The organism is Paenibacillus sp. FSL R7-0026 (assembly GCF_038004485.1).
In the GTDB taxonomy this organism is placed as follows: Bacteria; Bacillota; Bacilli; order Paenibacillales; family Paenibacillaceae; genus Paenibacillus; species Paenibacillus xylanexedens_A.
Map to the genome: position 1 here is coordinate 2,881,892 of NZ_JBBORG010000001.1, position 230,686 is coordinate 3,112,577.

188 protein-coding genes and 3 pseudogenes (2 of these 191 cut by a window edge) are annotated in these 230,686 nt (G+C 44.1%); 149 read left to right on the forward strand and 42 right to left on the reverse strand.

The genetic code is table 11. The annotated features are described in order from the left end of the window. The 3 genes from MKY44_RS13050 to MKY44_RS13060 all read left to right on the forward strand — a co-directional run. Positions 1-843, forward strand: partial view of a sensor histidine kinase gene (locus MKY44_RS13050; protein WP_341007396.1) — the 3' portion only. 921 nt of this gene lie to the left of the window's left edge; the window shows 843 of its 1,764 coding nt (coding positions 922-1,764); the start codon falls outside the window, past its left edge; it ends in the stop codon at positions 841-843. 178 nt (positions 844-1,021) lie between these two features. Beyond that, positions 1,022-2,548 carry a response regulator transcription factor gene (locus tag MKY44_RS13055; RefSeq protein ID WP_341007397.1) on the forward strand — a complete coding sequence of 509 codons (1,527 nt, stop codon included), beginning with the start codon at positions 1,022-1,024 and terminating at the stop codon, positions 2,546-2,548. Between the two features lie 243 nt (positions 2,549-2,791). Continuing rightward, positions 2,792-4,777: a methyl-accepting chemotaxis protein gene (locus MKY44_RS13060; RefSeq protein ID WP_341007398.1), complete on the forward strand. Its 1,986-nt coding sequence runs from the start codon at positions 2,792-2,794 to the stop codon at positions 4,775-4,777. Positions 4,778-4,871: 94 nt separating this feature from the next. Here the strand turns inward: MKY44_RS13060 and MKY44_RS13065 are convergent, their stop codons facing one another. Beyond that, complete coding sequence (locus MKY44_RS13065; protein WP_341007399.1) at positions 4,872-5,738, reverse strand: AraC family transcriptional regulator; 867 nt, start codon at positions 5,736-5,738, stop codon at positions 4,872-4,874. A 245-nt stretch (positions 5,739-5,983) separates the two neighbouring features. On the opposite strand from MKY44_RS13065, the gene MKY44_RS13070 reads away from it, so the two are divergent. After that, the gene (locus MKY44_RS13070) at positions 5,984-7,183 is read left to right on the forward strand and encodes an MFS transporter (protein WP_341007400.1); all 1,200 of its coding nucleotides are present in this window, start codon (positions 5,984-5,986) and stop codon (positions 7,181-7,183) included. 216 nt (positions 7,184-7,399) lie between these two features. After that, positions 7,400-8,155: a gamma-glutamyl-gamma-aminobutyrate hydrolase family protein gene (locus MKY44_RS13075; RefSeq protein WP_341007401.1), complete on the forward strand. Its 756-nt coding sequence runs from the start codon at positions 7,400-7,402 to the stop codon at positions 8,153-8,155. Between the two features lie 114 nt (positions 8,156-8,269). Here MKY44_RS13075 and MKY44_RS13080 read toward each other — a convergent pair whose 3' ends face one another. Together MKY44_RS13080 and MKY44_RS13085 are read right to left on the reverse strand one after the other, a co-directional pair. After that, entirely contained in the window at positions 8,270-10,594 is a 2,325-nt protein-coding gene (locus MKY44_RS13080) for an MMPL family transporter (protein ID WP_341007402.1), read from the reverse strand. 20 nt (positions 10,595-10,614) lie between these two features. Continuing rightward, positions 10,615-11,262 carry a TetR/AcrR family transcriptional regulator gene (locus MKY44_RS13085; RefSeq protein WP_341007404.1) on the reverse strand — a complete coding sequence of 216 codons (648 nt, stop codon included), beginning with the start codon at positions 11,260-11,262 and terminating at the stop codon, positions 10,615-10,617. Between the two features lie 236 nt (positions 11,263-11,498). On the opposite strand from MKY44_RS13085, the gene MKY44_RS13090 reads away from it, so the two are divergent. The 5 genes from MKY44_RS13090 to nspC all read left to right on the forward strand — a co-directional run bounded on the left by MKY44_RS13090 (position 11,499) and on the right by nspC (position 17,399). Beyond that, positions 11,499-12,392, forward strand: coding sequence for a TetR/AcrR family transcriptional regulator (locus tag MKY44_RS13090; protein ID WP_341007405.1), 894 nt, complete (start codon positions 11,499-11,501; stop codon positions 12,390-12,392). A gap of 215 nt (positions 12,393-12,607) precedes the next feature. Beyond that, on the forward strand, positions 12,608-13,867 hold the full coding sequence (locus tag MKY44_RS13095; RefSeq protein ID WP_341007406.1) for a cytochrome P450 family protein: 1,260 nt from the start codon (positions 12,608-12,610) through the stop codon (positions 13,865-13,867). 164 nt (positions 13,868-14,031) lie between these two features. After that, complete coding sequence (locus MKY44_RS13100) at positions 14,032-14,490, forward strand: nucleoside deaminase (protein WP_341007407.1); 459 nt, start codon at positions 14,032-14,034, stop codon at positions 14,488-14,490. Between the two features lie 541 nt (positions 14,491-15,031). Then, entirely contained in the window at positions 15,032-16,270 is a 1,239-nt protein-coding gene (locus MKY44_RS13105) for a saccharopine dehydrogenase family protein (RefSeq protein ID WP_341007408.1), read from the forward strand. Position 16,271: 1 nt separating this feature from the next. Continuing rightward, positions 16,272-17,399 carry a carboxynorspermidine decarboxylase gene (gene nspC / locus MKY44_RS13110; RefSeq protein ID WP_062834375.1) on the forward strand — a complete coding sequence of 376 codons (1,128 nt, stop codon included), beginning with the start codon at positions 16,272-16,274 and terminating at the stop codon, positions 17,397-17,399. A gap of 185 nt (positions 17,400-17,584) precedes the next feature. On the opposite strand, the gene MKY44_RS13115 is transcribed toward nspC, so the two are convergent. Then, a complete protein-coding gene (locus MKY44_RS13115) occupies positions 17,585-18,358 on the reverse strand; it encodes an SDR family NAD(P)-dependent oxidoreductase (RefSeq protein WP_341007409.1) in 774 nt (257 codons plus the stop codon). Between the two features lie 111 nt (positions 18,359-18,469). Here MKY44_RS13115 and MKY44_RS13120 point away from each other — a divergent pair, with 111 nt between their 5' ends. From MKY44_RS13120 to MKY44_RS13160, 9 genes are all read left to right on the forward strand, one after another. After that, positions 18,470-18,826: a MerR family transcriptional regulator gene (locus MKY44_RS13120; protein ID WP_253508360.1), complete on the forward strand. Its 357-nt coding sequence runs from the start codon at positions 18,470-18,472 to the stop codon at positions 18,824-18,826. A 90-nt stretch (positions 18,827-18,916) separates the two neighbouring features. Then, positions 18,917-19,789, forward strand: a complete 873-nt coding sequence (locus MKY44_RS13125; protein WP_036670902.1) for a YitT family protein — start codon at positions 18,917-18,919, stop codon at positions 19,787-19,789. Between the two features lie 251 nt (positions 19,790-20,040). Then, positions 20,041-20,382 carry a DMT family transporter gene (locus MKY44_RS13130; RefSeq protein ID WP_341007410.1) on the forward strand — a complete coding sequence of 114 codons (342 nt, stop codon included), beginning with the start codon at positions 20,041-20,043 and terminating at the stop codon, positions 20,380-20,382. Positions 20,383-20,384: 2 nt separating this feature from the next. Continuing rightward, positions 20,385-20,699, forward strand: coding sequence for a DMT family transporter (locus MKY44_RS13135; protein ID WP_338708805.1), 315 nt, complete (start codon positions 20,385-20,387; stop codon positions 20,697-20,699). A gap of 148 nt (positions 20,700-20,847) precedes the next feature. Next, positions 20,848-21,042 carry a hypothetical protein gene (locus MKY44_RS13140; protein WP_017688524.1) on the forward strand — a complete coding sequence of 65 codons (195 nt, stop codon included), beginning with the start codon at positions 20,848-20,850 and terminating at the stop codon, positions 21,040-21,042. A 181-nt stretch (positions 21,043-21,223) separates the two neighbouring features. Continuing rightward, entirely contained in the window at positions 21,224-23,194 is a 1,971-nt protein-coding gene (locus MKY44_RS13145) for an AraC family transcriptional regulator (RefSeq protein ID WP_341007411.1), read from the forward strand. A gap of 29 nt (positions 23,195-23,223) precedes the next feature. Further along, complete coding sequence (locus MKY44_RS13150) at positions 23,224-23,808, forward strand: nitroreductase family protein (RefSeq protein WP_017688522.1); 585 nt, start codon at positions 23,224-23,226, stop codon at positions 23,806-23,808. 331 nt (positions 23,809-24,139) lie between these two features. Next, positions 24,140-25,273, forward strand: coding sequence for a serine hydrolase domain-containing protein (locus MKY44_RS13155; protein ID WP_341007412.1), 1,134 nt, complete (start codon positions 24,140-24,142; stop codon positions 25,271-25,273). Between the two features lie 297 nt (positions 25,274-25,570). Continuing rightward, positions 25,571-26,713, forward strand: a complete 1,143-nt coding sequence (locus MKY44_RS13160; RefSeq protein WP_341007413.1) for a DUF4309 domain-containing protein — start codon at positions 25,571-25,573, stop codon at positions 26,711-26,713. Between the two features lie 103 nt (positions 26,714-26,816). On the opposite strand, the gene MKY44_RS13165 is transcribed toward MKY44_RS13160, so the two are convergent. Both MKY44_RS13165 and MKY44_RS13170 read right to left on the reverse strand, forming a co-directional pair. Continuing rightward, the gene (locus MKY44_RS13165) at positions 26,817-27,779 is read right to left on the reverse strand and encodes a DMT family transporter (RefSeq protein ID WP_341007414.1); all 963 of its coding nucleotides are present in this window, start codon (positions 27,777-27,779) and stop codon (positions 26,817-26,819) included. Between the two features lie 157 nt (positions 27,780-27,936). Continuing rightward, positions 27,937-28,497, reverse strand: coding sequence for a TetR/AcrR family transcriptional regulator (locus MKY44_RS13170; protein WP_100526221.1), 561 nt, complete (start codon positions 28,495-28,497; stop codon positions 27,937-27,939). 200 nt (positions 28,498-28,697) lie between these two features. Between MKY44_RS13170 and MKY44_RS13175 the strand changes: the two genes are divergently transcribed. The 10 genes from MKY44_RS13175 to glyA all read left to right on the forward strand — a co-directional run bounded on the left by MKY44_RS13175 (position 28,698) and on the right by glyA (position 38,658). Continuing rightward, positions 28,698-29,105 (forward strand): cupin domain-containing protein, encoded by a 408-nt coding sequence (locus tag MKY44_RS13175; protein ID WP_341007415.1) that lies wholly within the window; start codon positions 28,698-28,700, stop codon positions 29,103-29,105. 310 nt (positions 29,106-29,415) lie between these two features. After that, entirely contained in the window at positions 29,416-30,405 is a 990-nt protein-coding gene (locus tag MKY44_RS13180; protein WP_341007416.1) for a LacI family DNA-binding transcriptional regulator, read from the forward strand. Continuing rightward, positions 30,398-31,276, forward strand: a complete 879-nt coding sequence (gene rbsK, locus MKY44_RS13185; protein WP_341007417.1) for a ribokinase — start codon at positions 30,398-30,400, stop codon at positions 31,274-31,276. Before MKY44_RS13180 ends, rbsK begins: the two co-directional genes overlap by 8 nt. Further along, positions 31,276-31,677, forward strand: coding sequence for a D-ribose pyranase (gene rbsD / locus MKY44_RS13190; protein ID WP_341007418.1), 402 nt, complete (start codon positions 31,276-31,278; stop codon positions 31,675-31,677). The genes rbsK and rbsD overlap by 1 nt, the downstream gene beginning before the upstream one ends. Before the next feature lie 14 nt (positions 31,678-31,691). Beyond that, positions 31,692-33,173, forward strand: a complete 1,482-nt coding sequence (locus MKY44_RS13195; protein WP_341007420.1) for a sugar ABC transporter ATP-binding protein — start codon at positions 31,692-31,694, stop codon at positions 33,171-33,173. Between the two features lie 10 nt (positions 33,174-33,183). Beyond that, positions 33,184-34,146 (forward strand): ABC transporter permease subunit, encoded by a 963-nt coding sequence (locus MKY44_RS13200; protein WP_370511443.1) that lies wholly within the window; start codon positions 33,184-33,186, stop codon positions 34,144-34,146. Between the two features lie 14 nt (positions 34,147-34,160). Then, positions 34,161-35,093, forward strand: a complete 933-nt coding sequence (rbsB, locus tag MKY44_RS13205) for a ribose ABC transporter substrate-binding protein RbsB (protein ID WP_036615972.1) — start codon at positions 34,161-34,163, stop codon at positions 35,091-35,093. A gap of 326 nt (positions 35,094-35,419) precedes the next feature. Beyond that, a complete protein-coding gene (locus tag MKY44_RS13210) occupies positions 35,420-36,163 on the forward strand; it encodes a YggS family pyridoxal phosphate-dependent enzyme (RefSeq protein ID WP_341007421.1) in 744 nt (247 codons plus the stop codon). Between the two features lie 19 nt (positions 36,164-36,182). Further along, entirely contained in the window at positions 36,183-37,388 is a 1,206-nt protein-coding gene (locus MKY44_RS13215) for a benzoate/H(+) symporter BenE family transporter (protein WP_341007422.1), read from the forward strand. Between the two features lie 25 nt (positions 37,389-37,413). Continuing rightward, entirely contained in the window at positions 37,414-38,658 is a 1,245-nt protein-coding gene (gene glyA, locus MKY44_RS13220; RefSeq protein WP_341007423.1) for a serine hydroxymethyltransferase, read from the forward strand. 135 nt (positions 38,659-38,793) lie between these two features. On the opposite strand, the gene MKY44_RS13225 is transcribed toward glyA, so the two are convergent. Together MKY44_RS13225 and pdxR (MKY44_RS13230) are read right to left on the reverse strand one after the other, a co-directional pair. Next, entirely contained in the window at positions 38,794-39,414 is a 621-nt protein-coding gene (locus tag MKY44_RS13225) for an NAD(P)-dependent oxidoreductase (protein ID WP_341007424.1), read from the reverse strand. Between the two features lie 45 nt (positions 39,415-39,459). Continuing rightward, positions 39,460-40,890 carry a MocR-like pyridoxine biosynthesis transcription factor PdxR gene (gene pdxR, locus MKY44_RS13230; RefSeq protein WP_341007425.1) on the reverse strand — a complete coding sequence of 477 codons (1,431 nt, stop codon included), beginning with the start codon at positions 40,888-40,890 and terminating at the stop codon, positions 39,460-39,462. 285 nt (positions 40,891-41,175) lie between these two features. Here pdxR (MKY44_RS13230) and MKY44_RS13235 point away from each other — a divergent pair, with 285 nt between their 5' ends. From MKY44_RS13235 to MKY44_RS13250, 4 genes are all read left to right on the forward strand, one after another. After that, a complete protein-coding gene (locus tag MKY44_RS13235) occupies positions 41,176-43,281 on the forward strand; it encodes a serine hydrolase domain-containing protein (protein ID WP_341007426.1) in 2,106 nt (701 codons plus the stop codon). Between the two features lie 343 nt (positions 43,282-43,624). Continuing rightward, positions 43,625-45,073, forward strand: coding sequence for an amino acid ABC transporter substrate-binding protein/permease (locus MKY44_RS13240; protein ID WP_341007427.1), 1,449 nt, complete (start codon positions 43,625-43,627; stop codon positions 45,071-45,073). Further along, positions 45,066-45,794: an amino acid ABC transporter ATP-binding protein gene (locus MKY44_RS13245; protein ID WP_076327608.1), complete on the forward strand. Its 729-nt coding sequence runs from the start codon at positions 45,066-45,068 to the stop codon at positions 45,792-45,794. The genes MKY44_RS13240 and MKY44_RS13245 overlap by 8 nt, the downstream gene beginning before the upstream one ends. Positions 45,795-45,915: 121 nt before the next feature. Continuing rightward, positions 45,916-46,290 carry a hypothetical protein gene (locus MKY44_RS13250; protein WP_341007428.1) on the forward strand — a complete coding sequence of 125 codons (375 nt, stop codon included), beginning with the start codon at positions 45,916-45,918 and terminating at the stop codon, positions 46,288-46,290. 83 nt (positions 46,291-46,373) lie between these two features. Here the strand turns inward: MKY44_RS13250 and MKY44_RS13255 are convergent, their stop codons facing one another. From MKY44_RS13255 to MKY44_RS13265, 3 genes are all read right to left on the reverse strand, one after another. Continuing rightward, on the reverse strand, positions 46,374-47,654 hold the full coding sequence (locus MKY44_RS13255; protein ID WP_341007429.1) for a glycoside hydrolase family 27 protein: 1,281 nt from the start codon (positions 47,652-47,654) through the stop codon (positions 46,374-46,376). A 108-nt stretch (positions 47,655-47,762) separates the two neighbouring features. Further along, the gene (locus tag MKY44_RS13260) at positions 47,763-48,644 is read right to left on the reverse strand and encodes an AraC family transcriptional regulator (protein ID WP_341007430.1); all 882 of its coding nucleotides are present in this window, start codon (positions 48,642-48,644) and stop codon (positions 47,763-47,765) included. Positions 48,645-48,671: 27 nt separating this feature from the next. Continuing rightward, on the reverse strand, positions 48,672-49,283 hold the full coding sequence (locus MKY44_RS13265; RefSeq protein WP_341007432.1) for a TetR/AcrR family transcriptional regulator: 612 nt from the start codon (positions 49,281-49,283) through the stop codon (positions 48,672-48,674). A 138-nt stretch (positions 49,284-49,421) separates the two neighbouring features. On the opposite strand from MKY44_RS13265, the gene MKY44_RS13270 reads away from it, so the two are divergent. The 4 genes from MKY44_RS13270 to MKY44_RS13285 all read left to right on the forward strand — a co-directional run bounded on the left by MKY44_RS13270 (position 49,422) and on the right by MKY44_RS13285 (position 53,139). Next, positions 49,422-50,183 (forward strand): alpha/beta hydrolase, encoded by a 762-nt coding sequence (locus MKY44_RS13270; protein WP_341007433.1) that lies wholly within the window; start codon positions 49,422-49,424, stop codon positions 50,181-50,183. A 261-nt stretch (positions 50,184-50,444) separates the two neighbouring features. Next, a complete protein-coding gene (locus MKY44_RS13275) occupies positions 50,445-50,879 on the forward strand; it encodes a ribonuclease domain-containing protein (RefSeq protein WP_341007434.1) in 435 nt (144 codons plus the stop codon). Positions 50,880-50,893: 14 nt separating this feature from the next. Then, positions 50,894-51,169: a barstar family protein gene (locus MKY44_RS13280; protein ID WP_076212098.1), complete on the forward strand. Its 276-nt coding sequence runs from the start codon at positions 50,894-50,896 to the stop codon at positions 51,167-51,169. Positions 51,170-51,444: 275 nt separating this feature from the next. Then, positions 51,445-53,139, forward strand: coding sequence for an ABC transporter substrate-binding protein (locus MKY44_RS13285; RefSeq protein WP_341007435.1), 1,695 nt, complete (start codon positions 51,445-51,447; stop codon positions 53,137-53,139). A gap of 120 nt (positions 53,140-53,259) precedes the next feature. Here the strand turns inward: MKY44_RS13285 and MKY44_RS13290 are convergent, their stop codons facing one another. Beyond that, positions 53,260-54,129: an AraC family transcriptional regulator gene (locus tag MKY44_RS13290; RefSeq protein WP_341007436.1), complete on the reverse strand. Its 870-nt coding sequence runs from the start codon at positions 54,127-54,129 to the stop codon at positions 53,260-53,262. Positions 54,130-54,292: 163 nt separating this feature from the next. Here MKY44_RS13290 and MKY44_RS13295 point away from each other — a divergent pair, with 163 nt between their 5' ends. The 5 genes from MKY44_RS13295 (at position 54,293) to MKY44_RS13315 (ending at position 62,599) form a co-directional block, all read left to right on the forward strand. Next, positions 54,293-55,810 carry a glycoside hydrolase family 43 protein gene (locus MKY44_RS13295; protein WP_341007437.1) on the forward strand — a complete coding sequence of 506 codons (1,518 nt, stop codon included), beginning with the start codon at positions 54,293-54,295 and terminating at the stop codon, positions 55,808-55,810. 7 nt (positions 55,811-55,817) lie between these two features. Next, on the forward strand, positions 55,818-57,368 hold the full coding sequence (locus MKY44_RS13300; protein WP_341007438.1) for a glycoside hydrolase family 43 protein: 1,551 nt from the start codon (positions 55,818-55,820) through the stop codon (positions 57,366-57,368). Positions 57,369-57,494: 126 nt separating this feature from the next. Further along, on the forward strand, positions 57,495-59,174 hold the full coding sequence (locus MKY44_RS13305) for an extracellular solute-binding protein (RefSeq protein WP_341007439.1): 1,680 nt from the start codon (positions 57,495-57,497) through the stop codon (positions 59,172-59,174). Between the two features lie 48 nt (positions 59,175-59,222). Next, positions 59,223-60,989 carry a sensor histidine kinase gene (locus MKY44_RS13310; RefSeq protein WP_445670686.1) on the forward strand — a complete coding sequence of 589 codons (1,767 nt, stop codon included), beginning with the start codon at positions 59,223-59,225 and terminating at the stop codon, positions 60,987-60,989. Further along, entirely contained in the window at positions 60,974-62,599 is a 1,626-nt protein-coding gene (locus MKY44_RS13315) for a response regulator (protein ID WP_341007441.1), read from the forward strand. The genes MKY44_RS13310 and MKY44_RS13315 overlap by 16 nt, the downstream gene beginning before the upstream one ends. A gap of 124 nt (positions 62,600-62,723) precedes the next feature. On the opposite strand, the gene MKY44_RS13320 is transcribed toward MKY44_RS13315, so the two are convergent. Beyond that, a complete protein-coding gene (locus MKY44_RS13320) occupies positions 62,724-63,491 on the reverse strand; it encodes a helix-turn-helix domain-containing protein (protein ID WP_315935398.1) in 768 nt (255 codons plus the stop codon). A 274-nt stretch (positions 63,492-63,765) separates the two neighbouring features. Here MKY44_RS13320 and MKY44_RS13325 point away from each other — a divergent pair, with 274 nt between their 5' ends. The 15 genes from MKY44_RS13325 (at position 63,766) to MKY44_RS13395 (ending at position 84,924) form a co-directional block, all read left to right on the forward strand. Beyond that, positions 63,766-65,121 (forward strand): extracellular solute-binding protein, encoded by a 1,356-nt coding sequence (locus tag MKY44_RS13325; RefSeq protein WP_036670945.1) that lies wholly within the window; start codon positions 63,766-63,768, stop codon positions 65,119-65,121. Positions 65,122-65,226: 105 nt separating this feature from the next. Continuing rightward, positions 65,227-68,124, forward strand: a complete 2,898-nt coding sequence (locus MKY44_RS13330; protein ID WP_047842957.1) for an extracellular solute-binding protein — start codon at positions 65,227-65,229, stop codon at positions 68,122-68,124. A gap of 19 nt (positions 68,125-68,143) precedes the next feature. Next, entirely contained in the window at positions 68,144-69,100 is a 957-nt protein-coding gene (locus MKY44_RS13335; RefSeq protein ID WP_124114701.1) for a carbohydrate ABC transporter permease, read from the forward strand. 2 nt (positions 69,101-69,102) lie between these two features. Next, entirely contained in the window at positions 69,103-69,978 is an 876-nt protein-coding gene (locus MKY44_RS13340) for a carbohydrate ABC transporter permease (RefSeq protein ID WP_026081082.1), read from the forward strand. A 15-nt stretch (positions 69,979-69,993) separates the two neighbouring features. Beyond that, positions 69,994-71,457 carry an NHL repeat-containing protein gene (locus MKY44_RS13345; RefSeq protein ID WP_341007442.1) on the forward strand — a complete coding sequence of 488 codons (1,464 nt, stop codon included), beginning with the start codon at positions 69,994-69,996 and terminating at the stop codon, positions 71,455-71,457. Next, positions 71,441-72,076, forward strand: a complete 636-nt coding sequence (locus MKY44_RS13350) for a YIP1 family protein (protein WP_036670948.1) — start codon at positions 71,441-71,443, stop codon at positions 72,074-72,076. Before MKY44_RS13345 ends, MKY44_RS13350 begins: the two co-directional genes overlap by 17 nt. A 17-nt stretch (positions 72,077-72,093) precedes the next feature. Continuing rightward, entirely contained in the window at positions 72,094-74,670 is a 2,577-nt protein-coding gene (locus MKY44_RS13355; RefSeq protein ID WP_341007443.1) for a DUF5696 domain-containing protein, read from the forward strand. A 53-nt stretch (positions 74,671-74,723) separates the two neighbouring features. After that, on the forward strand, positions 74,724-75,569 hold the full coding sequence (locus tag MKY44_RS13360; protein ID WP_082219083.1) for a carbohydrate ABC transporter permease: 846 nt from the start codon (positions 74,724-74,726) through the stop codon (positions 75,567-75,569). A 17-nt stretch (positions 75,570-75,586) separates the two neighbouring features. Further along, on the forward strand, positions 75,587-76,534 hold the full coding sequence (locus MKY44_RS13365; protein WP_036615897.1) for a carbohydrate ABC transporter permease: 948 nt from the start codon (positions 75,587-75,589) through the stop codon (positions 76,532-76,534). Between the two features lie 58 nt (positions 76,535-76,592). Next, positions 76,593-76,727: a hypothetical protein gene (locus MKY44_RS13370; protein WP_341007444.1), complete on the forward strand. Its 135-nt coding sequence runs from the start codon at positions 76,593-76,595 to the stop codon at positions 76,725-76,727. A gap of 82 nt (positions 76,728-76,809) precedes the next feature. Beyond that, entirely contained in the window at positions 76,810-78,513 is a 1,704-nt protein-coding gene (locus MKY44_RS13375; RefSeq protein WP_341007445.1) for an RICIN domain-containing protein, read from the forward strand. Positions 78,514-78,806: 293 nt separating this feature from the next. Further along, positions 78,807-81,158 (forward strand): helix-turn-helix domain-containing protein, encoded by a 2,352-nt coding sequence (locus tag MKY44_RS13380; RefSeq protein WP_341007446.1) that lies wholly within the window; start codon positions 78,807-78,809, stop codon positions 81,156-81,158. 275 nt (positions 81,159-81,433) lie between these two features. Further along, positions 81,434-82,288, forward strand: coding sequence for an ABC transporter permease (locus tag MKY44_RS13385; RefSeq protein ID WP_036671100.1), 855 nt, complete (start codon positions 81,434-81,436; stop codon positions 82,286-82,288). A gap of 27 nt (positions 82,289-82,315) precedes the next feature. Continuing rightward, positions 82,316-83,245 (forward strand): carbohydrate ABC transporter permease, encoded by a 930-nt coding sequence (locus MKY44_RS13390; RefSeq protein WP_036615892.1) that lies wholly within the window; start codon positions 82,316-82,318, stop codon positions 83,243-83,245. Between the two features lie 20 nt (positions 83,246-83,265). After that, positions 83,266-84,924 carry an ABC transporter substrate-binding protein gene (locus MKY44_RS13395; protein WP_445670649.1) on the forward strand — a complete coding sequence of 553 codons (1,659 nt, stop codon included), beginning with the start codon at positions 83,266-83,268 and terminating at the stop codon, positions 84,922-84,924. A gap of 222 nt (positions 84,925-85,146) precedes the next feature. Here the strand turns inward: MKY44_RS13395 and MKY44_RS13400 are convergent, their stop codons facing one another. Beyond that, positions 85,147-86,289: a glycosyl hydrolase family 8 gene (locus tag MKY44_RS13400; RefSeq protein ID WP_341007448.1), complete on the reverse strand. Its 1,143-nt coding sequence runs from the start codon at positions 86,287-86,289 to the stop codon at positions 85,147-85,149. A gap of 290 nt (positions 86,290-86,579) precedes the next feature. Between MKY44_RS13400 and MKY44_RS13405 the strand changes: the two genes are divergently transcribed. From MKY44_RS13405 to MKY44_RS13465, 13 genes are all read left to right on the forward strand, one after another. Then, the gene (locus MKY44_RS13405; protein WP_341007449.1) at positions 86,580-87,863 is read left to right on the forward strand and encodes an SGNH/GDSL hydrolase family protein; all 1,284 of its coding nucleotides are present in this window, start codon (positions 86,580-86,582) and stop codon (positions 87,861-87,863) included. Positions 87,864-87,904: 41 nt separating this feature from the next. Beyond that, complete coding sequence (locus MKY44_RS13410) at positions 87,905-88,678, forward strand: alpha/beta hydrolase (RefSeq protein WP_341007450.1); 774 nt, start codon at positions 87,905-87,907, stop codon at positions 88,676-88,678. 71 nt (positions 88,679-88,749) lie between these two features. Further along, entirely contained in the window at positions 88,750-89,385 is a 636-nt protein-coding gene (locus tag MKY44_RS13415; RefSeq protein WP_338594745.1) for a glycoside hydrolase family 11 protein, read from the forward strand. A 133-nt stretch (positions 89,386-89,518) separates the two neighbouring features. After that, positions 89,519-90,358, forward strand: a complete 840-nt coding sequence (locus MKY44_RS13420) for a formylglycine-generating enzyme family protein (RefSeq protein ID WP_341007451.1) — start codon at positions 89,519-89,521, stop codon at positions 90,356-90,358. Positions 90,359-90,709: 351 nt separating this feature from the next. Further along, the gene (locus tag MKY44_RS13425; RefSeq protein WP_341007452.1) at positions 90,710-91,825 is read left to right on the forward strand and encodes a response regulator transcription factor; all 1,116 of its coding nucleotides are present in this window, start codon (positions 90,710-90,712) and stop codon (positions 91,823-91,825) included. A 4-nt stretch (positions 91,826-91,829) separates the two neighbouring features. Further along, entirely contained in the window at positions 91,830-93,611 is a 1,782-nt protein-coding gene (locus MKY44_RS13430; protein WP_341007453.1) for a sensor histidine kinase, read from the forward strand. A gap of 13 nt (positions 93,612-93,624) precedes the next feature. Further along, complete coding sequence (locus MKY44_RS13435) at positions 93,625-95,166, forward strand: response regulator (protein WP_341007454.1); 1,542 nt, start codon at positions 93,625-93,627, stop codon at positions 95,164-95,166. Between the two features lie 139 nt (positions 95,167-95,305). Next, on the forward strand, positions 95,306-96,961 hold the full coding sequence (locus tag MKY44_RS13440) for a sugar ABC transporter substrate-binding protein (protein ID WP_341007455.1): 1,656 nt from the start codon (positions 95,306-95,308) through the stop codon (positions 96,959-96,961). Positions 96,962-97,073: 112 nt separating this feature from the next. Further along, the gene (locus tag MKY44_RS13445; protein ID WP_017688458.1) at positions 97,074-98,039 is read left to right on the forward strand and encodes an ABC transporter permease; all 966 of its coding nucleotides are present in this window, start codon (positions 97,074-97,076) and stop codon (positions 98,037-98,039) included. Positions 98,040-98,051: 12 nt separating this feature from the next. Then, complete coding sequence (locus MKY44_RS13450; protein ID WP_017688457.1) at positions 98,052-98,954, forward strand: carbohydrate ABC transporter permease; 903 nt, start codon at positions 98,052-98,054, stop codon at positions 98,952-98,954. A gap of 283 nt (positions 98,955-99,237) precedes the next feature. Further along, positions 99,238-99,612 (forward strand): response regulator transcription factor, encoded by a 375-nt coding sequence (locus MKY44_RS13455; protein ID WP_091016260.1) that lies wholly within the window; start codon positions 99,238-99,240, stop codon positions 99,610-99,612. Then, the gene (locus MKY44_RS13460; protein ID WP_017688455.1) at positions 99,602-100,237 is read left to right on the forward strand and encodes a hypothetical protein; all 636 of its coding nucleotides are present in this window, start codon (positions 99,602-99,604) and stop codon (positions 100,235-100,237) included. The genes MKY44_RS13455 and MKY44_RS13460 overlap by 11 nt, the downstream gene beginning before the upstream one ends. Then, the gene (locus tag MKY44_RS13465) at positions 100,230-101,192 is read left to right on the forward strand and encodes a sensor domain-containing diguanylate cyclase (protein ID WP_341007456.1); all 963 of its coding nucleotides are present in this window, start codon (positions 100,230-100,232) and stop codon (positions 101,190-101,192) included. Before MKY44_RS13460 ends, MKY44_RS13465 begins: the two co-directional genes overlap by 8 nt. 313 nt (positions 101,193-101,505) lie before the next feature. Here MKY44_RS13465 and MKY44_RS13470 read toward each other — a convergent pair whose 3' ends face one another. Beyond that, positions 101,506-101,850: a winged helix-turn-helix transcriptional regulator gene (locus MKY44_RS13470; protein WP_074095086.1), complete on the reverse strand. Its 345-nt coding sequence runs from the start codon at positions 101,848-101,850 to the stop codon at positions 101,506-101,508. Between the two features lie 266 nt (positions 101,851-102,116). On the opposite strand from MKY44_RS13470, the gene MKY44_RS13475 reads away from it, so the two are divergent. The 4 genes from MKY44_RS13475 (at position 102,117) to MKY44_RS13490 (ending at position 107,411) form a co-directional block, all read left to right on the forward strand. After that, on the forward strand, positions 102,117-103,220 hold the full coding sequence (locus MKY44_RS13475; protein WP_341007457.1) for a Gfo/Idh/MocA family protein: 1,104 nt from the start codon (positions 102,117-102,119) through the stop codon (positions 103,218-103,220). A gap of 277 nt (positions 103,221-103,497) precedes the next feature. Next, positions 103,498-104,238: an oxygen-insensitive NADPH nitroreductase gene (gene nfsA / locus MKY44_RS13480; protein ID WP_341007458.1), complete on the forward strand. Its 741-nt coding sequence runs from the start codon at positions 103,498-103,500 to the stop codon at positions 104,236-104,238. Positions 104,239-104,379: 141 nt separating this feature from the next. Next, positions 104,380-104,805: a MarR family winged helix-turn-helix transcriptional regulator gene (locus tag MKY44_RS13485; protein ID WP_341007459.1), complete on the forward strand. Its 426-nt coding sequence runs from the start codon at positions 104,380-104,382 to the stop codon at positions 104,803-104,805. Between the two features lie 287 nt (positions 104,806-105,092). Further along, positions 105,093-107,411, forward strand: coding sequence for a glycoside hydrolase family 95 protein (locus MKY44_RS13490; protein WP_341007460.1), 2,319 nt, complete (start codon positions 105,093-105,095; stop codon positions 107,409-107,411). Positions 107,412-107,529: 118 nt separating this feature from the next. On the opposite strand, the gene MKY44_RS13495 is transcribed toward MKY44_RS13490, so the two are convergent. Next, on the reverse strand, positions 107,530-108,381 hold the full coding sequence (locus MKY44_RS13495) for an AraC family transcriptional regulator (protein ID WP_341007461.1): 852 nt from the start codon (positions 108,379-108,381) through the stop codon (positions 107,530-107,532). 159 nt (positions 108,382-108,540) lie between these two features. Here MKY44_RS13495 and MKY44_RS13500 point away from each other — a divergent pair, with 159 nt between their 5' ends. The 8 genes from MKY44_RS13500 to MKY44_RS13535 all read left to right on the forward strand — a co-directional run bounded on the left by MKY44_RS13500 (position 108,541) and on the right by MKY44_RS13535 (position 121,806). Beyond that, positions 108,541-110,523 carry a hypothetical protein gene (locus MKY44_RS13500; protein WP_341007462.1) on the forward strand — a complete coding sequence of 661 codons (1,983 nt, stop codon included), beginning with the start codon at positions 108,541-108,543 and terminating at the stop codon, positions 110,521-110,523. Between the two features lie 101 nt (positions 110,524-110,624). Next, on the forward strand, positions 110,625-112,211 hold the full coding sequence (locus tag MKY44_RS13505; protein ID WP_341007463.1) for a response regulator transcription factor: 1,587 nt from the start codon (positions 110,625-110,627) through the stop codon (positions 112,209-112,211). After that, on the forward strand, positions 112,193-113,929 hold the full coding sequence (locus MKY44_RS13510) for a sensor histidine kinase (protein WP_341007464.1): 1,737 nt from the start codon (positions 112,193-112,195) through the stop codon (positions 113,927-113,929). Before MKY44_RS13505 ends, MKY44_RS13510 begins: the two co-directional genes overlap by 19 nt. Before the next feature lie 121 nt (positions 113,930-114,050). Further along, positions 114,051-115,712 (forward strand): ABC transporter substrate-binding protein, encoded by a 1,662-nt coding sequence (locus MKY44_RS13515; RefSeq protein ID WP_341007465.1) that lies wholly within the window; start codon positions 114,051-114,053, stop codon positions 115,710-115,712. A gap of 42 nt (positions 115,713-115,754) precedes the next feature. Then, on the forward strand, positions 115,755-117,431 hold the full coding sequence (locus MKY44_RS13520) for an ABC transporter substrate-binding protein (RefSeq protein ID WP_341007466.1): 1,677 nt from the start codon (positions 115,755-115,757) through the stop codon (positions 117,429-117,431). A gap of 137 nt (positions 117,432-117,568) precedes the next feature. Beyond that, positions 117,569-118,510: an ABC transporter permease gene (locus tag MKY44_RS13525; RefSeq protein ID WP_047844314.1), complete on the forward strand. Its 942-nt coding sequence runs from the start codon at positions 117,569-117,571 to the stop codon at positions 118,508-118,510. A gap of 15 nt (positions 118,511-118,525) precedes the next feature. Further along, on the forward strand, positions 118,526-119,446 hold the full coding sequence (locus tag MKY44_RS13530) for a carbohydrate ABC transporter permease (protein ID WP_036615816.1): 921 nt from the start codon (positions 118,526-118,528) through the stop codon (positions 119,444-119,446). A 98-nt stretch (positions 119,447-119,544) separates the two neighbouring features. Further along, positions 119,545-121,806 carry a glycoside hydrolase family 3 N-terminal domain-containing protein gene (locus MKY44_RS13535; RefSeq protein WP_341007467.1) on the forward strand — a complete coding sequence of 754 codons (2,262 nt, stop codon included), beginning with the start codon at positions 119,545-119,547 and terminating at the stop codon, positions 121,804-121,806. Positions 121,807-121,896: 90 nt separating this feature from the next. On the opposite strand, the gene MKY44_RS13540 is transcribed toward MKY44_RS13535, so the two are convergent. Then, positions 121,897-122,541 carry a TetR/AcrR family transcriptional regulator gene (locus MKY44_RS13540; RefSeq protein ID WP_341007468.1) on the reverse strand — a complete coding sequence of 215 codons (645 nt, stop codon included), beginning with the start codon at positions 122,539-122,541 and terminating at the stop codon, positions 121,897-121,899. Next, positions 122,534-123,736, reverse strand: coding sequence for an MFS transporter (locus MKY44_RS13545; RefSeq protein ID WP_341007470.1), 1,203 nt, complete (start codon positions 123,734-123,736; stop codon positions 122,534-122,536). The genes MKY44_RS13540 and MKY44_RS13545 overlap by 8 nt, the downstream gene beginning before the upstream one ends. A 137-nt stretch (positions 123,737-123,873) precedes the next feature. Here MKY44_RS13545 and MKY44_RS13550 point away from each other — a divergent pair, with 137 nt between their 5' ends. The 9 genes from MKY44_RS13550 (at position 123,874) to MKY44_RS13590 (ending at position 134,572) form a co-directional block, all read left to right on the forward strand. Next, positions 123,874-124,293, forward strand: a complete 420-nt coding sequence (locus MKY44_RS13550) for a DUF3237 domain-containing protein (protein ID WP_341007471.1) — start codon at positions 123,874-123,876, stop codon at positions 124,291-124,293. A 240-nt stretch (positions 124,294-124,533) separates the two neighbouring features. Next, positions 124,534-126,114 carry a histidine-type phosphatase gene (locus tag MKY44_RS13555; RefSeq protein ID WP_341007472.1) on the forward strand — a complete coding sequence of 527 codons (1,581 nt, stop codon included), beginning with the start codon at positions 124,534-124,536 and terminating at the stop codon, positions 126,112-126,114. Positions 126,115-126,299: 185 nt separating this feature from the next. After that, positions 126,300-126,791, forward strand: coding sequence for an RNA polymerase sigma factor (locus MKY44_RS13560; protein WP_036615805.1), 492 nt, complete (start codon positions 126,300-126,302; stop codon positions 126,789-126,791). Next, entirely contained in the window at positions 126,791-127,765 is a 975-nt protein-coding gene (locus tag MKY44_RS13565) for a hypothetical protein (protein WP_341007473.1), read from the forward strand. Before MKY44_RS13560 ends, MKY44_RS13565 begins: the two co-directional genes overlap by 1 nt. Positions 127,766-127,959: 194 nt before the next feature. Then, the gene (locus MKY44_RS13570) at positions 127,960-128,715 is read left to right on the forward strand and encodes a carboxymuconolactone decarboxylase family protein (RefSeq protein WP_076327583.1); all 756 of its coding nucleotides are present in this window, start codon (positions 127,960-127,962) and stop codon (positions 128,713-128,715) included. Positions 128,716-128,843: 128 nt separating this feature from the next. Further along, on the forward strand, positions 128,844-129,725 hold the full coding sequence (locus tag MKY44_RS13575) for a LysR family transcriptional regulator (protein WP_036615799.1): 882 nt from the start codon (positions 128,844-128,846) through the stop codon (positions 129,723-129,725). A 178-nt stretch (positions 129,726-129,903) separates the two neighbouring features. Beyond that, complete coding sequence (locus tag MKY44_RS13580) at positions 129,904-131,796, forward strand: beta-glucoside-specific PTS transporter subunit IIABC (protein ID WP_341007474.1); 1,893 nt, start codon at positions 129,904-129,906, stop codon at positions 131,794-131,796. Between the two features lie 28 nt (positions 131,797-131,824). Continuing rightward, the gene (locus MKY44_RS13585) at positions 131,825-133,249 is read left to right on the forward strand and encodes a 6-phospho-beta-glucosidase (RefSeq protein WP_341007475.1); all 1,425 of its coding nucleotides are present in this window, start codon (positions 131,825-131,827) and stop codon (positions 133,247-133,249) included. Positions 133,250-133,267: 18 nt separating this feature from the next. Further along, the gene (locus tag MKY44_RS13590) at positions 133,268-134,572 is read left to right on the forward strand and encodes an MFS transporter (protein ID WP_341007476.1); all 1,305 of its coding nucleotides are present in this window, start codon (positions 133,268-133,270) and stop codon (positions 134,570-134,572) included. A 59-nt stretch (positions 134,573-134,631) separates the two neighbouring features. Here MKY44_RS13590 and MKY44_RS13595 read toward each other — a convergent pair. Both MKY44_RS13595 and MKY44_RS13600 read right to left on the reverse strand, forming a co-directional pair. Next, positions 134,632-134,805: pseudogene (locus tag MKY44_RS13595) on the reverse strand (GNAT family N-acetyltransferase); the annotation flags it as partial. Positions 134,806-134,822: 17 nt separating this feature from the next. Then, positions 134,823-135,704: a LysR family transcriptional regulator gene (locus MKY44_RS13600; protein ID WP_341009849.1), complete on the reverse strand. Its 882-nt coding sequence runs from the start codon at positions 135,702-135,704 to the stop codon at positions 134,823-134,825. Positions 135,705-135,813: 109 nt separating this feature from the next. On the opposite strand from MKY44_RS13600, the gene MKY44_RS13605 reads away from it, so the two are divergent. The 9 genes from MKY44_RS13605 to MKY44_RS13645 all read left to right on the forward strand — a co-directional run bounded on the left by MKY44_RS13605 (position 135,814) and on the right by MKY44_RS13645 (position 149,173). Continuing rightward, positions 135,814-137,205 carry an MFS transporter gene (locus MKY44_RS13605; RefSeq protein ID WP_341007477.1) on the forward strand — a complete coding sequence of 464 codons (1,392 nt, stop codon included), beginning with the start codon at positions 135,814-135,816 and terminating at the stop codon, positions 137,203-137,205. 394 nt (positions 137,206-137,599) lie between these two features. Further along, entirely contained in the window at positions 137,600-138,964 is a 1,365-nt protein-coding gene (locus MKY44_RS13610; RefSeq protein ID WP_341007478.1) for a cytochrome ubiquinol oxidase subunit I, read from the forward strand. After that, on the forward strand, positions 138,964-139,977 hold the full coding sequence (locus MKY44_RS13615) for a cytochrome d ubiquinol oxidase subunit II (protein WP_341007479.1): 1,014 nt from the start codon (positions 138,964-138,966) through the stop codon (positions 139,975-139,977). The genes MKY44_RS13610 and MKY44_RS13615 overlap by 1 nt, the downstream gene beginning before the upstream one ends. A 14-nt stretch (positions 139,978-139,991) precedes the next feature. Next, positions 139,992-141,815 (forward strand): thiol reductant ABC exporter subunit CydD, encoded by a 1,824-nt coding sequence (cydD, locus tag MKY44_RS13620; protein WP_341007480.1) that lies wholly within the window; start codon positions 139,992-139,994, stop codon positions 141,813-141,815. Then, the gene (gene cydC, locus MKY44_RS13625) at positions 141,812-143,539 is read left to right on the forward strand and encodes a thiol reductant ABC exporter subunit CydC (RefSeq protein WP_341007481.1); all 1,728 of its coding nucleotides are present in this window, start codon (positions 141,812-141,814) and stop codon (positions 143,537-143,539) included. Before cydD ends, cydC begins: the two co-directional genes overlap by 4 nt. A 243-nt stretch (positions 143,540-143,782) precedes the next feature. Beyond that, complete coding sequence (locus tag MKY44_RS13630; RefSeq protein WP_341007482.1) at positions 143,783-144,478, forward strand: response regulator transcription factor; 696 nt, start codon at positions 143,783-143,785, stop codon at positions 144,476-144,478. A 2-nt stretch (positions 144,479-144,480) separates the two neighbouring features. Beyond that, a complete protein-coding gene (locus tag MKY44_RS13635; protein WP_341007483.1) occupies positions 144,481-145,728 on the forward strand; it encodes a HAMP domain-containing sensor histidine kinase in 1,248 nt (415 codons plus the stop codon). 105 nt (positions 145,729-145,833) lie between these two features. Beyond that, positions 145,834-146,523 (forward strand): ABC transporter ATP-binding protein, encoded by a 690-nt coding sequence (locus MKY44_RS13640; protein WP_339199761.1) that lies wholly within the window; start codon positions 145,834-145,836, stop codon positions 146,521-146,523. After that, positions 146,516-149,173 (forward strand): FtsX-like permease family protein, encoded by a 2,658-nt coding sequence (locus MKY44_RS13645; protein WP_341007484.1) that lies wholly within the window; start codon positions 146,516-146,518, stop codon positions 149,171-149,173. Before MKY44_RS13640 ends, MKY44_RS13645 begins: the two co-directional genes overlap by 8 nt. A gap of 85 nt (positions 149,174-149,258) precedes the next feature. On the opposite strand, the gene MKY44_RS13650 is transcribed toward MKY44_RS13645, so the two are convergent. Beyond that, on the reverse strand, positions 149,259-149,534 hold the full coding sequence (locus MKY44_RS13650) for a hypothetical protein (protein ID WP_341007485.1): 276 nt from the start codon (positions 149,532-149,534) through the stop codon (positions 149,259-149,261). A 186-nt stretch (positions 149,535-149,720) separates the two neighbouring features. On the opposite strand from MKY44_RS13650, the gene MKY44_RS13655 reads away from it, so the two are divergent. The 3 genes from MKY44_RS13655 to MKY44_RS13665 all read left to right on the forward strand — a co-directional run bounded on the left by MKY44_RS13655 (position 149,721) and on the right by MKY44_RS13665 (position 153,088). Continuing rightward, the gene (locus MKY44_RS13655; RefSeq protein ID WP_341007486.1) at positions 149,721-150,788 is read left to right on the forward strand and encodes a response regulator; all 1,068 of its coding nucleotides are present in this window, start codon (positions 149,721-149,723) and stop codon (positions 150,786-150,788) included. A gap of 151 nt (positions 150,789-150,939) precedes the next feature. Next, positions 150,940-151,314, forward strand: a complete 375-nt coding sequence (locus MKY44_RS13660; RefSeq protein WP_341007487.1) for a helix-turn-helix transcriptional regulator — start codon at positions 150,940-150,942, stop codon at positions 151,312-151,314. Positions 151,315-151,342: 28 nt separating this feature from the next. After that, positions 151,343-153,088: a cache domain-containing sensor histidine kinase gene (locus tag MKY44_RS13665; RefSeq protein ID WP_341007488.1), complete on the forward strand. Its 1,746-nt coding sequence runs from the start codon at positions 151,343-151,345 to the stop codon at positions 153,086-153,088. 105 nt (positions 153,089-153,193) lie between these two features. On the opposite strand, the gene MKY44_RS13670 is transcribed toward MKY44_RS13665, so the two are convergent. The 4 genes from MKY44_RS13670 to MKY44_RS13685 form a co-directional block, all read right to left on the reverse strand. Then, positions 153,194-154,084: a carbohydrate ABC transporter permease gene (locus MKY44_RS13670; RefSeq protein WP_124114740.1), complete on the reverse strand. Its 891-nt coding sequence runs from the start codon at positions 154,082-154,084 to the stop codon at positions 153,194-153,196. 18 nt (positions 154,085-154,102) lie between these two features. Further along, complete coding sequence (locus MKY44_RS13675; protein WP_036615758.1) at positions 154,103-154,993, reverse strand: ABC transporter permease; 891 nt, start codon at positions 154,991-154,993, stop codon at positions 154,103-154,105. Between the two features lie 90 nt (positions 154,994-155,083). Further along, entirely contained in the window at positions 155,084-156,688 is a 1,605-nt protein-coding gene (locus MKY44_RS13680) for a hypothetical protein (RefSeq protein WP_341007489.1), read from the reverse strand. A 186-nt stretch (positions 156,689-156,874) separates the two neighbouring features. Next, positions 156,875-157,885 carry an alpha/beta fold hydrolase gene (locus tag MKY44_RS13685; protein WP_310335427.1) on the reverse strand — a complete coding sequence of 337 codons (1,011 nt, stop codon included), beginning with the start codon at positions 157,883-157,885 and terminating at the stop codon, positions 156,875-156,877. A 124-nt stretch (positions 157,886-158,009) separates the two neighbouring features. Here MKY44_RS13685 and MKY44_RS13690 point away from each other — a divergent pair, with 124 nt between their 5' ends. Together MKY44_RS13690 and MKY44_RS13695 are read left to right on the forward strand one after the other, a co-directional pair. Further along, on the forward strand, positions 158,010-158,894 hold the full coding sequence (locus MKY44_RS13690) for a LysR family transcriptional regulator (RefSeq protein ID WP_249910659.1): 885 nt from the start codon (positions 158,010-158,012) through the stop codon (positions 158,892-158,894). Between the two features lie 111 nt (positions 158,895-159,005). After that, on the forward strand, positions 159,006-159,470 hold the full coding sequence (locus MKY44_RS13695; protein WP_341007490.1) for an NUDIX domain-containing protein: 465 nt from the start codon (positions 159,006-159,008) through the stop codon (positions 159,468-159,470). A gap of 161 nt (positions 159,471-159,631) precedes the next feature. Here MKY44_RS13695 and MKY44_RS13700 read toward each other — a convergent pair whose 3' ends face one another. Further along, positions 159,632-159,979: a winged helix-turn-helix transcriptional regulator gene (locus MKY44_RS13700; RefSeq protein ID WP_341007491.1), complete on the reverse strand. Its 348-nt coding sequence runs from the start codon at positions 159,977-159,979 to the stop codon at positions 159,632-159,634. Between the two features lie 134 nt (positions 159,980-160,113). On the opposite strand from MKY44_RS13700, the gene MKY44_RS13705 reads away from it, so the two are divergent. Together MKY44_RS13705 and MKY44_RS13710 are read left to right on the forward strand one after the other, a co-directional pair. Beyond that, positions 160,114-161,028, forward strand: a complete 915-nt coding sequence (locus MKY44_RS13705; RefSeq protein ID WP_341007492.1) for a DsbA family oxidoreductase — start codon at positions 160,114-160,116, stop codon at positions 161,026-161,028. Positions 161,029-161,145: 117 nt separating this feature from the next. Then, on the forward strand, positions 161,146-161,718 hold the full coding sequence (locus tag MKY44_RS13710; protein WP_341007493.1) for a hypothetical protein: 573 nt from the start codon (positions 161,146-161,148) through the stop codon (positions 161,716-161,718). Between the two features lie 518 nt (positions 161,719-162,236). On the opposite strand, the gene arfA is transcribed toward MKY44_RS13710, so the two are convergent. Then, positions 162,237-163,745, reverse strand: a complete 1,509-nt coding sequence (arfA, locus tag MKY44_RS13715; protein ID WP_341007494.1) for an arabinosylfuranosidase ArfA — start codon at positions 163,743-163,745, stop codon at positions 162,237-162,239. Between the two features lie 209 nt (positions 163,746-163,954). On the opposite strand from arfA, the gene MKY44_RS13720 reads away from it, so the two are divergent. The 5 genes from MKY44_RS13720 (at position 163,955) to MKY44_RS13740 (ending at position 170,872) form a co-directional block, all read left to right on the forward strand. Next, complete coding sequence (locus tag MKY44_RS13720) at positions 163,955-164,887, forward strand: ArsR/SmtB family transcription factor (RefSeq protein WP_341007495.1); 933 nt, start codon at positions 163,955-163,957, stop codon at positions 164,885-164,887. A gap of 232 nt (positions 164,888-165,119) precedes the next feature. After that, positions 165,120-165,968 (forward strand): BglG family transcription antiterminator LicT, encoded by an 849-nt coding sequence (licT, locus tag MKY44_RS13725; protein WP_341007496.1) that lies wholly within the window; start codon positions 165,120-165,122, stop codon positions 165,966-165,968. Positions 165,969-166,126: 158 nt separating this feature from the next. Continuing rightward, the gene (locus tag MKY44_RS13730) at positions 166,127-168,064 is read left to right on the forward strand and encodes a beta-glucoside-specific PTS transporter subunit IIABC (RefSeq protein WP_341007497.1); all 1,938 of its coding nucleotides are present in this window, start codon (positions 166,127-166,129) and stop codon (positions 168,062-168,064) included. Positions 168,065-168,107: 43 nt separating this feature from the next. Beyond that, positions 168,108-169,574 carry a glycoside hydrolase family 1 protein gene (locus MKY44_RS13735; RefSeq protein ID WP_341007498.1) on the forward strand — a complete coding sequence of 489 codons (1,467 nt, stop codon included), beginning with the start codon at positions 168,108-168,110 and terminating at the stop codon, positions 169,572-169,574. Between the two features lie 173 nt (positions 169,575-169,747). Next, positions 169,748-170,872 (forward strand): phosphotransferase enzyme family protein, encoded by a 1,125-nt coding sequence (locus MKY44_RS13740; RefSeq protein ID WP_341007499.1) that lies wholly within the window; start codon positions 169,748-169,750, stop codon positions 170,870-170,872. Between the two features lie 96 nt (positions 170,873-170,968). Here the strand turns inward: MKY44_RS13740 and MKY44_RS13745 are convergent, their stop codons facing one another. Further along, positions 170,969-171,820: an AraC family transcriptional regulator gene (locus MKY44_RS13745; RefSeq protein ID WP_341007500.1), complete on the reverse strand. Its 852-nt coding sequence runs from the start codon at positions 171,818-171,820 to the stop codon at positions 170,969-170,971. A 176-nt stretch (positions 171,821-171,996) separates the two neighbouring features. Here MKY44_RS13745 and MKY44_RS13750 point away from each other — a divergent pair, with 176 nt between their 5' ends. Beyond that, positions 171,997-173,403: a family 4 glycosyl hydrolase gene (locus MKY44_RS13750; protein WP_341007501.1), complete on the forward strand. Its 1,407-nt coding sequence runs from the start codon at positions 171,997-171,999 to the stop codon at positions 173,401-173,403. 88 nt (positions 173,404-173,491) lie between these two features. Here the strand turns inward: MKY44_RS13750 and MKY44_RS13755 are convergent, their stop codons facing one another. Then, on the reverse strand, positions 173,492-174,379 hold the full coding sequence (locus tag MKY44_RS13755; RefSeq protein WP_341007502.1) for a LysR family transcriptional regulator: 888 nt from the start codon (positions 174,377-174,379) through the stop codon (positions 173,492-173,494). A gap of 152 nt (positions 174,380-174,531) precedes the next feature. On the opposite strand from MKY44_RS13755, the gene MKY44_RS13760 reads away from it, so the two are divergent. From MKY44_RS13760 to MKY44_RS13770, 3 genes are all read left to right on the forward strand, one after another. After that, the gene (locus MKY44_RS13760; protein ID WP_341009850.1) at positions 174,532-175,278 is read left to right on the forward strand and encodes an acetoacetate decarboxylase; all 747 of its coding nucleotides are present in this window, start codon (positions 174,532-174,534) and stop codon (positions 175,276-175,278) included. Between the two features lie 14 nt (positions 175,279-175,292). After that, positions 175,293-176,324: a ketopantoate reductase family protein gene (locus tag MKY44_RS13765; RefSeq protein ID WP_341007503.1), complete on the forward strand. Its 1,032-nt coding sequence runs from the start codon at positions 175,293-175,295 to the stop codon at positions 176,322-176,324. Between the two features lie 194 nt (positions 176,325-176,518). Beyond that, positions 176,519-177,169, forward strand: coding sequence for a hypothetical protein (locus MKY44_RS13770; protein WP_341007504.1), 651 nt, complete (start codon positions 176,519-176,521; stop codon positions 177,167-177,169). Positions 177,170-177,211: 42 nt separating this feature from the next. On the opposite strand, the gene MKY44_RS13775 is transcribed toward MKY44_RS13770, so the two are convergent. Together MKY44_RS13775 and MKY44_RS13780 are read right to left on the reverse strand one after the other, a co-directional pair. Then, positions 177,212-178,930 (reverse strand): AraC family transcriptional regulator, encoded by a 1,719-nt coding sequence (locus MKY44_RS13775; RefSeq protein ID WP_341007505.1) that lies wholly within the window; start codon positions 178,928-178,930, stop codon positions 177,212-177,214. A gap of 174 nt (positions 178,931-179,104) precedes the next feature. Further along, positions 179,105-180,058 carry an ABC transporter substrate-binding protein gene (locus MKY44_RS13780; RefSeq protein WP_341007507.1) on the reverse strand — a complete coding sequence of 318 codons (954 nt, stop codon included), beginning with the start codon at positions 180,056-180,058 and terminating at the stop codon, positions 179,105-179,107. A 498-nt stretch (positions 180,059-180,556) separates the two neighbouring features. Here MKY44_RS13780 and codB point away from each other — a divergent pair, with 498 nt between their 5' ends. Together codB and MKY44_RS13790 are read left to right on the forward strand one after the other, a co-directional pair. Further along, complete coding sequence (codB, locus tag MKY44_RS13785; RefSeq protein WP_341007508.1) at positions 180,557-181,834, forward strand: cytosine permease; 1,278 nt, start codon at positions 180,557-180,559, stop codon at positions 181,832-181,834. After that, positions 181,803-183,071 (forward strand): cytosine deaminase, encoded by a 1,269-nt coding sequence (locus MKY44_RS13790; RefSeq protein WP_341007509.1) that lies wholly within the window; start codon positions 181,803-181,805, stop codon positions 183,069-183,071. Before codB ends, MKY44_RS13790 begins: the two co-directional genes overlap by 32 nt. Before the next feature lie 140 nt (positions 183,072-183,211). Here the strand turns inward: MKY44_RS13790 and MKY44_RS13795 are convergent, their stop codons facing one another. Next, on the reverse strand, positions 183,212-184,336 hold the full coding sequence (locus tag MKY44_RS13795) for a GerAB/ArcD/ProY family transporter (protein WP_341007510.1): 1,125 nt from the start codon (positions 184,334-184,336) through the stop codon (positions 183,212-183,214). 131 nt (positions 184,337-184,467) lie between these two features. Between MKY44_RS13795 and MKY44_RS13800 the strand changes: the two genes are divergently transcribed. Together MKY44_RS13800 and MKY44_RS13805 are read left to right on the forward strand one after the other, a co-directional pair. Next, positions 184,468-185,430, forward strand: coding sequence for a helix-turn-helix transcriptional regulator (locus MKY44_RS13800; RefSeq protein WP_341007511.1), 963 nt, complete (start codon positions 184,468-184,470; stop codon positions 185,428-185,430). Between the two features lie 85 nt (positions 185,431-185,515). Continuing rightward, a pseudogene (locus MKY44_RS13805) lies at positions 185,516-185,710 on the forward strand (VOC family protein); the annotation flags it as partial. Positions 185,711-185,729: 19 nt separating this feature from the next. Here the strand turns inward: MKY44_RS13805 and MKY44_RS31515 are convergent. Then, the gene (locus MKY44_RS31515; protein WP_445670687.1) at positions 185,730-185,879 is read right to left on the reverse strand and encodes an oxidoreductase; all 150 of its coding nucleotides are present in this window, start codon (positions 185,877-185,879) and stop codon (positions 185,730-185,732) included. A gap of 150 nt (positions 185,880-186,029) precedes the next feature. Here MKY44_RS31515 and MKY44_RS13810 point away from each other — a divergent pair, with 150 nt between their 5' ends. From MKY44_RS13810 to MKY44_RS13825, 4 genes are all read left to right on the forward strand, one after another. Further along, positions 186,030-186,386: a DoxX family protein gene (locus tag MKY44_RS13810; protein ID WP_341007512.1), complete on the forward strand. Its 357-nt coding sequence runs from the start codon at positions 186,030-186,032 to the stop codon at positions 186,384-186,386. 29 nt (positions 186,387-186,415) lie between these two features. After that, positions 186,416-187,183, forward strand: a complete 768-nt coding sequence (locus MKY44_RS13815) for a pirin family protein (RefSeq protein WP_341007513.1) — start codon at positions 186,416-186,418, stop codon at positions 187,181-187,183. Positions 187,184-187,226: 43 nt separating this feature from the next. Continuing rightward, on the forward strand, positions 187,227-187,679 hold the full coding sequence (locus MKY44_RS13820) for a MarR family winged helix-turn-helix transcriptional regulator (RefSeq protein ID WP_076328947.1): 453 nt from the start codon (positions 187,227-187,229) through the stop codon (positions 187,677-187,679). Positions 187,680-187,744: 65 nt separating this feature from the next. Then, positions 187,745-188,800: an LLM class flavin-dependent oxidoreductase gene (locus MKY44_RS13825; protein ID WP_341007514.1), complete on the forward strand. Its 1,056-nt coding sequence runs from the start codon at positions 187,745-187,747 to the stop codon at positions 188,798-188,800. 407 nt (positions 188,801-189,207) lie between these two features. On the opposite strand, the gene MKY44_RS13830 is transcribed toward MKY44_RS13825, so the two are convergent. Then, the gene (locus MKY44_RS13830) at positions 189,208-190,059 is read right to left on the reverse strand and encodes a helix-turn-helix domain-containing protein (RefSeq protein ID WP_341007515.1); all 852 of its coding nucleotides are present in this window, start codon (positions 190,057-190,059) and stop codon (positions 189,208-189,210) included. Positions 190,060-190,188: 129 nt separating this feature from the next. Here MKY44_RS13830 and MKY44_RS13835 point away from each other — a divergent pair, with 129 nt between their 5' ends. Next, complete coding sequence (locus MKY44_RS13835; protein ID WP_341007516.1) at positions 190,189-192,129, forward strand: glycoside hydrolase family 127 protein; 1,941 nt, start codon at positions 190,189-190,191, stop codon at positions 192,127-192,129. Between the two features lie 101 nt (positions 192,130-192,230). Here the strand turns inward: MKY44_RS13835 and MKY44_RS13840 are convergent, their stop codons facing one another. Next, the gene (locus MKY44_RS13840; protein WP_341007517.1) at positions 192,231-192,581 is read right to left on the reverse strand and encodes a winged helix-turn-helix transcriptional regulator; all 351 of its coding nucleotides are present in this window, start codon (positions 192,579-192,581) and stop codon (positions 192,231-192,233) included. A 131-nt stretch (positions 192,582-192,712) separates the two neighbouring features. Here MKY44_RS13840 and MKY44_RS13845 point away from each other — a divergent pair, with 131 nt between their 5' ends. The 11 genes from MKY44_RS13845 to MKY44_RS13895 all read left to right on the forward strand — a co-directional run bounded on the left by MKY44_RS13845 (position 192,713) and on the right by MKY44_RS13895 (position 202,725). After that, entirely contained in the window at positions 192,713-193,369 is a 657-nt protein-coding gene (locus tag MKY44_RS13845; RefSeq protein ID WP_341007518.1) for an ABC transporter permease, read from the forward strand. Between the two features lie 9 nt (positions 193,370-193,378). After that, complete coding sequence (locus MKY44_RS13850) at positions 193,379-194,293, forward strand: glycine betaine ABC transporter substrate-binding protein (RefSeq protein WP_341007519.1); 915 nt, start codon at positions 193,379-193,381, stop codon at positions 194,291-194,293. Continuing rightward, the gene (locus MKY44_RS13855; RefSeq protein ID WP_341007520.1) at positions 194,277-195,077 is read left to right on the forward strand and encodes an ABC transporter ATP-binding protein; all 801 of its coding nucleotides are present in this window, start codon (positions 194,277-194,279) and stop codon (positions 195,075-195,077) included. Before MKY44_RS13850 ends, MKY44_RS13855 begins: the two co-directional genes overlap by 17 nt. Next, positions 195,074-195,700: an ABC transporter permease gene (locus tag MKY44_RS13860; protein WP_341007521.1), complete on the forward strand. Its 627-nt coding sequence runs from the start codon at positions 195,074-195,076 to the stop codon at positions 195,698-195,700. The genes MKY44_RS13855 and MKY44_RS13860 overlap by 4 nt, the downstream gene beginning before the upstream one ends. Positions 195,701-195,703: 3 nt before the next feature. Further along, entirely contained in the window at positions 195,704-196,672 is a 969-nt protein-coding gene (locus MKY44_RS13865) for a zinc-binding alcohol dehydrogenase family protein (RefSeq protein ID WP_341007522.1), read from the forward strand. Between the two features lie 13 nt (positions 196,673-196,685). Then, positions 196,686-197,339, forward strand: a complete 654-nt coding sequence (locus tag MKY44_RS13870) for a hypothetical protein (RefSeq protein ID WP_341007523.1) — start codon at positions 196,686-196,688, stop codon at positions 197,337-197,339. A 230-nt stretch (positions 197,340-197,569) separates the two neighbouring features. Continuing rightward, positions 197,570-198,310: a type I methionyl aminopeptidase gene (gene map / locus MKY44_RS13875; RefSeq protein WP_341007524.1), complete on the forward strand. Its 741-nt coding sequence runs from the start codon at positions 197,570-197,572 to the stop codon at positions 198,308-198,310. A gap of 164 nt (positions 198,311-198,474) precedes the next feature. Further along, positions 198,475-199,713 carry a DUF418 domain-containing protein gene (locus tag MKY44_RS13880; RefSeq protein WP_341007525.1) on the forward strand — a complete coding sequence of 413 codons (1,239 nt, stop codon included), beginning with the start codon at positions 198,475-198,477 and terminating at the stop codon, positions 199,711-199,713. A 1,025-nt stretch (positions 199,714-200,738) separates the two neighbouring features. Beyond that, positions 200,739-201,299, forward strand: coding sequence for a class I SAM-dependent methyltransferase (locus MKY44_RS13885; RefSeq protein WP_341007526.1), 561 nt, complete (start codon positions 200,739-200,741; stop codon positions 201,297-201,299). A 170-nt stretch (positions 201,300-201,469) separates the two neighbouring features. Beyond that, complete coding sequence (locus MKY44_RS13890) at positions 201,470-201,862, forward strand: ArsR/SmtB family transcription factor (protein ID WP_341007527.1); 393 nt, start codon at positions 201,470-201,472, stop codon at positions 201,860-201,862. Further along, on the forward strand, positions 201,859-202,725 hold the full coding sequence (locus tag MKY44_RS13895) for an aldo/keto reductase (RefSeq protein WP_341007528.1): 867 nt from the start codon (positions 201,859-201,861) through the stop codon (positions 202,723-202,725). Before MKY44_RS13890 ends, MKY44_RS13895 begins: the two co-directional genes overlap by 4 nt. On the opposite strand, the gene MKY44_RS13900 is transcribed toward MKY44_RS13895, so the two are convergent. Together MKY44_RS13900 and MKY44_RS13905 are read right to left on the reverse strand one after the other, a co-directional pair. Further along, positions 202,719-204,068, reverse strand: coding sequence for a response regulator (locus MKY44_RS13900; RefSeq protein ID WP_341007529.1), 1,350 nt, complete (start codon positions 204,066-204,068; stop codon positions 202,719-202,721). The two genes, MKY44_RS13895 and MKY44_RS13900, sit on opposite strands and share 7 nt — an antisense overlap. Then, entirely contained in the window at positions 204,068-205,777 is a 1,710-nt protein-coding gene (locus MKY44_RS13905; protein WP_341007530.1) for a sensor histidine kinase, read from the reverse strand. The genes MKY44_RS13900 and MKY44_RS13905 overlap by 1 nt, the downstream gene beginning before the upstream one ends. Positions 205,778-206,094: 317 nt before the next feature. On the opposite strand from MKY44_RS13905, the gene MKY44_RS13910 reads away from it, so the two are divergent. The 5 genes from MKY44_RS13910 (at position 206,095) to MKY44_RS13930 (ending at position 212,567) form a co-directional block, all read left to right on the forward strand. Next, positions 206,095-206,979, forward strand: a complete 885-nt coding sequence (locus MKY44_RS13910) for an ABC transporter permease (RefSeq protein ID WP_341009851.1) — start codon at positions 206,095-206,097, stop codon at positions 206,977-206,979. An 18-nt stretch (positions 206,980-206,997) separates the two neighbouring features. Continuing rightward, positions 206,998-207,867 carry a carbohydrate ABC transporter permease gene (locus MKY44_RS13915; protein WP_017688372.1) on the forward strand — a complete coding sequence of 290 codons (870 nt, stop codon included), beginning with the start codon at positions 206,998-207,000 and terminating at the stop codon, positions 207,865-207,867. 254 nt (positions 207,868-208,121) lie between these two features. Next, positions 208,122-209,807 carry a hypothetical protein gene (locus MKY44_RS13920; protein ID WP_341007531.1) on the forward strand — a complete coding sequence of 562 codons (1,686 nt, stop codon included), beginning with the start codon at positions 208,122-208,124 and terminating at the stop codon, positions 209,805-209,807. A 72-nt stretch (positions 209,808-209,879) separates the two neighbouring features. Further along, positions 209,880-211,595: a discoidin domain-containing protein gene (locus MKY44_RS13925; protein WP_341007532.1), complete on the forward strand. Its 1,716-nt coding sequence runs from the start codon at positions 209,880-209,882 to the stop codon at positions 211,593-211,595. Positions 211,596-211,625: 30 nt separating this feature from the next. Beyond that, complete coding sequence (locus MKY44_RS13930) at positions 211,626-212,567, forward strand: family 43 glycosylhydrolase (protein ID WP_341007533.1); 942 nt, start codon at positions 211,626-211,628, stop codon at positions 212,565-212,567. A 78-nt stretch (positions 212,568-212,645) separates the two neighbouring features. Here MKY44_RS13930 and MKY44_RS13935 read toward each other — a convergent pair whose 3' ends face one another. The 3 genes from MKY44_RS13935 to pdxR (MKY44_RS13945) all read right to left on the reverse strand — a co-directional run bounded on the left by MKY44_RS13935 (position 212,646) and on the right by pdxR (MKY44_RS13945) (position 216,889). Further along, complete coding sequence (locus MKY44_RS13935; protein ID WP_341007534.1) at positions 212,646-213,173, reverse strand: DinB family protein; 528 nt, start codon at positions 213,171-213,173, stop codon at positions 212,646-212,648. 144 nt (positions 213,174-213,317) lie between these two features. Beyond that, positions 213,318-215,339 (reverse strand): ATP-dependent DNA helicase, encoded by a 2,022-nt coding sequence (locus MKY44_RS13940; RefSeq protein ID WP_341007535.1) that lies wholly within the window; start codon positions 215,337-215,339, stop codon positions 213,318-213,320. 59 nt (positions 215,340-215,398) lie between these two features. Then, on the reverse strand, positions 215,399-216,889 hold the full coding sequence (gene pdxR, locus MKY44_RS13945; RefSeq protein ID WP_341007536.1) for a MocR-like pyridoxine biosynthesis transcription factor PdxR: 1,491 nt from the start codon (positions 216,887-216,889) through the stop codon (positions 215,399-215,401). A 147-nt stretch (positions 216,890-217,036) separates the two neighbouring features. Here pdxR (MKY44_RS13945) and pdxS point away from each other — a divergent pair, with 147 nt between their 5' ends. The 7 genes from pdxS to MKY44_RS13980 all read left to right on the forward strand — a co-directional run bounded on the left by pdxS (position 217,037) and on the right by MKY44_RS13980 (position 227,660). Beyond that, the gene (gene pdxS / locus MKY44_RS13950; RefSeq protein ID WP_200869424.1) at positions 217,037-217,921 is read left to right on the forward strand and encodes a pyridoxal 5'-phosphate synthase lyase subunit PdxS; all 885 of its coding nucleotides are present in this window, start codon (positions 217,037-217,039) and stop codon (positions 217,919-217,921) included. Between the two features lie 205 nt (positions 217,922-218,126). Further along, on the forward strand, positions 218,127-220,586 hold the full coding sequence (locus tag MKY44_RS13955) for a GH39 family glycosyl hydrolase (protein ID WP_341007537.1): 2,460 nt from the start codon (positions 218,127-218,129) through the stop codon (positions 220,584-220,586). A 203-nt stretch (positions 220,587-220,789) separates the two neighbouring features. Next, positions 220,790-222,022, forward strand: coding sequence for a PTS sugar transporter subunit IIC (locus MKY44_RS13960; RefSeq protein WP_127536790.1), 1,233 nt, complete (start codon positions 220,790-220,792; stop codon positions 222,020-222,022). Positions 222,023-222,041: 19 nt separating this feature from the next. Beyond that, positions 222,042-224,315: a beta-glucosidase gene (locus MKY44_RS13965; RefSeq protein ID WP_341007538.1), complete on the forward strand. Its 2,274-nt coding sequence runs from the start codon at positions 222,042-222,044 to the stop codon at positions 224,313-224,315. A 258-nt stretch (positions 224,316-224,573) separates the two neighbouring features. Then, positions 224,574-225,656, forward strand: coding sequence for an ABC transporter substrate-binding protein (locus tag MKY44_RS13970; RefSeq protein ID WP_341007539.1), 1,083 nt, complete (start codon positions 224,574-224,576; stop codon positions 225,654-225,656). A gap of 211 nt (positions 225,657-225,867) precedes the next feature. After that, a complete protein-coding gene (locus MKY44_RS13975; protein ID WP_341007540.1) occupies positions 225,868-226,527 on the forward strand; it encodes a TetR/AcrR family transcriptional regulator in 660 nt (219 codons plus the stop codon). Then, on the forward strand, positions 226,524-227,660 hold the full coding sequence (locus MKY44_RS13980; RefSeq protein ID WP_341007541.1) for an alpha/beta hydrolase: 1,137 nt from the start codon (positions 226,524-226,526) through the stop codon (positions 227,658-227,660). The genes MKY44_RS13975 and MKY44_RS13980 overlap by 4 nt, the downstream gene beginning before the upstream one ends. Positions 227,661-227,791: 131 nt before the next feature. Here MKY44_RS13980 and MKY44_RS13985 read toward each other — a convergent pair whose 3' ends face one another. After that, complete coding sequence (locus MKY44_RS13985) at positions 227,792-228,130, reverse strand: cupin domain-containing protein (RefSeq protein WP_047843047.1); 339 nt, start codon at positions 228,128-228,130, stop codon at positions 227,792-227,794. Positions 228,131-228,209: 79 nt separating this feature from the next. Continuing rightward, positions 228,210-229,037 (reverse strand): annotated as a pseudogene (locus MKY44_RS13990) (helix-turn-helix transcriptional regulator). A 203-nt stretch (positions 229,038-229,240) separates the two neighbouring features. On the opposite strand from MKY44_RS13990, the gene MKY44_RS13995 reads away from it, so the two are divergent. Continuing rightward, a protein-coding gene (locus tag MKY44_RS13995) for a sensor histidine kinase (RefSeq protein ID WP_341007543.1) crosses the window boundary here: on the forward strand, positions 229,241-230,686 show its 5' portion. It continues 24 nt past the right edge of the window; the window shows 1,446 of its 1,470 coding nt (coding positions 1-1,446); its start codon is at positions 229,241-229,243; the stop codon falls past the right edge of the window.

Below are 230,686 nucleotides of genomic sequence, written 5' to 3' on the forward strand. Positions count from 1 at the left end.
CCTATCCGCAAGCTACGCGGTCAGATCTGGCGCATGAACTACAGCAATATGAATCTGAAAGTGGATGAAACGCCGAAGAATAACGATCTCTTATTGCTAAATGAAGCCTTTCAGGATCTGATGGAGAGGCTGCAGCAATCCATTGACCGGGAAAAATCGGCGCTTCATGAAGAAGTAAAGGCTCGTAATTCGGCGCTGCAAGCCCAGATCGCACCTCATTTTATTCATAATGTCTTATACCTGATCAGTATTGCCGCCCAAGAGGGGAAGACCAAAGTTGTATCGGATATGTGCAAACATCTTTCGGACAGTCTGCGTTATATTGTCTCTTCACCATACGCGCATGTGACTTTGGCTGAGGAGCTTCAACATACGAGACATTATCTGTCCCTTGTACAACAAAAGTACGAAGAGGATCTGGAGTGGGACATCTGTGCTGACGAGCTGGCGAACGATATCCGGTTGCCGCGGTTGGTCATTCAGCCGTTTGTGGAAAACTGCATTGAACATGCCTTTGCCAACACCGCGCCGCCTTGGCGTATCCAGATTACGGTGAAGCAATATAACGGATTATGGGCTTTGGAGATCAAAGATAACGGAGAGGGCTTTCCACCGGATAAGATCCAGGAGATTTTAGCCAATATTCAGGCATCGGGTTCCGGAATGAACCAGACTGCCGATCGTGGAACAGCCCTCGGTAACATGGGGATTATCAATAGTGTCAATCGACTCAAACTAATGTATAACAACCGACTCTTTATTAATATATTTAACAATCATGCGGAAGAGCAACATGGAGCAACGATTCAGATCATCGGCTCACTGACGAAGGATTTTTACTAGGGCGTGTCTGAAAACTCCGAAGGAAGCAGATTTTGCCGAATTTTCGTTCCAAGCAAGGAAGTTTTCCGCAGGCGTGCCGGGGCACGTCAAGGGAAAGTGACGCAGGAGGGGGCGAAAAGGCGGTGAAAGATGCACTTCAGCGAGTTTTGAGACACGACCTAACAAGGAGGGACAGACGATGTATAACGTTATGATCGTTGAGGATAGCAAACCGATATTACGTAATATTAAAATGCTCTTGGAGACGCTGAGCTTCCCGATTCGTATAGCTGCTACGGCAACGAATGGAGAAGAAGCCTTGGCAGCGTTAAAGCAGTCATCGATTGATCTGCTGTTGACAGATATACGAATGCCGAAAATGGATGGGCTGTCCCTGATTGAGCAAGCCAAGCTTGCCAACCCGGATCTGAAGGTCATCTTGATTAGCGGTTATAGCGATTTTGAATACACAAGAAAAGCATTGAACTTGCAAGTGTTTGACTATTTGTTAAAACCTGTTGAGCGAGAGGCGCTTGAAGAAGTCATGGGTCGGGTAATTGACCAACTTGATCAACAGATGTCCAAGGAACTGCTGGATTTGCAGGAAATCATTCATCCCCAATGTGAGACTACGCCGAAACAGGGGGAGGAGTTTCCGCCTTTATTCAATCAGATGTTGATCATTATGAGCAAACAGCCTTTTACCACAGGGCATGAACGATGGGTGCAGGTGGAACTTGAGGGTATAGTGCAGGATTTTTTTGCATTCCATCCTTGTCGTGTTTACACTAGTCAAACCCCATATCAATTTGTCGCGTTTGTCAATAAGAGTGCACTCGAGGTGTACTCTTCCGTACATGAATGTCTTGAATCGTTGCGACGGCATTTGGTTGCGCATGACATCGATGCGATCATTGGAGGACAACTTCTATTCGCTGAGTCTGGTAATCTGCCGGAGCTCTATCACCGCATGTCATCCATTTTGTCTGAGCAGCAACGGTTGAAACAAGGAATAGTGTTGGATACCGGGAATCCGGTGTCGATGGCCAGATCTGAGACAGGCTGTCTGGATCCGGTGCAGGAATCTGCTTTTGTACAGATGATACAGGCTCGGCAGAAAGAAAGGTTTGCTCTTAAGTTATCCGAATTGCTGAATCGATGGGCAGAGGAAAATGTACATATGACCGAGGTGGATCGGTTTATCGGATTGATTGTAGACACGTTTGCTCATCTGTACGAGGAACAGGGGTCGGGCATGAGATTGGGCCTGGAGCTTCGGTCAAAACAATTCGCCCAGGCACAGTCCTATGCCGATTTTTGCCGGGAACTGACGGAATGGACGGGACAGTGCTTCGATATGCTGCAATCCCACGTTCGAAAAAGCAAGGCGATCCTGTTCGAGCAGATTGACGATTACGTAAAACTGAATAAATACTCTCCACTGTCGATCAACGACATTGCCGTGAAATTTCACGTTAGCCCGTCGTATGTCAGCAGAGTGATCAAGAACGCAACACAAATTACGTTTGTCCAGTATTACACCCGGCTTCGCATTCAGGAGGCCTGCAGACTGATGGAAAGTCAACCCGACATGAAGTTTAAGGAAGTTTCCGATTTGCTGTCGTTTAGCGATCAGCACTATTTCTCGAAGGTGTTCAAAGAGTATACGGGGCTAAGTCCTACGGATTATAAACAACAGATGTCTGGTATAAAGACCCAATCATAGTTAACAAACCCTTTTTATTTATGTTATAATACTAAACAAATACGGCTTGTTACTGAATTCATTCAGGCAATACCTATGTATATACATGCTCAAAGTTTCTTTGGGTGTGCATATATATGGGTTTTTTTGCGTTTACTGGCCGATTGGTTCTGCCAAAAATGAATAAAGAGAGGAAGATTGAACTTGAAAAAGGAAAAGAAAAAAAGGTCATTTTATAAGAAAGGAGGAGCCGTTTTACGATTAATGAGCACTCGACTCATTGCAGCTTTCCTTGCGGTACTTATTATCCCCACTGCACTTATCGGATATTTCTCGTATCATAGTGCCAAAGATCAAGTACAACAAAAAATGACAGAGCCCATCAATACCATATTAACGATGACAGGACAGCATATTAACAATCTGATAGGGGAAAAAGCAGCATTATTGAGTTATATAGACAGTATGTATGGCTCCACTCCCAGTCAGGCGAACAACGAAACAGTACAAGTAGGAATCGACCAATTAGCTGATACATATCCTGATCTTCTTGCCATCACTGTGGGCAGCGACCAAGGTGGTGTTATATCATCTCCAGCAATCGAGGATGCAACATATGATCCACGCAGCACAACATGGTACACCAATGGTATGAGTAACAATGGAACACTCTTTTTCTCGAGTATTATGACAGATCCGGTATCCGGGAAGATTTATGTAGAAATTTCAAAAGCTCTTTCAAATCAACAAGGTGTAGCAAGTATTAAACTTGATCTGGAGCGATTAGCAAAAGAAATATCTTATGTGGATGTAGGAGGTAATGGGAGCCTGATTGTGGTTGACTCCAATCGAACCATCGCAGCTTGGTCTGGTGCCATTGTAAAAGGTGGCGGAGGAGAACTCGGCGGAGCGCTCATCGAGGGAATTCCAGTTCATCCAAATACGGCTTCAAGTTCCGATGAGCCGATGGCATTTTCACAATTTGTCAGAACAGATCTGGCGTATGATCTGGAGGTTTATAACGGTGTTAATGCTTTGACGGGGTGGAATGTCATTGCTTTGATGGGCCATGAAGACTTTATCGCCGCAGCGAAACCCATCATGGTATCGAGTCTAACCGTCATTGCTGTATCTGTATTAATTGCTGGAGTTATTATTTTCTTCATTCTGAGATCTTTTATTGTACCTATGCAAAAACTGAGAAAGGCCACCCGTAGCGTAAGCGAAGGGAATCTGTCTGAACGGGTGAATCTGAAAACCGAAAACGAATTTGGTATATTGGCAAATGATTTTGATCAAATGACCAGTTCCCTTCAATCGGTGGTTGCTGAACTTCATCAGACATCATCGTTGTTGAGCCACTCTTCCCAGATGATTCAGGAAAGTACAGAACAAACCACCCAATCGGTTCAACATGTGGCTGAAACCATGCAACAGACTGCGGAATCAGCTATCGTTGGGGCGGAGAATTCGGACCAAACCGCGAATGCCGTAGAAGAGATGGCGAGAGGCATCAGTACAATTGCAGAATCTGCGAGCGCGATTGTGGATTCGGCTGAAGAGACGGAGCGCGCTGTTGCTAATGGTGGAAAAACGATAAATCAGGTCGGAGAACAAATGGAACATATTCTCGGAGCTGTTGAAGAAACCTCGGCATTGATTAATGAGCTGTCCAGTCTCTCCGCCGAAGCCAATCGAATGAATGAAGCGATTGCGGATATCTCTCGGCAAACCAACCTTCTATCACTGAATGCCTCTATTGAAGCTTCAAGAGCAGGAGAACACGGTAAAGGTTTTGCTGTCGTTGCTGGTGAGGTGCGCACGTTATCCATGCAATCCAAACAGAGTGCGGACGACATTGGCGCTACCATTGGCAAAATGCTCGATCTGATTGCCAAATCCACATCTCTTATGAATGATAAAGTTCGCAATCAAGTTGGTGAAGGAATGCGGATTAGCCAAGAAGCTTCTGCAACCATATCGAACATTGAACAATATACAACGCATATCGTGGATCAAATTCAGGATATTTCCGCTGTCTCCGAACAGTTGTCAGCAAGTACGGAAGAAGTCTCGGCTACAGTTGCCGCGATGAGTCACATCTCTAAAGTGTCGGCTGACAGTGCTCAGACAACTTCAGCAGCAGCCCAAGAACAAATGGCGGCAATGCAGGAGATATCGGCATCATCTGCACAGTTATCCAAAACAGCTGATAACATGCAAGAATTGGTTCGCCGGTTTAAGCTCTAGAGTAGACGTAAGTAAATGTGTAAAGAAATATGTAAAGAGATATGTAAAGCACCAGGCGCTCCCCCAATGGAGCGCCTTTTTGCATGTAGTGAGATTAGTAAGAATGTGACGCCTCATCCCCGAACATATCCTTTTGATTCCTTTTTCGGAAACTCCGTGGAGATTCACCAACCGTTTTGGTAAATAAAATCGTAAAGTAATTGGGGTTATCGTAACCGACCAGTTTGGCAATTTCCCATATTTTTTTGTTAGTTGAAACTAATAATCGGGTAGCTTCACCCATTCTTCGTTGAATCAGGTAATGATAAGGAGAAGTGCCATAGTGATTTTTATACATATGAATTAAGTAATAAAAATCGATATGAAATTGATCTGCCAATTCTTTGAGTTTAATGTTTTGCCGATAGTTGGTATCTAAATAGTCTTTAATGCTCTCAGCAAGGTTATTACTCCGAACACTCTCTTCATCAGGAAGCTGTTGACGGGACTGCCGATCGATGATCAGAAGTATTGCTTTCAGGACATGCCCAGAGATCGACTCGTATCCATGTTCCCGGATTGAAAATTCATTGAAGAGAGTCTGCATTAACGCATGGAGCTCATCGGAATATCGATTGGCTCGAATGATCGGCTTGTTAGAGGGAGGGATGACCAAATCCTCGTGGGTGCCTTCAGTAAAACGAAAGCCGCAATAAAAGGTGGATAACGGGAATTCAGGATTGGACTTCTCCTCGTGAAGAGTACCCTTGTTATAAATGAGCATGTCCCCTTTTTGAGCCCAGTGTTTGGTACCGTCAATGGTGAACAATCCTTTGCCTTCAGTTACGTAGATAATCTCATGCAGATCGTCATGTTTATGCGTCGGAAAACTCCATTGGGGATTGTCGGCCAGTTTTCCTACATAAATAATGGTACAATCTCGATTTGGATGCCGTTGGCCGAATTCGTGGTGTGTATTCATCTATGTCTTCCCTTCAGAATCAGTAATGAAAGTCTGTGTTGTAATGACAACATATATAATGTTTTGCAATAAAACCACAACAACCTTGATTGTCGCCATGGTATATCTGACAGTACAATTTCACTATCCAAAATGTACTATATATCGAAAGTGAAGGGATGGGAAAGCAGAAAATACATGAATTAATGATCGCAAACAGAATTGAAGCGCTTGCAACAATAGAAAGGATTAGTGAGTATTGATTTATGACTAGAAATAGAGAGAACCTACTTATTTTAACGCTTACGCTTGTTAGCTTTGTATTAGGAACAACTGAGTATGTGATCGTGGGTGTGTTGAAGGAAATTGAAAGTTACATGAAAGTATCACTTGCTGCCGCAGGTATGCTTGTCTCCGGTTTTGCGATTGCATACGCAGTGGGTACACCATTTGCCGTGGCCTTCTTGGCTAAAATATCCAGAAGAAGTTCCATATTGATTGGATTCGGGATCGTATTAGCATTAAATCTATTGACCGTGTTCTCAACAACGTTCTCTTCTCTGATGGTCATTCGCATCGTATCAGCCGTTGCTTGTGGACTTACGATATCGCTTTCGATCTCGATCGTAAGCGACGCAGTGAACCGGGAGCGAAGAGGGGAAGCTATCGCCTGGATTCTGGGCGGATTTTCAATCGCTAATGTGTTAGGTGTTCCGCTCGGTACTTTTATCGGACAACATCTGAGCTGGTCCATGACGTTTGTTGTTACGGCATGCATAGGTGTTGTGCCGCTGATGTTCATGTTCCGTATTCTGCCACGCCAAACAACAACGATTGCAGGTTCGTTCAGTGATCAGATGTCTCTCTTTTTAAAACCACGGATATTGCTGGCCTGTCTGATCCCGGTACTGGGAAACAGCTGTATTTTCGTCGTTTTTACGTACATTACGCCACTCCTGAGTGAGACAATGGGTGTGCCAGTACAATGGATTAGTGCCATACTCCTGATCTATGGAGCCTGTAGCATCCTGAGTAACTGGATTGGTGCCAAAATAGCCAAGGGTGACTTCCTGCCCAAGCTCAAGCGGCTTTTCGTCATCCAAGCCATACTGTTCCTTGGCATGAGTTTTACCGTTTCTAATGTGTGGCTCGGCTTGGCGTTTCTGTTCCTGATTGGATGTCTGTCATCCTCCATGAGCGCGGCATCCCAGTTATATTTGTTTGATGTGTCAGGATCGATTGCGCCGGGGTCCAAAGCATTTGCATCTACACTCCTGCCTGTGGCGGCCAATGTAGGTATAGCGCTAGGCTCTGGTGTCGGGGGAATTGCCGTCAATATGGGTGGTGTCCAGTGGGTGCCTCCAGTTGCTGTGATGCTTGCCTTGCTGGCTTTTGTCGTTACCCTGATATGCCAGCGTTCCATCCAAGTGAATTCAGGCGAAGTAACAACTGCAAAAGCAGCTTAGATGAGATGATGTTTAAACTAAATGCATGAATCCATATCCGTGGTATTTGGACTACAAACAAAGTCGCTGTTATAGCGGCTTTGTTTGTTTTTTTAGTTTTCCAGCATTCCGGATGAAACGGGTTCGCAGATGATAGAGGTAGGATAATGCAATAATTCAGTGAATTCATATATGAAGAGATCTGATAAAATGAATGAAAAGCTGGGAGGTAAAGCCATGAAAAAGCCCATGATCGGTGTGCTGCCTTTATATGATACTGACAAAAAAAGTTACTGGATGCTTCCAGAATATATGAATGCCATAGAAGTAGCAGGTGGGATTCCAATTATGCTTCCTTTGACAACGGATACCGAGATCATAGCAACGCTGGCTAATCAGTTCGATGGGTTCCTGTTCACCGGGGGACATGATCTCAATCCTGAGCTGTATCATGAGCATGCTGAGGTTACCTGTGGAGAGTTGTGTATTGAACGCGATATGATGGAGTCGACATTATTACAAAAGGTAATTGAGCTTGATAAGCCTGCCTTTGGCATATGCCGTGGACTACAGCTATTTAACGTTATGTTGGGTGGGACGTTATATCAAGACATTCCAACTAGCCTTCAACTTCATGGGAACAAGATCGTTAATCATAAGCAAAGTCCGCCGTATACGAATCTCGTACATGATGTACATATTGAGGAAAATAATATCCTATACGATATCTTGCAAACCGATACGATGAAAGTGAACAGTTATCACCATCAGGGAATCAAGATGTTATCGGATAAGTTAAAGGCCGTCGCAGTGGCTGAAGATGGACTCGTGGAATCCGTGGTCATGCCAAACCGTTCATTTGTTTTGGCTGTGCAGTGGCATCCAGAGTACAGCTACAAAGTAGATGACTATAGTCAAAAGTTATTTGCGGCGTTTGTTAATGCTTCTAAATCCCCGTCCTATACTATCCATATTGAAGACATAACCGCATAAAATGTGAAAAAGAAAAAAGACCTCCTGTTTATAAAAACAGAGGAGGTCTTTGTATTGGTGAATGTAGTCGTGATGAGTAAAAGTGGTATTACCATTACGATTGTAGTGGAATGATTATTTTAATCCAGACTTCGTGTTGGCATGCTCTTCAGCATTCAGGGAAGCAATCAGCTTTTCGCCTTCAACATCCAGGTTTGGCAGAATGCGATCCAGCCATTTTGGAAGTGCCCAAGCTTTGTCTCCGAAAATAGCCATGATGGCAGGGACCAAGCCCATACGGATGATAAAAGCATCAATCAGAATACCTACCGCCAAGGTGAAACCAATCTGCTTGATCATGACATCATCGGTGAAGATAAATCCTGCGAATACAGAGACCATGATCACCGCTGCGGCAACAACCACGCGACTTACCTGGTTGTACCCATGAACGACGGATTCGGTTCCGCGTTGACCATGAACATAAGATTCCCGCATGGAGCTAACGAGGAAGACCTGATAGTCCATCGCGAGGCCGTACAGGATACCTGTCACGATGATCGGCATAAAGCTCAGCAGCGGGCCGCCGGTATCGAAACCAAAGAGCGAATGCAGCCAGCCCCATTGGAATACAGCAGTTGTGATCCCGAATGTAGCCAGGATACTAAGCAGGAAGCCAATTGTTGCTTTGATGGGAACGATGATCGAACGGAATACAAGTAACAGGATGATCAGTGACAACAGGATGATGATACCTACATAAATAGGGAACACCTGCGCCAGTTTGGCTGACATATCGATGTTAACAGCTGTAAGTCCAGTAACTCCGAGCTTCACATCATAGTTCTGTGCGATGCCGGAATCAGCAGAGCGCAGATCATTGACCAGTGTTTTAGTGAGCGCATCGTTAGGACCTGTTTTTGGAATGAGACTAAAGATCGCCAAATCTTCTGTCATCCCAAGCGGTGTAACCTGTGCAACGTTGTTTTGACTTTGAAGCTCCATTACGAGACCGCCCAAGAGTTCCGGCGTGACTTTTGCGGAAGATTGATTAGGCTCTGCGACCAGAATAAGTGGTCCATTGAATCCTTCTCCGAAGCCTTCCGAGATGGCATCATAACTCTGTCTTGCGTCTGTATCGAGATTCGCTGAGGAAGCGCCAGGGATACCCATTTCCATTTTCGCGATCGGTGTCGCGGCAAAACCAAGAATGACGATGATGGCGATAATGGTAGCCCAACGATTCTTGATAATGAATTTCACCCATCTATCCGCGACTCCGTGGCTAGTGGCTTTAGGATGTTTCGCGCTTTTCTCACGAGCTTTGGCGGAACAGATGCGTTCTCCTACCAATCCCAGCAAAGCCGGCAACAGGGTTAAAGCAACAAATACGTTGATGAGCACGGTGGCAGCTGCGACCAAAGCCATCGTAGACAAGAAGGTGAGACCGATGACAAGCATACCGCACAGTGCAATAATAACCGTTAATCCGGCAAAAAATACTGCGCTGCCTGATGTGCCAATGGCTCTTGCCGTTGCTTCTTTTGCACTTAAGCCTTGATCAATAATCATTCGACGCTGGCGATTGACAATGAAGAGCGCATAGTCGATTCCGACAGCCAATCCAACCATAAGAGCCAGAACGGAAGTGACACTAGGCATTTCAATGAATTTGGAGATGGAGAACGCACCACCAACTCCAATGGCAACACCGAGGAGTGCTGTGATCAGAGGCAGACCTGCTGCAACAACGGAGCCAAGGGTGATCAGCAATACAATGACAGCAATCACCAATCCGACAATCTCAGCCGAGCCAACCCCAATCGATACCGCTTTGAGCGTTTCGCCCGGTAGCACCGTAATATTGGTTCCTTGCTCTACCGTCATAACGGACTGAATCACGGAATCAAATACATCTTGCGTGATGGCAGACTGTTCGATTGTAAATTGGAACTGGAACAGTGCAATACTGCCGTCCGAAGAGATCAGCATACCAGGTACAGGAACACCATCCACCATCAAAGGTCCATAGGGAGGAGGTGTGGTTGTTGCGGATTGCGCCGTATCAGTAGCCTGAGCATTCTGAGCCATCTCAGCCGTAGCACCCGAATTGCCCGCTTCAGCTGCGTAGTCCGCAGGGTTAATGACTTTGTCTAATCCGTAAACTTCATTAACACCTTTCATCATGGCTGCCAAACGTTCAGGCGTATCCAAACGCTCGTTGTCAGGTGCTTTGAACACAACGCTTCCTTGACCGCCAGAGGCGGCTGGCAGTTCTTTTGCCAATTGATCCAGAACCTTCTGCGACTCTGTACCTTCAATCTTCATTTCAGAACTGATGTGAATACCATTGATGCTGATCATGGAGATGACAATTCCCAGAATTAAAACCCAGCCAATGATGAAGGTTGCAGGTTTGCTAAAAGCGGTTTTCCCCACTCGGTATAATAATGTAGACATTTCTCTATTTTACACTCCCTCTAAGATGAATGTGGATGGTTAGCTTGTTCGAATCCTGCACGCAAATGATTAAATGTGGTTTCCAAAAATTGATCAAAGGTGATAGCACCGGGCTTGGTATCTTCAGTCATGACTTGTCCGGGCAGCAACACATTGAGTCTTCCATCAATTAATGGCAGTATCGTTCCATATAGTGCGTTAATCAGAAGATAAGTATAGATCTCATCATACTTCCCGTTGGATAAGTCTAATAAGGTATCTTGTGCCTGTGTCTGCATCCGGTGCATGGCTCCAAGGTAATGCGGTTCTAACACGGGATAGGTCTTGGATAGCGAGAGTAGTTGATGAAGCCTTCCTATAAGTTCTGTTGTAAGTTGCATCTTGATCAGGTTATACAGTACGTCAAGCAAGGAGACGTTGTCGGGCATTTCGGTAAGTAACTCTTCGAGTTCCGTTGTATTCTGAACGGCTATTGCACCTCTTGCTACGGCTTCCTCTTTACATGTGAAGTAGTTTGCAAATGTTCTACGTGAACAGCCCACTTGATGCACGATATCTTCGACCGTAAAGCCATCAAGCCCATGTTCAAGGGTAAGTTCAAATGCAGCACCAGCAAGCGCTTTTTCAGTCGCTTCTTTTTTCAAATGTCGCAAGTTTCGTTTGATCATTATTCTCCGCTTATGCGTTCACCTCCAACACCAATGACTATGGTTTAATTCTTTTAAGAAGAGCACACTTACTGAATATGCACTTTGTGAGGTTTATCATAACAAACAAGTTGCTCATTGTGCAAATTTACTCATTGTGCAATTATTTTATATGACAGCTATACTGCGAATCAATGCTTCAACTCCTGAGGAATGAATGTTAAAATCAATAGAAAAACTTGGGGCGATAACGAGATATGAGTAGTCGTAAACAAAGTTTATTGGAAACAGCACTTGCACTATTTTTAGAGCATAGTTATGCAAATACAACAATTCAGATGATTCTGGATCAATCAGGTGTATCCAAAGGCACATTCTACAAATTCTTCAGTTCCAAAGAAGACTGTTTATATTCGATTATTGATCAGCGTATGCAAGAGGATGTTTTCATTCGCAAAGAGCTTGAACAAAATCACTATAAATCGGATTATGACCTGCTCGTAGATCAGATTGCGATTCCTATGTCTGTACCTAATAAAGAGCGAGTATGGGAATTATATTGGACGGGTTTTTATTCCGGGGAGATCAACTCAGCCAAACTGGCTACAGTTCACCTAAAATGGCTGTCCACACGCTTGATTCAGGTGTTCGGGAACGATATTAGCTTATATGCCAACGAAGGGGCCATATTGTGCTATGGCATATTACATCAGATTGCCAACACATCAAGAAGTCTTAATACGCCAAAACCGATATGGAGCGAAGTGGTTCCAAAAGTACTAACGTACATTGAAGTGATCCTAAGAACCATGCATCAGAGAAATGAACATATTTTCGACTTTCAGTCTCTCTATTTCCTGAATGCCGATGAGCGTAACCATGATATGGGACTGGATATTGATACTCTGTTGGAGGAATTGGAAGAGTTCAACAAGCGTGTTCAAAAATCCAAGGAATCTGCATCATTGAAGCAACTTTCGAAGGGGCTTTTAGCGCTACTACAGGATCAAGAGGATTTAAATATTCCTGTAATCGAAGTGGTGCTTCAAGCGTTTCACAAAGAGTACAAATCCAGTGCGTTTCAATCTGAAGCCAATAGACTGACCGAAGCCTGTTGGTGGTACTTGGAACTGGTGAAGCAACGTAATTAATATGGGGGTTGGCTCGTAGCCGACCTCTTTTTTTCTTTTTTATGCCCGTATTTTTTATTAATATACTATTAGTATATTAATAAAATGTTGTTATAACAGTTGTTTTATGCTGTTTAAACTATGATATTTGAAATTAAATATACGAGTAGTATATAATCGAAATGAACATATATTTCCATAGATTTGAATAACTTCACTTCGAAAGGAAGATTATTATGAATAATTCGAATAACCAGACATCAGAAAAAGTAGAATTTAATTTGTTTAGCGAAGAAAATAGTAAAGATCCATTTGCCATGTTTGCACAGATGCGCGCCAAAGGTTCCGTTGTCCCTATTCCTAATCCGATGGGTGGAGCAGGGCAAACCTGGATTGTAACTCAGATGGACGTCGCCATGGAAGTGCTGAAAGATCACTCTCGATTTACGGTAGATATGAACTCTATTGATAGTGGCAATGATATTCGAAAGAATCTCTCAGGTGAGCTTGGTTCATCGGAACCCCAGACTTTTTTTACCGGAAAGTCGATGCTTTTTGTTGATGAACCGGATCACCGAAGACTGCGTAGCCTGGTTTCCAAAGCGTTCACGCCAAGATATATGGAAAGCCTGCGTCCACGCGTCCAGGAAATTGCCGATGAGTTGATTGACCAATTCGAAGGAAAAGGAGAGATGGATCTTGTAAAAGACTATGCCTATCCTTTCCCAATCAACGTTATTTCCGAGATGTTGGGTATACCTCAGGAAGACCGACCTCAGATCCATGTATGGTCTGAAGCTATTGCCAAAGGTCTTGGTTTTGGTAAACAGGACCCTGCCGTAGCGCAGCACTTACGATCATTCGCAGAGTACACCTCACAGCTTGTGGCGAACAAACGAATAGAACCTTCAGATGACCTCATCAGTCAATTGATTGCGATTGAGGAGGAGGGTGATCGACTGAATGAAGATGAATTAATATCCATGATCACGTTATTGATATTTGCTGGACATGAGACAACTTCCAATCTGATTGCAACCGGCTCTTATCTTCTTCTGACCCATCCCGAACAACTGGAACAACTGAAACAAGATCTGGATCTGGTTCCTTCTGCAGTGGAGGAGTTGCTGCGATATAACGGACCCGCCACTTCTTCAGGTCCTCGTTATGCAACGCAAGACACGGAGTTGGATGGACAATTGATTCAAAAGGGAGATGTTGTGATTCCCCTACTGAAATCAGCGAATCGGGACGAGCAGCAGTTCACTGACCCCGAAGAGTTGGATATTGAACGCAAAATAAAACGGCATTTGGCCTTTGGACACGGCATTCATATGTGTCTTGGCGCTCCACTTGCTCGTGTAGAAGGGGACGTGGCGTTTACTACGCTTTTACGTCGGCTACCGGACATTCAGCTCAGTATTCCTCAGGAAGAGATTCATTGGCACTCTGCTTTGTCATCACAGGGATTGGCAGCATTGCCTGTGAAATTTTAATAGATAAACTTAGTGTGACCCATTGGAGTATGACGAATTTTCGTCATACTCTTTATTTGTATAGATGATAGAATGGAATGAACAAGAAACATGTTAATGGATTGAACACTGCTTAATGTAAAAGATAAAGTGGATACATAATTTTTGTGGTGGAGGTAAACCTTATGAATAAAGTTGAACAATTCATGCATAAAGCCATTGAGATTGCTTTGCAAGCTCGCAAAGAAGGAAACGAACCATTCGGAGCCATTCTGGTGAAAAACGGAGAGGTCGTCATGATTGGGGAAAATAAAATCAACACTTTTTGTGACCCTACGCATCATGCAGAAATTGGGCTTATCCGAAAGTATTGTTCCGAACATCATGTGTTTGACCTGAGCGAATACACTCTGTATACGAGTTGTGAACCGTGTGTGATGTGTTCCGGTGCGATGGTTTGGTCGAATCTGGGGAGGCTGGTGTATAGTGTATCCCATGATCAATTAGCTGAAATTGCTGGTGGCAACATCATGATCTCGTGTGAAGAAGTATTCGACAAAAGTCCTCAAAAGCCTGAGGTAGTAGGGAAATTACTGGGCGCAGAAGGGTTAAAAGTATTCGAAGGATATCAATTTCATTCCTAGTCGTTATCCGGGCAAAAAATTATTTTTTGATAATTGCTTGATTTTTTTTTCAACGTCTGATAGTGTAAGACCTGTGATTTTGGGAAGTTAATTTATCAATATGAATTAGAGCTTTCCAGCAGATAATTTTGACCACTTCACCAGGAAGTTAAGGCCATACGGACAGCCGGGTCAAACGCCGATTGGCAACTTACGTTGCTTTATTGATTGAGTTCAAAGCTCAAATTTTATAAGTTGGTTACTTTACAACCAGTGCAATTGCACATCAACTTGTGAAACGGTCAATAAGAGTGGTAAAGGCGAATTATTTGCTATATAGACTCTGATCCAATATTGATATACATGAAGGAGCTTTCCGCCAAAGGAGTTCTTGTGAACTTTTTTGGTCATGGAGACTTCACGTCTTTTTTATGATGTATATCGATAAGCAAGTGTGATGATGCGCGATTGCGAGCATTTTTCACCTTGCTTTTTTTGTTGTCTTGTTGTCACCGTATTAAACCAATTTAAAAAAATACATATTGGGATAGGAGAATGTAAAATGGGAAAAGCACTAATCATCGGCGCCGGCGGCGTTGCTTCCGTGGCAGTACACAAATGCGTTCAAAACAGCGAAGTTTTTGAGGAAATCTGCATCGCGAGTCGTACAAAATCCAAATGTGATGAACTCAAAGCCAAGCTGGACGGCGGAAAAACAAAAATTACAACAGCACAAGTAGATGCTGACAATGTTGACGAACTGATCGCTCTGATCAACGAAGTTAAACCTGATATCGTTATGAACCTTGCTTTGCCGTATCAAGATCTGACAATCATGGATGCTTGTCTTGCAACTAAAACAAATTACATGGACACAGCGAACTATGAGCCACATGATACAGCGAAGTTTGAATACAGCTGGCAATGGGATTACAAAGAGCGTTTTGAACAAGCAGGCATCACTGCATTGCTCGGTAGTGGATTTGACCCAGGTGTGACTGGCGTATTCTCCGCTTATGCCCTGAAGCACTACTTTGACGAAATTGAGTACATCGACATTCTGGACTGCAATGGCGGCGACCACGGCTATCCGTTCGCAACCAACTTCAACCCTGAAATCAACATTCGCGAAGTATCTGCGAACGGAAGATACTGGGAGAATGGTGAATGGATCGAAACAAAACCGATGGAAATCAAACGTGTCTACGACTTCAAAGAAGTTGGCGAGAAAGACATGTACCTGTTGTACCATGAGGAATTGGAATCTTTGGCAAAAAACATGCCAGGTCTGAAACGTATCCGTTTCTTCATGACATTTGGTCAAAGCTACCTGACTCACTTGAAAGCTCTTGAAAATGTAGGCATGACTTCAATCGAGCCTATTGAATATGAAGGTAAACAAATTATTCCACTGCAATTCCTGAAAGCAGTACTGCCGGATCCAGCATCCCTTGGACCACGTACTGTGGGTAAAACAAACATCGGTTGTATTTTCAAAGGCAAAAAAGATGGTCAAGACAAAACATATTATGTATACAATATCTGTGATCACCAAGAGTGCTACAAAGAAGTTGGTTCCCAAGCAATCTCGTACACAACAGGCGTTCCAGCTATGATCGGTGCAGCAATGATCATGACAGGCAAATGGAACAAACCAGGCGTATATAATGTAGAAGAGTTCAACCCAGATCCATTCATGGAAGAGTTGAACAAATGGGGCCTCCCATGGGTAGAAGACTTCAACCCGGTACTCGTTGATGAGCTGCCAGAAGAAGTTAAAGAATCGGAGCTTGTTCGTTAAAATGCGGTTCGAGCAATTACCGACACCATGTTTTGTTGTTGACGAGGCGCTTATTGAGAAAAACCTGAAAATCCTGAACGGTGTTATGCAGCGTACAGGTGCCAAAATCGTGCTGGCTCAAAAAGCATTCTCCATGACTGCGATGTATCCGCTGATTGGAGAATACCTGAGCGGTGCAACGGCAAGCGGTTTGTATGAAGCGCGTCTGGGCCATGAGGAAATGGGCAAAGAGAATCATGTCTTTGCTCCAGCATACCGCGCAGAAGAGATCGACGAGATTCTCTCCATCTGCGACCACATTATTTTCAACTCATTTTCACAGCTTGCAAAATTCAAGGATAAGGCGCTTCAAGCTGGCCGTAAGGTCGGCTTGCGCGTCAACCCTGAATGCTCTACCCAAGAAGGACACGAGATCTACGATCCGTGTTCTCCGGGTTCGCGTTTTGGCGCGAAACTGGAGGATTTCGATGCAGACTTGTTGGAAGGTGTCTCTGGACTTCACTTCCACACACTGTGTCAGCAAAACTCCGACGATCTGGAGACTACGCTGAATGCAGTGGTCGAGAAGTTCGGACAATGGTTGCCACAAATGGAATGGATCAACTTCGGTGGTGGACACCATATCACACGTGAAGATTATGATATTCCAAGACTGGAAGCATGCATCAAGCGTATGCAGAACGACTATGGTCTGGAAGTATATCTGGAGCCGGGAGAAGCTGTTGCGCTGAATGCGGGTTATCTGGTGACTTCTGTGCTGGACTTCCATAAGAACGGTATGGACATTGCCATTCTGGATACTTCAGCTACATGCCATATGCCGGATGTGCTGGAAATGCCATATCGCCCGCCGCTGATCGGTTCGGGAGAAGTGGGCGAGAAGGCTCATCTGTATCGCTTAGGTGGACAAACCTGTCTATCTGGTGACGTAATTGGGGATTATTCATTCGACCAGCCTTTGCAAGAAGGCGACCGTCTGGTATTCGAGGACATGGCGATTTACTCCATGGTGAAAACCAATACGTTCAACGGCATGCCGCTTCCAGCGATTGCAGTCAAAAGAAAAGACGGCGATTGCGAAGTTGTTCGCGAATTCGGATATCAGGATTTCAAAATGAGGCTGGCATAATTACTTCATTATATAGTAAGTATTAATATAGAATTGAAAATAAATACAAAGAAGGGAACCTGGAGACAGGTTCCCTTTTTAACGTTAACTGAAGTTTAACGATTACATTTAATGATGTTTATCAGTGAGGTTAGATGAATGTTTACCGGTATTGAGCCGACTTAGCTTCGACTTCAGTTTTCGGGTTAATTTTGTGGTTTCGAGGCTGCTCTCGCAGCGTATGGAAAGATCGGTTCTCTTAGTTCAAAGTCATATGTTAACCCATCCACAATGCCCACTACACTCTCACTGTCATACAACTCCAGCAAAAATCCAGCCATTTGTTCCGCTGTATGGAACTTGGGAACCCTGCCTTCATATTCAAACTCATCTACATTAAAGGAATGTTTCGCAAATTCCGTCTCGGTTGCAGCCGGAGCGAGCACCTTGGCCTGCATCGCTGCGTTCTTGCCTTTTAACTCTTGCGCAAGTCCTTCCGTAAAGGCACTAACATAGAACTTGGTTGCGCAGTAGGTTACTGCATCGGCTACAATCGTATATCCACCACCAGAGGAGATATTAATGATCTGTGTGCCATCAACATTTGCATAATCACGTACATACAGGGAAGAAAGAATCGTAAGAGCTTCTATATTAAGATGAAGCATTTGCTCAATCTTTGGCAGGTGTTGTTCGCCAACGGAAGCGAAATTCCCGAATCCGGCGTTGTTAATCCACGTCTCAATGGAGTAAGCCTGAAGACTCTCATAGAATTCATGCACATTAGCGGCAATGGACAAATCCACTGTACGAACGACAACATCCAGAGCAGGATTGATTTGAGCTACTTTTGCTTTTAATTTGTCCAATTCATCGGTTCTGCGTGCAGCCAGGATCATATTTTTGCCACGAGCTGCAAAAGCTAAAGTCGCTTCATATCCAATGCCTGAACTGGCACCGGTAATCACTGTATATTTCATGGGAATTCCTCCTGGATCTGATTTCATTTTTTATTGTGATGTGACCACGAGTTGATTATACTGATTAGAGCTTACTCTAAGTCAAGCGGGAAAATGGAGGGGAGGTTAACCATGCATACCATAGGTGAAGTGGCAGAATTACTCCATATCAGTGCACATACGTTGCGTTATTATGAGAAGGAACAGATTGTAACTCCTCTCCGAGATGCCAGTGGAGACAGGCGATACAACGAGTCACACCTGAAGTGGCTGCAATTTGTGATCAAATTAAAAGAGACTCAAATGCCCATTGCTATTATTAAGAAGTATGCGTCCTTGTTTAAGGAAGGGGAGCATACGGCGGCGGATCGTTTGAAGCTGCTGGAGGAGCATAAAGAGTCGATTCAAAAACAGATGCACATACTTAACACAGCAGATGAGATGCTTGAGCATAAAATTTCGTCGTATCGAACGCTCATCGGACAATGAACTAACACACACAAATGACGATCTATTGCCAAAACAGTGATTTTTATTATAGACTGTTTTTTATCGGTTGTTCATCAAGGGGGAAATGCAATGCATCAAAACAGAAAACAAAAGTCAAACAAGTTAAAGATCCTCTCCAAAGTATTATTGATTATCATTGGGGGATTTATAACGGCATATGGCCTGGAAGCCATATTGATCCCGAATAATGTCTCAGATGGTGGTGTCACAGGTCTAAGTATCGTAGGATCACAGTTGTTCGGATTACCACTGGGGATGCTCATCGGGATTATTAACATTCCATTTGTGTGGCTCGGGTATAAGCAAATCGGTAAAAGCTTCGCGTTATATTCCATCATCGGTATTGCTTCACTGGCAATCAGCACCAGTCTGATGCACCATGTACCAACCATCATTGAAGGCGATACCTTGCTTGTTACGGTTGTCGGCGGGATTATCATCGGTTTTGGTATGGGACTTGCATTACGTAATGGCGGGGCATTGGATGGCATAGATATGTTGGCTGTACTCCTTTCGCGAAAAGTACCTTTTGGAACCAGTGATCTCATCCTGTTCCTCAACATGTTTGTATTTATTGTCGTTTCTACCGTGTTTGGTCTGCAAGGCGCGATCTTGTCAGGACTTGCGTATTTTATTGCTTCTAAAGTAATACATATTGTTGAAGAGGGATTGAGCGGCTCCAAAACGTTTAAAATTATTACGAATCAACCTGAGATTATGGTGGAAACCATTCGGGACCGCTTAGGCCGTGGAGCAACGTATACCGAGGCTTACGGTGGCTACTCTAATGAGCAATTCAAGGAAATTACTTGTGTCATTAACCGGATGGAAGAGAGTAAAATTAAAGATATCATTCATGAAATTGACCCAACTGCTTTTGTAGTCGTATACGATGTAGCTGAAGTGAGAGGCGGCAATTTCAAAAAGAAAGATATTCACTGATTCCGAAAAACAAAATTAACTTATACGTAGTTAGTCAACCAGGAACTTCTGGTTGGCTTTTTTTGTATGTTCACAGCGTAACTTGGAGTTTTAACAGGCGGATTTTCTTGTCGGTTTGATACGAATATTTAAATTTGCAAATAAAATAAATGTGGTTTATTATTATATCAAATGATACAAATTACTATCATTATCGAATGTAAAAGTTGATTACAAAACGACAATATGAATGCAGAAGAGGAGAATGTTTTATGGCGTGGTTATTCCTTATTCTTGGAGGGATTTTAGAGGTAGGTTGGGCATTAGGTTTGTCATTCTCCGATGGTTTTTCGAAAATCGAGATTGTAATCCCCACGGTTATGTTAATGATTGGCAGCTTCTACTTCTTTGCAAAATCCACTAAAGTACTTCCTGTATCAACGGCTTATGCGGTGTTTACCGGACTTGGTTCATTTGGAACCGCAATTGTGGGAATGATTTTTTTGGGGGACTCCATAAGTGCAATCAAAATCGTGCTGGTCATGATATTAATCAGTTGCATCATCGGTCTGAAATTTGTTTCCAATGAACCTAAACCAAAGGCAGGTGTATAGATATGAGTTGGTTTTTCTTGATCTTAGCTGGTTTATTTGAAGTTGGCGGTGTAATATTTCTGAAACTTTCAGATGGATTCACCAAATTGAAACATACATTGATGTTCGCTATGTTTCTGGCATTAAGTTTCATTTTTCTTTCCCTGTCTTTGAGAGAGATCCCAATCAGCATTGGTTATGGAATCTGGACAGGTATTGGGGCATCGGGCAGTGTACTATTAGGGATGTATGTATTCAAAGAGCCCAAAAATGCTAAGAAGTTGGCTATCGTTAGTGGGATTATTGTCAGTATTGTGGGATTGAAACTAGTCTCTTAATTGTATAAATTAGCTGCACTAACAACGGAACGATATCCATCTCATATATATTCATGCATAAGTACAGCTCTCTTATGGAAAACTTCAGTAGTGCGAATTAAATTGCATGACTTCAAATGACTTCAAGTATGTATGGGAGGTTAGCATAGTGACAAAGCAGGACCCGCAAGAGCTTTTGAAGCAAAAACATGAACTGGATGAACAAAAAAGACAGTTCACTAATTTTTCCCGAAATATTTCAGGTCATGGTGAGGTTGAGGCTGGTCAAGAGTTCAGTGTTGACCGGGTACCAGATGATCAAAACCGTATGAAATCGGTTGAGAACAGACGCGGCGAAGTCTAAAACGTTACAACATAAGCTGATCCTTTATTGGATCGGCTTATTCGTGCGAAGCATTTTATTGAACAGGAAGATATATGTTGTAGTTGAGAATGATTATCGATAGAATGGAGAAAAGTGAAAGTATCCGCTGATTTTGCTGATGTTTTGCTAACTTAATGGGTTGTGGAAGGTGAAGGAAGAGATGCACGTAGAAGAGCATGTGAAGTTATGGAATCTGGCCTCAATTAAAATATGGGATGTGCGTCACGTCGTCGTGCGCGCTGGCGAACCCATCCATGCCTATCGATTTCCAATTAGCGGTTTTATATATACAGTTCGCGGCAATGCAACGATTACGCTGGATGACACGATGTACACGATCGATCAGATGCAAGTCTTACATGGAGGCAAGGGGGTTTGGATGAATATCTCCCTGAACGAGGATTCATTCGAATTTTATTTGATGTTTTACCGGGCTAATTTGTCGTTATCCAATACTCGTGAGAATCAAGCTCTGCTCAGGCAACATGTCCCGTTTCATGTGCAATATGCTTTCGCCCCAAGCTATCCCATTGACTTATATGATAAAGTCCAAAGAATAGAGCAACATTGGGAACGGACGGATGCGTTCTCGAAATTTCAGGTAAAGACGTTATTTTATCAATTTATTAATGAATTAATGAGGCAGTTAAGTGCACAAGGGATTGAGACTGCCAAGCCCGATCTGGTTGCTCAAGCCGTTCGTTATCTTCAAGAGAACTACATGTTGCCCGTTATGGTCGATCCGCTCGCAGAACTTCTGGATTGCAGTGCAGGGCATCTGTCGAGAACGTTCAAGAAAGAGACAGGCAGCAGTCTGATTACCTATTTAACTCGGATACGGATGTACAAAGCCAAGGAGCTCCTGTTGCACACAGATGCATCTCTTCAGAAGATTGCCGAGGCAATCGGCATTCCGGATGTGATCTATTTTAATCGTTTATTTAAAAAGCATGTTGGCCTTTCACCAGGTCGGTTCAAACAAAAATGTATCGCCCTGCCAACCGGTCAGAATAATGCTATCCAAGAATCAGAATTGTCCATTGTCAGTCCCATGCATCGCGGTTATGATCCTATTGATGATGATAATTATTATCAATACAACTCAAAAGGAGAATCACTTACATCTATGAGATCGAGAAAACCCGTTGCATTGCTTTTGATGCTCAGCCTTACATTATTAATATCAGCCTGTTCCCCTTCTCAGGGCAGTTCAGCAACAAGCAGTAATGGAACAAGCGGTAACAATGCTCCAACCACCGAAGTCGCGCAATCCACCGAATCAGCAGTACAGGAGCGTGTTGTTAAACATCCTTGGGGGGAAACTGTCATCAAAGGTGATCCTCAGCATATTATTTCGTTGTTCCCGGCTGCAACTGACTATTTGTTAGCACTCGGTATTGTACCCCAGGCAGCATCCAGTAATGAGGAGGGGAGTGATGAGTTTCCTACCTACCTGTCCGATCAACTACAAGGAAAAGAAAATCTGGGCTGGCAGGTTGATCCCAACTACGAAAGCATATTGGCGGCAGAGCCAGACCTGATTATCGGTCAGGATTTCATGAGTGATGCCTATGACAGCCTCAGCAAAATTGCGCCTACCTTGCTGGCAGAGAAGCTGCAGGACGAGCAAGGTATTATTCGTATGAAGACAAGCCTGTTACATATGGGAGATATGTTAGGGAAGACGGATCAGGCCAAACAGGTCATTGAAGAATACGAAAAGAAGGCTGCAGAAGCCCGTGAGAAAATCAAGCAATCCATCGGAGACGAGACCGTGATGTTCCTGCGTTTATCCGATAAAGAAGTGCGTTATTACAGTAAAAGAAACTATGAGGTTCTGTACGACGATCTAGGCCTGACACCTCCTGTATCCATACCTGACCCGACAGATTCAATGAAAGTAATCTCCATGGAGTCGTTACCATCGATTAATCCGGATCATATTTTCCTGTTGTCATCAGACGAGAATGAAACGACAGAATTGCAAAAAACAGCAGTGTGGAAGAGCCTGAATGCTGTTAAAAACAACAATGTCTACATCGTTGACTACGGCTTGTGGTTCCAAGGTCCAGGAGGACCCATTGGACAGAGCAAGATTATAGAAGAAGCGGTGAGTTTCCTTACCCAATAAGAAAACAAGACAGGAGGACGATCCCCCTTATGGAAACGTCTGTAATGGAAAAGATTATTCGTGAACGAAGAACCATTCGTCAGTTCAATGGCAAACCGCTGGCGAAAGAAACGATCATGCACTTGCTGGAAGCGGCCGTGTGGGCACCTGTTCATTCCCGTAAAGAGCCATGGCGCTTCATATTATTTGTAGAAGAAGGTCGGAAGCAATTTGCTGATGCGGTGCTACATACGTTCTCCAAAGATGAGCGGGAGCGCTGGACAGAGAAGTTGCAAAAGGACTATTGCGAATCTATCCAAGCCCATCTGCTGGTTGTGATTGAGGCTGATCCGAGACAACGGGTATGGGAAGATGCTGTGGGGGCTAGTGCTGCCCTTATTCAAAATATTCAACTCCTGGCATGGGAGCAGGATATCGGCGTAGTGTGGAAGACGAATGAATATAATTTTGACCCTGATTTCTACGCCAAGACAGGTGTAAAAGCAGGGGAGAGAATCATTGGCACACTTCATCTGGGGTATTTTGATACAAACAAGGTTCCCAAACCTCGTCCTCGCACACCCGTAGAAGAATTGATGACCTTTGTCTCCACGGCAAGAGCAGAAGTACAGTAGTAGTGATACTTCATACGGTTCCGAGCTGTGAAGCGAACTCATTGTAAGCCGCGAACATAGCGGCTTTTTTGCATAATTGAATATCGATGTTGATTGGATGTCAGACATTGAGGAGTTCAAACTGTTTCTGATTAACGTTATCTCACACTGCCTGCCAAATCATGAACGAAGTGAAATACAAATTCGGCGGTCAATAAATGGATGGTTGAGGCCATTTAGGTGGTGGTCAATCCTTGTAAAAGGTCGTATATTAATAATATGTCGATTGTGGGAGTGAACATGTACCACATCGCAAAATGATAAACGATTTTACATAGAAGGACGGGAAAAAATGGACTTTAAACCGCTTGCTTCATTTATCGACCGCATTACATCCTGGCGTATACCGTGGGCAGAAGTGCTGGTGATGCATCGAAATGATACCGTTTTCCATTATCGTAATGGATACGCCAATCTGGAAGAGAAAACACCGATCGGTGATGGAGCGATCTTCAATCTATACTCCATGACCAAAATTATGACCTGCGTGGCAGGATTGCAACTGGTTGAGAGAGGTGAAATGCTGCTAAGCGACCCACTGTCTGATTATCTGCCAGAGTATGCTGAGATGACGGTAAAGAAAACGATGGCGAACGGCGAGATCCGGCTGGAAAAGGCGACAAGAGCCATTACAGTACGTGATTTGTTCACCATGACTGCCGGGTTCTCGTATGACGTGGGTAGTCCGAGCATTCAGGAAGCTGTAAAAAGCACCGACGGAACACTGCCAACACGTGATTTCGCGAGAGCGCTTGCAAAAGAACCGTTGTTGTTTGAACCAGGGACACACTGGAATTACAGCATGTGCCATGATGTGCTAGGAGCGTTGGTGGAAGTGGTAAGTGGCAAACGTTTTGGTACGTATCTGCGAGACGAAATTACTGGACCCCTTGGCATGAACGATACAGCATTTAATCTGAACGATGAGCAGCAGAAGCGCCTGATTCCACAGTATGCTTACAATGATGAGCTTGAAAAGGCTGTACGTTTGGACGGCAATGGATTCCGTGTGGGTACCGAGCTGGAAAGCGGCGGTGCAGGGTTGCTATCAACCGTTAGCGATTATGCACGTTTTCTGAACGCGCTTACTGGGCATGGTACGAGTCCCGAAGGCGTGCGCATTCTGTCACAAGCTTCAATGGAACTGATGCGAACGGACCACCTGAACGAGATGACTCGTGCTGATTATTCCTGGGATCATATGTATGGATACGGCTATGGACTGGGTGTTCGCACACATATCTCCAAAGCAGGAAGCGGCTCACTGAGTCCAATTGGCGAATTTGGATGGAGCGGCGCTGCTGGTTGTATGGCTATTATTGATCCGGATTCAGAGCTTACAGTTATGTATGCACAGCACCTGCTGAATAGTCAGGAACCATACGTTCAACGACGCTTACGTAATGTGGTTTACTCCTGTCTATAAATCATATCGTATTCGAAGTTACTTGAAGAGCCGCTAAATAGCGGCTTTTTTATGTTATATGAGTTGTAATCTATTCATTAGATTGTTATTTCTTTATTAGAAAGGGTATGTTATCATTCTTAGGAAAATAGTACTAGTAGGAGGATATGCTTATTGAACATGAACTTAAATTATTTACATAGTTTGATCAAGATTACACGCTAGCAAGTACCTATTTGAATGTTGAGATTGTGCACGATTTAAAATTAGAAAAGAGTTGTTAGATTGTTATTTTTTTTACTCAAAGGAGAGTCATCGATGATACACCCTAAACACAACGCAAAATGGGCTTCTCTGGCCTTACTTACCTTAATCGCCTATGTTCTGAGCGCATTGCTCCTGCTACCGTCCAATGCCGCTGCCAAAGGAGAGCAAATCTCCGCCAAACAGCTCGAAAGTATGAGCCGGCTTTCATTTACGCTTCGTGATGCCAAACAAACGGCTTACACCGTTTATATTTTCGCTTATGATGAACAGAAGAGCACGCTGACTGAAGAAAATGGCTGGACCAACAATAAAAAAGGCGACAAGAGTTATTCAGGCACGTATCGTGCAGCCTTGCTGAAAAAAGGTGCAGCATACGGAACTGTTCAGGCAGCTAAACTGGATCTGAATACGATTATTTTGCCTCAAACCTGGAACTTCGTTGTGAAAAGCAAAGAGGCTAGTACACCAGACATGCTGATGATCACCGATTGGGGAACTTCTAATTTTAATGAGGTGAAAACGTATATTGTTCGTTCCGGGGAATTGCGCCGTGTAACATATGTCGATAATAAGGGGAAAAAAATCGACGATTCCTACTCTGCAAGCAGAGATGATGGAATCCGTACTCTTTCAGGTGCCCGAGTACAGTTCAAAAATTACAACAACCTTCAATTTGTCTATGGAGTTGATACGTTTAAGCTGAATGTGAACAAATTGGAATTACGGTTGGAAGATACGCGTAACCTTCGTTCAGAAGCTTGGCCAAACTCGGGTGTTGGCGATCGCGCTTACCTGAAAAGCCTAAAGGAAGCCGCTTTAAAGGGTGTGCTGCCAGGCCGGACGGACATCAAGATTGGTATGACGCTTCAAAATGCGCAAAAAAAGCTGGGGAAACCCAATTCTCGTTCAAACGGGGAATGGGGAGCGTACTATTTTTATTCTAAATTCGGCGTCGGGTTTGATTCATACATGCACGAGCTTACCAATAAATCACGTATTGCCGTTTTTGATTTGTACAATGAAAAGCAGAATCTTTCACCACGGAATGTGAAAATATGGATGGGAAAACCTTCCTCAGAATATTACAATGAAGTCGTGGTTGGTTATGAGATGGTATACCAATTGGGTAATCACGCCATTGTATTCACTTATGAGGAAGAAGAGGACTTGATTGATTTTACGAGTATATATTAAGCTATAACATCGTAAGAAACAAAAGTGTATCGTATTCTTATTTACAAAAAAAGCCGCTGATTAGCGGCTTTTTTGTTATCCATGAGATGGACGGTTGTCTATTTTATGGAGTGTTATTAGAGCTTTGCACAGAACGTACACGATTGACTAAATAAATGCCAACCGACACGAATAGTAATGCAGCCAGATTTTTCAGTTCCAAGATCGTTTCCCCTAGGAATAACGCCGATAACAATGCGCCAAACACAGGGATTAGGAAGTTATAGACAGACACTCTTCCCACCTTGTTATACTTGAGAAGCATATTCCATAGACAAAATGCGACAGATGACAGCAAAGCTAGGTAGATTAAGTTACTGGTGGATTCCAGGGTGAAATGAGTAACCCGACCGCCGAGTGATAGACCTAACAGCGTAAGTACCAGTCCCCCAACGAACAGGCTGACACCTGTTATGATCAGAACATCAATCGTAGCGGTGAGACGTTTTGCGTAAAGGGCCGTAACGGAAAAAACAAGTGCTGCTATAATAACAAACCCTTCGCCTGTGAATGAAAAGGAAAAAGCAAGCAGATCCGTATGGAAGTTTACGATGATTACACCAATGAATCCGAGCAAGCAGCCAACGATTTTATTTCTGCTTAATTTGTCGTTTTTATAGATGAAATGGGCCAGAACAACACTGAAAAAGGTCGTAGTTGCGTTCATAATAGAGCCTTTGACACCTGTCGTATTGGCTACGCCAACGTAGAAAAACATATATTGCAAACCGGTTTGCAATATACCTAACAAGATGAGGCCTGTCCACTGGGGCTTGGTTAATTGGAGCTTCTGTTTTCTAACGATACGAGACAGGAGCAAGAGCAGCATACCCGCCAGTGTAAACCGGTATCCTGCAAATACATACTTGGAAGCAATATCTTCCGGAATTATGTTAAATGCAATATATCCAAGTTTGATGGATGGGTACGCACTTCCCCATAACAAGCAACATAGGCTTGCCACGAGCATGACAAAAATGGGATCACTAAACTTACTTGGTTTCTCAAGGGTATTTCTCTCTATCACTTTCGATCTTCTCCTCGCATTTCATGCACATATGTATGTACGAATCTAATATCTTCACTGACCATATCACATAACGCCAATGTTTGTAATGATAATTAATAAACCGCTCCCCAGGTGGTAAGAATATCAAGAAGGAACGGTTTATGAGGAGCCTTGGTTATAGATTTCTTTCTAATAAGATCCCAACTTGTTCTGCGACAATGTGAGGTTGCCGGGGTAATCCATTCGTGAAATAGGATTCCACGATACCAACGATTGCTGTACCAAAGAACGTGAGAATAACTTCTTTCGTTAGTCCTTTATTTTTGCCCTCCGTTACATTCACCTCATCTTCCAGTTCTTCAATGACGAGTGCCAGGAAGCGATTGCGGAAAAAAGGGGCTCCTTTACTCAGTAACATAGCCGAGAAGAATGAATAATGAACTTCAAAATAATCGAACCAAAGTACATTGCTTTCTATAAAATCCAGATCGGATGCTTCTTTGCACAATCTTCTTAGTTCATCAATATGTTCTTCAATTAATTTATCCAGCAAGTCAAATTTGTCCGAATAGTGATGGTATATCGTTCTGCGGCCGACATTTGCATGATCAGAGATATCTTGCATCGTAATGGTATCAAAAGGTTTCTCGTTCATGAGTTTGATAAAAGCGGATTTGATCGCTTCCTGAGACTTTAGTATTCTTCGATCTGTAATAGAAACGATAGTAATCACCATTCTTTCCAGAGAGTAATTGCACAAATGTTGTTTCCTTGCGCCATAAGGCACAGATCTGCATCATTTGATCCTTGCAGAGGCAGTGCAATTATTTTATATTATACACGAATGTGCGATATCGCACGTATGTGTGTAATCATATTTAGGTCAACATAGGAGCAGGACGCATTAATCAATAAGATCACATTGGAGGAAATAAAATGGCTAAACATGAAGAAGTTAAAGATGGAGTGATATTCCCGGTAGGAGAAAAAAACGAAGCATTTTCGCAATATTTCATAGGGCAAAGTTATCTCCAATCCTTGGTTGCTGATCCCAAAGTGAATGTGGGTGTTGGGAATGTAACGTTTGAACCGGGATGCAGAAATAACTGGCATATCCATCGCGGTGGATTTCAGCTGTTGTTAGTGACTGGTGGGGAAGGTTGGTATCAGGAAGAAGGAAAACCTGCTCAATTCCTAAAAGCCGGCGATGTTATTGTGACTCATGATGGTATAAAACACTGGCATGGGGCCGCTAAAGATAGTTGGTTTGAACACATTGCAATCACTGCGGGTACACCGGAATGGTTGGAACCTGTTACAGATGAAGTATACGGGGAGTTATAAAATAAACGCTATGAATTGATTTATTCGAAAATGTTAATCCTAATTTGTTAAATTAAAGGCTAGTTAAGTTCAGCGAGATTGCTGATTCTTATGTTGATCTGGGTGCCATCACTCTGAATTTTAATCGAGTGATGGCTCTTTACATCTATGAAGTATCAATCTCCCTGGCAGGAAGAAACCATGATATAGATGGATTCCAGTGCACTTTATGTATACTTGGAGAAATTTCCAGAATGAAAACGCTTGTCAAATTGAAAATAATATGATAATTTAATGTCTGTAACCGGTTACACATAGAGGAGAGCAACTTATGACAACAATTAAAGACGTAGCTCAACTGGCTGGCGTATCTGTTGCCACCGTATCCAGAGTCATTAATGATAGAGGTTATGTTCATGCGGACACACGCAAGAAAGTGGAAGATGCTGTGAAGGCGCTTAACTTTTCGCCAAATGAAGTGGCTCGCTCATTATATAAGCGTAAATCCAAACTGATTGGCCTGTTGTTGCCGGATATTACGAACCCTTACTTCCCGCAGTTGGCCCGCGGCGTAGAGGACCGGATGCAGGAGCAGGATTACAGACTGATATTTGGAAATAGTGATGAGGATGAACGGAAGGAGCAGGATTACATCCAGACGTTTATCCAGAACAACGTGGTTGGTGTGATCTCTTCAACGAACTACCCTCATTCTTCAATATATGAAAAACTGAAGATTCCCGTGGTGTTTCTGGACAGAACTTCACTGGATCGTCCATCCGTGTATGCGGATGGCAGGGAAGGTGGAAGACTAGCGGCAAGGGAGATTATCAAACGCGGCAGTCGCCGGATCACAGTTATGCAGGGACCGTCACAGATCAGACCCGCTCAAGATCGTTTTGAAGGAGCGATTGAAATCATCCGTGATGCTGGGTTAGACTACCGGGTAATCCAGACGACCTCATTTTCAATTAACGAGGCAGGGGTATGGGCTGAAGAATTATTCAGAAAGTACGCGGACACAGACGGCGTCATTGCCAGCAATGACATCGCAGCCATGGCAGTACTGCATGAGGCATCACGGATTGGAAGAAAGGTTCCTGATGACGTACAAGTGATTGGTTTCGATGATATTCCGATGAGCAGCCTGTTATCGCCGGCATTGTCCACCATTCATCAGCCAGCATACGAGATGGGAAGAGAAGCGGCGGGATTACTTATCCAGCTTGTGGAACAAGCTGCAGTAGAGAACAAAAACATACAGTTGCCCGTAAGTTTCATCGAACGGGGCACTACGAGAAAGGTGAGATCAGATGGCTAAAATATGTGTAATTGGAAGCAGTTCGATGGATCTGGTTGTTACTTCGTCAAGACGGCCGGGGGCGGGTGAAACCGTTCTTGGCGATAGCTTCAAAACGGTTCCAGGTGGCAAAGGAGCCAATCAGGCTGTTGCCGCTGCACGACTGGGTGCCGAGGTTGCGATGATCGGCCGGGTAGGCGAAGATGCCTTTGGCAAAGATATTTTAGAGAACTTTAGAGCAAATGCTGTAAATACGCAAAATGTGAAACCGGTTACACATTTAGAAAGTGGAACGGCTCATATCATTCTGGCAGAAGGTGATAATAGTATCGTAGTGGTTGAAGCGGCGAATCGGGAAGTCACTCCTGCATATGTCGATGAAGCAGCTGAAGTGATCCGCGATGCAGATATCGTATTAATTCAGCAGGAAATTCCGGAGGAAACGGTTGTGCATGTGAGTGCATTGTGTGCAGAATTCGGAACACCGCTACTGCTTAATCCCGCTCCGGCGAGAACATTGCCGCAAGAAGTGATCGACAATGCCGCATATATCACGCCGAACGAGCATGAAGCTGAGATTTTGTTTCAGGGCATGAGTCCGGCACAGGCATTACGTCAGTATCCAAACAAGTTGTTCATCACGGAGGGCAGTAAAGGTGTACGTTACTTTGATGGCACTGAAGAAATTCTAGTCCCAACTTATAAAGTTGAGGCTGTCGATACTACTGGGGCAGGGGATACGTTCAATGCCGCATTTGCAGTTGCTTTGGCTGAAGGAAAAGCGTTACAAGAGAGTATACGCTTCGCCAATCGGGCTGCATCGTTGTCCGTTACCAAGTTCGGTGCGCAGGGCGGCATGCCAACGCGTGATGAAGTAGAGGAGAGCTTGTAATGAAAAGAAATGGCATGTTGAATAGTCACATTTCCAAGATTCTGTCTGATCTGGGCCATACGGACATGATTGCGATTGCGGATGCAGGTCTGCCGGTACCGGACGGGGTACTCAAAATCGATCTGGCCCTCAAACTGGGAACACCAAGTTTTCGCGAAGTGGTGGAAGCGATCGCTGAAGATATGGTCATTGAGAAAGTCATTGTGGCTGAAGAGATTTGCGAAGGCAATCCCGTAGCTATGCAATTCATCACAGAAAAATTCGGAGTAGAAGCAATCGAAGCTTCCGTCAGCCATGAACAATTCAAAGCATTAACCCGGCAGGTGAAGGCGGTCATCCGCACAGGTGAAGCCACACCCTATGCTAATTGCATTTTACAATCGGGAGTCCATTTCGGTTAAAAGGAGGTTGCGTAATGCACATTCAGATGCAAGACATTCATAAAGCGTTTGGAACGAATCAGGTGCTGAGCGGAGTGGATTTTGAACTAAAAGATGGTGAAGTTCATGCCCTGATGGGGGAGAATGGAGCCGGCAAATCCACGCTGATGAATATTCTGATTGGTCTTCATCAGCGTGATCAGGGAACCATCACCATAGACGGAGAAGAAAACTATTTTGCAAGTCCGAAGGAAGCCGAGAAACTGGGTATCACATTCATACATCAGGAGCTGAATGTATGGCCTGAAATGACGGTGCTGGATAATCTCTTTATTGGTAAGGAACTGACATCATCGTTCGGGTTGCTTAATACAAGACAAATGAAAACGCTTGCCAAAGAACAGTTCGCGAAGCTTTCCGTAGACATACCACTGGAACGTCCTGCGGGAGAGTGCTCTGTCGGGCAGCAACAGATGATTGAAATTGCCAAAGCGCTAATGACAGATGCCAAGGTCATCATTATGGACGAGCCAACAGCAGCACTTACGGAGCGTGAGATCCAAAAGCTGTTTGGTGTAATCAGCTCGCTGAAGAAGGAAGGCGTATCCATCGTGTATATTTCTCACCGAATGGAGGAGATATTCACGATCTGTGACCGGATTACCATCATGCGTGACGGAAGAACGGTAGACACACAGGCTATTCCACAGACAAGCTTTGATGAAGTGGTGCGGAAAATGGTAGGTCGTGAACTTACCGAGCGTTATCCTGTCCGTAATCCTTCTTATGGAGAAGTTGTCCTCGAAGTAAGGAATGCAAGCAGCAAAGGTCTATTCGAGAATATTAACTTCACTGTGAGAGCGGGGGAAATACTCGGTTTCTCAGGACTCATGGGTTCTGGACGAACAGAGATCATGAGAACCATCTTTGGTTTGGATACGTTGGATAGCGGTGAAATCTTCATCCGCGGCAAAAAAGCGAACATTCGTAAACCGGCAGATGCAGTGAAATATGGAATTGGGTTTATTACTGAAGACCGCAAGGATGAGGGGCTGGTACTAGACTTCTCTATTCGCGAGAATATGGCGTTGCCAAATCTGTTCAGTTTCTCAAGCAAAGGTTTCATCTCAACTTCAAAAGAACAAGACTTCGTAGATACACTGATCAAACGTCTACAGATCAAAACACAATCCTCCGAAACGGCAGCAAGGAATCTATCCGGGGGGAACCAGCAGAAGGTGGTTATTGCGAAATGGGTTGGTATCGGTCCAAGCGTACTTATCCTGGATGAACCCACACGCGGAGTGGATGTCGGAGCGAAGCGCGAAATCTATGAATTGATGAATGAACTGACAGACCGCGGTGTTGCAATCATCATGGTATCGTCGGAGCTACCTGAAGTGCTCGGCATGAGTGACCGGATCGCGGTTGTGCATGAGGGACACATCAGTGGCGAGGTTGCAAGGGAAGTAGCAACACAAGAACACATAATGACATTGGCCACAGGGGGACAGTGATATGACAACAATGCAGGAAAACAAAACGGCTAAAAGCGGATTCCGTTTCTCAAACGTGATACAAAAATTGGGACCGCTGCTTGGCTTAATCATTCTTATTCTCATCGTATCGGTGTTGAATCCAAGTTTCTTGGAACCGCTTAATATCTTGAATTTATTGCGTCAAGTCTCGATTAATGCGCTGATTGCCTTTGGTATGACGTTTGTTATCCTGACGGGTGGAATTGATCTGTCGGTCGGCTCAATCCTGGCTTTATCCAGTGCTTTTGTAGCAAATATGATGTTGTCTGGTCTCGATCCGATCTTGTCCATCATTATTGGTGTAGCACTCGGTGGTGTCATGGGTATGGTGAACGGACTAATGATCACCAAAGGTAAAATGGCTCCGTTTATCGCTACATTGGCAACCATGACGATATTCAGAGGACTAACATTGGTGTACACCAATGGTAATCCAATTACAGGACTCGGGGATAACCTGTTGTTCCAACTGTTTGGCCGCGGTTACCTGCTGGGCATTCCGGTACCTGCAATTACGATGCTGATTACCTTCATGATTCTGTGGATTGTTTTGCATAAAACGGCTTTTGGCCGCAAAACGTATGCCATCGGCGGTAATGAGAAAGCTTCCATTATCTCGGGTATCAAAGTAAATCGCGTGAAAATTATGATTTATTCCCTGACAGGTATGCTCGCTGCTCTGGCAGGTGCAATTCTGACATCGCGTTTGAATTCAGCACAACCAACGGCAGGTACATCCTACGAGCTGGATGCGATCGCAGCAGTTGTATTGGGTGGTACAAGTCTTGCTGGAGGACGCGGACGCATCGTTGGTACACTAATCGGTGTTCTGATTATCGGCGTGTTGAATAATGGATTGAACTTGCTTGAAGTAAACTCATTTTATCAAATGGTTGTAAAAGGTATCGTCATTGCCATTGCTGTCCTGTTGGACCGCAAGAAAACAGCATAAGGAGAGAAGCGAATATGAAAAAGTGGACTGTAACACTCATAAGTATGCTGATGATCATCGTTCTGGCCGGGTGCTCTCTGGAGCCACCGGAATGGGCGAAACCTAACCCAAACAAAAGTAACGGACAGAAGAAAATAGGTTTGTCGATATCTACACTGAACAATCCATTCTTTGTATCACTGAAGGACGGGGTAATGGCTGAAGCCAAAAAACAGGGAATACAAGTCATCGTGGTGGATGCGCAGAACGATTCAGCCAAACAAACCAATGATGTGGATGATCTCATTCAGCAAGGCGTTAGTGCACTGCTAATTAACCCTGCGGACTCTGCAGCGATTTCCACAGCGGTTCAATCCGCTAATAGTGTGGGCATTCCCGTAATCACGCTGGATCGCTCCGCAGATAAAGGCGAAGTGGCGGCACTAGTGGCATCTGATAACGTTAAAGGTGGACGCATGGCAGCTGAATATTTTGTGGAACAGTTGGGTGAGGGAGCAAAAGTCATTGAACTTGAGGGTGTACCTGGCGCTTCCGCAACAAGAGAACGGGGTAAAGGTTTCCATGAAGTGGCTGACAAGCAACTTGATGTGGTTTCCAAACAATCTGCTGATTTCGATCGGTCCAAAGGATTAAATGTCATGGAGAATCTGCTTCAGGGTAATCCTGACGTGCAGGCAGTATTTGCCCATAATGATGAGATGGCACTTGGTGCGATTGAAGCGATTCAAAGCTCAGGTAAAGACATTCCGGTCATCGGATTCGATGGCAATGATGATGCAATCAAATCCATTCAGGATGGGAAATTGACAGCAACAGTCGCTCAGCAACCTATACTGATTGGCCAACTGGCGCTGCAAGCAGCTCTGGATGTGCTCAGTGGCAAGCAGGTGGAGTCATCGATTCCCGCTGAATTAAAGCTGGTAACCAAGGAAAATGTGAATGAGTAAATCATCATAAAACATGTATCTTCGTTTTGGACATGAACATAGGACTAAAACAAGCCGCTAAATTAGCGGCTTTTTTCATTTTGGAAGAAGCGTGCGGGCATCACATCAATCAGATTATTGACTTTTAAAAGCATATTAAAGCTGCCCCAATTGAATTAATGTCCACTTTGTCGTTTTGGACTGCTCCAGAATAGCATTTTTGGATATTTATATCCAGTCCATGCGTTGCTATACTAGCAAGACGTTCCACACAGTCTTCACAATACATAAGGAGGAGCTAATCTCATTGATTCATTCCTGTTTGGAATAGAAAGAAGGTGGCTGACATGAAACAGCTAGTAGAAGAAAATCTTCAAGCTGTAAGACAGCAAATGGCATTGGCCTGCCAGGCTTCAGGTCGCAACATAGAGGACATCAAGTTGTTGCTCGCGACCAAAACGGTACCGCTAGAGAAATTACAATTAGCTATTCAAGCAGGCGAGGTCCTGTTTGGAGAAAACAAAGCTCAAGAACTCCGAGACAAATTCCCACTCATGGAACAAAGCAAACAGGTGGAATGGCATTTTATCGGACATCTGCAAACAAATAAAGTAAAGGACGTAGTTAAATATGTTACTCTCATCCATTCCGTAGATCGTCTGAAACTGGGTCAAGCGTTACATAACCAGCTTCTCAAAGAGAATAAGACCATAGACATTCTTGTGCAAATTAATACGTCCTACGAAGAAAGTAAATTTGGTGCCTCTCCAGAAACAGCCGTTGAGCTTGTAGAACAGTTGTCTCAATTCGAGACATTAAACGTGAAAGGTTTAATGACCATTGGGAAACTGAATGCAACGAACGAAGAAACACGACATTGTTTTCGATTGTTAAACCAGATCCGTACACAGATTAAAGAGAAAAATATTCCACGCGTAGAAATGGATATTTTATCGATGGGTATGTCTGGTGACTTCCAAGTCGCCATTGAAGAAGGAGCTACAATGATACGTGTAGGGACAAGTGTATTTGGTCAACGCTATTTACCGGACGAGTATTACTGGAATGAAAACACACGCATCGATGATTAAGTGAGAGGTAGTGTTAGATATGAAGACAGCATCCGCTTCGTTACGCGGCCGTGATTTGATATCTCCGGTGATCGCCGCTTTAATATCCGTAATTGTTAATTACGGGGGTACGTTTATCCTTGTTTTTCAAGCTGCAAAAGTCGCTGGTTTAAGCCCGGAAATGACCGCTTCCTGGATTTGGTCCATCTCGATTGGGGTAGGAGTAACGGGGATATGGCTCAGTTATCGATACAAGGAACCGATTATTACAGCCTGGTCGACACCGGGTGTGGCGTTTCTCGTTTCAGCATTAGCAGTAACCCCTTATCCAGAAGCTATTGGCGCTTACATGATTTCGGCAGTCGGATTTATTATTTTAGGTTTGTCAGGCATGTTTGAACGTTTCGTTCGACTTATTCCCCCAGGCATCGCCTCCGGATTGTTAGCAGGTATTTTGCTACAGTTTGGGATATCGGCCTTTGGAGGGGCGAAGGTAGATCCTTTGCTTGTGATTGTACTGTTTGCAGGCTATATCGTGCTAAGAAGGTTTACTTCCCGTTACGCCATTGTTGGCATATTGGCAATTGGTTTGATTTATTTGATATGCATGGGGAAAACAGACTTCAGTACAATCCAATTGGCGGTAGCATCGCCTGTATTTGTTGTTCCAGCATTTTCGTTAAATGCTTTACTTGGCGTTGCGCTACCGCTGTTCATTATTACCTTGACAGGGCAGTATATGCCCGGAATGCTTGTTCTGCGTAATGATGGATTCAAGACAAGTGCCAATCCCATTTTGGCCGTAACAGGTTTGGGTTCGCTTCTTGCAGCCCCATTCGGATCACATGCTTTTAATGTGGCAGCTATTACAGCAGCGATTTGTACAGGAAAGGATGCACATGAGGATTCAACCAAACGTTATATTGCAGGTATTGCTTGTGGTGTTTTTTATATTTTTGTCGGCATTTTTGGCGTAACATTGGCTGCTCTGTTTTTGATTCTTCCTGCTACCTTTATTGCAACATTAGCGGGATTGGCCTTACTTGGAACCATCGGTGGCAGTCTTGCCAATGCATTAACGGACCCTAAGGGACGTGAAACTGCATTGATTACGTTTTTGGCGACAGCAGCGAATGTGACTTTACTTGGCGTGGGTGGTGCATTTTGGGGACTGTTTGCAGGAATGATGGCACATCTACTGATGAATAGTAAATTTCCCAAAAAACAATTTGGAACGAATAGATAACCGTAAGGTTGGGAGGAAGATGTTCATGAAACATTTGGAGAAGCAAGATAAAGTCGTAGGAAATGCTATCCAGCAAGAGCTTGGAAGGCAGCGGGATACGATAGAACTGATTGCATCAGAGAATTTTGTAAGTCAAGCTGTGATGGAAGCAACGGGTTCAGTATTGACCAATAAATATGCGGAGGGATATCCGGGCAGAAGATATTATGGCGGATGTGAGCATGTCGATACAGTCGAAGAGATAGCAAATAGCCGCCTTAAAGCACTTTTTGGCGCTGAACATGCGAATGTGCAGCCTCACTCCGGTTCTCAGGCCAACATGGCAGTATATTTTGCCTCGGTTGAGATTGGTGAGACAATACTTGGCATGAATCTATCCCAGGGTGGTCATCTAACACACGGAAGTACTGTTAATTTTTCAGGTAGGTTTTATAATTTTGTTCCATATGGTGTCGATGCACAGACGGGCCGCATTGACTTTGACGAAGTACGTAAACTTGCTTATAAGTATCGTCCACGCATGATTGTTGCAGGTGGAAGTGCATACCCGCGGACCATTGAGTTTGAATTATTTGCCCAGATTGCCGCCGAAGTGGGAGCTCTTTTCTTTGTAGATATGGCGCATATAGCAGGAATTGTTGCGGCAGGTTTGCATCCTAACCCGGTACCACATGCCCATTTTGTTTCAACCACCACACACAAGACCTTACGAGGACCACGAGGGGGAGCCATTTTGTGCCGGGAGTCCTGGGCAAAGGCGATCGACAAAGCTGTATTCCCGGGAACCCAGGGTGGGCCATTCATGCACGTTATCGCGGGGAAAGCGGTGGCATTAGGTGAGGCATTGCAATCCGAGTTCACAACATATATTGAAGGTGTACTGAATAACGCCAACGTATTGGCAGAAACTTTAATAAATGAAGGACTCACCCTAGTATCGGGAGGAACAGATAATCATATCGTGTTGGTTGACTTACGAACTATGGGCCTTACAGGCAAAGAAGCCGAAGCTTTACTGGATGAAGTAGGGATTACGGCGAATAAAAATGCAATCCCTCACGATACGGCAAGTCCTTTGGTTACGAGCGGTATTCGTTTTGGAACTCCGGCTATGACTTCAAGAGGGCTTGGAGCCAGGGAAATGAAAGAAATTGCTCAGCTGATAGGGCTTGCTTTTAAAAATCCAAAGAACTCGGATGTGAAAAAAAAGATATTAGGAAATGTCCGTGAAATCACTTCGCAATTTCCTCTATATGAAGGGCTTAAATAGCTCAACAGCAGACACTAATAGAGCCTGCAATTGTTCCTAATGGATAACAATTGCAGGCTCGTAATTTGCGTGTTTATATTGAAACTTACTTTTTTGAACGAAGAGATATACCTTAATTGAGATTTAGGAGACGCCCTAGTAGGAGATACCTACACGAGACTGTACATACTCATCAGACATTAATTGCTGATAAGCAAACTCCGCAGTATCGATTACAGATATAGAAGTTCCACCGTCAGGCAAATAGTCGCGCTCAACCCGGTATTTACCGAGAGATTCTCCATCAAATAAGTAGGTAGGACACACAATGGTCCATTCTAACTCTGAAGCTTTGAGAATGTTGTACATCTCCAGATGCTCTTCAGCTGCTCGCGTGGACTTACGTTTGGACTCAGGGGATTGAAAACGAAGCAAGCCAGGATCCGCTCGACTTTCCAATATTCCTGCTGTACCAATGGTAATGATTCTTTTGATACGCTCCTGAGCCATAGCCTCAACAATATGTCCCATGGATTGCGATAATGTAGTCGTTCCATCGGTACTTAAGGAACTAACAACGAGATCTACACCCTGTATGGCGTGATGAATATCCTCTTTGACTAAAGCGTTTCCTTGATGCAGAACGAAATTGTCATCGTTGATTTGTACCTTTTCCGGGCTTCTAACCAGTGCAGTTACATGATGATTGGAACGTAGGGCATTAGAGACGAAATGACTTCCAACCCGTCCGGTGGCTCCTAACACTAAAATTTTCATTACAAAAAACATCCTTTCGAATCCGATTGGAGAGCATATTCTCCATCATAATACAATCTTTGCAAGCCGATGTATGCCTTCCTCAATCTGCTCCTCATCCACTTTCGCAAAACCTAATATCCATCCTTTTCGATGACTCTCCAAGCAATATCTACTAAGCGGATACACGCGTACACCTTGATCAAGGGCAGCATTTGTCAGCGCTTCTTCGTCAAATGACGTTTCAGATTCTAGAAGCATATGTAATCCCGTTTCCACACCACTTAATGTAAATCGTGAGCCTAGCCCGGAAGCAACAATGGCTTTGGTCATGACTTCATGTCTGCGTCGATATATGTTCCGAACTCTTCTCATATGGCGCATGAAATGACCACGTTCAATAAAATGAGTTAGCGTTAATTGTTCCATAATCGGCAGATGACGATAGGTTAATTCATGAACTTGAGTAAGGCGATCGATAGCTATTTTGGGGCCGATGATAGCGGATAGTCGAATGCCTGGTGCAACCATTTTGGAAAAACTCATCATATAAAGCGTATTCTGAGGTTGCTGACTGAATATAGTCGGAAGCGGATCTCCACGGTATCTAAATTCGCTATCGTAATCATCCTCAACAATCCAATATCGATGATGAGCTGCCAAGTGCATCAATTGTTGCCTGCGTGGCTCCGACATAATGACACCAACGGCGCATTGATGAGAAGGTGTGACAAATACGAGTTTCGTCTGTGGGTGAATATGATCTACACATAATCCATACTCATCGACTGGAACGGGATCGACTTGCATCCGGCGGTATTTCATCGCCATCCAAGCGGCAGGGAAGCCGGGATCCTCTACAGAAACTGTGTCACCCTCACTTAAGAGAGCCTGGGCAATTAAATCAATGCTATGTTGTGCACCTGAGGTTAACAAGATTTGATCAACATCGATATGAATGCCTCGTTCAAGTGACAAATAACGCTGAATCTGTTCTCTTAGTGCCAGTAACCCTCTGGCATCACCATAAGCCCAAAGATCCAGATCAGGTTCAGTGGAAGCTTGTAAAAAGGATTGCCTCCAGGCTTTTGTGAAACTTTCATCCAGATAAGGCTCGTGGGGATTAAAATCAATTTCTATTTTGCGATTGTCTCTATTGCCGAACCAACTATGCAGATGACCAATCGATTCGTTTAGTGTAGGCAATTCGGGCGGTATAGGCCCTTGCATCGTGACGTCTTCTGATGAACGAGGTGCATATGTCCAATCACTAACTCTTGTCCCGGCTCGTCGGGAGGTTACCGTATACCCTCGACTGAATAATTCCTCGTACACAATCTGTATGGTTGAGCGTGAAACACCAATTAATTGAGCAAGTTCACGTGAGGGAAGTAGCAATTCTCCTGGTTGCCATTTCCCGGTTGTGATATTATGAATCGCTTGATCCAAAAGTTGCTGCCAGATCGGGCGTTGGTCATTCCGATTAACTTTTAGCATTGCTTCAACTCCATTACTCATGCTGAATTATGGATTGCATTTATTTATGTACTTAGCCATCTTACTGGCACTCCATTGATTGATATACCATTATAGCAAAAGTTTAATTTGCAAACAAAACAAAGCTGGACTAGAGGGATTTTTACTGTGTGTCCAACCTATTTGGGTTGGTCCTGCTTGGTTCATACTCGATTCATATTCAAGCCACAGACAGTTCATCTTCTTCGGTTACACTACGGGAGTACTAACACAGAGATTCCTAATCCATAGACTAGACAGGAGAAGATGAGATTGACACGAAAGAAACGAACTTCTATCGCCGCCATAACCTTGGTGTTTGCAATGATGTCCCCAATGTCGGCCATGGCCACACCCGCTACCAGTAACGGTAATAACCCTACGTATGATCTAACTAAAAAGGCAGTAAGTGCAAAGGCCAAGGTACTCACTGAATCATACGCTACGACAAGTGTGCAGTACGCACTGATGGATGAGGGTGAGATTGTGATCTCCGGTCAGGCAGGCAACAATGATCTGAAAAACAACATCCCGCTTTCTTCAGATACCATGTATGGCATTGGTTCAACCAGCAAAATGGTGCTCACCACTGCCGTAATGAAGCTTGTTGATGAAGGCAAGATCGATCTCGATGAGCCTGTCGTGAAGTATATTCCAGACTTTAAAATGAAAGACAAGCGTTACCAACAGATTACACCACGCATGTTACTGAATCATTCATCCGGACTTCTCGGAACGTCAAGTAACAGTGCAATACTGTTTGGAGATAATGATACCTATGCACATGATACGTTACTGGAACAATTGGCGACGCAACATCTGAAGGCCGACCCTGGCGCATACTCCGTGTATAGTAATGATGGTTTTACATTAGCTGAAATTCTGGTTGAGCGTGTCAGTGGCATGGACTTCACAACTTTCATGCACCGGTACATAACCGAACCTCTTGGTATGGAGCATACCAAAACACCGCAGGATATTGTGGACTTTAGCCAGATGGCAGCAACATATGCCCCTTCGCATGAGGAGCAACTTCCATTAGAGACTACGAATATGATTGCCTCGGGAGGCATCTATTCCACCGCTGAAGATCTGGTTCAGTTCTCGAAAATCTTTACAGGTGAGGTTGAAGGTGTTCTTTCGGAGGAATCCGTAGAGGCCATGGAGCAAGAAGAATACAAGAGAGGCATGTGGCCAGAAGAAGGCGATTCGTCCATTGGTTACGGCCTGGGCTGGGACAGCGTGAACCTGTTTCCTTTTAATGATTACGGCATCCAGGCAGTAAGCAAAGGTGGCAATACAATCACCTATCATTCCTCCTTGATTGTGTTACCGGAGTATAATATGGCTGCTGCCGTAACCTCTTCGGGTGGTCATAGCTCAACGGATCAATTGCTGGCAACTGAGCTGTTGCTTAGTGCGCTTGAGGAGAAGAATATCATTCCAGAGCGTAAACCGGAGAAGTCACATGATGCACCGGTGAAAACAACCATGCCGAAGGAACTTACACAGCACACAGGCATGTACGCGGGTGGGGCAAACATGTTAATGAAGCTGGACGTAAAAGATGACGGGCAATTAACGCTATCTAATCTGTCGTCTCCTAACAGTTCTGATCAGACCTATACGTACACCGCTGATGGATCATTTGTTAATGATGCGGCTACGGAAAAGCTGAAGTTCGTACAGGAAGTCAATGGGAACACATACTTGTGGTCTCGCTCGTATCAGTCTGTGCCTGGGCTTGGGCAAGTTGCTTCCTCGGAATATAAAGCAGAAAAGCTTGAAACCAATGAATTATCTGCAGAAGTAAAGGCCGCATGGCAAAAACGGGAAGGCAAAGCCTACGTGTTGGTCAATGAAAAATATACATCAACACTGTACAACGCAGCGATGCCGATGATTCCCATTCATACTTTTAATGAGCTACCGGGTTATGTCTACACGAATAAAATCGTTGGAGCTAACCAAGCTGTGAACCAATTGCAAATTCCTGGATTAGCGGGCCGTGACACGATGGAGTTTAATTTCTATGAGGAAAATGGCGTGGAATATGTTACAGCTGGAGGCAACGTTTATGCTGCTCAAGATATTATAAAACCGATCTATGCGGGGAAACAATCAAAAACAACCATTCAAGCGAATGGTCATGCCACATGGTATTCGATTCCAGCATCAGCTGCAGGTAAAGAAATGACGGTCAAGATGTCTGCAAACAGCGCATTTGCTGTATATAACCAAGCTGGCATAGGCATTAATCATACAGTGGTCAGTGGACAAAACGAAATTGTGTTGCCTGAGAACGGAACTATTGTATTCGCGGGTGAAGCTGGTTCGAAGTTCGAGATTGTATTGACAACCAGAGCAAATTAATAGATTATAAAAAACTGTACAACAAAAAGTCGCGGAAATCGCGGCTTTTTTGAGTTTTAAATTTTAAATAATACGTTTTAAAGTAAATGTACCTTTTTTCAGATTCACAATGTAATATTGGGTTTCGCGAAGCTTACCTAGAGGGTAAGTATTAAAAGGACTTTTACTGGTTGGAAAAAAATGATGGAGGAAAATGTTGCAAGTGGAAAGGCAAAGCATTGATTGTTAATATACAGTAAATAATAACAATCAAATGGGCAGAAGATCGACAAAAAGCATAACCGTAATACCGATTCCAAAGAAAATAATGATTATTCGGACAATACCGAGACGGGGAGGACACATGAAAACAACGAAGATCTCATTTTTTATACTTTCACTGATGCTGCTCCTGGTGAGCGGTCTATCAGGATGGGTAGGGAACGCTGCTGCAGCGTCCGATTCCGGTAAAACCTATGTTATCGGAACTGATGTCACATTTGCTCCATTCGAATATGAAGATGAGAATGGTGATTTTGTTGGTATCGACATGGATTTGCTGGATGCCATCGCCAAAGATCAAAATTTCAAGTATCAAATCAAATCCCTGGGATTTAACGCAGCTGTACAGGCACTTGAGGCGAATCAAGTCGATGGTGTGATCGCAGGGATGAGTATTACGGATGAGCGAAAAGCAAAATTTGATTTTTCGGATACTTATTTTGAATCAGGTGTCGTTATGGGTGTTAGTGCCAACAATGACACAATTAAGAGTTATGAAGACCTTCGTGGACAGAAGGTAGCGGTGAAAACCGGAACAGAAGGGTTTAGTTTTGCAGAGTCCATCGCTTCAGAGTATGGATTTACGATCGTTCCGTTTGATGAGTCATACCAAATGTATGAAGATGTAAAAACCGGTAATTCCGTAGCCTGTTTTGAAGATTATCCTGTACTGGCCTATGGGGTTAATCAGAACAACGGTTTGAAAATTGTTACCTACAAAGAAGATGGGGCTCCTTACGGTTTTGCAGTAAGCAAGGGGAAAAACCAGGAGCTTCTGGAGATGTTTAATACAGGTCTCGCCAATATCAAAGCTAACGGTGAGTATAAGCGCATTACCGAGACATATCTGGGTGAGAACGCTCCGACTGTTGCTAATCAAGGTCGCTGGGAGTTAATCCAGAAATCTCTTCCTGCACTTTTTAAAGGTCTGGGAAACACACTTTTATACACGATTGTGTCCCTGTTCTTCGCGTTTATCATCGGTCTGATTTTCGGATTTATGAAGGTGGGACAGAACAAATTCCTTCGTGGTGTTGCCACTGTATTTGTAGATATCTTCCGCGGCATTCCGCTGATTGTCCTGGCATTCTTTATTTATTTCGGGATTCCACAGGCGATGGGTTTCACGATGCCATTGTTCCTGGCGGCTATTCTGACACTTAGTCTGAATGCAGGGGCGTACGTAACCGAGATTATCCGAGGCGGGATTCAATCGATTGATCGTGGTCAGATGGAAGCTGCTCGTTCATTGGGCCTTCCTTATCGCAAAGCGATGATAAAGATCGTTATTCCGCAGGCAGTGCGGGTTATGATTCCGTCCTTCATTAACCAGATGGTTATCACGTTGAAGGATACGTCAATCTTGTCCGTTATTGGTCTCGTGGAGTTGACACAATCGGGTAAAATCGTTATTGCAAGAACGTTCTCCTCTTTTGACATTTGGTTAACGGTTGCGGTTATGTACCTGATTGTCATCATCACATTGACCAAAATTGCTGATTATCTGGAGGTGAAGGTTCGTCGTGGCTAAAATAAAAGTTGAAGGTTTGAAGAAAAGTTTCGGCTCGAATCAGGTCCTCAAGGGAATTGATGTGGCGGTCAACGAAGGAGAAGTTGTCTGTGTCATCGGGCCTTCCGGTTCGGGAAAAAGTACCTTCTTGCGCTGCATTAACCAATTAGATGTGATTACGGCAGGCCGGGTTATCGTGGATGATCAGGACCTGAATGACCCTAAAACCAACCTGAACAAAGCTCGCGAAAATATTGGTATGGTATTTCAACATTTTAACTTGTTCCCTCATTTTAGTGTACTTAAAAACATCATGTTTGCGCCCAGAGAACTCGGGATATTAAATGCCCAGCAGGCGCGCGATACAGCACTCAAATTACTTGAACGTGTGGGTCTGTCTGATAAAGCAGATAGCTTCCCAACACAACTGTCAGGTGGACAAAAGCAACGTGTAGCTATCGCTCGTGCGCTTGCTATGAATCCGGATGTTATGTTATTTGATGAACCGACTTCAGCTCTTGACCCTGAAATGGTAGGAGAAGTTCTTGGTGTTATGAAGGACCTCGCGAGCGAAGGTATGACGATGATGATCGTTACCCATGAGATGGGTTTTGCCCGTGAAGTAGCTGATCGTGTGATCTTCATGGACGGTGGTTATATTGTCGAGCAGGGCACTCCTGAAGAGATATTTGGAAATCCGAAGAATGAACGGACGATCAGCTTTTTGGAGAAGGTACTCTAGCACTGAATCGAGAATGAACACATTAAAAGTCGCTATTTTAGCGGCTTTTTTTGTTATATTTATGAGGTGATTTAATAGAAAGACCGATCAAACTAAGCCAAGAAAGTGAGGTCTATACTCCATGGAAAACGTGTCACAAGAAGATCAACTGCAATCCATCAAAGCCTTTCAATCAACCATCCGCAAATCAGAAAATGCCTTAGTGAATATGACTCAGAAAAGGAATAACACGACATTGTTACAGAAACGTCTCCAAGCTTTATACATCGGCCTAGCACTGTTGGAAAAGGTATGGAATCAGAAATCTCATCCCTACACGGAGGAAGATATCGCAGAAGCCCGCCTTGTCTTGATTGGATTGTTTCCTTCCCTTGAGAACATGTATGCCAAGTCCAAAGAAGGTAGCCCGCAAAAGACTCTTCTGGAAAGAAGAATTAAAGCATTTCATCTGGCCGTTCAAGCCATGGATACATATCTTTTATCGAGTGGTGACTGAATGCAGTGCATCTTAACGATGAACTTAAAATGAGAGAGAGGTCTGTCTAATGAACGACAGACCTCTCTTTTTCTTTTGCAAGCTTAGGAAAACCGATAGAGGCGCACACCGTGCGCAGGTACAGTCGTAACTAAGGAATTGTCTGTAAATTCAGCTGCTTCTCGGCTCCACAATTCAGTACCTTCGGTAATGCCAGGCAGTCCGACATCATCAATGGACAGATCCACAGGTAAAGCATGCTCACCGATGTTGAACACAGCGACGTAAGAGGAACCATCCGTATGCTGGGCAGTCCACACAATAAGATCTTCTTTGCGTAAGGCTTCTCTAGCTCCGTAACTCTCGCGATGCATTCGCAGAACCTCACGATTAGTTAGCAGGGATAGTGTCCAGTCATCGTTATCTCGCAGTTCACCACCAAAGATGAGCGGGGAACGGAAGATGCTCCACAGCGACATCATCGTCAACTGCTCATCAGGCGTGAACCGAGTCCAGCGATCCGCCCCACCACCGTCTACAGAACGGATACCGATATGACCCAAAGGCAACATATCACAGTCTGGCCAGCAGCCTGCTTGGGGAACGCCCTGCCAGGTCCGGCAGCGGTCGAACATATCCAATAACAGCGGCCAAAGGTCCCAGAAATCGTCCGTGACACGCCACATGTTGGCATGATCAGCCAAGAATTCTGAGTATTCCACCGGGGCAGGGCCAGGAGAGAGACTTAGTACCATGGGCCGACCGGAGCGCTCAATCGCTTTGGATATCATTTCGATCTCAGGCTGATGGGTGTCATAGAGCCTTGAAGCAGCAATATCGTCTACTTTAACCAAGTCAACGCCCCATTGTGCATACAGTTCAAAAAGCGAATCGTAGTAGGCTTGTGCGCCTTCTTTTGAGCTATCAACACCATACATATCTGTGTTCCACGGACAGATGGAATTCGGATGGGCAATATCACGCGCAGTGGCGGTTGTTCCCAGGATCGGAGTTCCAGCATGTGCAGCTTGACGTGGGATACCGCGCATGATGTGAATGCCGAATTGCAGCCCCAGATTATGAACGTAGTCGGCTAATGGCTTGAATCCCTGTCCACCTGCAGCGGAGGGAAACCGATTCTCGGCAGGCATAAGCCGCGAATATTCATCCATGATGAGTGGAACGAACGGATGATATTGCGAAGAATTGGCCAAAGGCTCGTACCATTGAATGTCGACCGTAATGTAACTCCAGCCGAAGTCTTTAAGATGTTCTGCCATGTACTCGGCGTTGCCACGAATTTCGTCTTCCGTAACGGCTGCACCGTAACAATCCCAGCTGTTCCAGCCAAGCGGTGGAGTTGATGCTGCAAGCGTATGATTCATGGGAATGCTCCTTTATGAATTAATTATTGCTCTCGCTCAATTCATCATAATAAAGGATTTTATTAATATCTACAGTAATATTGAGTGTGGAATAGCAAAATATTGCGGTTAGTCGAAGAACAATTTACGGTACACAAGGCTTTCTCCGCCACTGCGAAATTCACCTGGCGTAACGCCGGTTATGCTGCGAAAGGCTTTGATAAAATAACTTCCGCTGGAATACCCGACTTGCTCGGCGATGACTTCTATACTAAGAGTAGTTCCACGCAGCAGTTCCATTGCTTTCTCGGTACGTACACGGGTCAGATAAACACCTGGCGTCAAACCTGTACTGGAGGAAAAGCGACGTATAAAGTGATATTTGGAAAGGGAAACCTGCTCGGCAAGGTGATCGATACTGATCATCTTGGAGTAATTGTTTTCTATGTATTCAACGGCTATTTGAATGTTCTCAGACCAATTCTCCCTGTTGTGCAATGTTGTTTTCTGTAGTCGGGTCAATTCTGTCATGAACTGATACACGCTGGATGATGCGATCAGAGGATCAGTGATTCTGCCTGCCGCTGCATCAGTCACGATCATCCGCAACAGTCGGATCGGTGTACAATCAGCGGGAAGATAGGGAACTTCTCCCGCTTCCCGAAGAAATTTTCGCCAATGGGGCAGAATAAGAGTGGGCCTGAACAGCAGGAACAGAAACTCCCAAGGTTCTTTTGATGCTGAATGGTAGTAATAGCGATGTGGCCCTGGAATTTCTGCCAAAAAAGCTTGTCCTGCGGTAATACGATGAATGCGATTATTCGACTCAAATACACCTTCACCCGAAATTGTATATTGGAATAACAGGAGAGGCCCGTCCGAACGTTCGAGTCCATCCCAATGATAAGAAGGATCGGTTATTGAATCACATCCAGCCGCATACAGTACACACAGTTGGAGCTCCTTGTCTTCCGCAAATCGAAACCCATAGGTTCCTCTAGGGATATTCATGTCAGCTCTCCTTGTGGCCCTGAATTTTTACTGCGCTCCGCGAATGAAAATATCTACTAGCTTCTGGCCTAGCGAAAAGTTGGAACCATATTTATGCAGGTTATCTTCCCGATTACCCATTAACATCAATGTCGAGAAGGTCTCTGCCAGGAAAAACGGATCGTCTGTCCGCAGTCTGTTTTCATCCATTGCCCGTTGAAAATGGGAGGCTAACACTTCGTGAATCTGATGCTCCGCGTTGCGTATATCCTGAATTTGAGCTGGTTCAAGAAAAGGCTCAGCTTCTCTGAGCATTGTTTCAATCTCCGCATGTGGATTGCCCAGTCTGGCCTCTGCCAGACGAACAAGCCCCGACTCTAGATTTTCGGCCTGATCAAGGATATGCGAGGTTAACCGACTCACATTGTGTAACATCGTTGTAAAGGCAACCTTAAAAAGCTCTGGTTTGCTGGTGAAATGATAATAAATGGTTGGCTTTGACACGCTACATGTTTTGCCAATTTGCTGAAGTGTGACCGTTTCGTAGCCATACTCCATGAATAGTTTTGAAGCCGTTTGAATAATAGTTTGCTGAATAGAGATATCTTCGTCGCCATGTTTCGGTCTTCCAGGCAAACGTTTGGGTGATTTTTTTGTCATTGGACTTCCCTCCATGAATATTTTATGACAAATAACGATAGTAAGCAAAATCTCTTGTAATTATACTTACCGGTAAGTATAATTTATAAAGAGTTAAAAAAGGCAACATATTATCCTCATGACAAGGTGGTTTTAGGGTTGAAGACAGCACAACGTACAAACAAATGGAAAAAGATAATCATGTGGACAATCTTGTCCATCGTTATCATCGTGGCCGGCGTTTTCGTATATCTCAATTCGGTTACGTATAGTCCTTCTGAACGAGCGGAAACGGCGATGACAAGTGATGCTCAGGTTAATGTCACCAAGATTAAGGAAGGTTACCGATTTGAACCCGTGGGTACAGAGATAACCGAACCGAATATTATTTTTTATCCAGGCGGTCTGGTTGAACCTGAAAGTTATTCTCCACTTGCCAGAGAAATGGCAGAACAGGGTCACCGTGTATACATCGCGAACATGCCGATAAACTTGGCGATTTTCGGTCAAAACAAGGCTAACTCCTTTATCGAGGAACATCCTAACGAAGCGTTTGTTATTGGCGGCCATTCATTGGGCGGATCATTCGCAGCACGGTATGCTGCGGAGCACAAGGAGAATTTGGAAGGCGTCTTTTTCTTGGCTTCTTATGCAGACGAAGGGGGTAGCTTGAAGAATACGGACTTGTCTATTTTACAGATTACAGGCTCGGACGACGGAGTACTTAACTGGGAAGACTGGGAGAACTCCAAAGCAAATCTTCCGGAAAAAACGAAATATGTGAGTATTGAGGGTGGAAATCACGGTCAATTTGGCTCATACGGCATGCAAAAAGGAGACAATCAGCCTGCTATTGCGGAAGAACAGCAGTTGGAAGAGGTTGTAGCAGCATTAGGGAACTGGATAGATAAATTAAAATAATATAATAAATTAATGTGTTGAACGGTAATGATCCGTGGTACGATTAAAGTCGCTATTTTAGCGGCTTTTTTTGTTGTTGAAGGATACGAGTATGCCTCAATGGAGCAGGGTTAACTGCTTTTATTGATTGAATTTCAACTCCATAATAGGCTTATAGAATTGCTTTAATTACCACAAATCGTTAACATTAGAAGCATTGTCATCGAATTAGCACCAAAACGGGAGACAGCAAGAGCAAGAACATCAAAAGGAGAAAAGAGTATGTTTTTCAGAAAATTTGCTTACACATTAGTGATCATCCTCGCTGCATTACTGTTATCAGGTTGTACGTCAGAGTCTTTGCGTGATCTCGGCTCACCTCAAGTTTCGGAGGATATGGGATTTGATGAGGTTGCCGACTATATCTCGGAGCACAATGAGCTCCCGCCAAATTACATTACCAAGAAAGAGGCCAGAGAACTGGGCTGGGAACCAAGTGAAGGAAATTTACATGAAGTCGCTCCAGGCAAAAGCATTGGCGGCGACGTGTTCGGAAACCGAGAAGGACTACTTCCCAAGAAAAAAGGCCGCATATGGTATGAAGCCGATATAAATTACTCAGGAGGACGGCGCGGAAGCGACCGAATTCTATACTCAAATGACGGTCTAATCTACCAGACGACAGATCATTACAAGTCATTTGAACAGTTAAAATAAACGGAGGAAATGATATGAGCATCATTCAGATTAACGGAAACGACTTTCACAGTAAGGAAGAGCTTCATCAAATTTTGCAGAACCAGCTTGAGTTAGACGAGAGCTATGGAGGCAATTTGGACGCACTATGGGATGTCTTGACTGGGGCTGTAAGCATGCCGCTTACTGTTCAATGGATTGGTTTTGAGAAAAGCAAAGAGATTCTTGGAGATTACGCTGACCAGGTCATGGAATTGTTGCGTGATGTGGAAGGGGAGATCCTAGGATTTACGTTGGAATTATATTATTGAAAAGCAGGTTTGGCTTTATGAGGCGATGGGCAACCATCGCTTTTTTGGTCTTCACATTTTTACTGAAACACATGTCTAGATCATGCTATTTTCATGGCTTAATAATCAAGGTTGGGGTGATTAGACTTCCTTATACTTTAAACATGGAATAGGGTAGGCAGGATTGTAATCGTTTACTAACGGTTGAATATGTAAGCGTATACTATTTCAAAGTGAACCATCGTAAGGTCTAGATTGGTTATTACAACTAACATCATCTAGGGGGCAGAAAAATAATGAGAGCCGTATCAAAAGTGCTAGGAGCATGTCTCGTAACAAGTGTTGTGTTAGTTTCCGCCGGTTGCGGAAATGCTACAGAGAATTCCGAATCAAATACGAGTGACCCCAACAGCCCGATCACATTTACCTTCTTCGGCGCAGATGCAAGTCCCAACTGGAACAAAATGCAGGATGCTGTAGGGAAGAAAATTACGGAAGAAACCGGTGTAAGCATTGATGCAGAATTCGATATTTCGAGTGGAGGCGGAAACGACCGCATTTCCCTGATGGCTGCCAGCGGCGATTATCCGGATTTGATTTTCCCCAAAGGTAACTTGACCAGACTCGTTGATGCCGGGGCAATGATTGATTTGACGGATCTGATCGAAGAACACGCCCCCAACTTGAAAAAGATCTACGGTGAGCACTTCAATCGGTTGAAATACAGTAATGACGATCCTTCAATCTATTGGATTCCAACGAATGGTGCGATCGATCAAGTCAGCTTTGATGCGACGAATGGTACCGCCATTCAACATCGTGTAGTCAAGGAACTCGGGTATCCTGAGATCAAAACCTTAAACGATTTCGAAAAAGTGCTACGGGAATATTACGAGAAACATCCGACCACAGATGATGGCCAACCCACAATTCCGCTGACGCTTAGTGCAGATGGATGGCGGCGAATGATCACTGTTACTGATCCCGCTGTCATGTCTACTGGAGGACCTGGAGATGGTGAATATTTCATCAATCCGGACACCTACGAAGCCGTTCTGCATTACAAACGTCCCGAGGAGAAAGAATATTTCCGGTGGTTGAACAAGATGTACAATGAAGGCTTGCTGGACAAGGACAGTTTTGTTCAGAAGGATGACCAATATAAGTCCAAAATCGCCAGTGGTCGCGTGTTATCCTTGCTTGATCCAAGCTGGGGATTCAGTGATGCGGAAAATGCTTTGAAAAGCGCAGGAAAAGATGATATGACCTACGGTTTCTATCCGGTAACGCTAGATGACAGTTTTCAGCGTAAAGATTTCCAGAATATCGGCTTTGATGGTTATGGCATTGGCATAACAGTCGATTGTGAAGATCCTGTCCGTGCCATCAAATTTTTGGATTGGATGTCTTCTGAAGAAGGGCAAGTATTGAGAAACTGGGGCGTTGAAGGCGAGCAATATAATGTGGAAGACGGTGTTCGCACCATCCCGGCCGATGTACAGGAACGTAAAAACAAAGACAATAACACATTCACCAAAGAAACCGGAGTAGGCTTGTATTACATTTTTGGTGCTCACTACGGGGATGGCGTCAAAGATTCAACGGATAACTACTATACAACGAATTATCCTGAACAGATTCAGCAAAGTTATTCTGATGAGGAGAAAGAAGCTTTGAAAGGTTATGGCATCACTACATGGAAGGATTTGTTCCCTTCCGAAGAGGAGTTCCCGGTGAAAGAGTGGGGCGCGGCTTACAATATGCCGATTCCTTCGGATAGCGGGGATTATAACGTTGTGTATCAGAAAACGCAGGATATTATTCAGAAACGGATCGCCGAAGCGATTACATCCTCTCCGAGTGCCTTTGAAGGCATATATGACAATATGATTACCGAACTTGATAATGCAGGTGCAGTGGTCATGGAACAGCAGTATACGGAGTGGATTAAAGATCGTGTTAGATTGTGGACGGGTAAAGAGATCAATTAACTAGCGGATACGATCACAATAATGAATTGTTTGCAGATCCGAAGTATATCAAGAACTAAAAAACATCGAGCCATGCAGGATGGTTCGATGTTTATTAGTTTACATTAAATGAGCTCATCATTATTTTGGCAAAGCTTCAATTACATCACGTCTTTGTTTGATATATTTACCGGGGGAGATGCCGACCATTTTGGTAAAACTGCGAATAAAATTGGCATAGTCACTAAAGCCCGATTGAAAGCATGCATCCGTAATACTCAACCCTTCAGACAGGTGGAATTTGGCCCGTTCAATACGACGACCCAAAATGTAAGAACGGATCGTCAATCCAGTATGCTTTTTGAACTGGCGGCTGATATAAGTACTGTTCATGTAGAACACTTCGGCAAGTTTGCGAAGCGTAATATCTTGATTCAGATGTGTTTCAATATAATCCATGGTTTCACGAACCAGTTCAGGCATAATGTCATTGGGAACAAAGGAATTGTTATGAAACCAGACGTTAATCATGACCAACAATTGGGCTACGGCTGCATTTATTTTGATATCGGTGCCATAAGCATCGGAAGCAAGCAATCCTTCCAGTTCGTTCGTACATTGCAGCATTTGCTTCAAGTTATAATCGTCTAAATGTACGATGTTGCCTGTTCCTTTGGGGCGATGATCAAAACATGACGATAGATTGGTTGATGGTGTGGAAAGCTGAAATAGATATGTTTTTTTGAGATTGATTGTAATTCGCTCATACTCAGATTCATCCAGAATAAAGGCTCGGTGCATCTCCTCGGGTGACATCACAAGCAAATCGCCAGGCTGTACATGGTAACATCGATTTTCTATATAAAAGTGAACGTTACCACGAAGAAACAGGTAGATCTCGTATGCATTATGGCGATGATAGATCGTTTCCAGCTTATACGTCGTTACGCTGTGCAGATATAAGAGCTCAGGCTGGATGGGATCATAAAAACACTCAGAGGATCCACTCATGAAGTACCTCCCGTCATTTTACGCAATAAATAGAGCGGTTAACGCAATGAAATTGTACTCAGCTTACCTTAAAATGTAATCATCCTATCATGATACCTTTTGTATTGCAAACGCTTTCTCGTAAAAAGACGCAACTAAAAACGATTATAGGGGGATTCTTTTGATGAATCATCATTCTACACCACAAGCTGGTGAGCAAAAGCAAGATCAAGCTGCCAATCTGGAGAGTATTCCAGGGGAGATTGGAAAGCTTCGTCCCAACGGTAACCCACTGGTGGCCCACAAATTTGGAGCCGATCCCTATGCTTTGGTATTTAACAATCGAGTCTACTTATATATGACTAGTGATAAGCTGGAATATGATCAGGACGGTCTTCCTCAGAAAAACAGCTACAGTTCAATCAACCGGATTACGGTCATTTCTTCGGATGATTTAATCAACTGGACCGATCACGCGGAGATCAGAGTTGCTGGACCTCAAGGCGCAGCAACATGGGCTTCGCAATCCTGGGCGCCGGCAGCTGCTCATCGAAACGTGGATGGCAAGGACTGTTTCTTTCTTTATTTCGCTAACAATGCCAGTGGAATTGGTGTATTGTCTGCACCAACACCTGTAGGTCCATGGATAGACCCTATAGGCAAAGCACTTATTACAAGAGAAACTCCGGGAGTGGAGGAAGTAACCTGGTTATTCGACCCGGCTGTAATTGTTGATGATGATCATCAAGCCTACATATACTTCGGTGGTGGTATTCCGCAGGGGAAAGCAGAAAGACCTGATACGGCTAGAGTGATGCGATTGGGAGACGATATGATCAGCGTGGTTGGCATCGCGAAGGTTATTCAGGCGCCTTATATGTTTGAAAGTTCAGGGATACATAAATATAATAATAGTTACTACTATACGTATTGTTCCAATTTTGTTGAGGGTGATCGGCCAGAGGGCAGCCCACCACCCGGTGAAATTGCATATATGACCAGTGTTCAGCCAATGGGGCCATGGATATATCAGGGTACGCTACTCCAGAATCCAGGACACTTTTTTGATATTGGCGGCAACAACCACCATGCTATATTTCAACTAGCGGATCAATGGTACATCGCCTATCATGCCCAGACATTATGCCAAGCCATGAATATTCCCGAAGGTTACCGTTCAACACATCTGAATCGAGTCGAGCATGATGAGGCTACTGGTAAGATCAAGAAGGTGCATGCAGATTATCAGGGCGTAGATCAAATCAAGTGCTTCGATCCCTATGGGAGGGTAAGCGGTTCCACGATTGGATGGAGTAGCGGAGTATCAACAGAGCAATATCTTGACTCTGGTGAGTTGTCTGCATTGGAGTCGAATACGATGTCCGCTAAGCTGCAAAATGACAGCTGGATAGCTATAGCCAAGGTCGACTTTGAAAGTGAAGGACCGGCAACCTTCTCAGCTACTATTGGGAATCAAGGAGCAGAAGGTACGTTGGAACTTCGGCTTGATCGTGCAGACGGACCGTTAATTGGAGAAATCCTTGTTCCGCACGCGACCGGATCTCTTCAATGGGTGGAACTAACAACCAAAGTTACGGGTGCAAAAGGTGTGCAAGACTTGTATATTAAGCTTAGAAATTCAACAGACAGCTCAAGCATCCTTTTAAGAGAATGGAAGTTTAACAGAAAAAATGAGGTGTAATTGAAGCATGTATCCGAATCCGATTATTTGGGCCGATTACCCGGATCTTGACGTTATTCGTGTAGAGGACACATATTATATGGTTAGTACAACCATGCATACGATGCCAGGATGTGTAATCCTCCGTTCATATGACCTGATCCATTGGGAAGTTGCCACATATGTATACGACACATTGGACGATACACCTGCCCAACGGCTGGTGGATGGTCAGCATATTTATAGCAAAGGCATGTGGGCTGCATCGCTCCGCTATCATCAAGGGATGTTCTATGTGATCTTTGTTGCAAATGATACCCGAAAAACATACTTGTATACGTCCCCCACCATCTCGGGAGTGTGGAAGAAACAGATCGTGGAAGGGTTTTACCATGATTGCTCCTTATTTTTCGACGATGATGAACGAGCCTATCTCGTGTACGGTAATACCGAGATTTATCTGACCGAATTAAGCTCTGATCTGTCCGGGCCCAAACCTGGTGGAGTGCATCGCTTGATTGTAAAAGACGAGCAGCCTCATCACCTTGGTTATGAAGGAGCACATTTTTACAAAATCAATGGTAAATATATTGTGTTCCTGATTCATATATCGAAAGCTTCCGGACGGAGAACACAGGCGTTTTATATGGCAGACTCTCTGGAAGATGTCTTCACTGGTGGAGAAGTATTCAATGACGATATGGATTATTTCGATTCAGGTGTTGCTCAGGGCGGTATCGTGGATACGCCGGATGGAGACTGGTATGCAATGCTGTTTCAGGATCATGGGGCCGTTGGCCGGGTTCCTGTTTTGGTTCCGCTACACTTTGATCAAGGTATACCGGTCTTTGCAAGCAAAGCGCCGAAACAGATTGATATCCCGAGCACGAGACCAGAGCACCGTTATAACCCGTTAGTGGGTAGCGACAGTTTCAATTATGAACCCGAAGAAGATGGAAGCATCCGCCTCCGTGATTTTTGGCAATGGAATCATACACCTAATCATGAACTTTGGTCCGTTACAGAGAAACCGGGAGTGTATCGTGTTCGAACGGGACAGATCAGCCCAAATCTGACGTTTGCGGTAAATACACTAACCCAGCGTTCAATGGGGCCCGCTTGCGAAGCAATGGTTACGCTTGACGGCAGTCGTCTGAATGATGGGGATTATGCCGGGTTGTGCTTTCTGATCGGTTCGTACGGTATGATCGCTCTCACGAAGCAGGATAGCAAGTTTTACTTGGTCATGCATGCCAGAGATAGTGAGAATTCCACCATATTTGGCAATCTGATCGACCAGAATCCAGCCACTGAACATGAACGTATCCCGGTATCAGATCCAGTAGTTAAACTAAAAGCATTCGGAAATTTTGAGAACAATCTGGATGAGTGCTCTTTTGCCTATTTCGATGGGGTTGAATGGAGAGATATAGGGATTGTCCACAAAATGATATATAAACTGGATCATTTCATGGGTTGCCGAACGGGGTTGTTTGTATATTCAACTGAAATAGCTGGAGGAACAGCTGACTTTTCGAATTTCGAATATCGCGTGATTAATCCTGATGAGAAACAATGAAAATACGTAAAAGCCGCCCAACGGCGGCTTTTCGTATTCAATGAGTACAAGTTGTTGTACAATGATATGGATTCAAAGTTGACAGAGAGAAGAGAGTTGTTCAAACCGAACTGGGGGCATGTCGTCATGTATAAGAGATGTCTGGACATAACAAGATGGACCTTCATTCTGTTCCTTGCTGTATCCATACCAGCAGGTCATACCGAAGGTAATAACAAACAACATCATCCGCAGCAAGATGGGCAGCAGATTCAACTTCCCGCTACGTTTGAGAGGTATTCTCCTCCCATCGTGGTCTCTTTTGTCAGGGAAACCGGAGATGACCTTGAGCGCATGATTAGTCAGTTACCAGGTGAGACGATACTTGATAATCGCTGGACTCGTTTGTACGAGAAAGAGCTAGGTATTCAAATTCACTATGACTGGATTGCTAATGGAGATGTATACAATCAGAAGTTGGGTGTCTCCCTTGCTGCAGGACGTTTTCCAGATGTAGTGAAAGTTAATCCATATCAACTTAGACAACTGAGCAACGCTGGAATGATCGAAGATTTAACCCATGTGTACCAAGAGTATGCTTCCCCACTTACAAAGAGTATATTGGAGGCGGAGGGAAGAGGAGCATTTGATGCGGCAACCATTGATGGCAAACTCATGGCTATTCCCGAATCATCTTCGTCCATTGAGACTGCGCAGTACCTGTGGATTAGAACCGATTGGTTGGAGCATTTGGGGCTACGGCCGCCTGAAACGATGGAAGAACTTCTCCAGGTTTCGAAAGCGTTTACAGATGAAGATCCCGACGGGAACGGAGAGCAGGATACGTACGGACTTGCGCTAACAAACCATCTATGGGATCCAGTTATGGGAGCTGCAGGCTTGATGTCAGGCTACGGTGCCTACCCTAATATATGGGTTATAGATGCAGAAGGAAACCTCACTTATGGAGGAATACAGCCTGAAGTTCGAGAGGCTCTGAAAGCACTGCAAACGTTGTATCGTGAAGGCCAACTTGATCCGGATTTCGGTTATAAAAGTGGAAGCAAGGCGTTTCGTCTAGTTCAGGATGGAAAAATAGGGATGCTCTACGGCGAACAGTGGTCGTCCTTTATGCTTCAGAGCACCCGTGATACAGATAAAGATGTAGAATGGCAGGCATATCCCATTGTTGCCAAGTCGGACCGGAGTCTGTTCGTACCGCTACGTTCCAACACTGGGCAATACTTTGCTGTAAAAAAGGGCTTCTCTAATCCGGAAGTTGTTGTAAAGCTCATGAATCTGCATCTGGACATCAACTGGGGGGATCAGGCTCAGTATGAAACATACTACAATGACGACTCCCGAGCTGTGTGGATGCTTTCACCGGTAACTCCTTTTCCTGGTAATAAAAATATAGATGCATACAAACAAATTCGTGATGCCAGAAGTACAGGAGATTTCTCGGCTCTGCAGAATGAAGCTCTCGCCATTCACAAGCGCATTGTGGCCTATGAAACGGAAAATGTAGAGAGCGGCTGGGGCTGGAAACAAACCTATGGGCCTTCGGGTGCTTTTAGCATTGCAGATTCATACGAGAAGAACGGCCAACTTCTGTATGATCAATTCACGGGTGGAATTACGGACACGATGGTTGATCGACAAATTATTCTTCGAGATCTTCAGCTTGAAGCCTATATGAACATTATTCTAGGCAGGTCGATAGATGAGTTTGATCAATTCGTTGAGAACTGGCGCAAGCTGGGGGGAGATCAGATCACATCGGAGGTTAACGCGTGGTTTCGCACCAGCAAGCCAAAGGAGCGCTAATGTTCACTTTATTCTTACAAGGAACCCACACAGCCCTTGGCATTGGAGGTGAATGCATTGATTAAGATCCCTGCTAAATCATGGTTTAACAGTATATTTGCGCGATTAATAATCACCTATCTGGTATTTGTGCTCCCTCTTATTCTTCTTGGCGTGTATCTGTATCATTGGAGTTATGACAATGCAAGCCAGGAAATATCGTTGTCAACGGAAAGACGGTTGAACCAATATGTGGTGGAATTGAACAGAGAGATAGAATGGATGGAATTACAGCAGTTTGATATCGTTGAGGATCGAAAACTCAATCGTCTAGCCATTCTCTGGGACATGATGGATCAGGTTGAGCGGCGTGATACATTAAATTACCTGACTGAACGACTCGCTTCATTCAAGAATAGCACTGCTTATATCAAAAACGTTCATGTACATATCCCTTCTGTTGGCAAGAGTATATCCGCGATCCAAGGCATCGATGATTTCGATAAAAGTTCATATCTATATTTCAGTTCAGGCATGCAAGGAAAAGGTACACGTTTTACTGTGAAAGACGACGCCTTGAACTTAAGTGCCGTCAGGCTGACAGGCACGAGAGGAGAACCACCGCTTTTTGTCATTCAAGTGGAGCTGGATACATACCATTTTCAGAATGAACTCACACGGCTTAATTTGTACCCGGAGAGTTCAACGTTTCTGATTGAGGACAAAACGGGGCATGCCATCACAGATAAACATCAAGCTAGTGTTATTCTCGCGAATTACCGTGAGCACAGTGTAAAGGGTACACTTGATGGCTTTCGGATGAAGGTGGGGGACACCATGTACCATGTTAGTCAGTTGCATATGGACTCCCTGGGCTTATCCGTAGCTACATATCTACCCGAGGCAATTGTTACCAAGCCACTTAGCAAGTTCTATCATTGGGCTTGGCTGTTTGCAATTACATCATTTGTTGCCATCACGGCGTATCTCTATTCAAGTTACAAGTTGATTCATATCCCGTTGCTGTTGTTGGTGAAAAGATTCAAAAAAATGGAGGGAGGCATGCTTGATGTCCCCATTGCACATAACCGAAAAGATGAATTCGGTTTCCTCTACACCCGTTTCAATCTAATGATTGAAAATCTTCAATCCCTTATCGATCGAGATTTTAAGAAAACACTGATGATGCAGCGGGCTGAGCTGAAACAGCTCCAATCGCAGATTAATCCTCATTTTCTGTACAATAGCTTCTTTATTCTGAATTCACTGGCAAGGACAGGGGAAACCGAACGTATTGAGCAATTCACGAACATGCTTGGAGAGTATTTCAGGTTCATTACCCGGAATGAAACCGATCATGTGAAGTTGAAAGTGGAAGTTGAGCATTCACGAATCTATACAGAGATTCAACAATTACGATTCTCCAGACGAATCAAAGTTGATTTTGGGTCACTACCTGCTGAGATGGAACACATTAAAGTTCCCAGACTCATTATTCAACCTATTATTGAGAATGCCTACGAACACAGTCTTGAAAAGAATACGGACTCCGGCCTTCTAATTATTGGGTTTACTATGGAAGGTTCATATGCCGAGATCACCGTAGAGGATAATGGAAATGAGTTGGAAGAGCAACACATTCAAATTCTTCAACAACGCTTGCATAAGGACGGAGGTACAGACGAAATGACCGCATTAATAAATATTCATCGACGTCTGGTCCTGACGTATGGAGAAGGAAGTGGCCTTTTCCTATCCAGAAGTGAACTGCAAGGGTTAAAAGTCACAATTCGAATCCAGTGGAAAGAGGGGGAAAACGAATGTATCGACTTTTGATTGTAGATGACGAGGAGATTATTACGGATAGTCTCTATGAAACATTCGCCAGACATATACCCGAACAGCTTGATGTATGTAAGGCCTACTCTGCAACAGAAGCATTGTCCTGGATGCAACGTTCGAGAATTGACATTGTTTTAACGGACATCCGCATGCCGGGCATGAGTGGCTTGGAACTGACAGAGCGGATTCAAGCCAGTTGGCCGAATTGTCGCGTCATTTTTCTGACAGGACATAGCGATTTTGATTATGCATATCAAGCTTTTCAGATGGCTAATGTGCGTTATTTGCTCAAGACGGAAGGTTATGACAAAGTGATGTCGGTTGTAGAAGATGTGATGGAAGAGATCCGGCGAAGTCACAGCATGGTTGAGTTGTTGGAACATTCTCATAAAGTCAACTCACAGCTTGCACTGATTCAGCAAAAAGAGTATTTGCGGAAGTTACTTCAAGACTGTACAGCGGTTATAGATTCTACTAAGGATATGCAGGACGAATTATCCAAACGAGATATAAGATTACAGATCAACTCGCCTGTTTATCTCATACTGGGTCGGTTCAATAATCTGCCAGAAAAAGGTTCGGACCTCACACAAGTCCAAGAATCTGTTCGCATTATCGGCTCTTCTCTGATGAATGAGCGTACAGTGTGTGCAAGTGTAACGGACCATTATGGGGATACGATCTGGCTGCTTCAGCCGAAGCAGGAGGAAGAGATGACAAATGATAAACTTGTGCGATTTCTAGAAGGTACACTAGAACTGGTACAGGAAGCATGCATGGTATCACTCGGCGTATCCATTGCTTTTTCATTAAGTAGTCGCAGCTGCAATTGGTCCGAGTTAACCAAACAATATGAACGTCTGAGATTACTCCAGTGGATGAAAATTGGGGATGGTGTATCCATGGTACTCACGGATCATCGTAATGATCTCTCATCTGATGTACCCAAAGAATCCATGCGGATCTCAAACCGGATCGAGATTATGTCAGGATATTTGGAAACGGGACGAATTCAGCCATTTTACGATATATTTGAGGAGCTTGCAGGAGAACTGCTGCAACAGGAAATTACGATGGAACGTGCCATGGAGACATACTACAATCTGGCCTTATTATTGCATTCAACGATCAATCGCTGGGGTCTTCAACAGAAGATCCCGGATCAACGAAGCTTACTGCACTTAGGGGAGTATACATGCATGAAGGATGCAGTACAATTTCTATATCGTGCTGCCGATGAATTAGTACGCTACAAAAGATCAAATGAACAGGAACGCGCTAACGTTGTCATTCATTCCTTATGCAGTTACGTCAAGGAGAACCTGGAGAAAGATCTCTCTCTGGTCAGACTGGCAGAACTCCATCATTTTAATCCATCCTATCTGTCGCGATTCTTTAAGCAGGAAATGGGAATAAACGTGTCAGAGTTCATTGACGACTGCCGAATACGGAAAGCCAAAGAATTGCTTCAGAACACAAATCTTATGGTGCGTGAGGTCGCACTTCAAGTGGGGTACGAGGCTGCACATTCGTTTACTCGACTTTTTAAGAAAATAACGGGAATGACTCCTCAAGAATACCGGGAATCCCTTTTGGTACGTTAATGGTGAATCCTTTGGAATTGACCAAACCCAAACAACCACAAAAAAACGCAGGAAGAAGAATACATCCTGCGTTTTTTTGTGGTTATTATCTAATTGATAAACAAACCGATTGGGCAATCAACCTTTAGGCCGTGTGGATTTTTTGTCTTCTATAAGCATTGGGACTCGATCCGGCATACGCTTTGAACTTTTTATAGAACCAGTCAATATCCTTATAACCTACCTCAATAGCAATCTCATATATTCGCAAATTCGTGGAAGACAACAACTGCTGTGCCTTTTCCATACGTTGCTGGAGCATATAATCATTGAAAGATATCTTCTCTTCCAGCTTGAACTTCTGTCCAAGGTACGCACAGTTAAAGTGAAGCATGTCAGAGATCTTCTTCAGCGTGATTTCATCACTCAAATGATCCCGTACATAGGCCTTGACGATACGAATAACATGACTGGAGTGCATGGGTTTACCATTCATTTGAACGGGTGTTTTGAAGAACGACGACGTTTTGTGTGCCGGGTCGGTTTCAAGGTGGGATCTAAGTCCATGCAGACTGTTAAGTAAGGAAGAAGGACTAACAGGATACGGGAGATAATCATTTACCTGATACGTCAAGGCTTTGCGTACAAACCTGAAGTGATCTCTTCCACCCATAAGGAGAATAGGTATCTGACTTTTTTTTCGAATGTCATTGCATAACCAGAGCCCCGCGGTATCAAACCTCTCTGTATGTACCATAACAAGGGAAAAGTCTCGTTCTGACAATGCGGTCAAAGCCTCGGCCGATGAGAACACACAATTTGCGATAGTATATTGAGCTTTGCTCCGTAGCAACATCTGTTGCAACTCTCCGCACAAACGACGGCTGAAATCCACAAGTAAAATATCATACATGAAGCAATACCTCACCTTCTGCTGAATTGTAGTGCGCTAGATTAACTGAAATTTGACTTAATTTCATTATGGTAATAAAAGAAAGCGCATACAATGTGCATATTTTTGTAGACAGTGCATTTCTTTACCAATTAAAACCTATAATGCACTTTGCTCGTGCAAAATTACGAAAATCTATATTCAGCCCGGGTAAACATCTGTATTTCGGCAGGTTGTTTGCGCTTTCATTGTGACGATACACTGTGATAGCAAACGACAATCAGGGGGGAAGACGATGAGAAAAAACAAGTTCATGCTACTGAGCCTGGTATTTGCGGTCTTGTTGGTGATTGCTGCATGCAGTTCTGCACCTACCGCTCAACCCGAGCCGGAAAAGACAACACCACAGGAGGAACAAAAACCCGCGGAAACCGAGCCAAAGAATGAAAACTCCACGCCAGAAATGGACTTTGACATGGGTGGCAGAACCATCAAGGTTGTTGCTTGGTGGGACATGGAAATACAGGGGAACAACCCGGACAACATTCAACGCCTTGAGAATCTCGAAGCGCTGAAGAAAAAACACAACTTTAATATTGAATATGTTTCCATCGATTTCGGTGAATATCAGGAAAAAGTAGTTGCTTCCCTGATGGCCGGTGAACCGCTTGGCGATCTGGTGAGACTGGGCAAAAACTATGCCATTCCGGCATTGACCAAACAGGATCTGTTATGGCCGGTGGATGATTATATTAAAAACGACAAGGTATTCAACCAGAAAACAACCAAAGAATACATGCAGTATGAAGGCAAAGGTTACGGCTTTACTGAGGACCAGTCCTCGTTTATCAACGGAATTTTCTATAATCGCACACTCATGCAAGAGCTCGGCTTGAAGCCACTTCAGGAGTATGTGGATGCCGATGAATGGAACTGGGATACGTTCATCAGTGTTGCAAAGCAAGCGAACAAGGATCGAAACAATGATGGCAAGTTGGACACTTGGGGACTCGCTCAAACGGGTTTGCTGGAACCAATTCTGTATTCCAACGAGGCTTCTCTGACCAAAGAGGATAAGCAGAACCTGGAAGATCCAAAAACGAAAGAAGCGTTGAACTTCCTGTCCAAACTGGCTACCGAGAAGGTCGGCAGAGCTTCTGAGGGCGGCGATTGGACAGAGCCATCCACGTTCTTCCGTCAAGGCAATACCTTAATGTATTCAGGTGCTATGTACGAAGTCGAAGGTATTATGACGGATATGCAGGATTATGATATTGGTTTTGTACCGTTTCCAAAAGGTCCAAGTGCAACAGCGTATCACTCCGGTGAGTCACGTTACCAAGCTATAACGATTCCTAAAGCGGTAGAGAATCCGGAACAACTGATGTACATCTGGGAGAAAATTAACGAGATCGATTCGATCTATGAGTATCCGGGACAATCCACACTGGAGACACATCTGACCGATGAAGCAGATATCAACAACGCCAGAGAGGTTGCGGAAGGTATGTTGGTTCTTGACCATAACACATTCCCGTCCTTGCCGTTCTGGGATTTTGATGGGGAACTCAAAGAAGGGGTATCCGTATCTACGCTGATCGAGAAATACAAGGCTCCTTTCCAGGCTGCGATTGATGAGGTTTACAAATAAGTATCACGTTACACGGGCAGAACGCACCAGTGAAGGTGCGGTCTGTCCGGGTTAGTCAATCGTTCAGTTCTCTCAACGCTTACAGGAAAGGGGATACATTCAAACATGCGGTCACGTAAGAAAAAGGGACTAATCCTGGTGCTTGTCCTGGCCTTGGTGCTCTCCATATGGACACTATATCCATCGCGGGATCGTAATCCGGGAACGGTACATGCGCTTGAGGACTTTGAGGCGGTATCGGGAACCGAGGATTCATTCAGTTATGAGCATTATCTGACTGCTCATGACAATACGGCCAAACCGGATGAAATTGTACGCATCGAAGGCGAATCTTATGTTCAGGCAGAGGATGGGGAATTTGAGGTTGTGCAAGGGTACGCCGGATTAGACGGAAATGCCGTAATTACGCCGGAAACTGGAACCATTCGCTGGGATGTTCCCGTTCAAGTGAGCGGTTTGTACAACATTCGCATTCACTATTATCCCGTAGAAGGCAAAAGCTCTGGGATCGAACGCAGGCTTGAGCTTAATGGTAAGGTCCCGTTCAGAGGGGCCGATATTCTTCTGTTTGACAGGGTATGGGGGAATCGCGAGGATAACGTCCGGCAGGACGATCGTGGCAACGAGCTTAGACCAAGACAAGTGGAGCAGCCCGAATGGCAACTGACTTCCTTCAAGGACAGCGCAGGGTACTTCGAGGAACCGTTTCAGTTTTATTTTGAAAAAGGCAGTCAGAAGTTATCGCTCACTTCATTAAGAGAAAGCATGGCGATCGATTATATTGAGTTATATCAAGAAAGCGAAGTTCCTTCCTATGCAGAGCTGGAGCAAACCTATGCCTCACTCGGCTTGAAACAATCGGCTCCTGTCATGTTGAAAGTTCAGGGGGAGGAAGCTGTTAGCAAATCATCTCCTACACTGGCACCAATCTCGGACCGATCAAGTCCTTCACTCGAGCCTTATAATGTATCGAAAATTCGGATGAACGCCATCGGGGGCATTAACTGGAAACTGCCGGGCGAATGGATTGAATGGGAAATTGACGTGCCTGAAGACGGACTGTATCAACTGGCGCTTAAGGTGAAGCAGGATCAATTGCGTGGCATCTATGCCACCCGCAGTCTGACGATTAACGGCGAAGTTCCCTTTAAGGAAATGAAACGCATTCGATTTAACTACAGCCCGGCCTGGCAAACTCAGGTGTTGGGTTCGGGAGAAGATCAGCCATATCAGTTTCATCTGGAAAAAGGAAAACACCGAATCCGAATGACGGTTACACTTGGCGACATCGCTCCGCTGCTGCGGACCGTGGAATCCAGCGTGCTGGAACTGAATGAGATGTATCGCAAAATATTAATGATTACCTCCAACAGTCCGGACCCACTGCGGGATTACCAGCTGGAACGGCGTATTCCGGAGATGACGGAGGTGTTTGAACGACAAGCTGACACCTTGCGTTCCGTTGCAGATTACCTGGAAAAAGCCACGGGTGAGCAAAGTGACAAAGTGGCCGTACTTCACGCTATGGTATTGCAGCTTGAAGATATGGCGGCCAGACCAGAGACGGTTCCCAAACGGCTGGATACGTTCAAAATTAACGTAGGTGGTCTCGGCACATGGATTCTATCGGTACGTGAACAGCCGATTACGTTGGATTACCTTGTCGTATCTCCGCCGGGTGAATCGCTGCCAAAAGCGGAAGCGAGCACCGTCCAGCAGGTGAAGCACGAACTGGGCGCATATGTTGCCTCGTATACCGAAGATTACGACAGCATTGGTAACGTGGAACAAAAGAAGGATGCCATCACCGTATGGATCACGACTGGACGGGATCAGGCCCAAGTACTGAAAGGCATGATCGACGATTCGTTTACCCCGGATACGGATGTGTCCGTGCAGTTACGTCTCGTTCCGCCTAATATTTTGCTGCCCGCAACACTCTCGGGGGAAGGACCGGATGTAGCCATGCAGATGGGCGAAGACATTCCGGTGAACTATGCGATGAGGAATGCAACAGCGGATCTGAGCCAGTTCCCCGATTTCGAGGAAATTTCGGGCAGGTTCCGTGAAAGCGGATTGACGCCTTACCGCTACAACGACGGGGTATATGCCCTTCCGGAGCAGCAGCATTTTCCAATGCTCTTTTACCGCAAAGATATCCTGAATGAACTGGGCCTCGAACCGCCGAAAACATGGCAAGACGTATATAACGCCATCGCCGTGCTGCAGAAGCATAACATGGAGTTTTATCTGCCGATAGAGGATACGCTGAACAATGCCAACCTGGTTCCGAATTCAACCTTTGCGATGTTGTTATATCAGAATGACGGAACGTTCTACACCGAAGACCAGAAGAAAAGTGCGCTGGATTCGGAGATTTCAATGGACGCGTTCAAACGCTGGACGCAATTTTATACCAATTACAAGTTTCCGCTCAAAGCCGACTTTCCGAACCGCTTCCGTACCGGGGAAATGCCGATCGGGATTGCTGATTACACCACGTATAACATGCTGACGGTTATGGCTCCGGAAATCCGCAATCTCTGGGACTTTACGATTGTTCCGGGTACGCAGCTTCCGGATGGGTCCATACGGCATGAAGTGGCCAGCGCTACGAGCGCGGTGATGATGCTCGAAAATGCCGACAACAAGGAAGCGGCGTGGAAGTTCATGAAGTGGTGGACTGATGATCAGACCCAGATTGAATACGGGAGAGAAATGGAAGGTCTTATGGGAGCGGCTGCCCGTTACCCGACGGCCAATATCGAAGCCTTGAAGCAATTGCCTTGGCCTGTGAAGGATTATCAAAATCTGGAGAAACAATGGGAATGGGTGCAGGGAATCCCGCAGCTTCCTGGAGGTTATTTCACGGGACGACATCTGGACAACGCCTTCCGCAAGGTGGTCAATGCTAATGAAAATCCACGTGAAGCCTTATCGGACTATGTGTTGTACATTGATGATGAAATTGAGTTGAAACGCAAGGAATTTAATCTGAAATAGAGGAAAGGGAGGGTAACGGTTGCAAGCTAAAACTACCAAGACAGCCGCCGCTCCTGCCGTCCATACCCGCCAGGTCGGCTGGTGGTCCCTATTGAAGCGGGATCTGTATCTCAGCAGGCATTATTATGTATTGATGGCACCGTTTATGCTGATTTTTTTCATGTTTACTGTCATTCCGGTCGGCATTTCACTCGGGCTCAGCTTTTTTCACTTCAATATGCTGGAGCTGCCGCGATTTGTCGGCTGGCAGAACTATTCCCGGCTTTTCCTGAACGATGACGTATTTCTGATCGCGCTCAAAAACACGCTCCTTTTTGCCGTAATTACAGGCCCTATCAGTTATATTGCCTGCTTTTTGTTTGCGTGGATCATCAATGAGCTGTCTCCTAAAATTCGGGCGGTCATGACGCTGGTTTTCTATGCCCCATCCATATCGGGCAACGTCTTTTTCATCTGGCTGATCATCTTCTCTGGTGACAGCTACGGGTATATGAACGGCTTCCTGATGCGCCTTGGCGTCGTACTGGAACCGATCCAATGGCTCGCAGATGAGAAGTATGTACTGGCAATCGTCATTATTGTACAGCTGTGGCTGAGCCTGGGAACCAGCTTCCTGGCCTTTATTGCAGGACTGCAAACCATTGATCGTTCTCTGGTTGAAGCAGGAACCGTAGACGGGATCAAAAACCGCTGGCAGGAGCTCTGGTACATCACCTTGCCTTCGATGAGACCGCAGCTGATGTTTGGTGCGGTAATGCAGATTACCGCTTCCTTCGCCGTAGCTGAGATATCCATCGCACTGGCAGGTTTCCCGAGCGTAAACTATGCGGCACACACAGTTGTCACACATCTGATGGACTTCGGAACCATTCGTTTCGAGATGGGTTATGCCTCGGCCATTGCAACGGTTCTGTTTGCCCTGATGCTGGGTACAAACGTTTTCACGCAAAAAATGCTTAGAAAGATAGGTGAATGACGATGACCAGCAAAGTACGTGCCGTGTTTGGCATGCCAAAAAGGCTTAATCGGTCATTTACCGTCAGCCTGATGTTATTTGCATTGCTGGGTGTGTTTGGCTCCTTTATGGTGCTTCCGCTCATCTATGCTGTCAACAATGCATTCAAGCCGCTGGATGAGCTGTTTATTTTCCCGCCGCGCTTCTGGGTGAACAATCCGACAACAGAGAATTTTGCCGATCTGATCAACCTCATGGGCAATTCGTGGGTGCCGTTATCCCGCTATATTGCCAACACATTGCTCATTACGATACTTGGCACAGCGGGACATATTCTTCTTGCATCTGCAGCGGCTTATCCGCTGGCGAAGTATCGTTTTCCGGGTTCCAAAGTGTTGTTCACCATTGTCATTCTGTCCCTGATGTTCTCGCCGCATGTTACGGCGATTCCGAACTACATGGTCATGTCCTGGCTTGGCTGGATTAACACTCATGCGTCCATTATTGTGCCATCACTTGCGTTCTCGCTGGGACTTTTCCTGATGAAACAGTTCATGGAGCAGATTCCCGATGCTTTGCTGGAGGCAGCCAAAATCGACGGAGCCAATGAATACCGGATATTCTGGAGCATCGTGATGCCCAATGTGAAGCCGGCATGGCTCACGCTCATGATCCTGCAGTTTCCAGCGTTATGGGGAACGGATGGCGGGAGCTTCATTTACAGTGAAAATCTCAAAACGCTGCATTATGCGCTCAGTCAGATTGTGCAGGGAGGGATTGCAAGAGCCGGTGTAGGTGCGGCTGTTGCCTTGCTGCTGATGATTGTACCGATCACTCTGTTTATCATCTCTCAGAGCAGTGTTATGCAGACGATGGCCACTTCGGGCATGAAAGAGTAGAAAGGAGGCAGCGAGGTGCGGAGAAGCACATGGAAAAAACGTAAATCGATCATCATGGGCATGATCTGCCTCCTGTTGTTCGTTCAAGAGGCGCCCTATGTGAGTGCAGACGGTAAAACGGATGCGTATCATTATTCCTTCTGGGGTGACGCAGTTCCTTCACCCGCGGCATATGAGGCAACAACCATTATCACCGGCAAGAAGCTGAACACAACTCCTATGAAAGAGCCAAGTGACATGCATGTTACCGCCAATCAGCACGTCTTTGTGCTCGATTCGGGCAATGGCCGCATCATTGAGATGGATCGCAACTTCAAGCTGGTACGGACGATTGATTCATTCAAGCAGGAAGGCAAGGAAGATCATTTTAAAAATCCACAGGGATTGTACGTCACGGAAAAAGGCCATCTGCTGGTTGCTGATTCGGATAATCACCGGGTGGTGCATCTGGATGAACAGGGGAAGCTGGTCAAGATCGTGTCTGAACCAAAATCGGATCTGCTAAAAGCAGACTTCCAGTTTAAACCGATGCGGATTGTTATGGACAAAGGGGAGCGTATCTACGTCATGGCGGAAGGCGTATTTGATGGATTCATGGAGTTCAGCGCCGACGGTACGTTCTCTTCCTTTATTGGAGCGAACAGAGTTCAGGTGGACCCGGTGGAATATCTGTGGAAACGGTTTGCAACACGGGAGCAGCGGAGCCAGATGGTGATGTTCACTCCAACGGAATTTACCAATCTGGATATGGATGAAGAGGGCTTCATCTACGCCACTAGCGGGGATCGCGGCAAAGATCCGGTCAAGAAGCTGAATGCCCAGGGTACAGACATTTTGCGCAGAGAAGGCTATCAGACTCCGCAGGGTGATTTGCTGTATACCCAGGAAGCAGGGCCTTCCCGACTGATTGATGTGGATGTGGGTGACAGTGACATGTATTCCGTACTGGATTCCAGCAAGGGCCGAATCTTTACCTACAATGGAGACGGATATCTGCTCCATATTTATGGGGGCATCGGGAACCGGCTGGGCCAATTTAATACACCTGTTGCCCTGGAACGTGCGGGAGACCGGATGTTAGTTCTGGATAAAGCGCTGGGTGAGATCACCGTCTTTCAGACAACCGAATACGGACGTACACTCCACGAAGCGGTGCGCAGCTACTATAACGGTGATGAAGATCAATCTTCGGTGCTGTTTGCCCAAGCTGCCGAGATGAACGCTAACTTGGAATATGCGTATGCGGGAATTGGCAAAGCATTGCTTCGTCAGAAGGAATACGCCGAGTCTGCGAAATATTTCAAGCGCAGCATGGAGCCCAAAGGGTATTCCAAAGCTTTTCTTTTGTACCGCAAAGAGCTGATGCGTGAGCATTTTTCATGGATGATGTCCGGTATATTCCTGGCTGTCGCTGCGATTGTCACCGTCATCATCGTTCGCAGGCAGAAAAGGAGGACTACGAATGCAGGCATCAAGTAAGCAACTATACCAGTACCCACTGCATCTGATTTTTCATCCGTTTGACGGATACTGGGAACTGAAATATGAACGGAACCAGAGAAACTCACTGCTGATTGCTTTCATGATCCTGGTGCTTCTGGTCATCACCAAAATTTTGCATGCCCAGTACAGCGGTTTTCTCATTAATCTCAGTAATCCAAAGTATCTGAACAGTCTGCTCGAAATGTTATATGTCATTATACCGGTACTGTTTTGGTGTGTGGCCAACTGGTCGTTAACCACATTGATGGACGGGGAAGGCAAGTTCTCCGAAATTTTCATGTCAACGTGTTTTGCACTAGTACCGTTGTTACTCATTCATTTTCCATGGATCTGGCTGAGTCTTGTGATCTCTGCGCAGGAAACTGCCTTTTATTATTTCTCCAATGCACTCGCCGTTGCATGGACGGTATATCTGTTATTTGTGGGGAATATGACGGTTCATCAGTACACACCAGCCAAAACGGTGCTCACGATGCTTCTGACACTTGTAGCGATGGCGTTTATGGCATTTCTGTGCCTGTTATTCTTCAGTCTTGTACAGCAGATTGTATCGTTTGTCGTAACCATCTATCAGGAATTAGTGCTTCGGGGCTAAGGGAGGAGGAAATTGTTATGAATTATACCGTAGCCAAAAAAATAACAGGAATGCTGCTCGCGGGCAGTTTGCTTCTTGGCGGTTGTCAATTCTCGCCAACACCGCTTGCTCACGAGACAGTGACTGCCGCTGATCAGACGGACTTTCCCTCCCTGCCTCCCGGAGAGAAACTGAAATCATCGTTCAGCGATGTCCGCCTTCCCGGCATGGTAGGCATTGCGCAGAATGCTGCGCTGCAGTTGTTCATTAACGAAGAGACTGCCGAGATTGCAGTGATTCACACGCAGAGTGGCCAGATCTGGCGCAGCAATCCTGCAGATCGTGAGCAGGATGGGGTTGCAGCAGGGATAAACAAAGACCTTTTGTCATCACAAACAAAGCTCAGCTTCTTTAACAGCCTCGGACAGAGCAGCACCGTGAATTCCTTCACGGATAGTGTTGCACACAAGCAGATAAGCTACGAGGTGCTGCCAGGCGGCGTGCGGGTCCACTACCAGTTTGGAAGCACTGAGCGATCCATAGAAGACTTGCCGATGAAGATCAGCAAGGAGCGATTTGAACAAAAGCTGCTTGCACAGCTAGACAAGGCCGGGCAGCGGGCCTTGAAGGTCGGCTATGCGGAAGACAAGGATGAAGGCGCTTACGTCCGGATTGATAAGGCGATGCAAGGATTGCAATTGTCCCGGGCCTTGAAGGCTTTTGACACAGCCGGTTACACATCGGAGGATCTGGCTCAGGATCATGCCGAGTTTGGCATTGAAGAGGAACGAAGTGGACCACGGCTGTTTATGCTTACGATGGAATATGAGCTGGATGGAGAGGATCTGCTCGTGCGTGTTCCGTCCTCAGGCATTCATTTTCCGGAGGAATATCCGATCAACAGCATATCTGTAATGGATTATTTCGGGGCCGGGGGTTCAGAAGAAGAGGGCTCCATACTGGTGCCGGATGGTTCGGGAGCGCTGATCCATTTTAACAATGGCAAGCTGCAGTATCCTGCCTATCAACAAGATATATATGGACCGGATATGACCATGAAACTGCGGGAAGCAAGTTCGAATGAAGCCAGAGCCAGGTTGCCGGTATTTGGACTGATTCGGAAAGAGGGGGCTTTCCTCGGCATTATTGAACAAGGGGATGCCGTTGCCGTTGTGAATGCCGATATCAGCGGCAAACTGAACAGTTACAACAACGTATATCCAAGCTTCTATGTCGTGAACAAGAGCGATGTGACGCTTCAGGCAAGTGATATGGTTCGTACACTTCCGAAATTCCAGAAGAAACCGACCGCGTCTGACTTCGTCGTTCGATATGCTTTTGTCGGGGCGAATAAAGCCTCGTACTCAGGGCTTGCATCTCTCTATCGGGATTATCTGATGCAAAACGGCGGACTTCCCGAGTTAAACGCCAGCAAGGAGCAGAGTAACGTTCCCTTTTATCTGCAACTGTTCGGCGGCATGACAACAAGGCAGCATATGCTGGGCATACCGTATGATTCAACGGAGGCTTTGACCACATTTGATGAAGCCAAAAACATTCTCTCCGCCTTGACGGAGAAGAAGGTATACAATATTCAGGTGCGCTATGCGGGATGGCTTAACGGCGGACTTCATCATCGACTGCCGGATTCCATCCAGGTAGATGGCGCGGTAGGCGGGAAAAAGGGATTGCGGGATTTCAGCACATATACACAAGATGCGGGCATCGGCTTCTATCCCGATATCGCTCTGCTGAATGTGCAATCCAAAAAAGGGTTTAAACCGTCCAAAGAAGCTTCACGCACATTAACTCAGGAACCGGCGGTCTTGTATCCGATGAACCAGGCCATCCAGCGGCGGGACCGGGATCGTTCACCATCCTATGTGCTTTCGCCCAACATGCTGGAGGACGTGACGGCAGACATGTTAGATGAGCTGAGGTCCCTTCAAAAGGATGGACTGTCACTAAGCCTGAATGATCTGGCAGCTCAGTTAAACAGCGATATGAATCCGAAAAAGCTGGTGGACCGAACACAAGCGCTTGGCTCCGTAAAGAAGGCACTTGAACAGATCGAGCAGCAGGCTGGCTCGCTTGTTGCTGAAGGCGGGAACGCTTATGCCCTGCCGTATGTAACTGGTCTGACAGATGCGCCGATGACCAGCAGTCGTTTCAAGCTGGAGGATGAAGAGATTCCGTTCTATCAGCTCGTTGTACACGGCAGCATCGGTTATACGGGGACGCCATACAATCTCTCCACATATACCAATGCAAGGCAATATGTGCTGAAGCTGATTGAATATGGAGCCAGCCCTTACTTTGCATGGTTCAATGCGCCAAACCATGTTGTGAAAGAAACGGATTATGATGATCTCTACGCGGCGAATTATGAACAATGGATCGATCTGGCTGCCGAGATCTACAACGAGGTGAACCAGGTGAACCAACCGTTTGCCGGACGTTCCATGATATCCCATGAATCCCTGGAGGAGGGCGTCTTCCGGACAACATATGAAGGTGGCGGGTTCGTAATCGTCAATTATAACGACTTCCCTGTAGAAGTTAAAAACGATACAGTGGAAGCCCAAAGCTATGTGACTGGTGGTGAGCAGCTCTGAAGACGCTCCTGAAATGGAAATGGGGAAGTCGTACGTATGCTCAGCAGAAAGCCATGTGGGGCGTAATCTACGTGCTTCCCTGGCTCATTGGTTTTGTGTTGTTTTTCTTCATCCCGCTGTTAGCCTCTCTGCGATACAGCATGAGTACAATTCAAGCTAACGCGGAAGGCATAGCGATTCAGTTCAACGGTGTTGCCAATTACATTCAGGCGCTGACCGTCAATACAAGCTTTAACCGTGCGTTAATTGAGGCGATCACAGACGTACTCATCAACGTACCGCTTATCGTTATATTCAGTCTGTTCCTTGCCGTCATCCTGAATCAGAAGTTCAGGGGCCGGGCTGTAGCGCGGTCGATCTTTTTCCTGCCCGTTATTCTGGCATCGGGAGTGATTATGACACTGGAGAGCACCAGCCTGATTGAAGCGGTTAATCAGAGCAGCACAGGTGGAAGCTCACTCGGGACATTTGAACTCGAAAATCTGATGGTTAACGCCGGAGTGAGCGATTGGATCGTTACGTATCTGAGCAGCGCCGTAGATCGGATCTATCAGATCGTCAGTCAATCCGGTGTACAGATTTTGATATTTTTGGCAGGGATCCAGACGATTTCCCCTCAACTGTATGAGGCTTCAAAGATGGAAGGGGCAACGGGTTATGAAGCCTTTTGGAAAATTACGTTCCCAATGGTCAGCCCGCTTATTTTTGTCAATGCGATCTATACAATCATTGATTCGTTTGCCAATAACGCCATGACGGAACTGATCCGGGATACCGGCTTCGTCAAATTTGACTTTGGATTAAGTTCTGCCATGGCATGGGTCTACTTTCTGGCCATTGCCATCATTCTGGTTATCGTAAACATCATTTTCTCGAAGCGAGTCTTCTATCAAGATTAGAAAGGAGGGTGTCCCACGTGACAACATCACGATTATTATCGCTGGAGCATTGGAAAGGCTGGCTGTGGGCCATGATCCGATTCGTTCTGATTACCGGGCTTTCCTTCGTTATCCTGTTTCCCATTTTTCAGAAGGTTTCCACATCGATCAAAGCTAAAGGTGATCTGTATTCGGCAGTGGTGGTGTGGATTCCACAGAACTTCTCCATCGACAATTTCAAAGAGGCGATACGCGTCATGGATTACTGGGCAACGCTGTTTAATACGTTTGCCCTGTCTGCAACGACTACACTGCTGACTACAGCATCCTGTGCACTTGCAGGATACGGATTCGCCAGACTGAAATTCAGGGGAAGCAACTGGCTGTTTGCTGGTGTAATTCTGACGATTCTTGTACCGCCAACGACCATTCTCATTCCGGTATACCTGAATCTGAAAAGCTTTGATCTCATGGGGCTTATGACGCTTATAGCCGGCAAACCTGTTAATTTGCTTAATACCTATTGGCCGTTTATTCTGACGGCGATTACGGCCAATTCACTTAAAGCCGGTTTGTACATCTTTATCTTCCGGCAATTCTTCAGGGGTATTCCGAAGGAAGTGGAGGAGGCGGCCTATGTGGACGGCGCGGGCATCGGACGAACATTTTCAAGAATCATGCTGCCCAATGCCATTCCGTCCATGGTAACAGTCATGCTGTTTTCCTTCGTATGGCAGTGGAACGACAGCTTCTATACGACGACTTATCTGACTTCAAGTAAAGTCATGTCGACCCAGTTATCGTCCCTTCCGTATAATCTGGCCCAGCAGGTTACTGACGGTGCAGCTTCCCAAGCCGATCCGTTCTATCTGAGCATGATCCAGGATACAGGAATTCTTCTTGCCATTCTGCCTTTGATCATCATCTATTTGTTTGTGCAACGATATTTCGTAGAGAGTGTAGAGCGTACGGGAATCGTCGGTTAAGTTAAGTTCTTCTGTACGTTTGGAGTGGGATCAGACTGGAAGAGGGAGGAGGAACTTCATGCAACATTCCATCTGTGAGAAGGGGGCATGTAACGCTCTCATGAACGTCTGCTCACAGCAGAACCGTGATCCTTCTCTGCGCAGAATCCCCCTGCTGGTATGGAACGGGCTGCGGGAGCGGGCGCCGACCTGAGCGATTTGTTTAATCAGAGATACTCTGACGGAGCTTACCTCGCAATATTGCAAGGCAATATATCAGATCAGGAGGAATTATAGTGAAGAAGTTCATGACATCTTGTAAACTTGTACTCATTCTCGCTTTATTGATCACAATTGTTCCATGGGGAGGCAGCCGCGCCGAAGCATGGGTGGGCATGCCGATGGGCAAGCTGCACGTAAACGGCAAAAACCTTGTGAACAGCAACAATCAGCCTGTGCTTCTGAACGGTTGGCATCAACCCTCAGGTGCCTACTGGACATATCAGGACAGCAATTATTATCTCAATCTGCACGGCAATAACCGTCATGCAGCTACACTGGCTTATCTGAAAGACATTACCGATACATTTGCGGACACCAGCGCGAAGTATGGAAGCAATCATGGCTGGAATATGAATCAGGTACGTCTGTTCATCGATCGTCAGGACATGGGAGATGTGGCTGCTGGTACATATAACTTTGCCGGTGTGCAGACCGTTACGCAAAATGTAATTATTCCGTACATTCAATATGCCAAAACAAAAGGTGTCTATGTTGTTCTGGGACTAGACTTCACATTGAAGGATGATCAGGCAACAACACCTGCCAACCTGCAAAAATTCAACGAAATCTGGGGTTATCTCGCTTCACGCCCGGAGATCAAAAGTGCAGACAACGTTCACTTCGAACTGGTCAACGAACCGGTGAAATCCTATGCCAATGGACATTGGGGTGGATACAACGGGGAAAATGACTTTGTGGATCACTGGAATGACTTGCGTAATTTCCAAAATTCCATGATTTCAACAATTCGCAGCAAAGGTGCGGACAACGTCATCTGGGCGGCAGGTCTGGGCTACAACCAATTTTACAGCTTGACGGCAAGCCATCCATTGACTGACCCGCTCAACAACTATGGGTATGCGGTTCACTGGTACCCTGGTTATGGCGCATACGACAACTTCTCCATCCTGCAAGACCAGTGGAATACCAACGTGAAGGCAGCCGCTGACAAATATCCGATTAACATTACCGAGGTAACCTGGTTCAAAAACAAACCTGGCGATTCGGCCTATTGGAACTTGTTTAATGGCAGCAATGAAGGATTCGGCACGAATACCAAAACGATCTTCAACGCATCAGGCAATGTCAGCATTGCAGCTCATATGAACGGATTCATTCTAAGTGAAGGGCCGCGAAGCTCCTTTGCCGATCCTACGGCTGGACTGAAATGGGATGGAGATGCTTCACGGAGTGCCATGGGACGATTCCTGTTTAACTGGTACCATGAACGTGCTCAGACTTACCCTGGCAGTGGAACAGGTGGACCAACAACAGGTCTTGTATCCGGTGCAACTTATAAAATTGTAGCCCGGCATTCCAACATGGTTGTTGATGTCCCTGGTGGTCAAAATGAAAACAATCTTCAGCTCCAGCAGTGGAGCGATCTGGGCGGTAACCCTCAGAAGTGGGTTCTGACTTCGATCGGAAACGGCAACTATACACTGACAAGTGTGAACTCGCCTGACAAAGTCATCGATATTCGCAACGGTACCCTCACCAATGGGGAAGCGGTTCAACTCATGAGCAATCTGAACACGACCGCTCAGCATTTTAAGGTCAACGATCTTGGTAATGGGTACTGGAGTATCATCAACGTGAACAGCAATAAAGCGATTGAAGTGGCGAACGCTTCCACTTCGGATGGAGCCAAGCTGCAGCAGAACACCTACACAGGTGCTACAAACCAACAATGGAAATTTGTTGCCGTTAGCAATTAATAAGCACAACGTTAAACAAAAACCTTCCCAAGTCATTCCATGACTGGGGAGGTTTTTTGCGTTTATTTTTGATACTTTGGGATGGGTGTCATGCGAAGGTAAAATACAACTATATTTGTGCGCTAACCCGCAGACCGACAATTATTTTCATGCAAGCATTGTACGCTACAGTATGTAAATGTACCATAAGGAAGAAGTTGTACCTTCACCAGGAAGAAATGCCCGGTGTATCATTGAACAGCTACCTTATCACAGAGAAATGTAAGCGCTTGATAAAAAAAGGGAGGGTACATATGCAGCTCCTATGGTCCAAATTTTCACCTATGTTCCGCCGTTTCCTCATTTCGTATCTCGTCATTCTGATGATTCCTCAAATTGCGGGATATGCCTCTTACCGAGCTTCCATTGAAGCAGCTCGTTCCAGCTCCATTGAGAACAGTTTGAAATCGCTGAGTCTTGGCAAAGAGATCATTGAGCGAAATCTTCTTCAAGTCGAAGCTTTTACCAGACAGCTTGCCGTCAATCCCGATTTGCAAAATTTAATTGCTGGCCCAAAGCCGCATGATCTCTACAATGTCTACGGTATGAACCGCATGCAGCGGAGCCTCTCCATGTACAGCAGTACCAATGATTACTTGTCCCATTTCTTCATTCACATTCCGAACTACAATGCTATCATCACACCAAGAACTGTGTATTATCGTCCAGAGCATTATTATGCTGCCAATCAGCTGGACGGTATGTCGTTTGAACAATGGCATGACCAAATTCTCAAACAACCACACTTTAATGAAATCATACCGCTTCGAAACTATAAACGTGAAATACTCGGCACTGTGCTAGCAGACGTTCCCGCCATTACGTTTCTGCAATCTCTGCCTTTGAACAGCTTTAACAAACCGCAAGCAACGATTGGTGTCATGATTGATCAGGATCAGATGGCCAGCCTTACTCAAAATATTGTGGATCAATATGGCGGCTGGACTCTCGTCACTGATGCGGAAGGACAGATCATTTTCTCCCATGGCATTGAACAAGCCGAAGCCGAGCAAATGGCACAGAGTCGCCAGAGAAAAGGTAACGCTGCGGAAACAGAGCTGAACGGGCAGAATGTACAGCCTGGAAGTGATGGTCGGCTGCTGATATCGATGCAGTCCAGTCAAAATGGATGGAATTACATGGCAGGGATTCCGGAGAAAGCACTCATGACAAAAGCGGACCAAATCAAACAAGTCACGCTGGTCTTTACTTTGGCAACCATTGCCTTGGGACTGTTATTCGGGCTGGTTCTGGCCTATCGGAATAGTGCACCCGTTTACAGATTGTTGGCCTCTTTTCGGGAACAAATCACCGATTCCCCAGGCAGACGGGGCAATGAATATGATTTTTTGGCAAGCCATATTAACAATCTGATTGCTAATAATGACTCACTTAAAAACGCCATGAATGAGCAGATTCCGTTATTGAGAGATGGTTTTATCAAACGTTTGTTAACGGGAGAAGTCTATACCTCACTTGAGTTGGAGGTTATCTCATCCCAGGCGCACATTTCTCTTCATAGCAGCAAGGGCTTGGCAGGCTTAGTGAAGGTCAACGGATATGCCAATCCGGACAGTGAAGAAACTATCCATGAACTGGGTGTTGCAAGGCTGCTCATCAAACAAGTGCTTACAGAGTGGAATGCGCAGCTGCTAATCACTGATTGGGGAACAGACCAGATCGCTTTTGCCTGTCCATTGGATGAGAACGAACTGAATGAAGCTATAGGGAGATGTGAAAAAGAGCTGAACACCTTGATGAAAGTGATCTACCGGGAGCATCGGATATCCACAACAATTGGCACAGGTGCAGCTTACGAGGTTTGGAATGATGCAGGGCGTTCCTTTGACGAAGCCAAACAAGCTCTGGATTATGCCATTCATATGGGAACAGATCATCTGGTGAGATTTGAAGATACGATGAAGGAAAATGAAATGTTCTATTATCCGATTGAGTCTGAACAGCGCCTGCTAAACACGATCAAAGTCGGGGAACCTGAAGAGGCGATACGTATTCTGGAGCAATTGTTTCTTCGTAATTTAGAGGAGCGGGAACTGTCCTACGAGATGACACAGCAGTTCATCATGGAGCTGAAGGGGACTTTTCTGAAGCTGGACGAACCCAAATTCAAGCTGGATGCCTCCCTGCTGGAGGAATATAAATCTCGGGTGACATCCATTCAGATGACAGAAACGATTACTTCGCTGCGTGCAAAGTTCAAACGGTTAACAGAAGACATCTGCGGTGATTTCCAGAGAAGAAGAGCAGGAGCACATGCGGATACTGTAAGCGAAATGATTTGTTTTATCCAACAACATTATGGGGATGCAAACTTGACGATCTATCGGATTGCCGAGCACATGAGCAAGTCCGAGAAGTTTATATCCCAACTGTTCAAAGAACATACAGGAGAGAATCTTTCCGATTATGTAGAACGGGTACGCATTGATGCTGCCTCGAACTTGTTACACTCCACTGGTCAGACCATTGACGAGATAGCGGAGGCCACCGGGTATAACAGTGCACATTCGTTTCGCCGAGCTTTCAAGCGGGTACGCGGCATTTCTCCGAGTGTATTTCGGAAAATGGACGTTCATAGCGGTTAATGTAGGCTGTTTCTCGGGAACTATATTCGCTTTTTGTACTTTCTCAGCGTAACTGTACCTTTACGCATCCCCAGCGCAATCTTATGATTACTCAAAAAGTAAGCGCTACCAAATTGAGCTGAAGTTCAGCACGATTGGGAGCCAAGAATGGGGGGATGATTCTGAGAACCACAATGACCAGTGAATCAAAGTCCGTGGAGAAACCAAGTAAAGCGTTTGCCTTGAAGCAAGCATTATCCAGAAGCTGGAGGCGACATTGGCAGCTATATCTGCTGATCCTGCCACCGATTGCTTACTTTATTATTTTCAAGTATGTACCCATGGTGAATGCGGTCCTGGCATTTAAAGATTACAACGTCATCAAGGGGATCTGGGGCAGTCCGTGGGCCGGAACCAAGTATTTCGAATTACTTTTCAAAAATCCGGCTTTTGTTATGCTGATCAAGAACACGCTCTACATTTCGTTTTACAGCCTGATCGTTGGCTTCCCGATTCCTATATTACTGGCGCTCGCGCTGAACGAAATCAAAAACATACGATTCAAAAAAACAGTACAAATGGTGACGTATGCTCCATATTTCATCTCTACCGTTGTTATGGTTTCCATCATTATGCTCTTTCTGTCTCCTAGGCTGGGTATTGTCAACACGATTGCAGGCGCCCTTGGTTTCGAAGCAGTGAATTTTCTCGGTGAGCCCGGACTGTTTCGATCCATCTACGTATTTTCCGATGTGTGGCAGGGTATGGGGTACTCCGCTGTGATATATCTGGCTGCTCTGGCAGGTGTTGATCCATCCCTGTATGAAGCCGCCAAAGTGGACGGAGCCAACCGAATACAGAAAATCATCAATGTTGATCTGCCTGGACTACTTCCGGCAGCCGTCATCATTCTGATCCTGAGTGTAGGGAATATCATGGCTGTTGGGTTCGAAAAAATATATTTGCTGCAAAATCCGCTCAACCTGTCTGCTTCGGAGATTATCTCCACGTATGTCTATAAAATAGGATTGCTGAATGCCAATTATAGCTTCGCTACTGCGGTTGGTCTGTTCAACTCGGTGATTAACCTGATTCTGCTATTAATTGTAAACGCGGTTGCCAAGCGACTCTCCAATACAAGCTTATGGTAACGGGAGCGAAAGGAGGAGAACCAACCCATGCCTAACACACAGACAAATGCAGGTCGTTCGCGGATCAAGAGCAGCAGTACGATTCGTGAATCCTGGGGAGACCGCGTATTTATAACGGTTGTGTACTTCATGTTGACAGTGGTGCTGATTGCCGTGCTGTATCCCTTGATATATATTGTGAGTTCTTCGCTCAGCAGCCCTGCTGCCGTCTCCTCGGGAAAAGTCTGGTTGTGGCCCATTGACCTGACGTTTGACGGTTACAAGTCTGTATTGCGGAATGATCAAGTCCTTACCGGGTATGCCAATTCCCTTTTTTATACAGCCTGCGGCACCTTCATCAGCGTGGCACTGACCATTATGATTGCTTATCCATTATCCAAAAAAACGTTTGTTGGCCGCAGCTCGTTAATGATGTTTATTACCTTCACCATGTTGTTCTCAGGCGGTTTGATCCCTACCTATTTGGTGGTCAAAACCATGGGACTGATTGATACCCGCTGGGCGTTGCTGATTCCCAATGCCGTCTGGGTATGGCAAGTCATCATTGCTCGTACCTTTTTTCAGAACTCGATACCGGAAGAATTGTCCGAAGCAGCAGACATCGATGGCTGCAGTGACATCCGGTTTATCTTCAGTATTATCCTGCCACTCGCCAAACCGATTATCGCCGTGTTGTCACTTATGTACGCTGTCGGTCAGTGGAATGCATACTTTGACGCCCTCATCTATCTGAAATCACAGTCGCTCTATCCGCTACAGCTGATATTGCGCAGTATTCTTATTCTGAACAGCAGTACGGGGAGTATGGATGCATCGGAAATGATCAAACAGCAGCAAATGGCTGAACTCATGAAGTACTCGTTAATTGTCATGGCCAGCTTGCCGGTGCTAATCATCTATCCTTTTGTTCAACGGTATTTCGTGCAAGGTATGCTGATTGGCTCAGTCAAAGGATAAGTTCATTTTTTCTATTATTCATGAGGGAGAGGATTATATTGAAAAAAGCGGGATTCATCATTCTTGCCTGTATGCTGTTTACCTCCGTGGTACTTGCCGGATGTTCAAGTTCTGATAAGGGGAACGGGGAAGGCAGCGATCCATCAGGCAAGACAGCCATTAATGTGTTTGCTCACCAGGGTTCAGATACCAACCTGTCCACTAACAAATTCACGAAGAAAATGGAAGAGAAGTTTGATATTCAGTTCAACTGGACTACGGTTCCATTCGACGGTGCAGCGGAGAAAAGACAGATTTCACTGGCTTCCGGTGATTATCCGGACTTGTATCTGCTCATCCCTTGGGTAGATCGTTTCTCCCAGACAGACTTGTTGAAGTTTGGTCAGCAGGGGGTTATTTTGCCGCTGAATGACCTGATTGAGGAGCATGCTCCCAATATTAAAAAAGTGCTTGAAAGCAATGACTATTATCGGGCCATGAACACTGCTCCCGACGGAAATATCTATGGTCTGACGGGTCTGAATGAATGTTTTCACTGTTCATACCCGAACAAGATGTGGGTCAACACCAAATGGATGGAACAACTGGGCCTGACCGAACCCACGACGACAGAAGAATTTAAGGAAATGCTTCGGGCATTTAAAACGAAAGACCCGAACGGGAACGGTAAAGCCGACGAAGTACCGCTAAGCGGTTCGACTGAAAATTTCGGTGTGCACATTATTCCGTACTTGATGAACGGTTTTATCTATGACGACGATCGGAATTATCTCATTGTCAATCAGGGGAAAGTGGAGACCGTAGTGAACAAACCGGAGTGGAAAGAAGGGCTTGCCTATATTAAATCACTGTACGATGAAGGGTTGATTGATCCAGGGGCATTTACCCAAAACGTCGGGGCCTTCAAAAAAATTGGCGATAACGCTGATGCACAGCTTCTCGGTGCGGGAGCAGCGATGCATCCATCATTATTCGTAACCACTGCCGAAGGTTCTCCTTACGGGAATGATTACAATCCCATCCCTCCATTGAAGGGACCCCATGCTGCTTATGCTACGTACAACTATCCGATTGATCCCGGAGCATCTTTTGTACTGACAAACAAAGCCAGTGAGGAAACGCAGATTGCGGCCATAAAGCTGCTGGATTATCTCTATACCCAGGAAGGAACCATGGCATCATATCTGGGAGAAGAGGGCGTAAGCTGGCGCAAACCAAAAGAAGGAGAAGTGGCGCTCAATGATCAGATTGAGCCGTTATATAAAGCCATTCCGCTTCCTTCTGGAGAAGAACCTCGTAATGACAGTTGGGCTGCATTGAGTCAGTACAATCATTATCAGGCATATCGGGACTCCGAAGTACAGGGGACAGACATCTATGCCAATGATGGTGGTGAGCGACGTCTCTATGAGGCCACATTGTTAATGGAGGGCAAGGAACCTAAAGAGATTTTCCCTCATTGGGCATTGTGGGTAGATCCGTCCCAAGCTGATGAAGCCAGCATGATGCAGACCAATCTCAAGGATTACATCGATCAGAACGCCCTGCAATTTATTACAGGCGCCAAAAATCTGGATAAGGATTGGGATGAATATGTGAAAGGCCTGGAGGGACTGAACATTAATCGATATCTGGAGATTATGCAGTCTTCCTATGATACTTCTCCTGTTTCCAAATAATTAAAGTATCTGAATCATACAGAGCGGGAAAAGTTACTGCCTGTATTTGCACACCCAAACGTTCCCGGTTCGCAGTTAGCACTTGCGAGCCGGGAACGTTTTTTATGGATATAGATTAGATCGTAATATCATTGTATCCTTATTAAAATTATGTGATTGAACCTGTCCTGCAAGCTAAACGTTCACAGGACAGGTTCAACGGCTCGTGCACGTTCCCTTACTTTAGTACATGCGATATCTTCCGCTTAGAGCCAGCATGCTGAAAAAATACAGGCAATTGTCGTAATAACGTCGCTCTCCCTGACGCAGAGGTGTGTTCCAGAACTTGCGAACGAATGTGTCAGCATGTGGACCGTCCGCAGCCAGTGAAGCCATGGCATTGGTAGCCAGCAAACCTACAGGATGCAGTGAAGGTTCGTCGAAAGGTTCACCTTCTATTGTATAACGACGATAATCGGACATTTCAATATCACTGAAGAAGGATTGAATCCGATTGGATTGTTCGATCTGCCAGTGATCCTTACGGAACCATTCCCAGTCCAGCGCTATATTTGCAGCAACACGGTAGGCATCACTGTAAAAATGTCTGAAATCACCATGCGGCTGTATTGGAGCGGGAGAGCCGTCATAGTTCGCATATTCAGGTGATAGTCCGGTTACGGGATGGCAGGCTGTATGAAGGTAAGCCCGACTAGCGGCCGCCGCTTCTTTCCAGAAGCTCTGATCTTCTTCATCCGCATATTTCGCGAATAGCTCATAAAAATGAGGCAGATGGTAGGATGGGTCGCTAAACGGTGTTTCTGGTATGAATTTGATCAGTTTTGTTTCCGGGTCCCACATGGGATCACCTTCGCCGTCTTCGCCCTGATGTATACATGCACGAAGGATTTTGCGGGCTTGTGCCTTGTAATCATAAGGCTCAGCGCCATCGCCCCAGCGGTTGGAGGCAAAAAAAAGCGCCATGGCAAAAAACTCCTCACCATCAGGAGCAGGACCTTGTGAGAGTCGGGTTCCGTCAGGCTTGCAATGCCAGGCAAAATAATCTTTATAACGTCCCGCTTTATGTTGCATAAACGTGTGTGAGAAATTCCAGAGTCGATCAAATTCCTCTTTTTTGTCCATCTGAACAGCCATCATCATGCCATAGGACATGCCCTCGGAGCGAACATCGAGATTACCAGTGTCCAGAAAATAACCCTTGTCCTCACCCATGGGGTAATATATTCGAGTATTTTCATCGCCATAAAACAGCTCGTTCCATGTTTCTTCCAATCTGTACGTGATCTCATTTTCATCGTAACCTAGCTTCAAAAACAGATTTGTATATGTACCCGTATCCCAAGCGCCTTGACCCGTAATATTCATGAGAATCCTCCTTCATCAATGCGGTTTTTCAAAATTATAACATGGAAATAGTATACAAATTAAAGCGTTTACATGAAAAATTATAGGTGTTCTGATGTGCATGTCATTGTACTCAAATTAAAATGATATATTGGTTAAAATCCTATACTTTGTCAGGTTGTTGTAAAATTATGTAAGGGATACACTTTGGGAGAAGGATCACATCTGATCTAATAATAATACAAGCTGTGATTCTTTAAATGTTGTTTGAGGATGGTCAGAATCTAACCGGAAGGATGTGATGATGATTTATGCTCCAGGATTCAGGAGATGCAGGTGAAAACACGGAATTCACTGCACCGCGCGATCCAGTTGGAGTGACAGCGTCGGCAGTCAAGCCCGCAATTGATTTTGAGTCACCTAGATATCGCGACATGATTGGCCGATCTCTTCTGAACAAAGGAAATAATGTCAGATTAAAACGAGCCATTGAGAAGGCAAAAAACGGCGAACCTGTCGTTATCGCTTATATTGGAGGCTCCATTACCCATGGTGCTGGTGCAGTACCTATTCATCTCCAAAGTTACGCTTATCGGTCGTATGAGTCGTTCAAGTTTATGTTTGCGCTTTCAAAATATAGTCCGATTCATCTGATTAAAGCAGGTGTGGGTGGAACTCCTTCAGAACTGGGGATTGTACGTTATGATCGTGATGTGCTGAGGGGAGGTGCCGTTCAGCCGGATATTGTCATAATCGAATTCGCGGTCAATGACGCAGATGATGAAACCCAAGGTAAATGTTACGAGAGTCTGGTACTTAAAGCACTTACTGCCGATAACAAGCCAGCGGTCATCTTGTTATTCAGTGTATTCGAAAATGACTGGAATCTACAGGATCGTCTCGCTCCGGTAGGCTGGCATTATGATCTGCCAATGGTAAGTGTGAAAGATGCTGTCGTAGATCAGTTCAGTAAGACAAGAGGTGAAGGCAACGTTATTTCCAAAAAGCAATTTTTCCATGATATATATCATCCAACTAACATAGGGCATCGAATTATGGCCGATTGTTTGGAATATTTGTTCGACGTAACGAATCGTTCTGAGTGGGATGAGAAAGATCATGATATTGAAAAAGCTCCGCTAATTGGAAATGAATTTGTTAATGTGAAGCTGTTGGATCGGAAAAACGGCAATCACATTGCCCGAATCGATGCAGGCTCTTTTTGTAAAACAGACATGGATCTGCAGATGGCTGAGATGGATGCTCATGACTATGGTACACCTCAGTTTCCCAACAACTGGATGCGTACAGGAGAGGACAAAGAGGCTCAGAGCAGCTTTCGGATAAGTTTGCAGTGCAAGAGCCTCATTCTGATCTTCAAGGATTCTGGTAACGACGAATTCGGAACTGCACATATCAAGGTAGATGGGGTATTCGTCCAAAAAGTTGATCCTCGTCAAGTGAACTGGACCCATTGCCATGCCACACTTCTGCTTAACGAAGAGCATGTGGGGGAGCACTCCATCGAGATCGAAATGGTGGAAGGTCATGAACATAAATACTTCACTATTCTGGGTTTTGGCTATGTGGATTAACTGAAGACTGATAGTCACTCATATGTTCGGAGGAAAAGAGAATGAAATTGATCTCACCAGCAGTAACGGGATATGACCAGTATCGGGAGAATATACCACGTGGAGTCGTGGAGACGGTAGAGTATCCTTCCACCACGGTTGGCAATTCCCGTAAAGCGATGGTGTACACCCCACCAGAATTTTCTTCGACAACGATGTATCCTGTACTTTATCTTTTGCATGGTATTGGCGGAGACGAAACCGAATGGCATACTCATGGTTCTCCGCAAATTATTCTCGATAATCTGTACAACGATAATTTGCTTGAGCCGATGGTTATTGTTTTCCCCAACGGTCGCGCAATGTCGAATGACCGAGCCGAAGGAGACCTGTTTGAACCTGAGAAAATCAAAGCATTTAAACGGTTTGAATCCGATCTGCTCAACGATTTAATACCTTACATGGAGTCGAACTACCCTTTGCATAAAAGCCGGGATAAAAGGGCGATTGCTGGTTTATCCATGGGTGGAGGTCAATCCTTAAATATCGGATTAAGTAATCTAGACCATTTTGCATGGATCGGTGCTTTCTCCGCAGCCCCAAATACCAGAAGTCCGGAGCTACTTGTCCCTGATCTTTCGAAAGCGCCTTCATTACTCTCGCTGTTATGGATCTCTTGCGGTGAACAGGACAATCTAATAGAGATTAGTCTTGGGGTTCACCAATATTTGGCGCAACACGGAGTACCCCATATCTGGCATGAGGAAAGTGGAGGACATGATTGGCCCGTGTGGAAGAACGATCTTTATCTGTTTTCGCAACGTCTTTTCAAGTGAATTTGCTAAAAAACATTCATATCGGATTGTAGCATCAACCAAATCTATTAAAATATCAGGAGGTATCATCCATGTTCAAATTTGGCAAAAAATTAATGACCGTTGTTCTTGCAGCTTCCATGAGTTTTGGTGTCTTTGCAGCAACATCCAGCGCTGCAACAGATTATTGGCAAAATTGGACAGATGGTGGAGGAACGGTCAACGCTGTTAACGGATCAGGAGGGAACTATAGTGTAAACTGGCAGAATGTAGGTAACTTCGTTGTCGGTAAAGGGTGGACATATGGCACGCCTAATCGAGTGGTCAATTACAATGCCGGCGTATTCTCTCCTTCAGGTAACGGCTATCTCACTTTCTATGGTTGGACTAGAAACGCTCTAATTGAATATTACGTGGTGGATAGCTGGGGAACGTATCGTCCGACTGGCACGTACAAGGGCTCTATGACTAGTGATGGCGGCACATATGACATCTATACAACGATGAGATACAATGCACCTTCCATTGATGGTACGCAGACTTTCCCTCAGTATTGGAGTGTTAGACAGTCCAAGAAACCAATCGGAGTCAATTCTACCATCACGTTCAGTAATCATGTGAATGCATGGGCGAGCAAAGGGATGTACTTAGGCAACAGCTGGTCCTATCAGGTGATGGCAACGGAAGGTTATCAAAGTAGCGGAAGCGCAAACGTGACGGTTTGGTAAAAATGATGTGATGTAGTTCAACTTCTGCACCTGCATTTGAATTCAATTTTCCGGTAGCGTTGAGTAACGTTATTCTCCAAACTAACGGACCTCGACGTTGCCGGATTTAAGCTTAGTAAAGGAGAATAATTGAATGAGGAAGCTGGTATGGTTAACTTTAATCGCTATAGTCGTTAGTCTAAGTGCTTGTTCAGCAACTAATACCAAATTAAACGATGACTTGGTATTTGTCGAAGGGGGAGCCTTCAAAAGTAGTAAGCCGAGTCAGATTGATAGGAATGAAACGCTGGATTCCTTCTATATTGGCAAATACGAAGTAACTCAAAAAGAATGGATGGAGGTTATGGGGGAAAACCCTTCTGGCTTCAAGGGAGATGACATGCCTGTTGAAATGGTCAGCTGGTATGACGCAGTGGAATACTGTAATCAAAAAAGTATAAAAGAAAACCTGAAACCTTATTACAATATAGACAAAGACAACCAGGACACGAATAATCACAATGAAAACGACAATATAAAATGGATTGTAACGATCAACGAGGACGCCAACGGTTACCGTTTACCCACAGAGGCAGAATGGGAATACGCTGCAAGTGGAGGTCAAAAGAGCTTAAATTACACATACAGCGGAAGTAATAATCCTGATGAAGTTGCTTGGTACTGGGTAAATGCCGGAGAGAACATTCTGACGGGTGACTGGAGCTGGCCCGCTATTGAGAGCAACCGTAATCAAACCAAAAAAGTCGGAACTCAGAAGGCGAATGAGTTAGGAATCTATGATATGTCTGGGAATGTGAGAGAATGGTGCTGGGACTGGTACAGTGATTCGGAAATTCCCAATCAATCCTGGCGAGTTGTGAAAGGTGGAGGCTGGATTGGCGGTGTCAATAACAATGAAATATCATTTCGAGGCAAATTTGATGCAAATGGTTTTGGTCCCGATCAAGGATTCCGTATTGTGCGTGGAGAATGAAATGCCCTGCTTGTTAGTGGATTACTTCTGAACCCGACCTATAATTTGTCGGGTGAAAACCTATAGTTTATCAGGTTGTTGTACCAAAATGTAAGCGTTACACTTGAATTGTCATCCCGGCGCTTCGTTATAATCGGAGCGTTCTTATAGTTCGGTTCGGTCTGATAGAACCATTTCTATGTTATTGATTAATGACGATGGGACTGGTAGAAATTTTGTTCTCCAAGTTGTGCGAGCAGACAACAATCCTGCTGTTGTTCTGCTGTTTAGCGTTCTTACAGCAACTGGAATCTACCTGTTGATATAGATAAAATACATGCAGCTGATCAAGGATAAAAGTGAGGTGAGCTAATGTACAAGGTCATTGTCGCGGATGATGAGCCGTTTATGCTAGAAGGATGGAGAACAATGATTGACTGGCGAGCTTGTGGATATGAACTCTGCGGAACGGCAACAGATGGGGAGGAAGCACTTGCTTTATTCAACTCGGTTGAACCGGATCTTGTCGTCACTGATATTCAAATGCCTGTTATGGATGGTCTTGGTTTGATTCACACCTTGCGAGAAGATCTCGCCTATACCTCTAAAATTGTTATCGTTACAGGATACTCCGATTTTAATTACGCGAAGCAAGCCATACGGTATCAGGTCGATCAGTACGTGCTTAAACCTCTTGTTCCCGAGGAGATCCATCAAATCCTTATGGAAATGATTGAACCTCTGGACAAACGCAGAAATGAGCAAAAACAGAAAAATGGAGTCACGGTTACAGATGAAACCTATGAGAATCATCTTAATGAATATCGAATAAGCGAAGAATATGATTTAGAGCAAATGATGAATATCTCCAAAGAGATCTTGGCGTTGATTGAAGCAGAAAACACGTATTCCATCGATAATGCAGTGAGTGCACTGTTAGAGAAAAGTGAGAAGGCAGAGGTTTCGTTGGAATGGATACATCATGTCATTCGATATATCCATGGGGAGTTGCTACGAAAATATGGAAAAAGAGAGGGTTGCAGAGAAATACTATGTGAAAAAGAATGGCATGAGGCTGCGAGTTGGTCTTCCGGCACATTGCAAGACCTGTGTGTTCGACTGTCCGAGCAACTTTCCCAGTCTGAATTGAAGCAAAAGACGGGTACGGGAGGGCTGGTTTCAGAAGCAGTGAATGAATTGAAGCAACACTATCGAAGTAAAATTAAATTACAAGATGTAGCTAATCGTATTCACGTGAATTCTGCCTACCTGGGTCAACAGTTCAAGCGGGAGATGGGGGTCAGTTTCAGTGACTATGTGCACCAGCTTCGTGTTGAGGAGGCCCGTAAACTTCTGCGACGTACCAATATGAAGATCACTGACATTGCATTCAGGCTAGGATATCATGATGCTGAATATTTCACCCAAAAGTTCAGAGCGCATACAGGGGAGCTTCCGTCAGTCTATAAAAACAAAAACCAAGGGTGATTATATGCGTCATAAATTCTGGATGTTCAGTAAGGTTAATGATATTCCTCTCCGATCCAAATTTCTGCTTATTTATGTACTTAGTATTCTCCTTCCTGTAATAACGATTAATATCTTCTTTTATGAACGAACCTCTGCGGATATCAAGATTAGAGAACAGGAAAATCTGCGTAAATCCATCGACAGGGCTGCGGGGGAACTGCTAGGCATGATTGATGAGAGCGTTGCCCTGAGCCGAATTATTGCAGCAGACGATTCGCTCTATGAGGCACTGGATCGGACCTATCACTCCCCCGTGGATTATTACAACGTCTACCATGCATTCCTGCGAGATAAATTAACACGGTACATGTCAGCGAATATTCTGGAGGTGCGTATCTATACGGATAACGATACCATTCAGACGGGCAGTCATTATATCGTGATGAAAGACAAGAATGTACTCCCTGGATTGAAACAGCTGAAATCGACCAGTGGAGGCATTCTTGTCGTTGATTATATTGAGCCATCCGGATTTAACGCGGGAAGAAGAATCAGTGTGATTGGCAAAATGGATACCTATACTTCCTATGCCAATTACAACAAGTATTCCAAGATTGATCTGGAACTTAGCCGGGTGTATAGCATTTTAAATCGTGAATCAGACAGTCTTCAGCTGCGTCTGGTGGACAGCAACAATCGAACTGTCGTTTCAAGTGGGGAATTCAGCGAAACCGACTTATCCCCCCTTGATAATGAATCAATGCTCAAGGAATCTGGAGATTCTGCTTACACGCTCGAAAAATCGTTGGGGAATCTAGCCTACCTAAAGGGTTGGAAATTGATTGGAGTTGCCGATACGCGTCACCTTGACCATCTTTTGCAAGAAGCCTTTAAATCAATTCTGGGGTTGCTTGCATTAAGTATTGTGGTCCCCTCTGTATTAATCTACATTATTTTGCGTTCCTACCACTATCGGATTCGCAAGTTATCCAGACATATGGAGAAGGTTCGTAACGAACGATTCGATCTGATTGAAATTCACGAAGGCCGCGACGAAATCGGTGGGCTTATTCGTACATTTAACATCATGATTGGTAAAATTCATACGCTGATTAATGACGTATATAAACTGGAAATCCGTCAAAAAGATCTGGAGCTGGATCAAGTGAGGACTGAATTGTCGATGCTCCAGAGTCAGATGAATCCCCATTTTTTATTTAACACATTGAATGCTTTGCTGGTCGTTAGTACGAAGAATGGATATACGGAAGTCATTGAGATTATTAAAAGTCTGTCCAAACTGATGCGACAGTTGCTCAGTCATTCTGACAATCTGATTCCTTTGCAAGAAGAGCTGGAATTTACGAATCTTTATCTCCAGATTGAGAAGTTTCGCTTTGGAGAGCTGTTTGATTACACCTTCGAGGTTGATCCTGATGCAGCTTCGTTGCTTATTCCCCGAATGAGTATTCAACCGCTCGTCGAAAATGCCTGCAAACACGGCTTGCAGGCTCGAAAAAATGGAAGACAAATCAAGATAACGGCGAGTCGAAACTCTTCTGAACTGGTTATTCAGGTGATCGATAATGGAATCGGTATGGATGCAGGGAGATTAACCGAGCTCCTGCGAGATATTCGTTCTGAAAGACCCAGGAACGGCGAGCATGTAGGACTCCGCAATGTCTACCGCAGGTTGGAACTCTTTTATGAAGGAAATGCGATATTTGATCTAAGCAGTGTACCTGGAGAGGAAACCGTTGCAGGGTACCGTATACCGATCTCCAAGCTGGAACAGAGGAAATAGGAGGTAAACTCTCATGTACAAAGTACTGTTAGTCGATGATGAACCTTATGCCATTGAAGGGTTACAGCTTCTGATCAATTGGGAAAAGTATGGTTTCGAAATCAGAGGCGTATGCGCTAACGGTGAGGAAGCCATTCGTATGATGGAACAAGATCGACCTGATCTCGTGGTGACAGACATTCGTATGCCTGTGATGAATGGGCTGGAACTTGTAGAAGAAGCACGACGATTGGAACATGAGTCTGTGCTGTTTGTCATCACGAGTGGATACAGTGACTTTAATTATGCCAGACAAGCTATTCGATTAGGTGTCTCCAACTATCTAACCAAACCGGTTGACAGTACAGAAGCAGAGGATATGTTGGTCCGTCTCCGTATGCAATTGCAGGAGCGTGAAACCCAGGAGCGTATAAGAGGACAAGCAAACGAGCAAAGGATCAAAGCGTTTTTGTCTGCACTGATTAAGGATAAGCAAAATATATCGGAGGAGGAGATGTCAGAGATCCTTCCTCGTTTGAACAAGTCCCATTGGGCATACCTGCGGATAGCCTTTCAGGGAGATATTCAGGAAGTCTGTTCAGTAGCCGAACAAACGGCTGAAGAAACAACTTGCTGTTATATGATAGACAGAACAAGAGACTCATTCGGACTTGTATGGGGGGAGGAAACGAATGATAGAAATGAGACATTTGAAGCAATTAAAGCTTTTACCCAGCGTTTGATGAACAATATGCAACATAACGGCTGCGAAGAAATTCATATCGCGGTTGGATTAACGGTCAACAAACTGGAGCATTTATCTGAATCCTTCCGCTCCGCTCAGGAAGTTGGGCGTTATTTGTTTTTTAATCAAGAGCGTCTTTTGTTTGCCGAAGATATTCAGCTGGAGAATTGGCAGTTTGATCCGGAAACGCTGTCAGAGGTGGACCATATTTGCGATTTGCTTGAAAACGGTTCTGTAGAGGAACTCTCGTCTGCGATTCGGAGTGCTTTTGAACTGTTTGTACAGATGAAGGCTGCGCCAGAGATTGTACATATTTTCTCTACCCATATTATATTCCGCGGACTGTCCCTGTGTAGAGAATTAGGAGGAGAACCTAATGCTCTAATGAATGAATTGGCGAGCGGAATTCTGGAGAAGGGCCATCGAAATATAGAAGAGGTTGCTAACAATCTGGAACATTTCTGTTTGCAATGCAAGTCAGAACTGGCAATTTTCCGGGAGAGGCAAATGGGTGGCATCCAGGCGACGGTTGCTGAATATGTGCAGATGCATTACAGAGAGACATTTACGATCCAAGAGCTTGCAGAACGATTCTACGTGAATCCTGTCCATTTAGGGCAATCCTTTTTGCGAAAGTATGGTAAGGGTGTGATCGAGGTAGTACATGATTTAAGAATGGAAGAAGCGAAGCGTCTGCTCCAGCAGACGAATCAAACATCCAGTGCGATTGCAGAGCAGGTAGGGTACCGCAGTTACCAGCATTTTCTCAGACACTTCGAAAAACGAACAGGCATGAAACCAGTAGAATACAGGCAAAAGTATGCGAATTGATCCATGAAAAAGAAGAACCCCTCCTGAATAAGACCTACAATTACAGGGGGGTAGACCTTAAATGTATATATTTTGTAACCGCATACATTTCTTCATACTAAAAACAGTAAGACATACCACTTCCAAGGAGGGCAAGTACATGGGGGGACTTAAGAAAAAGAAGCTTTGGGGTTCCGTATCACTCGTTCTGGCTTTGAGTTTGGCACTGGCAGGATGCAGCGGTGACAATGAGAAAGCGACTACAAAGGATGGGAAAGAGGTACTGAACATCTCGGCCTTTATCGGAACGCCAAATCAGGCGCCAGCTAAAGATAACCGAATCTACAAGAAGATTCAGGATGAACTCGGCGTTAATCTTGAGATGGAGTTTCTAGTAGGTGATCTTCAACAGAAGTTGGGCGTTATGATTGCCGGGGGCGATTTCCCGGATCTGATCACAGCAGACACCAAGTTGGTCTCAGCGGGTGCGGTTATTCCGCTCGAAGATCTCATTGAAGAGCATGCACCTAATCTAAAGAAACATTTCGGTAAAGACTGGAACCGGATGAAAGATTCCAGTGACGGACATATTTACTGGTTGCCTAACTATGGAGTGTATACAGGGGAGTTCATTAGTAACTATTATTCTGGTCCTGCATTCTGGATCCAAAAGTCCATACTGAAGGATGCCGGGTACCCAACTCCAAAAACGTTGGATGATTTCACCAAGTTGATCCGTGATTATGCAGCCAAGAATCCAACGATTGATGGTCAACCGACGATTGGTTTCACTACATTGGCTTCAGACTGGCGGACGTTCCCTTTGCTTAACCCACCTGAACATCTTACGGGTCACCCCAACGACGGGGGCGTAGTCGTAGATGATAGTGGAGTCGCAACCGTGTTTGCCGACAAAGATATCTCCAAACGGTATTATAAAGAACTAAACAATCTGTACAACGAGGGATTGCTGGATAAAGAAGCCTTTGTTCAGAACTACGATCAATATCTGGCCAAAATTTCTTCGGGACGTGTGCTTAGCATGTTCGACCAGCACTGGAATTTCCAAGCCGGCGAAGACCCACTCGTAGCACAGGGGAAAATTGGCCAGACATACGTAGGCTTCCCGCTTGTCTATGATACAAGTATCACAGATCATTATCTGGATCGTCCGGTCATTAACTTGAACAATGGTTTTGGTATCAGTAAAGATGCTGAAGACCCTGTCGCACTCATCAAATTCCTCGATAAGCTTATGGACGAGAAGTACCAGAAGCTCTTGTCATGGGGTGAAGAGGGTGTAGACTATCAAGTGAATGAAGAGGGAAGATTCTATCGTACACCAGAGCAACGGACAGAGCAGGATGATCCAGCATGGAGATTGGTTAACAAAGCTGAAGGTTTCTACGCTGCTGCACCGAAGCTCGAAGGAACATTTGAAGATGGCAATGCAATTGGAGCGATCAACCAACCTGAGGAATTCTATGACAACCTCAAACCGGAAGATAAAGAACTTCTGGATGCATACGGCTTCAAAACGTGGAGTGACTTCTTCTCTCCTGCACCAGAAAATCCAGTGTACTATCCAGCATGGCAGGTCGATCTGAAAGAAGGCTCTGATGCTGCGGTAGCGAACAAACAAATGACAGACACCTCATTGAAATTCTTGCCTAAAGCAATCATGTCAAAACCGAATGAGTTCGATAACATTTGGACTGAATATGTAGACGCTTACAAGAAGATCGATGTCAAATCCTATGAAGATCGGATTAATGAACAACTGAAATGGAGAATCGAGAACTGGTCTGTTAAATAAAAAAATGCGGCAATGATTCTCTCGGAAGGTATCAACCAAAGGATTACTCAGGCGAGTGCCTTCCGGGGACATCATGCTTAAAGTCGCTGCAAGCCAATAGGAGGAGTGAAAGATGGCGAACACGCCTGGAGCCATACCAGAGCAAACCACCCGTACAGTCGTACCCAAAGCACCACTGTTAAAACGATTGCGCGGACAAAGACAACTCATGTTCATGTCATTGCCCATCGTTGCGTACATTCTCGTATTCTCGTATTATCCCATTTGGGGCTGGGTTATGGCCTTTCAGAATTACAGTCCTGCGAAGAGTTTCACGCAGCAGGAATGGGTCGGGCTCAAACACTTTAAGTTTTTGCTAACAGACGATGCATTTCTTAACGTGCTTCGTAATACCATTGCGATGAGCGTCATCAATATGGTGCTCGGATTTGCGACAGCCATTATATTTGCCATTTTACTTAATGAGATCAAACATAAGTTATATAAACGAACCATTCAAACAATATCGTATTTACCTCACTTTCTCTCATGGATTATTGTGACAGGTATCGTAGCAAGTTCACTATCTGTAGATGGTGGGATTGTGAATGTGGTACTCATGAAGCTGCATATCATTCAAGAACCTATCATGTGGCTTAGCGTTCCGGAATACTTCTGGGGCATTGTAGGCGCATCCCATGTATGGAAAGAAGTTGGCTGGAATGCCATTATTTATTTGGCGGCCATCACATCTATCGATCCTTCCCTCTATGAAGCGGCAGAGATTGATGGTGCGAACCGATATAAGAAAATGCTGTATGTGACCTTACCCGGAATCAAATCCATTGTTATCATTTTGCTGATCATGAATATGGGCTGGATTTTGGAAGCTGGATTCGAGGTTCAGTATCTGTTAGGTAATGGTGTGGTTGTCGACTGGTCACAGACGATAGATATATTTGTCCTGAAATACGGACTACAGATCGGGAATTATTCTTTGGCTACTGCGGCAGGTATCTTCAAAACAGTAGTTAGTATCACGCTGATCTTTGCGGCGAATTCAATTTCCAAACGGCTCGGGGAAGACCGATTAATATAAGGGGGACTAGAGATGGGAATCAATAAATCTCGGCTTGAACCGATTGTCTTCCATACGTTAAATGGTATACTGATGATCGCAATCGCGATTGTTACCCTGTATCCGTTTGTGAATACACTCGCCGTATCATTCAATGCCGGTAATGACACCATCCGAGGTGGGATTTATCTGTGGCCTCGGGTATGGACAGATCAAAACTACAGAGCAGTATTTGCAGGAGGGACCATCTTCAGCGCCTTTGGTATATCTGTGGCGAGAACGGTTTTGGGGACAGTGTTAAGTCTATTCTTAACCTCCATGCTGGCTTACACACTAAGCCGAAAAGATTATATATTACGAAAGCCCATTACCATTACAGTTGTTCTTACGATGTATTTTAGTGCAGGTCTTATTCCAACTTACTTCCTAATGAAAGATTTGCATTTGTTAAACAACTTCCTGGTGTACATTATTCCTGGGCTGATCAGTGCCTTTAATATGATCGTTATTCGAACCTATATCCAGACACTACCCGAGGGATTGATCGAATCCGCCAAAATTGATGGTGCTGGAGATTTCAGAACATTCATTTCCATTATTCTACCGCTGTGCCAACCGGTTCTCGCTACTGTTGCACTGTTCATTGCAGTCGGTCAATGGAACTCTTGGTTTGATACGTTTCTGTATGCATCTTCCAAACAAAACCTAAGCACGCTGCAATATGAGTTGATGAAACTATTATCATCTTCTATGAATTCCAACAGCAGTGCAGCCGTTGCCAATGGTGCAGATCTTGGTGCTGCGCGTAACATGGTCACACCTGTATCTATTCGGGCAGCGATTACGATTGTTGCGGCATTACCCATCTTAGTCGTATATCCATTTTTGCAGAAGTATTTCGTTCATGGCTTGCAGCTTGGAGGGGTAAAAGAGTAAACTTAATGCAGTTCCAGATAACCGATCAAAAACGGTCACTAGGTGACCGTTTTTTTCATGTTTTTTAAACGCCGGACTTTAGTATTTTAATTGCACACGAATCTAACTTATTCAATAATGTTGTTGACAATTAAATTAAAGTTACTATAATTTATATTTACTTGATTCACCAGTCAGTCTCTTTTCAGGGTGCCACTGCGCGCGAAAGCCCTATATCAAGAACTGTCCACAGCGCCTGACCATCCCGAGCTCTTACCATTTTATCAAGGAGACTGAAGAGAAAATGAAAGTATTAATTGTGGAAGACTCCATTTTCGTACAGAAATTGCTTACAAAGCTGATTGTTGATCATATTCCAGCATGCGAAATTCAGATTGCTAACAATGGAGAGCAAGGATACAACCTATTTAAAGAATTTCAACCTGATTTTATAACCACCGATCTGCTGATGCCTGGTTTGAACGGACAAGAAATGCTTCGTATGATTCGAGAAACGGATAGCAATGTCAAAATTATTATCTTATCTGCAGATATTCAGAAGACAACTAGGGATGAAGTTGAAATGCTGGGCATTTCTGGCTTCCTGAATAAACCGTTAACCGCAGAGAAGGCAACTACCATGATTCAACTGATTCAGGCGGCCTATCATGCTGAATGATTTACAAAAGGATTTGCTGACTGAACTTGTGAACGTTTACGTGGGACAAGCGGCTAACATGTTGTCAGAGATTGTAGACAAGCGTATCGTTTTGAATATTCCGGAAGTGGAACTAATCTCCATATCCGATGTTGATCCTGGAGATCGAAGATACAACATTTTCTTCAGTGAAGGTCACCTGTTTAGATCATCCTTACAGTTTGGATACGAATTTCAGGGAAAAGCATTTCTGATGTTTCCTGTTGAGCAGGCTAAAGTATTGGCAAACATCTGTCTTGGAGAACTGGGTGAGAGCGTTATACCGAACGATCCGAACCTGATGGATACGGATTTGGACGTTTTGAAGGAAGTTAGCAATGTCCTGCTTAACGCCATTATTGGAGAATTCGGTAATTTTCTGGAGATCAAACTGGAATACGTTCTGCCTGATATTGAACTGATCTATGTCACCAATTCCGATCAACAAATATTGCTTCAGAATGAAGTCTACGTCCTGGTTTTACATACCTCGTTTTTACTTGCCGATACGGATGTGACAGGAATCATTGTCATAGCATTAAGTATGAACTCCATATCGAGCCTGCTGGCCAAAATGGACGCTTTGTTGGAGGCGGACAATGGATAATCTTATATCACAAGCTTTGAACAAAGCCCATATGGGAATAATGATCGTGGACAGGCATTTGAAAATTGTTGTGTGGAATGCCTGGTTGGAACGTTTTACTGGCAAGAATGTTGAAGAGGTAGTAGGCTTAAATCTGCTTGAGGTCTGCCCACGGTTTAAGTCAAATATGTATTTAAATATTTTGCAAAATGCGCTGTATCATGGACAGAGCAGATTTTGCTCAAGCGCGTTACATAAGGCATTCATTCTTCCTAATGAAGGAGAGGATGAACAATTATTCAGACAAAATATGCATGTTGAACCGCTCTATCATGAAGATCGGAGTTATGCCCTTATTCAGATTACTGACATGACTAACACCAATACCAGGGTATATAAACTTAAAAATCTGATCAAAGAACTGGAGACGGAGTACGCCAAAATCAAAATCTCCGAGAAAATCAGCAAGCATTTGTCTTTGCATGATCCACTTACCGGTCTGCCTAATCGTCTTGCTTATAATGACCGTCTTGCCTGGGCCATCAGTAATGCCCAAAGAAACCATAACAAACTAGCCGTCATGTTTGTGGATGCTGATGGGTTTAAACAAGTGAATGATACATATGGACACCATGTTGGTGATCAAGTGTTGCTGGAAATGGCAAAGCGATTAAGCGAAACAATTCCAAGTACGGACACTGTAGCTCGGCTTGGCGGGGACGAATTCATCATTTTAAGCCATCTGAAAGATGATCACGATGCTGAAGTCATCGCCAAAAGATTGGAAGCTGCATTCAGTACCCATTTCAAAATTGCCGGAAACTATATCAACCTTTCGATGAGTATTGGTATCAGCCTATTTCCCAAGCATGGACAGGAGCCTTCCGAACTTCTGAGACATGCGGATGGAGCCATGTACAAGATTAAAAAGAATGGCAAGAATGGTTATGGAATTTATGAGCCTGAAAATGTTTAAAAAATCTAAAAATGCCTTTTAATAAAGTTGCTACAATAGCAACTTTATTTGTCTATAAGGAGAAGTCGAACAGAGGCGATAGTCAGAACAGTACCAAAAGCAAGGAGAAAAACGCCTCTAAACTTGATACCCATCATATCGTATTCATGAAGTTCATCCTTCGTACGATTAAAAGGCCATGAATTAGGTCGTCTCAGTGCTCTAACCCCAAAGAATAAACCAATCATTCCAATCAACAGAAAGAAAAAGAAGAAAAACATATCATCCCTCCTTTAAACAAAGATAAGTAATATGGAAGCCTAGTTTAAGTTGCTTAGCCGTATTCTTTGCCAAAGTCCTCCATCTTTTCAAGGATCGGTAGTAACTTCATTCCCTTGTCTGTTAACGAATACTCAACTCGCGGAGGAACTTCCGGATATACATCACGTTGAATAACACCATCATTCTCCAACTCTTTAAGCTGCTTTGTGAGGGAGCCTTGAGACAAATCTCCAAGGAATTTTTTGATATCCGTATATCGACGTGTTTCGTCTTTTAGGTACCATAAGATAAAATATTTCCAACGCCCAGAAAGGACATTCTGAGTAAAAGCTATGGCGTACATGTCACTTTTTCCATCTATAAACTCTTGTTCAAATCCTTCATTGCAAACTCTCATTCATATCACTCCTGATCCAAAGGTACAAAAAGATGTACTATGTTCATTTAAATTGCCCTCTTTGCTAACAAAACAAATACACCTATGATGGTGTCAACACCAAAACAATTTTAGTTTACCTAAAGTGTGAAAGAATAATTATTGTTATCTCGATTGAATAGTTAGCAAGCTAAATAAATATATCATAGAAATGAGTGACTGATAAGGGCTGGAAACAAACTGATATTCGATCATACTGTAAATTTTAACAAGGGAGATGTTTAACAATGAATAAAAAAATTCGTACAGGTATCATAGGGGCATCAATTAATAACGGATGGGCGAGTGGCACACATATTCCAGCTATTGAGCACCTGGATGAGTTCGAGCTTACCGCAGTGGGAACAAGTAATATGCCAAGTGCAAAGAAGAGCGCAGAAGCTTTCTATGCAGATCACGGCTTTGATAATATGGAGGAGTTGGCTCAGCATCCTGATGTGGATATGGTCGTTGTCAGTATTAATGTCAAGGAACATTATAACGCCGTTAAAGCCGTCGTGCCTGCTGGCAAACCAATCTATTGTGAATGGCCACTTGGGTCGAATACAGAGGAAGCGCTTGAAATGCAGGAATGGATAGCGTCCGCACAACTACCAAATGCGATCGGATTACAGGCTAGACAAGCCCCGGCCGTTCAATATGTAAAAGATCTATTGGCAGAAGGTTATGTGGGTAAAGTGTTATCTGCCAACCTGAAGATCTCCATAGATGGTATGGGGGGCGTTGGTGACAAGTCGAGTGCGTACTTGTATGACCGGAAAGTTGGAGGGAACTTGCTGACCATTGTAGGGGGACATAATCTGGATGCCTTTACCTACATGCTTGGGGACTTTACAGAATTGTCTGCCACCACAGCTCAACAGTTTCCAGAAGTAGAATTGGTAGATATTCAGAAAGTCATCAAGAAAACAACGGATGATCAGATCATGATTACAGGGAAATTGACTAATGGGGCAGCAGCCAGTGTTCATATTCAAGGTGGAGTCAAACATCAGACAGGACTCACACTTGAAATTTTCGGAGACAACGGCACGATTGTGCTGAGCGCCCCTGCATCCATTCAATTCGGATCACATCAATTACGCGGTGCAGGATCTACGGACAACGAGCTTCGTGAACTAACCATTCCCGATGCCTATTACTCGGCTCCACATTCTCTATATAACGACTCCGGAATTGTTCTGAACATGGCTCAGGCTTATCGTAAGTTTGCCAAAGATATTCAAGAAGGTACTACCTTAGCACCTACTTTCGCGGATGCGGTGAAACTTCATCTGTTACTGGATGCCGTCGAGAAATCAGCCCAGACCGGTGAACGTCAATATCTATAACCCTCACTCAACGGAACAAAATCCGATCCATCCATATACTTAGCATGCTAAATATATTCGCACTATTGAAAGGGCACACATATCTGTGCCTGGCCAGAACGAAGGAGAAAATCGTTATGAAAAAAAGAAGTGAAATGCAACTGGCTTTACAGATGGTTGCAGGGACGCGGTTTGTTCCATAAGTAATATGAAGGAAAAACACTCGCGAGAATATGGGCGTTCCTTACGAATACGGATTGCAGGAACATGGAATCAACGAATAAAGGAGAGGTTTTTAATGAATAACACACTCGAATTGCTTCATAACCATACATCGTTTCGTTCTTACACATCTCAACCCCTAACTGATGAACAAATAGATGTAATATTTCAGGCAGCAAATCAAACTTCATCGTTCAGTCTTCTGCAGGCGGTATCCATTATTCGCATCACAGATCCAGTACTTCGAAAAAAACTCAGACATCTCTGTGTCGATCAACCCTATATTGAAGAAGCGGCAGAATTCTGGATCTTCTGTGCAGATTTTAACCGAAATCATGAAATCGCTCCAGATGTGGATATTGAATATATTGAATTTCTGTTGATTGGTTCATTCGATGCTGGCCTGATGGCACAAAATGCGTTAACCGCGGCTGAATCGATGGGACTTGGCGGAGTGTTCATTGGTGCGGTCAGAGCCAATATTAGCGAACTATCTGACGTATTGAATTTACCTAAATATGTTATTCCTCTGGTGGGATTATGTATCGGTAATCCAGCTGGAGATAAGCCGGAACTGAAACCTCGGCTCCCTCAATCCATGGTATTGCTTGATAATCAATACCAACCAATGGATCAAGAGAAATTAGCAATCTATGATGAGACCATGCTGAAGTATTATGAAAATCGTCCGACGAGAGATCCTTTCACCGTAAAAAAAGTAAAAGGATGGAGTGACCATATCCAGGATCACCTCAAGAGAAGTATTCAACTGCAAATGATGGCCTATTTGAACAAGCAAGGTTTTGCCAAAAAATAAGCTTTACGATAAATCCAATCTTTGTTGTGGAAATTGGTTAGGAAAGGCCCTTATAACGATACTAAGGCGAATTGACACCTGTATATCTCCATGATACATTTAGTCTGCTAAATATGATTCGGATATTAGGGAGGGACGTTCATGACAGATATAGTAGATTGTGATATTCGACAGTCTTTAGATCGAATTTCCTCCCAAATGCGTCGAAATTATAGTGAATCTCTTCGGGAACTTAATCTCTATGTAGGACAAGATAATCTGTTGTATCGGCTGTGGTTGGGTGATGGGGTAACACAGATGCAACTAAGTGAACATATGAAATGCGAACCACCAACGGTTACAAACATGGTCAAATCACTGGAGCAGAACGGATTTATATATCGCAAACGTGATGTACAGGATGCAAGGATCATGCGTATTTTTCTAACCGATAAGGGCAAAGAATTAGAAAAACCGGTTGAGTATAAATGGAGAGAGCAGCAAGAGAAACTACTTCAATCCATTTCTTCGGAAGATCGGCTGATATTGAGGCAATTCATGCAACAAATGGAGCGAAATATCTTATAAATTACGCCAAGCTTCATGTAAACTAACTGAAATGAACGAAACAGAGCCGCTATTATAGCGGCTTTTTTTATTGCCAATAGCTATACATCCTTGTCCAGAACAAAGAATTTGTACTGTCAGTTTCGGAATTTACGATTACACCTCTAATGCTGGGATAAGATTGTGATAATTCAAGTTAATTTTGTTCATTTAGATACTTAAGAGATTACAGTACACTGAAAGAACATACAAACGGAACACACTAAACATGAAAATGTAAGGAATTATAATTCGTTGGAGGTTTTAACGTGAAGACCAAAAATATCTGGTTTAATCAACCTGCTGGAACATGGGAAGAGGCATTGCCTATCGGAAATGGAACTCTTGGAGGCATGATTTTTGGAAAAACACAGATCGAGAGAATTCAGCTTAATGAAGATAGTCTGTGGTATGGTGGACCGATGCAGCGGAATAATCCTCAAGCACTTGAATCTTTATCTCAGATCAGAAGCCTGATTTTTGACGGTAAGATTAGGGAAGCAGAAGAACTCGCAGCAGATACTCTGGTAGGTGTTCCTGATGGGCAAAGGCATTATGAGCCATTAGGGGACTTCTATATCGCTATGGATCACAGTGAACATGAACCAAATGAATATCAAAGACATCTCGATCTGGAACATGGTAAGGTAAACGTGAATTATACCGCAGATCAATCCATTTACAGCCGTGATTATTTTGCTAGCTACCCGGATCAAGTGCTCGTTGTTCATCTCAAATCTAGCGTGCCTGGAAAGTTATCTTTCTCCACTGTTTTTGGCAGGGGAACCGTTCTGACATCAACATCCTATTCAGATATTCTTAAGCATCCTGTTGGTTTCCAATCCTATCTGGACCGGATTGAGAGGCGTGGAACGAATAACTTGATCATCCGGGGAAGAAGTGGGGGAGAAGAAGGAATCCGATTTTGTTGTGCGATTCGCCTTATATCTGAAGGAGGGCAGGTTCATTATTCAAGCGGTCAGCTTTCTCTGAAGAATGGTGATTCAGCGACTATTCTAATCACGGCTTGCACGGATTTTCGAGTACCCAAGGAACAACTCGAAGTGGAGTGTCTCCGAAGAATTGATGCTGCTTCCGCAAAACCATATAGCGAACTGCTCGCCGATCATGTCTCGGACTATCAATCCTTATTCGAAAAGATGGATATACATCTCGAAGATGAAAATAAAGATGTGAGATGTTCCGAACTTCCAATCGATCAGCGTCTTGAGCGGCTTAGAGCTGGTCAGCATGATCCGGAACTGATGAGTCTATACTTTCAATTTGGCCGTTATCTGCTTATCTCAAGCAGCCGTCCAGGTTCTTTACCGGCAAACCTTCAAGGGATATGGAATAAAGACATGCTTCCTGTATGGGATAGCAAATATACGATTAATATTAATACACAGATGAACTACTGGCCTGCAGAAAGCTGCAATCTGTCTGAATGTCACGTTCCATTGTTTGATTTTATAGATCGACTGCAAGTCCGGGGAAAGGAAACCGCTAGAACCATGTACGGATGCAAGGGGTTCGTTGCTCATCACAATTCGGATATCTGGGCAGACGCTGCTCCGCAGGATGTATGCATGACATCGACGTTTTGGACTATGGGAGGAGCATGGCTTTCATTACATCTATGGGACCACTACGAATACAATAAGGATGTTCAATTTCTCAAAAAAGCTTACGCCACGATGAAAGATGCGGCTATCTTTATTCTGGATTATCTAATAGAGGATTATTCCGGCAATTGGGTGATATGTCCTTCGTCATCACCGGAAAATCGCTATATATTAGATAATGGAGAGTCGGGGGCTTTATGTTTTGGTGCTTCAATGGACAATCAGATCATTAGAGAACTCTTCACGCGTTGCATTGAAAGTACTCGTATATTGCAAGAAGATCAGGAATTTGGAGAATTACTCCGTAGTGCTTTAACCAAAATACCGGAGACCTCCATTGGCAAACATGGCCAGATCCAAGAGTGGAGTAACGATTATGATGAATTGGAACCGGGCCACAGGCATATTTCTCATTTATTCGCTTTGCATCCTGGAACGCAAATTACGTTGCAATCAACGCCTGATCTAGCCAAGGCAGCTCGTGTAACACTCGACAGAAGACTGGAACATGGTGGTGGACACACAGGATGGAGCAGGGCGTGGATTCTCAACATGTGGGCACGATTAGAGGAGTCGGAACTTGCACACGATAACATCGTGGAACTTCTACGTTCCTCCACGTTACCCAATCTGTTTTGTGACCATCCTCCATTTCAAATTGATGGGAACTTTGGAGGTACTGCAGGTATAGGAGAGATGCTTCTCCAGAGCCATAACGAAGTAATCAGATTATTACCTGCTTTGCCAGCAGCGTGGCCAAAAGGATATATTCGTGGTATTCGGGCTCGTGGCGGATTTGAAATAGATCTGGAATGGGAAAATGGTCGTCTGTTGAATACCAGAATTCGTTCTATTGAAGAAACAAGAGTAACCGTGTCCTATCTGGACCAAAAAATAGAATTAACCTTTCCTGGCCCCAATTCAATAATTGAACTAACAGGATACGACTGGAATAATCAATAAGAAGTTACCGATTACCTGAGCGAATACCCGCTGACAGAATTGCCGGGTGAATTCGCTCTTTTTTTTTGCTGAGATAAGATATAGGCAAGAGTTGGCGTGTTTTTACTCAACACAATGTTTAAAGAAGACTTCCATATTTAACAAATTTACCAGGTGAAGTGCCGACCAGCTTGGTGAAGCTGCGAATAAAATTGGCATAATCTCCAAAACCGGATTGATAACAGGCCTCTGTAATACTTAAACCTTCGATTAAATAAGATTTCGACAGCTCTATACGGCGACTAAGAATGTATGCTCGAATCGTGAGTCCGGTATGCTTTTTGAATTGTCGACTAATATAGCTGCTATTCGTGAACATAGCCTCTGACAATTGTTCGAGGGTCAGTTGCCTCGTCAGATTACATTCAATGTAATCCATCGTGTTTCGAACTAGTTCAGGCATAATATCCGTTGCAACAAAATCTGTATTTTGAAAAGTTAGATTCGTTAGAAGGAGTAATTGAGTAATCAAAATATTCCCCAGAATATCCGCTCCATAGTCACTTGATGAGAGACACTGTTCAAGCTCACCAGCTAATTGCAGCACTCGATGAAGCTCGTCCTCTTCAAGATGTACGATATTACCCTTACCCTTGGGACGGTAGTCGAAACATGCGGATAAGTTGGTGGTTGACGTAGACAAGCGGTTCAGATATGACTTTTTTAGATTTATGGTAATTCTCTCATATTCGTTTTTGTCCAAGGCAAAGGAACGGTGCATCTCCTCCGGGCTAAGAACGAGCAGATCGCCACGTTGCAAATGGTAACAACGGTTCTCAATGTAGAAGTTCACATTGCCACGAAGAAATAAGTAGAGTTCATATGCATTATGTCGATGATAAAACGTTCCCATATTATACGTGGTGGTGCGATGAAGATACAACAGCTCATTCTGGATTGGATCAAACAGGTATTCTGAAGTCTCATTCATATCAGATATATGACCTCCTTGTCGTTTCGCGCAATAAATATAGCCGTTTGTGCAATGAAATTGCAGACGTGAACCTATAAAATGTAACCATCCTAGCATGATGGATACATAATTGCAAGCGTTTCCACTCAGTGGTGTACAACGCGATTGGAGGAAAAGATGGATCTGATTTTCACGGCACGAAGTAGAGTACAGGACAACGTAGAGTACACGGCTTTGAACAAGCATGCTCTCAAGGCTGACGTAAAAGTAATAAGCGGGAACGGCAGTGCAGAAGACCCATGGCAAGCCGACATTCAGATTTACAACGAGGGCCAGAACCCCTGGGCAGGGGTTATTCATGTGGAAATGCCGTTGGGCAAAAAGAATCCGAGGTTTTTTTTGCCTGCATTTATGTATGGCCGCAACCGGGGCGAAGCACCCCAGAATGTCCCAAATGAGTTCCCCAGACTAAGGGAGGGCAAGCCCTCTCGTCCTTCATCACCCTGGTGGATGGTCCGAAGTGATCGTCTGTCTCATCCGGCTGCACTTATCTATGATGAAGGTCGGATTATTGGTCTAAGCGCAAGTCCCTACTGGATCAATACAGGAAACCAGAAGCAGCAATGGTATCCAGGAATGGAAGGAACGTTTTTACAATATGGGGGATTCACATGTTCTATTGAAAAGGGTACGGTCGGATATACGTTGGGATATGAGAATGCTCCGTTGTTATTTATCAAATCCAGACTTGTCCATGAGCGAGCTGCCCTTGGAGATAATTGTTTTGAACTTGCGGCAGGTGAATCAGTTGGGCTCACTCTTGAACTATATAACTACGAGTCTGAATCAGAACTGGGTATCAATCCTGCACTGGAAACAATCTATAGGAGGTATCACGAAAAACCAAGAGAAGGAAGTGACATTCAGACAACGGTAACGGATTTGTCCAATGCCATCTATGAATATGCCTGGCTTCCGGAGGATCGTCATTATTCAACATTTGTATATGAAGATGCTGCTGAAACTGATGGCTACCGATACAACAAAATTATCTCAATCAGTTGGACAAATGGTATGACCATCGCTGCACCAATGCTTATGGCCGCACTACGCCTGAATAATGAGTCTATGCGACAGCAGGCGTTATCCTGCATTACCAATATTATCGAGAATGCCATGAATCCCGAATCCGGACTTCCGTATGATGCTTATCAGGATGGGATATGGAGTGTTAAAGGCTGGTGGTTCGACGGCATGCGTACCCCAGGACATTCCTCTTACCTTGTAGCTCAAGCGATGTTCTACATTTTGAAAAGCTACGATTATGAGAAGCGCATTCGAAATGTGAGACACGATGATTGGCTTGCTTACGTCAAGCAAGTACTTGATCGTCTGGAGTGCACGAAAAATACGGATGGAGAATACCCCACCATTTTGTCAGAGCGGACAGGAGCAGGTCTTGAATATGATGCCTTTAGCGGGGGCTGGTGTCTTGCCGCCAAGGCATATTACAGTTGGTTAACCCATGATGCCTCTTCTCTGGATGAGCTCAGACGAAGTGAAGCCCACTATTACAGCACCTATGTCCAACACATGGAATGTTACGGCGCTCCGTTGGATGCGGATAAAGCTGTTGATTCGGAAGGCATTCTGGCTTACATCAAAGCTGTTCGGTTTCTACACGCGTTGACCGGTGACGAGCTGTTTCTAGATCACATGAGAGATGCAATCAGCTATGAATTCAGCTTCAAATTTTGTTACAACTCACCTGTTAAGATTCCGCCACTCAGTACATTAGGCTGGTCCAGTTCCGGGGGAAGTGTTACTTCAGTAGCAAATCCGCATATTCACCCCATGTCCAGCAATCTAGTAGATGAGTTGTTGTATTATGTCGGACAACGGGAAGACAATTATGTTCTCCAACGTATGATGGATACCATCGGATGGGGTTGTCAGACCTATAATCGTTATGATCAAGAATTCGGCTATGGCAAAAAAGGATGGATGTCTGAACGCTTCTGTCATTCGGAAGGGCTGGTCACTGAAAAATATGCGGATGGTACGCCAGCCAGCACCTGGTTTTGCCTGATGCCATGGGCCAGTGGCTCGATTATTGAAGGCCTCGTTGGCGACTATTGGGATTATACACGCCATGAATGAATTTATTTTGCAATAACTACAACGGTCACCATATTAGATGCCGCCGATAGGGAGACATGCTACCGGCGGTTTATTTTCGTTGGAGGAAAGGGGACACACGGATGTTAAAAGTATTATTGGTAGATGACGAGATGTATGTACGAAAGGGGCTGTATGAACTCATAAATTGGATGGATCTTAATATGGAGATTATCGGAGAGGCAGAGAACGGTGCAGAGGCATTAAATCTGATTGAATGTCTGCAACCAGATGTGATTATTACAGATATCCGCATGCCAATTCTGGATGGACTGGAACTGATACGTGCCGTAGAGAAAATGCCACATCTGGAACCTGTGTTCATTATCATCAGTGGTTATCATGACTTCAAATATGCACAGCAGGCAATCAGGTACGGAGTTCATGACTATATCCTAAAGCCTATTGATGATGAAGAACTGACGGCGACGTTGAAGAAGTCGGCTAATCTGATTTGCAATAAAAGAAAACATATTCTTTTGGCTGAGGGACAGGCCAGTACCATCATGCTGGAGGATGTGATCAAAGGCCATGTACAGAAGGAAGATGAACATCGATATTTCGAGATGCTCGGGATCAATCGTAGCTGCAGTCTGCTCATGACTTTGATCGAACTTCAGACCGGATTAGATGAAATCAAAATCACCATTGAACAGCTACGTGAAGCAGTACATTCTCTGGAGAGTAATTTATGCAAAATGTTCATCAGTGAGCAACACCGCGGCACGTTTGCATTATTACTGTTGTGGCCTGATCATCATCAAGGGGGCTCGGCGTTACAGGATAAACTGCATAATATTCATATAACACTGAGCAAAAGGTTTAACCTGGATATCGGTCTTTATGCAGGAACACTCGTCAAAGAAATTGGTGATGTCCCACAATCCCTTATGGCGGCTGAAGAAGCAGCCAAGCATAAATATGCTGAAACTGGTGGTGTCGTACGTTATACGGAGATCAAAGACAAACCGCTGTTTGTTTTCAATGTGTACCAAGACGAGGTGGATCAATTAATCTTGAGCCTGGAAGAGGGGAATAGGTCTTCTTACCACAACATTGTAGAAGAGAAATTCAAACTGTTTCATATGAATCGATTTTCTCCTCAAGCTGTATCGGGTTCTCTTTTGCGTTATATAACGGGTATTCTCGCTGTCGTCCATGAAATGGGTGGTAATGATGAAGGTCTACAGCAGCTAAAGGAGCTGGCACAACAAAGTCATGAAGGTTGGAATTTACGACTATTGAAGAATGCATTTCTCATCGCGTTGGAGGAAGCCGAGGATTATGTCTCTCATTTACGAATGGAGCGATCCAAGGGAGATATCAGCAAGATCAAACGATATATTGATGCAAATTATACCGAGAACATCAATCTCAAAAGCATTGCTGCGCTCTTCTACATGAATCCCGTTTATCTAGGGCGATTATTCCGCAAAAGCTACAATCAATATTTCAATGACTATCTGCTGAACCTGCGGATTCATGAGGCGAAGAAGTTATTGCGCCAGACGGATCTGAGAATGTACGAGGTTGCTGCACGCGTAGGATTTCAGAATGCGGATTATTTTGTAACCCAGTTTGAGAAACTTGTTAAGTTATCGCCTACAGAGTATCGCAATCTCCTTATGGGAAATGAGCAGCGAGGTGCACAATGCCAAGATGGAACCTGAATTACATGAAGCTTCGAGATAAACTACTGCTGATGTATGTCCTGTCCGTGTTTATTCCGATCGTTGTAACCAATGTGGTGTTCTATAATGTCACATCCGCCAATATTCGTAGTCAGAAAACACGTGATGCTGGCATGGCCTTGAACAATCTGAAGAACGACCTGCGGGTAACCATTGATCAGGGCGTCGGCCTCTCTTATTCGTTATATACTGACCCTGTGTTCAATGACACCATCTCCCGTTCATTTCAAAGTCATTTTGAGTACATTGACGCTTATAATTCCTATCTAAAAGGGCAATTCTCCGGTCAAATGAATCAGGGAATTCGCTGGTATCAAGTGTATACCGATAATTCTACCATTTTATCTTCCGGTTATATTGATCGTTTAACTAACGTGGTCCGCAATTCGGACTGGTACGTTCAATTTCAGGCATACTCCGCCCCTTATCCGGCACTGATCTCATCGGATCAGATGTTAAGTCTGGTTCAAAGGCTCGACAATCTGGACACTGGGGGGAGAGAGCAGTTACTTAAAATTGATCTGAATATGGATATGATCAAGCAGTATTTTCACAACAGCGGATTTGATGGAAAAGTGTATCTTCTTGATCCGGGGGGACACATCCAATTTTCAAATGATCCTACAGCAGAAGCTCAGATAGGGAAACGTTACAGCGAGATCCAGTTTCCGAACAAAATGATTCCCTTTGAACTTACGTATACAGGCATTAACTATCTGGAAGGGTGGTCCCTACATGGAGTGATGGATGAAGAAATTGTGTTGAAGGAGGTGCGAAAGTCCCGTTCCTTCGTCGTATGGCTGGCTTGCATTAATTTTGTCCTGCCTTCTATTATCATCGCGGCGATGTCCAGATCCATCCATGTCAGGCTGGTGCGTATTCTGAAACATATGAAAAAAGTAAAAACACAAAATTTCCAGACGATTCCGCCTGAAGATGCAAGAGATGAAATAGGTCAACTCACGATGGAATTTAATCGAATGACCGAGACGATCCATAACCTGATTCATGAAGTATATCTCGCCGACATCCAAAAGAAAGACTTGGAGTTAAAGCAGCAGCAAGCACAGCTTCATGCGCTCCATAGTCAGATCAACCCACATTTTTTGTTTAATACGCTGGAGTCGGTACGTATGCGGAGCCTCATCAAAGGCGAAAAAGAGACTGCCAAAATCGTGCATAACATGGCCAAGATGTTTCGCAAGTCGATTAGTTGGAATCAGAATGATGTGACAGTGAAGGAAGAATTGGAACTCATCGAGAGTTTTTTGCAAATTCAGAAATACCGCTTTGGAGAAAAACTCCAATATACCATTGAGGCAGATCCTGCGGTACTGATGTACCGAATCCCCAAGATGGTTATCCTCCCCTTTGTTGAGAATGCAAGTATTCATGGAATTGAGTCATCTCCGGGTGTAGGCATCATTCAACTCTTCGTTTCAATGGAAAATGACCTGCTCCATATCAGACTAACGGATAACGGTATAGGGATGTCACAAGCAAAATTGGAAGAGTTGTTAAGTTACCTGGATCAAAACACCGATATGGGAGAGCATGTTGGCATGAAAAATGCGTATAGTCGCTTAAAACTTTGTTATAAAAATCACTTTACGTTCGACATCCAGACATGGGAAGGAGAAGGAACGCGTATCCAAATTAAGCTTCCACTTGATCCATCAGCCATGCCAGGCGACTAAATATGAGGGATATACTTTTCAAAGTAGGAGGTACACTTTCATGGGTAACTTTGAAAGCGCTATCTTGATATATTGAGAAGGCTTAAAGACACAAACAATACTTTAAGGGGGCATTTGCTACATGTTTAGAAAAAAAAACATTATACCAGGTCTGGCCATTTTACTGGCTGTAACCCTGGCAGGTTGTAATAAAGCCAGCCCGGAAGCCTCTTATCCTGACAGTAATGACAATACCCCGGTCACCTTTAAATATTTCACGTTTGGCGGTGGCAAGAAGGACATTCTGGCAAGCGGCACGACCATTGGCAAGAAGCTACAGGAACAAACGGGCGTTGACTGGAAGATGGAATATCTGGTTGGTGACGGTGCAACCAAGGCAGGTGTGATGATTGCGAGTGGTGATTACCCCGATATCATCGACTCCAGTGGTGAAATGGCCAAATTGATGGATGCAGGATCTTTTATCCCGCTGGATGAACTGATCGATCAATACGGGCCTAACATCAAGCGAGTATACGGGTCTTATATGGACAAATTCAGACAGGAGGATGGAAAGATATATTTCTTGCCATACACTGCCAACATCGGTTATGTGTCAGAGCCTAACTTCCAGACTGGCTTTTATATTCAGCGTGCTGTGTTAAAAGAGTTTAACTATCCCAAGATCAGAACACTGGACGAATATTTTGACTTGATTGAGCAATACAAGCAAAAGCATCCGCAGATCGATGGAAAAGAAACCATCGGCTTCGCCACACTTGCGGGTGAATCGGGTAGCTTCTTCACCCTGCTAAATCCGGCTATGCATCTGGCAGGTTACCCAAACGATGGTAGTGTGATGGTGGATATGCAGAGCCATGAAGCCAAACTGGTAGCCGGATCTGATTATCAGAAACAATGGATTCAGAAGCTGAGCGAGGTTAACGCACAGGGGATGTTTGATCCCGAATCCTTCACAATGAACCAGGATCAGTATCTCGCCAAGTTGACGTCCGGTCGGGTGCTGGGATATTTCAGTTACTCCTGGCAGGTTGGAGACGCAACGAACAACCTCAAGAAGGCTGGTATTGATGATAAACGATATGTATCTCTACCAATCGTATTTGATGACAGTGTCAAAGACCAGTATGTGGACCCGCCAGGTTTTGTGAACAACTACGGTGTCGGAATTACCGTAAATGCCAAAGATCCCGTGCGAATTATTAAATATTTTGATAATTTGCTTAAGGAAGAAAACCAGATTCTGGTTCAATGGGGTGTTGAGAACGAGACGTATAGTGTGAATGATGAGGGCCGCTTTTACTTTAAAAATGATGACCAACGCAAGGCACATGAAGATCCAGAATTAAGTCGTAAATTCGGCTTTGACTATTTTAATTACAGCTGGCCTCGTTACGGGAATAACTCCGTGCTGGAGGATGGCAACGCCTATGGACCGGGCAATCAACCAGAAGTGGCTACCTTTAGTTACACGGAGGGAGACAAGCTTTTGTTAGAGAAATATGGTGTGGATACATTCACAGAACTATTCAGCACACCGGATGAGCGTCCTTGGTCTCCTGCCTGGTCTATTGCACTGGAGCAGGGCTCTCCTGAACAGATTTTTATCACCAAGGCAGAAGATCTCCAGAAGAAATATTTACCCAAAATGATTATGGATTCGCCTTCCACTTTCGAGAACACATGGAATGAATATATGAGTCAATTGAATCAACTCGACAAGAAAACATACGAAGCTACGATAACACAGGCAGTTAAGGATCGTGTAGCTGGCAAATGGTGAGTGTAATCCATAAGAGAAAACACGGAACGGGGGAATATTCACATGTTAAAACCAAAATTTAGAACAGCGGGTTTAGCTGTATTACTAACAGCTTTGCTGGCTGGGTGCAGTCAGAACAGTTCGTCATCAGCGCCTTCAGCCACAGGTGATGATGAGAACAGTCCAGTCACGTTCTCGTATTACATGTTCTCTCCAGGCAAGAAGGATGTTCTGGCAAGCGAAACAACCATCGGTAAAGCGTTGCAAGAGCAGACGGGTGTGGACTGGAAGATGGAATATCTGGTAGGTGATAGTGCTACAAAAGCCGGTGTCATGATTGCCAGTGGAGACTATCCTGATGTCATTAGCTCCAGTGGTGAGATGTCCAAGTTACTGGATGCCGGTGCCTATATTCCGCTGGATGATCTGATTGAGGAGTACGGTCCTAATATCAAAAGGGTGTATGGACCATATTTCGATAAAATGAAAAATGCCGAAGATGGAAAAATCTATGCCCTGCCTTATACGGCTAATCAGGGTGAGTATTCAGGTAGTCCAAATGTGGGCGGAGGAGCTTTCTGGATTCAACGATCTGTGCTCAAAGAGTTTGATTATCCCAAGATCACTACACTGGATGAATATTTTGATCTAATTCAGGATTATAAGGAAAAACATCCAACTGTCGACGGTGCAGAGACGATCGGATTTGTGTCACTTGCGGGTGTGGCCAATAACTTCTTCACCTTGCAAAATCCAGCGATGCATCTCGCCGGTTATCCGAACGATGGCAGTGTCATGGTGGACATGACAACCCATGAAGCAAAAGTCGTCGCGGGAACAGATGCTCAGAAAAAATGGATTCAGAAGTTAAATGAAATCAATGCTCAAGGCATGCTTGATCCAGAATCCTTTACGATGAACAAAGACCAGTATTTGGCCAAGCTGACTTCGGGTCGTGTGTTAGGATACTTCAATTATGGCTGGCAGATTGGGGATGCATCGAAAAACTTGCTCTCTGCAGGCATTGATGAGAAGCGCTACGCTCCACTTCCGATTGTGTTTGATGAAGGAATCAAGGATCAGTATGTGGATCCTCCCGGCTTTGTCAACAACTATGCAACAGGTATCTCGGTGAATGCCAAAGACCCTGTTCGTATCATCAAATATTTCGATAATTTGCTGAAGGAAGAGAATCAGGTTCTGGTGCAATGGGGAATCAAGGATGAGACGTACAGTGTGGATGAAAAGGGCAGATTCTATTATGCAAATGAAGATCAACGCAAGGCTCATGATGATCTGGAGCTCAGCCGTAAATTCGGGTTCACCTACTTTGGGACAGACTGGCCGAAATATGGCGGTGAATCTACACTAACCGATGGTAACGCTTATAGCCCTGGCAACCAGCCGGAAGTGGCCGCTGCATCTTACACCGAGGGAGATAAGAAATTCCTCGAAGCCTACGGTATCCAAACCTTTAGTGAATTGTTTAACAAACCGGAAGAGCGGCCTTGGTTCCCGGCATGGTCCATCGCATTGGAGCAAGGATCACCTGAACAGATCTTCACGACCAAATCGGATGATTTGCAACGTAAATACTTGCCGGAGATGATCTTGGGAGCGCCATCGAATTTTGATAAATTGTGGGATGCCTACATGGCTGAATTGAACAAATTGGATAAAGATGGTTATGAAGCGACCATTACCAAAGTTGTGAAGGATCGTGTTGCAGGAAAATGGTAATACGAACACTTTAAAACAAACTGTTACGTGCGTAGGAGAAGATGACAGAGCATAAGCTTCGGCTTCTCCTCGCATGAATAACAGCACAGGAAAGGAGCAGGTTCACCGTGGAGAAACCTAATGTCTCCCTTAACTCGATGCCTCCGGCCTCGAGTCCGAAGGGAACCAGAGCACACTCGTTCTTTAAGCGACTTGTGCAGCAACGAACGCTTGCCTGGATGTGTATTCCTTTTGTCATCTGGGCTTTTATCTTCAAGTACCTGCCGTTATGGGGATGGACCATGGCTTTTCAGAATTTCAAACCGGCAAGGTCCTTCTCGGATCAGCAATGGGTAGGTTGGCAACATTTTAGTACGTTATTTGAAGACAATACCTTCTACCGGGTGCTGCGAAATACACTCGTTATGAGTTCCATTAAACTGGTGTTGGGATTTGTGACAGCAATTACGCTGGCTCTCTTGTTGAATGAGCTGAAAAATGTCATATTTAAACGTTTTGTGCAAACCGTCAGTTATCTGCCTCACTTTATCTCGTGGGTTGTTGCATCCAGCATTGTATTAACCGTCCTGTCACCAGATGGTATTATCAATCTGCTGCTGATGAAGCTTCACCTGATTGACAGTCCGGTACTATGGATGGGGAAAGGAGAATACTTTTGGGGTATTCTGGGGGCAACTGAGGTCTGGAAAGATGTCGGTTGGAACACCATTATCTATCTGGCAGCGATTACGGCAATTGATCCGGCGCAATATGAGGCTGCCGAGATTGATGGAGCCAGTCGCTTCAAACGGATGTTATATATCACCCTGCCTGGCTTGAAACCGGTTATTGTGATCTTGTTGATCATGAACATGGGAAGTATTCTTGAATCCGGATTCGAACCGCAATATCTGCTGGGTAACGGGATGAATATGGACTATTCGGAGAATCTGGACATCTTTGTACTGAAATATGGATTAGGGATGGGGAACTTTTCCTTAGGTACAGCAGCTGGCATATTCAAAACGGTGGTCAGCTTCATCTTCCTTTTCTCAGCGAACTATATAGCGAAAAAAATGGGAGAGAGCAGACTATTCTAAAAGGAGGCCTATGCCATGCGTAAAGGAAACACATCCCGCTTGCGGAATAGCAGCACCGGGGATCGAGCGTTTGACACTTTTAACATCATCTTCATGGTATGTCTGATGATTGTGACGATCTATCCCTTTGTTAATATGATTGCCGTATCTTTCAATAATGCAAATGATGCCATTCGGGGTGGAATATATCTATGGCCTCGTGTATGGACACTGGACAACTACAAATACATTTTTGGCGAATCCGATATTTATCACGCAACTCTGATCTCGGCGCTGCGTACGATCATTGGAACCGTGGTGTCCGTCTTCTGTACAGCCATGCTCGCGTATACGGTTAGTCGTCAGGAATTTGTGCTTCGCAAGTTTGTTACGATGTTTTTTGTATTCACCATGTACTTCAGCGGGGGGTTGATCCCCGGTTATCTGCTGATTCGAGACCTTGGATTGATCGGTTCCTTCTGGGTATATATCATTCCGGGTGTAATCGGTGTCTTCAATATGATCGTCATCCGTTCATTTATTGAAGGTCTTCCTGAAGGCATTCTGGAGTCAGCCCGTATTGACGGGGCAGGGGAGTTCACGACATTTATCCGCGTTGTCCTGCCGCTAACGATTCCCGCAATGGCAACCGTATCACTCTTTGTAGCTGTGGGACAATGGAATTCCTGGTTCGATGTATTCCTGTACAACTCTTCCAATAAAGAATTAAGCACATTGCAATATGAGTTGATGAAGATTCTTCAAACTTCGACAACCTCAGCGACTTCATCAGCAAGTGATGCTTATCAATCTGCCGAAAGCAATGCAACGGCGGTCACACCAACCTCGATTCGAGCGACCATGACCATTATTGCAAGTGTTCCTATTCTGATGGTGTATCCGTTCTTACAGAAATACTTTGTTCAGGGCATGACGATTGGTGGCGTGAAGGGATAGTCATGACTTGCATACAACTTCATTGAATTAATGAAAACGCAACAAACTATACCGTAGTAACGTCTATTCATCCATAGAATACAACAGGAGTGAAACCAATGCATGTAAAATGGATGACGATTATTGGTGCTGTTGTCGGCTCTATGCTTATTGGGGTGGGAACGGCAGCTGCGGAAGAAACGTTTGTTGATCTCAAACATTCAAAGTGGGCAGAAGATGGCATCACGTATATGGCGAAACGGGGAACAATAGCCGGATATGGCAATGGCATTTTCAAGCCTAAGGCACTTGTGACAAGGGCACAAGCCGTCACTTTTATGGTGCGCGAGCTTTATCCAGATCAGCTTCAAAGAGCAGTGGAAGGCACAACTTATTCAGATGTTCCTACTACACACCCTTTCCATCGAGAAATCATGATAGCTGCTAAAAATGGACTTGCGAGCGGTTTTCCTAACGGAACTTTCCGTCCGGACGCACCGCTTAGCCGCGCAGAGACTGCGGCCTTCCTTACACGGGCATATGCACTCGCGGAAGGTAAGAACCCCGCAAAATGGACAGATACGGACATGCATTGGGCAGCAGCCCCGATTCTTATTATGAGTTCAAACGGCTTGGTCGGCGGTTATTCGGATGCCACTTTCCGTCCGAATCAAGCTGTCACGCGCGCTGAATATGCCGTATTTATGGCGAGAGTAATTCGCTTCGAACGTGAAGCGGCCATTCGGACACAAGATTGGGACAAGCTGATATCCTATATGACGGTAAGTGAGCAAGTTGGTCAGATGCTTATGCCCGACATTAGGCAATGGAATAATAAAGCGACAACGACCGTCAATGAGGGGCTGAAGCGCACTATCCATGATCAGGACTTGGGCGGACTCATTCTATTTGACAAAAATATTGCAGACGTGACGCAGCTTACAACGTTCACACATGATATACAAAGAGAAGCTGGTGACATTCCTCTATTTCTTAGCATCGACCAAGAAGGAGGCGTTATTAAGCGAATACCAGGCGGTACGAACCTGCCAGGTCAAATGGCGCTTGGCGCAACTGGAGATGCAACACTAGCCGAAGCAGCCGGTCAGCTGACTGGGGAGGAACTGAAGGCATTGGGAATACAGATTAATTTTGCGCCAGTGCTGGACATCAACAGCAATCCAGATAACCCCATCATTGGTATACGGTCGTTTGGCTCGGATGCGGATTTGGTGACGCGGCTTGGTCTCGCAACGATAAAAGGGCTACAGCAATCAGGAGTGATGGCGGCAGTTAAGCATTTTCCGGGACATGGAGATACAACGGTAGATTCCCATCTTGGTATGCCTGTGCTTGCCCATAACCGAGAGCGGCTTGATGCAGTAGAATTAAAACCGTTTCGGGCTGCAATCAAAAATGGTGTAGAGATGATTATGACCGCACATATTGCTTTTCCTGCCATAGACAACGAACATGTCACTTCGCTCAAAGACGGTGAAAGTGTACCGATTCCTGCCACCTTATCGAAAAAGGTACTGACCGGACTGCTGCGAGGGGAGCTGGGATATGAAGGACTCATCGTGTCGGATGCCTTTACCATGAATGCAATTGCGGAGCATTTTGGGGAGAACCAATCGGTAGAACGCGCCGTTTCCGCAGGGGTTGATATCATCCTAATGCCAAAAGATTCAGCAGCGGCCCATCAAACACTGGTGAACGCAGTGAACAATGGAACGATCAAGGATGAAACCATACATGCATCCGTGAAACGAATCTTGGAGATGAAAGCGAAATATGGTTTGTTTGAACACAGCCAAACCCTCGCGCAAAAGCTAACTCAGCTTAACGGTATCATCGGATCGAAGGCACACCGTGCAGTGGAGCAGACAATCGCAGAGCGAGCGGTCACTGTACTCAGCAGTCGCGAAGGTGTGCTTCCTGATCCAATGAAGCAAGGCGACCGGGTTGTTATTGTCGCAGCTGAGCAGGAACAGGCGAAACAGCTTGAAAGACAACTGTTGCAAGCCGCTAATAACCTGTCGTTAAAGACTGAAATATCACTTGTTGGACAAGGTAACATGAATGAAACACTTCAGGCAATTGGCAAGGCGAATTATGTCATTCTTGCTTCTTACCAATTCCGTAACGTGGCCAGCCAGTTCGGTTGGAGTGAGTATCAAACCTTGATTAATGCGATGAACAAGAGTAATCAGCGATACACGCTATTGTCACTAGGTAACCCTTACGAGATGCTCTATCTGCAGAACGTGCGCTCAGGGCTTGCTGTGTATGGAAAGCAGGAGCCAAATACGTCTGCCGGGATCAAAGTATTGCTTGGTCAACTGAAAGCTGGAGGAAAGTTTCCCGTACTAACGGATTAACGCTTAATTAATGAAGAAAAAACGGATTCCAGCATACGGAATCCGTTTTTTATTTCAAACTTTTGTTTTATCAATCCATCTACCATGCCATCACTCGGGTATTTCTTCGCTACACAAAAAATGAAGCAGCATTTTCACAAATTGCCCCGTCATTCGCATATCCAATGAATTATCATGAGCAGCACGAATAGTTACCATGCGCTGGAGCATGCCCATCATCGTTGTGAAGATAAACTGAGCCAGATCCAGCGGAGGAGATGGATTCTTAATACTGCCGTCAACAACGCCTTGGGATAAAGCGTCCATCAGGAAATGATTTTCTTTCCCGTTCTGGTTGAACTTATCATACTCTTCTCTTAATTCAGGACTAAAATCATACATCTCATAGTTGATATCAAATAATTGAATAAACCGGATGTAGTCTGGATGATTCTGGGCATAAACAACCCATGCATTCAACATAACCGTGAGTTGTTCTCGTCCATTCAAGTCCTTCGTTGAAGCACTGCTAACCTCATCCGTTAAATGTTCGATCAGTTGCATCTGAATGGCTAGAAGAAGCTCATCCATAGACTGAAAATGTTTATAAAAGGTCACTCTACTAAGTTCAGCTTTCGTACATACATCCTTAATCTTCACCTGGAGCAATCCATATTTCAAAAAAAGCTCCTTACCTGCTGCAATCAAATCATCACGATGTTTATTTCCCAATTGTTGATGCCAGTTTTCATTCACTTGTATACAATTGTCCTTTCTTCGAACGAAATGCGTTCAAGGTCAGTCCGAGAGAAGCGAGTAGCATAATTGCACCAAAAATATACGGGAAGTTTATGTTTTTGTCAAACAATAGCCCTGCGATCAGCGGGCCAATCACTGTTCCGAGACTGGAAAATGTAGTATTCAGACCGGATGCATAACCTTGCCGATCTCCTGCATTTTTGGATATTAACGTGCTGACCGAAGGTCGCAAAAACGAATTGAATGCAAAGAATAACGCAGAAGCGAACAACAGAAACACAAGGTTGACCTTAATTAACATTAACAATAAAGCTATGGGTGTGATTATTAAGGAGAGACGGATCAACTTAACTTCACCGATTCTCTGTACGAACCAATCCAAAAGCCAGATCTGCACAATGATACCGATAATCGCGCCCAAGGTAATAATGATGGAGATTGTTGCAGCGTCGAATTCGTATTTTTGCTCTGCAAAAAGAGCGAATACCGTCTCATAACTCATGAGACCAAAGGTCATGACAAGCAACACAATCAAGTATTTGAAATAGGGGACTTTAAAAGAACTCCAGATTTTCTTGCCCAAGTGATCTCCTTTTTGAAGACGGATGGAGACCGTTCTTTTCTCCGGTGGAAGTGTCTCAGGCAATAGCAGCGTCATTAGGGCCGCAATCAGTCCCAGACCCGCTGCGAAAAAGTAGGGCATGCGAATGCCCATCTCGGCGATGAGACCGCCCAGACCAGGTCCGAGAACCATCCCCAAATTCATAGCTGCACCGAAATAGCCCATGCCTTTTGCACGTGTCTCTGGCGTTGTAATATCGGCGACATAAGCAAGGTTCGCGGGAACCATTAAACCAAGACTGATTCCACCGATAAACCGTGCGACATAGAGGAACGGCAATGAAGTCGACAACGCAAATATGATATCTGAAATGACAGACAGAAACATACCCGCAATGATCAACTTTTTGCGTCCAAATCGATCAGACAGTTGTCCCCCGAGAGGTGAAAAGAAGAATTGAGCGGCACCGAAGGCTGCAACTAAAAATCCTGCTACTGTGCCTCCCGCATGAAAAAGCTTCAAATACTCCGGCAATATGGGAATGAGCATCCCTTGCCCCAATAAAGCGATAAACAGATTTAACATCAGAATGAACAGTGGAAAGCGAACTGAATTTGGTAATGTACTCATGTACGTCATTAACCCCTTCATTTACAACTTGTTAACCTTTACATTGTGTAAACCATTTTAAATGATTTAAAGGAAAGATGTAAATCTTTTTTTTAGTGAGTAGAGTTATAATTGAATCCATATGGAGGTGGGAACACGTGAAATTAGAGGAATTGTTTACGGTACATGTGAACATTGAGAAATCATTTGATTTACAGAATAGCGAAGATGATTCGGTTGTCATGATTACTTTTACAGGCAGCGTAACCGGAAAGTACTTTGAAGGAATTGTGTTGGGTGGAGGAGTGGATACGCAGGTCATCGGGAAGAATGGTGACCCGCATACGTTATCGGCAAGATACATGCTCCAAGGAACCGACAACTCAGGGCATTCCTGCAAAATTTATATCGAAAACAACGGAAATATTGATAAAACGCTGAAAACTGCTTTATTTCGTACGTCCCCCAAAATGATTACAGACAGCAAAGCCTTATCCTTCTTGAACCGTGAGACACTTATTGGAGAAGGTCATCCGACGGAGTCAGGGATAGATATAAAAATATACAGGGCGCTATGATAATGCGAGACATGTGATAACTATGCTGTTCATGTGTCTCGGAGCAAGATAGCCTATTATACTGATTCAGAGTCGCTAAGGAGCGGCTCTTTTTGTCGTATGAGACTTTACGTCAATATTTATATGTACTCTTTTACAATGAATTAACATAGGATGGATACGGCGCAGACACTTCACACCTATAGTATGATGAGCGAAAATAAACCAATATCAGGCGGAATAAGGAGATAACTATTCATTATGATGATCAAAAAAATCGGGATTTCAGTAGCATCACTCGCCATCTTAACGTCTGTAAGTGTGTTTGACGTATATGGCGCAGGCTCCAAACGCATGATCGAAGTTTCTGAACAATCGGCTAATGTGGTCGTGAACGGTCAAAGGGTGGAAGGCGAATCATTTCTCTACAATGGGGTCACTTATGTACCTGCAAGAGCGATTGGTGAAGCCTTGGGGCAAGAGGTAGACTGGGATAACAACACCCAATCGGTATTTGTTGGAGCTAAAATTAACGATCAGCAGGGATACCGCGGTACCAAAACGCCATATCCTTTTAAGGAAACAAGTTACACAAAAGCTCCTATTGGATATGAACCCATATTTATTAACTACATAGGGAGACATGGTTCCAGACATCTATCCAGTTCCAAGTACGACAAGACGTTATTTGAACTGCTCGACATCGCTGAAAAGGACGGGCAGATCACTAATCTGGGCAAAGAGCTGAAGAAGGAAATTGGCAATCTGATGAAGGTTGAAAAAGATCATTATGGATTGTTATCCACTACGGGTGGGGAAGAATTGAAAGGAATAGGGGCCAGAGTTGGGCAGAATTTCAAAGAACTATTTACATCGGATAAAAAAGTGATTGCACAAGCAACCTTCAAAGATCGAACGCCGCAGAGCAGAGATCAGTTTATTGACGGGTTAAAGGAAAGCTTGGGAGATAACAAGGTAGACATTCTGACTTCAGCTTTTGAAGAAGGGAAAGACCCCTATCTACGGCCCTACGACCTAGCGACAAAGTATAATGAGTACGTAGAAGATGGAGACTGGGTTAAGTTATACGAGGATTATGTCACACAGAGCACTGGAACGCTTTATGCAAAAGAGGTCCTTCTGCAATTTTTCTCTGAAGACTTCTATCAACGGCTGAACTCTGGAGAGTTTGAACTGAAAGATGAGAAGGGAAAAGTGAAGCTCAGCAACCCAACCGAGGCTGCTTCTAATTTATACGAACTCTACATCATATCTTCGAATATTAAAGGAGAAGGTGACTTCGAATTCGGGCGGTATTTCACGGCTAATCAGTTGAAATGGTACGAGAGCATTGACAATATCAATGATTTCTATGAAAAAGGTCCATCTTTAACGTCAACGGATTTGCCGCAGAATATCATTGCACCTCTGGTCAAAGAGTTAATCGCGTCAACTGAACAGTCCATTCAACAGAAAGACACAGCTGGTATATTTCGTTTTGCTCACGCAGAAACCATCATTCCACTATCTTCATTCCTGGATATCGCTGGAGCTAATGTGAGTATCGACAAACCGCAGGACGTAACTCAAAACTGGAATGGCTCGGTTATCTCACCGATGGGAGCAAATATCCAATGGATTCTGTATTCCAATGGTAAGGATGTTCTTGTAAAGATGCTTAGGAATGAAGAAGAAATTGCGTTCCCGATTGAAACAAAGACCTATCCGTACTATAAATGGGATGATGTGAAGACATATTACCAAAACAAACTGCAGAAGGTAGGCGTAAGCTTGGATAGCAGTTTGGAAGACAATATCGAGCTTTTACAGAAGAAATTCTAATCGGTGAAACGATATGCATTTTATATGAAAATAAAGACAAAGATGAAGAAAGCAACTCCTTTTCATGGAGCTGCTTTCTTTTTTTGCATTTTGAATGAAATGGACCAGTAAAAAAATCCTAAAACAAAATGTGACCAAATGCCGTCCGTAAGAGTGTTAGAGGTATAAAGGAGGGCATAACAACCATGCAGCGATCAGTGCCCCAGCTGGGCGATCATGTGATGAAAGTCTATGAGACATACGCGGATACGCTGTTCCGGATTGCCATGGTGCACCTCGGCAGACGAGAAGACGCGGAGGAAGCCACTCAGGATACCTTCATCAAACTAATAGAAAAAGCCCCTACGTTCAACGATGCGGAGCATCAAAAAGCATGGTTGATTCGGGTCATCACCAATCATTGCAAATCCTTATTAGGCAGAGGCTGGCGCAAACGGGAGGTCAAGCTGGAGGGTGTCGATCCTCTTACAACAGACAACCCTGAAGATCACGCGCTGATCGAACTTGTGCTGTCACTGCCCGTCAAGTATAGATCGGTGGTTCATCTGTATTATTACGAAGATTATCCGATCCGAGAAATCAGCGAGATCCTGGAGATTAGCGAATCAGCAGTGAAAATGAGATTAAAACGAGGAAGACAGCTGTTAAAACTGGAGCTGGAAGGAGAGGAACTGTAATGAACGAAGAACAATTCAAACAAAACTACAAGAAAGCGGTGGATCATATGAAAACAAACGAGCAAATGAAAAAACGGGTAGAGCAATCCTTAAACACGCAACATCAAGGACCAAAACGTCAACGTAAACCACTATACATTGCAGCAAGTGTTGTTATCGCTGCCAGCATTGGATTGGCTGCGCCAAGTGTATGGCAACAATTCAGTGGACCAGCCGCACCAACACCACAGGTGGCAGCGGTGACTCCAGGAGCATCGTTTGATCCGATCGTGATTCCGAAGATGGAGTTGCCGAGTTCACAGGGCAAAGGCGCGATGGCTGATATGATGCAACTGGTTGTATATGGAGGAAGCGTATATACACAGTCCCCAACATTGCTTGAAGGTGCAAATGCACTCAGCCTGCGGGGGGATAAACTGGGTACCACCACTGGCGGCATTGATGAGCTGAGCGGCCAGGATAAATATACGGAGCTTGCTTCCAACATTGGCGAAGCAGACATCTATGCGGTCAATGGCTACGACAAGGATTTCCGCATCATGTCTTACACCGAGATCGATGGTCAGGTGTATGCTCAGTTATTCGACAAGAACAACGGGATCACCATTGGTACTGGTGCCGACCTGATCGGCAAGCTTCATCTCGAAGGCAACATCGCCTCGGCGCAATGGGAGACGTTTAACAGCTGGAACAATGGATTGCAGCAGCTTCAACCGTTAGCAGCGGATGAAGCACTGGACAGCTTTATCTCATCGCTAAATGCTGCCAAACCGATCGCAACGAGCCCGGAGTTGGAAGAGAACCTCTACGGCAAGGAAGATCGCAAGATCATCTATCTCACGCTGGAAGACAAAACGCAGGTCCCACTGGTTCTGTTTGGTGAAGAAGCTCTGGTTCGTTATGGTAATGTTCCGGCATTCCTGGAAGTGGAGAAAGGCGCGTTCCAATCATTCTGGGACAGCTTGGGCGAGTAAGGCACAGTAACATGGCTGCACGAAGAAGAGCGAACAGGGCACGCAAGTGCTTTGTTCGCTTTTTTCATCAACAAACAATCATTTGATAGGATTAGGCAATAAAATGATATGAATAGGATATGGATTCTTTCCCCTTTCAATGTAAAATGGGTACACCTAGTTTTAACTAAAAAGAAACAGGAGGTTAGATGAATATGAATCGAATCGAAAAGAGCCAGGAAACATATAAAAGACTATTCGGCGAGGGAGTTCCAGCGGCATATGCTACTGATCCTGAGTTACAGGACATATTAAGTCGCTTCATATTTGGTGAAATTTTTGATCAAGGTACTCTTGACGATAAGCAACGTGAGCTTATTACTTTGGTCGTACTGGCTACTAATCAAACGTTGCCACAGCTCAAAGCACATACTCGTGCAGCGCTAAATGTTGGGTTGACTCCAACGGAGATCCAAGAAGCAATCTATCAATGCGCACCTTATTTGGGATTCCCCAAAACCTTAAATGCCATATCGGAAATGAATGAAGTGTTCAAAGAGCGAAATGTTGCACTGCCTCTTGAAAGTCAAAAACGGGTTGAAGAAGATAATCGCTTTGACAAAGGACTTGGTATTCAAAAAGAGATTTTTGGCGATATTATTGAGAAAAACCGGGAAAATGCCCCGTCAAATCAGAAGCATATCCAGGACTATCTTTCAGCATTTTGCTTTGGTGACTTCTATACCCGCGGTGGTCTGGATCTGAAAATACGAGAGCTGCTTACTCTTTGTATACTAAGTGCACTCGGAGGTGCGGATAGTCAAGTCAAAGCACACGTTCAGGGTAACATCAATGTTGGCAATAATAAAGAAACCATGATCACCGCTCTAACTCACTGCCTTCCCTACATGGGATTTCCTCGAACACTAAATGCTTTAGCCTGCGTTAATGAAATCATTCCAGAGAAATAATCTTCTTTATTTGAAGCAACAGACAGTTGATTATCCCAATCAACTGTCTTCTTCTGGTTAACAGGAAGGTATAGTAAAGAAATGAATGATTCAGTAGACACTTAAATGAACGTAAATCAGGAGGAATTATGGAGTTAAGAGTACTTCGATATTTTTTGACAGTAGCTCGAGTAGAAAATATCACACATGCTGCAACGATCTTACATGTGACACAGCCAACGTTAAGCAGACAGTTGGCTGATCTGGAAAAAAATTTAGAAACTCAATTGTTTATACGCGGTAAAAGTAAAATAACACTTACAGATGCAGGCATGCTTCTACGTCAAAGAGCAGAAGAAATTCTCACACTTGCGGATAAAACAGAGAAAGAGTTTAAAGATCAGAACAACCTGGTTGGAGGAACCATATCGATCGGGAGTGTTGAATCATTAACGTCCAATGTTATTTTACAATTATTAAAAGACTTCAATATGGAGTATCCGCAGGTTAAATATCACATCTATAGTGGAACGGGGGATGATATAAAGGAGCGAATCGATAAAGGACTGCTCGATGTGGGCATTTTGTTAGAGCCCATTCACATTGAGAAATACGATTTCATCAGACTGCCCCAGAAGGAACGCTGGGGAGTCCTTATGAAGACCTCATCACCTCTTGCCCAGAAAGAATATGTCACTTCAACCGATTTAGCCGGAGTGCCTCTGCTCATATCCAGCCGATCTGTCGTACAGAATGAGATTGCAAGCTGGTTTGCCGATGAGTATGCACATTTAAACTTTGTTGCGACCTATAATTTAATATCTAACATACTTAACCTCGTAGAGGAGGGGTTAGGGACGGCCATCTGTATTGAGGGTGCGCTTGCAATGAAGCAGTCTGACACATTATGCTTCAGACCTTTTCAACCGGAACTTCAGTTTCCAACAGTGATTGTCTGGAAAAAACATAAAGTATTCAGTCAAACGGAGGTACGTTTTTTGGAACATATCAGGCATGCCTTTCAGGCATAATAAAGTATGAATTATAGGTATTGGCTATAGCTGTTTATCAGATGATATTTTAAAGGTGTAATGAATGCAGCCTTTATGTATTTCAGATAAATAGCTTTTTTTATTGCAAAGAGAAGTTATTTAGAGCGCTTTTGGTCTCATTCATTTAGATGGCAACAACAAGAGGGGGCATTATTGGATGAGCAAGAAATACGAGAAGTTGGCTCAAGATATTGTAGAGAAAGTGGGCGGTAGTGAGAATGTATCCACTCTGACTCACTGTATGACTAGGCTTAGATTTGCACTGAATGATACTAATAAAGCAGATCAAAAAGCGCTTAAATCGTTTGACGGTGTTATTGATGCGGTTGAGAGCGGCGGACAATTTCAAGTCGTCATCGGCACACATGTTGAAGACGTTTACAAAGAAGTGATCAAGCATCTTCAACCTAACGCGAGTTCATCGGGTGAACCAACTGATGTTAAGAAAGTTAGTATTTTGGGGAAATTAATCGATTTCGTCTCGGGGACATTTAGTCCGATTGTCCCTGCTATAGCTGGGGCTGGTATGATCAAGGCATTACTCGCTCTACTTATTTTGTTCAACTGGATTTCAAAAGATTCCCAAACCTACTATGTCGTAAGTCTTATGTCAGATGCTATTTTCTACTTTTTACCATTCTTGCTGGCGTTTTCAGCTGCAAACAAACTAAAATGCAGTCCCGTCTTAGCACTCGTTTTAGCCGGTGTTTTACTCCATCCCAACTTGACACAATTGCGTTTGGATGGGTCTGACGTAAGTGTTTTTGGAATCCCGCTAACTCTTGTATCTTATAGTTCTTCTGTAGTTCCAATTCTCTTAATAGTTTGGTCACAATCATATATTGAATCGTTGTTTAAAAGGATCATTCCGAATGCAGTGAAAGTTATTTTTGTTCCCATGTGCACTATTTTAGTAACGGGAATTCTTGCCTTAACCGTGTTGGGACCACTGGGGTCATTTTTCGGAACGTATTTAGCGATGGGCTTTGACTTCTTGGCCGCACATGGTAGCTGGCTGGTTATTTTCCTGGTTGCAACCTTCTGGCCAATACTGGTTATGTTTGGGCTGCACCATAATATTGTTCCTCTATCCATTGCTCAAATCACCACATCAGGTTATGAGAATATCCTCGGTCCTGGAGCGATGATCAATTGTATAGGTCAAGGTGTTGCGGCATTAGTTGTAGGGATGAGAACCAAGGATAAAGCATTAAAACAAATTTCTGCTTCCAGTGGGATCACCGCGTTGATGGGAATCACGGAACCAGCTCTTTACGGCGTAAATTTACCGAAGAGATACCCACTTGTCGCGGGTATGATTGGAGCTGCCAGTGGGGGACTATTTGCAGGGCTAATGGATGTTTCCCGTTACGCAACAGGCGCTTCAGGAATCCCGGCGATTCCTCTGTACATTGGTGAAAATATCTGGAATCTATATAACATTTTGATCGCACTTGTTATAACAACTGTCGTAACTGCTGTGCTTACCTATTTGCTCAGTTTGAAATATGAAAAAGACGCACCTTCACAGAACAACACTGTTTCAAATGCGAACGAAGGGAGTGGGGTTGCGGATGAAGTCATTACAATTAAAGATTCTGTTATTGCAACGCCACTTAAAGGTCAGCTTATTCAACTTCAGGATGTACAAGATGCAGCGTTTGCCTCAGAGGCAATGGGTAAAGGAATTGCTATTGAACCTAGCGAGGGGAAAGTCATTGCTCCATTTGATGGCATGATTGTGTCCCTATTTCCTAAGAAACATGCTATTGGACTATTATCCGATGAAGGAGTCGAAATTCTTATTCATGTCGGCTTAAATACGGTTAAGCTGAACGGAAAATATTTTGAGGCTTTTGTTGAAGAAGGTCAGAGAATCACAAAAGGACAGACCTTGCTGACTTTTGATCTGGACAAAATCAGACAAGAAGGATACGTCACTCAAACGCCCGTTATTGTAACCAATTCGTATAGTTACTCGGATGTGATCGCAGAGACTAGTCCCCAAAATATTGATTTTAACAATACATTGTTGGTTGTCAAAGCTTAACAAAACTACAGGTTAGGAGTGTGTTTTAATGACTTTAAGAAAAGACTTTTTGTGGGGTGGGGCAGTTGCTGCTAACCAATGTGAAGGTGGATATGCAGAAGGCAACAAGGGACTATCCACAGTTGATGTAATCCCGGCAGGGAAAGATCGTGTTCCTGTCATGCGAGGACAGTTAAAAATGTTGGAGTGTGATCAAGAGCATTTTTATCCGAGTCATGAGGCTATTGATTTTTATCATCGCTATAAAGAAGACATTGCTTTACTTGCAGAAATGGGCTTTACGTGTTTCCGTTTATCTTTGGCATGGACTCGGATCTACCCTAATGGAGATGACGAGTTACCCAACGAAGAGGGTTTGAAATTCTATGAAAATGTATTTGACGAATGTTTGAAGTATGGCATTGAGCCGTTAGTCACCATTACCCATTTTGATGTCCCTATTCATTTGGTGAAAACTATTGGATCGTGGAGAAGTCGAAAAATGGTGGATTATTATGAGAGACTGTGTGAAACGATCTTCACCCGTTATAAAGATAAAGTGAAGTATTGGCTTACCTTTAATGAAATTAACATGCTGTTGCATCTACCTTTTGGCAGCTCAGGCCTAGTGTTTGAAGAAGGTGAGAATGAGGATGCTGTGAAGTATCAGGCGGCTCATCATCAATTGATCGCAAGTGCAAAAGCAACTGAAATTGCGCGTAGAATTAACCCGGAAATTAAGATTGGCTGTATGTTAGCAGGTGCCAACACTTACCCGTATACATGTGCACCAGATGATGTCTGGAAAGCCATGACAAGAGATCGCGAGCACTACTTCTTCGTCGATGTACAATCCCGAGGAGAATACCCAAACTATGCCAAGAAAATGTTAGAACGAATGAATATTAATTTAGCCATGGAAGACGGGGACGAGGAATGTTTGAAAAATAATACGGTTGATTTCGTTTCGTTCAGTTATTATGGTTCACGATTAACCAGTGCAGACCCGGAAGTAAACACACAAACGGCAGCTAACCTGTTTCCGACACTGCGCAATCCTCATTTGAAAACAAGTGAATGGGGATGGCAAATCGATCCTGAAGGTCTCAGAATTACAATGAACTCCTTGTATGACCGATATCAAAAGCCACTATTCATCGTTGAAAATGGCTTAGGAGCGATAGATACTCCTGATGAGACGGGATATATTGCGGATGATTATAGAATCGAGTATTTGCGTCAACACATCCAAGCTTTCATAACAGCAGTGGAAGAAGATGGCGTAGAGTTGTTGGGTTACACGTCCTGGGGTTGCATTGATCTAGTAAGCTCAAGTTCTGGAGAGATGAGTAAACGATACGGTTTCATACATGTCGACAAAGATGACGCTGGAAATGGTACGTTGAAACGCAGCAAGAAAAAATCCTTTGAATGGTTCAAAAAAGTTATTCAAAGTAACGGCAAAGAACTCTAATCGACTGAGCAGTAACGTATGAAGTCATCGACTTATGCGTTACTGCTTTATCCATTTATCGCAGCATCAAGGCTAACTATCGGCCATATGGAGCAAATACAAACAGTTAGGAGTTGGTTTTTTATAATATCCATGGAGAAGCTTAGAACATATTCGTTATTGTCCGTTGCGTTATTAATTTCTTCAGGTCCAGTGATTGCCGCTAACATTCCTGCGATAACCAATGATTTTCCAGAGATATCGGTAACACATGTAGGATTATTAACGACCATACCTTCATTATTTGTCATTCTTGGTGTGTTAATTGCTAATCGACTTGAACTTCTTATTGGGAAGAAAGCAACTATACTAACTGGATTAGGACTTGTTCTCATTGCGGGAGTATTCCCTGCATTGTATCATGACCTTTTTTCGTTGCTGTTCATTTCTCGCTGTTTGTTTGGGTTAGGTGTAGGTTTATTTAACCGGCTCATCATTCAGATGATCAGTGATATGTATCATAAAAATCCAGGTAAACAAGCAACCGTAATTGGCTTAGAAAGTGCCTTTGAGGGATTAGGAGGCATTTGTCTAACACTACTCGTTGGTCAACTATTGAAAATGGGCTGGCACACATCATTTTATGTCTACGCCCTGGCACTTCCTATTTTCATTGCATTCCTGATTTTCGTTCCTTCTGATAAAAAAGAGCTTAATAGAAGAGAAGAGGCCACAACGAATCCAAGCCACACTAATAATAAAAAAGCCCTTCAAGTCATGATTGGCTATGGTCTCTTATTATTTGTAATAGTAGCTATTTTCATCAATTATAATTTACAGATTACTCCTTTGATTTTGGAAAAAAATATCGGAACTGCGACAAATGGAAGCAACATGATTGCATTTATAGGTTTGGGAGCTTTTGTTGCCGGCTTTTCTTTTGGGAAAGTATACAAAACACTCGGTAACTATATCGTTCCATTATCGATTCTGTTACTTGGAAGCTCGATGTTCGTTACGACGATCTCGCAAAGTATTATTCTTACTACCGTTTGCTCAATGATCATCGGGTTTTCATTCCGCTGTATAATGCCCTATTTATTGCATACTTTTGCACAACAAATCGCCAAAATGGCAAAGTTAGGTACCACCATTGTTCTGATCGCGTATAACTTGGGAGCCACACTTTCACCGTATGAAGGAAGGTTAATTACGCAATTATTGCAACTAGATACAGTGCAATCATTAGTCTCAAGTAATGCAATAATCCTATTATGGATTTCAGCAGTAAGTTTGGGAGTAGTAACCCTTCATCGCAAAAAGAAGAATATTCAACAAACATAGAAAACAGGGAACTTCTTGATATGGAGTTCCCTTGTTTTAGAGTGAGTTGTATGAACTTTTTAAATAGAATTCTTGTAATACACCAAGTGATCCGTCCATTCATTATTTTCGTGTATAAACCCTTTACGTAGACATTCGAATTCCATACCAACACTCTCTGCCAGTTTCATGGAAGGGGTGTTATCCACATTAATATGAGCTTCTATGCGGTGGAACTTCAGATGTTCGAATGCACTCCTCTGGATTGAATTTATGCTCGTGGCATAGCATTGAAATAGTCCATAACCACGCTGCGAAACTCTAAAGCGGCTTTGGAAATATACCTGTTTTTGTGCGAAAGTAGAGCGATTTCCCGAACGAGTTGATGTTCCTCTACCTGAAGATATCTAATACGCTCATGCGGGTTTCTGGCTGTGCTAGGTATAAACGCGAGACCGATCTCTGCCTCCACAAGGGCTGTTAATCTTGCAGGCTCATCACCTTCATATACATACTTCGGTAGGAAACCAGCGGATTGACATACGGAATCTACCATATCACGAACCCCATACCCTTGCTTCACCCCAACAAACCACTCGTCCTTAAGCTCGGTTAATTGAATGCTGCTTCGGTCTGCATATCGATGACCCATAGGAACAGCGACTACAATCGGATCGTCATATAGTATCTGACATTCGATATCGTCACCTTGAATCGGAGGGGAGGCCAGACAAAAGTCCACCTCGCCCCGATGTAGAAGTCTGGACATGTTTTCTAACGAAACCATTTGCACATGGAACTGAATATCTGGCTTGTTTTTCCGGAATTCCCGCAGTATGCCGGGCAATGTGCTTGCCGTAGTCACCGCCAATTGCAGTGTACCCTGATCCGGGTTGGAGAGGTCAGCGATTTCCCGTTTTCCTTGTTCCAATTCAAATAAGGCTTTTTCAGTTCGCTGAAGAAATGTTCTTCCAAAGTCGTTTAGTCGCAGCTTTCTCCCGATTCGATCAAATAAAGGGACTCCCAGGTCGTCCTCTAATCGTTGTATCGTTTTGCTCAGGGAGGATTGCGTGACATGCAGCTTTCCCGCAGCTTCCGTAACATGTTCGCATCGTGCCACCGTCAGGAAATATTTTAGTTGAAGAAGCTCCATTTGCACCATTCCTTCATTCCTTCTAGTTCATCAAATCATAACATATAATGCGTTGGAATAAATGAACACGTTCAAGTAAGATAACAGCAGAAGAGAGAGAGGTGCACCAATGAACGTTCGAAACAAAGGATTGATGTTAGCTGTTGGACTCGGAATTATGTTGAATCCGTTGAATTCCTCCATGATTTCTGTGGCTATTTCAAGATTGCAACAAGTGTATCAACTTAATTTTACAGCCGTTTCGTGGATTATTTTATCATTTTATATTGCCAGTGCTGTCGCTCAACCCGTCATGGGCAAGTGTAGTGATTTGTTTGGCCGCAGGAAGATCTTCCTCATGGGTCTTGTTATTGTTTTTGTATCGTCCATGCTTGCACCATGGTCTCCCAGTTTTTCGTGGCTCATCGTATTCCGGATTGTTCAATCGATTGGCACAAGCATGATGGTGGCCGTCGGAATGGCGATTGTTAGAATTAACGTGACTGAAAAACAAGCTTCCGCCTTGTCCACCTTGGCTATATTCCTTTCTGGAGCGGCTGCAATTGGACCTTTTATTGGTGGAGTTTTGATTCATTGGTGGGACTGGCACAGCATATTCTTCGTTAATATTCCGTTTGTCTTGGCAAGCTTTTGGTTCGCTTGGAAAACAATCCCGAAGGACGAGCAATCTTCGTCTATCTCTGGTCACATGTCCATTCGGCAATGGCTTGCGTTAATTGACGCACCAGGTATCCTGATGTTTACGGTAGCTTTGGTGACTCTACTCATCGGTTTACTTTCAGTAAATTCCACAGGAGATATTTCAACATGGCATCTGCTGTTAGGAGAGATCGGATTAATCGCACTCGTCATGTTCATCCGACATGAATTAAAAGCAGCCACGCCTTTTATCCCTCTGCGAACGTTTGCCTCATATCCCGAGATGACTTGGGTGAATGTGCAATACATGCTGGTTAACATCCTGTTTTATGCACTTTTTTTTGGAGTTCCTACGTATTTGAAGCAGGTACGTCATCTCAACGAAGTTCATACAGGAATGAGTATGCTTGCTTTGGGGTTATGCTCAGTCATTATTGCTCCGATCGCAGGGCGCTGGATTGACAGATCAGGATCACGGCCAGCTCTGATCGTATCCGCTTCTTTAATGACATTTGGATCTATATTAATCGTTGTTATGAATGAAACTTCTCCAATCTTCATAGTCATTGTTGCCTTAGCTTTATTTGGAATAAGTAACGGCCTAAACGCGGTCGGCATGCAAGCAGCACTGTTCAAAAGCACACCCAAAGAAATGATTGGAGTCGCATCGGGTATTTTTAATACATCACGCTACCTGGGGACCATTTTATCGTCGTTATTGATTGGAATTGTTATGGGGGATACATTCAATGTGACAGGATTTCAGATGCTTGGAATCATCCTTACGGTATTAGCTGCATCACTGATCATCATGAGCGTACGTCGCGAGGCAGGTGCGGTGAGTCCGGAGAAAGTGAAATAGAGAATCTTCCGTGCAATAACACGTTTACACCCAATGAATCAATAGCTCCATTGGGTGTATTTTTTGTTTTTCACCAAGTTGTCAGAAAGAGTTGATCCTTTCTTGAACGTTTAGGGTAGAAGACGTGTCTTTGATTGAATTAGGTAAAAATAAAGATATAATAATTTTGATTAATAGGTTTCGTTAGTACTTTAAGTGCATCAATATCAGATTTTAATAGGCATCCAATGATTGTTATTATCGTGGGCCTACAGGAGTAAACGCATTATAGGTGTGGCAAGATATCGTCATACCTAACTTTGTGAAATTTTTCGCAACTCTGCATTGAGCTTGGCCAAATCTGATATTGAATGTTTCTAAATTGAACAGAGTTTGAAAGGAGGCAACACAAAGAATGGCTATTGATACGGTTTTATGGAGCAGGCTAGTGACTGGTTTGACGCTCGGGTTCCACGTGATTTTTGCAACGCTTGGTGTCGGCGTACCTTTGATGATTGCTATTGCAGAGTTCATCGGCATTCGGAAGAAGGATCACCATTACATACTTATGGCAAAGAGGTGGTCCAGAGGGTTTGTCATTTCTGTCGCGGTTGGTGTCGTGACAGGCACAGCAATCTCACTACAGTTGGCCCTGGTATGGCCGAATTTTATGAAGTTGGCCGGGAATGTCATTGCACTGCCACTATTTATGGAAGTATTCGCGTTCTTTTTTGAAGCGATATTCCTGGGCATTTACCTGTATACGTGGGATCGGTTCAAAAATCCGTATATCCACTGGTTGCTGACTATTCCGATTGTCGCCGGGGCAGGCATGTCTGCTGTTTTTATTACAACAGTGAACGGATTCATGAACCAGCCTGAAGGTTTTGTCATGGAAGCAGGTCAATTCATGGCAGTGAACCCCGTGCAAGCGATGCTGAATACGGCGACGTTCTCCAAAGTGTTCCATGTATTAAGCTCGGCCTATCTGACAGGAGCTGCTCTGCTAGCAGGAATAGCAGCCTTTGCGATGCTGAGAAAAGGAGTGTCAGCCTACCACAAAAAAGGCTTGAATCTCATGATGGCCGTTGTGCTGGTATTCAGTTTGTTAAATTCTTTAGCTGGAGATGTGTCTGCCAAGTTTTTGGCTGAGCATCAGCCGGAGAAGCTCGCAGCTGCCGAGTGGCATTTCGAGACGGAAAGCGGCGCGGATTTGATTTTTTTGGGATGGCTGAATGCGGAACATGAAATTATAGGCGCTCTTCATTTACCGAAACTGCTCAGTTTCCTTGCCTTTGGAGACTTTAACGCCGAGGTAACCGGGCTGAATGAATTTCCACCAGATGAACACCCGCCCTTACTTGTGCATTATTTGTTTGATCTAATGGCTGGAATTGGATTCGCTCTGCTTGCTATATCAAGTCTGTACTTCCTGTTTGTATTCTGGAGGAAACGAAATCAGTTTAACAAGTGGATGCTTCGTATGGTTGCACTTAGTGCACCGCTTGCTTTTCTGGCTGTTGAAATGGGCTGGTTCTATGCAGAGATCGGACGGCAGCCATGGATCATCCGAGGTTATATGCGAGTGGAAGAGGCCGCTACTTCTTCACCGAGTGTAAGAATTTTATTTTTCGTCTTCTTGCTTCTATACATCGTGCTCGGCGTCATCTGTGTTCTCGTATTGAGACGTCTGTTCAATAATAATCCTGCTGAGCTTGAGATGGAGAAATGGTTGAAAGAGAAGCATGAGCAATCAGCCAAGAAAGGGGATCAGGCCTGATGAGTTATGAATTGATTGGTATATCCGTACTCTGGCTGTTCTTGTACGGCTATCTTATTGTAGCTTCCATTGATTTTGGAGCAGGTTTCTTCGCCTTTTATGCACGCCTGACAAAGCAGGATCACCTGATTAATCGTCTGATCTCCCGCTATCTATCACCGGTCTGGGAGATCACCAATGTATTTTTTGTCTTTTTCTATATTGGCATCGTTGGATTTTTCCCGGATACTGCTTACTATTATGGCTCCGCGCTGCTTGTTCCGGGAAGTATAGCCGTCATTTTACTTGCCATTCGTGGGTCGTTCTATGCTTTCGAAAATTATGGTTCCAAAAAAAGTATCGTGTATTTGTTTTTATACGGGGCTACAGGGTTGCTTATTCCGGCGTCATTGTCAGTGGCACTGACATTGTCTGAAGGTGGCTTTATTTTGAAACAAGGCGATACCGTTTCCCTGGATTACTGGGCACTATTTACGAATCCATTATCGTGGAGCATCGTTGGTCTAGCCATCGTGTCCGTATTGTTCATTAGCGGATCATTTCTCACATTTTACGCTTCTCGCGCAGAGGACCATTCGGCATTGAAGCTCATGCGGAACTATGCTTTGTTCTGGAGCACACCTACCATTATTCTCGCGCTGACTGCATTTATATATTTGGGTCAACACAATGAGCGTCATTTTCAAAACATGATGGATTTATGGTGGCTGCTGGCGCTTTCCGTTGCGTTTTTCATGATTGCCATGTGGCTGTTATATAACGGACGACGTTATGGATTAGCTTTTATAAGTATCATGCTGCAATTTTTCACAGCCTTTTTCGCTTACGGGATTGGGCAATATCCTTACATTCTCGATCCATACATCACCATTCAGAGCAGCGCCACATCACCTGCAATGGGTTTCGCCCTAGTGGTCGTGTTTATCGGTGGTCTATGCCTGTTAATTCCTTCTCTTATTCTGGTATTCAAACTGTTCCTGTTTGATGCGGATTATGTGAAAGGGAAAAAATAAAGGAGGAGCGTTCAATGAAGAGGAGAGCCAAATCCAATCTGATCTCGCAGCAAATGTCTTTACAACGAAAAAACAGACTTCTCCTTGCGATCATATCGCTGGCCCTTGGTGCAGCTATAATAAGCCAGGCCACCTTGGTGGCTGAAGCAGTCCAGCGAATCTTTGTAGAGAAAGCTTCCTTTTCATCAGTGGTCCTGTTGCTTGTCCTATTACTGGTTGTTATGGCTGTACGCTCACTGTTGTCGTATGGTAATGGGAAAGTGGGCTTGCATATGGCAGCACGCGCCAAGACGAATATGCGATCATCTGTGTTGCAGAACCTGACCCGCGCTTCCATGCCTTCAACCCTGAGTGGACAGACGGGAGGAAAGGTCAGCGTTGCTTTGGATGCTGTGGATGAAGCCGACAGTTATTTCAGTCAGTACATGCCGCGTATGATGGAAGCCGCGATGATCCCGATTCTGATTCTGGTTGTTACATTTACGCAGCACGCCAATACAGGCTGGATTATGCTGTTTACGGCACCATTTATCCCGCTGTTCATGATCTTGGTTGGGCTCAAGACAAAGAACAAATCAGAAGAAAAATACGCGCAACTGGCTGAGTTTTCCGGTACATTTCTGGATTCACTTCAGGGACTGGTTACGTTAAAAATATTCGGACGGGCTAAACGGCAGCAACAGGAAATTGAACGCAGCAGTCTGGGGTATCGTGATGCTACCATGGGCATTTTGAAAATTGCATTTACAAATACGTTTATGCTGGAATCGATCGTGATGTTAAGCATTGGTATTGTTGCGCTTGAACTGGCTATCCAGTTACTCGTTTTCAAATCGATGACCTTTCACACGGCCTTTCTCGTGTTGTTACTCGTTCCCGAGTTTTACAGTCTGTTGAAGAATACAGGAACGGCTTTTCACAGCGGGCGAACCAGTATGGGGGCCATTCGTAAGGTGGAACAAATGCTTGATGAAACAAGTATCAAGAGCACACAAACGGAGCCTGAAGATGGATCGGATCAAAGCGAATTAACCAATGTCGATGCAACAGCACAGACGGAAGAGCTCCGTACAGCTCGTGCCGAGTTGATAACAATGCCACCAACCATTGAACTGGACCATGTCCGATTCCAGTACACACCTGATTCCTTTGGACTTGAGACAGGACAGATCTCGATTGGACCGGGAGAACAGATCGCTATTGTAGGCAAAAGTGGCTCAGGTAAAACCACGTTGCTTCATCTCATTGCCGGTTTGCTGAAACCAGATTCGGGAGCGGTTCTGGTTAACGGAAGCCAGATTTCGCAACATGATGAGGCTGCATGGTTCGAGCGTGTTAGCTACATTACACAGCATCCGTATATTTTTGCAGGTACATTTGCCGAAAATATCGCGATTGGCGCGGGTCGGAACGTCACCAGAGCTGAAATTGAGCAGGCGGCAGAGGAAGCAGGGCTTGCTGGCGTTGTTGCACAATTGGAGCAGGGCTTGGATACGTTTGTTGGTGAGGGTGGCCGGGGGCTGTCTGGTGGGGAGAAGCAAAGACTTGCCTTGGCACGTGCTTTTCTGAAGAGACCATCCGTCATTTTATTCGATGAACCCACAGTCGGACTGGATCTGCACACTGAGCGGGTACTGCAACAATCCATTGCGTCATTAGCCAAAACAGCAACGATGATTACGGTGGCACACCGTTTATATACAATTCAACATGCGGACAACATTTTGTTTATGGACAATGGGGTATTGGTGGATTCAGGACATCATAAAGCGCTTCTGGCGCGCGTGCCTCAATATGCGGAGATGGTGGATGTACAACGGAAAGGGGGGTTAGCATGAATGAGCTGACGATTCTGTCAAAAGCGATGATTCAGGAGCGCAAGGATATCTTGCTTTCGATATTGGGCGGATTTATCGCCGGCATAGCAGGGGTAGCTCTCTTTTCCGCGAGTGGGTATATGATATCGCAAACGGTATTCGCGCCACCGTTGTACACCTTAATTGTACTCACCTCCATGGTCAAACTACTTGGTTTCCTTCGAGCGGCAAGTCGCTACGGGGAACGCTTGTATTCGCACAGAGCAACATTCTCCATGCTGAGCCGTTTGCGGACGTCCTTTTTTGCCAAACTGATCCCGGTAACGCCAGGTATATTGAACAAAAACCGAAGCGGGGATCTGCTTGCGCGGATCGTGGGTGATGTGGAAAGCTTGCAAAATTACTTTTTGCGGGTCGCGTATCCACCCATCATGGTCGTTATGGTGTTTTTGGCTACCATGCTGTTCACTTCGGCCTTTTCGATCTGGATTGCGTGTTTGTTAGTACTAGGTATGCTGATTACGGCATTTGTTGTACCAGGTATTGTCTTGTTAGGTCAGCGAAAAATACACGGACGTGTCCGCCAGCAACGGGCCTTGCTGTCCACGGAAGTAACCGAAGTGTTGTATGGTTTCAGGGATCTGAAAGTATACGGCCAATTGGAACAGCGTGAGCAACAGCTTCAGCAGGCTTCCGCTGCATTGGCAACGGAACAGAAACAAGCCGCTTCACACCTGCTGCGCGGGCAATCTATGCACGTTTTTGTGACGTATCTTGTTACATGGGGTGTACTAGCACTCAGCGCCTTCTTAATTGTGAATGGAGCGTTTGCCGGTGTATTCCTCGCCATGCTGATCCTGGCCACGCAGACCGTGTTCGAAGAAGCTGCGGCAATGGCTATATTACCTCTATATAAGCAGGACAGCGAGCACGCCGCTCAGCGACTGGCGGAAACGGTGCCAACCTCCGATGTGCAACCTGTACAGCCAAGCGGTGAAGTGTCATCCGATCAGGCAGTTTCGATTGAACTATCCGGTGTTAACTTCCAATATGAAGGGGAATGGAGACCGGCGCTGAGGGAGCTATCCCTGCAACTTGCAGCAGGCTCCAAAACAGCGATTGTCGGGCCGAGCGGGTCAGGCAAGTCAACGATTATCGATCTATTACTCAAGTTGCGTGCGCCAACGTCTGGTGAGATACGGTTAAACGATGTTCTGGTGCAGGAACTGAATGAAGAGAGCATTTGGCAAAGGACAAATGTTGTGTTGCAGCAAAGTCATTTCTTCCGGGGAACCATCCGGGATAACCTGTTGCTGAATGAAGAAGAACATTCAGATGAACAACTGTCGGCTGTGCTGGATAAAGTCCAACTGCCGAATAAGTTGTTGACCGACATGGTGTATGAAAAAGGGGAGAACCTGTCGGACGGTGAGAAGCAGCGGTTGGCTCTCGCACGGGCCATGCTGCGCAAAGGACGGTTATGGCTTCTGGACGAACCAACTTCTTCGCTGGATTACGTCACAGAGAAACATGTGCTCCAGCATCTTCTTGCACAAGCATCCGAAGATACATTTCTCCTGATCTGCCATCGGCTGACGGGATTGGAAGAGATGGATCGGATTGTGGTCATGGACCAAGGCAAGATTGTGGAATCGGGTTCCTTCTCCGAGCTGATGGAGCAAAAAGGTTATTTTTATGAAATGAAACAAATTGAACGACAAATGGTTGGAGACGCCGGGGCGTGAAAATGTAAGATCAGTCCTGATCGTGGTCTCAGTAGTACTTCAAATCAGGCTAAAGAACGGTCACTGATGTTATCTGTTATTATCAGTAATCTTTTCTTTAGTCTTTTTGTCTATCCATTGAGAAAAACCATTAAGTGGGCAAACATTCACGTGAATGAACTCAAATGATGTATAATGACGCAGGAACTCTATAATCAACATGAAATAAATACAAATTCAAAATAGCATGATCTGAGGTGTACGATGAATCACTTATTACTCGTAGAAGATGATGAAAATCTGGTGTTTGGTATTCAATATACACTGTCCAATGAAGGATATGAGGTCGTGGTGGCGGGTAGCTTGGAAGAAGCCAGACACGCACTGCAGGCAAAGTCGATCGATCTGATTTTGTTGGATGTCACTTTGCCCGATGGGTCGGGATATCAACTATGCAGTGAGATTCGGGTAACGTCGCAAGTGCCCATTATCTTTTTGACGGCTTTGGATGAGGAAGCAAACGTGGTCGCAGGGCTTGATCTCGGAGCAGACGACTATGTAACCAAACCTGTTCGAACCAAAGAACTTATTTCACGAATTAAAGCCGTATTACGACGTAACAACAAGGGGAAACAAGAAGTAAGCTTATGGATATCCGATAACATCCAGGTGCGTATTTTAGAAGGAACTGTACTCAAAAACAATAGTGAAATTACACTGACGGCGCTTGAATATCGACTACTATTGATGTTGATCTCTCATCCGAAGCAGATATGCAGCAGAAGTTCAATTCTGAATCATCTCTGGGATCTCTCGGGCGACTTCATTGATGATAATACGCTCTCTGTCCATATCCGCAGGTTAAGAGAGAAAGTGGAAGATATTCCAGCAGCACCACAATATATCGTAACCGTTCGGGGGATCGGATATAAATGGAACGTGGAAGTTATAGGGAGATGAACATGTTTGAAGTCATGCGAAATCCAGAGTGGAAATCCATCGCCATTAAAGTACTTGCTCTGCAAGTTCTTTTGTCGTTCGTGATGTTCTTTTACATGCAGTATCAAGTCGGTAGCATTAATACAACCATTGTGAATCAGAATAGTGCCCTAATCGGGCATTTGTTAATGAAAGATCCCCAGTTGGAGAATGAGGTGATTCACTTTGTTACCCAAGGTGCCCAGGCCGATGAACTTGCTGAGGGGCAACGTATCCTTGCACAATACGGATATCAGGCGGGTATGTCTTTAGAAGATCAGCCGGCTCTTTCAGGACTAGCATTACCCTTAAAAACAGCGACTCAAGTATTGTTGTTCCTGATCCCACTCATGGTGTTGCTTCTGTGGGAGTATCGTACATTTTTCGTAAAAATCAGAACGATTTCTCATGCAGCGGAGCAGGTTGTGGAACAGCAATTCGATAAAAAACTGCCTGAGACGGAGGATGGAGACTTCGGCTCACTTGGCCGGAGCTTCAATGCGATGGCTGGAAGACTAACTAACAGCCTGGAGCTACTCCAGCAGGATAAAACCTTTCTGCGCAATCTGTTATCCGACATTTCTCACCAGCTCAAGACACCCCTAGCCTCTCTGATTGTGTTCAATGAGAATCTGCTGAATGAACCCGGGATGAAAGAAGAAATGAGAATGACGTTTCTGGAACGAAGTCGGCAGCAGCTTGACCGAATGGAATGGCTCATTATCAGCCTGCTGAAGCTGGCACGGGTCGAAGCGGGAGCAATTGGATTTCGAAAAGAAAGGATCGAGCTTAGGGAGATGGTGGAGAGCGTTGTCTATTCACTTCGGACGGTAGCAGACCAGAAGCGGCAGACGATCTCCATCCTCGGTAGTGAAAATGCGTTTGTGCAAGCAGATGAAGAATGGCTCAAGGAAGCTGTTATAAATTTGATTAAAAATGCACTGGAACACTCCCCAGTAGAGGGTGAGGTTCAAATCCATTTGGAAGAAAACGCACTGTTTGATACGATCATTATCCATGACAAAGGCGAAGGCATTCATCCCGATGATATGCCTCATATTTTCAAACGATTTTATAAAGGAAAGAACCATAACAAGCCCAACAGTATAGGGATTGGTCTGGCTTTGACCAAATCGATCATTGAGGAACAACAAGGGATCATTACGGTGGAGAGTGTGCTTCAAGAAGGGACAACATTCAGAATTTCATTTTTCAAAAAAGAGAGGACTTAAGAAGAAGCTTACGGTAATGTAAGCTTCTTCTTCACTTCAACGTAAGCTTCCACACCTATAATAACAATCAAGCAATGTTAATCATACAACTGGAGGTACAACAAGGTGGAAATTTTGAAGACCGATCATTTATGTAAAATATACGGAAGTGCTGAGGCTAGGGTGGAAGCATTGAGAGATGTTAATCTGTCCGTCAATCAAGGAGAATTCGTTGCGATCGTGGGCGCCAGCGGATCTGGCAAAAGCTCATTGCTGCATCTGCTCGGGGGAGTGGATCAACCGACAAGTGGCCAAGTCATTATTGACGGTATGGACCTGTATTCTCAAAGTGAAAATGAACTGGCTGTGTTCAGAAGACGCAAAATCGGTTTTATTTTCCAATCATACAATCTGATCCCGGTGTTAACTGCGGAAGAAAACATTAAACTGCCGATGCTGCTTGAGAATAAACATGTGGACGAGGGTTATCTTGAGGAATTATTGAGCGTGCTGGGACTCAGCGATCGAAGGCAGCACCTTCCGTCCCAATTATCAGGCGGGCAACAGCAGCGAACTGCAATTGGACGTGCATTGATCAATAAACCATCGATTATTTTGGCTGACGAACCAACGGGCAATCTGGACAGCAAGAACAGTAAAGAAATCGTAGATCTGCTTACCTACTCCGTCAGAAAGTATAATCAAACCTTGATTATGATCACACATGATCTGAATGTAGCTCAGAGAGCGGACCGTGTTGTAAATATAAAAGATGGCACACTCTTGCAGCAAACTGGGGTGAGAGATCGTGAATAAGTATACTAGTCTTACCCAAAAATATTTGCTAGGGCAGAAAAAAAGATCAATACTAACGATCGTTGGCATTATTTTGTCCGTGACACTACTTACAGCCATCGGAACCATCGGCCTCAGCTTCAGAGACAAGGTGGTTCGGCAAACCGTTCAAGAGTACGGGGATTACCATGTTTCTTTTAACGGATTACCCGGAGAAGCCATCTCTAAAGTTGTCAATAATGCATCGGTGGAGAGTGCCGGAATTATTAGTAGGGAAGGATATTCAGTCCTTAGTAAAACGAGTGAGAAAGAGAAGCGAGAAAATCCATTTGCTGCGCCTTATCGGTATTTGAATCTCAAAAATTATAACACTGATGCAATGAGCAAACTCCAGATTCAATTGGATGCGGGCAGACTTCCCAAGAATTCTCACGAAATTATCCTACCTACGTTGAGTCTGGATAGCTTTCCAACGAAACCGAAACTGGGTGATTCGATTAAGTTAAATCTGGGAGATCGGATTGTTGCATCAACAGGGGAAATGAAAAAAATTAATGGTTTGGGAGATCTCGGCTGGGATCAGGATGAGGATTTTCGCCCCCAAACAGAGAGGGAATTTATCGTCGTCGGGTTTAGTAACCCAGGCACTAAGGGTTCCTGGTCGGCCAACTTCATATTACCGGCCATCACTTATGATGATAACCAAACGATCAAACCGGATAAAAAATACTTCATTTACGTCAAAATGAAATCGATGGATCAAATCGAGCCAAAGACAGAAGCTATCATATCATCATTAAATGTTGAGAAAGTGGATCAAGGTTCTGCCGTAAAACTAGATAGGGCTATCGACATTAAAAATGTTCGGATCGATTACAATAATGAACTGCTCAAGTTATATGGCGAAAGCACCTACGAAGGTGTAAACCACAGTCTACTATACGCATTCGCTGCAATCATCATCATTATTATGGGTTGTACGAGTGCGGTAATTTATAATACGTTTCATATTTCTGTTCTGGAGCGGACCTCCCAATTCGGAATGCTGCGGTGCATTGGGGCTACCCCATCACAAATACGCAAATTAGTTCTCAAAGAGGCGACAATACTTAGTCTAATTGCCATTCCTATTGGATTATTGACGGGAACTGTTTTTATGAAACTTCTGTTTTACAACATCAGCTTTTTGGCGTTGGGATTTCTGAATGATATGCAAATGGTCATCTCCCTGCCAATTTTGATCATCGCCGGGGTACTGGGATTATTGACTGTTTATCTGTCGGCAATCGGACCTGCGAGACTGGCTGCAAAGGTATCCCCACTTGAGGCGATTCATAGCTCGGGAAGCACAAAGGTGGAGGACATCACATCTGTCCGAAAATCAATGCTGCTAGGAAAACTGTTAGGTATCGAAGGGCAGTTTGCTAGTCGAAATATCAGGCGGAACAAAAAGCGTTTCCGCATCACTGCCTTTTCCATAGTGATCAGCATGATTCTATTTATTGTCTTTAGCGGCTTGGCCGGATTCTTAGGACAGACGTCTCAATCGGGGATCGAGTATTCCTATTCAGTTCAATATGAAGGGGATTCCAAGCGGATCGATGATTCCGTATATTCAGACATTGTCAAAATTGACGCAGTAGAACATGCTTATAAGTTATATATCCATCAAGTGATGGCAATTCTTCCGAAGGATAAAGTCAATCCCAAATACTATGAACTCAGGAAGGGAATGTATTCTGTTGAAGAGGGAGAGGGGTATCGAACAGACAACAATTTCCTCGAATCTTACGGAGATAACGGACTCGATGCTCTGAAATCCAAACTAACGGCTGGTACGATCGACAAAGATAAGATGAACCAGGAGAATGGCGTCATTCTCAATCAGAAGTTACGAATTATAACGACGGAGGAAGGCAAACAGATTATCATCGACCAAACCCAGTTTAAGGTTGGGGATCACATCCAAGTACGTACTTTAGAGGGAGGGAATCAAAAATACAAGACACTGACGGTGACGGGGATCGTTGAACAAGGGGTGTTATCGAAAGATTATAATGAGAGCGCGATGCTTGAACTCATTACGACACCTGAAGTCATAGAGAAAGTTACAGGTAACGATGCGTATTCAAGGATCTTTATTCTTGCGAAAACCGATATTTCAAACAAGCCGATCACGGATTACCTCAAGTCCCTAACCGAAAAAGACGCTGGTTACAGCTATATGGATAATGTGATGGCGCGAGCAAAGGCCAAAAACGATGCCACCACAGCAAGCATCTTTTTGTATGGTTTTATCGGTGTAATTGTCCTTATTGCATTCCTGAATATAATGAACACCGTCAGCACCAATCTCATTCTACGCACCAAAGAATTTGCGGTGCTCAAAGCTATTGGCATGACACAGCGCAATGTAGGGAAAATGATCCTTTTGGAAGGTGTTTTATACGGCGTGTACGCTGCAGTATACGGTAGTATACTCGGAATAGCACTAAGCTATGGGATACATCATCTCTTCAAAGGGGCTCTCGATGTAGGTTGGGCCATTCCATGGTCTAGTATTGTTCTTGCTTGTACAGGTGCCATAGCAACAACACTCGTTGCTACAGCTTGGCCGATGTATCGATTAAACCAAACGAGCATCGTTGAGGCATTGAGAAAGGAAACATAGACAACTATTACAACAGATGATTGCTAGAAAAGTCGCATAAATAGATTGCGGCTTTTTTGGTTTTAAGAACGTCTTTTAAACACCTTTACATAACAGCAGATGATTCAGCCGATTTATTTTTCTTCGCCAGCGGCTTTTTCCTTAGTGTCCTATCATACAGATATGGCTTTCCGTGATAATCCCGTGCATGCTTTTGTTTCTGCTTTTTATGTATATCAACCTTGATCTCCAGATTGGCAACGTTATTCTGGAATTCAGAAGCAACTCGTTTGCACCATTTCAATCCACTTTCTTCAGATGCACTGAAATGCACGCGTAATAGATATCCGTTCACCGTTAATTCAAACTTGTATAAATTCATGATATGTATCCTTTCCAGACGGGCATGTTATGTTACACCAAATATGATAATCTGATTATAACAGGAACGTATGTTCTGTAAAAGTGTTATTTATGATACCCGAAATTCAATAAGGTTCGCTAGACATCTTTGCAACAGTTCGTTTAATGGTAAAATATCTAAAAATGGTTCATGTTGGGGGATATCATGTATAAACTGATGATCGTAGATGATGAATTGCTCATGCGGGTTGGAATTCGTTCCATGCTGAATTGGGAAGAGTACAATTTCTATGTTGTGGGTGAGGCGGGAAATGGAAAAGAGGCATTAAGCCTTGCGCTTGACGTGATGCCTGATCTAATTATTACAGATATTAAAATGCCGATTATGGATGGGCTGCAGCTTATACAAGAGGCCTCCTGCGTACTGAAAACCTGTAAGTATGTCATCCTGAGTAATTTTGACGAATTTCATTATGTGAAAGAGGCGCTAAAACTTGGCGCTTCAGATTACTTGATTAAAAGTGAGATCACCGAATCCTCCCTTATTGACCTCCTGAGCAATGTTGGACAGAAACTGCAAAGTGAACATGTTCACCCAACCAACACACCCTCTATAACACATGACTATTCCAAGAGCCTAAGATATCTAAAGGATAGTTTCTTCCAAGATATTGTAAGCGGATTCATTAGTGAGGAGGATATCGTCACCAAAGCGGAAGAACTGCATTTTCGTATAAGTTCGGACCAGTTGGTTGTCATGAAGTTCATCGTGAACTATTACGAGGATGCAAAGCGGAAATATGTAGAGAAGGGGGAAAAGCTGCTCCGATTTTCAATTCTTAATATTATGGAAGAGATCATTCCATCGAAGTGGGAGAAAGAGATTTTTGTTGAAAGTTCCTCAGAATATTGGGTGATCGTCAATGTACTTCCTGAGAGCCAATCTGTACACGCCGACTTGAATAAACTATGTAATAAATTGCTGTCTTCCATCAAGGATTTTATGAATCTATCGCTCACGGCTGGGGTGAGTAGAATGACTTCCGGTTTCCTTCACATCAGGAAGGCCTGCCAAGAGGCAGAAACGGCTCTACAACAGAGTTTCTTCACAGGAAGCAACCAGGTGTTGTATTACGATGATATGGTTCAATCTCCAGATCGACATGAAGTTAAGGGGGCTTTAAGCCCGCAACAAGAACGAGATTTGTTGAAGTTATGGGTAAGCAAAGACAACCAAAAGCCGATCCAATCTGGAACAGCTAAGAGCAGATGAGAATAGCATTCGCAAGCAATATATCATGGTAATGGAAACGATACATTCCCATCTATCCCGAGCTACGGAAAGAGGTGCACCTTCTTTAACAGAAAAATCACCCTATGAAATCGTTCTAAAGGGGGAGTATTGGGAGGATATCCACCAAGATATGCTTGCTCATATTGCATATTACTTCCAAAGCGATTCCCAAATCAAACAGGAAAGTACTTACACCGATCTCGCCACTGAATTGATCGACAAGTATTATGCGGAAGATATCTCACTGCAAAGTATCGCTAGCCAAATCAGTGTGAATCCGTCGTATCTCAGCCGTGTGTTCAAACAGGAACGAGGAGAGAACTTTATTACGTACTTGACCCGAGTTCGAATTGAACATGCCAAGGCGTATCTATTGAGCAGAGGAATGAGAGTGTATGAAATCGCAGAAAAGGTGGGCTACCATAATTACACGTACTTCAGTAAGATTTTCAAAAAATCGGTAGGTGTCACTCCTGAGGAATATCGAGAATTACAGCAGGGATGAATGTAATCGGTGAATAGAGGTGCAGCATATGAAGCATGTTCGGCCCTTCCGAATAAAGTACAAAATTATGGTGATCTGTATGACGGTCATTATCCTTCCGGTATTGGTGATGACAATCAATTCGTATTACTCCTCAGAACGGTTGTTGGCACAGAACTATACAACGTTGCTAAACGATCTGGCCAAACAGACGAATATCCGCATTGACGAGTTCCTCAAGGAGATTGAGAAAATTTCGCTGCTCGCCAGCAATGGTCTTAGTGACAATCTGTCTGCGACTGATGAAGGGAGTTTTCCGATCCAGGACTTCCTGCGAGAGGGTGATGAACAACATGAGATTGCCGCATACAATATTCTGATGAATTATATCATGATGAAAGATCGCGTATTCTCCATCTACCTCTACAATATGAACGGGGGGCAAGACCTTTTTGTCAGTCCACATCAACCCATTGATCCAAACTTCAAAGTAGCAAACGAATTGTGGTTTAAAAAGTTCATGCATGATAAGGATCGAACCATTACCCTCACAACACGAATCGACGAGCAATTGGAGAATAAAATACTGGCAGTGTCACACGCTCGCAAAATTCATGATGTGACTAGTGGAAAACTGCTTGGCGTGATTGTTGTCAGCATTGATATCAAATTCATCGAAATCGTCAATCGAAACTTGCAGGAAGGGCTGCGCTCCAGATTCATGATCGTTGATGAGGATGACAAGATCGTATATAACGTGAACGAACGATTAATCGGGACACTGTTCCGGGACAACGTTCGTCCGCCTGAAGCACTAAATGTCGTGGTGACCAGTCCCCTTAGTCAGCAAAAATGGACAACTTACTTATATATGCCTTTGGATGAGCTGACTGCTGATGGCAAAATATTGGGCCGTAATCTGGTGACGCTTGCCATAGTCATTGTTCTTTTTGCTGCCGTCATATCCATCTTTCTATCTCATGTCATCACAACTCCGATTAAGACGCTGCTCCGGAATATCGCTCTGGTCGAAAAAGGTCAGTTTGAACAAGTTGAACCTATTGGCTCAAGAGACGAGATTGGTCATTTATCCATTCGATTTAACAGAATGTCGCACGAATTGAAGCGGATGGTCGAACGGATGCAGCAGGAAGAAATAGAGAAAGCCAAGGCCGAGATGCGTGCGCTCCATGACCAGATCAAGCCTCATTTTCTGTATAACACCCTTGGGTCGGTGAAATGGATTGCCTCAATGCAGCAGGCTGATAAAATCGTGGAAATGACCGATGCACTAATCTCCATGCTCCGCTATGCAACAAAATCCGATGGAACCCTCGTAACCATTCGTGAGGAACTTGATAATATAACGAATTACGTAACGATTCAAAATGTCAGGTACTATGATTGTATTCAAATGCGATATGAGGTTGAGGATAGACTGCTGGATTATCGCATGCCCAAAATGATCCTGCAGCCCATTGTGGAGAATGCGATATTTCATGGACTCGCTGAACTCGAAGAAGACGGAATCATTACCATTCGGATTCAATCACAGCTGGATGAAGTTGTGATCCAAGTCTGCGATAATGGCGTCGGTATGGATCATCATACGATGCAGAATCTATTGGAAGAGAAGTCCGGTGCAGGTACGGGAACGAATGGGATTGGATTGCATAATGTGCAGCGGCGGATTCAACTTCATTTTGGGAAACCCTATGGAATACAAGTGGAGAGTAAAATGGGTGAAGGTACCATTTTCTCCATTCTGCTGCCTGCCATCATAGAAGCCAAATAGTCATTCATGCTTTCATTTATACATCTCATAATGCGGTACAGCGATCATAAAAATAAGTTTAGATATAAACAAAGGGCTCGCAGTATGAACTGCAAGCCCTTTTGTTCACCCTTTGACGCTACCTAGCACCAAACCTTTGGTGAAATATTTCTGTAAGAACGGATACACGAGTAAAATCGGAATGGCGCCCAGGAACATTTGAGCGGCGCGCCCCGTTCTGGCGTTCATCATGGACAACAGCTGCGTATAATCTGACCCAGATTTCAGCATGATTTGCTCAAAACTTTGCAGGAGGGTCTGGAGGTAACTTTGTAACGGATAATTGGCTGGATTGTTCATATAGATAATGCCATCGAACCAGGAATTCCAGTGGGCAACGATACTGAACAAACCAACCGTAGCGAGAGCGGGCTTGAGAAGTGGGAGTAGAATACGAAGCAATACTTGTACAGGCCCAGCACCATCGATAATTGCTGATTCTTCAATCTCCTCGGGCAGCCCCCGAATGAAATTCATGAGGATAATCATACTGAATACGGGGAGAGCTCCAGGCAGGATCAGAGACCATATGGAATCGATCAGTCCCATTTTGACGACCACGAGATAGGTTGGAATTAATCCTCCACTGAATAACATGGTTATTATGAAAAATCCCATATAGATATTACGCCCCATCAATTTTTGTTTTGATTTGGAGAGGGGATAAGCCGTGAGTACGATCAGAACCAGATTCACCAACGTTCCGATAACGGTTCGTTGAATGGCTACCCAGAGAGAGGAGAAAAATGATCCTCCAGTTAATGCAAATTCATAGGCTTTTGTCGTAAATTCCACAGGCCAGAACGTAACACTCCCCGCAGATACAGCTGCGCTGCTGCTGAATGAAACAGCCAGCAAGTTGATAAACGGCAGGATACATAGGAGAGAGATTAGAAGCAGTATGGTGTAGTTTATGATAAGAAATACACGTCTGCTCATACTTTTATCATAGATCATAATGTGAGTTCCTCCTTCTTAGAAGATACGATAACCAGCCACTCTGTAAGCCAGGATGTACGATACAGCAACGAGAACACTGGAAATGATCGATTTGAATAACCCGACAGCGGTACCAATTGAATACTGTGCTTGTTGAATTCCTAAACGGTAGACATAGGTATCAATAATATCACCCGTCTGATAGACAACAGGGGAGTAGAGATTATAGATTTGGTCAAAGCCAGCATTGAGTACGTTTCCAAGTGAAAGTACGGTCATTAAAACAATGGTTGGCATGAGGAGAGGCAACGTAATGTAGATGGTTTGTTTCCACCGTTTCGCTCCGTCGATCACCGCGGCTTCGTAAAGTCCCGGATCAATACTGGTCAGGGCTGCCAAATAAACAACCGTGCCAAACCCGAAACCTTTCCATATGTCACTCACAATCATCGTCCAAGGAAAAATAGAGGGTGTGCCAAGAAAGGAGATCGGTGCAATACCAAATACACTTAGAAATGTATTGATAATGCCGTCGGAGCTAAGGATATCCAGCATAATGCCAGCCATAATGACCCAAGAGAGGAAGTTCGGAATGTAGACAAGGGTTTGAAATGTACGTTTAATTCCACTGTGTAGTACCTCGTTAAGCAGTAATGCAAAAATTACGGGCACGATTATACCACCGATAATCTTAAAGACAGACATGTACAATGTATTCCAGATCGTTCTTACGAAGTTCGGCTGATTAAATATGTGGGTAAAATTATCCCATCCTACCCATGGCGAGTTGAATCCGAGGCCCGGATTGTACTTCTGAAACGCAATAATAAGTCCGTAGAAAGGGATGTAACAAAAGATGAAGACCAAGACCAGGCTTGGAATCAACATGAGATGGTAAGGACTCTGCTGCTTCCATTTTCTCAACATACATATTCCTCCGTTCCTTGTACGCCAAATGTAATCGCTATCAAAAAAAGGGGAGAGATGCCCCTCATCCCCTCTTTGTGACAAACGAGATTATTTCTTCCCGTAGGCTTCATTAACTGCCTGGGTTGCGTTATCGCCCCCGGCTGCACGCCAATTCTGGACAATAACATCGAAATAATCGATACTTTCGCTACCCATAATGATCTTAGTGAAACCTTCGGTCAGGATATCATCCAAGGTTGTGCCGTAGCTTGAAAGTATTTCTGGCGTAACACCCCATAAGGCCGTCTTTGTATAGTTCTCGCTGTCCAGTACTTTCTTGGCAAGCCCATACGCATTCTTTGGAGCCCCTTGTTGCAAATAATCACCAACTGCTCCTGGGGTTGCATTCTCCATGAATTCCACACTGTTGTTATATTTTTGCCACATACCCGACGTCGTGAGTCCACTGGTATCCTTGGATTGAAGGGCAGCGGAGACCGCCTCAAATTGCTCGTAATCGGAATTCGGATTAAGTACACGGAACGCTCCAACAACATGGGCAATATCGTTGTCCAGCAAGGCGGATAACGTTTCTGTGGATTCCTTGCCATTGCCTTCATCCACAATATAAGCATAGTCGTTCAAAATTTTGATCACTTCTTCAGGGCTCTTAAATCCCTTTTTCATAACGATATAATTGTTGTTGGCGAAGAAAATGGATTGTTTGGCTTCTTTCCCATCAACGGTAGGGATGATATAAGGGTAGAAGATGGCGTCCTTACCCAGATTGGATACCGTATCGACACCCGGATTATAACCCCACCACTGGTAATAAGGCTGCATTCCCACTTTGCCGGCTACGATATCCGCGTTCATCGCATTAAAGTCTTTGATTGCAAATTCCGGATCAATGATGCCTCGCTTGTACCATTCTGACCACTCAGCCAACGCATTTTTCATCTCAGGCTGCACGGAGCCGTACACGAGTTTTCCAGTGCTATCTTCCATCCACATATCCGGATGCGCATTCCATGCAATGGCCAGCAGGTTGAGGTAATCCAACGATTGGTCTACGGCTATACCATAACCACCGTGCTTTTCCATGAATTTTAGTGCGATATTTTTGATGTCTTCCACAGATTTCGGATCTTGGACTCCCAATTCTTCTTTCCAGTCGTTCCGGATCCAGATGAAGTCTGGCTGTTCAATTAATCCCCAGTGCATCTGTGGTATCCCGTATAGCTTACCGTCCTTCTTTCCAGATTCGTAACTGTCCGCATCTGCTTCCATGTAACCTTTGAGACGATCTGAAGCGTGTTGATCAAAGACCTCGGAAAGGTCCATGACCATATCTGCTTCGACTAACTGTCTCAGTTGTGATGGATTAACTCTGAATACGTCAGGAAGATCGTTCGATGCGATAGCCAAATTGAGTTTTGTATCGTACTCATCGCTAACCCAGTCTGTTTTGACATCAATATTAAATTTCTCTTTGTATCGCTTAATCCATACATTGTTGGTGATATCGTCGCCCTTTGGATATTTTGCAGAAGTGTATTCTGATGTTACGGTATGGATGGTGGTCGTTCCAGCCTCGTTGGAATCCTTGTCCGTCGTTGAACCTTTATCAGCACCGCTTCCATTGCTACAGGCTGCGAGTAATAAGGTTGACATGCACACAGACAAGACTAAGGCTTTTGTTTTCTTGTTCATTTCTTTTCCCCCTTATCAGTCGTAATTCAATATCGCTTACTTGAAAATATTCTAAACGAGAAAGGGGGAACGGGATATAAAGGTTATTGACGAGAACCGGTATCTTTTTTTACTTTTGAGTTGTAGCGGAGAAAAGATGAATGAGCTTTGTGCACTTTTTTTACTTTGTACTCCTTCTTTTTTTACTCATGTCTCCAAAAATTGCTTTAGATGATGATCGATAACGAGTGAATCCTCTTCGTTTGCTCCGATTCCAAAGCAGTGTCCCCACTTGGACTCTACAGGTTGATACACAGCGTTTGGCATATGCTGAGCATCATACGCACTGTCTTCTGGCGTGAAAAACAAGTCACTTGATCCTGGCATTACGAGTGCAGGAGCAGTGATCTTGCTTAACGCCTGTTCGAAGTTGCCGTCATCTACGGGATTATCGCTAATGTCTCCATAGATTCCTGTACGCAACATGGTAATCAAGTCGTTAGCATCGAAGGGAAGAAATACCTGATCCCAGTAATCTTCTACATAAGATTTCAAGGAGTTGTAACCCTCAGATTGATACAATTTCTCCAAATAGTACGCCTGCGAGAACCCCCATGGAGCATAAGCTCGTCCCATCGCTGCGAGACCGGCAACCGGAGGGCGCTCATATCTACCATTTTTATAATTCGAATCTGCCTGTAACGCCGCGATCATTGCTTCGAATACCAACTGTGTATGGGGTCTACTCTTTGCCGTTCCACCAAAGGGGGCAATACGCTCGACCATCTCAGGATAACTGGTTCCCCATTGATAAACCTGCATGGCTCCCAGAGACCAGCCCACAACCAGTTTGATTTTGGAGATACCGAATTTTTGAGTGATGAGTTGATGTTGGGCATGCACATTGTCATACATGGAGATGAGGGGGAAGTTGTTCTTATCATATGGGGCAGGGGTATTACTTGGAGAGGAAGATAAACCGTTACCCAACATATTGGGCACAACGATAAAATAGCGACTGGGGTCCAGTGCTTTGTCCGTTCCAATTAACCATTCATTATCTGTGTGAATTCCAGCAAACCATGTTGGGACAACAATAACATTGTCCTTTGCCGCGTTTAAGTTTCCATAGGTCTTGTAAGCGATAAAGGCTTGAGGGAGCTGTTGTCCCGATTGAAGTAATGTATCTCCAAGGTTATATGTTTCATAATCGTTCATAGATTGATTCTCCTTATAAAATAGTAATAACTTGATTTCACTCTACAATACGTCTATTATCAATTCAACGAAACGTTATCGAACATATCATTCATTTATTTTGAACTTAGGAGGTGTCTGACTCATGGAAATACGCCAGCTAAAAACCTTTTGGACACTTGCATCGACCTGCAGCTTTAGTCAAACTGCTGAATTATTGAGCTATGTACCGTCTACCATAACCATGCAAATCAAATCGCTGGAAGAAGAGCTCGGGGTGAAATTGCTGGATCGATTAGGCAAAAAGGTTGTGTTAACGGATGCTGGCCAACAGTTTCTGCCTTACGCCACTAAGATTTTAAACGATGTAGAGGAAGCAAAGTGTATATCCAGTCAGCACGGAGAATTGGCTGGAACGGTTGTGATCGGAGCAGACGAAGTGCTGTGTGCATATCTTCTTCCAGCCTTGTTCAAACGCTTCCGAGCGGACTATCCTGGTGTGCGGTTATTGTTCCGCCCCTTGTCTGGACAAGAGCTTAAATCGAGTCTGAGAGAAGGGCATGCCGATGTCGTCTTTGTATTGGATGAGCCTATGAATTCCAAAGACCTTCATTCAGAGTTTTTAAAGGATGAGACTTTTCAAATGGTGGTTTCTCCCGATCATATGTTAGCATCGCGTTCCGCGTTAGTTATTGATGACTTCCACAAACAGCATTTTTTGCTGACCGAAAAGAACTGTTCGTATCGCACTTATTTTGACCAATCCATAACAAAGAAAGGTGCAGATGCTCTGACAGAGCTGGAGTTTCATAGTGTAGAAGCCATTAAACAATGTGTTGCGGCTGGTCTAGGGATTGCTTTATTACCTGAAATGGCTTTGAAGAAAGAGTTGAGCGATGGAGAAGTGGTTGCTCTGCCGTGGGATTTATCAGATGTATCCTTTTCTGCGCAAATGCTCTGGCATCGGGAAAAATGGATTTCTCCGTCTATGGCTGCTTTCATGGAGGTCGCCAAGAGTGAGTTGATTTGATTGTTCAGAATTTGTTTAGATGTATGTGTTAAAATATTCTTTATGGAGATCGTGAGGTTAAATGGAATCAACCTTCAACAACATGATACAGATATATATGGGGGATTAGCAATGGAGAGAAAGATTAGAAATTCTGCAAAAGCATTGATCATTAAAGACGGGAAAATGCTGGCAATGAAGCAGGATGATAATGATGAAGTCATCTACATCCTGCCTGGTGGGAGCCAGAATGCAGGTGAAACCCTGACGGATGCTGTAAAGCGTGAAGTTGCGGAAGAAATCGGAATAGATGTAGAACCGTTATCACTGGAATTCGTAATTGAAGGGGTATACGGTGAAGCTCTTCATCGTGTAGATTTTGTTTTTTTATGCGAGTACATAGGTTTGATGGACCAAGATAGTTCTATTCTGCCAAGTGACGAAAACCAAGTGAAATATGAATGGCTCGAAATTAAAAATATAAACGAACTACCTTTATTTCCTTCAAAATTACGAAAGCAGATCATTAGATTGGTTGAGGGAGAAAAAACGGTTATGTATTTAGGAAATGAGGAAGATGACGACCTGAATAGTTAGATGAGTACACGTCGTAAACAAGCGGCTGTCTTGCATTTATAAAGGAAAGGCTATTTCAAAGGACGTGCGCTCCAGTGAAATAGCCTTTTTGCCGTTGAACAAAGTGTACAGAGCGATTAGAAAATGAACATCTAGACTAAGGGGTTACACAAGGCCAGGCGTTATAGTTCTTGTTCCTTCAAGCCTGCTGTCATATTTTTCTGACCCCACAGTACCATGGATTCAATTAAAGGAACCAATTCCTTGCCCGATTCTGTGAGCGAATACTCCACTCTCGGTGGCACCTCGTTATATTGCTCCCGATGCACGATGCCGGAATGAATCAAATCCTTCAAACAGTTCGTTAACATCGTTCCGGTAATGCCAGGCAGTCTTCTTTTTAATTCATTGTAACGTATACAGTCATTTTCACTGAGGATTGCCAGGATCGGAAGATTCCACTTGCCTCCAATGACCTGAAATGCATAAGTCGCAGGACATAACTGATCAAAATTAAACTCGTATTTCACTTGATACCCTCCAATAGTATACTTTTTGATACTAAGTCAGAAAAAGAATCGTACTTGTTCAGAAGATTGTAGACATTATAATCAAACTAACACAAGAAAATCAATTCATAAGACAATATAAAGGCGGGATACACGTGAGTAACGAATCTATGATGTGTGATCTGGAAACAGGCGTATGTGGTGTGAGCGAAGAAGAGGCGATGCAAGAAATCAATCTGAATCACGTTGAGAAAAGGATAACTCTTTATTACGCAACAGATCCGATCTGCTCTCACTGCTGGGCGCTTGAGCCTGTGCTTCATCGGTTTATTGAGGAATACGGTCATTATTTTACGCTGCAAATTAAAATGGGTGGGCTACTGGCTAACTGGAATGGTTTCTCGGATGGCGCTAACGGGATTCAGAAACCTTCAGATGTTGCAGAGCATTGGAAGGAAGTGGGTGAACATTCACGCATGCCCATCGACGGTTCCTTATGGCACGATAATCCAATACTTTCTTCCTATCCGCCATCTCGCGTATTTAAGGTCATTCAGAGTACACACCCTGGTAAAGAACATGAATTTTTAAGGCGTGCGCGTGAAGCCGTGTTTGCATTTAATCAAAATATTGGAGAAGATGATGTGCTGACGGATATCGTCAATCAACTGGATTTGAATGGAAAAGAAGTGGTTGAGGCGGCTGCACAGCAATCTGCACAAGATTTATTAGAGGAAGACTTTGAGAGTGTCGCTAGTTTGGGAGTTAGAGGTTTCCCATCCATTATCATTGTGAATGAAGAGAACCAGGGTATAAAAATTGTCGGAGCGCGTTCTCTTGAAACATATGTGCAAGCACTTCAGCAGGTGTTCGGTGGTGATCTGAAACCCAAACAGATAACCTCGTTGGAACAGAAAATCAATGAGGGACACCTTCTTTTTTCTAAAGAAATGGAGGTCTTGTACAATATCGAAAAGAGTGATATTGAATCTTATGTGAAATCTGAATTGGCAGAGCACACATATCGTATGGGTCATATTTTGAATGAGATGTATATCGAGCATATCTGAGACAGGAGCCGTGTTAGAATCTTCCTGCTTTCGGCACACGGATGTGTTATTCGCACAGGCAAGTCGTCCACCCATTGCGTAGACTGAAGTAGATCAAGTCAAGTGGAGGTGAATTCCATGGCTAAAACCAATGAAATACACGTCCGGGTGAAACGGCTCAAGGATCGCCCAGTCTGCGTGACTCTTCATAATGGCGAGACGTACGTCGGGTACATCTCTGGCGTTAACAGTGAAGGCGTAGTGCTTACCGGGGGCGGAAAGCTTGCACAGGCCGCAATCACAGCACCCTCATCTGAAGGCAGTGCTCGCAAAACCAAACCTAAAGCAGGGGCTACGAGAAAAACAGCATCCTCTCGAAACCGTAAACGGGTGAACAGCACACGTAAGTCGCAAGTACGATCCCGGTCGATGTCTCGTTCAACGTCTAGGCAAGCCCAGGTATCCTCTTTCATGCCTATGCTAGGCTCATTGTTAGGTGGCTTTGGCGGTGCCGGCTCGATTGGAGGTATGTTAGGCGGGGGTATGCGGTTGTTTGGCATGATCCAGCGGTTTACACCTGTGGTCAAAATGGGGTATGGCATGATTAAGCAGATTCAGCCATTTATGGGGGCAGTTCAAGGGCTGATGACTCCAGCGAGCCAGGCAGCTCAGGCTGAAACCGATGGTGAAGAGGAAGCACAACAAGGATAATACTTGAAATGAAAATCGTGAAATAGAACACAACCTTCGTTGCATTTGGTAAGGAAGGATTGCTAGTATGTTGGGTGATCTGATCTCTTTCTGATCTGTTCTGTTCTGTTCCTTATCTTCTCCGCTAGATGCTTAACTGCAAGCTGCTCTCCGTACGGCAAACGGAGGGTGGCTTATTTGCTTATCTAACGAACATGACAAACCCTATTCGCTGCAAAATGTGAGATATAGTGTGAAAAAGAGGCTGATTCTGCAGCATAACTTCTCCTGTGTTCGTTAGAATTAAAATCCGCCCGAATCGGGTTAAATAAGACTCCCTGTGTTCGTTAAATTCGTTCGTTGCGAGGAATAAAAACTGAGATTTCCAATACGCACCACACGTCTAACTTTGGAACTGTGTAGTTCGGCCAACCACTGTCATACAGCAAAAAGCACCGTGCGCAGGGAGCTGCACGCGGTGCGAAAAGCAATGCTGTATTGCAGAGTGGAAACGATTCTATTCCGCTGTTATTAAGCCTTTATGCCTGTTTGGTTTTGAGGCGAATCACGTTCCACGACGCTTTGTTCAGTACAGCTTGCACTTTACCTTGATCCAAGGTTGTGTGTCCGCCGTTGTGAGGAACAACGTTACGTGGGTTCTCTTTGGTATTGGTGGCTTTCAAGTCGTTGTTCTCCAATACGATATGCTCCACAAATGTGGTTTCTCCGAAGGAACGCAGATCCACATTCAGTTCCAACTTCTCATCCAGATGTCTGTTCACCGCAAAGATTGTGATCGTGCCGTTCTCTTCATCATGTACACTGATCGCTTCGAGATAAGGCACATCTGTAAAGTCTTTGGAATCATATTTAGGTGAAGAGGTGATGGATCGCAACACCGTACCACGACCGAAGTTGGATGCGTGCATGAACGGGAAATAGGTCGTCTGGAACCAGATCGCTCCGTTATTCTCGGTCATAATTGGTGCAATGGTGTTAATTAACTGAGCAAGGCAAGCCATTTTTACACGGTCGGCGTGCTTGAGTATGGTAATCAGATAACAGCCCACAGCTAGTGCATCTTCATGTGTATACACATCTTCAAACTCTGGAGGCGCAATCTGCCACCGTTCTTCCATACGGCTTGTGCCGATGGATTTCCAGACATTCCATTCATCCAGAGACAGCATTAATTTCTTTTTGCTGCGTTTCTTGGCTTGTACAAAATCACAGATTGAAGCCACACTATCAATAAATTGATCCAGATCCAGCGATGTCGCCAGGAAGTCATACGTGTTGTCTTTATTGTTGTTGTAATACTGATGCAGGGACAAGTAGTCCACATTTTCATAGGTGAGATCCAGCACGGTTGCTTCCCAATCTGCAAATGTACTCATGTCACGGCTGGAACTGCCGCAAGCCACAAGCTCAATTTCCGGATCAACCCATTTCATCGCTTTAGCGGTCTCATTGGCAACACGGCCATATTCATATGCAGTCATTGCACCAATCTGCCAAGGGCCGTCCATTTCGTTGCCTAGACACCAGGTTTTGAATTTATGCGGGTCCTTGTAACCGTGAGAGATACGCAGATCACTCCAGTATGTGCCAGATGGGTGGTTGCAGTATTCGATCAGGTTTCTGGCCGCATCAATGCCGCGAGTACCCAGATTTACAGCCATCATCACTTCGGTTCCAACCAGTTTGGCCCAATCTGCAAATTCGTTTGTTCCCACCGCATTCGTTTCAATCGTCCACCAAGCGAGTTCAAGTCTGCGTTTACGCTCCGCTACCGGACCAACGCCGTCCTCCCAATTGTAACCGGATACAAAATTGCCGCCCGGATAACGAACAATTGGCACATTCAGAGCCTTGATCGCTTCAATAGCATCCTGACGGAAACCTTGAGCATCTGCCGTGGGATGACCTGGATCATAAATTCCGCCGTATACGGCCCGTCCCAGATGTTCTATAAATGAACCATAGACACGCGGATCTACTTCCGCAATCTGAAAGTCTTTATCGATAAGCATTTTGGATGTAAGCATGGTAAGTACCTCCATTGGATGAATTCATATTTTTGAAAGAATTAACAGTGGTATTGAATTCGCTTAAAAGCAAAATCAAATCATTGATTTGTTATCTAATATGTATCATAATGCTTATATATTGAGCAAGTTCATTTTTATGAGTTCGCAAAATAACGAATCCTGAAATTGAAATAGATCGATTTTACTCAAAAAAGGAAGTGAACATCATGATGCTTGGGACAGATGCAGCTTCATTGCTAATTTACGAGGCACTGGCAAGTGAAGCCCGTTTAAACATTGTGCGCCTGCTGCTACAAAACAGGGAAATGCATATCAATGCGCTTGCCCAAGAGCTTTTTCTGAGCAAAGCTATTGTAAGTACACATGTAAGCAAGCTGCAAAAAGCCGGAATTGTCGGTAGCCGAATGAAACGGGAGAACGGTGGAACCTATAAATACTGTTTTATCGTACGAGAGTTCATGACTATTAACCTGTCACCAGAGCCTGTTGATGCTCCCTACCATGAAATATCCATACCGGTAGGTCAGTATACAGATTATGAAGCGTGGCCGACCTGCGGGATTGCGACAACTACGCAGATGATTGGACAGTACGACACACCGGCCTGCTTTATGGACCCGGATCGGGTGAACGCGGGAATACTTTGGATGGCACGAGGTTTTCTTGAATATAAGATTCCCAATTATCTATACAATGATCAGCATCTTCGAGAGATTGAAATTTCCCTTGAATTAAGCTCGGAAGCACCAAAGGTGAACGAAAACTGGCCGTCAGATATTCGCTTTACCCTTAACGGCAATGACCTTGGTACTTGGACAAGCCCTGGCGATTTCGGAGATCGGAAAGGTAAACATACGCCACTATGGTGGAAGCTGGATGTCAACCAGTATGGTGTATTGAAAATGCTGCGTATTAACGGGGAGGGCACGTTTATTGATGGTCAGCGCATCTCGGACGTGTGCGTTCAAGACCTGAATCTGGGTGCATCCACCTATTGGACCTTTGGATTGAAACCGGAAGAGGGCGTAGCTGGCCGAGGCGGGCTTACCCTTTTTGGCAAAGGTTTTGGCAACTATGATCAGGATATTTTGATTCGATATTATTATGATGCTCAGAAAAATAAAACTCCAGACGAATAGGATTTTCGTTTTGATGTCAGTTTATAGAGGGAAAGTTCCACGATGAACCACCTGCAGAACAATTCCAGAGTAATGGTATTGACAACGATTACATAGCTGATATAAGATACAGCTATATAAGGAGTGTCACTGATTCGATCAGGCACCACCAAAGTCTGGATTTCACAAGTTTGTTTATTACTTGTGTATTGGACATTGGTGGTGCTTTTTGCATACTGGGGGTGATTGCATCATGAGGTTTAAAAAATCGTTAAATAACAACATCGCACTGGCGGAAGACGCCGAAGGCTGCGAAGTCATTGTCATCGGAACGGGTGTTGGCTTCAAAAAAGTAAAAGGACAGCCGATTGAGCAGAGCCAGATCCAGAAAATGTTCCGAATCGGCTCGAATGATAAATATCAGCGAGTTGAGCAATTTCTCAGTGATATCCCACTGCAAGTCATCGACATTACGGATCAGATTATTGAAGAAGGCAAGACAATGATCGGAAAAAAGCTGAATGACTCGATCCTGTTAACACTTGCGGACCATATTCATTTTGCGCTGGATCGTTTCAAAAAAGGCGTGGATGTGCAAAATCCGCTTCATTGGGACATTCGCCATCTATATCCTGCCGAATACCGTGCCGGAGAATGGGCAGTTCAAAAAATCAATGATGCTTTTCTAGTCTCACTGCCATCTGGTGAATCAAGCTCTATTGCCCTTCATTTCGTGAACTCACAATTCGACTCGGGCAGTATGAACCAAACGATTAAAATTACACAGATGATTAACGACATTTTAGGTATCATGACCGAACATTTTAGGATGACACTGAATCAGGAATCTGCTGATTTTTCCAGGTTCATCACCCATCTGAGATACTTCATTGTTCGTCAGTTGAACCGGGAAGTGCTCTCGTTCAAAGATCAGCAATTTTTATATGATGTATTGTCGGAGCGATATCCTGTCAGCTTCCAATGCGCACTCAAAATAAAGGAGGCGATGGAGCAGCAACGCGGATTCGTGATTACTCCCGATGAGATGGTATATCTCATGATCCACATCGAGAGAGTGACATCCCGTACCGATACGGATTGATCTCCATACAACCTGTTTGAAGTTATACCATCATCAATATGAATTGAATATGGAGTGTTACTGATTCGATCAGGCACCACCAAATGTTTCCGACTCCGCATCTGTGGCGGGCCGGTATTACATTTGGTTTTTTTTTCGCCAAAAAAGGAGGAAGCAACATGAATCATCGGGAGTTGTCCAAAGAAATTATCCAGTTAACAGGAGGGCAAGAGAATATTACCCAAGCCTGGCATTGCATCACACGGCTTCGTTTCAACGTTCGAGAGCAAAACAAAGTTCAACTGGAACAGATTAAAGCACTTGATGGCGTGCTCGGCGCACAGTTTCAGAACGATCAGTTTCAAGTGGTTATTGGCAACCAGGTTGCAGCCGTATATGAGCAGATCGAGGATCAGTTGAAGCAGAGCAGTATATCGCAGCCTGAAGCAGACGCGCCACGCTCTAAAGGGATTAATGCTGTTTTGGATACGATCTCCGGCATTTTCACTCCGATTCTGCCTGCCATCGTAGGTACCGGGATGTTAAAGGGGATTCTGGCACTGCTCGTTACACTTGGAGCGATACAGGAGAAAAGCGGGGAGTATCAAGTTCTGTCTTCAATCGCAAATGCGGCCTTTTATTTCTTGCCTTTCCTTCTGGCTGTATCGTCTGCGCGCAAGTTCAAAGTGAATGAATATATCGCCCTAACGCTTGCAGGTACTTTATTGTATCCAACGTTTCTGAATGCGTATCTGGCAAACCAGCTTGAACCGATTCGTTTTCTCTCGCTGCCCGTGTCGATTGTGAATTATACCCAGTCCGTTATTCCCATTATTCTGGGTGTGTGGCTTCTGAGTTATGTACATCGCTGGGTGGATCGTTTTATTCCCGGTCCGGTCAAAGTCATCTTTACTTCGATGATTGTGTTAGTCATCACGGTGCCGATTCTATTAATTGCGATTGGCCCCCTCGGGAATTACATGGGCATCTATCTGGAAATGGGTACTTCCTGGCTCTTTGCCCATTCGGGTCCTTTAACCGGCATTATTCTCGGGGGTCTCATGCCTCTGATTGTTATGACTGGAATGCATTATGCGTTCTTCCCAGGCACATTGCAGAATCTGAGCAAACTCGGATATGACGTGCTTTTGCTGCCGATCAACCTGATAACCAATATGAGTCAGGCTGGTGCAGTCACGGCTGTTTTCCTCAAGACCAAAGATAAAAGAATGAAATCCATTGCTTTATCCAGTGGCATATCTGCCTTGCTTGGCATTACTGAACCTGCACTGTACGGTGTCACCTTGAAGCTGAAAAAACCATTTTACGCTTCACTCATCGGTGGAGCAGCGGGGGGCGGCTTTATTACCGCAGTGGGTCTGAAATGCTTCGGTTTTGCTGTACCAGGATTGCTGTCACTTCCGTTATACATTGGCCCGAATGGTGGCATGTCTAATTTCTGGTTTGCATTAATCGGAATTGGCATCAGCTTTAGTGTTTCCTTCGTGGTGACTTTGCTGCTGAAATGGGATGAGCCAAATGCACACAATTCTGCAATGTCCGACTCAGCACAAACAGTAACCGAACAGGAACAGGATACAACCACTGCCTTTTCTCAAGAAACGGTGACACCTGTCACAGTACATTCCATTGAGGATAAGAAAGGGGAGGTGTTCAGCCCGCTCACTGGTGAATTGGTGCCGCTCGCAGAGCTTCCGGATCAAACGTTTGCCGAGGAATTGACCGGGAAAGGTATTGCCATTCGTCCGCAGGATGGACGTGTTACAGCTCCTTTTGACGGAACCGTCACGTTGGTTGCCAAAAGTAAACATGCGATTATGCTGACCTCGTCCAGTGGAATCGACATTCTCATTCATGTTGGTCTAAACAGTGTGTCGCTCAAAGGGAAATATTTTGACGTGAAGGTTGTTGCCGGACAAGAAGTGAAGAAGGGTGATTTGCTTCTGGAATTTGATATGGATGGCATCCAGGGTGCGGGTATTGATCTTGTGACACCAGTCATTGTAACCAATACGCCGGATTACCTCGATGTAGTACCTGTTCAGGTGAAGGGGGTGATTCCAATGAATGAATTGCTTTTGCTCACCGTTCGTTGACAGCTTCATGAATACCACATACAAAAAAAAGGAGAGAAACAACATGACAAAAACAATTAAACACTCATTTCCTAAAGGATTTTTATGGGGCGGAGCTACCGCTGCCAATCAGCTCGAAGGTGCATATGACGCAGACGGCAAAGGACTATCTACCTCAGACATGGCTCCATTCGTTCCACATGAGGAGCGCAATGGCAAGGATTTCACCTTCGACGTGGATTCAGTTCAATTGGAAGAATATCTGAGCGGTAACACCAACGTATATTTTCCGAAACGGAACGGCGTGGATTTCTATCATCGCTACAAAGAAGACATTGCCTTGTTTGCAGAGATGGGTTTCAAAGTATTTCGTCTTTCGATCGCGTGGACACGGATCTTCCCAACAGGAGAAGAAGCCGTTCCCAATGAAGCTGGTCTTGCCTTCTATGATAACGTGCTCGACGAACTCTTGAAATATGGCATTGAGCCGCTCGTAACGATCTCTCACTACGAGATGCCCGTAGAGTTAACCCGCAAATACAACGGCTGGGAAAGCCGCGAGATGATCGATCTGTATCTGAAATTTGCCAATACGCTGTTTGACCGTTACAAAGACAAAGTGAAATACTGGATCACCTTCAATGAAATGAACATGATGCTGACAAGTCTGTATACTGGCGGCGGCATTCTAGAAGATAAAATCAAGGGAAACCCGGAGCAAGTGGCTTATCAGGCAACGCATCATCAGTTTGTTGCTAGTGCGCTGGCTGTCAAAAGCGGAAAAGAGAAAATGCCGAATGCACAAATCGGCTGTATGATCTGCCGTCTGGAAACGTATGCTGCTTCTAGTAAACCGGAGGACGTTCTGCAGACGTTGAAGGAAGATCAGATGAACCTGTTCTACCCAGAGGTGCAGGCACGAGGCGAATACCCATCCTATATGCAAAGATATTTTGAGGAAAATGGCATTGAACTGGTTAAAGCTCCTGACGACGATGCCATTATCCGGGACAATACCGTGGACTTTATTGCTTTCAGTTATTACATGACGTATATCGGAAAATATGACCCGAATGACAACAGCAACTCTGGTATGCTGGTCAGTCAGATCAAAAACCCGCATCTGAAAGCTACCGAATGGGGATGGCCTATCGATCCAATTGGTCTTCGCGTCGCGCTGAACCGATTGTATGATCGTTACCGGATGCCGCTTTTCATCGTTGAGAACGGGCTGGGTGCTATCGACACACCGGAAGAGGACGGGGCAGTGCATGACCCTTATCGCATCAATTACTTGCGCAGCCACATTGAGCAGATGAAAGAAGCTGTCGCTGACGGCGTTGAATTGATGGGTTTCACTAGCTGGGGACCTATCGATATCATTAGCTGCTCGACTTCTGAAATGGGCAAACGTTATGGTTTCATTTATGTAGATCAAGACAATGCCGGCAACGGTTCGCTTGAAAGAACCCGCAAGGATTCCTTCTACTGGTACAAACAAGTTATTGAAACGAACGGAGAAATCCTGTAATTATAAAAAATTCTTACACGCCGCCCGTATGGGCGGTTCTTTATTTTACACTAGTAAAATCAGGGATAATTATGTAAAATTGTGATATTAAAACAAGAGGAGTGAATTCAATGTCTAACAAGGTGATTGTGCTTTAGGTTCACAGAAGGATATTTGCGTTACAGGGATTCCTTTTGTGGACATTGCAGTGCGGGAAACCGTCCAAACAATGTTTACTGGAGGAGATTATTATTAATTTTAACGAAGCTGTTAACATCAGCAATACACATGTACTGACGCAGGTACCCGAGCTGTTTCATCTGGAGGGTTACGATATTCAGCTTATTCCGCCTCATGAGGGTGGACGGAATGTCGTTTACACCTGTGAGCAAGAGGGACGTGAATCGCTAATTCTCCGAGTGTCTTTTTTGCCTGACAGAAAGCGTGAAGATTACATTGCCGAACTGGAGTATGTCCGGTATTTATTTGAGCACGGTGCAAGTGTCTCGAATGTAGTCAGCTCGAAAAAGGGCCATCTGTTAGAAGAGATCACTTATGATGAGCATACGTTCTTTGTCTGTATGTTTGTGAAAGCCAAGGGGAAGTTGCTGGTAGAAAACCATTATCAGTACCGGGAAGGCGTTCCACTTAGCGAATACCATTATAATAGCGGAAAAGTTCTGGGCAGAATGCATCAACTATCGAAAGGGTACACTCCCGTCCATCGCCGGCATCATTTGATTGACAATTACAGCGGTGAGAATATCGATAACCTGGTACCTGAATCATTTCCTCTGCTTAAGGAGAAGATGGTTGAGCTTCTGAATACCTTACAAGGTTTGGATACAAACCAGGAAACATTCGGCATGATTCATTTCGATTATAATGACGGGAATTACTCAATCGATTTTGATACCGGACAGATCACCGTGTATGATTTTGATAATTCATGCTTCGGTTGGTATATGGTTGATCTGGCAGATCTATGGACACACGGCGTCGGCTGGATTCAATTTGAGCCGGATGCGGATAAACGCAAACAGTTCATGGATGACTATTTCCAAACCGCCCTCGCTGGATATACTTCCGAAACCAAGATCGAAGATTCGATGCTGGAGAAGCTGCCTTTATTTATTCAAATCACCCTTCTGGAAAATATTCTAGGTCAATTTGAGGAAATGCAGCGTGCTGGCGAAGAACCGGAAGCTGACGAAGCACTGTTGTATCTCATTAAATGTCTGGAAGAGGATATACCGTATAAAGGATTTTTCCATGAGATGTATACCACTGAAGCTCCTTTTGAGTATGAGGGACGCTGAAGGGAGCTGTACCTAAACTAAACCCTGAATAACCAAGGATTCATCAAGTGGGGGCAGCCGGATTGATCGGTTGCCTCTTTGTTTGTCTGCGGCATGTTATTCAAATTTGGAAGGGGGCACGTTGTAGAATTTTTTGAATGCTTTGGAGAACGTAAAGGGGTCGGGATAACCCAGAAATCCGGCAATTTGCTGGATCGTATATTTTTTCTCGTACAGATAGTCTCTGGCCCGGTTCATTTTGATCTGATTGATGTACTGTCCAGGTGTTATACCGAGAATTTTTTTGAACAAAGAAATAAAATATTTCTCAGAGACGCCGGTAATATCTGCAAGTTCGTTAACTCGGATGGCACGATGCAGATTCTCATCCACGTATGAGAACACATTCTGTAGAACCTCCAGACTTCCTTCGATTTTCCTCAGTTTCCGGTCTTTCAGAAACTCACCGTGATATAAGCCTTGCCCGTGTAATTCCAAAATTTTAGCAATGACGAGAAGCAGAGAGGCTTTCAAGTAAAGTGGACTGGCGGAAGCGCCGCTGCTCTGCTTGAATCTTCGATAGGACGAGGTGAACAGCGTTGATTCCTCTTGAATCAGATTACCAGGTACAATGCCCGGGAGCTGAAACTCGCCGAGAATTCTTTTTTTCTCAGCGATGCTGAAATCAAAGTGAATGTAAACGAATCGGCAAAACTCTCCGGTCGTGGAAGCCATATAGGGCATATCCGGATAAAAAAACACGACGTCACCCGGGTTCGCCATATGCTCGATTCCATCGATGGTAATCTGGACGGAGCCTGCTGTAATGAACCACAGATCATAATCGGAATGAGACTTGTGCTCCGTCCAATTACTGTCGTGCGTTTGTTCCAAATAAGAGCTCATGCGAAGTGTGATATACTCCGAAAGTTCGTCGATTATACTCATATTTACAGTTCCTGTGTGCATCTAATCCAACCTAATCCTCTCGACTTTATGACATCCTTCATTTTTGATTATCGTAACAAAGGTTTTATATCTTATTAGCTATCGTACCATATGACATGTATTGAAAACTATCACACATTCCGATTCCAGCCCACTCCCCTATAATGAACTTATATCGTTACGAGGAGGGGTTATTGATGAATGCTACAAGTACACAGCATCCAAAGGTAGTTGTTATTGGGGCGGGCAGCCTGTTTTTCGGTCGTCAGTCCATCTGGCAGATGGTTCACTCCCCATACTTGAATCAGGGAACGCTGGCTTTGGTGGATACGGACGAGGAACGACTTTCAAAAATGGTAACACTGGCGGAAAGGGTCGCTCGGGAGAATAACGTATCCTTAAAGATTGAAGGCTCGGTGGACCGAAGACAGGTGCTTCCGGGAGCAGACTTCGTTGTACTCAGCTTTGCGGAGCAATCGGTGAAGTATCGAGGCATCGACTGCCAGGTTTCTCTAAAGTATGGAATTCGTATGTGTTCTGGCGATACGATTGGCCCGGGCGGAATCTTTCGTGCGATGCGGGAACTGCCGGTTATCATGGAGTGTGCCAAAGACATCGAGGAGCTGTGTCCAAATGCGTGGGTGATCAATTATATTAACCCGTCTACCGTTCACGGCATCGCTTTACATCGTTATGCACCCAATCTCAAATCATTTGCGCTGTGCGATAGTCATCATATGCCGCATAAAAAAGCCTATTACGCTGTAAGAGCCGGAATCATAGGAAACAATAGCCAGTTCACTGAGGAGATCAATCAGAAATTCGATTTTCGTATCGCGGGTGTCAATCATTTCACTTGGCTGCTCAAAGCCGAGTATGAAGGAAAAAATGTGATGCCCACAATTGCAGAAGCCATGCGCAAGCTGGCAGGTGATGAGAATAACGGCGGTGATCGCGGCGCAAAAGCTCTTTTTAACGATGCGATTACCTATGAACTGTATGATATTTTCGGAATCATTCCTACTTGTACGGCGCATACAAAGGAATACGTTCGGTATTGGCAAGGTCTTGGAAAAACTGCAGATACCATTCCTCCATTATCGATCTGGGAGACAGAGGACAGATATGAGCGTCATGACGAAATGTGGCGTCAGGTGGATGACTTTCTTGCAGGGAACATCCCGATTGCCGATTATATGAGCACCTTCGGACCAGATCATGCGACTGATATCATCGAGAATATGGTGGCGAACTTGGGCAAAAAGTTCTTCATCAATACGCTCAATCAAGGCGCGGTAACCAATATGAATGCGGATTCGTTCCTGGAACTACTGTGCGATGTAGATATGGATGGAGTGAAGCCACTCCATGTAGGCGAGATGCCACGTGGAATCAGAGGGATGCAAGAACTTGTACTTGATACGCATGAGCTTACGGTTGAAGCTGTGCTGGAACAGAGCTATGAGAAACTGAGAAGGGCGATGCTCACTGATCCGCTCGTGAATTCCATCAGTGACGCAGACAAGATCATCCATGAATTGTTGGAACTGGAGCGCAAGATGATTCCGGACGTTTGGTACAAGGATAGACTGCAGTATAGCTAAGAGTAGATAACGATCAAAGACCACGTCGGTTCCTTCCAAGGGACTAACGTGGTCTTTGTTTTTATCGTTTGTCATGTATCAAGAAATCCTACTCCACTTTAAACAATCCAGCATGGTCTTCATAGTACGAAGTAATAAAATCACGAAATTCTCTTACAGCAGGAGATAACCATTTTTGTTTGACCCAGGAGAGGCTAATTGGATATATAGCGGAATCATCAGCAATTTTTACATAACGTAATCCTAGTGTTCTACATACGGAGATCGGAAGCAATGCAACACCCTGGTTAAGTCTAATAATTTCGAGCAGGGTATGAGAATCGACCTCAAATGCATGATTGGGGATGAAGCCTGATTTTTCACAGAGCATGGTGGTAAACCGGCTGTACTCCTTATTATCGGCAAGGGAAATAAAGGGCTCATTTGCAACAACATTTAATGAAATTCTTGTCTCTCCGCCGTATGCATGATTCGTGGGCACAACTAGAACAATGTCCTCATCTACAAGTACAACACTCTCAATCTCCTCATCCTGAATCGGATGCCCGGTAATGCCCAGATGCATGTCACCTTTCTTCAAACCTGTAATAATTTCACTGCGGGTCCCAATACCCTGATGAAGCTTGGTTTCGGGGGAACCGTTGATATAGTCACTAATGAGACCTGTGAGGAACCGAGTATTCGTAATTGAGATCCTGATTGTATTGGATATTTGCTGTTCCTCCGCTTTAATCTCCATCTCTGCATTTTCAATTTCAATAAAAATCCGGTTTACGTGCTTGAGCAAAATCTCACCTGAGGAATTCAATTGAATGTTTCTTCCTCTCCTATGAAATAGGGGAGTACCCAGTTCATCCTCAAGTCTTTTGATCGTCAAGCTTAGGGAAGGTTGAGCAATATTCAATTGTGCAGCTGCCTTAGAGATATGTTCAGTATAGGCAACGGTCTGAAAATATTTGAGCTGAAGCAATTCCATACACATGCACTCCTTATTTATTTTGATAAATATATATAGTGCTTATTATGTATTATATTAAATTTAAATATTGATGTAGAATTTTTTTATGAGATACAGATCAAATTTTTATATAACAAAACTTAACTAAATTTATGAGGTAGGTGTCTTTGATGAAAATCGATGTGAATAACATAGCCAAAAATCTAAATACACCCCTAACGGCTCCGGCATACCCGATGCCACCGTACAAATTCGTGAATCGTGAATACTTGAATATTATTTATCGAACCGATGAAAAAGCGTTGCGGGCAGCCGTACCAGAGCCTCTGGAAATTACGGAACCTTTGGTAAAATTCGAAGTGATGTGGATGCCGGATGTTTCTGGACTGGGTGCTTATACAGAAGCTGGACAAGTTATCCCTGTGCAATTCAATGGGCAGGAAGGCGATTATGTGCATTCAATGTACGTAGACAATTTTCCCGCGATTGCAAGTGGTCGAGAGCTCACCGCCTATCCGAAAAAGCTGGGTGCGCCCAAGTTGTATACCGATTCAGATACACTAGTTGGCACACTAGATTATGGAACGCTGCGTGTAGCTACGGCAACGATGGGCTATAAACATGTGGAGATGGATAAAGAGTTAGCCAAACGTGAAATTTGCCGACCTAATTTTATGATTAAGATGGCTACCGACTATACCGGGAATTTAAGAATATGTGATCTGATCCGTACTCAAATTACGGACATCGAAGTGAAGGAAGCTTGGACAGGACCTGCCCGGCTTCAATTGTTCGAACATGCGTTGGCACCTCTTGCAGATCTGCCTGTGTTGGAAGTGGTGTCCGCTTCTCATATCCTTACCAACCTAACCTTAAACGCTGCACAACCTGTATATAACTACCTGGAAGAGAAATAAGGAGGAAAAATAAAATGAGAATTGCAATTGTAGGAGCAGGATCTTTGGGAACCATCGTAGGTGCATACCTTGCGGATGGTGGACTGGACGTTGAGTTAATTGATGCATATCAAGAACATGTAGATGCTTTAAATCAAACGGGTGCTAAAGTGACGGGTACCACAGAGTTTCAGGCAAAAGTAAAAGCCATTACTCCTGATCAGAAATCAGGACAATATGACCTCGTGTTACTTTTAACCAAACAACTCTACAACGATTCCATCCTTCAGGAACTACTTCCATTCTTGAAAGAAGACAGTATGGTGTGTTCCTTGCAGAACGGGATTCCGGAAGAAAAAGTGGCGTCCATCGTGGGTGAAAAACGTGTCATTGCAGGCTCCGTTGAATTTGGCGCTACGTTCATTGAACCAGGTGTATCAAGTCTGACTACCGAGTACACTCAATTTAAGCAGTATGCTTTTCAGATTGGCGAATTAAATGGTGAAATCACCGAACGAATTCAACGTGTGAAGTCGGTGTTGGATCTTGTGGGTGGAACTCATATTTCCGATAACCTGGTTGGAACAAAGTGGTCCAAATTGCTGATCAACAATGCATTTAGTGGTTTGTCCGCTGCATTGAATGGTGAATATGGGGACATTATCGATCACGAAGCCGGCATTGTGAGTGCAGCTCATATTGCGGACGAGACGATTAAAGTTGCTCGCGCCAATGGGGTTACCTTGGTTAAAATGAATGGATTCGACATCGCTTCACTCGAAATGAACAGCAAAGAAGATATCCCTGAACGGGTGAAAACATTACGTTACGTGATGGAGCCCTCCAGACTGCTCAAAGCAAGTATGCTTCAAGATCTGGAAAAGAACCGCAAAACGGAAATTGATTATATTAATGGCGTTGTTTCAAGCAGAGCAGAAGGTACCGGAATTGCGACACCTTATAATGATTTAGTTGTAAAAGTGGTCAAATCTGCTGAAGAAACTCAAACCGTTCCTGATTTTGACACGAACATAAAAGCTTTTGAAGAACTATTAAGTGTTCAATAATAAATATAATTATTTCAACTGAAAGTCGCTAATATAGCGGCTTTTTTGTTGTATCCGAAAATCTAATCAGGCTTGATTTTGCGGCAGATAGAATATTCTTCGTGATTTTTGTTTCCTAATATTATACAAAAAGGGGAATTAAATTTGATATAATATAGACTTGCTGGTTATTTTTCTATTAGAAGGAGATACATATGAGGAAATCTTGGTGGGAATTCGTGATTTATTTTGTTGCTTTAATATTTTTCTTATTTATGCTAATAAACGAATATTCGCCAGTTCTAATCGTGGGGCTTGTTGTCGTTACCATTCTTATCGCATTTATTAAGCATGTTTTTTATCCTTTAGTATTTGATAAGCGTATAGATCGTTTAGACTCCTTTTTATCCAAGCAGCAAAATACACCTGGGACATACATTATTTATGTTTTTGCGAACAGACTTGATGATGAGGTAGAACTAGTTATGGAGCAAATTATGCAGAAATATAAGCGAAGAACAACACAAGCACAGTTCAAGGCAGCTTACGGATTATATCGCAAGGATATGTTTGCCATTCGGCAAGCTGTACCTCATATCAGCTTATCGGATTACCGTACATATTACGAAACCATTCTACTCTTGGAAGACGGGAAAAGTGAAGATGCGCGTGAAAGACTTCAATCCATTAAAAAACAGTGGATGCGATCAACATTGCTCGCGGGTATTGAAATCAAAGCAGAAAACCGCGATACCGCTATTCAGCACGCGCATGAAGCACTTAACTCTTCCAGAGGTGTTAATCGTTATGTTTTATATAAGGAATACGAAAGAGTATTACCAGAGGTTGTTGGACACATATCGTAAGATGGTGAAAATGGTTTGAAAAAATAAACCGTGCTTCACGGTTTATTTTTTTTCATTTACTAGCAGAGGTGTGAGTCCATCCTTAGCAAAAATAGAGGGTAGAATCGTCAATAACCTCTCACGGGTAAGGGGATCATCGTAGTTCCAGCCAGCTTCAACTATATGTACTTTACTGGGTGCCAACATGCTAACCAAACTTTGGAGCGGAGAAGGTATATTTACATTCATCTCCTCCTGAGGTACCATCACGAAGTTTCGGTCTCCACCGTATTGTGTGATTTGATTGTAATCGATTTGTATCCAAGGTCTGCCATTAATGATCAGTTGATTTACGGATTCGGAGGGTCGAAAGCCAAGTGATTCATACACGGTAGCGGCAAAGCCCGTCTGTCCCATAACATATATGTTCTTGCCCAGCACCAGATAGACAGTTGCTCGTTCTCCTGCAATATAATCATCCGCCAATTGTCGCCGTATCCTCCTGACACTTTCCTCATAGCGGTCGATCCACTGTTCAGCCGTTCTGCTTCGACCGAAAAGATCCGCAATATAACGAAGACGCTCAAAAGTGCTGGTTGATTCGTGATAAACGATGGTAGGTGCAATGGCATCCAGTCGAGGTAACTGCTGCTCACTATAGTTGCCTAGCAGGATAAGATCAGGCTTCAGTAGGGAGACTTGTTCTGGTGCGCCTTGCAGTCCAATGTCCGGGATCTGATGCAGTTTGTTACGATATATGACTTGTGATTTCATTGTAGTTATACCCGCGCCGACTGGACGGATACCGATAGCAAGCAACTCGCCAAGGGTATTGGTGCCTGTGGCTACGATACGCAAAACCGCATCAGGAAGAGAAATCTGCCTGCCGAGGGAATCGGTTATCGTTCTTTGCCTGGTACGTCTTTGTATATTCGCGTATTCCCGTGGAGGGTGTCCTGTGAGCTGATGAAAACGCCGACTGAAATAATACTCACCCTTAAAACCGACTTGTCTGGATATTTCACGCAAGGTATCGGTAGAACTGGACAGTAGCTTTTTAGCATGCTTGACTCTAAGCTCTGCCAGGTAATCCGTTGGTTTCTTGCCAGTCATCACCTTAAACAATTTGCTATATTGCCATCGAACCATGCCGGCCATTTCCGCCAAAAGCTCTACGGTAAGATCTTCGTTGTAGTGCTGCTCCATATAGCTGACTGTACGCTGTACCGCTTGATCATTTTGCACTGGCGGAGCAGCGCTTTCTAGCTGAGCCATCAGGCTAAGTATCAGTTGCAGCCAGGCCTGAGTAACTGCTGATTTTGAATGATGCGTAGGCGTAAATTTCTTCTCCTGCAACCGATTTTGCTTGTTGGATTGCAAAGGCAGCGGAGAAATCCAGTCTTCACTTGCCAACGCAAGTTTTATAGTAGAAAGAGACAACCTGTAAGGAAAGCCCAGAATAAGAGGAGGGCAAGCCGGAAGCAGAGTCAACTGATCCACTTGAAAAGCAAGAAAGGTCAACCGGGCTACATGCGCTTGCTCTTTTATCGATTGGAGAATGTAGGATTGCTGAGTAGGGAGCAGAATACAACTGCCTTGGCTCAGATCTTGGGGAATATTGTTCGTTAACAGCCGAATTCCATGATCCAAAGCAATAAGCAGTGTGTATTCATTGGCAGCCTTGCTCTTGGTTGATGGATTATGATGATTGGTTTCCTGCAGTGGTGTGAGCTGAAGCAGATCATGCTGCTGCAGTTGGATGTATAGGGAAGCCATTTGCATTCTGGAGCACTCCGATCTAGTGATAATAATTCTCAATTACTAGTTTACCACATTTTACACGTTAGAGAATGTTTCGTTGCAGACCCTATTACACGCAGTACAAATTTACAAAATCAAAAAATCCTCCATAGCCCAAAGGGTTTGGAGGATTTTGACGCCATCATCAATGCGCTATTATTGATTCATCCATTTCGGTAATTCATCAAGCAATTGCTCCAGTGCCAGCAGGTTGTCGGTATTCCATTCGGCTGAAGCTGTATAGACGTGTCCTTGCTGAACGGCAGGCAACGTTTTCCACAAGGTGCTCTGTAACAAGCGTTCAGATTCAGCTCGGCTTTCGTCATTATCGAGCGTTAGGACAAAGAGATGATCACCTGCATAGTCCGGCATTAGTTCTTCCGAAAGTTGGATAAATGTTTGGTCCTTGTCGATAATGTTTTGCTGAATTGCTGGTGGAATTGAAAATCCGTGCTCTTGATACAAGACTACACCCAAGGAGCGATTACCCATCACATAGAGCTGTTTACCCAACTGCAAGAAGATGGTCGCTGTCTCGCCCTCTGCCACATTCAGCTTGTCCCACATCGCTTCCGCTTTTGTATCAAATCTGCTGATCCATTGCTCTGCCTCATCCTGTTTGCCAAAAATGTTGCCAAGCTCACGTACGCGTTCAGTAAATGGTAACGCCGAGTTGAACGGAATGGTAGGCGCAATCTTCGAAAAAGCAGCGTTCCGGTCAGCATCTTGGTTATAACCATTCAAAATCAAGTCAGGCTGCAAGGCCGTAATTGCCTCCAAATCACCAGGGTTCCCGACATCCTCAATACCTTCCAATCGGTCTACAATGTAGCTTTCGGAAGCATGAATCAGATTGGCTCCAACGACAGGGATATCCATTGCCAGAAGATCTCCAAGTGTTGAACCCAGATAGATCACTCGTTGTGGTTGAGTGGGTATTTCAATCACTTCGTCTGTTTGGGTTGTATAGCTTTTTGTCGTTTGCTCATTGGTCTTCACAGGTTCTTGTGAAGGGGCGCTTTCCGAACGGCTACATGCTGCAAGGACGGATAGAAGAAGAAAGCATGCTCCCCATATGAATAGGTGTTTCTTAATTGTACTGTTCATCATTGTTTCCCCCTGAATTCTCTTTTTCTCATTGATAACCATTATCAATTACAATGTAATTATAGGTGTCATTTCCGGGGCTTACAATGAAAAAAACGCAGTGAATTTATTTGTACAAATGTCAATGCGTGCATCTATTTGTTCGTTGCATTGTTTTCGACCCGCAGGTGCGCTGTCATCGGAGTATGCGTGATCAAAAACAACTTGCTATATAAGGAATTAATAACCGTTGGATAATAATGACATTGACAACTTCAGGTTTTTCCAAAATAATAGAATGTAATTGAATACTGGTACCTTTAATTCAGTCCAGAGAGGCTGGCAAGGGCAGCGGATTTCATAATCACGCGAGAATCAGGGCATATTCCGTAATAGGATGCTCTGTGTCTTCGCGCGGATTATGATGCAAAAAGAGGCTACTTGTCAGTGTATAACTTGACGAGTAGCCTCTCTTTTCTGCTTTTTTTGGTATCAGATACACTTTATGTTGGGGGTATTCTGATGAGCAAACAAGATCAAGAGTTTTCATGGCAAGCCGTGCCGAAAACGCAAAGAAACCACTTTTGGAAGACGTTATCCGTCATGCTCGGTTTCACATTTTTCTCAGCAAGTATGCTGGCAGGAGGGACGTTGGGCGTAAGCTTGACGTTCATGGAGTTCATTGGCATCGTACTTGCAGGCAATCTGGTGCTCGGTATCTACACAGGGGCACTGGCACATATCGCCGCCAAAACGGGCCTGTCCACACATTTGCTGGCTAAATATGCGTTCGGCGCAAAAGGGTCGTATCTGCCTTCGTTCCTGTTAGGCTTCACACAAGTCGGATGGTTCGGAGTCGGGGTAGCCATGTTCGCGATTCCAGTTGCCAAAGCCATGGACTGGAACGTGTACCTGTTAATTATCGTGTTCGGACTTGCCATGACGGCATCAGCCATCTTCGGCATGAAGTCACTCGTCATTCTCGGATATATCGCGGTTCCTGCGATTGCCATTCTCGGTGGTTACTCCATGTTCGAAGGTGCAGGTTCGCTGGGTGGTCTGCAAGGGTTGCTTGATTACACGCCGACTCAGTCGCTTACCGCGGCGGCAGCATTAACGATCTGTATCGGATCATTCATAAGCGGCGGAACGCTGACACCCGATTTTGCCCGGTTTTCACGGACATCGAAACAGGCAGTTACCGCAACCGTTATTGCTTTCTTCCTGGGTAACTCACTTATGTTTCTGTTCGGTGCAGTTGGTGCGATGGCTTATAACCTGGCTGATATCTCGGAGGTCATGTTCCTGCAAGGTTTGATCATCCCGGCAATTATCGTTCTGGGCCTGAATATCTGGACGACCAACGATAATGCACTGTACGCTTCGGGCCTTGGTTTTGCGAACATCACCAAAATCTCAAAGAAATTCTTCGTCATCGTAAACGGCATTGTGGGTACCGTATTCGCCATGTGGATGTACAACAACTTCGTCAGTTTCCTGAACGTACTGGGCGCGGCGGTACCATCCATCGGGGCTATTATTATCGCAGATTACTTCATTGTAAAACGTAGAAACTATAAGCCATTTGCTGACATGTCATTCAAAAATGTAAACTGGGTAGCGATGGTGGCCTGGGCCATCGGCGTTGCATTCGCTCAACTGGCTCCTGGCGTAACACCATTGAACGCACTGCTTGGTACAGCAGTGGCCTATATCGTCTTGATGCTGATTGTTCCTGCGAAAGAATCCAAAGAAATGGGGAAAATAAATGATTATACAGAACGCAAAATTGCGGGGTAAAGAAGGACTATGGAATATCGTTGTGAAAGACGGGAAGTTCGAACGAATTACACAGTCGCTGGAAACGACTGAAAATGAGGAGATCCTGGATGTCAACGGATCGCTTGTGCTGCCACCGTTCATTGAGCCGCATATTCATCTCGATACAACGCTAACCGCAGGCGAGCCGGAGTGGAATCTAAGCGGAACGCTGTTCGAAGGCATTCAACGCTGGTCAGAGCGCAAGGCTTTCTTAACACATGAGGATGTCAAAACACGTTCCAAAACGGCACTGAAGTGGCAATTGGCACAGGGTATCCAGCATGTGCGGACCCATGTGGACGTTACCGATCCAAGCTTGATCGCCGTTAAAGCCATGCTTGAAGTAAAAGAAGAAATGGCTCCATATATGGACATCCAGCTTGTTGCTTTTCCACAGGAAGGCATTCACTCTTATCCAAACGGGGCAGAATTGCTGGAAGAGTCACTGAAAATGGGCGTTGACGTTGTCGGCGGCATTCCACATTTCGAATTCACACGGGAATATGGCGTTGATTCAATGAAAGTTGCGTTTGATCTGGCCGAAAAATACGACCGTCTGATCGACATCCATTGTGATGAGATCGATGACGAGCAATCCCGTTTTGTTGAAGTTGTTGCCAAGGAAGCTTACGAACGTGGACTGGGTTCACGAACAACGGCAAGCCACACGACAGCAATGGGGTCATACAATGACGCTTATACGTACAAATTGTTCCGTTTGCTGAAGATGGCTGATTTGAACTTTGTCTCCAATCCGCTGGTTAACATTCACCTGCAAGGACGCTTCGACACGTATCCAAAAAGAAGAGGGCTGACGCGTGTCAAAGAGTTGCAGGAAGCAGGTCTAAATGTGTGCTTTGGTCACGATGACATCTTCGATCCATGGTATCCGCTCGGTACAGGCAACATGCTGCAAGTACTGCACATGGGGATTCATGCTTCGCAGCTGCTTGGTTACGACCAGATCGTGAATTCGATCGACCTCATTACGAAAAACAGCGCAAGAACGTTACACATCGAGGATGTATACGGTATTGAAGAAGGTAAACCTGCTAACTTCATCGTACTTGAAGCAGAGAACGAATATGAGGCTGTTCGCAAACAAGCCGGCGTACTTTATTCCTACAGAGGCGGCCGTAAAATTGCGGAATCAAAGCCGCGGGACACATCCATCATTTTTGAAGGCGGTGTAGAAAAGGTTACTTTTAATAAATAATGAAGAAAATATACTCCCATTAAAGTCGCTATTTTAGCGGCTTTTTTTCTTTATTGTACTGTCTACAGAATGCATTATGCTACTGGAGAGCCAGGAGAACGAAAAGGTTCTCCTGAGCACCTATAAGAAAAACTCACTATTTAGCCTACCTTTATGGCTTCACTAGAAGCCTGCTTCCCGCCTTTTTTGCGAATGAAACTAATGATGAGCAGCAGCAGTGGTAACAAGCCAAATAAGAAAATGGACATGTTTCCGAGAAAATCACCCAAAGCTAACGTTTCCTCCAGGTTTTTAGGCAAGTAAGCAATTACATATAAGACTGGCAGCATCGCGAATTGTATGCTCGTAATATTTTTGAGACGAAACAAATCTCGGACCCCGATTGCCGCAAAATAGTGTTTAAAAGCATAGGTTGCAAAGATCTGCATCAGCCAAAACACAATGAACAATGATTCATAACGCTCAAAAAGAAATCCCTCAATTTCAAAACTCCGAACCATGTCGAACGTTGGCCACATTCGTGTTTGAATTCCTGGCAAAGATAAATTTCCTACAACGGTGACAATCGTGACCAAATATATGATCGTACAACTAAGTATGCTGTATATAGCAGCCTTATTGCTTGCTTTCACGTCCACCATGTAGGCTGTGATGATGAGTAAAACTTCATATCCAGAATAGGAGAGACACGAAGGTTTAAGACCCTTCAACACAGGCATGAATCCATCGCCCAAGAGTGGTCTTAGGTTATTAAGTTCAAACATCTTGCTGCTTAAAAGGAAAACCAGTGCTAGTAACGCGAGCGTAACGGGCAACACGATTGAAAAGACCCGGATGATGACCTTAAGACCACCCGTTAACATATAAATACCAATCCACAAACTGACCATAATGGTGACCCAAGTAGGCGTGCGCTCAAGGATGTACATACTTGTAATTTCGGCCATGACTCTAACTTCGAATGAACAAAGAACAACAAAATATACGATAATTAAAAGTCCCAATAGATAAGCAATCCACTGACCTGTGATTTCGGGTATAAATTCGAATACCGTTTTACCGGGAAATCTACGACACAAGGTTACAAGAAGGATGCTGATTGTGGTTACAATTAATCCTGATAAAATGACAGAAATCCATACATCTGGTGTCCCTACTGCTTTACTAATTGTGCGAGGGAGTGTTAGAATTCCAGCTCCGAGTATTGAATTGATAACTACAATAATTACCTCGGAGGTATTAATATTAGATGTGGATTGCTTCATTTGGCCTTCGCTCCAAACCGGAGAATATATTTCTAGGTAGTATCGCCCAACGCAGATGTTTTATGTAAAATAAGCTGTACTGATATAATGTAGAGATATCCAATAATGAATTGAAGATGAGGATGCAGGTTATGCCTAAGAACGATAATATGTTAGCCATTCTATGGATGCTGAATTCAGGCACCAAAGTAACTGCAAAACAGATGTCCGAAAAGTTAGAAATCAATATAAGGACCGTATATCGATATATTGATGCATTATGTGCCAGTGGAGTACCGATCGTTTCCGATACAGGTCACAACGGCGGGTATAGCTTGCTGAATCAGCATATCAAAGCACCTCTGTTATTTGAGATTGATGAAAAAAAGGCACTTCTCCAAGCTGCTGTGTTTGCAAAAGAAGCTGGATACCCTTTGAGTGAGGCATTGGACAATGCAACATCCAAATTGAAAATGTATACAAATCAGGATCAGGAAAACACACTTCGCCGTCATTTAGCCGGGTTTAACGTTATCAATCGCATGGGAGATCCATCCGTTCAGCCGATCTTGGCGGAATTGGAGCAAGCCGTGGCTAATGACTGCTCTGTCGAAATTGATTATCGCAGAAGCCGAGATGAACAACCCAAGAATAGAGTAATAGACCCGTATGGAATGGTTTACTGGAATAATAAATGGTATACCATTGCGTTTTGCCACTTGAGAAAAGAATTCCGCAGCTTTCGGGCAGATCGTATTCTGCGAATCAAGCTTACTCCGCTCCGTTTTAATCGTTCGGAAGCTTTTTCTGCTCGTGAATTTTTTCTGCAAAATTTGTTACCTGATGTAGGGGGGGAAGAGGGGTTAATTTCCTTGGTTATCAAAGGCCGATTCGAGGCATTGGATGACTTGGGGCTGCATTGGTTTATGGGACATTATCTGAAAGAGCGGACTTCTAATCAAGCCATCTTTTTATTTGATGAAAAATCAATTGATACATACGTCCCCTATTTTCTCCTCTCCTATGGGAAATCCATTCAAGTCATCGAACCACAGCGTGTGAAGGACAGACTTGTTGCTGTTGTATCCGAGTTAATGGAATACTATCAACTTTAACAACTTCACTGACAGTAGATGTCAGTGAAGTTGTTTTATAATGATGACAATCTCGGATTACTGAGAAGGAAGGCGGAGTAGACATATGAGTGAACAGACAAAACACAAGGCAGTATCAGGAAAATATACAAAGAAGGGTACACCTAACGGCGTTACATCGATTACCCCATTTATAACAGTGAAGGATCCTTCTGAAGCAATCCATTTCTATAAAGTTGTTTTCAATGCAAGGGTGAAGGATATCACTGAGCATCCAGATGGAAATGGTAATACGATTATTGGCACCTTCAAAAATCTCCTTAAGGAACACCGGGAGAGAGTCGAATTGCTGTACGACTTGCTCCAATTTCCTCAGCTACAGCTTTTGCTACCTCAATAGCAAATCTAGCTCGATTTTCAATCGAACCGCCATTAGAGTCGGTACGTACATTCCTACTGATTGAATTAATTTATATTAACGAAAATAAAACCTTCTTTCCTTCGGAGAGAAGGTTTTTAGTTTCGATAGAATTTTGTTGACACACATATAGCCTAATGTTAGGATACATTTATCCTAACATTAGGATTAATAATAATAGGGTAAAGAGGAGATTGAATTTATGAGTGTACTATCCATTGTTTTGCAAGTGATTTTAGGGTTAGGTTTTCTTATGTTTGGGTTTATGAAGTTTGGGTCCAAGCAGATGGTAGAAGGATTTAAGCACTATGGATATCCTGGAGCGTTTCGAGTGTTTACAGGGTTGATCGAAGTCATTGCAGCAGGTTTAGTTATTGCAGGTATTTGGAATGAGGGTTTAGCTGCATGGGGTGGTTTGCTCATCGTGGTAACGATGATCGGTGCGATCATGACCCACATTAAAATAAAGGATCAATTGAAACAAATGCTTATGCCGATCATTTTATTAATTCTAGGGTTGGTCGTATTTTTAATCAATTACGGATCTTTGTTTGTGTGAAAGGTCCGTTAAACTAAGGAGTGAGTATAATGGGAATCCAAATTATTAAACCCAAAGATCAAGCAAGTGGTCAGTTCGATGGTGGTAAAATCAAAGAACAAAAACCAATCGGTTTTCCTGGAGAAGGCTCCATCATTACTCGAGTAGGCCCCCTATTTTACTGGGCTTGGGCTCATTCTCAGGAACCAGCAGAAATCGGATTCCATCCACATCAAGGCTTCGAAATCATCACTTATGTGATCCATGGTAAGGGATATCATCGGGATACACTGGGTACGGAAAGTGTTGTACAAGAAGGAGGAGCTCAGCTCATGCAAACAGGCTCCGGTGTGCAACATGCTGAGGCGTTAAAGGAACCAACTGAAGCCTTTCAAATTTGGTTTGAACCACATCTAAGCCAAGCCGTTAAACGTACACCTATTTATTCGCAATTCGATTCTAATCAGTTTTCGTTAGTGGATATAGATGATGTCAAAATTAAAACACTCTTAGGAAACAATTCTCCTATGCAAACCGTGACTGATGCTAAAATGTGGGATGTACTTATTCCTAAGGGAACAGTATATACTCATAGCCTTTCCTTTGGTCGTACATTGGCTAGTTTAGCCATTAGAGGAGATGGAACTCTTTTGTCAGACACAATTAAAGCAACTCATTTCTCACATAAGGATTTTATTATCGTTCAATCAGAAGAAGAGGAGAAAGTAGCCATACGAGCTAATAATCAAGACCTTAGAATCTTGCTTATTGAAGTTCCGACTGAAGTTGATTATCCTTTATACAGCAAACTAAGATAACCATTACGAATTTTTTGAAGGTATCTAATAGGAGGTCCTGTACATGTTTCAAGGAGATGAACAAAGTCAGATCGATTTACGGCTTTTTCGTGTGTGGGTAAAGGCTAGTAAAACTGTTTTTGATGACGTTGTAAAAGATATAGAACGATACGGCATTAGTAATGAGAACTTTATGGTGCTGGAACTCCTCTACAATAAAGGACCACACACGGTCCAAAGTATAAGTGAGAAATTTTCGATCCCTAGCGGGAGCATCACATATGTAGTTGATAAGCTTGAAAAGAAAGAATTAGTAAAGCGAGAACCAAGTCCAACAGACCGTCGATCTTCAATTGTAGTCATTACGGATCAAGGCCAAAATGTATTTAAAGAGATCTTTCCTCAACACGTTGAGGTGATATCCAAAAATCTGTCTTCTATTACCAATGAAGAAAAAATACAGTTAACCGATCTTCTCAAGAAACTTGGACTAGGTGCCAGTAAGATCAACGAATGAATTGAGATGAAACCAACTTTTGGTTTCTAGGCCTCCATGGAACTCATATGGAAGGACAGACTAAGATGGAACAATATCGTATTCACCAAGAAAAAGGTATGGAGATCGGTCTCTATTCCATAGGAGATCATTTAAGCAATCCTCTCACAGGCCATCGCATCTCTGCACAGCAACGGATTAACGAATTAATCGAAACTGCCAAACTGGCTGAAGAAGCAAGACTTGATGTATTCGCAGTAGGGGAGAGTCATCAGCCGTTATTTGCAACCCAGGCACATACCGTGATCCTTGGAGCAATTGCTCAAGCAACCAAAACCATTAAAATCGCGAGCTCGGCAACAGTCCTGAGTACATCTGACCCGGTTCGAGTATATGAAGACTTTGCAACGTTGGATCTGATTTCAAATGGACGTGCGGAGATTGTAGCAGGACGTGGTTCACGTCTAGGTGCTTATGAATTATTAGGTTTTGATGTGAGTAACTATGAAGAATTGTTTGAAGAGAAATTGGCTTTACTGCTGAAGATTAACGAAGAAGAGCGTGTTACATGGCAAGGGGAATTCCGGGCACCACTACATCATGCCGAAATCATCCCCCAACCATTACATGGGAAAATGCCGATATGGCGTGCAGTAGGAGGACCACCGGCAAGTGCGATTAAAGCAGGTTTAGCAGGGGTACCCATGATGCTAACGACACTTGGTGGACCGTCAACAGCATTTAAAACTGCTGTAGATCGTTACCGTGAAGCTGCACGAAGTGCAGGCTTTGATCCTGCAAGATTACCCATCTCCACAACGAGTCTCATGTACGTAGCTGAAGATAGCCAAACAGCCTTACGCGAATACTACCCACATATTAATAACGCTACGGTTCAATTAAGAGGTAGTGGTTACCCTGAGCAACAATTCTTGGCTGCTACCGATTATCGAGATGCACTCATGGTGGGCTCTCCTCAACAAATTATTGAAAAAATGTTGTATCAATACGAGATGTATGGTCAACAACGCTTCTTAGCCGAGATCGATGCGGGTGGCGTCAGTATGGATCAGATTAAAAAGAACATTGAACTACTAGCAACAATCATTATGCCTGCTGTTAAGAAACATACACAAATATAATGGATAAAGTGATTGCTAACTATTTTATTGTGTGATATTATGATCCGCTAAACGTTTACATCGATAACGAATTGAATATTAGCAGTGTTTGGCTGTTACTGGTAAAGCAGGCATGACCAAAATGATTTTTCATTTTCCTTATGTGATTAGGGGAAGGCATATCGTTTTGGTCTTTTTTATATCCAAATTCAGAAATGGGGTAATGGTATGGATTATCGAAAGTTGGGAGAAGAGATTACGGAATTGGTTGGGAAAAAGGAGAATATCGCTCGGCTGTAGGATAAAAGACAGGGAACATGGACTAGACAGTACAAAAAAGAAAAGAAATAAAACCGCGACCATTTCCCGGTGTTCTTTCGGGGTACGGTCGTTTAGTTTTTCAATGTACAACTTCCCTCTGAGTTCAACTAATGCAGATATTTCTTGCGAAACTGAAGAGGAGATGTTCCAACACTTCGCTTGAAGCAGGTAGAAAAGTAAGGGGAATATTGAAAACCCACTTCAGCAGCTATACGATCTATTGACCATTCCGTCGAAACCAGAAGCTGCTTGGCCCGTTCAATCCTGAATTGTAATAAGTAATGAACCGGTGTGACACCGTATTTCATTTTCATACAGCGAACGATGTAGCTAGGGTGGAAGTGTAGCGCTAATGAGAGTGTTTCATTGGTGATCTCTTCTTGGTAGTGTTGCTGGATGAAAACCGCTACGTTCTCGGCAAGCCGTGAAGCAGGTGTTTTGGCCATATCGGAGATGCCATTTTCAAGTGTAGCCAGAAAGCGGAATAACAGTTGCTGCTTCTCCCAGAAGGAATCACCTACCGGCAGTTCCAACAGCTGTTGCATTAGATCAAATGCGAGCTGGGGACTTAGTACCGTGGATTTCTTAGGTATTCGTATTGATTTTGGCTTATCGAATGGCGATAACGGAATTATCGCTTCCGATTCTTCTATTATGGGACTCTGATGCCAGTTCACATGCTCAAAATGAACCCAGTAAAACGTTGTTTCCTGTTCGCAGGGCTTGAACGAGTAATGCTCACCTTCAGGTAGTAATACCAGTGCATCACCTATGCCAAGTGTCCATTCCGTCCCGTTCTCACCGATATGTAGTTCTCCATTAACCACGAACAGTACATCAAACAGGCCGAAATTTCTTCGATTAGGATGACGGTCGCCTACACGGAACGTTGAACGGCCAGATTCCCAGTAATATGGAAGAGGTGGGGTTTGTAACGCAACAATTAATTCTTCATTCAATGAATTGTCCTCATTTTTTAGTGTCATTTTGTATAGAAAAAAGCTCATTCCATTCCTACTCTCACTTTAAGAAAAAGCATATACTCGACTTTGGAAAGAGTCAAATTTTATACTTTTGAGGTGTGTTTAATGGGACAAAACCAGATCCAAATTCAAGACCAATTTTGGAATGCGTATACCAATCTTGTACGAGAAACGGTTATTCCCTATCAATGGGAAGCTCTGAACGATAGGGTAGAGGACGCTGAGCCTAGTCATGCAATTCGAAATTTCCGTATTGCTGCTGGCTTGGAGCAAGGAGAGTTTGGCGGATGGGTATTTCAGGACAGTGATCTCTACAAGTGGTTAGAGGCCGTTGCTTATTCGCTCCGTCATCATCCAGATCAGAGGTTAGAGAAGATCGCCGATGAATCTATCGAATTGATCGGCCAAGCCCAACATGACGATGGTTATCTGAATACCTACTTCACGATCCAGGAACCTGGAAAGCAATGGACCAATCTTTACGAAGCTCATGAGCTGTATTGTGCAGGCCATTTAATTGAAGCAGCGGTTGCTTATTATCAGGCGACAGGCAAGCGGAAATTGCTAGACATCTCTTGCCGATTCGCTGATCAGATTGATCGTATGTTCGGAACGAAACCGGGACAAATAAGGGCCTACTGTGGTCATCAGGAGATTGAATTGGCTCTGGTTAAGCTATACGATGTTACGGGAGAAGATCGTTATTTGAACCTTAGCCGATACTTCATAGATGAACGGGGTAAGCTGCCTAATTATTTTATCGAGGAATGGGAAAGCGGAAGCCGAACAAACATCTGGTCCCAGGGAGCGCCTAATCTTGAGGTCTATCAATCTCATCTGCCTGTTCGTGAGCAAAAGGTAGCTGTTGGACACTCCGTTCGGGCAGTTTACATGTACACGGCGATGGCTGATCTTGCGAGATTAACAGGTGACGAGGGGCTGAAGGAGGCGTGTGAACGACTTTGGTCGAACACAACAGGCAAACAAATGTATATTACCGGGGGCATTGGTTCAACACATCTCGGGGAAGCCTTTACGTTTGACTACGATCTTCCGAATGATTCCGTTTACGCGGAGACCTGTGCCTCGATTGGCTTGATTTTCTGGGCACGTCGCATGCTTCAATTGGAAGTTAAGAGCGAATATGCGGATGTGTTGGAGAGAGCGCTATACAACAATGTGCTGGGCAGCATGTCTATGGATGGGAAACACTTCTTTTATGTCAATCCACTTGAGGTGTGGCCAGAAGCAAGTCTCAAAAATCCTGATAAACATCACGTAAAGCCCGTCCGACAGAAATGGTTTGGTTGCTCCTGTTGTCCTCCAAATGTTGCACGGTTGCTAGGTTCGTTAGACGAGTATATTTACGACGTGTCTGAGAATGGCAGAACGATCTATACCCATTTGTATATTGGAAGCAAAGCCTCATTCGAGCTTGCCGACACCACAATAACTTTGCATCAACGCTCCGAGTTACCTTGGAACGGTCATGTTGAATTCTCGGTTCAGCTTCCCAAAGACAGCGAATGTGCCGAGTTCGAGCTTGCGCTGCGTATACCAGATTGGTTTCAGGACGGAGAACCAACGTTGAAAGTAAATGGTAAACGGCAAGATGTGCATGTTGAGAATGGTTACGCCAAAATAAATCGCAGCTGGTCAGATGGTAATACAGTGGAGTGGTTGCTTCCGATCGAGCCGAAGTTAGTTGCCGCACATCCTTTTATTCGGGCAGATGCAGGTAAGGTAGCCATTCAACGCGGCCCGCTTGTTTATTGCGTCGAAGAAGCTGACAACGAAGCACTGCTCACTTCACTCGCGTTGGCTGCGGAGCCACAATTAACCGCGTATGCTGATCCAGATTTGCTAGGTGGTTGTATCGTGGTAGAAGGGGATGGTCTCGTGACTGACGACAGCGATTTATGGTCAGATGAGAAGCCGTACCGTTCTTATATTAAGCAGACAAAGGCTGTACGTTTCAAGGCCATTCCCTATTATCTGTGGGGTAATCGTCTGGCTGGTGAGATGAGCGTGTGGCTACGCTATTAAAGAGGAGGTAAGGACACACTTTTACTAATCCACAAAAGTGATCACCAAAAAAACGAGTGCACCGTGAACATGGATGCACTCGTTTTCTACTGTCCGTAATCCTATACGTCTGTATCGGTCGAAGTATCCTCATTGAGCTTCTTATAATCCATTCCCCATGTTTCCATCACACTTATGATGGGCCTCAGCGTATTACCTAAATCACTCAAGCTGTATTCGACTCTGGGCGGTACCTCCGCATATACGGTGCGAATGACGATACCGTCTCCTTCCATGGAACGCAAATTTTCGGTTAATACCTTTTGACTGATTTCCGGAATACTTTTGCGAAGCTCACCGAACCGTTGGGTTCCTTTCAGAAGATCTCTCATGATAAGTAATTTCCACTTGTTCCCTATTAAGCCAACAGTTGTTGCTACAGGGCATTCAGGCAACTCTTTTTTGGTAAACATTTAAGCTAATCCTCCAATAGTTACTTTTTGGTTCCTATCTAATAAAAAGGTGCCTACTTTCAAAACGATTATAATGCTTATATTATAAAGCTGTCGAGGGAAAAGCAAATTGAATGAAGGGAGGGAACATATTGCAAGAAAGCTTGTGGATGCAATTGGTAAACTATTTCTCAGATCATGGGCGTGCTTTCTTCGCTCTGGGACGAGAGCATGTACAGGTCAGTTTACTGGCATTGCTTTGTTCTGCATGGATCGGAATAACACTGGGATATCTAACCATCACATACAAACGCTCGGAAAAGTGGATTGTATCGCTCATTCAGATTTTGCGGATTGTACCTAGCCTGGCTGTGTTACTTCTATTATTACCGTTAATGGGCACTGGCACGAAGCCAGCGTTGATTGCTTTAATCTTATTGGGGGTACCTCCCATACTGATGAATACCATTTCCGGTTTGAACCATATTCCTCTATCCATTCTTGAATCTGCTCAAGGGGCGGGCATGTCAGATCGTCAAATGATGTGGAAGATCAAGTTCCCTCTTGCTGCACCACTCATTCTGACAGGCATCAAAACAGCTGCCATTGAAATTATCGCCAGTGCCACCTTGGCGGCCAAGATCGGAGCTGGGGGATTCGGTGAAATCATTTTTACCGGTCTGGGACTCAATCGAATGGATTTGCTTCTAATCGGCGGGGGAGCTGTGGCAATCTTAGCCATCTTCATCGGAGTTTTGCTTGATATATCCGAACGAATTTTATTTCGATATCAATTTTTGCAAAGGTAGGAAAAAGACATGAAAAATAAAAAGAAAAAAATCTATATCACAACTTCACTTATCATCGTATTATCGCTCTTTTTAAGTGCCTGTAGTGAGCAAAAAAATCAGTCTTCGGAAAATAAAGCAACATCAATTCGAATCGGCACCAAAGATTTCACCGAAAATCTGATTGTGGGAGAACTTTACGCTTTGGCCTTGGAGGATGCCGGTTACCAAGTAGAGCGTGTACCTAATATTGCGGGTTCTGTGATCCATTCTTCCATTGTAAATCAAGATATCGATATGTACCCCGAATACACAGGCACCGGTTTGTTAGCCATCCTGAAGCTGGGCTTATTGACTGATCCGGATGAAGTATATGCCACAGTGAAGGAAGAATATAAAAAACAATTCAACTTAACCTGGCTGGAATATTCCAAAGCCAATGATGGAGCAGGACTCGTCATTCGTGCAGAAGCCTCGGAAAAATGGGGGATCAAGACGATTACTGATTTGCAAAAGCATGCAACCGAGCTTCGATTTGCCTCCCAAGGAGAAGTGGATCAGCGTGCAGACGGTATTCCGGCATTGGAAAAAGTATATGGCAAGTTAAACTGGAAGTCCTCCAAAGTCTACGACAATAGTCTCAAATATGAAGTACTTAAAAATAATGAGGCAGATGTTGCACCTGCATATACGACAGAAGGACAACTCGTAAATAAAGATCGGTACATTCTATTGGAAGATGACAAACAAGTATGGCCCCCTTACAACTTGGCTCCTGTCATCCGTGATGAAGTATTGTCTGCACATCCAGATATTGCTGAAGTCATCAACAAAATCAGTTCGGCACTGGACACAGACACGATCACAGCACTTAACGCCAAAGTGGACGTCGAACAAGAAGAATATGAAGACGTGGCAAAAGCCTTTTATGAATCCATCCAATAAACGTAATGGTAATATGGGGCCACCAGCCATCGAATTTCATCATGTGTGCAAAACCTATGCACAATCCAATGAATATGCAGTGAATCATGTGAATTTGTCTATTGAAGAAGGGGAGTTTATTACGATACTAGGCTCCTCTGGATCTGGAAAAACAACACTTTTGAAAATGGTAAACCGTTTATACGAACCTTCTCAGGGGAACATTCAGATGTTTGGAGAAGATATTGCGGCTATAGATCCCGTGATGCTGAGAAGGAAGATTGGTTACGTCATCCAGCAGGTTGGATTGTTCCCGCATATGACCATCGCGAAAAATATTGCTACCGTACCTCGTCTATTGAAATGGGATAAAGAGAAAACGGAGCAGAGGGTCTCCGAACTACTGCATCTGGTGGGACTGGATCCTCGGACGTATGAACATCGTTATCCTTCCCAATTATCGGGAGGACAACAACAGCGAATTGGACTCGCCCGAGCTTTAGCGACCAATCCTGCGATCATGCTTCTGGACGAGCCTTTTGGCGCTTTGGACGCGATTACCCGTCTCCATTTACAGGACGAATTATTGAAAATCCATAGAGGATCGAATAAGACATTCCTGTTCGTCACACATGACATTAATGAAGCATTCAAGTTGGGGACCCGGGTCATTATTATGAATCAAGGGAAAGTGTGCCAGTTTGATACGCCAAAAGAAATCGTTAAGCATCCTGCCGATGAATTCGTAGCGTCGCTTATTCAATCTTCAAGGGAGCAAGAACGTTTCTGGGAGGACTTAGAATGATCGACTATGCCATCAAACATCCAGATAAGTGGGGAAATGCCCTGTTTGAGCATGTGGAAATTCTGGTCATAACCATGTTGATCTCCATTATTGTTGCCGTGTTTCTTACCATCGTAGTGCTGACTTCGGACTGGGTGTCACGCGTTTTCATTTATGTTTTTTCCATTCTGTATTCCATCCCCAGCTTGGCCATGTTCACCATCATGATTCCTGTGACGGGGTTGGGTACAACGACGGCAATCATCGTGCTGATTCTATATAATCAATACATTCTTCTGCGCCACTTTATCGCCGGTTTGAATCATGTGGACCAACCTATCATTGAGGCAGCTACCGGGTTGGGCATGAGTCGTTTGCAAATATTGATTCAGATCAGGGCACCCTTGGCGATTCAAACCCTTTTTACAGGACTGCGACTTGCATCTGTATCTACGATTGGCATGGCGACCATTGCTGCATTTATCAACGCAGGCGGGTTAGGAACGATCTTATATGATGGTTTACGCACCATGAATATCGATAAAATTCTATGGGGTAGCATCCTGTCCGCAGGACTTGCCCTAGCGACAAATGCAGTATTCATTCAGTTGGAAAAACGAATCTATATCGGAGCGGGGAGATAAATTATGATGAAAGCAGTTGTACTGGAAGGTGCCTGTGCACCTGAAGAACTAAAGGTACAGGAGATTCCCATTCCCAAAGTTAAACCCGGCTGGGTGTTAATCAAGATCAGAGCATTTGGCATTAACCGCTCGGAAATATATACAAGGCAGGGGCACTCACCCTCCGTACAATTTCCGCGGATCATTGGTATAGAGTGCGTGGGGGAGATCGAGGACGCATCGGACAGCACATTCCAAAAAGGACAGCATGTTGCTTCTCTGATGGGAGGATTGGGGCGAGAATTTGATGGAAGCTATGCGGAATATGCTTTGATTCCTTCAGAGCAAGTGTATCTCATTCCTGGTGGGATGCAGTGGACTACGCTCGCTGCCATTCCGGAAATGTATTACACGGCATATGCATCTTTGTTTGAAAGTCTTCAATTAACTATGGGAGAAGTACTTCTCATTCGTGGCGGGACCAGTTCCGTTGGCCTGGCTGCCCTCCAGCTTGCCAAAAGCGTAGGAGCTACCGTCATATCGACCACTCGTGACAGCGGAAAGCTGGCGTATCTTCAACAGGCGGGTGCGGACTTCGCAATACTGGATGATGAACATTTTACGAATAAAGTAGTTGAAATTGCTCCAAATGGCGTAGACAAGGTGCTGGAATTGATCGGAACGGTGACCTTGAAGGAATCTTTACAATTAGTTTCGGAGCGAGGAATATTATGCATGTCAGGCATCTTAGGCGATGAATGGACCCTTAATTCATTTGAACCATTGGTTGATATACCGACAGGCGTTTTCTTTACCGCCTTTACCAGTGAAGTTATTAAAGAAACAGTGTTGGTCAATCTGTTTAATCATATCAAGGACCATGCGCTTATCCCGCCCATTGCGAAAGTGTTCAAGCTTGAAGAAATAGCAGCGGCTCATCTGTTCATGGAGAGTAATACAGCGAATGGTAAAATCGTAATCATTAATGAATGAGGAGGAAAAAGCTATGAGCAATCGGATCATGCATTACAATCTGGAGACGATTCCAGAAGGAGCACAACCTCACTCGGTTACTGCCACCCCAGTTCAAATGGGCGGTCGTCAGACATTACGAGTTACGTTAACGGATGAGGTATCCCATGGTGAACCAAACGTTGATTTCATCGACATGCCGACATTCTTGAAAATTCCTGTCGAATTCAAGAATGGAACTTTATCAGTGGACATATTAAGCAGGTTACGAGATGATGCTCCGGCATATGCACGCGGATTTGCAGGACTGGCATATCGCATATGTGACCATGAGGATGCCTTTGAAGCCGTTTATATTCGTCCGCTTAATGGCTTAAAGACACAACCGGAGGCGCCTCGTGACAAACGTGCCCTCCAATATTTCGCATATCCGGATTGGAAGTTCGACCGACTGAGACAGGAATACCCGGATGGTCGTTTCGAAGCGGGAGCAGACATTGGTCCTGGGGAGTGGGTTAATCTTACGCTAGACATTGACGATACTAAACTGAAAGCTTATGTCGATGGGACCGAATGTATTTCTTTAGATAAGACTAAAGGAACTGTAATTACAGGAGATATCGGACTATTCGTAGACATCGGCACAGAGGCTTTCTTTTCTGACCTTAAGATTACGATCTCCAATTGATCAACGTCATGTTCTCTTCGCAAATAAGTATAAAAGAAAAAAACGAAGGCGATTGCCTTCGTTTTTTCTGTTTCAATTGACATTGCCTATTTTGAACCCATCGGATTTTGATCTGTGAGCTTGATAAAAAAAGTTGCGAAGCTTTGCTGCTTTGGATATGATTATCTAATGTTCAATCAAAAAAATACTTATGTAATCAATTAATGATAAAAGATAGTGAGGTAGAAAAAATGATCGCAAGAACAGAAGAAGACTTTAATGGCTTGAAGGAAATTGGCAAAATTGTTGCTTCTATTAGAGATGAATTGGTTAAAAGAACTATCCCAGGCATAACCACTAAAGAACTTGATGATTTGGCAGGAGAGCTTTTTGAGAAAGCTGGCGCAGTTTCTGCTCCAAAAAGTGAATATAATTTCCCAGGATTTACTTGTATTAGTGTTAATGAAGAAGTGGCACATGGTATTCCGGGAGATCGGGTTATTCAAGAAGGGGACATCGTCAATATTGATGTGTCTGGCTCCAAGAACAGTTATTTTGCAGATACGGGACTCTCATTTGTCGTAGGCGAAGGTGCAGAAGTGTTAACGAAAATATGCGACGTTGTTAAACTGGCATTTGAAGCAGGTCTTAAAAAAGCAAAACCGGGCTCCAAAAAAAGCGGAATCGGAAAAGCTGTATTCCAAACTGCCAGACAACATGAATTAACGGTTATTAAAAACCTTACAGGACATGGTGTTGGACGTGGAATACACGAAGCACCTGATCACATCTATAATTATAATGACCCATCGGATGATGAATTGTTAAAAGAAGGAATGGTTATCGCATTCGAGCCATTTATCTCAACTTCAGAAGAAGAAGTAGACCAAACAGGAGACGGCTGGACCTTTGTTACTAAAAACAGCTATGTAGCTCAAATAGAACATACCATTATTCTTACTAAAAATGGTCCGATTATTGTCACTCTTTAAGGTGTTCAAACTGAAAGTCGCTAAATTTAGCGACTTTTTTTGTTTTATTGGTACGTTAAAATAAATCAAAATATAAACGTTCGCTTATTAATTTATGTTGAAATTATGGAAGGATTTAACGTATATTTAGATCTGATCTTTATGTTATAGACAGAGGTGATTGATTGAGCACATCAAAAAAGCGCGTTCAAGTCATTGATGGACTGCGCGGATTCAGTCTGGCCGGCATTGTGCTGGCGAATATGCTGGCTTTTCAATATGGAATCTATGGTCAGAGCAAACCCCAACTGTTCGGGATCGGCGGAGCAGATCAGGCTTTCCTCTCGTTCCTGCTGATCACTGTGGTGGGCAGTTTTATGCCGATTTTTGCATTTATGTTTGGCTTTGGAATGGTTAAGCTCTCGGAAAGCCTAAAATCACGAGATTTACGACCAAAGTGTCATCTGGCACGCCGTTTTCTACTACTATTTGGAATCGGATTACTGCACATCATCTATCTGTGGGAAGGGGACATCCTGACATTTTATGGCGTACTCGGTTTCTTCTTGCTCATGTTCCTTAATCGGAAGCCCAAAACGCTGCTCATATGGGCGGTACTGCTACTCGTGGGAGCGGGGATACTTGGTCTCCCGGCATCTAATCCGATGAACCCGCTGGCGATTGAGTCCATTCATATGGAGAACTACATCATTCAAAGTCAGAATGTATACGGTAGCGGCACATACGCGGAAATCAGGAATTTCAGTAATAACGGCGATCCATTCGGCGGGGATTTGGAGGTGTCATTCGCCTTATTGATCCTGCTGTTAGCCCCACTCATGACAGTACCGATGTTCCTGCTCGGCATGCGCGCTGCCAGAATCGGCACGTTTAGCGATCCGCAAGCGATGAGGCGTATTTTTCTTCGCCGTGCCTCGTTTTTGATTCCAGTTGGTTTGATACTCAAAGCATACGGTGTATTGGCGCCACAATTGGGTGCGGAAGGTTGGCTCGGTATCGGAATCGGGGGGACGCTTGGAGGATCGTTGCTTGCACTGGGATACATATACGCATTTGCGCTATTGTATGCTGGAAACCGCCGTTCCAGCCTGATGAGCAGGTTCGAGGCGGTTGGCCGTCTCTCGTTGACGAATTACCTGATGCAGAGCGTAATTTGTACGACAATTTTCTATGGATATGGCCTGGGGCTGTTTGGAAGTGCCGGCGTGTTCATAGGAGCAATTATTGCGTTTGCTGTCTACGGCATTCAATTGTGGCTCAGTCCGCTATATCTTAAGAAATTTAGCAATGGGCCTGTCGAGTACCTGCTACGGATTTGGACATATCTGTCCTGGAAAGGGCAGCCAAGAAAGAAGAAAAGATCGAACTTAACTACGAATGAAAACGCACCTAATGTCCAGTAAGCATAAAGTGTTATCGTGAAACGCAAAAAGAAGCTCGTTCCACCAAAAGAAAGGGCTTCTTTATGCCGTAACGATCATCTTCCTAAACTTAAAGCAAGACACGAATTATACTCTTAACGTTAACTTTGGACTGAAGAATAAGATATCTCCCTAGTGTTTCCTGTTATAATTAGTAATTATTTATAGATTCAACATATCAACTCTAATACATAAGCTAACTAATATAGTGCGGGCAGTGGAAAGGTAATGCGAAATGAAAGATGAAGCATATACATTCAACTGTTTCCACTCAAGCTTGAAAGGATCATTATTGTGCTAAAAATAATTAATTTTCTTCTTTTCTTGCTGATCATTTGGGTAGTCATCTTTTATCCTTTTCGTTTAGCTTGGTTTGAAGGTTTGAAACAGATTCCTGCAGATCTTCATGGTGTTTATTTACTTTTCTTGTTCTTTGGATATCTGATTTGTTCATCTGCTATGGGACTTATGGTTGGCAAGATGTTTTTTAAACGAAAAGAACAGTGATTATGGAGGGACTTCAATATTGTATGATCTAGGTGGGCATACAGATATTTTGCAAAAAGCTTAATGTTATATGAAGTTACATACTAAAAGACTTTCTCAAGAAAATAGAAGATTTGCACTCAGAAAAATATTTTTCATAGAATAATCTGCTGGAGTTCAGGTATTCAAAGAGTTTGAATTGTTGGTTTTATAATATCATTCAAAGTCGCTAAATCAGCGGCTTTTTTTTGTTTTATCCATGTAATTGCCTATCTTAAAGGTTGAGGGGAAAGAACTTATTCCAATAAAGATTTATGTAATTACGTTCCGTTTTTCTAAATACCCGCAGTCAAAAGGCTTGCGGGATTTCTTTACGCCATGTGGATCGGAGGGATATTTGTTATTTACAAATCTTGTTCTTTATATTATAGTTATTAAAGATAATTTATATCTACAATATCAGTTCCAAACAAGTGAACCGTAAATGTTCTTGCAAATACGTTTAGGTGAGGAGTATGAAAATGAATCCTAAGATACAAAGAAAAATTGAGCACTTGGAGAATATTGAGAGATTCCCAGCAGAGGAGTTATTTGAGTTTATACAGCTTAATAAAGAGGACGAACTATTAGACCTTGGGGCTGGCACAGGTTATATAAGCTTTGCTTTTGCTAAATATGTGAAAAGAGTAGTTGCATTGGATTACGATGATGATATTTTACAGTATCTGGAGGTGAAAGCTAAGGAAAAAGGCATAACCAATATTGAAACCATTGCCGCAAATTTCAAAGAGATGCCACTTGGGAACGAAAGATTTGAAAAGGCTGTTGCTTCAATATCCTTACACGAGGTTCAACCTCTTTCAATCGTACTGGGTGAAATTCACAGAGTATTAAAAGACAAAGGGATTTTTTTGTGCATTGAATTAGAGAAGTCGGTGATGCCTACTGGTCCAAGAGTTTCATCGAAGGACATGGAGGAGGAAATCATTAAGGCAGGTTTTTCAGTGATTAATACGATCCATTCACCGACGCAAGTTGCTAACCAACCCGTCTATATCATCATTGCACAGAAGAATAAATAAGTTCAATTTATAGAAGCCACTCCATTCGTCTGGGGGGCTTCTTCTTTTGCTAATGTATTCTTAAGACATGGGAAAAATAGGTTCTTGAATTTCTTTCCCGATGTACAGCCGAATCCGAGATTGTGATAGGCTGTATCTACAAAAGTATTACACGTTCTAAATGGAAGGGGATGATTTACCTGGATCAGGAACTTGCGACCACGATTGCTATCGAATTTAAGAACAATCAGAAGGTGTTGAATGCGATCGGAGACGAAACCCGGCAAGCCATCCTCATAGCCTTGATTCAAGGGCCGCAAAAACCCGGCATGCGCGTAGGAGAGATCAGGATGAAGACTCACCTTTCCCGGCCGACCGTATCACATCATCTGAAAATATTGAAAGAATCACAGATAATAAGTGTTCGCAAAGAAGGAACTCTCAACTATTACAGCCTTGACTCCCGTAGCAAGTTGAAATTGTTGAAAAACCTGGTGAACCAAATAGAAAAGTTGCTAGTACAATGCGAAGAACAAGCATCGGAACAACAAATAGGAAACACGGGGAGGGGGAATTGCGAATGAATCAGACAGTCGCAGCGGCAAACGGAGTGGACATTCCGCAACTCGGGTTCGGCCTATATAAGATTAAAGCCGGGGGGACCTTCAATAGGACTGTCGAGGAGGCTATTCGAATGGGTTATCGCCATTTCGATACAGCCAAAATTTACGGTAATGAAGCGGCGCTAGGTCGGGTCATCCAAAACACCGGCATTCCCAGGGAGGAGTTCTTCATTACCTCCAAGGTATGGACGACAGACCTGGGGTACCGTGCGACGAAAAAGGCATTTGAGCTGACTTGCCAGAAGCTGAACGTAACATATCTCGATATGTATTTAATTCATTTTGCCGGTCCTCAATACGTGAATGCCTGGAAGGCGATGGAAGAGTTATACGACGCAGGTAAAATCAAAGTTATAGGTGTAGCCAATTTCGAAATCCGGCATCTGGAGCATCTGAAGAAACATTCCCGGATTTCGCCGATGGTAAATCAGATCGAGACCCATCCGGAATTTCCGCAACACGAATTGCATGATTATATGGTTCGGCATCGGATTCTGCATGAGGCTTGGGGACCGTTGGGGCAGGGAAGCAAAGCGCTGCTGGAGCATCCGGAGCTGGCGGCAATTGCCCTTTGGCATCAGAAATCGGTTGCGCAAGTCATTTTGCGCTGGCATCTACAACGCGGAATTATTGTCATCCCCAAATCATCGAATCCTCAAAGGATAAAAGAGAACAAAGAAACATTCGACTTTGAGTTGAATGAGAAGGAGATGGAACAAATACGACGGTTGGACACGGGTAAGAGATATTCCGTAAGTCCGAATGGCTACATGGTCAACCCGATTTATATCAATTTAATGAAGTTATTTATTCGCTCTCATTGATGGATCATATTTCTGCGGTACTGGTAGGGCGTAACTCCGTATTCGACTTTGAACAACTGGATAAAATATTGATTTTTTCGGTAACCAACCATTTGCGCTATATCGGCTACACGAAGTGCCGAATCTTGAAGCAGTTGAGAAGCCTTCTCCAATCTTTTCCTGGAAATGTAGTTTGACACATTTTCGCCCGTCTCCTGTTTAAACAGTTTGGAAAAGTAGACGGGATGGAGATGTGCAACTTTCCCCAGTTCATCCAGGCTAAGGCCATGTGACAGATGCTCTTCGATATAGGTTTGCACTTTGTCAACGATGGTTTGAATGGACATCTGTTTGTTGTTTCTGATTCGATTGACCCGATCCATGAGAGTTGAGGATAGTTCATCAGGCTGCTCTAACTGATTGAACATCCAATCCACGGTTTCAGAGGTATCGTGATCCTTATCCGCCAGATATACATATAGAATGGTTTCCATGAGAAAGATTATTTTTTGTTTTCGGAGACGGATTTGATCATATTTTTTAATGATATTTCCGGCTGACTCCCAATCACCGCATGATGGAGAATGGTTGAATATGCCTATGAAGTCTTCTAAGTGTACATCCTCATTAAGGAAGAACCTGTAGAACATCTGACGGGTCACGTTTCGATCAGTCAATGAAAAAGGAGGGGACACGACCGAGTGCTCCAGTTTGATGGTCAGTTCCCCAGCAGCTTCTTCCGGAACAAGACCGAACAGTCGCGTTCCCGCAGTCCACACAAGACGATCCAATTTGTCTCCGACAGCATGTTTTATAACATCTTCATGTTCCTGTGTGAAAACCTCCAGCTTGAAGCAGCAAAAACGGCGTTTCCCTAAAAATTCAGTATAAGTATCATATTGCTTCTTTAATGTCTCGTTATGACCAAGAAGCGAAAGCAGATACCCCAATCCATCGAAGTTCTCCCATGCAACAGATTGAGCGGGCCGTGTCTTTGTAATATTGTTGATGGCTTTGGACATGGCTTTCTCCACATCATCTTTGTCGACAGGTTTGAGCAAGTAATCCAGCGCACCTAAACGGATTCCTTGTTGCGCATATTCGAATTCGGAGTAGCCCGAAAGGATAATCACTTTGGTTGGCAAGTTATGTTGGTGGATATGTTGAAGCAGATCAATACCGGAAACCTCGGGCATTCGTATGTCAGTGATCAGAATATCGATATGGTTTTGAGTCAACATGTCACGGGCTTCAATCGAATTGGTCATCGTCTCGATCTGATGAATGCCGAAGTTTTTCCAATCGAGCAAGTGCTTCATATACTCAACGACATAATGTCCGTCATCCACAATTAATAATCGCATTAGTTATCTCCTTTCACCTCGGGAATGCTGATGAGCAGCAGGACGGACAAGCCGCCCCAATCATTAGTAGTAAAATGTAACCCGCTAAGTTCACCGTACGTATTTTTCAGACGTTGATTTACATTCCAGAGCCCTACGCCTTTAATTCCTTCAGGCGGGGTATCACTCTCAAGCCGAGCCTCCAGGCTGCGGATATCATCGAGCGAAAGACCTTTTCCGTCATCGGATACCTTGATCGTTATCGCAGATTCCGTCTTTTTGACATCGATCGTCACCCGATGGGCACCTTGTTGTCCTTCAATGCCATGTTGAATCGCATTTTCAACCACTGGCTGGATGATCAGCGGCATGAGGGGAAGGGAAGACAGTTCTGGCGGCAGATCAATGCTGTACTCCATCTTTTTGCTGAGAGCCATAATGATCAGGAAATGTTCCGCAAACTGAAGCTCACTTTCCAGCGTGACTTCATGCCGGTCCAACTTGGTTAAATAACGATAATATTCAGCCAGATGTTTGCTCATGCGCATGACAGAATCAGGTGAGAACTGAGCCACCGACATGATGAAAAACAAACTGTTGTACAAAAAATGAGGATTGATTTGAGCTTGGAGTTGTTGAAGTTCCGCACTTCGTCTTAGTTCCGTTTCAGTCTTCAAGGATACAAACAGATCCTGGATCTCGGTAACCATATGATTAAAACTTCTGAACAGGCTGTAAAACTCTCTATCCGTATTTTCGGTAATACGTGTATTATGATTGCCTTGTTCGACCTGTGAAAACTTCCGCTCCAACAAACGAATATTACGGTAATAGTTCCGGTAAAACGTAAAGATCACAACCAGACCAAGCGTGAAAACGGCTAAAATGCTGGCAAAAAAAACTTTGCGGTTTCGGTCAATCGGTTGCAGAAAATCATTCGTCTGTGTATATGTAATCAGGTAGGCGTCGATTGATTCAATATATCGGGAAAGAACATAATAGTCGTCTGAATTGGTGTGATAATCATATTTCAAAGTGATCTCTGGCTGGGGCGTAAGCATTTCAGTAACCGCTTTCAAAAGATCATTATCGACTTCTTTCTCACTCCATATTTGTTGGGGGTTAAAGAGAAAAAAAGCGTTTGAGCTGTCGTTGTTCACAGCCTTTTTCAGCAGATTTTTCAAATAATCGGTATTCAGCTTTACACCAACCACGTACTGAGTAGGTTCATTTTGTCCGGATTTTTGGATGTAAGGGTAGAGGGCAAAGTAATATAAGCTATTGCCGACGATTTGCCATCCCCGTTGATGAACATCCTTGAACGGAAGTCTCGCCTCCGGCGTACTGTTGGTGGACAGAAACGTTTCTTCAGACTTCCAGTAAATGCCGATCGATTCAATCGATCGACTGGATAGGAGCGTTTGCCGCAAGCGATCAACGATATCGTTTTTTTTCATTTGGGAATCGTAATTGCTCAGCTCGATAACATGCCTCTGATAGAACCGCACATCACTGTCAGCTGCATACTGAACCCCGTACATATTAGCCTCGTATATAATCCCGTCCAGAATGCCTTTCACATAATCAAGCTGGTTTTTGGAAGCGCTGATCAGATTTTCTTCAAGTGTTTTGGAGCTCAATCGGTTCATCACGAAAAACAAACTCAACGTCAGCAGCAGAAAAAAAACAAAGAAATAGATAAATCGCTTCATATACATTTTTCTGATCATATGCGTTTCCTTTCATATCGCCAAACGTAGAAGTTTAAAATCCAGATCGGATTAACTTTAATATAAGCCAAACCTTCGAAAAGCGGAAGGGCAGCATCCGCGATAAATGAAAGCGGTTTTAAATTGGTTCAGGGCGGGGTGATGATCTTGAAATTTTGGCATTTTGGAGTGAAAGCGCTTTTGTTAAGCTTATCTTCAAGGATCGCTTTCGAAGAACCATCATAGAGGAGGTATGCAACATTAACGAGATTGTGCCCGCCAGATCCGCAAAAAAAACAAAAACAAAGCTTTCCCAGCGGACTTCATTCAAAAAGGAAATCAAGAAAAGCTGGCCTTTGTACGTACTGTGTATTCCCGCATTTGTGTTTGTCTGCATCTTTTCTTATGGCCCGATGGTAGGTTTGCTCATGGCATTTCAGGACTACAAACCATGGCTGGGTATCACAGGTTCACGGTGGATCGGGTTAGATAATTTCGAACGAATTTTCCAGTACAAAGAAGCCACACAAGCGATCATTAATACGCTGATTATTGCCGTTTCCAAAATTATTGTCGGTATTATCGTTCCGATCGTCATGGCTATTCTGCTGAGCGAGATCCGAAATATGGGCATTAAGAAAAGTGTTCAGACACTGGTGTATCTGCCACATTTCTTGTCCTGGGTAACGGTCGCGGGGTTGATGATCGACATTCTCGGATTAGACGGAGGAATCAATCACATCTTGACACGTATTTTCGGGAACGATCCCATTTACTTCTTGGGAGATCCTGATCTGTTTCGATTCACGGTTGTGATCAGCGATGTGTGGAAGAGTTTTGGCTTTGGCATGATTGTTTATCTGGCGACCATTGCGGGAATTAATCCATCTTATTACGAAGCGGCCGAGATCGATGGCGCCACACGCCGACAGCAAATTCGATACGTTACCTTGCCTAGCATGTTGCCCATGATTATCGTCATTTCTACGCTGAGTCTGGGCAATATTCTGGATGCGGGCTTTGATCAGGTTTTCAATCTGTACAATCCGCTTGTCTACAGTACGGGAGATATCATTGACACCTATGTCTACCGTTCATCCTTGTTAAACGGGCAATACGGCTTCGGGACCGCTGTAGGACTGTTCAAATCGGGGATTAGCTTGATCTTGATCGTTGTCTCTTACAGGCTGGCCTATAAGTATGCCAATTACAAAATATTCTAACAAGGAGGGAGAGGGATCATGTACCATAAAACGACAGGCTATAGAGTATTCTCCTATTTTAATTACGCATTCATGATACTGGCGGGTCTGGCGTGTTTTCTTCCACTGCTTCATCTGCTCGCGCAATCGCTCAGCAGCAAAGCGGCCATTAGCGGTAATATGGTTTCATTTTGGCCGGTGGGGTTCAACGTGGATGCCTATGTAAAAACGTTCAACAATTCTAATTTTAACGGTGCCATGCTGACATCCATCACTCGAACCGTATTGGGTACAACCATCAGCATGTTTATCCTTACCTGTGCAGGATATGCCTTGTCCAAGGAATTCCGAGGACGCAATGTGCTCATGTGGTTTTTTATCTTTACCATGCTCTTCTCGGGGGGATTGATACCTTCTTACATATTGATCACAGCCCTTGGATTAAAGGATACCATCTGGGCTCTTGTGTTACCGGGCGCTTTTGGTGCCTATAATTTGATTCTTCTCGTCAATTTTTTCAAAACGATTCCAAAAGCCTTGGAAGAAGCAGCTTTCATTGACGGAGCGTCCTTTTTCGTAATTCTCAGCAAAATATATTTACCATTATCTCTGCCTGGCATAGCGACCGTATCCTTGTTCATTATGGTGGGGCACTGGAACTCCTGGTTTGACGGGATATTGTACATGTCGGATGCAAGTAAGTATCCGCTGGCTTCGTTCTTACAGACCGTTGTCGTGCAGAGCAATATGCAAAATATGGCGATGAGCCAGTCCGAAGTTGCCGCAATGTCGGAGCAAAGCATCAAAGCAGCCCAAATTTTTGTAAGCACGCTCCCGATCATTTTGGTCTATCCATTTTTACAACGATATTTCGTGAAGGGGATTGTACTAGGAGCCGTCAAAGAATAGTTGATGTGACGAAAAATTGGATCACTATATGTTCAACTAAACATTTACACGATAACGGAGAGGACAGAAAAAGCCTGAAGAAGCGGAGCGTTCGCCTTTATTACCAGAATTTCACCTTTGTAAAAGTGAATCAAAAATTCTGGGAATAACAGCGATCGGAAGGTTGTTCTGTCATCGGAGTGCCAGTGTAAATATGCAATTAGTTGAACTTATATAGAAAACAAATTAAGTATGAGTGAAGGGGGCATGTTTCCATGAAGAAAAGAACTGATTTATGGAAAATGGTAAGTATGGTTATGCTGTCGGCTATTCTTGTGGCTGGCTGTAGCAAAGGGGAGAGTGTTTCCGAGACCGCACCGGCATCGGTGCTTAAGGACGGTAAATATGATCCGCCATTTACAATCACCATCGCCAAACAACAGGATGAGAATGCTGGAAAGTACATCAATGGTGAAACGTTGAATGACAATGTGTTGACCCGTTGGGGCGAACAGAACCTGGGTATCAAAATCCAAACCACCTTGCTGGGAGGTGATGCTTCACAATATAATACCAAGCTGCGGCTGGCGTTAACGGGTTCCGAGAAACTACCCGACGTTCTGCCCGTCTATGACACCATGCTGGTCAATGATCTGATCGAGTCGGGGCAGGTCAAGGAGATTACGGAAGACATCTCAACCTACATGCCTGACCGGATAAAAGAAATATACAAACAATACCCGACCACTTTCAATCCAGTGGTTAGGGAGGGCAAGGTCTACGGGATGGCGATTGCGCCGAATCTGACGGAAGGCGAAGTTATGTTGATCCGCCAGGACTGGTTGGACAGATTAAATTTGGAAGCGCCAACAACGATTGATGAGTTTGAACAAGTCATCGCGGCGTTCACTAATGAGGACCCAGATGGGAACGGGAAGAAAGACACATACGGCTTTACTTTTTCAGGTAAAGATTCCTACAATACGGGCTGGGTCAGCGATCCGGTCATGATATTCAGCGCATACACGGGCAAACATCTTCCAAGACAATGGCATAACGACAACGGCAAACTCACCTATGGATCTGTGGCTCCTGGCAACAAAGAGGCACTGGCCAAGTTACGTGATTGGTATGCAAAAGGGTACTTGAACAAAGAACTGGCCACCCAAGGGGCCTGGGATGCACTGTCTGATTTTACGGAGGGGAAAGCTGGTATCATCATTGGTCGTCCTTGGCTGTACGACAGTGTGAAGGACGTAGAGAAAAATGTGGATGGTGCAAAAATTAGTGCTTATCCGACCATTCAAGGTGTGAACGGTGATAAGACCTACCAATCCGCCCAGTTGAACGATGGTGTGTTCATGTTTAACAAGGATTTTCAGAACATGGAAGCCTTCTTCCTGTACTACGATAAAATGTACGACGCAGCGTTCAGCACCGGAGATTTTAAATACGGCTACGCGCAGGGATACGATTACGATATCGTTAACGATGAAGTCACTTTTGATCCAACAAAATTTAATATGCCATTAGAGGCTGTGCAAGGCGTTGGCAAAATGGCATTTACCAAAAATACACCGAGTGTTGATGGCCCCGGTCAATCCTACTACGATCTGGCGAATGGAGTTAAAGCCGACACGGGTGTCCTCATTCAGAGCGCTTCAAAAGATCAAACGACCCAGGACGGATATCGGATTTCGTATGAAAACAGAGATGTTTTACTGCCAAATGAGTTTAACGGTCCACCAACGCCAACGATGCAAAATGTGTGGGAACAGTTGACCACCATGGAACAAGAGACGTTCACCAAAATCATATATGGCAATGAGCCGCTTGAAGCATTTGATACCTTTGTGAAACAGTGGCATGAAAAAGGCGGAGACACCGTGATCGAGGAAGTTAACGAATGGTACAACCAAGCGAGCGAGACGGATGTAATGACACTGATGAATTTGAAATAAAGTCAAGTTTCACCTGGACCAGCCTTCCGGCAACAGGGAGGTTGGTTTCCTAAAAAAAGGAGATGATGCGACATGATCAAAGGTAAATCGTGGATGACTATCGTCATTGCATTGATGTTGTTAACAGTTCATTTAACGTCCTCCGCTCAAACCGTTCACGCTGCTGGTGAAGAGACCCATATTGCTGCAAAACTGTTTGTGCTGAAGAATGAATCCGAGGTATCCAATGCCAAAATCCATTGGGCACCTGTCCAGGGAGCGACTGCATACGAGTTGTATAGATCCGAGAACGATGAACCCTATCAGTTATTACAGACCTTAACCGGTATAACGACGGATGATTATGACCTCAACATAGGTAGCACGTACAAATATCAAGTGAAGGCATATGGCGGAACTTCCTTGTTAACCTCCGCTGTTTCGCCAGAATATACCCCCTACAGCCTTCCAGAGAACCTCACCACTTTTGATAACACAACGCAATCTACGCTCATGCTCCCGAATGAACTTAAAGTTGGAGACACCTACTACAGATTCAATTTCGTGCAAAAGTCATCAGGCGGTTTTGGCGAAATGATTCAACAGACGTCAACGGATGACATCACCTATGGTAACGACAAAGTGGTCCTTTCCTACACGGATCATCCCGATCTGGCGAATTCTAAATTTGAGGGGATCAATATCCTCTACCATGCGCCAACGAACAAATTTGTTTTTTGGGCTCACTATGAAAACAGTACAGACTACACACTTGCCAGAGTATCGGTGACTTCAGCCACGCCTGGAGAAGACTTTACCTTTCACAAAAGCTTTCGACCGGAAGGAAACCAATCCCGGGATATCTCCATTTTCAAAGATGATGATGATTCGGCGTATCTAATCTCTACGGCTAATAATAATTCAGACACGATTTTGTATAAGTTAACATCCGATTGGCTGGATGTGGATCATCAAGTTTCTGTTATTTATCAAAATCAACACAGGGAACTGCCCAAGATGATCAAAAAAGATGGCATTTATTATTTGTTCTCTTCCCAAGCGGCAGGTTGGTATCCGAGTATACCTTTGTATTCTTCGGCAACAAGCATAGACGGCGAATGGTCTGAATTACGGACGATTGGCAACACGTCAACCTTCTCGGCGCAGTCGGGTTCCGTCATGCGGGTGAAGCCAGATACGGGTAACAACGTGGTTATGGTTGCGTATCGCTGGATGTTCGGCTGGGCAGGTACGCAAAATGGGACAACGGAGGAACGACTGCTTCCCGTTTGGTTCTCCGATGGTTACGCATTTTATGATTATTTTGATCAAGTGCTGTACAACACGAGCGATGATGTCGTTGTTCCCGTTCAGAATGGAAAACTGCTGTCACAAGGTAAACCTGCAACAGCACAAACGGCCTCCGGAACGAACCCGGCAAGTTATGCTAATGATGGTAACTATCAAACCGAATGGATCGGCACAGGCAGCTCCTGGCCACATTGGTGGAAGGTCGACCTCGGCTCTGTTCAACAATTAAATAATGTGCAAATCTCCTGGTGGATGCAAAAAGGCTCTGAAGGATTCTACAAATACAAAATCGAGACCAGTACGGATAATGTAAACTGGACCGTGGCATTGGATAGAACCAACAATACATCGTACGGTTTCACATCAGATACGCTATCGAGCACTGCTGCTAGGTATGTACGAATTAATATGCAAAATGCGGCACTTCATAACAATCCCAACAATTGGTACACGCCAAGACTTTGGGAAGTGAAGGTATTTGGATCGGGCACCAATTAACGATTTTCCTAAAAGAAGAGAGGTAACGATGTGAATATTCAAATTACCAATGGTGGCATCTGGAATGATTCAAGTGGTAATCCGATCCATGCCCATGGTGGACATATGTTATTCCATGACGACTATTATTACTGGTATGGCGAAGATCGGAGGGACGATATATATGTTAGTTGTTACCGTTCCAAAGATCTATTCAACTGGGAGTTTCGAAACCATATCTTGACCACCTCTACGCCAGCAGCACCCATTCGAGTTCGGACAAATCTGGCATTAGTGAACAATAAAGGTGGAAAAGTAAATCTCGAACGGCCTAAAGTGCTTTTCAACGCGGTGACAAAAAAGTTTGTACTCTGGGCTCACTATGAGAATGGTAACCGATACAACGATGCCGCATGCGCCATCGCCACATCGGATTCTCCGGATAGTCATTTCGTGTATCATGGCAGCTTTAATCCGTACGGGTATATGTCGCGTGACTGCACGCTCTTTCAGGACGATGACGGGACGACTTATTTTATTTCGGCTGCCAGAGACAATGCGGACCTGCACATCTATCGTCTGCAGGAGGATTATCTCAATGTGGAAAGGCTTATCGGAAAGCTGTGGCAGGGCGAGTATCGGGAGGCACCAGCTGTCTTCAAGCGGAACGGGAAGTATTATATGGTGACCTCATTTTGCACAGGTTGGGCTCCCAATCAAGGAAAATACGCGATGGCTGATACGATGGATGGTCCATGGGGGATGCTCAGCGATTTTGGCGATGAAACGACGTACCAAACGCAACCAGCGTTTGTGCTGAAGCGATCAGAGGAGGAGTACCTATACTTTTCGGATCGCTGGAACGGGTCGGATTACTTTCAATCCAGCTATGTGGTACTGCCCATTGAATTCAATGGGGACATTCCGATTCTGAATGATTATTCCACGTTATCTTTGCGAGAAGACGCACATCTGATTCATTTTGAACGATAATTTGAACGATAAAACGACTGATGAGAAAAGACTTTGATCCTACAGCGAATGCAGGTTCAAAGTCTTTTTGAATGAATTTTATAATTTCAAATCTAACGAATAGCGATCGCGAAGTACTGATAAATGGTGGAGCTCATGTCCAGCCATAACAAATGCAATCGATCGAGCTGAAGCAGGATTATCACTGACGATTCCTCTACAGAGCCAAGCTTCCGGCGTAAGGCGACGAAGCATAAGAATGGTTGAGCGGCGTGTGACGGCATATTCTTCATTCAAATCAGCTACGGTATACGTATTGAAAGGGTGGGTCTGCATAAGCACGTCCTGATCGTAGCCGGGATGATTCGCTTGATCACCTCTGGCGATGCGAAGCAATCGGCTGCTCATGATTCGTTCGTTATCCAAAAGGTGGCCGATGACCTCTTTCACGCTCCATTTGCCTTCGGCGTAACGATAATTTGCTTGCTCCTCTGTCAATGAAGAAAGCAAAGTTGGTATGATGTTGGCTTGCAGCTCTAAGCGTTCGATGATGTTCCCTTCAGGAACAAGCTGCATGTACCCTTCATAATAAGCTGCATATTCCTCTTTAGTTGGTCTTTCAACCATGTAAATGCCTCCTTTGGGATTCGTAGATCTGGAATATATTGTAGCATATATCCTACAGTATGAAATTAGCCCCTCCGCTTTATGAGTGGAAGGGCCGTTTCATGTAATTTAGGCAGTTTTTCAAGGTTACGTGTTATTCCACTTCTAATCCGTTAGTCGTATCCCCTTAGTTTGGACAAACTTCTCTAAAACCGCAAAATCCTCCGTCACTTTTTTGAACGGCAACGTGTCCAACACCTGTGCCCGGTAACTCTTTTTAGCAGCTGCGCTGAGACGGGAGTCAAGTATGCTGAGTATGCCGAGGTCCGTTTCACTACGAATCAAGCGTCCCGTTCCTTGCCGTAACCGAAGAAGCATGTCCGGTACAAACACCTCCATAAACGAATTCTCCGTTACAGATGCCTTATATTCATAAACAGGATCCGATGGAACAGGGAAGGGCAGCCGGAAAATAATGACCTGTGACAGGTCAGACCCCTCGATATTCACACCTTCCCAGAATACACCGGTACCCAGGAGTACACCTTTGCTTTTCCTGAAATCGGCGATGACACTGTGCTGTGATGATCCCTCTTTTTGAACATGGAGTGCCCACGTATATTCATTAGCCCTTGAGATCAACTTTTTGTGAATGTACTTCATGTCCTCTTTTGCTGAAAAAAGGACGATTGTTCTTCCCTGAGTTAGATTACAGAGTTTAACCACTTCATTGTAGGCTGCTTCAAGATAGTTTTCGCGCTGATCGTGGTGGTAATAGGGAACTTTGTTCGAAATATACATCATGGCATGGTTGGTGTAGTCAAAAGGGGAGGGTTGGCGCTCTAGGAAATCTCCCTTATAACCAAGGGAGTGCGTCATATAAGAATATTGTTCCTCCAGCGTATCCCCGCCTTGGCACAGCGTTGCCGACGTCAGGATTACAGGCACCTTGCCATTAAATAAAGCGTATTTCAGAAATTGGCTTATATCTTTGGGACAGATGCTGATCGTAGCTACTCCCAAGGGGCTACTAGCCCATAAGAGATAGTTGTCCTCTGTTTCAGATAAGACATGGATGAGGGTAATGAGCCCGTTGATGGCTTCAAAAGCGTCATCTATTTCCCGCTCGTGACGGGAGGTCAAAATGGAAAGGCGCAGACTGAGATCTTTTAAATTATTCGATACCTGGTTCAACGGTATTCCTTTAATCTCCGACACTTTGATTCGGTCGTTATCCTGCTTGGCATGGTGGAGCAAATCCGCGTTTACCTGTTTGAAGATGCGCTCAGCGCAGTTTTTTATGAACTTGGATTGTGAGAAGAGACTTTTATCGCCGGATTGCTTCGTGAGAAGCTGCACCGTGGTATCCAGAATGCGGCAAATTCCTCGATAAGTGAACTCAAGTGTTCTGGCATCCCGAACTTTTGCTTCCAGGTTATGCGCTTCATCAATGACGATCAGAGCAGGCTGTTCTGAGATGATGCTCTTGGTTCCTTCTTTTTTCTTCATCAAATCCCGTATGAGCAAGTCCTGGTTCACGATAATAAAATCAATCTCGTGAGCTTTTGCATTTAATTTCGCTCTCATATCGTAAAACAAACATGCATTTTTGTGATGACAACGTTCAAATTTGCAATCATTCACGGAAACGTGGGACCATTCGGCATCACTAACTCCAGCTTTAATATCGGCTCTTTCATCAATTTCATAATCTAATATGCGCTGCGCAAGGGTAGACATGGAGGAGTTCGGATCATCAGGACTGATTAATTCCGCTGCTCTACTTCGGCAGGCATACTGACCCATGCCTTTCCCCACCACGGAGCGAACCGTTGAGAATCCCAACCGACTACCAATGATCCTTAAATCTTTATGTATCTGTTCCGAAAGCTGAATGGAGGATGTAGCTATAATGACTGGTTTCTGAGACATTTGATTCGTGAGTAGGCTTGGTATCAGATATCCAAAAGACTTACCGATTCCGACACCAGCTTCAATCATGGCGTTATGCCCATGGATATAAGCATCTGCGATATCGAGGGACATTTCTTGCTGTCCGATCCGCTCTCTAAGGCCAATTCGGGGGAACCGGTCATATATTCGGAAGATGGCGTTAACCAAAGAACGTTCGATTTCCTTGTCCGGTTCCTGCTTTTTTATTTTATAAAGTTCATTTAACCAATTCATAACGATCGCCTCTCTTCCGAATGATGATCTTCTTGTACTCACTTTGGAGACGATTTACCTCACAATGCAGTTGTAACGGCATTTTTCAATCTGGATACGCCTTCCTCTAATTGTTCATCTGACAAATGTGCAAAAGATAAATAGATACCATACTTCGTACCAACAGACGTTGAACTGCTGACTTCTGAGTATACCACACCTTGTGACCGAGCTGATTCCCGAAAGGCCTCATAAGTGGTCACATTACCTCGCCACCAACCAAACACGTGTAGACCCGCTTCATTCTCCACCCAATCAAACCATGTAGAGAGTTGCTTGTTCAAAAGTTTGAGTAACAGATGGAATTTCCGACTGTATAATCGATTCATTCTGCGCAGGTGACGCTCATATTGACCACTCGTCATGAATGCAGCTAATGCCCGTTGTTCGATCAGGTTGACGGGTCTTGGCTCGTATAATGCCTGTGCCTTTCTAAAGGTATCCGCCAAGGTAGGGGGAAGAACCACATAACCAAGTCGTACTTCTAAAGGCAAGGTTTTGGTAAAACTACCCAGGTAGATTACACGTCCTGCTTTATCGAGTGTTTTCAGTGGTTCAACATGCATTCCTCGATATCGGAATTCACTATCATAATCATCCTCAACAATCATGGCATCATTTCGCTGTGCCCAGTCCAGCAAGGTTTGTCTGCGTTCCAGGCTGAGCATTTCACCAGTAGGAAATTGTCGTGACGGCGTGACAAACAACATACGTGCTTCCCAGTTCTGGGGCACAACTCCCTGACCATCGAGATTAGCTTCAATCAACTTTGCACCCGCAGCCAATATGGCTTTAGAAATCCCCACATAACAAGGACTCTCTGTCACTACGTAATCCCCAGGATCTGCAAGTAATTGAGTGAGTAGAGCTATAGCTTGCATGGAGCCTGCAGTTACTGCAATATGATCCGGATCAACTTGAATGCCCCGCATCCTCCGAAGATAGGCAGCAATGGCTTCTCTCAATTTTGGATCCCCGGTTGAACTAACCATGGCAGAGGTTGTTTTCAGGTGATGCTCACGCTGCCTTATCTCTGCATACAATCGATTATTCCATTCATCGTAAGGAAACTTGGAGAAGTCAGGTTGATATTTGCTAAAGTCGATCACTTCGTCGCTATTCATTCTGGAATCAAGTGTATGAGCATTGGGCGGTGTATTTCTTTGAATCGACTGCTGTTCAAACTGCTGAATACGATTTCCCCAAGCGGATAAGTGATGCGTACAAGCTTTCTCGGTGGACGCATCATTGCTTAAGTCCAACTGATAAGCAACAAAGGTTCCTCTTCCATGCTCTGAATGAATGTAACCTTGAGCAGTCAACGTATCATAGACCTGATTCACGGTTCCTCTGGAAATGTGATACGTCGCAGCTAACTCTCGAGTAGAGGGTAACTTCTCGCCATGTATAAGATTACCTTCATGAATTGCATCACGAATCGCATGATAGAGAGCCTTCATCTTGGTATATTTTCGGTTCAAATATGAACTGTAAGCTACATGAAATTGCATAGGACCTCCAGAGTTATAATTATAGTGGTACAATAAAAACCGAAAATATTGGATCTTTTTATATGACCATTCTCATTCTATACTAAATCATAGATTAGAGCGATGCCTTTATTGAAAATCACCCAAAAGTTACTTAGGAGGACTACAATCATGCAAACAGGTACAGATCGTGTAAAAAGAGGAATGGCTGAGATGCAAAAAGGTGGCGTCATCATGGACGTTATGAATGCAGAGCAAGCTAAAATCGCTGAGGCGGCAGGGGCAACAGCTGTTATGGCTCTTGAACGGGTACCTTCTGATATTCGCGCAGCCGGCGGTGTAGCTCGTATGGCAGATCCAACGATCGTTGAAGAGGTTATGAAGGTTGTTTCTATTCCAGTTATGGCTAAAGCACGTATCGGTCATTACATAGAAGCCAAAGTGCTTGAATCCCTAGGTGTGGACTATCTCGATGAAAGTGAAGTTCTTACTCCTGCAGACGAAGTGTTCCATATCGATAAACATGAGTTTACTGTACCATTTGTATGTGGAGCCAAAGATTTGGGAGAAGCTCTTCGCCGTATTGGTGAGGGTGCATCGATGATTCGTACAAAAGGCGAGCCTGGAACGGGCAACATTGTTGAGGCAGTTCGTCATATGCGTCTAATTAACAGCCAACTCCGCAAAGTGCAAAACATGTCCAAGGACGAGCTGTACGCTGAAGCCAAAAATCTGGGTGTAGCTTATGAGTTGCTGCGCGAAGTTCATGAAAATGGTAAACTTCCTGTCGTTAACTTTGCAGCAGGCGGTGTAGCTACTCCGGCAGACGCAGCATTAATGATGCACCTGGGAGCAGACGGTGTGTTTGTAGGATCAGGTATTTTCAAATCCGATAGCCCTGAGAAATTCGCTCGTGCAATCGTTGAAGCTACAACACATTACACAGACTATAAACTGATTGCCGAAGTATCCAAAAACTTGGGCGCCCCTATGAAAGGGATCGAAATTTCTAAATTGGCTCCAGAAGAGCGCATGTCCAACCGCGGTTGGTAAGATAGCAGTGCATCTAGTTGAATAGGTAGTTTGAACATTTATATAGAAGAGCCGATCAATTGAACCTGAATTGATCGGCTCTTTTGTTATTACTGTTTAGTTTGTTGATATCTTCAAAATGCTGTGCCTATAATAATCGGTATGAAGGAAGGTGCAGACAATTCGCTATCTATATGAGTTTATTCAACATCAGGACGATCTGCCTATGAAACTCTTCGTGAACTCGGTAAAACATATTGATTTCCATTGGCACAAGGAAGTGGAGGTTGTATATGTTCTCCACGGTTCAATCATCATGTATCTGGACCAGCAGCAATATACACTGCATGAAGATGATGTGATCGTGGTTAACAGTATGTCCGTCCACAAGATCGAACGAACCAATCAGGACAATGTGTTATTAACATTGCAGTTCGGTCCTGAGTTGATGAACAATAATGCGTTTATCTCCTGTAACTCTGCTGTGAACGTGGAACAAAACGCTCCTCGCCTGCAAAGTATTAAACAATATCTTGCACAAATGGTATGGGAGATCAACAAAAAAACGCCGGGTTATCAAAATTTCACAATGGGCAGATTACAGATGTTATGCGGATGCCTGCAGAGGTATTTTTCCAGTGGAACTAATTCCGCATTGGAAGATGGTAGCAGGGACTATGACTATAAAAGACTGAACAGGGTCCTCACATATATTGATTTACACTACAATGAGAAGATTACACTACAGGATATGGCACATTCCGAGCATTTAAGTTTGCATTATTTCTCCCACTTCTTCACCGACAAAATCGGGATACCTTTCCAAAAGTATTTGACGCTCATCCGCTTGGAGAAGGCTCAGGCTCAACTCGCAGCAAACGATAAAAATATTTCGGAGATCGCGCTGGATTGCGGATTTGCGAATGTGAAGCTGTTTAACAAATACTTCAAGGAAAAGTACGGCTGCACGCCCGGTTCCTATCGGGAAGCTTCTCGTACACCGGAACTCCATCAGTTGAATGTAAACCGCAAACCCAAAACGTATGAGGAGTCTTCAAGCGGAGATTATTACGAAATGGAAACGTTGAATGCGATTGGCTCGCTGTATCGATATCTGGATGCTAAGGTAGACGCCGATCAGGACATGCTTCCTGTACCGTCTGTACATCTGTCAGACCAAACTTATATTGAAATTCGTGGGGATCAGACGTCGTCTGTCTACGAAAAGCACTGGAATATGACCATGACGGCAGGGAGAGCCATTGAAGGTTTGCGTGAAGATTGGCGGAAGCAGCTCTCCTCGCTGAAAGGAAAAGTACCTTTTGAATATATTCGATTTCACGGCATCTTTAATGACGAGATGATGGTGTACAGCGAGAACGAGCAGGGCACTCCCCTCTATAATTGGTCTTATGTGGACAAGTTGTATGATTTCCTGCTGGATCAGGGCGTTCGGCCATTTGTGGAATTAAGTTTTATGCCGAGCCAGCTGGCGAGATCCAAAGAAACGCTGTTTTGGTGGAGGGGGAATATTAGCCCGCCATCCGACCCTGCCAAGTGGCAGGCGCTTGTTGGTGAATTTGTTCGCCATTGTTTGAATCGTTATGGAGCGGAAGAAGTGAGGCAGTGGTATTTCGAAGTATGGAACGAGCCTGACCTGGCGGGTGTTTGTTGGGCAGGAAGCAAGGAAGAATACTTTGCGTTTTACGAATCGACCGTTCATGCCATCAAATCAATTTTGCCGGAACTGAAGGTGGGGGGGCCAGCTATGGGTTACGGATCTCTCTGGAACGATACCTGGGCTGAGGAATTTTTGTCCTATTGCCGCAAGCGGGAAGTGGCTCTCGACTTTTATTCGTTTCACATCTATTCGGAGTATCCCAAGCTAAAAGTTGAAGACGATCGTTTAACCCAAATCATGCCGCCTGCTTTTTATAAAGAAAGTATTGCGCTTATGCGGCAAAAAATGAATGCGTCTTCGCACGGTCATGTTGAACTTCATGTCACCGAGTGGAACTTTTCGCTGTATGACCGTAACTTGCTGCACGATACCATGTTCATGGCTCCGTTTGTCATTTACCACACCATGAACGCACTCGGTGACGTGAAAGCGATGGCTTTCTGGTCCTTTACCGATGTATTCGAAGAAAGTATCGTTCCCGCTTCTCCTTTCTACGGAGGTTTTGGCCTGATTAACCGCGATGGGCTGAAGAAACCCAGCTATTATGCATTTGAGCTTATGCAAAAGCTTGGGGATGAGCTGATGGTCAAGGGAGACGGTTATGTCGGAACCCGAAAAAGGGATGGAAGCATGCAATTTTTGTTCTATCACTATGTTCATGTAGACCAGCTGTTTGCAAGTGGAGATTGGTCGGAATTATCCAGCTCAACCCGCTATGACGTATTTGAGGAAAAAGGCAGCAAAGCTTATGAACTTACCCTGAGCAATCTGGAGGGACCTTATAAATGCACCAGTTATCAACTGGATCGGGAGCATGGATCGGTATTTGATGAGTGGACCCGCATGGGATCGCCTTACTCATTGACGGAAGAAGAAATCGCCTATCTAAACGGCAGGAGTGGACCCGTGATGGGGACAGAGATGGTAAGAGATGAAAGTTGGCGCAGAGAGATTTTGCTTCCACCACATGGGGTAATGCTGCTCATTTTGGACAGGCAATATTAAAAAAAAGTGCTTTTAAGACATCCTTTCAGTATTGAAGGGATGTTTTTTGTTGTTTATTTCTTGTTCAGGCTGGCAAGCTAGAACTATAGCGATGGATTGGGCAAAAAACGAACCATGATGCGGCAAGTTCCAACAAGAAAGCGTTAACACAAATCGATATACTATGGTTGTGGCAGCTTAGAGGAAGACAGGGGGAGTTTTGGATGAAGCGTTTCATGAAATGGATGACAGATTCGTTTGCGCCAAGATTGGAGGCGTTTACGAACAATATTTGGGTTTCTTCGATTCAAGAAGCCATCATGGTCGCCATTCCGATGATTTTCATCGGTTCGATTATTACATTGATTTCGATTTTGCAGGATTTCATTCCGGGAATGCCGGACCTGACACCTATCACGACATTCAGTTTCGGTTTGCTCGGGTTGTTTATTGCTTTTCTGACGCCTTATGTCGTGATGGAAAAAAGAGAACGACATAAAATCAAGTTGCTGGCGGGAATGACGGGGATATCTCTGTTCGTTATGCTACTTAACCCGACGGTAAACGAAGACGGTACCATTCAGTTCATCCTTGAACGATTTGGACCCTCGGGGATGATTACAGCACTCTTGGTAGGTGTATTCGTCGCTCTTGTAATGATCTTATGCAACAAATTTTCGTTCTTCAAAAAGGGTTCTTCACTTCCCGAATTCATTATGGACTGGTTCGATTTTCTCGTCCCGATCGCCCTGGTATTAACAACAGGATGGGTGCTTGTATATCAGCTTCATTTTGATATTTTTGGGCTGATCGTGAACGTATTTGAGCCGATCAATGCTGTAGGGCAAAGTTTAACCGGATTTTTATTGTTCAATTTCATTGGTGTTGTACTGTATTCTTTCGGCGTAAGCCCATGGGTCATGACACCGATCTGGTACGCGATCTGGATACCTGCCATCGAAGAAAATGCAGCTCTTGTGGCAGCGGGACAAGATCCCGTCAATATCAACACGTTTGAAACCTTTTTCTCTGGATGGCTGGGTATTGGAGGAATGGGAGCGACCTTGCCGTTAGTTGTTTGGTTCCTAATGGCACGTTCGAAAAAGCTGAAATCTGTCGGCAAAGCGACTATTATCCCGTCCTTGTTCAACATCAATGAACCTGTCGTGTACGGGGCACCGATTGCCTTTAATCCATTACTCATGGTGCCGATGTGGATTAATTCACTGATCACACCGGTGATTGTGTACTTGGCTCTCGACTGGGGTTGGGTGCGGATTCCGAGCCAGATCTTCCAGCTATGGTACACGCCGATCGGCCTGTCCACCTACATTATGTCCGGATTCAATGGGCTTATCTTGCTGGCAGTCGTCCTGGTGATTGTATTTATTGTCTGGTTTCCGTTTTTCAAACTGTATGATGCACAGGAACTGAAGAAAGAACAAGAACAAAATTGATATCAGAAGGGTGAGTATTATGGATAAATCAATCAATGAATTGTTAACGGCATTGACACTGGCCGAGAAAGCTTCACTCTGCGCAGGATTGAATATGTGGATGACAAAAGGAATCGAGCGGTTAAACATTCCGCCAGTTCATATGTACGATGGGACAAACGGCATCCGTAAAACGAACAGCGATGAAGAAATGGGGATTACAACGGAAAATGTACCTGCAACCTGTTACCCTACGGGTTCAGCCATCGGTTCTTCGTGGAATACGGAATTGTTGTATGAAGTCGGTGTGGCACTGGGACGTGAATCAAAAACGATGGACGTTGAGCTGCTGCTTGGACCTGGTGTCAATATGAAAAGAACGCCGCTTGGTGGAAGAAACTTCGAATACTACTCGGAAGACCCATACTTGACGGGAGAACTTGGAGCGGCGTTTATTAACGGGATCCAAAGCGAAGGCGTGGGCGCTTCTGTCAAACACTTTGCTGGAAATAACCAGGAGTTTGAAAAGATGGTAACGAGTTCAGAAATCGACGAGCGAACGCTTCGCGAGATTTACCTGAGCGCCTTTGAACGTATTATTAAGAAATCCGACCCTTGGACGGTTATGTGTTCTTATAATTTATTGAATGGAACGTATACAAGTGAGAACGAACATTTGCTGCATGACATTTTGAGAGAAGAGTGGGGTTATGAAGGTGTTGTTCTATCCGACTGGACAGCTGTCAATGATCGCATACGCGGTCTGAAGGCTGGGCTTGATCTGGAGATGCCGGGCCCCGCCAATTACAATGCCAAAGCGATCATTGAAGCGGTTCAGAACGGAAGCCTTTCCGAAGAACAGTTGGATAGAAGCGTGGGACGGATTTTGAAGCTAGTTGAGCGGGTAACGGGCAAAAAAGACATGGATTCTTCTCCAGATTCGGACTATCATGCACTGGCACGTAAAGCGGCGGCCGAAAGTATTGTGCTTCTGAAAAATGAGAACGCGATTCTTCCCTTGCAGCAGGAATCGGTGGCGTCGATTGCCGTGATCGGACGGTTTGCCAAAAAACCGAGAATTCAGGGAGCGGGCAGTGCGAAGGTAACGCCTACAAAAGTCGATATTCCATGGGATGAGATAAAAAATCTGGCTGGCGATGCCATGACCCTGAATTATGCAGAAGGTTACCCGGAGAATGACTCCATCAATGATGAGCTAATCAAGGAAAGCGTGTCATTAGCCATGAATTCCGATGTTGCTGTATTGTTTGTTGGCCAACCGGAATATGCGGAATCGGAGATGCATGATTTGCAAGGCATTGATCTTCCCGAGCATCAAGTGAAATTGATTCTTGCGGTAGCCGCAGTTCAACCCAAGTGTATTGTCGTAACGAGCAGCGGCTCCGCACTGGCGATGCGCCCATGGGTACAGCATGTACCTGGTGTGATTCATTCTTGGTTGTCGGGTCAAGGCATGGGTAAAGTGATTGCAGATGTATTATTCGGACAGACGAATCCTTCGGGTAAACTGTCTGAGACATTCCCTGTCAAACTGTCGGACAACCCTTCACATATGCGAATTCGCGGAGAGAACGGCAAGCTGTATTATCGCGAAGGCCTATTCGTGGGTTATCGATATTATGACCGGAAAGAACTGGCACCTCAATTCCCGTTTGGACACGGATTGTCTTATACATCGTTTTCCTATACGGATCTGGAAGTGGCTCAGACCCATACCGGTGTTACGGTGTCCCTCCAATTGAAAAATACCGGAAAGCGCAAGGGGAAAGAAGTTGTTCAATTGTATGTTCACGATGAAGAGTGCACATGGACCCGTCCAGAGAAAGAATTAAAAGCTTTTGCTAAAGTTGAACTAGAGCCGGGTGAAAAACGCAAGGTTACTTTTGAACTGGAAGAGAGAGATTTCTCATATTACAACACCAAGTATAACCGTTGGGTGGCTGAGACCGGTTTTTTCCAAATTTCACTTGGCAGCTCGTCCAAAGATATCCGAATTACGGAACGTCTGCACTGTGACTTTGGTAAGGAAGAAATCACGTTCCACAAATTCAGTCTACTCAGTGAATGGATGAGTGATCCTGTAGCGAAAAAGGAATTGGAGCATTGCTTGAATGAAATGAACGAGCACGTTACGGACAAGGTCTATCTTAACGAGGAGTTTGTGGGATTCTGGGCAGATTTCCCGATGATCAAAGTATTCCAAATGTTCGGTCAACAATGGATGAATGAACGTTCACCTGATGAAATTATTAATAAACTTATCGCCAAGGTTAATCAGGCAAGAAATGAATAGATAAATAAAAGAGAAACCAAGTTCAATTCCGTACAGGGGAGATGAACTTGGTTTTTCTGTGAGCCACCAGGTTGCATGAACTAAAATTTATGGCCAAAGTAAGAGGCACCCATATGGGGGCTCTTTTTATCCATCAGATGAATGATATTGATTATTGTTCTCATTTACACACATCGACATTTACTGTATACTGACAATAGTTATTTTACATATTGGTCTAAAAGACAAGAGAGAATTGAAAAGGGAGAGATTATTTACATGTTGGTATCCGTTAAAAAAGGGATGTTTCTTTGTTTGATTACTGCAATGATTCTGGTGCTCGCAGCGTGTTCAAGCAGCAATGGTGGCAGCGAAGATGCAAATGGCAGTTCACAGCAAGCTGCGGAGAGCAACGCCACGAATGAAGTAACAAATGGGGAACAAACCGACGCAGATGCTTCAGCACCTGCTGAAACAACTTACCCGGTAACCGTTTCAAACTATACAACAGAGAACGGCACATGGGTGAAGAAGGATCAAACGTTTGACAAGGCACCTGAACGAGTAGTTGCCAATACCCAAGGTGCAGCCGAGCTGATGATTCGCCTTGGTTTGACAGACAAGCTTGTAGGGGTAGCTGCGTTGTTTGGTAGTGTACCTGAAGATATTGCTGACGAGTTTAAACAAATTCCAGTGCTTGCTGAAGGCTATGTAGGCAAGGAAGTGACAATAGGGGCTACGCCTGACCTGGTTGTAGGGCGTGGTGGATTGTTTGAGGATGCGGACTGGGGTGTTGGTACAGTAAGCAGCTTGAATGATATGGGGATTAAAACGTATGTACAAAGCACCAGTGTTCCTGATGCATCGTTAGATAGTCTGTATCAGGATATTACTGAATTAGGTGAGATATTCAACGTACAAGCCAATGCAGCGGCATATATTGAGACGCTTAAAGCACGCGAGAATGCCTTGTCGGCCCGAGCTAGCGCTGAAACGATCAACTATGCATCATTTTCGGATAATGGTGATGGAACTATTGGAATCTACAACGGAAATGGTGATACGTTTATTGAAAGTGCAATGTCATTAATCAATATGCATAATATGCTGATTAATGAAACTGGCACACTCAGTCTGGAGAAGTTAATCGAGATTAATCCGGATGCCATGATTATTTCTAGATATGCTGGTGGCATTGATCCTGAGCAGACGATTGAAAAGCTGCTTGCCAACAAGCAGGTGCAAAACATTAACGCAGTTAAAAACAAAAAAATCTACATTATTGATTTCAACAACTTCTGGGGTTACGGGGATTCCATCTTCACAGGTGTTGAAGGACTCGCTGATGATCTCGGGTTGTAATGAAGCCAAGAACAAAAACATAGTACCATTAAAAGTCGCTATTTTAGCGGCTTTTTTTGTTTTCAGGGACCAAATTCCTGTCTAAAGCTGTTCCCGGTCAGCCTGAATGATAGGGGAATGGAGTGAACACTCTATTTCAATACGACTTGACTTGTGAATATATTATCAGTATAGTGTGAATCAGTTCACACTTCATATTAAGGAGTAGCCTATGCCAAAAAATACTTTCTTTCGTTTAGACGAAGCAAGGCGCGAGGAAATATCGAATAGCGCTATGCATCTTTTTGTTGATAATCTTTACGAGGATATAACTATGAAGATGGTTTTGGATAGTTTGTCCATGCACCCCGGAACATTTTATCGGTATTTTGAAGACAAAGATGACCTTTATTGCCACTTAATACGTAATGTGACCCAGAAAAGAGCTGCATATTTTAGTAACAGTGATGAAGATTCCCTTTACAGCTATTTCCTTACTGGCTTATTTGGTAACGTTAATGGCATGGTGACCGAGCCACTGAATGAGTTGGAAATCAAACTTACTAAAACATTTTCATATATTCCTGAGGACATTTTGCTGAAAGTATATGTGAATGTGTTAAAGGGCGAGTCATTCCCCATGATCAAGGACATTTTACGCCGAATGAGGGTTGATGGATATCTAAGGCCTGATGTTGACGACGACCTGATTTCTTTTATGTTTGAGTCAATGCAGCTTAATTTAATCTTGTTTTTTAGAGAATTCGATATTAAGGACTCTAAGCTGCAACATAAGATCAGCAAGTACTTTGCTGAATTTATGGGCCATGGGCTGCTTGAAGATCATAAATATTCTGAAATGGTTAGCGATCTCAAGGGGGAAAGAAAATGAAAACCTATGACGTATTTCCAGAACCAATTGGCGGCTATACTGTCGGTCGAACCCAGATGGATTTTGAGTACATGGCATCGGATTACTCCAAAAGAGAACTGACCGCTTTTGTGTACTATCCGTCTGACAGTAGCGAAGGTAAGACTACATCAACGTACATGTTTCCTGAAGTCTACGAGATGTTTAATGAGCAGCCACTAGTCACCGCGTTGAAGGATGTTTTCTCTATAGATATCAAAACCCAGTGTTACGATGACCTTGCTCTCTCAGGGAAGGAAAAGCGCTATCCAGTGTTATTCTATGTGTGCGGTGGAGGCGGTTCTCCAGAATGGGGTACAGTGCTCTGTACAGACTTGGCAAGCATGGGGTATGTTGTGGTAAGCATCGGCCATCAGAATAGCACGATGTATAAACGTAAAGATGGGCGCCTGTTTAATGTATCCAAGGATTTTTCGGATGTCATTACAGCCTTTGGTGAAGATCCGGAGATGCTGACGTTGGCTGGTAAGATGGAGATGCGTCCTGACGATGAAACTGCCATTGAGATGTGCCGTAACGTGCTTGCACTACCGATACTTTCCAAGATAACAGAGTATAGTGAATCACAGGCAGAAGATGTAAGGTATGTAGCCGATTATCTTTACAAACTGGACTCTGGAGAGCTGAATTCCATCTTTAAGGGCAGATTGTTGCTTGACATCGGCATGGGTATAGTCGGACATTCATATGGAGGGCCTACGACGGCGATGGTTTGCCGGGATGACGACCGGTTCGCCTGCGGGATTGGCTTGGATAGCGGTGCGTTTGGCCTTCTTGACAGCGATCTTAAGAAACCCTTCTTGCTACTGTTTTGTGAACCTAACTATAATATGAATGCAATTATTGGCGCTAACAATAGCATGGAAACCTATTATTTCTCAGTTGATCGTGTTGCACATTTGGATTACTGTGACATCGTGTTTACTAGTGTTAATGAGGAACTCAGAGGCGAACGGGATGCCATGGAGATGCGAAATATTGTTACAGACTATGCGAAGAACTTTTTTGATCATTACATACTGCAGAAGGCAGCAAGTGTGGAAAGTCTGGCATACGATGGTGTGGAATTGATCAGGAAGACCAGCAACAAGTGACATAACTGAGAGACTACTGATTAATGCATGTCGAAGAGCTAGCCGTACAGACGCAGAGCCGATAACCCTATTACGCGGTTATCGGCTCTCTGATATTGCAAATTGATATCCTGGTTCCTATAACTGACCGTTTATTCTGCCTTAGTCCCGCCAGTGTTTACTTCGCTTCCAGGCTCCATCAACATGATATGACATTCCTTTTCGGCGGAAGGCTTGATCTCGACTCCTTTAGGCACAATATACATCTCGCCCTTGGAAATCTTCACTTGCCCATCACGAAAATCAATTATCATTTCCCCTTCGAGCACAAAAAATAACTTATCAGTCTCCTCATGAACATGCCACTCAAAATCTCCAGCAATCTTAACGATCTTAAATTGATAGTCATTCATTTCACCAATAAGTTTGGGAGACCAAAGATCGTTTAATTTCGAAAATTCCTCATTCAATTGAATAGCTTGATAGTGCATAGTCATTCCTCCTATGTATTAATCCTATATGTTCAGTATACTGATCTAAGCTTTTGTATAACATGGATGCCTATTGAAATCAGGATGGATTATTGATGAACTTCAGACGATACTCCGTAGGAGAAATACCACATTGTTTCTTAAACACTCTGCTAAAATAAAAGGGGTCAGCAATGCCAACGGTCTCAGCAATCTGTTGTACAGACGCATCACTTGCCAATAACATTTGCTGTGCCATGTTTATACGATATTTCAATACATATTCTGCCGGACCCATACCCGCATGTCTTCTAAACACGTAGGAAAGTCGATTTCGATTAACGTTATTTTGTTCTGCAAGCGATGTGACAGTCAGACTTTGATCATAGTATTCTTGGATATAGGTAGAGACCCGTTCGAATAAAACATCTGATTCACAACTATTTTGCCTATGATCCACACATATTAAAGTCTCATTCAGTATATCGCGAAACAGCATCTCGGTCTGAAACTTTGAAATACCTCCGCGCTGATTATACACATGCCAAAGGCGCATGATTAATTCGATCAGACGTGGGGACTGACCCGTTGATAATTCAAAGTGCTGATGGGAAAAGCTTGTCTCTTCGAGGTCCGAACTACATATCCGCTATAAAACGAGGATGTATTCCCAGTCCGTTCTATGAAACACGGTTTGATCCAGTTTCATTTTCGCACCCCCATGTACAACTTTTCCTGGTGAAAAGATATAGGGCGTACCATCAAATTGAAATTGTATTTTTCCTGTAAGAGGAAATACAAATCCAGGAAAAGAATCGGTATAGTCAGCCTGGGGAACCCCTGGATTTCTAGCATATCGATATACTCCTTCTACTTGAAAAGGAATGTGTGCAAAATGCGCTGCTAACTGATTAACGTCTACTTTCACATTACGTACCTCATTTCAAAAGTGTTTGCCGGTCATTCTAAGATAAATCGTTGTGCACCTAACTCCAACATTATTGATAACGATTATCACTGTCAACATATATAATGAAAAAGAAAGCTCTTTTTTACATATGGGCAATAGAATCCATCTTGTGTTAACATGTGCACTAACTAATCCAATTGTTTGCTTGAGAAGGGGAACCCATGTCAATTCGAATAAAAATGCTGCTGTCCTTCACGGGCATGCTTGTTATAAGTCTACTGTTCATCCTTCTTACGGCAAGTCTGTATACGATTGCGGCTACAGGGGATCTACAGAGTTTCCGTGATATATACAAGGTACATTATCAGATCAACCCCCTGACTGAACAGGGAGAATCGATCTTTCAAGAGATGAAGTTTCTGGCCAAAAATGACCCTGATGACCTGCAGAACAAGGTTTTGCTGCGTGAATATGATATGAAGCTTCGAGCTGAGAAGTCAGGGCTCTACATCAGACGAGAGAATAGTCAGATCTTCGAATCGCTGACCTTCAACCAGCCAGAACTGAAGCAAGCACTGCCTGCCTATGATCTTAACAATTATCAGATTCGGAGCACCTTCAATATTGGTGAGCGATTTTACGCGTATGCAAAATTTGATTTTCAATATTCAGATGGGGAACGGGGGAGTATCTTTGTCATTCGTGAGAGAAGCCCCTTTGCGGAGCTTACTCGCAAGTTGCTGCCTGTGATGTCATTCCTGCTTATTGGCGTCCTCATCATTGCAAATCTGCTCTTGTTCCGCTGGATCACTCGCAGCTTCATTAAGCCTTTGAATCAACTACGAAGTTCAGCCGAACATATTAAGGATGGCAATCTATCCTTTAAACTTCAGCTAAACTCCAATGACGAGGTTGGTCAACTCAGCGAAGCGTTTGAGAGCATGCGGAATCAATTACAGCGCTCTTATGCGTTACGAGAGCAGGACGAAGTGAATCGCAAAGAGCTCATCTCCAACATTTCGCATGATCTCCGTACGCCGATTACCAATATCAAAGGGTACATTGAGGGTATTCGTGACGGAGTGGCTAATACTCCAGAGAAAATGGAAAGTTATGTTAATATCATTCACTCCAAAGCAGTTAGCATGGATAAGCTGGTGGATGAACTGTTTTTGTATTCAAAGCTCGACTTGAACCAAGAGCCTTTCCTGTTCAAAACAGTTGATCTCGCTGATTTCCTTGAAGATAGTATCGAAGAGCTGAGATATGATTTGGAGGATAAAGGTGTTGCCCTGGATTGGAATAACCAGGTGTCTGGTCCCGCTATGGCTGCTGTGGATCCGGAGAAGTTAAAACGTACCGTTGTTAATGTGGTGGATAATGCACTCAAATACATGGAGAATGAACATAAACGATTCGAGATTATACTTCAAGCTGATGAGAACTGGATTACGATGGAGTTTAAAGATAATGGCAGGGGAATACCTGAAGAGGCACTGCCTTATATATTTGAACGCTTCTATCGTGCAGAACAATCCCGGAATTCCTCAACGGGCGGAAGTGGGCTCGGGCTAGCAATTGCCCGCCAAATCATTGATGGACATGGGGGCTTTATCTGGGCAGAAAGCCAGCCCAATGATGGCACGAGTATATATATCAAGCTGAAA

What these genes read in the sequence shown, in the direction of transcription:
- MKY44_RS13320 (WP_315935398.1), bottom strand. Translation starts at nt 63,491, where the DNA reads ATGTATGATATTTTACTTGTGGATTTCAGCCGTCGTTTGTGCGGAGAG.
- rbsB (WP_036615972.1), top strand. Translation starts at nt 34,161, where the DNA reads ATGAAAAAGTGGACTGTAACACTCATAAGTATGCTGATGATCATCGTT.
- MKY44_RS13720 (WP_341007495.1), top strand. Translation starts at nt 163,955, where the DNA reads ATGATGCTTGGGACAGATGCAGCTTCATTGCTAATTTACGAGGCACTG.
- MKY44_RS13895 (WP_341007528.1), top strand. Translation starts at nt 201,859, where the DNA reads ATGAATCAGACAGTCGCAGCGGCAAACGGAGTGGACATTCCGCAACTC.
- MKY44_RS13565 (WP_341007473.1), top strand. Translation starts at nt 126,791, where the DNA reads ATGAACGAAGAACAATTCAAACAAAACTACAAGAAAGCGGTGGATCAT.
- rbsK (WP_341007417.1), top strand. Translation starts at nt 30,398, where the DNA reads ATGGCTAAAATATGTGTAATTGGAAGCAGTTCGATGGATCTGGTTGTT.
- MKY44_RS13775 (WP_341007505.1), bottom strand. Translation starts at nt 178,930, where the DNA reads ATGCAAATGGCTTCCCTATACATCCAACTGCAGCAGCATGATCTGCTT.
- MKY44_RS13505 (WP_341007463.1), top strand. Translation starts at nt 110,625, where the DNA reads ATGTTAAAAGTATTATTGGTAGATGACGAGATGTATGTACGAAAGGGG.
- MKY44_RS13750 (WP_341007501.1), top strand. Translation starts at nt 171,997, where the DNA reads ATGAATGCTACAAGTACACAGCATCCAAAGGTAGTTGTTATTGGGGCG.
- MKY44_RS13810 (WP_341007512.1), top strand. Translation starts at nt 186,030, where the DNA reads ATGAGTGTACTATCCATTGTTTTGCAAGTGATTTTAGGGTTAGGTTTT.
- MKY44_RS13070 (WP_341007400.1), top strand. Translation starts at nt 5,984, where the DNA reads ATGACTAGAAATAGAGAGAACCTACTTATTTTAACGCTTACGCTTGTT.
- MKY44_RS13665 (WP_341007488.1), top strand. Translation starts at nt 151,343, where the DNA reads ATGAAGCATGTTCGGCCCTTCCGAATAAAGTACAAAATTATGGTGATC.
- MKY44_RS13795 (WP_341007510.1), bottom strand. Translation starts at nt 184,336, where the DNA reads ATGAAGCAATCCACATCTAATATTAATACCTCCGAGGTAATTATTGTA.
- MKY44_RS13770 (WP_341007504.1), top strand. Translation starts at nt 176,519, where the DNA reads ATGAGGAAATCTTGGTGGGAATTCGTGATTTATTTTGTTGCTTTAATA.
- MKY44_RS13275 (WP_341007434.1), top strand. Translation starts at nt 50,445, where the DNA reads ATGTTTTTCAGAAAATTTGCTTACACATTAGTGATCATCCTCGCTGCA.
- MKY44_RS13535 (WP_341007467.1), top strand. Translation starts at nt 119,545, where the DNA reads ATGCATGTAAAATGGATGACGATTATTGGTGCTGTTGTCGGCTCTATG.
- MKY44_RS13485 (WP_341007459.1), top strand. Translation starts at nt 104,380, where the DNA reads ATGACAGATATAGTAGATTGTGATATTCGACAGTCTTTAGATCGAATT.
- MKY44_RS13935 (WP_341007534.1), bottom strand. Translation starts at nt 213,173, where the DNA reads ATGGTTGAAAGACCAACTAAAGAGGAATATGCAGCTTATTATGAAGGG.
- MKY44_RS13685 (WP_310335427.1), bottom strand. Translation starts at nt 157,885, where the DNA reads ATGAACGATTATGAAACATATAACCTTGGAGATACATTACTTCAATCG.
- MKY44_RS13350 (WP_036670948.1), top strand. Translation starts at nt 71,441, where the DNA reads ATGCAGGCATCAAGTAAGCAACTATACCAGTACCCACTGCATCTGATT.
- MKY44_RS13445 (WP_017688458.1), top strand. Translation starts at nt 97,074, where the DNA reads ATGGCGAACACGCCTGGAGCCATACCAGAGCAAACCACCCGTACAGTC.
- MKY44_RS13250 (WP_341007428.1), top strand. Translation starts at nt 45,916, where the DNA reads ATGGAAAACGTGTCACAAGAAGATCAACTGCAATCCATCAAAGCCTTT.
- MKY44_RS13255 (WP_341007429.1), bottom strand. Translation starts at nt 47,654, where the DNA reads ATGAATCATACGCTTGCAGCATCAACTCCACCGCTTGGCTGGAACAGC.
- MKY44_RS13555 (WP_341007472.1), top strand. Translation starts at nt 124,534, where the DNA reads ATGATGATCAAAAAAATCGGGATTTCAGTAGCATCACTCGCCATCTTA.
- MKY44_RS13095 (WP_341007406.1), top strand. Translation starts at nt 12,608, where the DNA reads ATGAATAATTCGAATAACCAGACATCAGAAAAAGTAGAATTTAATTTG.
- MKY44_RS13170 (WP_100526221.1), bottom strand. Translation starts at nt 28,497, where the DNA reads ATGGTGATTACTATCGTTTCTATTACAGATCGAAGAATACTAAAGTCT.
- MKY44_RS13080 (WP_341007402.1), bottom strand. Translation starts at nt 10,594, where the DNA reads ATGTCTACATTATTATACCGAGTGGGGAAAACCGCTTTTAGCAAACCT.
- MKY44_RS13890 (WP_341007527.1), top strand. Translation starts at nt 201,470, where the DNA reads ATGATTTACCTGGATCAGGAACTTGCGACCACGATTGCTATCGAATTT.
- MKY44_RS13340 (WP_026081082.1), top strand. Translation starts at nt 69,103, where the DNA reads ATGACCAGCAAAGTACGTGCCGTGTTTGGCATGCCAAAAAGGCTTAAT.
- MKY44_RS13180 (WP_341007416.1), top strand. Translation starts at nt 29,416, where the DNA reads ATGACAACAATTAAAGACGTAGCTCAACTGGCTGGCGTATCTGTTGCC.
- MKY44_RS13870 (WP_341007523.1), top strand. Translation starts at nt 196,686, where the DNA reads ATGAGCAATCGGATCATGCATTACAATCTGGAGACGATTCCAGAAGGA.
- MKY44_RS13405 (WP_341007449.1), top strand. Translation starts at nt 86,580, where the DNA reads ATGCTCCAGGATTCAGGAGATGCAGGTGAAAACACGGAATTCACTGCA.
- MKY44_RS13735 (WP_341007498.1), top strand. Translation starts at nt 168,108, where the DNA reads ATGACAAAAACAATTAAACACTCATTTCCTAAAGGATTTTTATGGGGC.
- MKY44_RS13840 (WP_341007517.1), bottom strand. Translation starts at nt 192,581, where the DNA reads ATGTTTACCAAAAAAGAGTTGCCTGAATGCCCTGTAGCAACAACTGTT.
- MKY44_RS13850 (WP_341007519.1), top strand. Translation starts at nt 193,379, where the DNA reads ATGAAAAATAAAAAGAAAAAAATCTATATCACAACTTCACTTATCATC.
- MKY44_RS13835 (WP_341007516.1), top strand. Translation starts at nt 190,189, where the DNA reads ATGGGACAAAACCAGATCCAAATTCAAGACCAATTTTGGAATGCGTAT.
- MKY44_RS13370 (WP_341007444.1), top strand. Translation starts at nt 76,593, where the DNA reads ATGCAACATTCCATCTGTGAGAAGGGGGCATGTAACGCTCTCATGAAC.
- MKY44_RS13290 (WP_341007436.1), bottom strand. Translation starts at nt 54,129, where the DNA reads ATGAGTGGATCCTCTGAGTGTTTTTATGATCCCATCCAGCCTGAGCTC.
- MKY44_RS13060 (WP_341007398.1), top strand. Translation starts at nt 2,792, where the DNA reads ATGAGCACTCGACTCATTGCAGCTTTCCTTGCGGTACTTATTATCCCC.
- MKY44_RS13650 (WP_341007485.1), bottom strand. Translation starts at nt 149,534, where the DNA reads ATGAATTTATACAAGTTTGAATTAACGGTGAACGGATATCTATTACGC.
- MKY44_RS13435 (WP_341007454.1), top strand. Translation starts at nt 93,625, where the DNA reads ATGTACAAAGTACTGTTAGTCGATGATGAACCTTATGCCATTGAAGGG.
- MKY44_RS13120 (WP_253508360.1), top strand. Translation starts at nt 18,470, where the DNA reads ATGCATACCATAGGTGAAGTGGCAGAATTACTCCATATCAGTGCACAT.
- MKY44_RS13610 (WP_341007478.1), top strand. Translation starts at nt 137,600, where the DNA reads ATGGCTATTGATACGGTTTTATGGAGCAGGCTAGTGACTGGTTTGACG.
- MKY44_RS13670 (WP_124114740.1), bottom strand. Translation starts at nt 154,084, where the DNA reads ATGATCTATGATAAAAGTATGAGCAGACGTGTATTTCTTATCATAAAC.
- MKY44_RS13590 (WP_341007476.1), top strand. Translation starts at nt 133,268, where the DNA reads ATGAAGTCATCGACTTATGCGTTACTGCTTTATCCATTTATCGCAGCA.
- MKY44_RS13145 (WP_341007411.1), top strand. Translation starts at nt 21,224, where the DNA reads ATGCACGTAGAAGAGCATGTGAAGTTATGGAATCTGGCCTCAATTAAA.
- MKY44_RS13100 (WP_341007407.1), top strand. Translation starts at nt 14,032, where the DNA reads ATGAATAAAGTTGAACAATTCATGCATAAAGCCATTGAGATTGCTTTG.
- MKY44_RS13730 (WP_341007497.1), top strand. Translation starts at nt 166,127, where the DNA reads ATGAATCATCGGGAGTTGTCCAAAGAAATTATCCAGTTAACAGGAGGG.
- MKY44_RS13195 (WP_341007420.1), top strand. Translation starts at nt 31,692, where the DNA reads ATGCACATTCAGATGCAAGACATTCATAAAGCGTTTGGAACGAATCAG.
- MKY44_RS13475 (WP_341007457.1), top strand. Translation starts at nt 102,117, where the DNA reads ATGAATAAAAAAATTCGTACAGGTATCATAGGGGCATCAATTAATAAC.
- MKY44_RS13985 (WP_047843047.1), bottom strand. Translation starts at nt 228,130, where the DNA reads ATGCACTATCAAGCTATTCAATTGAATGAGGAATTTTCGAAATTAAAC.
- MKY44_RS13790 (WP_341007509.1), top strand. Translation starts at nt 181,803, where the DNA reads ATGATTATACAGAACGCAAAATTGCGGGGTAAAGAAGGACTATGGAAT.
- map (WP_341007524.1), top strand. Translation starts at nt 197,570, where the DNA reads ATGATCGCAAGAACAGAAGAAGACTTTAATGGCTTGAAGGAAATTGGC.
- MKY44_RS13125 (WP_036670902.1), top strand. Translation starts at nt 18,917, where the DNA reads ATGCATCAAAACAGAAAACAAAAGTCAAACAAGTTAAAGATCCTCTCC.
- MKY44_RS13175 (WP_341007415.1), top strand. Translation starts at nt 28,698, where the DNA reads ATGGCTAAACATGAAGAAGTTAAAGATGGAGTGATATTCCCGGTAGGA.
- MKY44_RS13260 (WP_341007430.1), bottom strand. Translation starts at nt 48,644, where the DNA reads ATGAATATCCCTAGAGGAACCTATGGGTTTCGATTTGCGGAAGACAAG.
- MKY44_RS13745 (WP_341007500.1), bottom strand. Translation starts at nt 171,820, where the DNA reads ATGCACACAGGAACTGTAAATATGAGTATAATCGACGAACTTTCGGAG.
- MKY44_RS13410 (WP_341007450.1), top strand. Translation starts at nt 87,905, where the DNA reads ATGAAATTGATCTCACCAGCAGTAACGGGATATGACCAGTATCGGGAG.
- MKY44_RS13780 (WP_341007507.1), bottom strand. Translation starts at nt 180,058, where the DNA reads ATGATGAACAGTACAATTAAGAAACACCTATTCATATGGGGAGCATGC.
- MKY44_RS13885 (WP_341007526.1), top strand. Translation starts at nt 200,739, where the DNA reads ATGAATCCTAAGATACAAAGAAAAATTGAGCACTTGGAGAATATTGAG.
- MKY44_RS13515 (WP_341007465.1), top strand. Translation starts at nt 114,051, where the DNA reads ATGTTTAGAAAAAAAAACATTATACCAGGTCTGGCCATTTTACTGGCT.
- MKY44_RS13380 (WP_341007446.1), top strand. Translation starts at nt 78,807, where the DNA reads ATGCAGCTCCTATGGTCCAAATTTTCACCTATGTTCCGCCGTTTCCTC.
- MKY44_RS13265 (WP_341007432.1), bottom strand. Translation starts at nt 49,283, where the DNA reads ATGACAAAAAAATCACCCAAACGTTTGCCTGGAAGACCGAAACATGGC.
- MKY44_RS13390 (WP_036615892.1), top strand. Translation starts at nt 82,316, where the DNA reads ATGCCTAACACACAGACAAATGCAGGTCGTTCGCGGATCAAGAGCAGC.
- MKY44_RS13970 (WP_341007539.1), top strand. Translation starts at nt 224,574, where the DNA reads ATGTTGGTATCCGTTAAAAAAGGGATGTTTCTTTGTTTGATTACTGCA.
- MKY44_RS13965 (WP_341007538.1), top strand. Translation starts at nt 222,042, where the DNA reads ATGGATAAATCAATCAATGAATTGTTAACGGCATTGACACTGGCCGAG.
- MKY44_RS13325 (WP_036670945.1), top strand. Translation starts at nt 63,766, where the DNA reads ATGAGAAAAAACAAGTTCATGCTACTGAGCCTGGTATTTGCGGTCTTG.
- MKY44_RS13530 (WP_036615816.1), top strand. Translation starts at nt 118,526, where the DNA reads ATGCGTAAAGGAAACACATCCCGCTTGCGGAATAGCAGCACCGGGGAT.
- MKY44_RS13440 (WP_341007455.1), top strand. Translation starts at nt 95,306, where the DNA reads ATGGGGGGACTTAAGAAAAAGAAGCTTTGGGGTTCCGTATCACTCGTT.
- MKY44_RS13305 (WP_341007439.1), top strand. Translation starts at nt 57,495, where the DNA reads ATGTATAAGAGATGTCTGGACATAACAAGATGGACCTTCATTCTGTTC.
- codB (WP_341007508.1), top strand. Translation starts at nt 180,557, where the DNA reads ATGAGCAAACAAGATCAAGAGTTTTCATGGCAAGCCGTGCCGAAAACG.
- pdxR (WP_341007425.1), bottom strand. Translation starts at nt 40,890, where the DNA reads ATGCTAAAAGTTAATCGGAATGACCAACGCCCGATCTGGCAGCAACTT.
- MKY44_RS13570 (WP_076327583.1), top strand. Translation starts at nt 127,960, where the DNA reads ATGAATCGAATCGAAAAGAGCCAGGAAACATATAAAAGACTATTCGGC.
- MKY44_RS13975 (WP_341007540.1), top strand. Translation starts at nt 225,868, where the DNA reads ATGCCAAAAAATACTTTCTTTCGTTTAGACGAAGCAAGGCGCGAGGAA.
- MKY44_RS13235 (WP_341007426.1), top strand. Translation starts at nt 41,176, where the DNA reads ATGAGATTGACACGAAAGAAACGAACTTCTATCGCCGCCATAACCTTG.
- MKY44_RS13225 (WP_341007424.1), bottom strand. Translation starts at nt 39,414, where the DNA reads ATGAAAATTTTAGTGTTAGGAGCCACCGGACGGGTTGGAAGTCATTTC.
- glyA (WP_341007423.1), top strand. Translation starts at nt 37,414, where the DNA reads ATGAAACATTTGGAGAAGCAAGATAAAGTCGTAGGAAATGCTATCCAG.
- MKY44_RS13560 (WP_036615805.1), top strand. Translation starts at nt 126,300, where the DNA reads ATGCAGCGATCAGTGCCCCAGCTGGGCGATCATGTGATGAAAGTCTAT.
- MKY44_RS13605 (WP_341007477.1), top strand. Translation starts at nt 135,814, where the DNA reads ATGAACGTTCGAAACAAAGGATTGATGTTAGCTGTTGGACTCGGAATT.
- MKY44_RS13855 (WP_341007520.1), top strand. Translation starts at nt 194,277, where the DNA reads ATGAATCCATCCAATAAACGTAATGGTAATATGGGGCCACCAGCCATC.
- pdxR (WP_341007536.1), bottom strand. Translation starts at nt 216,889, where the DNA reads ATGCAATTTCATGTAGCTTACAGTTCATATTTGAACCGAAAATATACC.
- MKY44_RS13115 (WP_341007409.1), bottom strand. Translation starts at nt 18,358, where the DNA reads ATGAAATATACAGTGATTACCGGTGCCAGTTCAGGCATTGGATATGAA.
- MKY44_RS13630 (WP_341007482.1), top strand. Translation starts at nt 143,783, where the DNA reads ATGAATCACTTATTACTCGTAGAAGATGATGAAAATCTGGTGTTTGGT.
- MKY44_RS13355 (WP_341007443.1), top strand. Translation starts at nt 72,094, where the DNA reads ATGAATTATACCGTAGCCAAAAAAATAACAGGAATGCTGCTCGCGGGC.
- MKY44_RS13940 (WP_341007535.1), bottom strand. Translation starts at nt 215,339, where the DNA reads ATGAATTGGTTAAATGAACTTTATAAAATAAAAAAGCAGGAACCGGAC.
- MKY44_RS13465 (WP_341007456.1), top strand. Translation starts at nt 100,230, where the DNA reads ATGGATAATCTTATATCACAAGCTTTGAACAAAGCCCATATGGGAATA.
- MKY44_RS13960 (WP_127536790.1), top strand. Translation starts at nt 220,790, where the DNA reads ATGAAGCGTTTCATGAAATGGATGACAGATTCGTTTGCGCCAAGATTG.
- MKY44_RS13600 (WP_341009849.1), bottom strand. Translation starts at nt 135,704, where the DNA reads ATGGAGCTTCTTCAACTAAAATATTTCCTGACGGTGGCACGATGCGAA.
- MKY44_RS13215 (WP_341007422.1), top strand. Translation starts at nt 36,183, where the DNA reads ATGAAGACAGCATCCGCTTCGTTACGCGGCCGTGATTTGATATCTCCG.
- MKY44_RS13430 (WP_341007453.1), top strand. Translation starts at nt 91,830, where the DNA reads ATGCGTCATAAATTCTGGATGTTCAGTAAGGTTAATGATATTCCTCTC.
- MKY44_RS13655 (WP_341007486.1), top strand. Translation starts at nt 149,721, where the DNA reads ATGTATAAACTGATGATCGTAGATGATGAATTGCTCATGCGGGTTGGA.
- MKY44_RS13765 (WP_341007503.1), top strand. Translation starts at nt 175,293, where the DNA reads ATGAGAATTGCAATTGTAGGAGCAGGATCTTTGGGAACCATCGTAGGT.
- MKY44_RS13425 (WP_341007452.1), top strand. Translation starts at nt 90,710, where the DNA reads ATGTACAAGGTCATTGTCGCGGATGATGAGCCGTTTATGCTAGAAGGA.
- MKY44_RS13280 (WP_076212098.1), top strand. Translation starts at nt 50,894, where the DNA reads ATGAGCATCATTCAGATTAACGGAAACGACTTTCACAGTAAGGAAGAG.
- MKY44_RS13090 (WP_341007405.1), top strand. Translation starts at nt 11,499, where the DNA reads ATGAGTAGTCGTAAACAAAGTTTATTGGAAACAGCACTTGCACTATTT.
- MKY44_RS13755 (WP_341007502.1), bottom strand. Translation starts at nt 174,379, where the DNA reads ATGGAATTGCTTCAGCTCAAATATTTTCAGACCGTTGCCTATACTGAA.
- MKY44_RS13920 (WP_341007531.1), top strand. Translation starts at nt 208,122, where the DNA reads ATGAAGAAAAGAACTGATTTATGGAAAATGGTAAGTATGGTTATGCTG.
- MKY44_RS13760 (WP_341009850.1), top strand. Translation starts at nt 174,532, where the DNA reads ATGAAAATCGATGTGAATAACATAGCCAAAAATCTAAATACACCCCTA.
- MKY44_RS13510 (WP_341007464.1), top strand. Translation starts at nt 112,193, where the DNA reads ATGCCAAGATGGAACCTGAATTACATGAAGCTTCGAGATAAACTACTG.
- MKY44_RS13395 (WP_445670649.1), top strand. Translation starts at nt 83,266, where the DNA reads ATGAGGGAGAGGATTATATTGAAAAAAGCGGGATTCATCATTCTTGCC.
- cydD (WP_341007480.1), top strand. Translation starts at nt 139,992, where the DNA reads ATGAAGAGGAGAGCCAAATCCAATCTGATCTCGCAGCAAATGTCTTTA.
- MKY44_RS13900 (WP_341007529.1), bottom strand. Translation starts at nt 204,068, where the DNA reads ATGCGATTATTAATTGTGGATGACGGACATTATGTCGTTGAGTATATG.
- MKY44_RS13500 (WP_341007462.1), top strand. Translation starts at nt 108,541, where the DNA reads ATGGATCTGATTTTCACGGCACGAAGTAGAGTACAGGACAACGTAGAG.
- MKY44_RS13285 (WP_341007435.1), top strand. Translation starts at nt 51,445, where the DNA reads ATGAGAGCCGTATCAAAAGTGCTAGGAGCATGTCTCGTAACAAGTGTT.
- MKY44_RS13300 (WP_341007438.1), top strand. Translation starts at nt 55,818, where the DNA reads ATGTATCCGAATCCGATTATTTGGGCCGATTACCCGGATCTTGACGTT.
- MKY44_RS13105 (WP_341007408.1), top strand. Translation starts at nt 15,032, where the DNA reads ATGGGAAAAGCACTAATCATCGGCGCCGGCGGCGTTGCTTCCGTGGCA.
- arfA (WP_341007494.1), bottom strand. Translation starts at nt 163,745, where the DNA reads ATGCTTACATCCAAAATGCTTATCGATAAAGACTTTCAGATTGCGGAA.
- MKY44_RS13635 (WP_341007483.1), top strand. Translation starts at nt 144,481, where the DNA reads ATGTTTGAAGTCATGCGAAATCCAGAGTGGAAATCCATCGCCATTAAA.
- MKY44_RS13580 (WP_341007474.1), top strand. Translation starts at nt 129,904, where the DNA reads ATGAGCAAGAAATACGAGAAGTTGGCTCAAGATATTGTAGAGAAAGTG.
- rbsD (WP_341007418.1), top strand. Translation starts at nt 31,276, where the DNA reads ATGAAAAGAAATGGCATGTTGAATAGTCACATTTCCAAGATTCTGTCT.
- MKY44_RS13545 (WP_341007470.1), bottom strand. Translation starts at nt 123,736, where the DNA reads ATGAGTACATTACCAAATTCAGTTCGCTTTCCACTGTTCATTCTGATG.
- MKY44_RS13075 (WP_341007401.1), top strand. Translation starts at nt 7,400, where the DNA reads ATGAAAAAGCCCATGATCGGTGTGCTGCCTTTATATGATACTGACAAA.
- MKY44_RS13660 (WP_341007487.1), top strand. Translation starts at nt 150,940, where the DNA reads ATGCTTGCTCATATTGCATATTACTTCCAAAGCGATTCCCAAATCAAA.
- MKY44_RS13210 (WP_341007421.1), top strand. Translation starts at nt 35,420, where the DNA reads ATGAAACAGCTAGTAGAAGAAAATCTTCAAGCTGTAAGACAGCAAATG.
- MKY44_RS13150 (WP_017688522.1), top strand. Translation starts at nt 23,224, where the DNA reads ATGGAAACGTCTGTAATGGAAAAGATTATTCGTGAACGAAGAACCATT.
- MKY44_RS13400 (WP_341007448.1), bottom strand. Translation starts at nt 86,289, where the DNA reads ATGAATATTACGGGTCAAGGCGCTTGGGATACGGGTACATATACAAAT.
- MKY44_RS13575 (WP_036615799.1), top strand. Translation starts at nt 128,844, where the DNA reads ATGGAGTTAAGAGTACTTCGATATTTTTTGACAGTAGCTCGAGTAGAA.
- MKY44_RS13055 (WP_341007397.1), top strand. Translation starts at nt 1,022, where the DNA reads ATGTATAACGTTATGATCGTTGAGGATAGCAAACCGATATTACGTAAT.
- MKY44_RS13085 (WP_341007404.1), bottom strand. Translation starts at nt 11,262, where the DNA reads ATGATCAAACGAAACTTGCGACATTTGAAAAAAGAAGCGACTGAAAAA.
- MKY44_RS13915 (WP_017688372.1), top strand. Translation starts at nt 206,998, where the DNA reads ATGTACCATAAAACGACAGGCTATAGAGTATTCTCCTATTTTAATTAC.
- MKY44_RS13360 (WP_082219083.1), top strand. Translation starts at nt 74,724, where the DNA reads ATGTGGGGCGTAATCTACGTGCTTCCCTGGCTCATTGGTTTTGTGTTG.
- MKY44_RS13525 (WP_047844314.1), top strand. Translation starts at nt 117,569, where the DNA reads ATGCCTCCGGCCTCGAGTCCGAAGGGAACCAGAGCACACTCGTTCTTT.
- MKY44_RS13330 (WP_047842957.1), top strand. Translation starts at nt 65,227, where the DNA reads ATGCGGTCACGTAAGAAAAAGGGACTAATCCTGGTGCTTGTCCTGGCC.
- MKY44_RS13690 (WP_249910659.1), top strand. Translation starts at nt 158,010, where the DNA reads ATGGAAATACGCCAGCTAAAAACCTTTTGGACACTTGCATCGACCTGC.
- MKY44_RS13710 (WP_341007493.1), top strand. Translation starts at nt 161,146, where the DNA reads ATGGCTAAAACCAATGAAATACACGTCCGGGTGAAACGGCTCAAGGAT.
- MKY44_RS13925 (WP_341007532.1), top strand. Translation starts at nt 209,880, where the DNA reads ATGATCAAAGGTAAATCGTGGATGACTATCGTCATTGCATTGATGTTG.
- MKY44_RS13695 (WP_341007490.1), top strand. Translation starts at nt 159,006, where the DNA reads ATGGAGAGAAAGATTAGAAATTCTGCAAAAGCATTGATCATTAAAGAC.
- MKY44_RS13860 (WP_341007521.1), top strand. Translation starts at nt 195,074, where the DNA reads ATGATCGACTATGCCATCAAACATCCAGATAAGTGGGGAAATGCCCTG.
- MKY44_RS13155 (WP_341007412.1), top strand. Translation starts at nt 24,140, where the DNA reads ATGGACTTTAAACCGCTTGCTTCATTTATCGACCGCATTACATCCTGG.
- MKY44_RS13905 (WP_341007530.1), bottom strand. Translation starts at nt 205,777, where the DNA reads ATGATCAGAAAAATGTATATGAAGCGATTTATCTATTTCTTTGTTTTT.
- MKY44_RS13470 (WP_074095086.1), bottom strand. Translation starts at nt 101,850, where the DNA reads ATGAGAGTTTGCAATGAAGGATTTGAACAAGAGTTTATAGATGGAAAA.
- MKY44_RS13980 (WP_341007541.1), top strand. Translation starts at nt 226,524, where the DNA reads ATGAAAACCTATGACGTATTTCCAGAACCAATTGGCGGCTATACTGTC.
- MKY44_RS13520 (WP_341007466.1), top strand. Translation starts at nt 115,755, where the DNA reads ATGTTAAAACCAAAATTTAGAACAGCGGGTTTAGCTGTATTACTAACA.
- MKY44_RS13460 (WP_017688455.1), top strand. Translation starts at nt 99,602, where the DNA reads ATGCTGAATGATTTACAAAAGGATTTGCTGACTGAACTTGTGAACGTT.
- MKY44_RS13455 (WP_091016260.1), top strand. Translation starts at nt 99,238, where the DNA reads ATGAAAGTATTAATTGTGGAAGACTCCATTTTCGTACAGAAATTGCTT.
- MKY44_RS13615 (WP_341007479.1), top strand. Translation starts at nt 138,964, where the DNA reads ATGAGTTATGAATTGATTGGTATATCCGTACTCTGGCTGTTCTTGTAC.
- MKY44_RS13955 (WP_341007537.1), top strand. Translation starts at nt 218,127, where the DNA reads ATGAAACTCTTCGTGAACTCGGTAAAACATATTGATTTCCATTGGCAC.
- MKY44_RS13865 (WP_341007522.1), top strand. Translation starts at nt 195,704, where the DNA reads ATGATGAAAGCAGTTGTACTGGAAGGTGCCTGTGCACCTGAAGAACTA.
- MKY44_RS13420 (WP_341007451.1), top strand. Translation starts at nt 89,519, where the DNA reads ATGAGGAAGCTGGTATGGTTAACTTTAATCGCTATAGTCGTTAGTCTA.
- MKY44_RS13800 (WP_341007511.1), top strand. Translation starts at nt 184,468, where the DNA reads ATGCCTAAGAACGATAATATGTTAGCCATTCTATGGATGCTGAATTCA.
- licT (WP_341007496.1), top strand. Translation starts at nt 165,120, where the DNA reads ATGAGGTTTAAAAAATCGTTAAATAACAACATCGCACTGGCGGAAGAC.
- MKY44_RS13820 (WP_076328947.1), top strand. Translation starts at nt 187,227, where the DNA reads ATGTTTCAAGGAGATGAACAAAGTCAGATCGATTTACGGCTTTTTCGT.
- MKY44_RS13825 (WP_341007514.1), top strand. Translation starts at nt 187,745, where the DNA reads ATGGAACAATATCGTATTCACCAAGAAAAAGGTATGGAGATCGGTCTC.
- MKY44_RS13240 (WP_341007427.1), top strand. Translation starts at nt 43,625, where the DNA reads ATGAAAACAACGAAGATCTCATTTTTTATACTTTCACTGATGCTGCTC.
- MKY44_RS13130 (WP_341007410.1), top strand. Translation starts at nt 20,041, where the DNA reads ATGGCGTGGTTATTCCTTATTCTTGGAGGGATTTTAGAGGTAGGTTGG.
- MKY44_RS13415 (WP_338594745.1), top strand. Translation starts at nt 88,750, where the DNA reads ATGTTCAAATTTGGCAAAAAATTAATGACCGTTGTTCTTGCAGCTTCC.
- MKY44_RS13200 (WP_370511443.1), top strand. Translation starts at nt 33,184, where the DNA reads ATGCAGGAAAACAAAACGGCTAAAAGCGGATTCCGTTTCTCAAACGTG.
- MKY44_RS13815 (WP_341007513.1), top strand. Translation starts at nt 186,416, where the DNA reads ATGGGAATCCAAATTATTAAACCCAAAGATCAAGCAAGTGGTCAGTTC.
- MKY44_RS13160 (WP_341007413.1), top strand. Translation starts at nt 25,571, where the DNA reads ATGATACACCCTAAACACAACGCAAAATGGGCTTCTCTGGCCTTACTT.
- MKY44_RS13450 (WP_017688457.1), top strand. Translation starts at nt 98,052, where the DNA reads ATGGGAATCAATAAATCTCGGCTTGAACCGATTGTCTTCCATACGTTA.
- cydC (WP_341007481.1), top strand. Translation starts at nt 141,812, where the DNA reads ATGAATGAGCTGACGATTCTGTCAAAAGCGATGATTCAGGAGCGCAAG.
- MKY44_RS13295 (WP_341007437.1), top strand. Translation starts at nt 54,293, where the DNA reads ATGAATCATCATTCTACACCACAAGCTGGTGAGCAAAAGCAAGATCAA.
- nspC (WP_062834375.1), top strand. Translation starts at nt 16,272, where the DNA reads ATGCGGTTCGAGCAATTACCGACACCATGTTTTGTTGTTGACGAGGCG.
- MKY44_RS13135 (WP_338708805.1), top strand. Translation starts at nt 20,385, where the DNA reads ATGAGTTGGTTTTTCTTGATCTTAGCTGGTTTATTTGAAGTTGGCGGT.
- MKY44_RS13495 (WP_341007461.1), bottom strand. Translation starts at nt 108,381, where the DNA reads ATGAATGAGACTTCAGAATACCTGTTTGATCCAATCCAGAATGAGCTG.
- MKY44_RS13585 (WP_341007475.1), top strand. Translation starts at nt 131,825, where the DNA reads ATGACTTTAAGAAAAGACTTTTTGTGGGGTGGGGCAGTTGCTGCTAAC.
- MKY44_RS13315 (WP_341007441.1), top strand. Translation starts at nt 60,974, where the DNA reads ATGTATCGACTTTTGATTGTAGATGACGAGGAGATTATTACGGATAGT.
- MKY44_RS13675 (WP_036615758.1), bottom strand. Translation starts at nt 154,993, where the DNA reads ATGTTGAGAAAATGGAAGCAGCAGAGTCCTTACCATCTCATGTTGATT.
- MKY44_RS13680 (WP_341007489.1), bottom strand. Translation starts at nt 156,688, where the DNA reads ATGAACAAGAAAACAAAAGCCTTAGTCTTGTCTGTGTGCATGTCAACC.
- MKY44_RS13065 (WP_341007399.1), bottom strand. Translation starts at nt 5,738, where the DNA reads ATGAATACACACCACGAATTCGGCCAACGGCATCCAAATCGAGATTGT.
- nfsA (WP_341007458.1), top strand. Translation starts at nt 103,498, where the DNA reads ATGAATAACACACTCGAATTGCTTCATAACCATACATCGTTTCGTTCT.